This window comes from Streptomyces sp. NPDC005791 (assembly GCF_042871485.1).
Classification (GTDB): domain Bacteria; phylum Actinomycetota; class Actinomycetes; order Streptomycetales; family Streptomycetaceae; genus Streptomyces.
In genome coordinates this window covers 1-221,836 of the sequence record NZ_JBIAIP010000001.1, presented here as the reverse complement: position 1 = coordinate 221,836, position 221,836 = coordinate 1, and the positions used below count along the sequence as shown (strand labels likewise).

General features: G+C 71.4%; 219 protein-coding genes, 1 tRNA gene, 2 rRNA genes, 4 pseudogenes and 1 riboswitch (1 of these 227 cut by a window edge). Of the genes and pseudogenes, 116 read left to right on the top strand and 110 right to left on the bottom strand.

Annotated features, from left to right (window positions below):
- The 3 genes from ACFYSH_RS01130 to ACFYSH_RS01120 all read right to left on the bottom strand — a co-directional run.
- Positions 1-433: the 5' portion of a DUF5707 domain-containing protein gene (locus ACFYSH_RS01130; protein WP_359465470.1), read on the bottom strand. Its footprint begins 419 nt before the window's first position; only the first 433 of its 852 coding nucleotides appear in the window; its start codon is at positions 431-433; the stop codon falls past the left edge of the window.
- A gap of 271 nt (positions 434-704) precedes the next feature.
- Complete coding sequence (locus tag ACFYSH_RS01125; RefSeq protein WP_388750135.1) at positions 705-3,881, bottom strand: sacsin N-terminal ATP-binding-like domain-containing protein; 3,177 nt, start codon at positions 3,879-3,881, stop codon at positions 705-707.
- A gap of 305 nt (positions 3,882-4,186) precedes the next feature.
- The gene (locus ACFYSH_RS01120; protein WP_359465473.1) at positions 4,187-5,119 is read right to left on the bottom strand and encodes a DUF3027 domain-containing protein; all 933 of its coding nucleotides are present in this window, start codon (positions 5,117-5,119) and stop codon (positions 4,187-4,189) included.
- 428 nt (positions 5,120-5,547) lie between these two features.
- Here ACFYSH_RS01120 and ACFYSH_RS01115 point away from each other — a divergent pair, with 428 nt between their 5' ends.
- The 4 genes from ACFYSH_RS01115 to ACFYSH_RS01100 are packed head-to-tail and all read left to right on the top strand — an operon-like array spanning position 5,548 to position 9,134.
- On the top strand, positions 5,548-6,981 hold the full coding sequence (locus ACFYSH_RS01115; RefSeq protein WP_359465475.1) for an MFS transporter: 1,434 nt from the start codon (positions 5,548-5,550) through the stop codon (positions 6,979-6,981).
- 27 nt (positions 6,982-7,008) lie between these two features.
- The gene (locus tag ACFYSH_RS01110; protein ID WP_359465477.1) at positions 7,009-7,491 is read left to right on the top strand and encodes a DUF2771 domain-containing protein; all 483 of its coding nucleotides are present in this window, start codon (positions 7,009-7,011) and stop codon (positions 7,489-7,491) included.
- 46 nt (positions 7,492-7,537) lie between these two features.
- Positions 7,538-8,257 (top strand): futalosine hydrolase, encoded by a 720-nt coding sequence (locus ACFYSH_RS01105; RefSeq protein WP_359465479.1) that lies wholly within the window; start codon positions 7,538-7,540, stop codon positions 8,255-8,257.
- Entirely contained in the window at positions 8,229-9,134 is a 906-nt protein-coding gene (locus ACFYSH_RS01100; RefSeq protein WP_388750130.1) for a 1,4-dihydroxy-6-naphthoate synthase, read from the top strand. Before ACFYSH_RS01105 ends, ACFYSH_RS01100 begins: the two co-directional genes overlap by 29 nt.
- 36 nt (positions 9,135-9,170) lie before the next feature.
- Here the strand turns inward: ACFYSH_RS01100 and ACFYSH_RS01095 are convergent, their stop codons facing one another.
- Complete coding sequence (locus ACFYSH_RS01095) at positions 9,171-9,554, bottom strand: cold-shock protein (RefSeq protein WP_388750127.1); 384 nt, start codon at positions 9,552-9,554, stop codon at positions 9,171-9,173.
- 167 nt (positions 9,555-9,721) lie between these two features.
- Here ACFYSH_RS01095 and ACFYSH_RS01090 point away from each other — a divergent pair, with 167 nt between their 5' ends.
- Positions 9,722-9,958 carry a hypothetical protein gene (locus ACFYSH_RS01090; RefSeq protein WP_359465484.1) on the top strand — a complete coding sequence of 79 codons (237 nt, stop codon included), beginning with the start codon at positions 9,722-9,724 and terminating at the stop codon, positions 9,956-9,958.
- A 12-nt stretch (positions 9,959-9,970) separates the two neighbouring features.
- Here the strand turns inward: ACFYSH_RS01090 and ACFYSH_RS01085 are convergent, their stop codons facing one another.
- Positions 9,971-10,588 carry an HAD hydrolase-like protein gene (locus tag ACFYSH_RS01085; protein ID WP_359465486.1) on the bottom strand — a complete coding sequence of 206 codons (618 nt, stop codon included), beginning with the start codon at positions 10,586-10,588 and terminating at the stop codon, positions 9,971-9,973.
- A gap of 200 nt (positions 10,589-10,788) precedes the next feature.
- Here ACFYSH_RS01085 and ACFYSH_RS01080 point away from each other — a divergent pair, with 200 nt between their 5' ends.
- Genes ACFYSH_RS01080 through ACFYSH_RS01065 form a run of 4 tightly spaced genes read left to right on the top strand, consistent with a single transcriptional unit; the run spans position 10,789 to position 14,741 of the window.
- Entirely contained in the window at positions 10,789-11,799 is a 1,011-nt protein-coding gene (locus ACFYSH_RS01080; RefSeq protein WP_388750124.1) for a FecCD family ABC transporter permease, read from the top strand.
- Positions 11,796-12,881: a FecCD family ABC transporter permease gene (locus ACFYSH_RS01075; RefSeq protein ID WP_388750121.1), complete on the top strand. Its 1,086-nt coding sequence runs from the start codon at positions 11,796-11,798 to the stop codon at positions 12,879-12,881. The genes ACFYSH_RS01080 and ACFYSH_RS01075 overlap by 4 nt, the downstream gene beginning before the upstream one ends.
- Positions 12,878-13,759: an ABC transporter ATP-binding protein gene (locus tag ACFYSH_RS01070; RefSeq protein WP_359465491.1), complete on the top strand. Its 882-nt coding sequence runs from the start codon at positions 12,878-12,880 to the stop codon at positions 13,757-13,759. Before ACFYSH_RS01075 ends, ACFYSH_RS01070 begins: the two co-directional genes overlap by 4 nt.
- 1 nt (position 13,760) lies before the next feature.
- Positions 13,761-14,741, top strand: a complete 981-nt coding sequence (locus ACFYSH_RS01065; RefSeq protein ID WP_359465493.1) for an iron-siderophore ABC transporter substrate-binding protein — start codon at positions 13,761-13,763, stop codon at positions 14,739-14,741.
- Between the two features lie 74 nt (positions 14,742-14,815).
- Here ACFYSH_RS01065 and ACFYSH_RS01060 read toward each other — a convergent pair whose 3' ends face one another.
- From ACFYSH_RS01060 to ACFYSH_RS01050, 3 genes are all read right to left on the bottom strand, one after another.
- Positions 14,816-15,355: a TetR family transcriptional regulator gene (locus tag ACFYSH_RS01060; protein WP_359465494.1), complete on the bottom strand. Its 540-nt coding sequence runs from the start codon at positions 15,353-15,355 to the stop codon at positions 14,816-14,818.
- A 14-nt stretch (positions 15,356-15,369) separates the two neighbouring features.
- Positions 15,370-15,951 carry a sugar O-acetyltransferase gene (locus ACFYSH_RS01055; RefSeq protein WP_359465496.1) on the bottom strand — a complete coding sequence of 194 codons (582 nt, stop codon included), beginning with the start codon at positions 15,949-15,951 and terminating at the stop codon, positions 15,370-15,372.
- A gap of 84 nt (positions 15,952-16,035) precedes the next feature.
- Positions 16,036-17,307 (bottom strand): hypothetical protein, encoded by a 1,272-nt coding sequence (locus ACFYSH_RS01050; RefSeq protein ID WP_359465498.1) that lies wholly within the window; start codon positions 17,305-17,307, stop codon positions 16,036-16,038.
- Between the two features lie 64 nt (positions 17,308-17,371).
- Between ACFYSH_RS01050 and ACFYSH_RS01045 the strand changes: the two genes are divergently transcribed.
- The gene (locus ACFYSH_RS01045; RefSeq protein ID WP_359465500.1) at positions 17,372-19,837 is read left to right on the top strand and encodes a helicase-associated domain-containing protein; all 2,466 of its coding nucleotides are present in this window, start codon (positions 17,372-17,374) and stop codon (positions 19,835-19,837) included.
- A gap of 12 nt (positions 19,838-19,849) precedes the next feature.
- Here ACFYSH_RS01045 and ACFYSH_RS01040 read toward each other — a convergent pair whose 3' ends face one another.
- The 6 genes from ACFYSH_RS01040 to ACFYSH_RS01015 all read right to left on the bottom strand — a co-directional run bounded on the left by ACFYSH_RS01040 (position 19,850) and on the right by ACFYSH_RS01015 (position 25,975).
- Positions 19,850-20,635, bottom strand: a complete 786-nt coding sequence (locus ACFYSH_RS01040) for a uracil-DNA glycosylase (RefSeq protein ID WP_359465501.1) — start codon at positions 20,633-20,635, stop codon at positions 19,850-19,852.
- A 23-nt stretch (positions 20,636-20,658) separates the two neighbouring features.
- Positions 20,659-21,918, bottom strand: a complete 1,260-nt coding sequence (locus tag ACFYSH_RS01035) for a glycerate kinase (protein ID WP_388750114.1) — start codon at positions 21,916-21,918, stop codon at positions 20,659-20,661.
- 47 nt (positions 21,919-21,965) lie between these two features.
- On the bottom strand, positions 21,966-23,381 hold the full coding sequence (locus ACFYSH_RS01030; protein ID WP_388750111.1) for an SLC13 family permease: 1,416 nt from the start codon (positions 23,379-23,381) through the stop codon (positions 21,966-21,968).
- Between the two features lie 122 nt (positions 23,382-23,503).
- Positions 23,504-24,163 carry a response regulator transcription factor gene (locus tag ACFYSH_RS01025; RefSeq protein ID WP_359465507.1) on the bottom strand — a complete coding sequence of 220 codons (660 nt, stop codon included), beginning with the start codon at positions 24,161-24,163 and terminating at the stop codon, positions 23,504-23,506.
- The gene (locus ACFYSH_RS01020; RefSeq protein ID WP_388750108.1) at positions 24,160-25,677 is read right to left on the bottom strand and encodes a sensor histidine kinase; all 1,518 of its coding nucleotides are present in this window, start codon (positions 25,675-25,677) and stop codon (positions 24,160-24,162) included. The genes ACFYSH_RS01025 and ACFYSH_RS01020 overlap by 4 nt, the downstream gene beginning before the upstream one ends.
- A complete protein-coding gene (locus ACFYSH_RS01015; protein WP_359465511.1) occupies positions 25,619-25,975 on the bottom strand; it encodes a hypothetical protein in 357 nt (118 codons plus the stop codon). Before ACFYSH_RS01015 ends, ACFYSH_RS01020 begins: the two co-directional genes overlap by 59 nt.
- Before the next feature lie 191 nt (positions 25,976-26,166).
- On the opposite strand from ACFYSH_RS01015, the gene ACFYSH_RS01010 reads away from it, so the two are divergent.
- Positions 26,167-27,810: a DNA repair helicase XPB gene (locus tag ACFYSH_RS01010; RefSeq protein WP_359465512.1), complete on the top strand. Its 1,644-nt coding sequence runs from the start codon at positions 26,167-26,169 to the stop codon at positions 27,808-27,810.
- A gap of 20 nt (positions 27,811-27,830) precedes the next feature.
- On the opposite strand, the gene ACFYSH_RS01005 is transcribed toward ACFYSH_RS01010, so the two are convergent.
- Positions 27,831-28,022 (bottom strand): hypothetical protein, encoded by a 192-nt coding sequence (locus ACFYSH_RS01005; RefSeq protein ID WP_359465514.1) that lies wholly within the window; start codon positions 28,020-28,022, stop codon positions 27,831-27,833.
- Positions 28,023-28,390: 368 nt separating this feature from the next.
- Between ACFYSH_RS01005 and ACFYSH_RS01000 the strand changes: the two genes are divergently transcribed.
- Positions 28,391-30,502: a HelD family protein gene (locus tag ACFYSH_RS01000; protein ID WP_388750103.1), complete on the top strand. Its 2,112-nt coding sequence runs from the start codon at positions 28,391-28,393 to the stop codon at positions 30,500-30,502.
- A gap of 57 nt (positions 30,503-30,559) precedes the next feature.
- On the opposite strand, the gene ACFYSH_RS00995 is transcribed toward ACFYSH_RS01000, so the two are convergent.
- Entirely contained in the window at positions 30,560-31,225 is a 666-nt protein-coding gene (locus ACFYSH_RS00995) for a GPP34 family phosphoprotein (RefSeq protein WP_388750100.1), read from the bottom strand.
- A gap of 313 nt (positions 31,226-31,538) precedes the next feature.
- Between ACFYSH_RS00995 and ACFYSH_RS00990 the strand changes: the two genes are divergently transcribed.
- Positions 31,539-32,525 (top strand): lytic polysaccharide monooxygenase, encoded by a 987-nt coding sequence (locus ACFYSH_RS00990; RefSeq protein WP_388750096.1) that lies wholly within the window; start codon positions 31,539-31,541, stop codon positions 32,523-32,525.
- 71 nt (positions 32,526-32,596) lie between these two features.
- Here ACFYSH_RS00990 and ACFYSH_RS00985 read toward each other — a convergent pair whose 3' ends face one another.
- The 5 genes from ACFYSH_RS00985 to ACFYSH_RS00965 all read right to left on the bottom strand — a co-directional run bounded on the left by ACFYSH_RS00985 (position 32,597) and on the right by ACFYSH_RS00965 (position 37,257).
- On the bottom strand, positions 32,597-33,286 hold the full coding sequence (locus ACFYSH_RS00985; RefSeq protein ID WP_359465520.1) for a copper homeostasis protein CutC: 690 nt from the start codon (positions 33,284-33,286) through the stop codon (positions 32,597-32,599).
- Positions 33,287-33,480: 194 nt separating this feature from the next.
- Positions 33,481-34,884 (bottom strand): lipase family protein, encoded by a 1,404-nt coding sequence (locus ACFYSH_RS00980; RefSeq protein WP_388750832.1) that lies wholly within the window; start codon positions 34,882-34,884, stop codon positions 33,481-33,483.
- 134 nt (positions 34,885-35,018) lie between these two features.
- Positions 35,019-35,879 (bottom strand): biotin-dependent carboxyltransferase family protein, encoded by an 861-nt coding sequence (locus ACFYSH_RS00975; RefSeq protein ID WP_388750093.1) that lies wholly within the window; start codon positions 35,877-35,879, stop codon positions 35,019-35,021.
- Positions 35,876-36,511: an allophanate hydrolase subunit 1 gene (locus ACFYSH_RS00970; RefSeq protein ID WP_388750090.1), complete on the bottom strand. Its 636-nt coding sequence runs from the start codon at positions 36,509-36,511 to the stop codon at positions 35,876-35,878. The genes ACFYSH_RS00975 and ACFYSH_RS00970 overlap by 4 nt, the downstream gene beginning before the upstream one ends.
- Positions 36,508-37,257, bottom strand: a complete 750-nt coding sequence (locus tag ACFYSH_RS00965) for a 5-oxoprolinase subunit PxpA (RefSeq protein ID WP_359465614.1) — start codon at positions 37,255-37,257, stop codon at positions 36,508-36,510. Before ACFYSH_RS00965 ends, ACFYSH_RS00970 begins: the two co-directional genes overlap by 4 nt.
- A gap of 155 nt (positions 37,258-37,412) precedes the next feature.
- Here ACFYSH_RS00965 and ACFYSH_RS00960 point away from each other — a divergent pair, with 155 nt between their 5' ends.
- From ACFYSH_RS00960 to ACFYSH_RS00950, 3 genes are all read left to right on the top strand, one after another.
- Positions 37,413-38,138, top strand: a complete 726-nt coding sequence (locus tag ACFYSH_RS00960) for a GntR family transcriptional regulator (RefSeq protein WP_388750087.1) — start codon at positions 37,413-37,415, stop codon at positions 38,136-38,138.
- 171 nt (positions 38,139-38,309) lie between these two features.
- Positions 38,310-39,005 carry a hypothetical protein gene (locus tag ACFYSH_RS00955; protein ID WP_359465529.1) on the top strand — a complete coding sequence of 232 codons (696 nt, stop codon included), beginning with the start codon at positions 38,310-38,312 and terminating at the stop codon, positions 39,003-39,005.
- A gap of 99 nt (positions 39,006-39,104) precedes the next feature.
- Positions 39,105-40,355, top strand: coding sequence for a Cmx/CmrA family chloramphenicol efflux MFS transporter (locus ACFYSH_RS00950; RefSeq protein WP_388750830.1), 1,251 nt, complete (start codon positions 39,105-39,107; stop codon positions 40,353-40,355).
- On the opposite strand, the gene ACFYSH_RS00945 is transcribed toward ACFYSH_RS00950, so the two are convergent.
- Both ACFYSH_RS00945 and ACFYSH_RS00940 read right to left on the bottom strand, forming a co-directional pair.
- Complete coding sequence (locus ACFYSH_RS00945; protein ID WP_359465530.1) at positions 40,306-40,578, bottom strand: DUF4031 domain-containing protein; 273 nt, start codon at positions 40,576-40,578, stop codon at positions 40,306-40,308. The two genes, ACFYSH_RS00950 and ACFYSH_RS00945, sit on opposite strands and share 50 nt — an antisense overlap.
- On the bottom strand, positions 40,575-40,943 hold the full coding sequence (locus ACFYSH_RS00940) for a hypothetical protein (protein ID WP_359465532.1): 369 nt from the start codon (positions 40,941-40,943) through the stop codon (positions 40,575-40,577). Before ACFYSH_RS00940 ends, ACFYSH_RS00945 begins: the two co-directional genes overlap by 4 nt.
- Positions 40,944-41,095: 152 nt before the next feature.
- Here ACFYSH_RS00940 and ACFYSH_RS00935 point away from each other — a divergent pair, with 152 nt between their 5' ends.
- The 4 genes from ACFYSH_RS00935 to ACFYSH_RS00920 all read left to right on the top strand — a co-directional run bounded on the left by ACFYSH_RS00935 (position 41,096) and on the right by ACFYSH_RS00920 (position 44,885).
- Positions 41,096-42,013 (top strand): MurR/RpiR family transcriptional regulator, encoded by a 918-nt coding sequence (locus ACFYSH_RS00935; protein WP_359465534.1) that lies wholly within the window; start codon positions 41,096-41,098, stop codon positions 42,011-42,013.
- A 56-nt stretch (positions 42,014-42,069) separates the two neighbouring features.
- Positions 42,070-43,044, top strand: a complete 975-nt coding sequence (gene murQ, locus ACFYSH_RS00930; RefSeq protein ID WP_388750082.1) for an N-acetylmuramic acid 6-phosphate etherase — start codon at positions 42,070-42,072, stop codon at positions 43,042-43,044.
- 35 nt (positions 43,045-43,079) lie between these two features.
- On the top strand, positions 43,080-44,600 hold the full coding sequence (locus ACFYSH_RS00925) for a PTS transporter subunit EIIC (protein ID WP_388750079.1): 1,521 nt from the start codon (positions 43,080-43,082) through the stop codon (positions 44,598-44,600).
- A gap of 114 nt (positions 44,601-44,714) precedes the next feature.
- The gene (locus ACFYSH_RS00920) at positions 44,715-44,885 is read left to right on the top strand and encodes a hypothetical protein (protein ID WP_031093367.1); all 171 of its coding nucleotides are present in this window, start codon (positions 44,715-44,717) and stop codon (positions 44,883-44,885) included.
- A 201-nt stretch (positions 44,886-45,086) separates the two neighbouring features.
- Here the strand turns inward: ACFYSH_RS00920 and ACFYSH_RS00915 are convergent, their stop codons facing one another.
- Entirely contained in the window at positions 45,087-45,704 is a 618-nt protein-coding gene (locus tag ACFYSH_RS00915; RefSeq protein WP_388750076.1) for a Uma2 family endonuclease, read from the bottom strand.
- A 219-nt stretch (positions 45,705-45,923) separates the two neighbouring features.
- Here ACFYSH_RS00915 and ACFYSH_RS00910 point away from each other — a divergent pair, with 219 nt between their 5' ends.
- Positions 45,924-46,277 (top strand): PRC-barrel domain-containing protein, encoded by a 354-nt coding sequence (locus tag ACFYSH_RS00910; protein ID WP_359465542.1) that lies wholly within the window; start codon positions 45,924-45,926, stop codon positions 46,275-46,277.
- On the top strand, positions 46,219-46,596 hold the full coding sequence (locus ACFYSH_RS00905; protein ID WP_388750072.1) for a hypothetical protein: 378 nt from the start codon (positions 46,219-46,221) through the stop codon (positions 46,594-46,596). Before ACFYSH_RS00910 ends, ACFYSH_RS00905 begins: the two co-directional genes overlap by 59 nt.
- On the opposite strand, the gene ACFYSH_RS00900 is transcribed toward ACFYSH_RS00905, so the two are convergent.
- Both ACFYSH_RS00900 and ACFYSH_RS00895 read right to left on the bottom strand, forming a co-directional pair.
- Positions 46,571-46,804 (bottom strand): hypothetical protein, encoded by a 234-nt coding sequence (locus tag ACFYSH_RS00900; protein WP_359465546.1) that lies wholly within the window; start codon positions 46,802-46,804, stop codon positions 46,571-46,573. The two genes, ACFYSH_RS00905 and ACFYSH_RS00900, sit on opposite strands and share 26 nt — an antisense overlap.
- Positions 46,794-47,036, bottom strand: coding sequence for a hypothetical protein (locus ACFYSH_RS00895; protein WP_388750069.1), 243 nt, complete (start codon positions 47,034-47,036; stop codon positions 46,794-46,796). Before ACFYSH_RS00895 ends, ACFYSH_RS00900 begins: the two co-directional genes overlap by 11 nt.
- Before the next feature lie 330 nt (positions 47,037-47,366).
- On the opposite strand from ACFYSH_RS00895, the gene ACFYSH_RS00890 reads away from it, so the two are divergent.
- Both ACFYSH_RS00890 and ACFYSH_RS00885 read left to right on the top strand, forming a co-directional pair.
- The gene (locus ACFYSH_RS00890; RefSeq protein ID WP_359465617.1) at positions 47,367-49,022 is read left to right on the top strand and encodes a histidine kinase; all 1,656 of its coding nucleotides are present in this window, start codon (positions 47,367-47,369) and stop codon (positions 49,020-49,022) included.
- A gap of 91 nt (positions 49,023-49,113) precedes the next feature.
- Complete coding sequence (locus tag ACFYSH_RS00885; RefSeq protein ID WP_388750066.1) at positions 49,114-49,767, top strand: response regulator; 654 nt, start codon at positions 49,114-49,116, stop codon at positions 49,765-49,767.
- A gap of 18 nt (positions 49,768-49,785) precedes the next feature.
- Here ACFYSH_RS00885 and ACFYSH_RS00880 read toward each other — a convergent pair whose 3' ends face one another.
- Entirely contained in the window at positions 49,786-50,739 is a 954-nt protein-coding gene (locus tag ACFYSH_RS00880) for an NAD(P)-dependent alcohol dehydrogenase (RefSeq protein ID WP_388750063.1), read from the bottom strand.
- A 59-nt stretch (positions 50,740-50,798) separates the two neighbouring features.
- Here ACFYSH_RS00880 and ACFYSH_RS00875 point away from each other — a divergent pair, with 59 nt between their 5' ends.
- Positions 50,799-51,452 (top strand): helix-turn-helix domain-containing protein, encoded by a 654-nt coding sequence (locus ACFYSH_RS00875; protein WP_359465553.1) that lies wholly within the window; start codon positions 50,799-50,801, stop codon positions 51,450-51,452.
- Between the two features lie 205 nt (positions 51,453-51,657).
- On the opposite strand, the gene ACFYSH_RS00870 is transcribed toward ACFYSH_RS00875, so the two are convergent.
- The 3 genes from ACFYSH_RS00870 to ACFYSH_RS00860 form a co-directional block, all read right to left on the bottom strand.
- Complete coding sequence (locus ACFYSH_RS00870) at positions 51,658-54,258, bottom strand: glycoside hydrolase family 9 protein (RefSeq protein WP_388750060.1); 2,601 nt, start codon at positions 54,256-54,258, stop codon at positions 51,658-51,660.
- A 286-nt stretch (positions 54,259-54,544) separates the two neighbouring features.
- Positions 54,545-57,325: a glycosyl hydrolase gene (locus ACFYSH_RS00865; RefSeq protein ID WP_359465556.1), complete on the bottom strand. Its 2,781-nt coding sequence runs from the start codon at positions 57,323-57,325 to the stop codon at positions 54,545-54,547.
- A gap of 207 nt (positions 57,326-57,532) precedes the next feature.
- Positions 57,533-60,331, bottom strand: a complete 2,799-nt coding sequence (locus ACFYSH_RS00860; protein ID WP_388750057.1) for an AAA family ATPase — start codon at positions 60,329-60,331, stop codon at positions 57,533-57,535.
- A gap of 342 nt (positions 60,332-60,673) precedes the next feature.
- On the opposite strand from ACFYSH_RS00860, the gene ACFYSH_RS00855 reads away from it, so the two are divergent.
- The 3 genes from ACFYSH_RS00855 (at position 60,674) to ACFYSH_RS00845 (ending at position 64,308) form a co-directional block, all read left to right on the top strand.
- The gene (locus tag ACFYSH_RS00855) at positions 60,674-61,333 is read left to right on the top strand and encodes a response regulator transcription factor (RefSeq protein WP_388750054.1); all 660 of its coding nucleotides are present in this window, start codon (positions 60,674-60,676) and stop codon (positions 61,331-61,333) included.
- Between the two features lie 162 nt (positions 61,334-61,495).
- Positions 61,496-62,176, top strand: coding sequence for a DUF4255 domain-containing protein (locus tag ACFYSH_RS00850; protein WP_359465562.1), 681 nt, complete (start codon positions 61,496-61,498; stop codon positions 62,174-62,176).
- Positions 62,173-64,308 carry an ATP-binding protein gene (locus ACFYSH_RS00845; RefSeq protein ID WP_359465564.1) on the top strand — a complete coding sequence of 712 codons (2,136 nt, stop codon included), beginning with the start codon at positions 62,173-62,175 and terminating at the stop codon, positions 64,306-64,308. The genes ACFYSH_RS00850 and ACFYSH_RS00845 overlap by 4 nt, the downstream gene beginning before the upstream one ends.
- 275 nt (positions 64,309-64,583) lie before the next feature.
- Here the strand turns inward: ACFYSH_RS00845 and ACFYSH_RS00840 are convergent, their stop codons facing one another.
- Entirely contained in the window at positions 64,584-65,243 is a 660-nt protein-coding gene (locus ACFYSH_RS00840; RefSeq protein WP_359465566.1) for a DUF4157 domain-containing protein, read from the bottom strand.
- Between the two features lie 234 nt (positions 65,244-65,477).
- Here ACFYSH_RS00840 and ACFYSH_RS00835 point away from each other — a divergent pair, with 234 nt between their 5' ends.
- The 4 genes from ACFYSH_RS00835 to ACFYSH_RS00820 all read left to right on the top strand — a co-directional run bounded on the left by ACFYSH_RS00835 (position 65,478) and on the right by ACFYSH_RS00820 (position 68,240).
- Positions 65,478-67,061: a phage tail sheath family protein gene (locus tag ACFYSH_RS00835; RefSeq protein WP_388750049.1), complete on the top strand. Its 1,584-nt coding sequence runs from the start codon at positions 65,478-65,480 to the stop codon at positions 67,059-67,061.
- 83 nt (positions 67,062-67,144) lie between these two features.
- Positions 67,145-67,588, top strand: coding sequence for a phage tail protein (locus ACFYSH_RS00830; RefSeq protein ID WP_359465570.1), 444 nt, complete (start codon positions 67,145-67,147; stop codon positions 67,586-67,588).
- Complete coding sequence (locus ACFYSH_RS00825) at positions 67,588-68,085, top strand: hypothetical protein (protein ID WP_359465572.1); 498 nt, start codon at positions 67,588-67,590, stop codon at positions 68,083-68,085. The genes ACFYSH_RS00830 and ACFYSH_RS00825 overlap by 1 nt, the downstream gene beginning before the upstream one ends.
- Positions 68,082-68,240: a DUF6760 family protein gene (locus ACFYSH_RS00820; protein ID WP_359465574.1), complete on the top strand. Its 159-nt coding sequence runs from the start codon at positions 68,082-68,084 to the stop codon at positions 68,238-68,240. The genes ACFYSH_RS00825 and ACFYSH_RS00820 overlap by 4 nt, the downstream gene beginning before the upstream one ends.
- Here ACFYSH_RS00820 and ACFYSH_RS00815 read toward each other — a convergent pair.
- Positions 68,189-69,106: a hypothetical protein gene (locus ACFYSH_RS00815; RefSeq protein ID WP_388750044.1), complete on the bottom strand. Its 918-nt coding sequence runs from the start codon at positions 69,104-69,106 to the stop codon at positions 68,189-68,191. The genes ACFYSH_RS00820 and ACFYSH_RS00815 overlap by 52 nt on opposite strands.
- Positions 69,107-70,009: 903 nt before the next feature.
- The gene (locus ACFYSH_RS00810) at positions 70,010-70,450 is read right to left on the bottom strand and encodes a hypothetical protein (protein ID WP_388750042.1); all 441 of its coding nucleotides are present in this window, start codon (positions 70,448-70,450) and stop codon (positions 70,010-70,012) included.
- Between the two features lie 94 nt (positions 70,451-70,544).
- On the opposite strand from ACFYSH_RS00810, the gene ACFYSH_RS00805 reads away from it, so the two are divergent.
- From ACFYSH_RS00805 to ACFYSH_RS00770, 8 genes are all read left to right on the top strand, one after another.
- Positions 70,545-71,498, top strand: a complete 954-nt coding sequence (locus ACFYSH_RS00805; protein WP_388750039.1) for a hypothetical protein — start codon at positions 70,545-70,547, stop codon at positions 71,496-71,498.
- Between the two features lie 74 nt (positions 71,499-71,572).
- On the top strand, positions 71,573-71,995 hold the full coding sequence (locus ACFYSH_RS00800; protein WP_359465581.1) for a phage tail protein: 423 nt from the start codon (positions 71,573-71,575) through the stop codon (positions 71,993-71,995).
- A 25-nt stretch (positions 71,996-72,020) separates the two neighbouring features.
- On the top strand, positions 72,021-72,743 hold the full coding sequence (locus tag ACFYSH_RS00795; RefSeq protein WP_359465583.1) for a LysM peptidoglycan-binding domain-containing protein: 723 nt from the start codon (positions 72,021-72,023) through the stop codon (positions 72,741-72,743).
- Complete coding sequence (locus tag ACFYSH_RS00790) at positions 72,743-74,653, top strand: VgrG-related protein (RefSeq protein ID WP_388750034.1); 1,911 nt, start codon at positions 72,743-72,745, stop codon at positions 74,651-74,653. The genes ACFYSH_RS00795 and ACFYSH_RS00790 overlap by 1 nt, the downstream gene beginning before the upstream one ends.
- Before the next feature lie 58 nt (positions 74,654-74,711).
- The gene (locus tag ACFYSH_RS00785) at positions 74,712-75,164 is read left to right on the top strand and encodes a GPW/gp25 family protein (protein ID WP_388750031.1); all 453 of its coding nucleotides are present in this window, start codon (positions 74,712-74,714) and stop codon (positions 75,162-75,164) included.
- Positions 75,164-77,122, top strand: coding sequence for a putative baseplate assembly protein (locus tag ACFYSH_RS00780; RefSeq protein WP_359465589.1), 1,959 nt, complete (start codon positions 75,164-75,166; stop codon positions 77,120-77,122). Before ACFYSH_RS00785 ends, ACFYSH_RS00780 begins: the two co-directional genes overlap by 1 nt.
- Before the next feature lie 36 nt (positions 77,123-77,158).
- Positions 77,159-77,716 (top strand): phage tail protein, encoded by a 558-nt coding sequence (locus ACFYSH_RS00775; protein WP_359465591.1) that lies wholly within the window; start codon positions 77,159-77,161, stop codon positions 77,714-77,716.
- Complete coding sequence (locus ACFYSH_RS00770; protein WP_359465593.1) at positions 77,713-79,146, top strand: NADase-type glycan-binding domain-containing protein; 1,434 nt, start codon at positions 77,713-77,715, stop codon at positions 79,144-79,146. Before ACFYSH_RS00775 ends, ACFYSH_RS00770 begins: the two co-directional genes overlap by 4 nt.
- Positions 79,147-79,272: 126 nt before the next feature.
- Here the strand turns inward: ACFYSH_RS00770 and groL are convergent, their stop codons facing one another.
- From groL to thrC, 4 genes are all read right to left on the bottom strand, one after another.
- Positions 79,273-80,895: a chaperonin GroEL gene (gene groL, locus ACFYSH_RS00765; RefSeq protein ID WP_359465595.1), complete on the bottom strand. Its 1,623-nt coding sequence runs from the start codon at positions 80,893-80,895 to the stop codon at positions 79,273-79,275.
- A 364-nt stretch (positions 80,896-81,259) separates the two neighbouring features.
- A complete protein-coding gene (locus ACFYSH_RS00760) occupies positions 81,260-81,466 on the bottom strand; it encodes a cold-shock protein (RefSeq protein ID WP_003967346.1) in 207 nt (68 codons plus the stop codon).
- A gap of 430 nt (positions 81,467-81,896) precedes the next feature.
- Complete coding sequence (locus ACFYSH_RS00755) at positions 81,897-82,172, bottom strand: MoaD/ThiS family protein (RefSeq protein ID WP_359465597.1); 276 nt, start codon at positions 82,170-82,172, stop codon at positions 81,897-81,899.
- Between the two features lie 29 nt (positions 82,173-82,201).
- Positions 82,202-83,500, bottom strand: coding sequence for a threonine synthase (gene thrC, locus ACFYSH_RS00750; RefSeq protein ID WP_359465599.1), 1,299 nt, complete (start codon positions 83,498-83,500; stop codon positions 82,202-82,204).
- Positions 83,501-83,518: 18 nt separating this feature from the next.
- A riboswitch (SAM riboswitch) is annotated at positions 83,519-83,646 on the bottom strand.
- Positions 83,647-83,799: 153 nt separating this feature from the next.
- Between thrC and ACFYSH_RS00745 the strand changes: the two genes are divergently transcribed.
- Complete coding sequence (locus ACFYSH_RS00745) at positions 83,800-84,750, top strand: glucosyl-3-phosphoglycerate synthase (protein ID WP_388750828.1); 951 nt, start codon at positions 83,800-83,802, stop codon at positions 84,748-84,750.
- A gap of 69 nt (positions 84,751-84,819) precedes the next feature.
- The gene (locus tag ACFYSH_RS00740; RefSeq protein WP_388750025.1) at positions 84,820-86,196 is read left to right on the top strand and encodes a trehalose-6-phosphate synthase; all 1,377 of its coding nucleotides are present in this window, start codon (positions 84,820-84,822) and stop codon (positions 86,194-86,196) included.
- Between the two features lie 60 nt (positions 86,197-86,256).
- On the opposite strand, the gene otsB is transcribed toward ACFYSH_RS00740, so the two are convergent.
- From otsB to ACFYSH_RS00720, 4 genes are all read right to left on the bottom strand, one after another.
- Entirely contained in the window at positions 86,257-87,114 is an 858-nt protein-coding gene (gene otsB, locus ACFYSH_RS00735) for a trehalose-phosphatase (RefSeq protein ID WP_388750022.1), read from the bottom strand.
- Between the two features lie 73 nt (positions 87,115-87,187).
- A complete protein-coding gene (locus tag ACFYSH_RS00730; protein ID WP_388750019.1) occupies positions 87,188-88,759 on the bottom strand; it encodes a hypothetical protein in 1,572 nt (523 codons plus the stop codon).
- Between the two features lie 132 nt (positions 88,760-88,891).
- Complete coding sequence (locus ACFYSH_RS00725) at positions 88,892-89,185, bottom strand: DUF3263 domain-containing protein (RefSeq protein WP_388750016.1); 294 nt, start codon at positions 89,183-89,185, stop codon at positions 88,892-88,894.
- Positions 89,186-89,199: 14 nt separating this feature from the next.
- On the bottom strand, positions 89,200-90,477 hold the full coding sequence (locus tag ACFYSH_RS00720; protein WP_359479061.1) for an extracellular solute-binding protein: 1,278 nt from the start codon (positions 90,475-90,477) through the stop codon (positions 89,200-89,202).
- A gap of 224 nt (positions 90,478-90,701) precedes the next feature.
- On the opposite strand from ACFYSH_RS00720, the gene ACFYSH_RS00715 reads away from it, so the two are divergent.
- The 3 genes from ACFYSH_RS00715 to ACFYSH_RS00705 all read left to right on the top strand — a co-directional run bounded on the left by ACFYSH_RS00715 (position 90,702) and on the right by ACFYSH_RS00705 (position 93,844).
- On the top strand, positions 90,702-91,595 hold the full coding sequence (locus ACFYSH_RS00715) for an ROK family protein (RefSeq protein WP_388750826.1): 894 nt from the start codon (positions 90,702-90,704) through the stop codon (positions 91,593-91,595).
- A complete protein-coding gene (gene nagA, locus ACFYSH_RS00710) occupies positions 91,595-92,749 on the top strand; it encodes an N-acetylglucosamine-6-phosphate deacetylase (protein WP_388750012.1) in 1,155 nt (384 codons plus the stop codon). Before ACFYSH_RS00715 ends, nagA begins: the two co-directional genes overlap by 1 nt.
- 162 nt (positions 92,750-92,911) lie before the next feature.
- Positions 92,912-93,844 carry a 1-phosphofructokinase family hexose kinase gene (locus ACFYSH_RS00705; protein ID WP_388750824.1) on the top strand — a complete coding sequence of 311 codons (933 nt, stop codon included), beginning with the start codon at positions 92,912-92,914 and terminating at the stop codon, positions 93,842-93,844.
- Positions 93,845-93,931: 87 nt separating this feature from the next.
- On the opposite strand, the gene ACFYSH_RS00700 is transcribed toward ACFYSH_RS00705, so the two are convergent.
- Positions 93,932-94,912 (bottom strand): carbohydrate-binding protein, encoded by a 981-nt coding sequence (locus ACFYSH_RS00700; RefSeq protein ID WP_388750009.1) that lies wholly within the window; start codon positions 94,910-94,912, stop codon positions 93,932-93,934.
- A gap of 131 nt (positions 94,913-95,043) precedes the next feature.
- On the bottom strand, positions 95,044-96,696 hold the full coding sequence (gene cdgB / locus ACFYSH_RS00695; protein WP_359479048.1) for a diguanylate cyclase CdgB: 1,653 nt from the start codon (positions 96,694-96,696) through the stop codon (positions 95,044-95,046).
- 363 nt (positions 96,697-97,059) lie between these two features.
- Between cdgB and ACFYSH_RS00690 the strand changes: the two genes are divergently transcribed.
- Positions 97,060-97,566 carry a flavin reductase family protein gene (locus ACFYSH_RS00690; RefSeq protein ID WP_359479045.1) on the top strand — a complete coding sequence of 169 codons (507 nt, stop codon included), beginning with the start codon at positions 97,060-97,062 and terminating at the stop codon, positions 97,564-97,566.
- A 29-nt stretch (positions 97,567-97,595) separates the two neighbouring features.
- Here ACFYSH_RS00690 and arfB read toward each other — a convergent pair whose 3' ends face one another.
- Complete coding sequence (arfB, locus tag ACFYSH_RS00685) at positions 97,596-98,030, bottom strand: alternative ribosome rescue aminoacyl-tRNA hydrolase ArfB (RefSeq protein WP_359479042.1); 435 nt, start codon at positions 98,028-98,030, stop codon at positions 97,596-97,598.
- A 172-nt stretch (positions 98,031-98,202) separates the two neighbouring features.
- On the opposite strand from arfB, the gene ACFYSH_RS00680 reads away from it, so the two are divergent.
- Complete coding sequence (locus ACFYSH_RS00680; RefSeq protein WP_359479039.1) at positions 98,203-98,778, top strand: TerD family protein; 576 nt, start codon at positions 98,203-98,205, stop codon at positions 98,776-98,778.
- A gap of 138 nt (positions 98,779-98,916) precedes the next feature.
- Here ACFYSH_RS00680 and ACFYSH_RS00675 read toward each other — a convergent pair.
- Positions 98,917-99,294 (bottom strand): annotated as a pseudogene (locus ACFYSH_RS00675) (heme-binding protein); the annotation flags it as partial.
- A 47-nt stretch (positions 99,295-99,341) separates the two neighbouring features.
- On the opposite strand from ACFYSH_RS00675, the gene ACFYSH_RS00670 reads away from it, so the two are divergent.
- Positions 99,342-99,839 (top strand): hypothetical protein, encoded by a 498-nt coding sequence (locus tag ACFYSH_RS00670; protein WP_359479036.1) that lies wholly within the window; start codon positions 99,342-99,344, stop codon positions 99,837-99,839.
- 22 nt (positions 99,840-99,861) lie between these two features.
- Here the strand turns inward: ACFYSH_RS00670 and ACFYSH_RS00665 are convergent, their stop codons facing one another.
- Positions 99,862-100,569 (bottom strand): pentapeptide repeat-containing protein, encoded by a 708-nt coding sequence (locus ACFYSH_RS00665; protein ID WP_359479033.1) that lies wholly within the window; start codon positions 100,567-100,569, stop codon positions 99,862-99,864.
- Between the two features lie 99 nt (positions 100,570-100,668).
- Here ACFYSH_RS00665 and ACFYSH_RS00660 point away from each other — a divergent pair, with 99 nt between their 5' ends.
- Entirely contained in the window at positions 100,669-101,865 is a 1,197-nt protein-coding gene (locus ACFYSH_RS00660; RefSeq protein WP_388750003.1) for an NAD(P)-binding protein, read from the top strand.
- 2 nt (positions 101,866-101,867) lie between these two features.
- On the opposite strand, the gene ACFYSH_RS00655 is transcribed toward ACFYSH_RS00660, so the two are convergent.
- Positions 101,868-102,344 carry a GNAT family N-acetyltransferase gene (locus ACFYSH_RS00655; RefSeq protein ID WP_359479027.1) on the bottom strand — a complete coding sequence of 159 codons (477 nt, stop codon included), beginning with the start codon at positions 102,342-102,344 and terminating at the stop codon, positions 101,868-101,870.
- 114 nt (positions 102,345-102,458) lie between these two features.
- On the opposite strand from ACFYSH_RS00655, the pseudogene ACFYSH_RS00650 reads away from it, so the two are divergent.
- A pseudogene (locus ACFYSH_RS00650) lies at positions 102,459-102,569 on the top strand (IS481 family transposase); the annotation flags it as partial.
- Positions 102,570-102,728: 159 nt separating this feature from the next.
- Positions 102,729-104,129, top strand: coding sequence for an NAD(P)/FAD-dependent oxidoreductase (locus ACFYSH_RS00645; RefSeq protein ID WP_388750000.1), 1,401 nt, complete (start codon positions 102,729-102,731; stop codon positions 104,127-104,129).
- Positions 104,130-104,240: 111 nt separating this feature from the next.
- On the opposite strand, the gene ACFYSH_RS00640 is transcribed toward ACFYSH_RS00645, so the two are convergent.
- The 4 genes from ACFYSH_RS00640 to ACFYSH_RS00625 are packed head-to-tail and all read right to left on the bottom strand — an operon-like array spanning position 104,241 to position 109,108.
- Positions 104,241-105,398, bottom strand: a complete 1,158-nt coding sequence (locus tag ACFYSH_RS00640) for an XdhC family protein (RefSeq protein ID WP_388749997.1) — start codon at positions 105,396-105,398, stop codon at positions 104,241-104,243.
- The gene (locus tag ACFYSH_RS00635) at positions 105,391-107,526 is read right to left on the bottom strand and encodes a xanthine dehydrogenase family protein molybdopterin-binding subunit (protein ID WP_388749994.1); all 2,136 of its coding nucleotides are present in this window, start codon (positions 107,524-107,526) and stop codon (positions 105,391-105,393) included. Before ACFYSH_RS00635 ends, ACFYSH_RS00640 begins: the two co-directional genes overlap by 8 nt.
- Positions 107,523-108,515: an FAD binding domain-containing protein gene (locus ACFYSH_RS00630; RefSeq protein WP_388749991.1), complete on the bottom strand. Its 993-nt coding sequence runs from the start codon at positions 108,513-108,515 to the stop codon at positions 107,523-107,525. Before ACFYSH_RS00630 ends, ACFYSH_RS00635 begins: the two co-directional genes overlap by 4 nt.
- Positions 108,512-109,108 (bottom strand): 2Fe-2S iron-sulfur cluster-binding protein, encoded by a 597-nt coding sequence (locus ACFYSH_RS00625; protein WP_359467673.1) that lies wholly within the window; start codon positions 109,106-109,108, stop codon positions 108,512-108,514. Before ACFYSH_RS00625 ends, ACFYSH_RS00630 begins: the two co-directional genes overlap by 4 nt.
- A 320-nt stretch (positions 109,109-109,428) precedes the next feature.
- Between ACFYSH_RS00625 and ACFYSH_RS00620 the strand changes: the two genes are divergently transcribed.
- On the top strand, positions 109,429-110,010 hold the full coding sequence (locus ACFYSH_RS00620; protein WP_359467670.1) for a TetR/AcrR family transcriptional regulator: 582 nt from the start codon (positions 109,429-109,431) through the stop codon (positions 110,008-110,010).
- Positions 110,011-110,110: 100 nt separating this feature from the next.
- Here ACFYSH_RS00620 and ACFYSH_RS00615 read toward each other — a convergent pair.
- A tRNA-Thr gene (locus tag ACFYSH_RS00615) sits at positions 110,111-110,188 on the bottom strand.
- A 177-nt stretch (positions 110,189-110,365) separates the two neighbouring features.
- Between ACFYSH_RS00615 and ACFYSH_RS00610 the strand changes: the two genes are divergently transcribed.
- The 3 genes from ACFYSH_RS00610 to ACFYSH_RS00600 all read left to right on the top strand — a co-directional run bounded on the left by ACFYSH_RS00610 (position 110,366) and on the right by ACFYSH_RS00600 (position 112,916).
- Entirely contained in the window at positions 110,366-111,502 is a 1,137-nt protein-coding gene (locus ACFYSH_RS00610; RefSeq protein WP_359467667.1) for a sn-glycerol-3-phosphate ABC transporter ATP-binding protein UgpC, read from the top strand.
- Positions 111,503-111,746: 244 nt separating this feature from the next.
- Positions 111,747-112,160, top strand: coding sequence for a hypothetical protein (locus ACFYSH_RS00605; protein ID WP_388749986.1), 414 nt, complete (start codon positions 111,747-111,749; stop codon positions 112,158-112,160).
- 36 nt (positions 112,161-112,196) lie between these two features.
- Complete coding sequence (locus ACFYSH_RS00600) at positions 112,197-112,916, top strand: NDP-sugar synthase (RefSeq protein ID WP_388749983.1); 720 nt, start codon at positions 112,197-112,199, stop codon at positions 112,914-112,916.
- 71 nt (positions 112,917-112,987) lie between these two features.
- On the opposite strand, the gene ACFYSH_RS00595 is transcribed toward ACFYSH_RS00600, so the two are convergent.
- The 10 genes from ACFYSH_RS00595 to ACFYSH_RS00550 all read right to left on the bottom strand — a co-directional run bounded on the left by ACFYSH_RS00595 (position 112,988) and on the right by ACFYSH_RS00550 (position 124,981).
- A complete protein-coding gene (locus ACFYSH_RS00595) occupies positions 112,988-114,622 on the bottom strand; it encodes a DoxX family protein (protein ID WP_359467659.1) in 1,635 nt (544 codons plus the stop codon).
- Positions 114,623-115,072: 450 nt separating this feature from the next.
- Positions 115,073-116,029 carry a 23S rRNA (guanosine(2251)-2'-O)-methyltransferase RlmB gene (gene rlmB / locus ACFYSH_RS00590; protein ID WP_351272895.1) on the bottom strand — a complete coding sequence of 319 codons (957 nt, stop codon included), beginning with the start codon at positions 116,027-116,029 and terminating at the stop codon, positions 115,073-115,075.
- A gap of 106 nt (positions 116,030-116,135) precedes the next feature.
- The gene (cysS, locus tag ACFYSH_RS00585) at positions 116,136-117,533 is read right to left on the bottom strand and encodes a cysteine--tRNA ligase (protein ID WP_359467655.1); all 1,398 of its coding nucleotides are present in this window, start codon (positions 117,531-117,533) and stop codon (positions 116,136-116,138) included.
- A gap of 53 nt (positions 117,534-117,586) precedes the next feature.
- Complete coding sequence (locus ACFYSH_RS00580) at positions 117,587-118,843, bottom strand: MFS transporter (RefSeq protein ID WP_359467653.1); 1,257 nt, start codon at positions 118,841-118,843, stop codon at positions 117,587-117,589.
- Positions 118,840-120,552: an ABC transporter permease subunit gene (locus tag ACFYSH_RS00575; RefSeq protein WP_388749978.1), complete on the bottom strand. Its 1,713-nt coding sequence runs from the start codon at positions 120,550-120,552 to the stop codon at positions 118,840-118,842. The genes ACFYSH_RS00580 and ACFYSH_RS00575 overlap by 4 nt, the downstream gene beginning before the upstream one ends.
- 4 nt (positions 120,553-120,556) lie before the next feature.
- Positions 120,557-122,083: an ABC transporter substrate-binding protein gene (locus ACFYSH_RS00570; RefSeq protein WP_359467647.1), complete on the bottom strand. Its 1,527-nt coding sequence runs from the start codon at positions 122,081-122,083 to the stop codon at positions 120,557-120,559.
- Positions 122,084-122,113: 30 nt separating this feature from the next.
- Complete coding sequence (locus ACFYSH_RS00565) at positions 122,114-122,722, bottom strand: GNAT family N-acetyltransferase (RefSeq protein WP_359467644.1); 609 nt, start codon at positions 122,720-122,722, stop codon at positions 122,114-122,116.
- Between the two features lie 101 nt (positions 122,723-122,823).
- Positions 122,824-123,342 carry a 2-C-methyl-D-erythritol 2,4-cyclodiphosphate synthase gene (gene ispF, locus ACFYSH_RS00560; protein ID WP_359467642.1) on the bottom strand — a complete coding sequence of 173 codons (519 nt, stop codon included), beginning with the start codon at positions 123,340-123,342 and terminating at the stop codon, positions 122,824-122,826.
- Positions 123,332-124,096, bottom strand: coding sequence for a 2-C-methyl-D-erythritol 4-phosphate cytidylyltransferase (gene ispD, locus ACFYSH_RS00555; RefSeq protein ID WP_359467639.1), 765 nt, complete (start codon positions 124,094-124,096; stop codon positions 123,332-123,334). Before ispD ends, ispF begins: the two co-directional genes overlap by 11 nt.
- A 402-nt stretch (positions 124,097-124,498) precedes the next feature.
- On the bottom strand, positions 124,499-124,981 hold the full coding sequence (locus ACFYSH_RS00550; RefSeq protein ID WP_006380568.1) for a CarD family transcriptional regulator: 483 nt from the start codon (positions 124,979-124,981) through the stop codon (positions 124,499-124,501).
- 663 nt (positions 124,982-125,644) lie between these two features.
- Between ACFYSH_RS00550 and ACFYSH_RS00545 the strand changes: the two genes are divergently transcribed.
- Positions 125,645-126,316: a DUF461 domain-containing protein gene (locus ACFYSH_RS00545; protein ID WP_359467636.1), complete on the top strand. Its 672-nt coding sequence runs from the start codon at positions 125,645-125,647 to the stop codon at positions 126,314-126,316.
- A gap of 72 nt (positions 126,317-126,388) precedes the next feature.
- Here the strand turns inward: ACFYSH_RS00545 and ACFYSH_RS00540 are convergent, their stop codons facing one another.
- Complete coding sequence (locus tag ACFYSH_RS00540) at positions 126,389-127,069, bottom strand: response regulator transcription factor (protein ID WP_359467634.1); 681 nt, start codon at positions 127,067-127,069, stop codon at positions 126,389-126,391.
- On the bottom strand, positions 127,066-128,334 hold the full coding sequence (locus tag ACFYSH_RS00535) for an ATP-binding protein (RefSeq protein ID WP_359467631.1): 1,269 nt from the start codon (positions 128,332-128,334) through the stop codon (positions 127,066-127,068). The genes ACFYSH_RS00540 and ACFYSH_RS00535 overlap by 4 nt, the downstream gene beginning before the upstream one ends.
- Positions 128,335-128,529: 195 nt before the next feature.
- On the opposite strand from ACFYSH_RS00535, the gene phoU reads away from it, so the two are divergent.
- The gene (gene phoU, locus ACFYSH_RS00530) at positions 128,530-129,207 is read left to right on the top strand and encodes a phosphate signaling complex protein PhoU (RefSeq protein WP_359467628.1); all 678 of its coding nucleotides are present in this window, start codon (positions 128,530-128,532) and stop codon (positions 129,205-129,207) included.
- Between the two features lie 131 nt (positions 129,208-129,338).
- Positions 129,339-129,479 carry a hypothetical protein gene (locus ACFYSH_RS00525; RefSeq protein WP_359467625.1) on the top strand — a complete coding sequence of 47 codons (141 nt, stop codon included), beginning with the start codon at positions 129,339-129,341 and terminating at the stop codon, positions 129,477-129,479.
- A gap of 107 nt (positions 129,480-129,586) precedes the next feature.
- On the opposite strand, the gene ACFYSH_RS00520 is transcribed toward ACFYSH_RS00525, so the two are convergent.
- Positions 129,587-130,879 carry an MDR family MFS transporter gene (locus ACFYSH_RS00520; RefSeq protein WP_388749970.1) on the bottom strand — a complete coding sequence of 431 codons (1,293 nt, stop codon included), beginning with the start codon at positions 130,877-130,879 and terminating at the stop codon, positions 129,587-129,589.
- Between the two features lie 205 nt (positions 130,880-131,084).
- Here ACFYSH_RS00520 and ACFYSH_RS00515 point away from each other — a divergent pair, with 205 nt between their 5' ends.
- Together ACFYSH_RS00515 and ACFYSH_RS00510 are read left to right on the top strand one after the other, a co-directional pair.
- Entirely contained in the window at positions 131,085-131,846 is a 762-nt protein-coding gene (locus tag ACFYSH_RS00515) for a phosphoglyceromutase (protein ID WP_359467619.1), read from the top strand.
- Between the two features lie 485 nt (positions 131,847-132,331).
- A complete protein-coding gene (locus tag ACFYSH_RS00510; protein ID WP_388749967.1) occupies positions 132,332-132,739 on the top strand; it encodes a hypothetical protein in 408 nt (135 codons plus the stop codon).
- Between the two features lie 73 nt (positions 132,740-132,812).
- Here ACFYSH_RS00510 and ACFYSH_RS00505 read toward each other — a convergent pair whose 3' ends face one another.
- Entirely contained in the window at positions 132,813-133,040 is a 228-nt protein-coding gene (locus tag ACFYSH_RS00505; RefSeq protein WP_359467613.1) for a hypothetical protein, read from the bottom strand.
- A 35-nt stretch (positions 133,041-133,075) separates the two neighbouring features.
- Positions 133,076-133,357, bottom strand: coding sequence for a hypothetical protein (locus tag ACFYSH_RS00500; protein WP_388749964.1), 282 nt, complete (start codon positions 133,355-133,357; stop codon positions 133,076-133,078).
- 674 nt (positions 133,358-134,031) lie between these two features.
- Between ACFYSH_RS00500 and ACFYSH_RS00495 the strand changes: the two genes are divergently transcribed.
- The 3 genes from ACFYSH_RS00495 (at position 134,032) to ACFYSH_RS00485 (ending at position 135,067) form a co-directional block, all read left to right on the top strand.
- Positions 134,032-134,460 carry a VOC family protein gene (locus ACFYSH_RS00495; protein WP_359467608.1) on the top strand — a complete coding sequence of 143 codons (429 nt, stop codon included), beginning with the start codon at positions 134,032-134,034 and terminating at the stop codon, positions 134,458-134,460.
- Between the two features lie 119 nt (positions 134,461-134,579).
- Positions 134,580-134,828, top strand: a complete 249-nt coding sequence (locus ACFYSH_RS00490) for a hypothetical protein (protein WP_359467605.1) — start codon at positions 134,580-134,582, stop codon at positions 134,826-134,828.
- Positions 134,825-135,067, top strand: a complete 243-nt coding sequence (locus ACFYSH_RS00485; RefSeq protein ID WP_359467602.1) for a hypothetical protein — start codon at positions 134,825-134,827, stop codon at positions 135,065-135,067. The genes ACFYSH_RS00490 and ACFYSH_RS00485 overlap by 4 nt, the downstream gene beginning before the upstream one ends.
- 21 nt (positions 135,068-135,088) lie before the next feature.
- Here ACFYSH_RS00485 and ACFYSH_RS00480 read toward each other — a convergent pair whose 3' ends face one another.
- Positions 135,089-135,868 (bottom strand): hypothetical protein, encoded by a 780-nt coding sequence (locus ACFYSH_RS00480; RefSeq protein WP_388749960.1) that lies wholly within the window; start codon positions 135,866-135,868, stop codon positions 135,089-135,091.
- A 247-nt stretch (positions 135,869-136,115) separates the two neighbouring features.
- Between ACFYSH_RS00480 and ACFYSH_RS00475 the strand changes: the two genes are divergently transcribed.
- Positions 136,116-137,090, top strand: a complete 975-nt coding sequence (locus tag ACFYSH_RS00475; RefSeq protein WP_359467596.1) for an aminoglycoside phosphotransferase family protein — start codon at positions 136,116-136,118, stop codon at positions 137,088-137,090.
- Between the two features lie 3 nt (positions 137,091-137,093).
- On the opposite strand, the gene ACFYSH_RS00470 is transcribed toward ACFYSH_RS00475, so the two are convergent.
- Both ACFYSH_RS00470 and mshA read right to left on the bottom strand, forming a co-directional pair.
- Positions 137,094-137,600, bottom strand: coding sequence for a YbjN domain-containing protein (locus ACFYSH_RS00470; RefSeq protein ID WP_359467593.1), 507 nt, complete (start codon positions 137,598-137,600; stop codon positions 137,094-137,096).
- 49 nt (positions 137,601-137,649) lie between these two features.
- Positions 137,650-138,999: a D-inositol-3-phosphate glycosyltransferase gene (gene mshA / locus ACFYSH_RS00465; protein ID WP_388749956.1), complete on the bottom strand. Its 1,350-nt coding sequence runs from the start codon at positions 138,997-138,999 to the stop codon at positions 137,650-137,652.
- 191 nt (positions 139,000-139,190) lie between these two features.
- Here mshA and ACFYSH_RS00460 point away from each other — a divergent pair, with 191 nt between their 5' ends.
- The 3 genes from ACFYSH_RS00460 to ACFYSH_RS00450 all read left to right on the top strand — a co-directional run bounded on the left by ACFYSH_RS00460 (position 139,191) and on the right by ACFYSH_RS00450 (position 142,873).
- The gene (locus tag ACFYSH_RS00460; protein ID WP_388749953.1) at positions 139,191-139,976 is read left to right on the top strand and encodes a class I SAM-dependent methyltransferase; all 786 of its coding nucleotides are present in this window, start codon (positions 139,191-139,193) and stop codon (positions 139,974-139,976) included.
- Positions 139,977-140,191: 215 nt separating this feature from the next.
- On the top strand, positions 140,192-141,265 hold the full coding sequence (locus tag ACFYSH_RS00455; RefSeq protein ID WP_388749950.1) for an NlpC/P60 family protein: 1,074 nt from the start codon (positions 140,192-140,194) through the stop codon (positions 141,263-141,265).
- 258 nt (positions 141,266-141,523) lie between these two features.
- On the top strand, positions 141,524-142,873 hold the full coding sequence (locus ACFYSH_RS00450) for a PP2C family protein-serine/threonine phosphatase (RefSeq protein ID WP_388749947.1): 1,350 nt from the start codon (positions 141,524-141,526) through the stop codon (positions 142,871-142,873).
- Here the strand turns inward: ACFYSH_RS00450 and ACFYSH_RS00445 are convergent.
- The 3 genes from ACFYSH_RS00445 to ACFYSH_RS00435 all read right to left on the bottom strand — a co-directional run bounded on the left by ACFYSH_RS00445 (position 142,855) and on the right by ACFYSH_RS00435 (position 144,476).
- The gene (locus ACFYSH_RS00445; protein ID WP_359467581.1) at positions 142,855-143,190 is read right to left on the bottom strand and encodes a DUF2516 family protein; all 336 of its coding nucleotides are present in this window, start codon (positions 143,188-143,190) and stop codon (positions 142,855-142,857) included. The two genes, ACFYSH_RS00450 and ACFYSH_RS00445, sit on opposite strands and share 19 nt — an antisense overlap.
- A 118-nt stretch (positions 143,191-143,308) precedes the next feature.
- On the bottom strand, positions 143,309-143,938 hold the full coding sequence (locus ACFYSH_RS00440) for a hypothetical protein (RefSeq protein WP_388749944.1): 630 nt from the start codon (positions 143,936-143,938) through the stop codon (positions 143,309-143,311).
- A 28-nt stretch (positions 143,939-143,966) separates the two neighbouring features.
- Complete coding sequence (locus ACFYSH_RS00435) at positions 143,967-144,476, bottom strand: helix-turn-helix domain-containing protein (protein ID WP_359467575.1); 510 nt, start codon at positions 144,474-144,476, stop codon at positions 143,967-143,969.
- Between the two features lie 259 nt (positions 144,477-144,735).
- Here ACFYSH_RS00435 and ACFYSH_RS00430 point away from each other — a divergent pair, with 259 nt between their 5' ends.
- Positions 144,736-145,257 (top strand): AAA family ATPase, encoded by a 522-nt coding sequence (locus tag ACFYSH_RS00430; RefSeq protein WP_359467572.1) that lies wholly within the window; start codon positions 144,736-144,738, stop codon positions 145,255-145,257.
- Between the two features lie 42 nt (positions 145,258-145,299).
- Positions 145,300-145,541 (top strand): annotated as a pseudogene (locus ACFYSH_RS00425) (HAD family phosphatase); the annotation flags it as partial.
- A gap of 4 nt (positions 145,542-145,545) precedes the next feature.
- On the opposite strand, the gene ACFYSH_RS00420 reads toward ACFYSH_RS00425, so the two are convergent.
- Together ACFYSH_RS00420 and ACFYSH_RS00415 are read right to left on the bottom strand one after the other, a co-directional pair.
- Positions 145,546-146,178, bottom strand: coding sequence for a TetR family transcriptional regulator (locus ACFYSH_RS00420; protein ID WP_388749940.1), 633 nt, complete (start codon positions 146,176-146,178; stop codon positions 145,546-145,548).
- Positions 146,175-146,951, bottom strand: coding sequence for a TetR/AcrR family transcriptional regulator (locus ACFYSH_RS00415; RefSeq protein ID WP_359467567.1), 777 nt, complete (start codon positions 146,949-146,951; stop codon positions 146,175-146,177). Before ACFYSH_RS00415 ends, ACFYSH_RS00420 begins: the two co-directional genes overlap by 4 nt.
- A 96-nt stretch (positions 146,952-147,047) precedes the next feature.
- Between ACFYSH_RS00415 and ACFYSH_RS00410 the strand changes: the two genes are divergently transcribed.
- Together ACFYSH_RS00410 and ACFYSH_RS00405 are read left to right on the top strand one after the other, a co-directional pair.
- Complete coding sequence (locus tag ACFYSH_RS00410; protein WP_359467564.1) at positions 147,048-148,016, top strand: ATP-binding cassette domain-containing protein; 969 nt, start codon at positions 147,048-147,050, stop codon at positions 148,014-148,016.
- Complete coding sequence (locus ACFYSH_RS00405; RefSeq protein ID WP_359467561.1) at positions 148,009-148,782, top strand: ABC transporter permease; 774 nt, start codon at positions 148,009-148,011, stop codon at positions 148,780-148,782. Before ACFYSH_RS00410 ends, ACFYSH_RS00405 begins: the two co-directional genes overlap by 8 nt.
- 3 nt (positions 148,783-148,785) lie before the next feature.
- Here ACFYSH_RS00405 and ACFYSH_RS00400 read toward each other — a convergent pair whose 3' ends face one another.
- Both ACFYSH_RS00400 and ACFYSH_RS00395 read right to left on the bottom strand, forming a co-directional pair.
- Positions 148,786-149,754 carry an asparaginase gene (locus ACFYSH_RS00400; protein ID WP_388749935.1) on the bottom strand — a complete coding sequence of 323 codons (969 nt, stop codon included), beginning with the start codon at positions 149,752-149,754 and terminating at the stop codon, positions 148,786-148,788.
- Between the two features lie 50 nt (positions 149,755-149,804).
- On the bottom strand, positions 149,805-150,479 hold the full coding sequence (locus tag ACFYSH_RS00395) for an ABC transporter substrate-binding protein (RefSeq protein ID WP_359467556.1): 675 nt from the start codon (positions 150,477-150,479) through the stop codon (positions 149,805-149,807).
- Between the two features lie 115 nt (positions 150,480-150,594).
- Between ACFYSH_RS00395 and dtd the strand changes: the two genes are divergently transcribed.
- Positions 150,595-151,044, top strand: a complete 450-nt coding sequence (gene dtd / locus ACFYSH_RS00390) for a D-aminoacyl-tRNA deacylase (protein WP_359467553.1) — start codon at positions 150,595-150,597, stop codon at positions 151,042-151,044.
- Between the two features lie 53 nt (positions 151,045-151,097).
- Here the strand turns inward: dtd and ACFYSH_RS00385 are convergent, their stop codons facing one another.
- From ACFYSH_RS00385 to ACFYSH_RS00375, 3 genes are read right to left on the bottom strand one after another with little or no spacing between them, the layout of a single operon-like run.
- On the bottom strand, positions 151,098-152,063 hold the full coding sequence (locus ACFYSH_RS00385; RefSeq protein ID WP_359467550.1) for a folate-binding protein: 966 nt from the start codon (positions 152,061-152,063) through the stop codon (positions 151,098-151,100).
- Between the two features lie 30 nt (positions 152,064-152,093).
- Complete coding sequence (locus ACFYSH_RS00380; RefSeq protein ID WP_359467547.1) at positions 152,094-152,555, bottom strand: Fur family transcriptional regulator; 462 nt, start codon at positions 152,553-152,555, stop codon at positions 152,094-152,096.
- Between the two features lie 53 nt (positions 152,556-152,608).
- Complete coding sequence (locus tag ACFYSH_RS00375; protein WP_359467544.1) at positions 152,609-153,181, bottom strand: FABP family protein; 573 nt, start codon at positions 153,179-153,181, stop codon at positions 152,609-152,611.
- A gap of 330 nt (positions 153,182-153,511) precedes the next feature.
- On the opposite strand from ACFYSH_RS00375, the gene ACFYSH_RS00370 reads away from it, so the two are divergent.
- Positions 153,512-153,874 carry a DsrE family protein gene (locus ACFYSH_RS00370; RefSeq protein ID WP_359467541.1) on the top strand — a complete coding sequence of 121 codons (363 nt, stop codon included), beginning with the start codon at positions 153,512-153,514 and terminating at the stop codon, positions 153,872-153,874.
- Between the two features lie 28 nt (positions 153,875-153,902).
- Here ACFYSH_RS00370 and ACFYSH_RS00365 read toward each other — a convergent pair whose 3' ends face one another.
- The 7 genes from ACFYSH_RS00365 to ACFYSH_RS00335 all read right to left on the bottom strand — a co-directional run bounded on the left by ACFYSH_RS00365 (position 153,903) and on the right by ACFYSH_RS00335 (position 159,465).
- Positions 153,903-154,226, bottom strand: a complete 324-nt coding sequence (locus ACFYSH_RS00365; protein WP_359467538.1) for a DUF3099 domain-containing protein — start codon at positions 154,224-154,226, stop codon at positions 153,903-153,905.
- A gap of 145 nt (positions 154,227-154,371) precedes the next feature.
- The gene (locus ACFYSH_RS00360; RefSeq protein WP_014154938.1) at positions 154,372-154,659 is read right to left on the bottom strand and encodes a DUF1416 domain-containing protein; all 288 of its coding nucleotides are present in this window, start codon (positions 154,657-154,659) and stop codon (positions 154,372-154,374) included.
- Positions 154,660-154,707: 48 nt separating this feature from the next.
- The gene (locus tag ACFYSH_RS00355; RefSeq protein ID WP_359467535.1) at positions 154,708-155,547 is read right to left on the bottom strand and encodes a sulfurtransferase; all 840 of its coding nucleotides are present in this window, start codon (positions 155,545-155,547) and stop codon (positions 154,708-154,710) included.
- A gap of 483 nt (positions 155,548-156,030) precedes the next feature.
- Positions 156,031-156,726 carry a DUF2993 domain-containing protein gene (locus tag ACFYSH_RS00350; RefSeq protein WP_359467532.1) on the bottom strand — a complete coding sequence of 232 codons (696 nt, stop codon included), beginning with the start codon at positions 156,724-156,726 and terminating at the stop codon, positions 156,031-156,033.
- A 138-nt stretch (positions 156,727-156,864) separates the two neighbouring features.
- On the bottom strand, positions 156,865-158,187 hold the full coding sequence (locus tag ACFYSH_RS00345; protein ID WP_388749928.1) for a hypothetical protein: 1,323 nt from the start codon (positions 158,185-158,187) through the stop codon (positions 156,865-156,867).
- Positions 158,188-158,197: 10 nt separating this feature from the next.
- A complete protein-coding gene (locus ACFYSH_RS00340; protein WP_099174183.1) occupies positions 158,198-158,452 on the bottom strand; it encodes a MoaD/ThiS family protein in 255 nt (84 codons plus the stop codon).
- A gap of 41 nt (positions 158,453-158,493) precedes the next feature.
- A complete protein-coding gene (locus tag ACFYSH_RS00335) occupies positions 158,494-159,465 on the bottom strand; it encodes an alpha/beta hydrolase (protein WP_388749925.1) in 972 nt (323 codons plus the stop codon).
- A 298-nt stretch (positions 159,466-159,763) separates the two neighbouring features.
- Between ACFYSH_RS00335 and ACFYSH_RS00330 the strand changes: the two genes are divergently transcribed.
- The 6 genes from ACFYSH_RS00330 to ACFYSH_RS00305 all read left to right on the top strand — a co-directional run bounded on the left by ACFYSH_RS00330 (position 159,764) and on the right by ACFYSH_RS00305 (position 165,372).
- Positions 159,764-160,567, top strand: coding sequence for a response regulator transcription factor (locus ACFYSH_RS00330; protein ID WP_359467522.1), 804 nt, complete (start codon positions 159,764-159,766; stop codon positions 160,565-160,567).
- A gap of 24 nt (positions 160,568-160,591) precedes the next feature.
- Positions 160,592-161,635: a LacI family DNA-binding transcriptional regulator gene (locus tag ACFYSH_RS00325; protein ID WP_359467519.1), complete on the top strand. Its 1,044-nt coding sequence runs from the start codon at positions 160,592-160,594 to the stop codon at positions 161,633-161,635.
- Positions 161,636-161,759: 124 nt separating this feature from the next.
- Complete coding sequence (locus ACFYSH_RS00320; RefSeq protein ID WP_388749920.1) at positions 161,760-162,965, top strand: S1C family serine protease; 1,206 nt, start codon at positions 161,760-161,762, stop codon at positions 162,963-162,965.
- A gap of 14 nt (positions 162,966-162,979) precedes the next feature.
- Positions 162,980-163,159, top strand: coding sequence for a hypothetical protein (locus ACFYSH_RS00315; protein ID WP_359467514.1), 180 nt, complete (start codon positions 162,980-162,982; stop codon positions 163,157-163,159).
- A gap of 66 nt (positions 163,160-163,225) precedes the next feature.
- The gene (locus ACFYSH_RS00310; protein ID WP_359467512.1) at positions 163,226-163,957 is read left to right on the top strand and encodes a response regulator transcription factor; all 732 of its coding nucleotides are present in this window, start codon (positions 163,226-163,228) and stop codon (positions 163,955-163,957) included.
- Positions 163,954-165,372, top strand: coding sequence for a HAMP domain-containing sensor histidine kinase (locus ACFYSH_RS00305; RefSeq protein ID WP_359467509.1), 1,419 nt, complete (start codon positions 163,954-163,956; stop codon positions 165,370-165,372). Before ACFYSH_RS00310 ends, ACFYSH_RS00305 begins: the two co-directional genes overlap by 4 nt.
- A gap of 88 nt (positions 165,373-165,460) precedes the next feature.
- Here the strand turns inward: ACFYSH_RS00305 and ACFYSH_RS00300 are convergent, their stop codons facing one another.
- Both ACFYSH_RS00300 and ACFYSH_RS00295 read right to left on the bottom strand, forming a co-directional pair.
- Positions 165,461-165,655, bottom strand: coding sequence for a DUF397 domain-containing protein (locus tag ACFYSH_RS00300; RefSeq protein ID WP_359467507.1), 195 nt, complete (start codon positions 165,653-165,655; stop codon positions 165,461-165,463).
- A gap of 5 nt (positions 165,656-165,660) precedes the next feature.
- Positions 165,661-166,518, bottom strand: coding sequence for a helix-turn-helix transcriptional regulator (locus ACFYSH_RS00295; protein ID WP_359467504.1), 858 nt, complete (start codon positions 166,516-166,518; stop codon positions 165,661-165,663).
- 249 nt (positions 166,519-166,767) lie between these two features.
- Between ACFYSH_RS00295 and ACFYSH_RS00290 the strand changes: the two genes are divergently transcribed.
- Positions 166,768-167,241 (top strand): ATP-binding protein, encoded by a 474-nt coding sequence (locus ACFYSH_RS00290; protein WP_359467501.1) that lies wholly within the window; start codon positions 166,768-166,770, stop codon positions 167,239-167,241.
- A 311-nt stretch (positions 167,242-167,552) separates the two neighbouring features.
- Positions 167,553-168,677 (top strand): cell wall protein, encoded by a 1,125-nt coding sequence (locus tag ACFYSH_RS00285; protein WP_388749914.1) that lies wholly within the window; start codon positions 167,553-167,555, stop codon positions 168,675-168,677.
- Between the two features lie 19 nt (positions 168,678-168,696).
- Here ACFYSH_RS00285 and ACFYSH_RS00280 read toward each other — a convergent pair whose 3' ends face one another.
- Positions 168,697-169,590 carry a phosphatidylinositol-specific phospholipase C gene (locus ACFYSH_RS00280; RefSeq protein ID WP_388749911.1) on the bottom strand — a complete coding sequence of 298 codons (894 nt, stop codon included), beginning with the start codon at positions 169,588-169,590 and terminating at the stop codon, positions 168,697-168,699.
- Positions 169,591-169,843: 253 nt separating this feature from the next.
- On the opposite strand from ACFYSH_RS00280, the gene ACFYSH_RS00275 reads away from it, so the two are divergent.
- A complete protein-coding gene (locus ACFYSH_RS00275; protein ID WP_388749908.1) occupies positions 169,844-170,128 on the top strand; it encodes an AbrB/MazE/SpoVT family DNA-binding domain-containing protein in 285 nt (94 codons plus the stop codon).
- Positions 170,129-170,150: 22 nt separating this feature from the next.
- Positions 170,151-170,468 carry a hypothetical protein gene (locus ACFYSH_RS00270; protein ID WP_388749905.1) on the top strand — a complete coding sequence of 106 codons (318 nt, stop codon included), beginning with the start codon at positions 170,151-170,153 and terminating at the stop codon, positions 170,466-170,468.
- A 72-nt stretch (positions 170,469-170,540) separates the two neighbouring features.
- Here ACFYSH_RS00270 and ACFYSH_RS00265 read toward each other — a convergent pair whose 3' ends face one another.
- Positions 170,541-172,352 carry a bifunctional metallophosphatase/5'-nucleotidase gene (locus ACFYSH_RS00265; RefSeq protein ID WP_388749902.1) on the bottom strand — a complete coding sequence of 604 codons (1,812 nt, stop codon included), beginning with the start codon at positions 172,350-172,352 and terminating at the stop codon, positions 170,541-170,543.
- 180 nt (positions 172,353-172,532) lie between these two features.
- Between ACFYSH_RS00265 and ACFYSH_RS00260 the strand changes: the two genes are divergently transcribed.
- From ACFYSH_RS00260 to pstB, 12 genes are all read left to right on the top strand, one after another.
- Positions 172,533-173,588 carry a PDDEXK nuclease domain-containing protein gene (locus tag ACFYSH_RS00260; protein ID WP_359467487.1) on the top strand — a complete coding sequence of 352 codons (1,056 nt, stop codon included), beginning with the start codon at positions 172,533-172,535 and terminating at the stop codon, positions 173,586-173,588.
- Between the two features lie 38 nt (positions 173,589-173,626).
- Positions 173,627-174,550: a mycothiol synthase gene (mshD, locus tag ACFYSH_RS00255; RefSeq protein WP_388749899.1), complete on the top strand. Its 924-nt coding sequence runs from the start codon at positions 173,627-173,629 to the stop codon at positions 174,548-174,550.
- A 92-nt stretch (positions 174,551-174,642) separates the two neighbouring features.
- Entirely contained in the window at positions 174,643-175,050 is a 408-nt protein-coding gene (locus ACFYSH_RS00250) for a GntR family transcriptional regulator (protein ID WP_359467481.1), read from the top strand.
- Positions 175,050-175,943, top strand: a complete 894-nt coding sequence (locus ACFYSH_RS00245; protein ID WP_388749895.1) for an ABC transporter ATP-binding protein — start codon at positions 175,050-175,052, stop codon at positions 175,941-175,943. The genes ACFYSH_RS00250 and ACFYSH_RS00245 overlap by 1 nt, the downstream gene beginning before the upstream one ends.
- A complete protein-coding gene (locus ACFYSH_RS00240) occupies positions 175,940-176,917 on the top strand; it encodes a hypothetical protein (protein ID WP_359467475.1) in 978 nt (325 codons plus the stop codon). Before ACFYSH_RS00245 ends, ACFYSH_RS00240 begins: the two co-directional genes overlap by 4 nt.
- A 320-nt stretch (positions 176,918-177,237) precedes the next feature.
- Positions 177,238-179,484: an RNA degradosome polyphosphate kinase gene (locus tag ACFYSH_RS00235; protein ID WP_359467472.1), complete on the top strand. Its 2,247-nt coding sequence runs from the start codon at positions 177,238-177,240 to the stop codon at positions 179,482-179,484.
- Positions 179,471-180,463 carry a CHAD domain-containing protein gene (locus ACFYSH_RS00230; protein WP_388749892.1) on the top strand — a complete coding sequence of 331 codons (993 nt, stop codon included), beginning with the start codon at positions 179,471-179,473 and terminating at the stop codon, positions 180,461-180,463. The genes ACFYSH_RS00235 and ACFYSH_RS00230 overlap by 14 nt, the downstream gene beginning before the upstream one ends.
- Positions 180,460-180,906, top strand: a complete 447-nt coding sequence (locus ACFYSH_RS00225) for an NUDIX hydrolase (RefSeq protein ID WP_388749889.1) — start codon at positions 180,460-180,462, stop codon at positions 180,904-180,906. Before ACFYSH_RS00230 ends, ACFYSH_RS00225 begins: the two co-directional genes overlap by 4 nt.
- Before the next feature lie 284 nt (positions 180,907-181,190).
- The gene (pstS, locus tag ACFYSH_RS00220) at positions 181,191-182,324 is read left to right on the top strand and encodes a phosphate ABC transporter substrate-binding protein PstS (RefSeq protein WP_359467464.1); all 1,134 of its coding nucleotides are present in this window, start codon (positions 181,191-181,193) and stop codon (positions 182,322-182,324) included.
- Positions 182,325-182,458: 134 nt separating this feature from the next.
- Entirely contained in the window at positions 182,459-183,451 is a 993-nt protein-coding gene (pstC, locus tag ACFYSH_RS00215) for a phosphate ABC transporter permease subunit PstC (protein ID WP_359467461.1), read from the top strand.
- Positions 183,448-184,530, top strand: a complete 1,083-nt coding sequence (gene pstA / locus ACFYSH_RS00210; protein ID WP_388749884.1) for a phosphate ABC transporter permease PstA — start codon at positions 183,448-183,450, stop codon at positions 184,528-184,530. Before pstC ends, pstA begins: the two co-directional genes overlap by 4 nt.
- A 27-nt stretch (positions 184,531-184,557) precedes the next feature.
- Positions 184,558-185,334 (top strand): phosphate ABC transporter ATP-binding protein PstB, encoded by a 777-nt coding sequence (gene pstB, locus ACFYSH_RS00205; protein ID WP_388749881.1) that lies wholly within the window; start codon positions 184,558-184,560, stop codon positions 185,332-185,334.
- A gap of 169 nt (positions 185,335-185,503) precedes the next feature.
- Here pstB and ACFYSH_RS00200 read toward each other — a convergent pair whose 3' ends face one another.
- Together ACFYSH_RS00200 and ACFYSH_RS00195 are read right to left on the bottom strand one after the other, a co-directional pair.
- Complete coding sequence (locus ACFYSH_RS00200; protein WP_359467453.1) at positions 185,504-186,502, bottom strand: inorganic phosphate transporter; 999 nt, start codon at positions 186,500-186,502, stop codon at positions 185,504-185,506.
- 5 nt (positions 186,503-186,507) lie between these two features.
- Positions 186,508-187,128, bottom strand: a complete 621-nt coding sequence (locus ACFYSH_RS00195) for a DUF47 domain-containing protein (RefSeq protein WP_014154965.1) — start codon at positions 187,126-187,128, stop codon at positions 186,508-186,510.
- 221 nt (positions 187,129-187,349) lie between these two features.
- On the opposite strand from ACFYSH_RS00195, the gene ACFYSH_RS00190 reads away from it, so the two are divergent.
- Positions 187,350-187,733: a metal-sensitive transcriptional regulator gene (locus ACFYSH_RS00190; protein WP_388749877.1), complete on the top strand. Its 384-nt coding sequence runs from the start codon at positions 187,350-187,352 to the stop codon at positions 187,731-187,733.
- Positions 187,734-187,769: 36 nt separating this feature from the next.
- Here the strand turns inward: ACFYSH_RS00190 and ACFYSH_RS00185 are convergent, their stop codons facing one another.
- Positions 187,770-187,976, bottom strand: coding sequence for a hypothetical protein (locus ACFYSH_RS00185; protein ID WP_388749874.1), 207 nt, complete (start codon positions 187,974-187,976; stop codon positions 187,770-187,772).
- Between the two features lie 157 nt (positions 187,977-188,133).
- Positions 188,134-189,015: a hypothetical protein gene (locus ACFYSH_RS00180; RefSeq protein ID WP_359467835.1), complete on the bottom strand. Its 882-nt coding sequence runs from the start codon at positions 189,013-189,015 to the stop codon at positions 188,134-188,136.
- Between the two features lie 153 nt (positions 189,016-189,168).
- Between ACFYSH_RS00180 and ACFYSH_RS00175 the strand changes: the two genes are divergently transcribed.
- Entirely contained in the window at positions 189,169-189,357 is a 189-nt protein-coding gene (locus ACFYSH_RS00175) for a hypothetical protein (RefSeq protein ID WP_388749871.1), read from the top strand.
- Positions 189,358-189,472: 115 nt separating this feature from the next.
- Here the strand turns inward: ACFYSH_RS00175 and ACFYSH_RS00170 are convergent, their stop codons facing one another.
- The 5 genes from ACFYSH_RS00170 to ACFYSH_RS00150 form a co-directional block, all read right to left on the bottom strand.
- Positions 189,473-190,204, bottom strand: a complete 732-nt coding sequence (locus tag ACFYSH_RS00170; protein ID WP_359467442.1) for a phosphatase PAP2 family protein — start codon at positions 190,202-190,204, stop codon at positions 189,473-189,475.
- 300 nt (positions 190,205-190,504) lie between these two features.
- Positions 190,505-191,527 carry an NlpC/P60 family protein gene (locus ACFYSH_RS00165; RefSeq protein WP_388750822.1) on the bottom strand — a complete coding sequence of 341 codons (1,023 nt, stop codon included), beginning with the start codon at positions 191,525-191,527 and terminating at the stop codon, positions 190,505-190,507.
- An 82-nt stretch (positions 191,528-191,609) separates the two neighbouring features.
- Complete coding sequence (locus tag ACFYSH_RS00160; protein ID WP_388749868.1) at positions 191,610-191,930, bottom strand: hypothetical protein; 321 nt, start codon at positions 191,928-191,930, stop codon at positions 191,610-191,612.
- A gap of 236 nt (positions 191,931-192,166) precedes the next feature.
- A complete protein-coding gene (locus tag ACFYSH_RS00155) occupies positions 192,167-193,966 on the bottom strand; it encodes an alpha/beta hydrolase (RefSeq protein WP_388749865.1) in 1,800 nt (599 codons plus the stop codon).
- Positions 193,963-194,343 (bottom strand): hypothetical protein, encoded by a 381-nt coding sequence (locus ACFYSH_RS00150; RefSeq protein WP_359467829.1) that lies wholly within the window; start codon positions 194,341-194,343, stop codon positions 193,963-193,965. The genes ACFYSH_RS00155 and ACFYSH_RS00150 overlap by 4 nt, the downstream gene beginning before the upstream one ends.
- Before the next feature lie 206 nt (positions 194,344-194,549).
- On the opposite strand from ACFYSH_RS00150, the gene ACFYSH_RS00145 reads away from it, so the two are divergent.
- The gene (locus ACFYSH_RS00145) at positions 194,550-195,173 is read left to right on the top strand and encodes a histidine phosphatase family protein (RefSeq protein ID WP_359467433.1); all 624 of its coding nucleotides are present in this window, start codon (positions 194,550-194,552) and stop codon (positions 195,171-195,173) included.
- Positions 195,174-195,269: 96 nt separating this feature from the next.
- Complete coding sequence (locus tag ACFYSH_RS00140; protein WP_388749862.1) at positions 195,270-196,853, top strand: adenosine deaminase; 1,584 nt, start codon at positions 195,270-195,272, stop codon at positions 196,851-196,853.
- A gap of 217 nt (positions 196,854-197,070) precedes the next feature.
- On the opposite strand, the gene ACFYSH_RS00135 is transcribed toward ACFYSH_RS00140, so the two are convergent.
- Positions 197,071-197,631 carry a hypothetical protein gene (locus ACFYSH_RS00135; protein WP_388749859.1) on the bottom strand — a complete coding sequence of 187 codons (561 nt, stop codon included), beginning with the start codon at positions 197,629-197,631 and terminating at the stop codon, positions 197,071-197,073.
- Between the two features lie 178 nt (positions 197,632-197,809).
- Between ACFYSH_RS00135 and ACFYSH_RS00130 the strand changes: the two genes are divergently transcribed.
- A complete protein-coding gene (locus tag ACFYSH_RS00130; protein ID WP_359467425.1) occupies positions 197,810-198,445 on the top strand; it encodes a TetR/AcrR family transcriptional regulator in 636 nt (211 codons plus the stop codon).
- A 73-nt stretch (positions 198,446-198,518) separates the two neighbouring features.
- On the opposite strand, the gene ACFYSH_RS00125 is transcribed toward ACFYSH_RS00130, so the two are convergent.
- Positions 198,519-198,989, bottom strand: a complete 471-nt coding sequence (locus ACFYSH_RS00125) for an ATP-binding protein (protein WP_388749856.1) — start codon at positions 198,987-198,989, stop codon at positions 198,519-198,521.
- A 204-nt stretch (positions 198,990-199,193) separates the two neighbouring features.
- On the opposite strand from ACFYSH_RS00125, the gene ACFYSH_RS00120 reads away from it, so the two are divergent.
- From ACFYSH_RS00120 to ACFYSH_RS00110, 3 genes are read left to right on the top strand one after another with little or no spacing between them, the layout of a single operon-like run.
- Complete coding sequence (locus ACFYSH_RS00120; RefSeq protein WP_388749853.1) at positions 199,194-200,039, top strand: helix-turn-helix domain-containing protein; 846 nt, start codon at positions 199,194-199,196, stop codon at positions 200,037-200,039.
- 10 nt (positions 200,040-200,049) lie between these two features.
- Complete coding sequence (locus ACFYSH_RS00115) at positions 200,050-200,238, top strand: DUF397 domain-containing protein (RefSeq protein WP_388749850.1); 189 nt, start codon at positions 200,050-200,052, stop codon at positions 200,236-200,238.
- Positions 200,231-200,488 carry a DUF397 domain-containing protein gene (locus ACFYSH_RS00110; RefSeq protein ID WP_359467413.1) on the top strand — a complete coding sequence of 86 codons (258 nt, stop codon included), beginning with the start codon at positions 200,231-200,233 and terminating at the stop codon, positions 200,486-200,488. Before ACFYSH_RS00115 ends, ACFYSH_RS00110 begins: the two co-directional genes overlap by 8 nt.
- A 65-nt stretch (positions 200,489-200,553) precedes the next feature.
- Here the strand turns inward: ACFYSH_RS00110 and ACFYSH_RS00105 are convergent, their stop codons facing one another.
- Positions 200,554-201,657, bottom strand: a complete 1,104-nt coding sequence (locus ACFYSH_RS00105) for a hypothetical protein (protein WP_359467410.1) — start codon at positions 201,655-201,657, stop codon at positions 200,554-200,556.
- Between the two features lie 186 nt (positions 201,658-201,843).
- Between ACFYSH_RS00105 and ACFYSH_RS00100 the strand changes: the two genes are divergently transcribed.
- Complete coding sequence (locus ACFYSH_RS00100; RefSeq protein ID WP_388749846.1) at positions 201,844-204,447, top strand: polysaccharide lyase family 8 super-sandwich domain-containing protein; 2,604 nt, start codon at positions 201,844-201,846, stop codon at positions 204,445-204,447.
- An 82-nt stretch (positions 204,448-204,529) separates the two neighbouring features.
- Entirely contained in the window at positions 204,530-205,429 is a 900-nt protein-coding gene (locus ACFYSH_RS00095) for an oxidoreductase (RefSeq protein WP_388749843.1), read from the top strand.
- Between the two features lie 170 nt (positions 205,430-205,599).
- On the opposite strand, the gene ACFYSH_RS00090 is transcribed toward ACFYSH_RS00095, so the two are convergent.
- Entirely contained in the window at positions 205,600-206,220 is a 621-nt protein-coding gene (locus ACFYSH_RS00090) for an NAD(P)H-dependent oxidoreductase (RefSeq protein ID WP_359467401.1), read from the bottom strand.
- Positions 206,221-206,369: 149 nt separating this feature from the next.
- On the opposite strand from ACFYSH_RS00090, the gene ACFYSH_RS00085 reads away from it, so the two are divergent.
- The 7 genes from ACFYSH_RS00085 (at position 206,370) to ACFYSH_RS00055 (ending at position 214,351) form a co-directional block, all read left to right on the top strand.
- Positions 206,370-206,768, top strand: a complete 399-nt coding sequence (locus ACFYSH_RS00085; protein ID WP_359467398.1) for a helix-turn-helix domain-containing protein — start codon at positions 206,370-206,372, stop codon at positions 206,766-206,768.
- 394 nt (positions 206,769-207,162) lie between these two features.
- Entirely contained in the window at positions 207,163-207,471 is a 309-nt protein-coding gene (locus ACFYSH_RS00080; protein WP_015610155.1) for a hypothetical protein, read from the top strand.
- Between the two features lie 192 nt (positions 207,472-207,663).
- The gene (locus tag ACFYSH_RS00075; RefSeq protein WP_388749839.1) at positions 207,664-208,533 is read left to right on the top strand and encodes a hypothetical protein; all 870 of its coding nucleotides are present in this window, start codon (positions 207,664-207,666) and stop codon (positions 208,531-208,533) included.
- Positions 208,523-209,851, top strand: coding sequence for a hypothetical protein (locus ACFYSH_RS00070; RefSeq protein ID WP_388749836.1), 1,329 nt, complete (start codon positions 208,523-208,525; stop codon positions 209,849-209,851). Before ACFYSH_RS00075 ends, ACFYSH_RS00070 begins: the two co-directional genes overlap by 11 nt.
- A complete protein-coding gene (locus tag ACFYSH_RS00065; protein WP_359467390.1) occupies positions 209,848-211,398 on the top strand; it encodes an SCO6880 family protein in 1,551 nt (516 codons plus the stop codon). The genes ACFYSH_RS00070 and ACFYSH_RS00065 overlap by 4 nt, the downstream gene beginning before the upstream one ends.
- 18 nt (positions 211,399-211,416) lie before the next feature.
- Positions 211,417-212,835, top strand: coding sequence for an ATP-binding protein (locus tag ACFYSH_RS00060; RefSeq protein WP_359467387.1), 1,419 nt, complete (start codon positions 211,417-211,419; stop codon positions 212,833-212,835).
- 1 nt (position 212,836) lies between these two features.
- The gene (locus ACFYSH_RS00055; protein ID WP_388749832.1) at positions 212,837-214,351 is read left to right on the top strand and encodes a type IV secretory system conjugative DNA transfer family protein; all 1,515 of its coding nucleotides are present in this window, start codon (positions 212,837-212,839) and stop codon (positions 214,349-214,351) included.
- 9 nt (positions 214,352-214,360) lie between these two features.
- Here the strand turns inward: ACFYSH_RS00055 and ACFYSH_RS00050 are convergent, their stop codons facing one another.
- Together ACFYSH_RS00050 and ACFYSH_RS00045 are read right to left on the bottom strand one after the other, a co-directional pair.
- Positions 214,361-214,924 (bottom strand): GNAT family N-acetyltransferase, encoded by a 564-nt coding sequence (locus ACFYSH_RS00050; RefSeq protein ID WP_359467379.1) that lies wholly within the window; start codon positions 214,922-214,924, stop codon positions 214,361-214,363.
- 53 nt (positions 214,925-214,977) lie between these two features.
- Entirely contained in the window at positions 214,978-216,078 is a 1,101-nt protein-coding gene (locus tag ACFYSH_RS00045) for an FAD-dependent monooxygenase (RefSeq protein WP_388749829.1), read from the bottom strand.
- Positions 216,079-216,236: 158 nt separating this feature from the next.
- Between ACFYSH_RS00045 and ACFYSH_RS00040 the strand changes: the two genes are divergently transcribed.
- The 4 genes and pseudogenes from ACFYSH_RS00040 to ACFYSH_RS00025 all read left to right on the top strand — a co-directional run bounded on the left by ACFYSH_RS00040 (position 216,237) and on the right by ACFYSH_RS00025 (position 219,753).
- Positions 216,237-217,340, top strand: a complete 1,104-nt coding sequence (locus tag ACFYSH_RS00040) for a TetR/AcrR family transcriptional regulator C-terminal domain-containing protein (protein WP_388749826.1) — start codon at positions 216,237-216,239, stop codon at positions 217,338-217,340.
- A gap of 115 nt (positions 217,341-217,455) precedes the next feature.
- A pseudogene (locus ACFYSH_RS00035) lies at positions 217,456-217,764 on the top strand (ABC transporter permease); the annotation flags it as partial.
- Positions 217,765-217,819: 55 nt separating this feature from the next.
- Positions 217,820-219,088, top strand: a complete 1,269-nt coding sequence (locus ACFYSH_RS00030) for a sensor histidine kinase (protein WP_388749823.1) — start codon at positions 217,820-217,822, stop codon at positions 219,086-219,088.
- Positions 219,085-219,753, top strand: a complete 669-nt coding sequence (locus ACFYSH_RS00025) for a response regulator transcription factor (protein ID WP_359467367.1) — start codon at positions 219,085-219,087, stop codon at positions 219,751-219,753. The genes ACFYSH_RS00030 and ACFYSH_RS00025 overlap by 4 nt, the downstream gene beginning before the upstream one ends.
- Before the next feature lie 33 nt (positions 219,754-219,786).
- Here the strand turns inward: ACFYSH_RS00025 and ACFYSH_RS00020 are convergent, their stop codons facing one another.
- The 4 genes from ACFYSH_RS00020 to ACFYSH_RS00005 form a co-directional block, all read right to left on the bottom strand.
- Positions 219,787-220,956 carry an RNA polymerase sigma factor gene (locus ACFYSH_RS00020; RefSeq protein WP_388749818.1) on the bottom strand — a complete coding sequence of 390 codons (1,170 nt, stop codon included), beginning with the start codon at positions 220,954-220,956 and terminating at the stop codon, positions 219,787-219,789.
- Positions 220,953-221,360 (bottom strand): YciI family protein, encoded by a 408-nt coding sequence (locus tag ACFYSH_RS00015; protein WP_359467361.1) that lies wholly within the window; start codon positions 221,358-221,360, stop codon positions 220,953-220,955. Before ACFYSH_RS00015 ends, ACFYSH_RS00020 begins: the two co-directional genes overlap by 4 nt.
- A 207-nt stretch (positions 221,361-221,567) precedes the next feature.
- Positions 221,568-221,684, bottom strand: a 5S ribosomal RNA gene (rrf, locus tag ACFYSH_RS00010).
- A gap of 79 nt (positions 221,685-221,763) precedes the next feature.
- Positions 221,764-221,836, bottom strand: a 23S ribosomal RNA gene (locus tag ACFYSH_RS00005); the annotation flags it as partial.

Genomic DNA, 221,836 nt, shown 5'->3' with positions numbered 1-221,836 from the left:
GCCATGCCGGGTCGACGGTGACCGTGAGCGTGCAGGTGGAGGTCTTCGCGTTGACCGCCTTGCACGTGGCGGCGTCCTCGTTCTGTGTGAAGCCGAAGCTGTCCTCGGACTCCATGGTGCTGCCGGTCCACAGGATCGTGCCGGCGTCGGCGATGCCAGAGTCGTCCGTGGCCGTGATGGCGACGGTGACCTTCTTCGGTGTGGTGGTGCCCACCACGATGGGCTTGCCGCCGTTCACGACGGCCTTGTTGATCACGAGGTCGTCGGTGGCGGTGACCGCGCGGGCGGCCATCCGCCCGTTGGACCGCTCCGGTGCGGAGAATCCGAAGTCGGGCGTCCAGGTGCGGCCGTCGTCGGCCTGCGCCGTCGGAACGGCGAGAGCGGACAGGGCCAGGGCGCCGGAAACTGCGGCGACGGTGGCGCGAATACGCATGTGTTCCCCTGTGGAGCAGGGGGACCACCGGGAGGTGCTGCCGGTGGTCCCCATCTGGTCGATGAGTCCGGTGACTCGCACGAACAGACAGCGCACAGGTGTGGATGGTTGTGCACCCTGTGTGTATTTCTCGTGAAGATCGCATGCGTCGACCGGATCTGGGTAGGGCTCCTCCGGCGACAACTCCTCTTTCAGCCAGCCCGGTTCGCCGGTGGCCCGGCGGTCAGGGCCGTCCAGGAGGGCTGAGCCCCGGACGGCCCTGACGGGCCGCTCAGTCGAACCAGCGGTCCCGGGCCAGCTCCTCCGTCCGGGACGGGTCCTCCAGCAGGGCCGCCACCTCGAAGCGGCGGGGCCACTGGCCGGCCGCCCACGCGAGACCCGCGGCCACACCCTCCACCGTGGACGCGTGGACCACACCGTCCGGCGTGCGGCGCCAGTCCAACTCAACGCCCCCGGCGCGCAGTTCACCGTGCTCGACGTAGGTGTCGGGGGTCCCGGCGCCGAGCAGGATGCGTACGGACTCCGGCACCTGGTGCTCCTCGCCCTCGGACGTCACCACGGCCTCGACGCTCTCGCCGAGCCGCCGAACCTGGAGCAGGTCGGCCAGCTCGGCCGCCCGTGCGGGGGCCACCGGCAGCAGCGGAAGGCCGCCGGTCAGCGGCAGCAGGTCGGGGGCGTCGGCGATCACGACGTCGGCCGCGTCGGCGACCCGCACCTCGTCGTCCACGACTGCCCGCAACTCATCGGGCAGCGTGACCTGTTCGGGATCCAGCTCGGCGAGCGCCGTGTACAGCGAATGCAGCTGCACGGGGCCCACGGGACGCTCCTCGTCGGCGAGCCGGCCCAGCAGCTCCGCCGCCCCGCCCGGCTCGTCCAGGAGCGCGGCCACCGACGTCCGTACGCCGAGGGCGCGCAGCACCTGCGCGTCGTCGAAGCCCGTCGCGTCGGCGGAGTCGTACAGACCGGCCAGGCGCGGGTCGCCACCTGCCGCGCGCAGCCCGGCCGGACGGCGGCCGTCGAGCACGGGGTGATCGCGCAGCCACCATGCGGTGTAGGGCCGTACGGACTGCGTGGTGCCGTCCGGGAGCAGCACCCGTACCGGCTGGGTCAGCGCGTCGCGCAGCGGCGGGCGGGCGAGCATCGCCAGGGCCTGCGGCCAGGCGTCGTCGTCCACGAGGTCCAGGTCGCGTACGGCGACGATCTCGGTGGCGACCGGCGGCACCGGGGTGTCCGGCAGCTGGTCCAGGACGTCCTCGCACCACACGTCGACGGCGTCGAGCAGTCCGGCGTCGTCCGGCTCGGCGAAGTCGCTGTCACGCGGCTCCAGTTCGTCCGGATCCAGGACCACGTCGGTGGCCCGCACGAGAGCGAAGGTGGCCAGCACCCCGCAGGCGGTCAGGGGCTGTTCGCCCCAGCGCTCGGCCAGTTCCGCATCGCACAGCGCGAGTTCGCCCTCGCGCATCACCTCGGCGAACGGGCTGCCCGGCAGGACGAGTTCACCGGCGGGAGCGGGTTCGCCGTCCTCGTCGGGCAGGGCGAGCGCGCCCAGCCAGGGCTCGTCGCCGGGCATGAGATCCGCGTCGCGTACGAGTGCGAGGACGGTCTCGGCGAGCTCGTCACCGTCCAGGGCGTCCTCGTCCCACACCTCGCCCGCCTCCAGCGAACCGGCGACGGCGGCCCGGACCTGCGGGGTCGTCAGGACGGCGCGGGGCGTGGCGGGCAGGGCGCCCAGCTTCTCCAGCAGGGGGTGCGCGGCATCCGGGTGGGCCACCTTCAGCCCGAGCCGGGCCAGCCGGCCGAGGACGGGCGAGGCCGACGCGTCCGGCAGGGGCAGGAGGACCTGGCGGGGGCCGATGGTGGTGCGGGGCGTGTCCCCCGAGCCCGCGAGGGGCACGGGCAGTCCGGAGAGCCGGTCGGGGTCGACGCCGGCCAGGCTGTCGTACAGCCGCCGCCACCAGTCCGGGCCGCGCTCAAGACCGGCCAGCCGGTCGACGGCCTCGGTCAGCGGAACCCGGGCGACGCCCAGCGCGCGCAGCTCGGTGCGGCGCTCCAGACCGGCGGGCAGCAGACAGGGCAGGACCTCGGCGAGGACCCGTACGGTGGCGTCGCCCACGCCCTCGACCACCTCGGCCTCGACCGGCCGCAGCGCGGTCGTCCCCGGGCGCGGGGCTCCGGTGCCGTCCCAGTCGTCCCACTGGCCGGCCGCCTCGGCCGGGTCCCAGGGCGCGGCGGGCTCCAGGAAGGCCACCCGGGGCAGCCGTTCCAGGATCGCGGCCCGCAGCGCACCGTCGAGCTGCCCCGTGCCGAGAACGCCCGGCACCAGCGCGATCGTGGCGACGGACACGGGCTCCCAGCCCGCCAGCAGGTCGGCGTAGGCGTCGGCCGCGCGCTCCACCAGGAAGTCGGTCAGCGGGCCCGGCGCGGGGTGCCGGCGGGTGGTGTCGAGCGGGAGGGAGGCGATGAGCAGCGCGGGGACTCCGAGGGGCTCGTCGGTGGGGGTCGGCGCGTGCACGACGGGCGCCGTACGGGGGTGCTGGGGCGCCCCGTCCTCGTCGACGGGCACGGCCCACGTCACCGACCAGTACGGACGCAGCCGTTCCTCGACGGGCCTGTCGGCCAGCAGCGCGGCCTCCAGGGCGCCGTGGGCCGCGACGGTGCGCCAGCGGTGGAGGCCGTGCGCGGAGTCGTCGACGTGCGTGTACGGGCCGTGCTGCGAGCGGCGCAGTGTCCGTACGCCGCCGGAGGTCTCGATCACGACCTCGTCGAGACCCGAGAGCGTCAGGAGCAGCGCGTCGTCCACGCCGTCGAGCAGCCTGCCCACGAGGTCCTCGGCGACGCCGTCGCGGAGCGGCAGGACGACCACGGTGTCGTAACCGTCTGGAGCGGTGCCCTCGGCGGGCAGCGGGAGCCGGAGCAGCGGTACGTGTCCGTCGCGGCGGCGCAGTTCGTCACCGAGGCCGGGGCTGCCGACGGCCGCCTGCCGCGCGAGGTCGCGCGCCTCGGCGAGGGACCAGCGGACGCCGCCGTGACGCCCGATGACGGCGGGCTCGTCACTGACGGCCAGTACGGCGGCGAAGCCGACGCCGAAGCGGCCGACGGCCGACTCGTGGTCCTCACGCTTGGCGGAGGCCCGCAGGGTGCTCAGCGACTCGACGCCGGTCGCGTCGAGGTGCGCGCCGGTGTTGGCGGCGGCGAGGACCGCGGGGCCGTCCGCGCCCGCCTCGTGGAGGGTGAGGCGCAGCCGGCCGGGGACACCGGCGCGGGCGGCGGCGTCGGCGGCGTTCTGGGCCAGCTCGACGACCAGGCGGTCGCGGTAGCCGCCCAGGGCGAGGTCCTCCTCGGCGTTCGCGTCCTCCCGGAAGCGGGCGGGGCCGGCGCCCCAGGCGTCGAGCACGCCGCGCCGTAGTCGCGCCGTCCCGAACGGATCGGCCCCCTCGGTCGCATTCATGCCCACGCTCGTACTCCGCTCTTCCGGTGACCCGTGACGCCGGGGCCTCTCGTTTGGATCATGCCGGGCTCGCGTGCCCTGGTGCCGCACCTCGCGGCGCTGTCGTCAGTCTTCCCCAAGCTCTCAACTTCGTTCGAGCAGGGGAGACCCCGAACGCTCCGCGTTGCCTCAATCCTCCGCCTTGCGACGCACGGCGCCAGACCCCGCTCCCTGGTCCGGCCTGATCCGAACGAAAGACCCCGGTGTGCGCCCGAAGGTACCGCGACCGGGAAGCCGGTGATCGCCGGCTTCCCCGGCCTGCGGAGTCAGGAGTGGCCGAGGTCCTCCGTCGAGCCGTCCGGCCGGTCCGGGACCGAGCCGGAGTCGTCCGCCGGGCGCAGCGAGTAGTCGTCCACCCGCATCGTGTCCAGCGCGTGCGGCACCGGCTTCGGCGGCTTCGGCATGACCGCCGCCTCGGAGTGCCCCCCGCAGCCGTACGACAGGGAGACCACCCGGCCGTCCGCCGGGGCGAACTCGTTCGCGCAGACCCCGAAGGCCTGCTTCAGCGAGCCCGCCATCGGGACCAGGAAGGCGCAGGTGACGCAGGAAGCCGGAGCCGCCTGCGCCATGGGCGTCCTCGCGCCGAACTCCTCGTCCCACCGGTCCGCGGCCACCCGCAGCCCGTACCGGGACAGCACCCGCGCACGCCGGGTGCCGAGCTCGTCGGCGACCGCGGCGATCGAGCCGCGGCTCGTCGCGGGCAGCGTCGTCAGCTCCGCGTCCTCCACGTCGGCGAGGGCGGCCAGCTCCTGCGACACCTCGGAGACGGCGCTGTTCGGCAGGGGCTCGTCCTCGCCCGTCCAGCCGGGCTCCAGGCGTGGGTCCTCCGCCTCGGTGGGCAGGAGGTCACCGGGGCCCATGTCACCGGGCCGCAGCCGCTCGCTCCAGGGCACCCACTCGGGGGCGAGGAGCGCGTCGGACCCGGGCAGCAGCACCGTTTCGTCAAGGGTGACGTTCTTGGCGCGGGAGGCCCTGGCGACCGTCACCGCCCAGCGCCAGCCCCGGTAGCCGGGCTCCTTCGACTCGAAGTAGTGCGTGACCACCCGGTCACCCTCGGAGACCAGGGCCACGTGCTCACCCACCACTCCGGGTGCGGCAGCCTCCTCCGCCGCCGCGCGTGCGAGGTCTACCGCCTCGGCGCACAGACGGTCAGGGGCGGGGGTACGGGCCGTACGGCTTCGCGTCGTCGCAGCACTCACAGGTCTCGCTTCTCTCCATACGCCGTCTCACGAGCGCGCCAGCAGCTCCATCGATGTCCGATTTCGGCCATGACAGTTGTGGGCGGAGCGGACCTGGGGGCCGCGTCGACGTCCACACCCGTTGTGCCTGCCTCGGGCGCGCCTTCTGCCACCCATTCTGCGGGATCGCGGAGAGGCGCGCGGCCAAGTACAACCGCCGGTGGCGCGTGAGTGCACGCTACCCTCTCCGCCGCCCCACGCCCACCTGCCCGTCCCGAACCGGACCGCATCCTGGACGGGAACCCCTCGGGGCAGGGGCCGATCCGGCCGGAGCCGGTGGTGCGTCCAGCCGTCTCGCGGCCGGGCCGGCTCACCCGACGGAGCGGCAGCCGCCGCGCTGCGGCCGGACCATGGGTTCGTCCCGGCAGGGGGTGGGGCACTATGACCACGTGGCTGCCGCCAGGTCGTCCGACGGGTCCGGTCCGCTCCGCAGGGCGGCCCGGGCGATGGGCCGTGCCCTGCGCGCCCCGTTCACGGGCACCGCGCGGGGGATCCGGAAGGCGACCCACGCCCACGGGGCGGGCGAGTCCGGACTCGGCAAGCTGATCGAGCTGCACGCGGTCAACGGCGCCGGTGACGTCATGATCACCGTGGCGCTCGCCTCCACGGTGTTCTTCTCCGTACCGACGGACGAGGCGCGCGGGCGCGTCGCTCTCTACCTCGCCGTCACGATGGCCCCCTTCACGCTGCTCGCGCCGGTGATCGGCCCCCTCCTGGACCGTCTGCCGCACGGCCGCCGCGCCGCGATGGCCGGTGCGATGTTCGCCCGGGCCGTACTCGCGATCACGATGTCGGGCGCGGTGGCCACGGGTGGTCTGGAGCTCTATCCGGCGGCTCTGGGCGTCCTGGTCAGCTCGAAGGCGTACGGGGTCGTGCGCAGCGCCGTCGTGCCCCGTCTCCTGCCACCCCGCTTCCCGCTGGTGAAGGCGAATGCGCGGGTGACCCTGGCCGGGCTGCTGGCCACCGGTGTCGCGGCGCCGATCGGGGCGGGGCTGCAGAGCGTCGGGTCCCCCTGGCCGCTCTACGGGGCCTGCGCGATCTTCCTCGGCGGGACGGTCCTCGCCTTCACACTGCCCCACAAGGTCGACTCCGCGAAGGGCGAGCGCAAAGCCCGCCTCGCCGTCCCGCACGGGGAGGCGGCCCGCCCGGTCGTCCCACGCGGCACGTCCGAGGACGGCAGGAGCGGCAGCACCAGAATCGGGCGGCGGAAGGGGCGGGAGAGACCGCCGGGACTGCGGTCCGTGGGGCCGTCCGTCCTGCACGGCCTGCAGGCGAACGCCTCGCACCGCGCGCTCTCCGGCTTCCTCATCTTCTTCCTGGCGTTCCTGCTGCGCGAGCACCCGCTGGCCGGACAGAGCGCCGCCGTCTCCCTCGGCATCGTCGGCGTGGCGGCCGGTACCGGCAACGCCTGCGGCACGGCGGTCGGCTCCTGGCTCAGAGCCCGCGGTCCTGAGGTGATCGTCGCGACGGTGCTGGGGCTCGCCCTGGGGGCCGCCGTGCTGGCGGCGGTGTTCTTCAGCACCGTCATGGTCGCCGCTCTCGCCGCGGTCGCCGGTTTCACACAGGCCCTGTCGAAGTTGTCGCTGGACGCGATGATCCAGCGCGACGTGCCGGAGGAGGTGCGTACGTCGGCGTTCGCCCGGTCGGAGACGCTGCTCCAGATGGCCTGGGTCGTCGGCGGCGCGATCGGCATCGCACTGCCCCTGAGCGGAGTACTCGGCATGTCCGTCGCCGCCGGGCTCCTCGCCCTGGGTGCCACTGCCTCCGTACGGGGCCTCCTGGGAGCCGCGCGACGCGGCTCGCCGCACCCCCGCGTGGCGTGAGCGGCACCGACCGATAACCTTCGGCGCATGACCGTTGCGTTCTTCTCCGGTAAGGGCCGTCGAATCGGCGTCGCTCTTGGTGCCGTGTCCGCGGGACTCCTTGTCCTGTCCGCCTGCGACAAGCCGACGCCGCTCGCCACCGTGACGGTCGGCGACACCTCGGTGAGCACCGAGGCGTCCTGCTACAACGACGGCAAGGCCCTCAAGGAGTCCGAGATCCAGGGCTGCCTGAACAAGAAGGCGGAGAAGTCCGTCGAGGTCGCCATGGACGACAAGGTCCGCTTCGGCGTCGACCCCGAGGTCGCCGAGAAGGGCTGGACCCTCTTCATCAACGGCCAGCAGGCCGAGCAGGAGCCGTACAAGCGGACCTACCGGTCGATCCCCGGCAGCGCCTTCTTCGCCAGCCAGACCGGCGAGACCACGGCGGACAAGACGCAGGTCAGCATCGTCGAGACCCAGGGTCAGAAGCTCACGGGCATCTGGCACTTCCAGCTCACGAAGACGTCCTGACCCCTTTTCACCCCTGACCGACCCTCCGACCTCGAGGACCACCGCTGTGCGGGTGCTTGTCGTGACCGCTGTCCCCGTCGAGAGGGACGCGGTCACGCGTGCGTGCGGGGGTGCCCCGGAGGTCCGTGAGGTGCCGGGCGCCGAACTGCACCGGGCGGGCCCGTTCGACGTCCTCGCGGGCGGCGCGGGCCCGGCCGCCGCGGCGGCCGCCACGGCCTTCGCCCTCGCCGCGGCGCCCGCCTCGCAGCCGTACGCGGCGGTCGTGTCGGCCGGCATCGGCGGCGGCTTCGCACCCGCCGCGCCCGTCGGCTCCCTCGTCGTGGCGACCCGCATCGTCGCCGCGGACCTGGGCGCCGAGACCCCGGACGGCTTCGTGCCCGTCACCGGCCTCGGTTTCGGCAGGGACACCTTCCTGCCGCCCGTCGCGCTCGTACGGGACGTGGCCCGGGCGACCGGCGCCGTGCCGGGCCCCGTCCTCACCGTCTCCACCGTGACCGGCAGCGCGGCCCGGACCGCCGCTCTGCTGGCCGCGCATCCCGGAGCCGTCGCCGAGGCCATGGAGGGCTTCGGCGTCGCGGAGGCCGCCGACCGGTCGGGCGTACCGGCGCTGGAGCTCCGGGCCGTCTCGAACACCGTGGGGCCGCGCGACCGCGAGGCCTGGCGCATCGGCGACGCCCTGGCGGCGCTCACCGAGGCGTTCGGGAAGACCGCACCCGTAGTGGAAAGTTGGACCCGGCATGACCGACTCGACCGACACCGTGACTGACCCCGCGACCGGCTCCGCCGGCGCACCGCTGCCCGCACTGCGGATCGCCTTCTCGCCGTGTCCGAACGACACCTTCGTCTTCGACGCCTGGGCACACGGAAGGGTCCCCGGCGCGCCCGCCCTCGACGTCACCTTCGCCGACATCGACCTCACCAACGGCATGGCCGAGCGCGGCGAGTTCGACGTGCTGAAGGTGTCGTACGCCGTCCTGCCGTGGGTGCTCGACGAGTACGCGCTGCTGCCGTGCGGCGGCGCCCTGGGGCGCGGCTGCGGGCCGCTCGTCCTCACCCGGGAGCCGGGCACGGACCTGACGGGCAGGACCGTCGCCGTGCCGAGCGAGCGCTCCACCGCCTATCTGCTGTTCCGGCTGTGGGCGGCCGAGGCCGTCCCGGACGGCGTGGGCGAGATCGTCGTCATGCCGTTCGACGAGATCATGCCCGCGGTGCGCGACGGCCGCGTGGACGCCGGGCTCGTCATCCACGAGGCCCGCTTCACCTACCGGAACTACGGCCTGCACAGCCTCGCCGACATGGGCGAGCACTGGGAGAGGACCACCGGCCTGCCGATCCCGCTCGGCGCGATCATCGCCAGGCGTTCGCTGGGCGAGGAGACGCTGAACCGGCTGTCGGACGCCATCCGTACGTCGGTGCGGATGGCCTGGGACGACCCGGAGCGCTCGCGTCCGTACGTCCTGGAGCACGCCCAGGAGATGGACCCGGCCGTGGCCGACCAGCACATCGGGCTCTACGTGAACGAGTTCACCGCCGACCTCGGCGAGAACGGCTACGCGGCGATCCGCGGCCTGCTGACCCGGGCGGCGGCCGAGGGCCTCGTACCGGCGCTGGCCCCGGACGCGTTCTCCGTCACCGCGCGCTGACGTGCGAGGGCCGGGCCGCACGGGCCCGGCCTCCCGTCAGACGTCGAGCTGGTCGGCGACCGCCCTCAGCAGGCCGGCGATCTTCGCGCCCGCCGCCTTGTCGGGGTAGCGGCCCCGCTCCAGCTGTGGCGTGATGTTCTCCAGCACCGTCGTCAGGTCCTGCACGATCGAGGCCAGCTCGTCCGGCTTGCGCCGCTGTGCGGCGGCGACGGACGGCGTGGGGTCGAGGACCACCACGGAAAGGGCCTGGTCACCGCGCTGACCCGCGACCACACCGAATTCGACGCGCTGGCCGGGCTTGAGCGCGTCGACGCCTGCTGGGAGTACGGAGGAATGGACGAAGACGTCTGCGCCGTCGTCGCGCGAAAGAAAGCCGAAGCCCTTTTCCGAATTGAACCATTTGACCTTACCCGTGGGCACGTCTGTCCTCGTCCTCGTACTCGTCGGTGATGCGGGAGAGCCGCGAGACGGCTCCTGATAGCAGTACAGCGGGTCTCCCGACCCGCCATGCCCCAGGCTAATGGCCCAGGGGCCGGACACAAGACGTCGCCGGACGGTTCCGCCGAGCGGGGAACTACCCTGACCGGGTGACTACTACTCCTTCCGGCGCAGGCGACCGGCTCGTACAGGTCGGCGCAATCGTCTTCTTCATCGGCGCACTGGCCACTCTGGTCACCGTGGCCCCACTGTTCCTGGGCACCGAGGCGTTCCCGCCCATCGCCTACGCGGTGTGCATGCTGATGGGCCTGGGCTTCCTCATCGCGGCCGCCGGGGTGGTGCGGTCGGTGTGGAAGAACTCCCCGGAGCGCGCCGCCGCACGGTAGCGGCAGCAGCGCTCACCCCGCCGCGAAGGTCCGCAGCCAGGCGGGGAACGCCGTGAGGTCCGGCAGGATCACATCGGCTCCGGCGGCGCGCAGCTCGTCCTCGTCGCACGGGCCGGTGGTGACGCCGACCGACAGCGCGTCCGCCGCTCGCGCCCCCCGGACGTCCCCGGTGTGGTCGCCGACGTAGACCTGCGCGCCGTGCTCGAGGAGCGCCTCCGCCTTGCCCTCGGCCCACAGCCCGCCGATCAGCACGTCCGCGGCGATGCCGAGGTGCGCGAGGTGCAGCTTGGCGTTCGGCTCGTACTTCGCGGTGACGACCATCGCCCGCCCGCCCAGCGCCTGGACGGCCTCGACGGCTTCCCTGGCGCCGGGGAGCGCGGTCGTCGGCGTGATCGCCGTGTCCGGGTAGAGCGCGCGGTACCGGTCGCACGCCTCGTCGACCGCGTCGGCCGGGAACCAGTTGCGCATCTCGTCCTCGAGCGGTGGGCCGAGCCGGCTGACGACGAGGTCGGTGTCGATGTACACACCCGTCTCGGCGGCCAGTGTCTCGTAGGCGGCCTTGATGCCGGGCCGGGAGTCGATGAGCGTCATGTCGAGGTCGAATCCGACCGTCGGAGTGTGTGAAGGCATGCTGCCATTGTGCCGACCGCGCCGGCCCGGGTGCCGGGCCGCCCAGAAGGTGCGGGCCCCGGTGCCGGGCGGCGGCCCGGTGCCGGAAGGGGCGGGCCGCCTCCCCCGGCACGGAGGCCGCACATAGACTTAGCCAAGCCTTACCTCGTATTGTCCCGCACCCTGCGCTCATTGGCCCGCGCCCACCCCGATTGGTACCGATGGCAGCCGCCGCTCCACGCCTGTCCAGACGCGCGCTCGCGACCGCCGCCGCCCTCGTCGCGCTGCTGCTCGCCGTCCTGCTCAGCCTCGCCGTGGGGGCGCGCACCATCGCGCCGTCGGCTGTGCTGGACGCCCTGCTGCACGGCGGGCACTCCGACGCCGCCGAGGTCATCCGGCAGATGCGGGTGCCGCGCACCCTGATCGGGCTGATGGTCGGCGCCGCGCTCGCCCTCGCGGGCACGGTGCTCCAGGGCATCACGCGCAACCCCATCGCCGACCCGGGGATCCTCGGGATCAGCCAGGGCGCCTCGGTCGCCGTCGTCCTGGCCATCGCGTACGCCGGGATCCACACCCTCACCGGCTATGTGTGGTTCGCCTTCGCCGGGGCCGCCGTCGCCTCCGTCGCGGTGTACGCCGTCGCCTCCCGGGGCCGCGGCGGTGCGACACCGGTGAAGCTCGCGCTGGGCGGGGCCGCGATCAACGCCCTGCTGGTGTCGGTGACCATGGCGGTGCTCACCACCAAGGCCTCGGCGCTCGACGAGTTCCGCTTCTGGCAGGTGGGTTCCGTCGCCGGCCGCGAGGCCGAGGTCGTCCAGCAGATCTGGCCGTTCCTGCTGATCGGCACCGTCCTCGTGCTGTCCGTGGCACGCGGGCTCGACGCGCTGGCGCTCGGCGAGGACGTCGCCAAGGGCCTTGGACAGAACGTCGCGGCCGTCCGCGTCGTCGGTGGCATCGGGGCCACCGTGCTCACCGGCGCGGGCGTCGCGGCGGCCGGACCGATCGCCTTCGTCGGCCTCGCGGTGCCGCACATCGCCCGCGCGATCGTGGGGAGCGACCACCGCTGGGTACTGCCGATGGCGGCCCTCGTCGGTCCCGTGATGCTCCTCGTCTCCGATGTCGTCGGCCGGGTCCTGTTCCCGCCGGGCGAGGTCCCGGCGGGCGTGATGACGGCGCTGATCGGCGTCCCGTTCCTGGTCACCCTCGTACGCCGGAAGGCGGTGCCCGCATGAGCGCGGACACGGCAGTGCCCGTACGGACCCCGGTCCGGCCCGCCGGCTACCGCGTCGTACGGGTCGGGAAGCGGGGCCGCTTCCTGCTCCACCGGCGGGCCGGGCTCGTCGCGGTCGCCCTCGCCGTCCTGCTGGCAGCGGTCTGTGTCGCGTACCTCTGCGTCGGCGAGAGCTTCGTGGCACCCGCCGAGGTCGTGAAGGTCGTCCTCGGACAGCCGTCTCCCGACGAACTCGTCGTGGGCACGCTGCGGCTGCCCCGCATGGTCGTGGGGCTGCTCGTCGGCGCCGCGTTCGGGATCGCGGGGGCGCTGATCCAGACCGTCGCCCGCAACCCGCTCGCCAGCCCCGACATCATCGGCATCAGCCAGGGCGCGAGCGCGCTCACGGTCGGCGCGATGACCTTCGGCCTCACCTCGTACACCGTCCTGCCCTACCTCTCCGTCGTCGGCGGCATCGCCGCGGCGGCGCTCGTGTACGTCTTCGCCTGGCGCGGCGGGCTCCACGCGACCCGGTTCGTCCTCATCGGGATCGGCTTCGCGATCGCCCTGCGGTCGGTGACGACCCTGTTCCTGACGAAGGGCGACTACCTGGTCGCCCAGCAGGCGCAGATCTGGATGACGGGTTCGCTCAACGGCCGCGGCTGGGACGAGGCCGCCCCGATCGGCTGGGCCCTCCTGGCCCTGCTGCCCGCCGTGCTGTGGGCGGCGCGGGCGCAGCGCACCGTCTCGATGGACGACGACACCGCGACGGCCCTGGGCGTACGCCTCGGACGCGTACGGCTGGGGCTCGTCGCCCTCGGCGTGATCCTGGCGTCGGTGGCGACGGGCACGGCGGGGCCGGTCGACTTCGTGGCGCTGCTCGCCCCGCAGATCGCCCGCCGGATGACGCGCACGGCGCAGATCCCGCTGCTCTGTTCCGCACTGCTCGGCGCGGTGATCGTCGTCTTCGCGGACCTGCTGGCCCGCAGGCTCTTCTCCCCCACCGAGCTTCCGGTGGGTGTGCTCACGGCGGCGGTCGGCGCCCCGTACCTGATCTGGCTGATCATCCGTGGCCACGGTGGCCGCACTGGAGGCACCGCATGACGACGACCCGTTCCACGGACAGCGCGACCACCCCGGGGGATGCGAGGCTCGCGGCGCGCGCCCTGACCCTCGCCTACGACGACCGCACCGTCGTGCACGAGCTGGACCTGGCCGTTCCCGACGGGTGCGTGACGGTCATCGTCGGCCCCAACGCCTGCGGCAAGTCGACGACCCTGCGGGCGCTCGGCCGACTGCTGAAGCCGGCCGGCGGCGCGGTGCTCCTGGACGGTACGGAGCTGTCCCGCATACCCACCCGCACGATCGCCCGGTCCGTCGGACTGCTGCCGCAGACACCCGTGGCGCCCGAGGCGATCACCGTGTCCGACCTGGTCGCCCGGGGCCGCCAGCCGCACCAGCGCTGGTGGCAGCAGTGGTCGGAGGCGGACGAGCGCGCCGTGACGGACGCCATGGCGCGCACGGACATCACCGCGCTCGGCGACCGGCCGGTGGACGAACTGTCGGGCGGCCAGCGCCAGCGGGTGTGGATCGCGATGGCGCTCGCGCAGGACACGGATCTGCTGCTGCTCGACGAGCCGACGACGTATCTCGACATCGCGCACCAGGTCGAGGTCCTGGACCTGGTGCGCCGGCTCGCCGCTCCCGCGGCGGACGGCACCCGGGGGCGGACGGTGGTCACCGTCCTGCACGACCTCAACCAGGCCGCCCGGTACGCCGACCACCTCGTCGCCATGAAGGCGGGCCGGATCGTCGCCGAGGGGCGGCCCGGGGACGTCGTCACCGCCGGACTCGTCCGTGAGGTCTTCGGCCTGGAAGCCGTCGTCGTCCCGGACCCGGTCACGGGGTCGCCACTCGTCGTACCCGGCGCGCCCTGGACACCCTCCCCGTCCCCCTCAGCATCTGCAGGAAAGGCTCTCTGACATGCCCACCTCGTCCCGTCCGCTCCTCGCCGGTTCGCTGGCCGTCACCGCCGCACTGACCCTCACCTCCTGCGGTTCCTCGGACTCCGCGTCCGGTTCCGACGGCTCGGCCTCCTCGTCCGGCGGCGACAGGACCCACACGGTCGCCACGGCCATGGGCAACATCAAGGTCCCGGTGGCTCCGAAGCGCGTCGTCGTCCTGGACACCGCCGAGCTGGATTCCGCGCTCACCCTCGGCGTGAAGCCGGTCGGTGCCACGCACACCGGCACGGAGTCGGGTTACCTGAGCTACCTGCCGAAGGACGAGGTCGCGGGCATCGAGGACGTCGGCGAGATGATGACGCCGAACCTGGAGGCCATCGCGGGCCTGAAGCCGGACCTGATCCTCACCAGCAAGATCCGCCACGGCGACAAGTACGACGAGCTCACGAAGATCGCGCCGACCGTCATGACGGAGAACACGGGCTACCCCTGGAAGGAGAACTTCCAGGTCCACGCCAACGCGCTCGGCAAGGTCCCGGCGGCCGAGAAGGTCATCGCCGCGTACACCGCGCACGTCGGTGAGGTCACCGAGGCGCTCGGTGGCAAGGAGAAGGCGGCGGCCACCGAGGTCAACATGGTGCGGTTCGTCGAGGGCGCGGACATCCGCGTCTACGGCCGCCAGAACTACATCGCGACGATCCTCGCCGACGTCGGCCTCGGCCGGCCCGCGATCGTGGACAAGGCCAAGGACGGTTTCTCGTACGACGTCAGCCCGGAGAAGATCGACCAGGCCGACGCGGACGTCGTCTTCCACTCGACGTACGGGGACGCGAAGAAGTCCAAGGAGACGCAGACCGTGGGCAGCGGCCTGTGGAAGAACATGGCCGCGGTGAAGAACGGCAAGGTGTTCCCGGTCGAGGACGAGCTGTGGATCCAGGGCATCGGCTACACGGCGGCCGACAAGATCCTGGACGAGCTCCAGGCGGACCTGACGAAGTAGCCGCTCCGGAAGCTGAGGCCTGTGGGGTGCGGTGTCAGGTCCGCACCCCACAGGCGGTTCGGGGGCGCTCCCGTTCAGGAGGTCATCCGCAGCACCGCGAGTCGCGTCAGCTCGCGGCCCTGCGGCTCGGTGTCGAGGGACCGGTGCAGGGCCAGCCCCTCGATCAGCGCGTCCAGCTGGCGGGCGGTGTCCGGGTCGAAGTGCTGCTCCAGCAGGCGGCGGCTGCGGTTCATCCACGCGTGCGTGAGCTCGCGGTACTCGTCGCGTCGGGCGGCCAGCGTGTAGAGCTCCTGGGTGAGGACGAGATCCCTGCGGGGCCCCTCGGAGAGCAGATGGATGAGGTCGATGACGGCCTCACGGGCCTGCTCGGGGGTCTCGGCCCGGCCCAGGTACAGCTCGAAGACGGTCACGATGTGGTCGGCGAAGCGGGTGAAGGCCTCGCGCAACAGGTCGTCGATGCCACCGAAGTGATACGTCATCGAGCCCAGCGGGACGTCGGCGCGTCCGGCGATCTTGCGGTGGGAGACGCCGGCGACACCCTCCTCCGCGATGTGGTCGAGCGTGGCGGCGAGGATGCGCTCGCGCCGCTGGGGATCCGTGTGTCCGGTGGCCATGGGGACGGGCCCGGTCAGACGCTGCGGATGACGCGGGCGGGGTTGCCCACGGCGACGACGTCGGCGGGGACGTCCTTGGTGACCACGGCGCCCGCCCCGATCACGGAGTTGTCGCCGATGGTCACCCCCGGGCACACGATGACTCCGCCGCCGAGCCAGACGTTGTCACCGATGGTGATGGGCAGCGCGGCTTCCAGCTTGTCCCGGCGGGGGCCCGGCTCCACGGGGTGGGTCGGGGTGAGGAGCTGGACGTTGGGGCCGATCTGACAGTCCTCACCGATGGTGATGCGCGCGACGTCCAGCGCGGTGAGGTGGTAGTTCACGAAGGTGCGGGCACCGATGGTGATGTTGCTGCCGTAGTCGACGAACAGCGGCGGCCGCAGTTCGACGCCTTCGCCCACGGAACCCAGCAGTTCGGCCAGGAGGGCCCGGGCCGCGTCGGCGTCCTCGACGCAGGCGTCCTGGAAGCGGGCCGCGAGGCGCACCGCCCGCTGCTGCATGCCCGCGATCTCCGGATCGTCGGCGATGTAGAGGTCACCCGCGAGCATGCGCTCGACGTTGCTGCGCGGATCGTTGGCGAAGTAGTCCATCGGCATGCGGGCGATCGTACCCCCTCGGGATGTACGAACGTACACTCTGGGCCCGGCGGCCCACCGTCTCTCAGCCCGTGACGCCGTCTCTCACCCCGTCAGCCTGCGGGCCCGCCACACCAGGTACAGCGCCGACGCCACCGCCGCCACCCGCACCACCACGGGCCAGACCTCCGTCATCGCGTCACCCATCGCGTCCGCGGCGAGGGGCGCGCCCCAGCGGCCCTCCATACGCCCCCACAGCCAGACGAAAGCGCCGGCCACGACCACACCCGGCAGGCCCAGCGCGACCCATTTCGCCTCCGCGCGGGAGAACCTGCGCGAGCTGTACGCCAGCAGCCAGCCACCCGCCAGCGCCAGCCACGACCCGAGCACGGCGCCGGCCACCAGCAGCGCGGCAGCCACCAGCAGCAGCGGGTTCGAGAGCCGGGGCCGCGTGGGCGCCTCGGTGCCCCCGGCGGCCCGCCCGGGGCGGCGGGGCAGCCGCAGCTTCCACCGGGGGCGGGGCGGAGGGACGGCGTCCCTCTCGTCCGCCGCCGGCCCGGGCTCCTCCGCCTCCCCCGTGGGACGCGGCGCCGGGGCCTTCGCTGCGCTCGGCATCCCGAACAGCTCCGGGCTCAGGAGCCCGCCCGTGAACCCCGGCACGGACGTGCCGACGCCCATGGCTCCCGGCCCGCCCGGTTCGCCCTGCCCGCCTTCACCGAAGGGCCCCGGCTCGATCCGCCACCACTCGGGCTCGTCCGCGGACGGAGCCTGACCCAGTCCCGCCATGTGCGGCGCGGACGCCGCCGGCCAGTCCGGGGCCGGCTCGGCTCCAGGGACGGCGAACTGGGACGCCCGTCCTCCGGCGGCGGGCCCGCTCCCGGACTCCGCGCTCCGGGGCTCCGCACTCCGGGACTCCCGTACCTCGGCCTTTCCGGCCTTCCTGAGTCCTCTCGGCTTCCCGGCCGCCTTCGGCTTCTCGGCCTTCTTCGGCTCCTCGGCCCTCTCGAGCGCCTCGGCCCCCGGCGACGCGCCCTTACGCGACACGTTTTTCCTGAGCGTTCCCCGCCGGGCCCCGGGCACCCCGCGAGAGCCCGCGTCGCCCGTGGCCGCACCCGTCCGGGGCTGCGGCAGCGGCACCGCGCCGTCACCCGACTCGGCCGCCGCTGCCACGAGTTCGCCCGGTGCGCCGAGTCTGCCGAGGATGCGCCGGACCACCACCGGAGAGTCCGATCCGTCCGTGCCGCGCTGCCGGTCGATCTCGCCCCGCAGCGTCGCGACGAGTCTCATCCGGGCGCCCGAGGACAGCTGTTGCTGCTGCGCCAGGTCACCGACCCGGCTGAGGTAGTCGTAGACCAGCTGGTCGCTCTCGATGCCCACGCGATGGTTCTCCCTCCACCCGCCCTGCCTCGACGGTAGCGTTCCAGGGGCTACCGTGGGACGGATGGGGACGACCACACCACCGCGCACGCTCGCCGAAGCCCTGCGCGCCCGGGGCGACGAATCGCTGGCAGGGCTGTTGCGCGCCCGCCCCGACCTGCTCAGCCCCGTGCCGAACGACATCACCCAGCTGGCGACACGGGCCGGCACCCGGGCCTCCGTCGTCCGTGCGCTGGAGCACCTCGACCGCTTCGCCCTGCAGACCGCCGAGGCCCTGGCCGTGGCGCCTGACCCGGCTCCGTACGACACGCTGCTCGCCCTGCTCACCGGTGACGGCCAGGACGACGGCGACGGACGGGACGAGGCGGGCGCGGCGATCACCGCCGCGCTGCCCGCCGCCCTCACGACCCTGCGTGAACAGGCCCTGGTCTGGGGCGAGGACACCGGGCTGCACCTCGTGCGCACCGCACGGGAACTGCTCGCCCCGTCCCCCCAGCACCCCTCCCCGACGGGCCTCGGCCCGACCGTCGCCGAGGCCACCGCCGGGATGTCGCCCGGCCGGCTGCAGGAGATCCTGGCCGCCTCCGGCCTGCCGACCACCCATGACCCGGTGTCCGCCGTCGCCGCGCTGGCCGGACTCTTCACGGACCGGACCCGGATGGCGGAGCTGCTGGACACCGCCCCGGCCGAGGCCCTGTCCGTGCTCGACCGGCTGGTCTGGGGACCGCCGTACGGGGAGGTCACCCCGAATCCGGCCCCGCCCGTGCAATGGCTGCGCGACCGTGGGCTGTTGCTGCCCGTGTCGACACGCACCGTGGTCCTGCCGCGCGAGGCGGCCCTGCATCTGCGGGCCGGCCGCGCCCACCGCGTGCCCGAGCCCGTGCCGCCGGCGCTCGTCGCGGCGGCCGAGCGGGATCCCCAGGCTGTGGACAGAGCGGCGGCGGGGCAGGGCTTCATGGCGGTGTCCACCGTCGAGGAGCTGGTGAAACTCTGGAACAACGGCGGCCCGGCCATCCTCCGCGCGGGAGGCCTGAGCGTTCGCGAACTGAAGCGCGCCGCCACCGCGCTGGACGTCACGGAGTCCGTCGCCGCCTTCTGGATCGAACTCGCCTACGCCGCCGGCCTGCTGGCCTCCGACGGCGAGACCGACGAGCGGTACGCGCCGACGCCGGCCTCCGACGAGTGGCTCGACCTCCCCGCCCAGGACCGCTGGGCGCACCTCGCCACGGCCTGGCTCGCCGCCACCCGCACCGCGGGCCTGATCGGCGGCCAGGACTCCAAGGGCCGCGCCCTGTCCGCGCTCGGCCCCGACCTGGACCGCTCGGCCGCACCCGAGGTACGCCACCGGGTCCTCACCCTGTCCGCGTCGCTCCCGCCGGGCACCGCACCCGACCCGCGGTCCCTGCTCGCCCGGCTCCGCTGGGAACGGCCGCTGCGCACGGCCGGACAGGGCGGGCCGGCGGCCCCGGGTGACGCCTCCGACCTCCGCTCCCGGATCGCCCTGTGGACGGTCGACGAGGCGGAGCTGCTCGGGGTCACCGGACGCGGCGCCCTCTCCTCGCAGGGCCGCGCCCTGCTCGACGAGGGGCCCGACGAGGCCGCCGCCCGCCTCGCCCCGCTGATCCCCGAGCCCCTGGACCACGTGCTGCTCCAGGCCGACCTCACGGCGGTCGCCCCCGGCCCGCTCGAACGCCCGCTCGCCGAGATGCTGTCGGTGCTCGCCGACGTCGAGTCCAAGGGCGGCGCGACGGTCTACCGCTTCACCCCCGGCTCCGTACGCCGCGCGCTCGACGCCGGGCAGGCGGCGGCCGACCTGCACGCCTTCCTGGCCACCCACAGCCGTACGCCGGTGCCGCAGCCGCTCAGCTACCTCATCGACGACGTGGCGCGCCGCCACGGCCATCTGCGGATCGGCGCGGCATCGGCGTACGTACGCTGCGACGACGAGGCCGTGCTCAACGAGATCCTGGCCGACAAGCGCTCCGCCACCCTGCGGCTGCGCCGGCTCGCGCCGACCGTCCTGGCCGCGCAGGCCGACCCCGGGTCGCTCCTCGAGGGGCTGCGCGAGATGGGGTACGCCCCGGCCGCCGAATCCGCTGAGGGTGACGTCCTGATCACCCGCGCCGGCGCCCGCCGCACTCCGCCCCGTACACCGCCCGTGCCCGTCCCCGAAGGGCCGCCGGTCCCGGACGCCACGCTGCTGACCGCGGCGGTCCGGGCCGTCCGGGCTGGTGACGCGGCCGCCCGCGCCGTCCACAAGGACGCTCCGGACACGTCCGCCGCGGGCTCTCTCCCCCGCACGGCCCCCGCCGACACCCTGGCCACGGTGCAGGCCGCCGCGATGACCGGCTCGGCGGTCTGGATCGGCTACGTCAACGCGGACGGCGCGGCCAGCCAGCGGGTGATCGCCCCGGTCACGGTCGAGGGCGGCTTCGTGACGGCGTACGACCACACCGCCGACGAGGTCCGGACGTATCCGCTGCACCGGATCACGGGCGTCGCCGAGCTCGCCGACGAGCAGCCGACCTGATCCGGCGGGCACTCAGGGGAGCGGGAGCCCGCCGACGTCCGCGGCCTCGCGGAGTACGTCCACGAGCATGGGCATGGTGAGTTTCCCGGTGAACGTGTTGCGTTGGCTGGGGTGGTAACTGCCCAGCAGGCGCAGTTCCTGCCGGTCCTCCGTGGCGGGCAGCACGACCTGCGCGCCGTGTCCGAAGGCGGGGCGCGGGCGGGGAAGTCGCCAGCCCGCCTCGGCCAGCACCGGCAGCAGCGCCTGCCAGCCGAAACCGCCGAGGACCACCACCGCGCGCAGACCGGGGCTCAACCGGTCGAGTTCGGCGGCCAGCCAGGGGCGGCAGGCGTCCCGTTCCGCCGGGGTGGGCTTGTTGTCCGGGGGCGCGCAGTGCACGGGCGAGGTGAGCCGTACGCCGCGCAGGGTGAGCCCGTCACCGGCGTGTGCCGAGGTGGGCTGCGAAGCCAGACCCACCGTGTGCAGGGCGGCGAAGAGGAAGTCGCCCGCCGCGTCGCCCGTGAACATCCGGCCGGTCCTGTTCCCGCCGTGCGCGGCCGGAGCGAGCCCGACCACCGCCACCGTCGCGTCCGCCGGACCGAAGCCGGGTACGGGCCGCCCCCAGTACTCCCAGTCCCGGAAGGCCGCCCGCTTGACCTCGGCGACCTCCTCCCGCCAGGCCACCAGCCGCGGGCAGGCCCGGCACCCCGTGACGAGCGCGTCCAGTTCGCCGAGCCCGGCACACCGCGGCGCGTGGTGGGCCGGGAAGCCCGGGTCATCGGCTCCCGGCGCCGGGCCGGCCGCCTCGGTCGCATCCATCCCCCCACGCTAGACCCCCAGCCTCACCCGGCCTGGGCCAGCGCCCCACCGGGAGCCTGCGCGCGGTGGCCCGGGGTGCCGGTGGACGTCAGGCCGATACCGATCAGCACCATGCGCAGCGCACGCTCCGAAGCGTCGGCGAGGAACTCCCCGCCGCGGTCGAGCGCCTCGGCCAGCCCCACCGGTGCGGGCAGGATGCCGCTGTACGCGTCGACGCCCGACTGCCGTACCTGCTGGGCGCCTTCACCGATCGTCCCGGCCAGGGCGAGCACCGGACGGCCGAACAGCTTGGCCCGGCGCGCCACCTCGGCGGGCACCTTGCCGCGCGGGGTCTGCCGGTCCAGGGCGCCCTCGGCGGTGATCACGAGGTCGGCGCGGGCGAGCCTCGCGTCGAGGTCGAGGTGGTCGAGCAGCACCTCGAAGCGCGGGAGCAGCCGCGCGCCGAGCGCGGCGAGACCCGCGCCGAGCCCGCCCGACGCACCGGTGCCGGGCCCATGGCGCAGGGCGTCGGGCGCGGCCGCGTCCGGCGCGCCGCACAGGCGGGGGCGTACGTCGCGGGCGAGCACGCCCGCCCAGTGGTCGAGAGCCGCGGACAGCTCCTCGACCTGGAGCGCGGTCGCCCCCTTCTGCGGGCCGAAGACCCGGGCCACTCCCTGCGGCCCGCACAGGACGTTGTACGGATTGCAGGCGACGAGCATCTCCGCCTCGGACAGCCGGGGGTCCAGACCCGAGGCGTCGATGCGCGCGAGGCGACGCAGCGCCCCTCCGCCCGGCGGGATCTCACATCCGTCGGCGTCGAGCAGCCGCGCACCCAGCGCCTGGAGCGCTCCCGCGCCGCCGTCGGACGTCCCCGAGTCCCCGCAGCCCACGAGGATCCGGTGCGCCCCGGCGTCCAACGCGGCGCGGACGAGCTCGCCGACCCCGTACGTCGTCGTGGAGGCCGGGTCACGGCGGTCCGGGGGCACCAGGCCGAGACCTGCCACCGCGGCCATCTCCACCACCGCGGTGCGCGGCCCGCGGGCGGGACCGCCGAGCAGGGCGAAGTGCGTGGCGACCGGCTCACCGACCGGCCCCGTCGCCGTACGGCGCACCAGCCGGCCGCCCGTGGCGGTGGCCAGCGCCTGTGCGGTGCCCTCGCCCCCGTCGACGAGCGGGATGAGGTCGATCTCGGCGTCGGGGACCACACGCAGCAGCCCTTCCGCGATGGCCTGCGCGGCGTCCTGCGCGGACAGGGACTCCTTGAAACCGCTGGGGGCGACGGCGAACCGGTATGTAGCGGACATGACTGCTCCTGAGATGGCAGGTGGAGGTGCGGTGGGAAGGTCGACGGTCAGGGCGCGACGCCGAGCAGCGGCCAGACGCCGAGCGCGAAGAGCAGGACGACCGCCGCGCTCAGCGGCGCCAGTACGGCCGACAGGCGCAGCAGATCGCGCGGGGTGTACGTCGGGACGCCCGGGACGTCCGCGAAGAGGGCCACCGGCTTCGCCGAGGCGGGCAGGGTGTGACAGAACCCGGCGGCGGCGGTGGATGCCAGCGCGGCGGCCACCGGGTTGATCCCGAGCCCCGCCGCGGCCGCCACGACCAGCGGTACGAGCACGCTGGATCGGGCGGAACGCGACTGCAGCACGAGGTGCGCCGCGGTGCTGAGGACGACGACCACCCCCAGGAAGGCCCAGGTGGGCACGCCGGTCCCGGTGGGCAGCCCCGACACGAGCCACTCCGCGGCCCCCGACTGCGAGAGCGCGGCGCCCATCGCCATCGTCGCCGCCATGAACAGCAGCAGCGACCACGGCACCGTCGACAGGGCGTCCTTCAGCCGGACCGTGCCCAGCGCCGGTGACGCGGCGACCACCGCGCCGATCAGCGCGACCAGGGCGGGCGACACGCCGTGCAGCGGCTCGCTGCACCACAGCACCACCACCGTGCCCAGGAGCATCGCGCACCGGGCCTCACCCGGCTCCAGCGGACCGGTCACCGGCTTGTCGCTGTGCCGCTGGATCTCCTCCACGCCGATGCGGACGGGCCCGCGCCGGTCCGCCCGCCCCGTCGTGGTGAGCAGCACCAGCTCCGCCGCGAGATGCGAGGAGACCACGGCCAGCGGCAGCCCCAGCAGCAGCCACTGGGTGAAGCCGACGCGCTGTCCGGTGACCTCCCACAGCACGGAGACCGTGATCAGGTGCGCCCCCGCTCCGATGAGCGTGGCCACCGCCGACAGGAGGATCACCGTGGGAAAGAGCAGCGCCAGCATGACCACCAGCCGCTTGCGGTCGGCCAGCGCCCTGGCCAGGGCCAGGAAGACGGGCAGTGCGAGCGCCGCCCGGCCCGAGGTCGCCGGGACCGCGAACGCGGTCAGCACCAGGGCCGCCGTCGTCAGATGGACCAGCTGGCGCACCGTACGGGCCCCGCCGACGAGGAAGGCCGCCGCCCGGCCCGCGAGTCCGCTGCGCGACACCGCGGCGGCGATCACGAAGGCGCAGATCAGCAGCCAGACGGTGGAGTCGCCGAGGGTCGCGAAAAGGGTGTCGCTGCTGATCACTCCCGCCGCGGCGAGCACGAGACCGGCACCGAGCGCGATGTACGTGTCGTCGACCGCGGTCCCGATCCACGCGCAGGTGGCGACGGCGAACACGAGCAGCGTGATCCGGCCGTCCACATCGAGACCCTCGACGACCCCCGGCACGAGCAGCACCGCACACACGCTCAGCGCGACGCACGCCGTCACTGCCTGTCGGGCGGTCAGCTTCACCTGGGGCTCCTCAACGGGGTGGGTCCGGGCCGGTCCCGGCCCGTGTCACCCAGTCTGCGAAGCCGTGGTGAGCCCCTCATGAGCCGTCCGTGAAGGAAAGTTCATGAACGCGCGGGCCCCGTTCACCGCATCCGGTAGCCCATGCCCCGTACGGTCTCCAGCCGTTCGGCGCCGAGCTTCTTGCGCAGCGCCCGCACATAGACGTCCACGATGTTGGAGCCGGGGTCGAAGTCGTAACCCCACACGTGCGACAGGATCTGCTCACGCGACAGCACCTGGTCGGGGTGGCGCAGGAAGAGTTCGAGCAGGACGAACTCCCGCGCCGTCAGGTCCACGGTGCGTTCGGCGGCCCGGGCGCGCCGGGTGCGCAGGTCGAGCGTGAGGTCGCCGCTGCGCAGCACGGTCACCTCCGGCACCCGGGCCGCGGTGCGCAGCCGGAGCCGTACGCGTGCCAGCAGTTCCTCGAAGCGGAACGGCTTGGTCATCCAGTCGTCCGCGCCGCCCTCGAGGCCGGCCACCGTGTCCCGCACCGAGTCCCGCGCGGTCAGCACGATCACCGGGGACGTCACCTGGGCCTCCCGCACCTCCCGCAGCACCGAGAAACCGTCACGGTCCGGCAGGCCGATGTCCAGGACGATCAGGTCGAAGCCGCCCGTGCACGCGTAGTCGACGGCCGTACGCCCGTCACCGGCGACCGTCGTGGTGAAGCCGTTGGCCCGCAGACCCTTCTCCACGAAGGCGGCGATCCGCTCCTCGTCCTCGACGATGAGAATCCTGCTCACAGTCCGACAGCCTCCACATCAGGTTCCGCTACGGGCGAGCAGGGCAGCAGCAGGACGAAGGTCGCCCCGCCGCCGGGGGTGGCGCGCAGCTCGACGCGCCCCCGGTGACCTTCCGCGATGGCCTTGACGATCGACAGTCCCAGCCCCGCGCCGCTGCCGCGCGAACCGCGCCGGGCGGCCCCGCGGCGGAACCGCTGGAAGATCACCTCGGCGTCCTGCGGCTGTACGCCGGAACCGCTGTCCGCGACGTACAGCTCCACCTCACCGGTGTCCGTCAGCCGTGAACCGATGCGGACGACCGCACCGGGAGCCGTGTGCTGGACCGCGTTCTGCGCGAGCTGCACCATCGCCTGGGTGATGCGCTGCGGGTCGAGCATCGCCCAGCCCTCGGCGCCGCCGTCCAGCTTCCAGTCGCGGCGCCCCAGCGCCCGTACCTTCACGTAGACGTCCGCGGTCAGCTCTGCGAGCTGGACCGGTTCGGGGTGGGTGAAGTCGGAGCGTTCGGCCTTGGCGAGCAGCAGCAGGTCCTCGACGATCCGGCTCATCCGGTCGAGCTCGTCGGTGACCAGCCGCACGGTCTCCTCGCGCTCGGCCGGGTCGTCGCCCATCAGTTCCAGATGGCCGCGCACGATGGTGATCGGGGTGCGCAGCTCGTGCCCGGCGTCGTCGATGAACTGCCGCTGGGTCCCGAAGGCGCGTTCCAGCCGGTCCAGCATCGCGTTGAAGGTCTCGGCGAGAGCCGAGATGTCGTCCCGCCCGTGAACGGGTATACGGCGGGTGAGGTCCTGCTCGGTGAGCTGCGCGGCGGTGGTGCGTACGAGCCGGACCGGCGCGAGTATCCGCCCCGCGACGGCCCAGGCGATGCCGGTGGTCATCAGCAGGGCGACGCCCGAGATGGCGAGCAGGACACGGAAGACGCCGTTCACCACGGCCCGTTCGCCGTCCGCGTGGAAGGCGACCACGAAGGTCCCCTGCGGAGAGCGGTCGCCGGTGCCGACGTCGACCTTCGCCCAGCGGATCTCGCCCTCGGGCCGTTGCAGGGCCCCGGTGCTCTCCGTCGAGCCGGTGATCGTCTTCAGCGACCCGCGGTCCTTGTGGAGGGGCAGCCGGGTGGCTATCTCACGGCTCTGCCGGAGCGTCGAGGGACCGGCTCCCTCGGTGACGACGGCGAGCAGCTCCTCACCGGTGTCCGCGTACTGCCGCTGGAGGTGGACCTCCAGCAGCCGGCGTGGCCCTGCGAAGGGGGCCCCGGTGTCGGGGTCCTTGCCGTGCTCGACGAAGTTCGCGAACTCCTGGGTCTCCTGGGCGAGCAGCGTGCTGATCCGGTGGTCCAGGTCGCCCAGCAGGATGGACCGCGCGGTGGTGGCGACCGCGGCGAGCGCCACGGTCATCACCACCAGCAGCCAGAGCAGGATGCGGACCCGGGCCGATATCCGGTGCCGGGCCGGCAGCGGCTCACCTGTCGTCGTTGCCGTCGTCGTTGCCGTCGGGGGCGCCGGAGGCGGTGTCGTCATCGGTGTCGTCGGCGTCATCGTCGTCCGTGTCGGTGGCGGGTGGCTGCGGGACGACGACGTCGCCCGGCGGCGCCGACGGGGACGCGCTGCCAGGGCCGGGGTCGGCGCTGCTGTCCGGCCCGGGGCCGGCGGTGGTGCCCGGGTCGGGGCTGCCCGAGGGTGAGCCGCGGTCCAGCTCGACCCGGGCGGGCACTTCCGGCCGGGCGGGACTGTCGGCCAGTGCATAGCTCGTCGCGGCTATGCCCAGCGGGATCGCGACGACGGCTGCCAGGGTGGCGATACGGTGCGAGAAGGCCATGCGCAGAGCCTGCCCCCCGTACGCGCGGGCCGGGATGAAGCCGAGATGAAGAAACCTTCATGTGGGCTCCCGCCCGCGCTTCTGGCTCATGCCCCCAACGTAGCCGCCCGGTCACCGCCCCGATGCGGCACACTGGACGTTTGGCCGTTCGCACCCGGGCGGCCACCCCCCGCAGGAAAGGGCCGCCGCGCGTGACCGGACCCCTCATCGTCCAGAGCGACAAGACGCTGCTCCTCGAGGTCGACCACGACCAGGCCGAGGCCTGCCGGCGTGTCATCGCGCCCTTCGCCGAGCTGGAGCGTGCCCCCGAGCACATCCACACCTACCGCGTGACCCCGCTCGGCCTGTGGAACGCCCGCGCCGCGGGCCACGACGCCGAGCAGGTCGTCGACGCGCTCGTGGAGTACTCGCGCTACCCCGTGCCGCACGCGCTCCTCGTCGACATCGCCGAGACGATGGCGCGGTACGGCCGCCTCACCCTGTCCAAGCACCCCGTCCACGGGCTGGTGCTGACGTCCAACGACCGGCCGGTGCTGGAGGAGATCCTCCGCTCGAAGAAGGTCCAGCCGCTGGTCGGCGCGCGCCTCGACCCGGACACCGTGGCCGTGCACCCCTCCGAGCGCGGGCAGATCAAGCAGACGCTGCTGAAGCTGGGCTGGCCGGCCGAGGACCTCGCCGGATACGTCGACGGCGAGGCGCACCCGATCGAGCTGGACCAGGACGGCTGGGCGCTGCGCCCCTACCAGAAGCAGGCCGTCGAGGGCTTCTGGCACGGCGGCTCGGGCGTCGTCGTCCTTCCCTGCGGCGCGGGCAAGACGCTGGTCGGCGCCGGTGCCATGGCCGAGGCAAAGGCGACCACGCTGATCCTGGTCACCAACACCGTCTCCGCCCGGCAGTGGAAGCACGAGCTGGTGAAGCGGACCTCGCTGACCGAGGACGAGATCGGCGAGTACAGCGGTACGCGCAAGGAGATCCGGCCGGTCACCATCGCCACGTACCAGGTGCTGACCACCCGCCGTAAGGGGATCTACCCGCACCTGGAGCTGTTCGACTCCCGCGACTGGGGGCTCGTGATCTACGACGAGGTGCACCTGCTGCCCGCGCCCGTCTTCAAGTTCACCGCCGACCTCCAGGCCCGCCGGCGCCTGGGGCTCACCGCGACGCTGGTGCGCGAGGACGGCCGCGAGTCGGACGTCTTCTCGCTCATCGGGCCCAAGAGGTTCGACGCGCCGTGGAAGGAGATCGAGGCGCAGGGCTACATCGCGCCCGCCGACTGCGTCGAGGTCCGTGTGAACCTCACCGACTCCGAGCGCCTCGCCTACGCGACGGCCGAGGCCGAGGAGAAGTACCGGTTCTGCGCGACGACCGCGACGAAACGGAAGGTCACCGAGGCGCTCGTGCGCAAGCACAGGGGCGAGCAGACCCTCGTCATCGGGCAATACATCGACCAGCTCGACGAGCTCGGTGAGCACCTGGACGCCCCGGTGATCAAGGGCGAGACGAGTAACGCGCAGCGCGAGAAGCTGTTCGAGGCGTTCCGCCAGGGCGAGATCAACGTGCTGGTCGTGTCGAAGGTCGCGAACTTCTCGATCGACCTGCCGGAGGCGACGGTCGCCATCCAGGTGTCCGGGACGTTCGGTTCGCGCCAGGAGGAGGCACAGCGGCTCGGCCGGGTGCTGCGGCCGAAGGCGGACGGGCACGAGGCCCGGTTCTACTCGGTGGTCGCCCGCGACACGATCGACCAGGATTTCGCGGCGCACCGCCAGCGGTTCCTGGCCGAGCAGGGGTACGCCTACCGGATCGTCGACGCGGACGAGCTGCTGACGGAGAGCTGACAGGGACGGGCCCGGCGGGCTCAGCGGTGGCGGCGGACGACGCCCGCCTCCTCCGCGTACTCGCCGAGTACGGCCACACCGAACGCGGTGCGTGTGAAGACAGAGACGGCGCGCACCGCGTCTCCTATGCGGTGGCCGCGTGGGTGACCGGTGGCCGCGGTGGCGCCGTGCGCGGGGCCGGTCCTGCGTGGGTTCAGGTGGACGGTGCTCATGTACTCCATGGTGCTCCGGCGGCCCGCGGCCCTGCATCGGCCGACCGGCCGAGGTGCGGGCCGGGTCAGGTCGGCCGAAAGGCTGATCCCGTCCCCTACGGGTCGGAAGCGGGGCGACGCCGTTATCCGTTCGCCCCTGGGGGCGGCGGTCGATACAATCGCCGGTCTGCCCGCCTCCCGCACGTGGTACCGGCCGGCCCTTCGCGGGGCGAGCGACCGGCAGCCGGGGGAGCGCCGCCGACCGGACGGAAACCGGCCGACAACAGCCGTACGCGCTCCCCGCGTGCGCATCCGTGTGTGAACGTCCCCGAGCGGGCCGGGCGGTGAGCCCGGTCCGCCGTCCTGCGTCGAAAGCCGGAGGCAACACCGTGCCCGCGCACGAAGAGTCAAGCAATCCACTGGTCAGGGAGCGCGCGCATCTGGCCGCGTCCCGTGCCGCGCTGCGCGCCATGCGCGAGGACGTGCAGGCACTCGACATCCGTGATGTCACCGCGAACTGGGTCAACGCCGAGGTCTTGCAGGCGCAGATCGACGACCGCGTCAAAGCACTCGCGGACCTCTCCCACACCCCGCTGTTCTTCGGCCGACTCGACTATCTGCACGAGGTCGGCGCCGAGCAGACGGAGGGCGGATCAGGAGGGGTGGCGCGTAGCGCCCCGGCCGAGGGCGGTGGCGGGCGACGGGAGGGCGAGCAGTTCTACATCGGGCGCCGCCATGTCCACGACGCCCAGGGCGACCCCATGGTCATCGACTGGCGCGCGCCGGTCTCGCAGCCGTTCTACCAGGCCTCCAAAAGAAATCCGCTGGACGTCGACCGCCGCCGCCGCTTCGGCTACACCGGGGGCGAGCTGACCGCGTACGAGGACGAGCGCCTCACCGACCCGACGGAGGCCGAGCAGACCAGCAAGCTCCTCCAGGCGGAGATCGAGCGGCCCCGTGTGGGGCCGATGCGCGACATCGTGGCGACGATCCAGCCGGAGCAGGACGAGATCGTCCGGAGCGGCCTCGGCGGTACGGTCTGCGTCCAGGGAGGGCCCGGTACCGGGAAGACGGCCGTCGGTCTGCACCGTGTCGCCTACCTCCTGTACGCGCACCGCGAGCGCCTCGCCCGCACCGGCACGCTCGTCGTCGGCCCGAACCGGTCGTTCCTGCACTACATCGAGCAGGTGCTGCCCGCGCTGGGCGAGCTGGAGGTGCAGCAGGCCACCGTCGAGGACCTGGTGGCGGCGCGCGTCGAGGTGCGGGGCACGGACGAGTCCGCCGCCGCGGTGGTCAAGGGCGACGCGCGGATGGCGGAGGTCCTGCGGCGGGCGATCCGCTCGCACGTGACGCTGCCGACGGAACCGGTCGTGGTGGTGCGAGGCTCCCGCCGCTGGCGGGTCCCGGCCTACGAAGTCGAGCAGATGGTGGGCGAGTTGCTGGCCCGGGACATGCGGTACGGAGCCGCCCACGAGGCACTTCCGCAGCGCATCGCGCACGCCGTCCTCGTACGGATGGAGGAGGCAGGCGAAGCCCCGGACGACCGGGTGCAGAACGCGGTGGCGCGCAACCCGGCGGTGAAGGCGGCCGTGAAGGCGGTCTGGCCGGCGGTGGACCCGGCGAAGCTGGTGCTGCGGCTCCTCACGGACACGGAGTTCCTGGCCGCGCACGCGGAGGGGCTCCTCACCGAGGACGAGCAGAAGCAGATCGTCATGACCAGGCCCGCCCGCAGCGTGAAGTCGGCGAAGTGGACGGCGGCGGACGCGGTCCTGATCGACGAGGCCGCCGATCTGGTCGCCCGGACGCATTCGCTGGGCCATGTCGTCATCGACGAGGCCCAGGACCTGTCCCCGATGCAGTACCGCGCGGTCGGCCGCCGCTGTTCGACCGGCTCGGCGACGGTGCTCGGCGACCTGGCGCAGGGTACGACGCCGTGGTCGACGCGGAGCTGGGAGCAGGCGCTGTTCCACCTGGGCAAGCCGGACGCCCTGGTCGAGGAGCTGACGGCCGGTTTCCGTGTGCCGCGCGAGGTGATCGCATACGCCTCCCGTCTGCTCCCCGCGATCTCGCCGGGCCTCGCCCCGGTGGAATCGGTGCGTGAGACGCCCGGCTCCCTCGCCGTACGTGCGGTGGCGGCGCCGGAGGAGCTGGACGCCGCGGTGGTCGCGGCGTGCGAGGAGTCGCTGCGCCACGAGGGCTCGATCGGCCTGATCGCCGCCGACGCCCGCGTCCCCTCCCTGTCGGCGGCCCTCGCGGCGGCCGGCCACAGCTGTCTCTCCCCCGGCGAGGAGACCACGGCGCAATCCCGGCTGACCCTGGTCCCGGCCTCGCTGGCCAAGGGCCTGGAGTACGACTACGTCGTCCTGGACGAACCGGCGGCCGTGGTCGACGGCGAACCCGACGAACGCACGGGCCTGCGCCGCCTGTACGTGGCCCTGACCCGCGCGGTCTCCGGCCTCGTGGTCCTCCACGCGGCGCCGCTGCCGGAGCGACTCGGCTAGCGGGTCCGGTACGCCCGAGGTCAGGCGGGCAGGCGGGCAGGCGGGCAGGTCAGGCGATCACGTGACCGCCGTGACCACGACGGCGGCGGTGACCGCCACCAGCGCCGCCTGCATGGTGCGTATCGCCGCACGGACGTCGTCGCCCACCCCATGGCCCTCCGCGATCTCTTCCATGCGCGGCCGCACCTCCCGCGCCGGCACCTCGGGGAACGCGAGATGGTGGAGCTTCGCGGCGTGTATCAGGGCGATGAGGCCGGCCGACCGGTCGTCCGGATCCGCGCCACGCAGCACCACCGAGGCCAGGCGTTCACGCAACTCCGCCTCGGTCGTCCCGTCGGCCTCGGGATAGCGGCGCACCGGGAAGAGGCCCAGCACCTTGCGCTGCTCCTCGGTCACCAGGCCACGTACCCGCAGGCTGTCGATCGTGGCGCCGACCGCCTTGCCACGCTCCCGCGTCAGCCACTCCGTGGCTCTGGGCGGTTTGCTCTTCTTCGCCGTCCAGGCGTCGATCAGACCGAGCCGCTCGTCGAGCAGGGGTACACCGGTGGGCGTGCGGTCGGTCACCGAAAGCCGGCCGTCGTCCACCGACAACCGCCGCGCCAGGACCAGCTCGAGCAGGGTGCCGCCCGCGACCGCCCATCCGGCGGCCTCCCGGCTTTTGGCCGCTCCGGTCTCGTCGTCGAGAGAAAGCAGCATGATCTCTTCGCCCAGCGTGACCGGCATGAATCCACTCCCCGTTCGTTTGCTTACTCCTAGTGACGACCGGGGATGGCGATCAGTTCCCGTCATCCCCTGAAGCTTCGCCGCGAGTTGCGGCAGTCGCCGCGCGGGGCGTTTACAGACCACCCGGTGCGCGCTACGTTTTTGGGAGCGCTCCCATGAGCTCTTCTCCCCCACCCGCACGCCATGACGCCACGTCCCCGACCGGGCCGGGAACGGCCCGGCACTCCCCTGTCAGGTGCTCGGCGTTCCAAGCGCGCGGGCGGGCCGCACGGATCATCTGCCCCACCGGAGAATCCCGAAGGAGATCAACCTCATGCCCCTGCGAAACACCATCCGGAGAACGGCCAAGCCGCCCGCGCCTCGCGCGCTGGGCCTCCTGGGAGCCGGCCTCCTGGCCCTCACCCTGGCCGGTCTGCCCACCCCCGCGTCCGCCCACGGCGTCGCCATGGAGCCGGGCTCGCGCAGCTACCTGTGCTACAAGGACATGATCGCGAGCGGGAACCAGACCCCGTCCAACCCGGCCTGTGCCGCAGCGGTCGCACAGACCGGCACCACACCGCTGTACAACTGGTTCGGCGTCCTGGACTCCAACGGCGGCGGGCGGACCACGGGTTACATCCCCGACGGCGAGCTCTGCAGCGGCGGCCACAACGGCCCGTACAACTTCTCCTCGTACAACGCGGCCCGCAGCGACTGGCCGACGACGCACCTCACCGCGGGGTCCACCACCCAGGTGAAGTACAGCAACTGGGCCGCCCACCCGGGCAGGTTCGACGTCTACGTCACCAAGGACGGCTGGTCCCCCGGCAAGCGCCTGGCCTGGAGCGACCTGACGCTCACGCAGACCGTGAACAACCCGCCGCAGGCGGGTGGCGCGGGCTCGGACGGCGGCAACTACTACTGGAACCTCCAGCTGCCGCAGGGCAAGACCGGCAAGCACATGATCTTCATCCACTGGATCCGCTCGGACAGCCAGGAGAACTTCTACTCCTGTTCCGACGTCGTCTTCGACGGCGGCGACGGCGAGGTCACCGGCATGAACGGCAGTCGGATGTCGGCGGACGAGCTGGCGGCAGCGGCGGAGAAGTCCGGCGGCCGGGCCGCACCGGTCCACGCGGAGCACGCCGGGCACGCCGCCGAGGTCGGTGAGGCCGACCTGGTGGCCTCCGCCCAGGACTCCTCGGCCGGTTACCTGCCCGCGGCGACGGCCCTCTCCCTGACCGGTGCCGCCCTGATGTTCGCCGCGGGGGCGGTGGCCCAGACCCGACGCCGCCGCCGGCAGGCCGAACAAAACCACTGAGGGCGCAACGTCGACCCCGGGGCGGCACCCACCGGCCCGGGGTCACGACCCGCGTGCACGGTGGATCCGCCTCACCCGTCCAGGGCTTCGCGCCACGCCCGTACCGCCGCGGCGTCGACCGGGCCGCTCCAGCCGCCCGGCCGTGCCGCCCCTCCGATGTGGAAGGCCTCGATGCCCGCCGCACGCAGGGGCGGCAGATGGTCCAGACGCAGGCCACCGCCCACCATGATCTGCGGTTCGTAACCCGGCAGGTCGGAGCGCGACGCTTCGGCGAGCAGGGTCTCCATGCCCGCGTCGACGCCCTTCTCCGAGCCCGCCGTGAGGTAGGTGTCCAGCCCCGGAAGATCGGCGAGGTGCTTGCGCAGGACGTCGCGGTCGGCCGCGCGGTCGATGGCGCGGTGGAAGGTCCACCGGCAGCCGTTCAGTTCGGCGACGAGCCGCTCGACGGCCACCAGGTCGGCGTGACCGTTCTGGTCGAGGAAGCCGAGGACGAACTCCTCCGCACCGGCGGCGCGCATCGCCCGGGCCTTCTCCACGAGGACGGCGATGTCACCGGCCGCGAACCCGTCCGCGACCCTGAGCATGACCCGCAGCGGGATGTCCACGGCGGCCTTGATCTCCGCGAAGACCGCCACCGGCGGGGTCAGGCCGTCGGCCGCCATGTCGGTGACCAGTTCGAGGCGGTCCGCACCACCCGCCTGCGCCGCGACCGCGTCCTCCGCGTCGAGAGCGATCACCTCCAGGACTGCACGGTTGCTCATGGTGTTCCCATCCTTCGGAGCGGCTACGGACTACAGGTCTAGTCCAATAACCAGACTACGGGCCCCGCACCCGCGGCGCAGCTCCTCCCCGGCTCCTCCTCCGTGGAGACGCGCGCGTGAGACGCGCGAGGCCGCGGCGGCGTCCGCGGGAGGGACGCGCGCCGCGGCCTCGAGGGTCACGGGGTACGGGGACGTCAGGGCTGGAGCGGCATCGACCAGCAGTTGGACGCGGCCTTCTCGCCGGAGAGGCGATCGGTCATCCAGGAGATGGCACTGCCCTGGTCGGTGAGGTAGGGGGCGAGGTGGTTGGTGAGGATCTTGTCGCCGAGGTTGGGCAGCAGGACGGCCTCGTACGTCACGTCGGCGCCCTTGCGGCACCAGTCCACCGCGAGCTGCCTGGCCTGCGCGTGCCCCACGATGTCGTCGTGCACCCCGGTCGCCAGCCGCACCGGGGCGGCCGGCTTCAGGTTGCCGATGCGCTGCTGGGCGAGGACCTTCCGCAGCTTCGGTTCGGCGGCGATGACGTCGGCGAGCGAGGTGCCGTCGGCGGTCCACTTCGTGCTGCTGGTGAAGGCGTGACCGAGGATCGCGTCGCCCACGCACATCGTCGAGGTGTCCTTCAACGCGGCCTTGCCGACGTCGTTCGTGCGCGCGTCGATCACCGCCTTCAGGGACGGGTCGGTCTGGGCGAAGCCGTTGATCGACCAGCCCAGCGCACCGGCCAGGGCGCTGCCGTCGATGCCCTTCATGACCTCGGTGAGGTCGGCGGGCGGCGCCCCGGCATAGGCGCCGGCCAGATTGACGTCGGGGGCGTACGACGGCTGCAGCTCGGCCGCCGCCGCGCTGGCGCCGCCGCCCTGGCTGTAGCCGTAGAGGCCGACGCGCGATTCGGGGGTGAGCGAGGTGCCGGTGACGGAGCGCGCCGCGCGGGCCGCGTCCAGCAGGGCGTGGCCCTCGTCGACTCGATTGACGTAGGTGTGGAGCCGGTCGGTCGTGCCGAGGCCCACGTAGTCGGTGACGACGACGGCGGCACCGGCGGCGAGGAACCGGTAGACCGCGAGGTTGTCGTAGCCGATGGACACCGTGCCCTCGCCGATGGTCAGCGGGTGCTGGAGCGACAGCGAGGGGGCGCACTGGTCGCCCTGGCCCATGGTCCCCGAGGCGAGCGCCACCAGCGGCCGGGGACCTCTGCCCTTCCACGCGGCGGCGGGTTCGATGTACGCGCCGGTGACGGCGACGGGTCCGCCGGCCGCGTCGGTGGACTTGTACATCAGCCGCGTCGCGGTGCCGGGCAGCCGGCGGCCGTCGAGGCCGGGGAGGCTCAGCCCGAGGGGCAGCGGCTCCGTGCGTACGAGGGATCCGTCGGCGGCGGGCAGCCGCGCCGGCGGGTCGTAGAAGGCGGGGATGGTCACACCCCGGGAGACCACCGGCTCCGCCCCGGCGGATCCGGTGGCCGAGGCCGGCAGGGCCGCAGCGCCCAGGCAGGTGACGACGACCACGGACGCGGCCAGCAGGCGCCCCGTACGGCGTCCCCGCCGACGGGGTTCCAGGAGGTGGGGGGTGTTCGCGGTCGAGCTCGAACGGGTGGTCCTGCGCAGGATCACGGCTCACTCCTCGCTCTGCTCCGATGAGGTCAGCAAGCTAACACCGAGGCGTTACTAGAGGTAACGCATCGGTAAGTTACGCTTCGGTAACGTAAGGTCCCGTGTGCGGCCGGCCCGGCGCCGCGCCGTCACGCCCGTACGAACCGCACCGGCGTCCCGGGGACCGCCTGCGCCGCATCCGCCAGCGCGGCTTCGGCGACCACGCCCACGACCGGGTAACCCCCCGTCGTCGGATGGTCGTTGAGGAACACCAGGGGGAGCCCGTCCGGCGGCACCTGGACGGCCCCCAGCACCATGCCCTCGCTGGGCAGTTCGCCGTCCCGGGAGCGTCGTAGCGCAGGGCCCTCCGTGCGCAGCCCGATGCGATTGCTCCGCTCCGAGACCCGGTACGCGGCGGTGGTGAGCGTGCGCAGGGCCCCGTCCGTGAACCAGTCGTCGCGCGGGCCCGGATGCAGCGGCAGCACCAGCCCGGCGGGTGCGCCGGGCCAGGGCACGGGCTCGACGACCGGCGCGGCACCCGCAGGGCCCAGCGGCAGCAGGTCGCCCTCACGCAGGACCGGCGGGCCGAGCCCCGAGAGCAGGTCGGCGGACCGGCTGCCGAGCACGGGCTCGGGCACCAGCCCACCCGCGAACGCCAGGTAACCGCGCAGCCCGTGCACCGCGGGCCCGGCCTCCAGCACCGCGCCCGCGGGAACCCGGACGGGAGCTCCCCACGCGGCCGGACGGCCGTCCACCGTGACCCGGCACCCCGCCCCGCCGACGACGGCGACCACCGGCCGGGCGCCGGTCACCCGGACCGCGCACCCCGTGAGCGTGGTCTCCAGCACCGCCGCGTCCGGCGTGTTGCCGACGAGCCGGTTGGCCAGCCGCCGCGCCGGCCCGTCCAGCGCCCCCGCCCGGGGCACACCCAGGTGCGCCCAGCCGGTACGGCCCTCGTCCTGCACCGTGGTCAGGGCGCCCGCCCGGACCACTTCGAGCCCCGGGCTCATCCGCGCACCCCCACCGGTACGAAGCGCACGCGCGCCCCGGGGCCGAGCAGTGCCGCCGGTTGGCGCCCCGGGTCCCAGAGGGCCTCCGGCTCGGGCATCCGGCCGATGAGCTGCCAGCCGCCGGGCGACGGACGCGGATAGACCCCGGTGTACGGCCCGGCGAGGGCCAGCGAACCGGCAGGCACGCGGGTCCGTGGCGTGGCCCGGCGCTCCACGCTCAAGTGCGCGGGCAGGCCCGTCAGATAGCCGAAGCCCGGCGCGAACCCGCAGAAGGCCACCCGGAATTGCGTACGCGCGTGGATGCGCGGCACCTCCTCCACGGCCACACCCCAGGCCTCGGCCACCTCGGCGAGGTCCGGACCGTCGTAGACGACGCGTATCTCGACGGTCCCCCCCGCCCCCCGGCTCGGCGGAGGTACGGTCCACGACCTCAGCCGGCCCGCGAGCGTGGGGTCCTCCACCCCGTCCAGCAGCACCGTCCGGGCACCGGGGACGATCTCGCGTACGCCGGGCAGCTCCCCGGACGTCCGGCGACGGAGCAGTTCCGCGTGGAAGGCCTCGGTGTCCTCGCCGGAGCCGAACTCCACCAGCAGGGCGCGTGGCCCGGCCGTCAGCACCCGGAGGCCGCTCACGCGAACGCCCGTACGCACACGCCGGCTTCCTCCAGGGCCGTCCGGACCCGGAGGGCGAGTACCGCGGCCCCCGGGGTGTCCCCGTGGACGCACAACGACCGCGCGGCGACCGCTATCCGGCTGCCGTCCACCCCGGTCACGGCCCCGTCGACGGCCATGCCGACACTGCGGCGTACGACCTCGTCGGCATCGTGCACCACCGCGCCCGCCTCGCCCCGTGGCACGAGCGTGCCCTGCGGGGTGTACGCCCGGTCCGCGAAGGCCTCCTCGACGGCGGTCAGCCCCGCTGCCTGCGCATGGGCGAGCAGCCGCGAACCGGGCAGACCGAGCACCGCCGGACGGCCGCCCGCCAGCAGCACACCCGCCACCACGGCGGCGGCCTGCTCCTCGTCACGGACGACACGGTTGTAGAGGGCGCCGTGCGGTTTCACGTAGGAGACGGTGGAGCCCGCCGCCTCCGCGAAGACCCGCAGTGCGCCGATCTGGTAGGCGATCTCGGCGGTGAGCTCGGCCGCCGGTACGTCCATGGCGCGCCGCCCGAATCCGGCCAGGTCGCGGTAGGAGACCTGCGCCCCGATACGTACGCCCCGCTCCGCCGCCGTGTCGCAGACCCGCCGCATCACGGAGGCGTCTCCCGCATGGAAGCCGCAGGCCACGTTGGCGCTGGTGACACAGGTCAGCAGCGCCTCGTCCTCGGTGAGGGTCCAGCGTCCGAACCCCTCCCCCAGGTCCGCGTTGAGGTCCATCGGCCGCGCCGGGCGCGTCACACTCGTCAGATCCGTCACGGGCGCACGTTAGCGATTGTTCAACAATCCGACAAGGGTCCGGCCGTCGCCTGAGACACTCGTACGGTTTCACTGGACACCGGGCACGGCCGGGCGCGACAGGCAGGGGACGGGGCATGGCGGGGACGACGAACGGCGGGCGGACCGGCGGCACACCGGATCTCTCGGAACTGGCGGCGCACAGCGCCTCCCTGGAACGGTCCGGCACGGCCGAGCGGGTCGCCGCCGTGCTGCGGGACCGGATCACCGAGGGGTACTTCCCGCCGGGCAGCCGGCTGTCCGAGGAGAGCATCAGCGGCGCCCTGGCCGTGTCCCGCAACACGCTGCGCGAGGCATTCCGCCTGCTGTCGCACGAACGCCTCCTGGAGCACCGGCTCAACCGGGGCGTCTTCGTCCGCATCCTGGCGGTGGACGACCTGGTCGACATCTACCGGGTGCGGCTCCTCGTCGAGTGCGCGGCCCTGCGCACCCTGGGCGAGCCTCCGTTCGGCGTGACGGCGGTCGAGGCGGCGGTGTCGACGGGCGAGCAGGCCGCGCTCCAGGACGACTGGCCCGCCTGCTCCACCGCCAACATCCGCTTCCACCAGGCGCTGGCCGGCCTGGCGGACAGCCCCCGCACCGACGAACTGATGCGCAACGTCCTGGCCGAACTGCGGCTCGCCTTCCACGTGATGGACGACCCCCGCCGCTTCCACGAGCCCTATCTCACCCGCAACCGCGAGATCACGGACAGGCTCGCCAAGGGGGACGCGGTCGGAGCCGAGCGGATGCTCGCCTTCTACCTGGAGGATTCCCTCCGCCAGCTGGCGGAGGCATACGCGCAGCGTCTCACCGAGCGGTAGCCCCGGATCGTTCCATGCTCCCTGCCCCGTCCCCCCACTCCCGAAGGGCCCGCACGTCACTCACACCTGCGCATACGCAGACAACGCGCCCATCACTCCACCCTTCGGAACCGACCGGCATGGCCGGGTCGGAGGGCCGTGCACGCGGGGCGTACGCCCTACCCTCGGCGTATGAGCGACAGCGCCCCCGACACATCCGCGAGCGGCACCTCCGTAGGCCCGCACACCGCCGGCGCACTCCGTGGCCGCTGGCGCGAGGCCCTGCTCGCCGCGCGCGGCGGTACGGACCGCGGGCCCGACCCCGACCCGTACGCCGACGCCCTCCTCGCGCGCTGGGCCGAGCCCCAGCGGCGCTACCACACCACCGCTCATCTGACGCAGGTCCTCGACCGCGTCGACAGCCTGGCCGGTCACGCCGCCGACCCGGACCTGGTGCGCCTCGCCGTCTGGTTCCACGACGCGGTCTACCGACCCGACCGCTCCGAGAACGAGGAGCGCAGCGCCGCCCTCGCCGAGCGGGCCCTGCCCGAGGCGGGTGTCCCGGCCTCGGCGACGGCCGAGGTCGCCCGACTGGTCCGGCTCACCGTCACCCACGACCCCGCGGCCGGCGACACCAACGGCGCGGTGCTGTGCGACGCGGACCTCGCGATCCTGGCGGCGGCCCCCAAGGAGTACGCGGCGTACGCGGCGCAGGTTCGGGACGAGTACGGCTTCGTCCCGGACGACGCGTTCCGCGCGGGCCGGTCGGCCGTCCTGCGGCAGCTGCTGGAGCTGCCCCGGCTGTTCCGTACACCCCACGGTTCGGCGGAGTGGGAACCAAGGGCCCGGCAGAACCTCACCACCGAACTGGACCTGCTCACCCACTGAGACAAGGGAATGGCAGGGCGGTAACCACTGTTACCCATTGTCATGCCTGATTCCGTCCCCCCTGTCCCCTCCGCCCCCACCGCCTCCGGCCGACCCCGTATGCCGATGGCCGTCTACATCCTCGGCCTCTCGGTCTTCGCCCTCGGCACCAGTGAATTCATGCTGTCCGGGCTGCTGCCGCCCATCGCCGACGACATGGACGTGTCGATCCCGCAGGCCGGGCTCCTCATATCGGCCTTCGCGATCGGCATGGTGGTCGGCGCGCCGCTGCTGGCCGTCGCCACACTGCGGCTGCCACGCCGTACGACGCTCATCGCGCTGATCTCGGTCTTCGGTCTCGGCCAGGTCGCGGGCGCGCTGGCTCCGACGTACGAGGTGCTGTTCGTCTCGCGGGTGGTGAGTGCGCTGGCGTGCGCCGGTTTCTGGGCGGTGGGCGCGGCGGTGGCCATCGCGATGGTGCCGGTGAACGCGCGGGCCAAGGCGATGGCCGTGATGATCGGCGGGCTGTCGATCGCCAATGTGCTGGGTGTACCGCTGGGCGCGTTCCTGGGGGAGAGCTTCGGCTGGCGTTCGGCGTTCTGGGCGGTCGGCGCGGCCTCGGCCGTGGCACTGGTCGGCGTCGTCACCCGTATCCCCCGCATTCCGCTGCCGGACGAGAAGCCGCAGCTCAAGCGGGAAGTGGCGATCTACCGGGACCGGCAGGTGTGGCTGTCCATCGTGATCACGGCTCTCGCGGCCGGCGGTGTGTTCTGCGCCTTCAGCTATCTCGCGCCGCTGCTGACCGATGTGGCGGGGCTGAGCTCGGGCTGGGTGCCCTGGGTGCTCGCGCTGTTCGGCGTCGGCGCGGTGATCGGTACGACGATCGGCGGCCGGGTCGCGGACGCGCACCTCTTCGGTGTGCTGCTGAGCGGCATCAGCGCCTCGACGGTCTTCCTGGTGGCACTCGCCCAGTTCGCGTCGAACCAGGTCGCGGTGATCATCCTGGCGTTCCTGCTCGGGCTGTCCGCGTTCTACACCGCCCCGGCGCTGAACGCCCGCATGTTCAACGTCGCGGGCGTCGCGCCGACGCTGGCCGGTGCGACGACGACGGCCGCGTTCAACCTGGGCAACACGAGCGGCCCGTGGCTGGGCGGTGCGGTGATCGACGCGGACTTCGGCTTCCGGGCAACGGCCTGGGCGGGCGCCGCGATGCTGGTGCTGGGCCTGGTGGCCGTGACGGTGTCCCTGCGGCTGGGCGGCGACGGCAAGCCGTCGCGCCGCATCGCGACGAGCACACCGGCGCCCCTCGGCGAGGGGCAGGTCACCCCGGGGCGGGCCGTCCCTTCGGCCGCCGCAGCCCCGCGTCGGTGAGCCGGCGCACGATCTCCTTCGACCCGACCTCCCGCGCCCCGGCGCGCACCGCGTCCGCGTAACGCGCCTCGGGCACGTCGTAGTGGTCGCGCTCGAAGGCGCGGGGCGGGCAGCCGATCGTGGCGGCGAAGGTGTGGAGTTCCTCGAACGACACATCGCTGACCAGGTGCGACCACATCCGGCCGTGCCCGGGCCAGGTCGGCGGGTCGATGTAGACGGTCACCGGCCGAACACCTCGGCGAGCGACCCGACCGGGGCGACGGACACCGTCGCCTTCGTGCAGACCCAGTGGGGATCGGGGCCGAGCTCCGGCTCGACGTCCAGGGCGTGCGGCCCGTCGTCCGTGCACACCGGGCACAACGGCCAACGCCCGTGCTGCTCCAGGAGCGCGTCCTGGACGTCCTGCGCCACGAGCCCCGTGACGAAGGACACACCTTCGGGCCACTGCTCGACCCACCACCGCCGGTGGGCGACCGCGTCCTCGACCATCGAGACGATCCCGGCCTCGGCCACATCACCCGCGACGAGATCGGCCATCACCAGCGCACGCGCGGTGTGCAGCTCCTGCTCAAGGCTGTTCAACTCCATGCCCCCATTGTCCCCCGCCCGGGTGACCCCGAGCCGGGTCGCCGGGGAGCCACGGACACCAGGAACGGGCATATCACCCACTTCCCTGCCCCCGATCCCCCAACGACCGATGAGGGATTGACGGGGCGCAAGGTTGGAAATAACTTTCAAGGGTGACCAATGACGTGAAGGAAAGTTTCAAGGCCGACTCGCCGCCCGCCCCTGCCGCCCTCGCCGCGAAGGTGCGGACCCTCGCTCCGTCCATGACCCGTTCCATGCAGCGGGTCGCCGAAGCGGTCGCGGGTGACCCCGCCGGGTGCGCCGCCCTCACCGTCACCGGTCTCGCCGAGCTCACCGGCACCAGCGAGGCGACCGTCGTCCGCACGGCCCGCCTCCTCGGTTACCCGGGCTACCGGGACCTGCGGCTCGCGCTCGCGGGGCTCGCCGCCCACCAGCAGTCGGGCCGGGCGCCCGCCGTCACGGCCGACATCGCGGTCGACGACCCCATCGCGGACGTGGTCACCAAGCTCGCGCACGACGAGCAGCAGACCCTCGCCGACACGGCCGCCGGCCTGGACACGGTGCAGCTCGGGGCGGCCGTGGCCGCCGCCGCGACCGCGCGCCGCATCGACATCTACGGCGTCGGCGCGTCCTCCCTCGTCGGCCAGGACCTGGCGCAGAAGCTGCTCCGGATCGGCCTCATAGCCCACGCGCACATGGACCCGCACCTCGCGGTGACCAACGCGGTGCAGCTCCGCTCCGGGGACGTGGCCATCGCGATCACGCACTCCGGGTCCACCGGTGACGTCATAGAGCCGCTCCGGGTCGCCTTCGACCGTGGCGCGACGACGGTCGCGATCACCGGCCGGCCGGACGGACCGGTCTCGCAGTACGCCGACCACGTGCTGACCACGTCCACCGCCCGGGAGAGCGAGCTGCGGCCCGCCGCCATGTCGAGCCGCACGAGCCAACTCCTCGTCGTCGACTGTCTGTTCATAGGAGTCGCCCAGCGGACGTACGAGACGGCCGCCCCCGCACTGTCCGCCTCGTACGAGGCGCTCGCCCACCGCCACACCCCCCGCAGCCGCTGACCACGGCAGCACCCGGAACCGTACGAGAACGAGCACGAGAAAGCAGAGCGCTGTCCATGACCTCCACCACCGACGCGAACGCCGACGCCGGCGCCTCCACCCCCGACGGCTACGGCGAACTGCGCGCCCAGCTCGCCACCCTCACCACCGAGGCGTTCCGACCGGAGTTCGCCGAGATCGACCAGCTGCCGACACGGGAGATAGCCCGCATCATGAACGGCGAGGACACGACCGTCCCCGCCGCCGTCGCCGAGAAGCTGCCGCAGATCGCCGCCGCGATCGACGCCACCGCCGAGCGCATGGCGCGGGGCGGCCGGCTGATCTACGCGGGCGCCGGCACCGCCGGCCGGCTCGGTGTGCTCGACGCCAGCGAGTGCCCGCCCACCTTCAACACCGACCCGTCCGAGGTCGTCGGCCTGATCGCGGGTGGCCCGTCCGCCATGGTGAAGGCCGTGGAGGGCGCCGAGGACAGCACGGAACTGGCCGCCGCCGACCTGGACGGGCTGGACCTGACCGCCGACGACACAGTGGTCGGGATCTCCGCCTCCGGCCGCACGCCGTACGCCGTCGGGGCCGTCGAGCACGCCCGTACGAAGGGCGCCCTCACCATCGGTCTCAGCTGCAACGCGGACTCCGCGCTCGCCGAAGCGGCCGAGCACGGGCTGGAGATCGTCGTCGGCCCCGAGCTGCTCACCGGCTCCACCCGTCTCAAGGCGGGCACGGCGCAGAAGCTCGTCCTGAACATGCTGTCGACGATCACGATGATCCGGCTCGGCAAGACGTACGGGAACCTCATGGTCGACGTACGCGCTTCCAACGAGAAGCTGCGCGCCCGCTCCCGCCGGATCGTCTCCCTCGCCACCGGGGCCTGCGACCAGGAGATCGAGGCGGCGCTCGCCGCCACGGACGGCGAGGTGAAGGACGCCATCCTCACGATCCTCGGCGGAGTCGACGGCCCCACGGCCGCCACGCTCCTCGCCGAGTCCCACGGCCACCTCCGCGCGGCACTCGCGGCCGTCCGCACCACCTGACGCTCCACTCCCCGCACAGCAAGGCACCACGCACCATGGCTACTGAAGACAAGAACCGCGCCACTGCCGCCGCGATCCTGCCGCTCGTCGGTGGCGCTGCGAACGTCGACTCGATCGCCCATTGCATGACCCGGCTCCGGCTGGGCCTGCACGACCGTTCCCTCGTCGACGACGAGGCCCTCAAGGCGGTCCCCGCCGTGATGGGCGTGGTCGAGGACGACACCTACCAGATCGTCCTCGGCCCGGGCACCGTCGCCCGGGTCACCCCCGAGTTCGAGCAGCTGGTCGAGGAGGGCCGGGCGGCCGAGCCCGCGCCCGTCCACACGGCCGAGGAGCTGGCCGACAAGGGTGCGGCCATCAAGGCGCAGCGGAAGGCGAAGAACTCCACCCCGTTCAAGCTGTTCCTGCGCAGGATCGCGAACATCTTCGTCCCGCTGATCCCCGCCCTGATCGGCTGCGGCATCATCGCCGGCCTCAACGGCCTGCTGGTGAACCTCGGCCGGCTGACTTCGGTGACCCCCGCCCTCGCGGCGATGGCCTCCGGGTTCATGGCCCTGATCGCGGTCTTCGTGGGTCACAACACGGCGAAGGAGTTCGGCGGGACGCCGATCCTCGGCGGAGCGGTCGCGGCGATCATCGTCTTCCCTGGCGTCGCGAACATCGACGCCTTCGGCCAGACGCTCTCCCCGGGCCAGGGCGGCGTCCTCGGCGCCCTCGGTGCGGCGGTCCTCGCGGTGTACGTCGAGAAGTGGTGCCGCCGTTGGGTGCCGGAGGCGCTGGACGTCCTGGTCACCCCGACGCTCACGGTGCTGATCTCCGGCCTCGTCACGATCTTCGGCCTGATGTACGTGGCCGGTGAGGTCTCCTCCGCCATCGGTACGTTCGCCGACTGGCTGCTCTCCACGGGCGGCGCGGGCGCGGGCTTCCTGCTCGGCGGCTTCTTCCTGCCCCTGGTGATGCTGGGCCTGCACCAGGCCCTGATCCCGATCCACACGACGCTGATCGAGCAGCAGGGCTTCACGGTCCTGCTCCCGATCCTCGCGATGGCCGGGGCCGGCCAGGTCGGCGCGGCGGCCGCGGTCTACCTCCGCCTTCCCCGCAACGAGTCGATCCGCAGGACCATCAGGTCCGCCATGCCCGCGGGCCTGCTGGGCGTGGGCGAACCCCTGATCTACGGCGTCTCGCTCCCGCTGGGCCGCCCGTTCGTCACGGCCTGTGTGGGCGGCGCGTTCGGCGGTGGCTTCGTGGGGCTGTTCAACCAGCTCGGCGACTCGGTGGGCTCGACAGCCATCGGCCCGTCGGGCTGGGCCCTGTTCCCGCTGCTGGACGGAAACCACGGCCTCGGGTCGACGATCGCGATCTACGCGGGCGGCCTGCTCGTCGGTTACGTCGCGGGCTTCGCCGCCACGTACTTCTTCGGCTTCAGCAAGGCGCTGCTGACGGAGTTCGACGTCTCGCCGGAACCGGCCCCGTCACCGGCTCCGGCGGGCCCGTCCACCGGCCCGGCCGCCGCAGCCTCCGGAGACACCTCGGCGAAGGAGCCGGCGGGCGTCTGACCGGCCGCCGGCCGGCTCCCGGGCGGTCACGAGAAGCACGCAGGATTCTTCGCACGAACACCTGTGTGTAGGAAATGGATTGCCGGGCACCAGATGTCTCGGAGGTTGATAACAATGGTTCCCCTGCTTCTCGTTCTTCTGCTCGCTCTGATCCTTTTCGGTGCCGGTTTCGCACTCAAGGCACTGTGGTGGATCGCGGTGATCGTGCTCGTGGTGTGGCTTATCGGATTCTTCGTCCGTCCGGCAGCCGGCGGCGGCAAGCGCGGCCGGTGGTACCGCTGGTAAACGGCCTCGACCAACACTGACGCGGGTGGCTCAGGACCTTTCGGTTCCTGAGCCACCCGCCTTTCTTTCTACGTGCGCCGAATTCACCTCGATGCGGACGGAAAAGGTGCGGGCGTCGCATGGGGACGCAGAACACGTTTCCTACGAGGCGACAGACCGATGCGTCGGGACGAGTCACGCGCGCGGCGCCGGGCCTCGCCCTCAGGACAGGCGCGGGGCCGGGAAGTCGGCGGTGAGCAGGGTGACGTCGAAGGGATCGGGCAGCGTGAGCGGCTTCCCGAAGGGCACGGCGTCGGAGTGCTTGTACGTTCCGTCCTCGTTCGGCTCCGTGAAGAGCGTTGCCATCGCCCCTCGCATGTCGAACCGGTCGATGAGCAGGTACATCGGGACCCCTGCCCGCGCATAGGCGCGGTACTTCTTCGTCCTGTCCTCCCGAGCGTTCCCCTTGGAGGTGATCTCGACGATCAGCAGGGCCTCCGACGCGTCCAGCGGGTCGCTGGTCTCCGGGTCGGCGGCTGCGATCAGCTCCGTCGGCATCACGACGAGGTCGGGCACGTAGAGCTTGTCGAGCGGCGCGACATGCACACCGAGGGTCTGGTAGATCCCCAGTTCACCGGTGAGGCCCCTGTAGAGAAGACGCTGCACCCTTTCGGCGATGCCGTTGTGGTGCGCATGAGGCGGCGGTACCAAGACGATCTGGCCTTCGTCGATCTCGGCGCGCCACCCCTCGGGCACGTCCAATTCCTGCCAGGTCCGCAGCAGGTAGTCCCACGGGCGGCCTTCAGAGTCCTGATCGTTCTCGACCATCGCGGCGGTCATCGCAGGCCCCTCCTCCTGTGGCCACGCCCGGGAGCATAGATCGACGTTCGTACGGCATCCGCCGTTTCCCTCAGCCTCCCACGATCGTGTGGAGCACGCACCGATCCAAGGCGCGGGTATGGAACGGAAAAGCGAGGGCAGCCGAAGTACTGAGCGGCATTCATCCTCATCGCGATGAGTTCGCCGTGCCGGATGAACCGACGAGGAAGGAGCCATTTCATGAGCGACAACCTGTGGGGCTACCAGCCTACGAGCGGTCACACCGCGGGCGCCGATCTGACCGGATTCTCGGTCGAGGCGACGGACGGAAGCATCGGCAAGGTCGACAAGCACTCCGACGAGGTGGGCTCCGCCTACCTGGTCGTCGACACCGGGGTCTGGATCTTCGGCAAGGAGGTCCTGCTTCCGGCAGGCACGGTCAAGGGCATCGACCTGGAGCACAAGACGGTGTTCGTCGACCTGACCAAGGACCAGATCAAGGACTCCCCGGAGTTCGACAGGCACAAGCACGCGGGTGACCCCGGCTATCACGCCCAGGTCGGCAGCTACTACGACCGCTACCGCATCATGTGATCCTGACGCACCATCGCTCAGAGGCCGGGTCGGCTCCTTCCACGGAGCCGGCCCCGCCGTCGTCGGTGCTCCGGCCACGGGCCCGGCGGGAGAGCCGACAGCCACCCGACCCCTGCGCTCCGGCACGGTCGCCGCCTTCCTGGAGTGGGGCCCGGACAACACCTACGCCGCGTACGTCGCCGGGCTCCTCGCCCCGATCGCCGCCGCCCTGCTGCTGACCGGCGCCCTGGCCCTCCCGCCGGCGTACGCCGTCCTCACGGTGCTCCACCTGCGGCCGACCCCCCGCGACCGTGTCACGGCAGCCGCCCCTCCCAGTTGATCTCCCGCACCCGGGCCCGCAGGACGAGCCCCGGCGGGGCCGGCCGGACGGCCTCCGGCGGGCAGTCCCACTCCGCTCCGCCGCCCGGCGGGCGCAGCTGTACGTTGGGCCCGACACGGCCCATCACCCGGCCCACCCTGCCGTCCCGTCCGTCCATCGCGAACGTTCCGGGCGCGGGTGTGCACGGCTCCAGCCCTTCAACCGTCATGTGCGGCCTTCGCCTCGAGTTCAGTGGCCAGCCGCAGCGCCGTCTCGATCGAGCACCGGCCGAGGTCGACGAGCGGCACCGGCTCGTCCCCCGCGCACGACACCGGGTCGATCCGCAGCGACGGCAGTTTCACGCCGATCCCCGCGAGTCCCGCCCGCAGCCGCGCCACCGCGTCCTCCGCAGCCCGCACTCTGCCCGCTGCCTCTTTGCGCCGTTCCGTAGCCGTCATCATGATCTCCCCCATTTCCACGCTGCGTAGTGGCTATGCATACTCAGCGTGGCCAATTCCTCGTCACGGGGGCGGATGCGCGGGTTCTCGCGCCCCGCACGCGCATCGACGTCACCGCCTCGAGCACCCGTGACGACCGCGGGGGCAACGACTTTCGTCGGCCGGCGTCGCTACCAACGGCTACAGCGGTGCCCTGCCGGGTGTCTCTACGGTGGGCGCGTGACTCGTCTGGATTCCATGGCCCCCGTACATCCCGCATCCCCGGCATCGGCGGTGAGGACGCGGCTGGTGTCCTGGTCCGCCGTGCCGGGGCGAGCCCTTCTCGCCCCAGAAATGTGGCCGGCGCGGCGCATCGTCGGCGAATCGCTCCTGAGCCTGGCGCTCGCGCTGCTGGCGGTGGGCGCGGGGCTCGCGGACGACATGAGCACGGTGCAGGCCGTCGGTATCGCGCTGGTGGCCGGACTGTTGTCGCTCCTGCGCCGGGGGCTGCCCGCGTCCGTGCTGCTGGCGGCCGCGGTCGGCTCGGCGCCGCTCTCCGGCTTCGCGCCCCTCCTCCTCGTCGTCGCCTGGTCGGCCGGGCGGCGGATCGACGGGCTCGGCAGGGCGTGCGGCGTCTTCGGCCTGGCCTATGCCCTCTGCCTCGGCCTGACCGCCGTGTGGGAGCAGACGCACGTGACGTTGCCGATCCTGGGCATCGCCGGGACGTTCATACTGCTCGCGCTCGTCGTTCCGGGGCTCGCGGGACGCTACTGGTCGCAGCGCCGGACACTGACCGACACCCTCCAGGAGTACAACGCCCAGCTCCTGCGCGAGCGGGCGATGATCGCCGGGCAGGCCAGGATGATGGAGCGTCAGCGCATCGCGCAGGACATGCACGACAGCCTCGGCCACCAACTCGCGCTGATCGCCGTTCACACCGGTGCGCTGGAGGTGGACCGCGGCCTGACGGGGCAGCAGCGGGAGGCCGTCGGTGTGCTGCGGGAGGCGTCGGTGGCCGCGATGCACGAGCTGCGCGACGTGGTGGGCGTGCTGCGGGACGGCGCCGACGCGCCGAGGGCCGGCGGGAGCCCGCGAGCCGAGGACCCCGGGCCGCCGTCACGCGGCGTGGCGGGCATCGACAGCCTGGCCGATACGTCCCGGAGCGCGGGCACGGCCGTGGAGATCCGGCGCTCGGGCGAAGTACGTCCCCTGGCTCCGACCGCCGACCACGCGGCGTACCGCGTGGTCCAGGAGGGCCTGACCAATGCCCACAAGCACGCGCCGGGGGCCGGGATCACCATCGGTCTGCGGTACGAGCCCGACTCGCTGGTCGTGGAGGTCGCCAACGGACCGGTGGCGGAGCCGGTGCGCGACGGTGTGGCGAGCGGGGGCCAGGGGCTGACCGGTCTCGAGGAGCGGGCACGGCTCGTCGGCGGCATGGTGCACGCGGGCCCGACGGCCGACGGTGGCTTCAGACTGGCCGCCGTCCTGCCGTACGCGTCGCCCGGTGACGCGAGGACGACGTTCGTCGCACCGCCGGACGACTTTCGGGAGCAGAGTTCGGCCGGCTCCACGGGTGAGAGTGATCCGGTCATCGACTGGAACGGTCTCCCGAAGGAGTTGGCCAAGGCAGTGAACAGGACCAAGAGGGGCAACGGCATAGCCATCGGGTGCGGAGTGGTGGCTCTCGTCGCCGTCGTACTCGTGATCACGGTGGTCGTCGCGGGGATCTTCCTCGTACGTGAGGCGGACAAGGCGATGATCGAGCCCGCGCAGTACGACGCCGTGAAGATCGGTCAGTCCGAGGAATCGGTCCGCGAGAAGCTGCCGCAGGGCGACTCGTTCATGAACACCGGGCCGGGCGACAACGCACCGCCGGTGCCCGACGGTGCGGAGTGTCTCACCCTCCTCTCCACGGACTTCGGGAGCGGCTGGGACGCGGAGCCGGTCTTCCGGTTCTGCTTCAAGGACGGCAAGCTGATCGAGAAGAAGTCCTTCGAGACGGCTTGAGGGAGCAGGAATCCGGCCCGGCAGGCAGGGCGATCGGGGATGATGGCCGGATGCCCGCAGAGATGACCGCTCAGGACCGCTCAGGAGAGTCGTGATCAGGGTTCTTGTGACGGATGACGAGCCGCTGATCCGTGCGGGCATCCGGATGATCCTCTCCTCGGCCGACGACATCGACGTCGTCGCGGAGGCGGCCGACGGCCGTGAGGCGGTCGAACTCGCCCGGTCCCAGCGGGTCGACGTCGCGCTGCTGGACATCCAGATGCCGGTCATGGACGGACTGACGGCCCTGGCCGAGCTGCGCCGGACGGCCCCTCAGGTGCGGGTTCTGATCCTGACGACGTTCGGGGAACGGCACAACGTGCTGCGGGCCCTGACCGGAGGAGGCGCGGGCTTCCTCCTGAAGGACTCGGCGCCGGCGGAGCTCATACGGGCGGTGCGGGCGGCGGCGGGCGGGGAGGCGTATCTGTCGCCGGGCGCTACCCGGCACGTCGTGGACTCGCTGGCCTCCGGCGGGGCCACCCCGCGCGCGGAGGACGCCCGCCGCCGGCTAGAGAAACTGACGGGCCGCGAACGCGAAGTCCTGGCCCTCCTGGGCGAGGGGCTGTCCAACGCGGACGCGGGTCAGCGCATCCATATGAGCGAGGCGACGGTGAAGGCGTATGTGAGCCGCATCCTCGCCAAGCTGGAGTGCGAGAACAGGGTGCAGGCCGCGCTGCTGGCGCGGGACGCCGGCCTCGGTGTGTGAGTGGGCCCCGAGGGCCGATCAGACCACCTGGATCACGTGCTTGCCGCGTACGCCGCCCGCTTCCAGCGCCCGGTGGGCGTCGGCGATGCCGGCGAGCGGGTGGACGGTGTCCACGACCGGGCGGACGGCTCCGCTCTCCACGAGACGGGTCAGTTCGGCGAGCAGATCGTGCTTCGGGTTGCCGCTGAAGAAGCGGACGCGTCCCCGGCCGTGGGCCGTGGAGGCGAGCACATAGCCGAGGCTCGCGGCGACGCGGTCGACGTCGAAGGCGATGGAGACCATGCGGCCACCCGGTGCCAGCAGCCGCCGGAAGGCGCGGAGTCCGGTGCCCACCGTGTCCATGATGACGTCGAACCGGCCCAGGTCGGACGGTCCGGTCGTCGCATAGCTGTGGACCTCGTCGGCGCCCAGCTCCCTGACGAGGTCGAGGTTCTTCGCGCCCGCGAGGGCGGTGACATGGGCGCCGAGGGCCTTGCCGAGCTGGACGGCGATGCTGCCGATCCCTCCGCTGCCACCGCGCACGAGCAGGCGTTCACCCGCCTTGAGCCGCGCCTTGCTCCGCAGGGCCGTGATGGCGGTCGTGCCCGCAGGGAGGGAAGCGGCTTCGACGAGGCCGATGTTCTCGGGGGCGTACGCGAGGTTCCGGGGGCGTACCGCCACGTATTCGGCCGCGCTGCCGAACGTGCGGGGCAGGACGCCCCAGACCCGGTCGCCTGGCCGCAGTCCGGTGATCGCGGGGTCCACCTCGGCGACCTCTCCGGCGAAGTCGAGCCCCGTACGCTGCGGGAAGGAGCGGCCGGTCACGAGGCGGACGCGTCCCGCGCGGCCGTGCAGCTCACCACCGTTGACGCTCACCGCGTGGACGCGGACCAGCACCTGGCCCCGCCGGAGTTCCGGTACCGGGACCCTGCCGACGTAGAGCACGTCGGGAGGGCCGTAGCTGTCGTAGAGCGCCGCGCGCATGTCGTTCATGTCCGTCAGGCTACGCACGTAACCGGACGCCCCCCTCCATTTGGCTGGAAGTGAGAAACATGCCTGATCAGACCTCTCAGAAGCGGCCCGGTGACGGCGCTCTGCGCGCCGATGCCAGGGAGAACCGCGACCGCATCCTCAAGGCCGCGCGTGAGGCGTTCGCCGTGCAGGGCATCGACGTCCCCGTCGCGGCGATCGCCCGGCGGGCCGGGGTCGGCGTCGCCACGCTCTACCGGCGGTTCCCGACCCGCGACTCGCTCGTGACGGAGGCGTTCGCGGATGAGCTCACCCACTGCGTGTCCGTGCTCGACGACGGGCTGGCGGATCCGGACCCCTGGCGCGGTTTCTGCACGGTGATCGAGAAGGTCTGCCTGATGCAGGCGGCGGACCGGGGGTTCACGCAGGCCTTCCTCACGGAGTTCCCCGGCCAGGCGGACTTCGCGCTCGAACGCTCCCGCGCCGAGGAGAATCTGGCCCTGCTGGTGCAACGGGCCAAGGACGCGGGCGGCTTGCGCCAGGACTTCGCACCGAGCGACGTCACCCTGCTGCTGCTCGCCAACTGCGGGGTCACGGTCGGCTCCGGCGAGGAGGCGGCCAGGGCGTCCCGGCGGCTGGCCGGCTATCTCCTGCAGTCCTTCCGCGCCGAGACGGCGGCCCCCCTGCCGCCGCCCGCACGGCTGGACCTCCGGCAGATCGGCGGCGCCACAGGATGAGGTCGCCGGGCAGCGCCCGGGGCTCAAGCCCTGGACTCCGAGCTGCGGCCGCGCGGCGAACGGGACTTCCACCCGGCGCCGTACGTCATCGGTGGGTACGGCGCAGCGGCCGGCCGGAGCGGACCGGCCACGCCCGGGGCGTGTGGACCCGGCGCTGAGACACATCCCGTGACCGCGCCGGGCCCGTACGGCTTCTACGCCGGGATCAGCCCGAGGTGCAGGCCCGGCCGTTCAGCTTGAACGCCCCCGGGTCCGGTGCCGGTCCCGAGGCCGAGGTGTTGAAGCCGAAGTCGACCGCCGCACCCGGCGCCAGGGTCCGGTTCCACGCCAGCGGTGTGGCACTGACCGTACGGCCGGACTGGTCGAACTCCGCGCTCCAGGTGTGGCTCAGCCGCTGCTCGCCGGGGAGCAGCCAGGTCAGTGACCACGGCGAGACCGGTTCCGAGCCGGTGTTCTCGACGCGGACCGTCACGGTCGAACCGCTGTTCCACGGGTGCGAGGAGTACGTGACCTCGCACGCGCGGGCCGGACCGGTCCGTCCGCCGTCGCCCGCGTCGTCCAGGTAGGAGGCGATGAAGGCCAGCGGCGCGTTCCAGTTGATGGTGATCTCGTTGGTCGCCCAGGAACCGATGTCGTCGATGTAGCACATGGCCGGGGCGCAGCCGGTCAGCTTCTCCGCGGCCACCGGGTCGCCGGAGGCGATCGCGGTGAGGTTGGGCCCGCCCGCGACCGAACCGGGCGCCGGGTTGGGCAGGGCGGGATCGTTCTGGTGCGCCCAGAAGCGGTGGTGCTGGTTGTGGGAGTCCCGCTCGCCGTAGCCGGTGACGTACGACTGGTTGAGGGGGTTGCGGCCGAGCAGGTAGTCGGCGCCTCGCAGCACGGCGTCCTGGTAGGCGGCACCGCCGGTCAGGTCGTGGGCCGTGGCCAGCACGATCATGTTGTTCAGCACCTGGCTGTTGGACCCCCAGACGTAGTCCTCGCCGTTGGGTGCGTAGGGGAGCCCGTACACCTGCGCACGGGACTGTGCGGCGTAGCGGTCGGCGGCCGTGGTGACGACGGAGCGGACGTCACCGAGCTGCGCCGAGGTGAGGCCGTTCGGCACGGTGGCCAGCGTGAGCACACCCAGTCCGCCGGTGGAGCCCCAGGAGATGCCGCCGCCCGCCGGGAAGACCTTGTCCGTGTCACCGTGCAGGTCGGAGGAGAGGACCGCCTGGCGGTAGGTGTCCTTGCCCGTCGTGGTGAACAGCTCGGCGGCCGCCCAGTAGAACTCGTCCGAGACGTCGTTGTCGCTGTACGCGCCGCCGCCGGTGCCGTCGTTCGGGTCGGCGAGCACGTCCGGGTGCTGCTTCGCTGCCGTCCACGCGGTCTCGGCGGCCCGCAGGCAGCGGTCCGAGAAGTCCGCGTCGAAGGGGGCGTAGAGCCGGGCGCACTGGGCGGCCGAGGCGGCGAGGTTCAGCGTGGCGGCCGTCGACGGGGGATGCAGTTCGCGCTGCTGGGGGTCGAGATGGGGCTTCATCGGCAGCCCGGTCCACTCGGCGTCATGCATCTTGTGGTGCGCCATTCCCGCCAGTTCCTCGCCGGCCGGGACCTGCATCCTGATCAGGAAGTCCATCTCCCAGCGCGCCTCGTCCAGGATGTCCGGCACCCCGTTGTCGCGCTCGGGCACCCGCAGCTCACCGTCGGCGAGCTCGGCCGACTCGGCGTTCGGGGCGGTGAGGGTGCGCTCGTACGTGGACATCAGCTGGGCCACCGAGATACCACCGTTGACCACGTACTTGCCGTGGTCGCCCGCGTCGTACCAGCCGCCCGACACGTCCAGCCGGTAGTCACAGACGCCGGCCTGGCAGGGGACGTCCGTGTCGCCCTTGTTGGGCGCGACACCGATGTGGCCGGCCGGGCGCGCGTACGCCTCGCCGACGAGCTCCGCCTCGATCGGGGTGCCGCTGCGGTTGTGGTAGAAGTACGCCAGCGCGTCGGAGCGCAACCCGTCGTACAGGTCGCCACGGATCGAGAACGGCTCGCTGACCTCGCCGTCGACCTCCACGGTGTAGCCGTCGCCCGCCGTGGTGAGACCGCCGAAGTCGAAGGTGTGGACCCGCTGATGCGAGCTGGGGTCCTCGCCCTGCACAACGGTCGTCCCGGTGGCGGCCGTCGAGCCGTCCCCGTCCTTCACCGTCCACGTCAGCGGCGCGTCGGCGTCGGTGACCAGGGTGCCGCTCTTGGGTCCGTGGGGCAGGTACCCGACCTGGTTGACGCGGACGGGCGACCCGGTGTCCGGTACGTACACGGGCGGTTCGGCCCCGCCCCGCAGCGACACGTCGTCCAGACAGAAGGTCGTCGCCCGCTCACCGCCGCCGATCTGCAACTGCACCGACGCGGCCGGAAGGTCCACCGAGGCCGTGAACGTACGGGTCACCCGTGTGGCGTCGGTGCCCACCGGATCGGCGGTGGCGAGCACCGTCGTGTACGGGTCGACCGCCTCCTGGACCCTGGTCTGGGCCGCCAGGGGCACGGTCGAACTGGCCGTGTAGGACAGCTCGTAGCTCTCGCCCGCGACGATCGGGACGTCGTTCTGGCCGACGATGACGTCCCAGGCGTTGGCCGTACCGGCGGGCACCTCGGTGCACAGCCGGCCGTCCGACACGGCCGTCGGCGCGTTCGCCGTCCACCACCAGGGGGCGGTACCGGCGGCGAAGTCGCCGTTGGTGATCTGTTCGGGGCCGGGTGCGGCTTCCTGGGCACCGGCCGTGCCGGGCACCGCCAGGGCCGCCGCGAACAGTAAGGCGGCGGCCGATGTCCCGAACACGCGTCTCCCGTGCCGGGATCGGGCGCGCACGAGCCGTGCGGAGAGTGGTGAGGCGTTCACCGGTGAGGCCTTTCGTCGACAGATGCGGTGGGTACGGGAGCGGCGCGACCATAAATGGGAGCGCTCCCACTCGCATTGTGGAGGTCCGCCGCGCGTTCCGCCAGGGTCATGACAGAACGGCCGGTTCGCCCAGGGGTCCGGGACGGACACGGCGGGCCCCGGCTTGAAGCTCCGGGACCCGCCGTGTACGAGGACTCGTTCGGAGACCCCGAGATCAAAGATCGAGCTAGACGAACGGGATCTTCAGGACCGCCGCGTCCGTGCCGGTCTGCACCTGGGAGGTGCCGTTGCCCAGCGCGTTCCAGATCTCCAGGCGGACCGTTCCGCCCTTGAGGTCGCCCAGGCTTCCGGTCACCGACCTGGTGCCCGCGGCCTGGGTGTACTCCTCCCACCCCGTGACCGGGTCGGTCGCGAAGTAACGGAAGGTCTCGGTCCGGTCGAAGGTGCCGTCGCCGGTGAGGTCGTAACTGACCCTGACCTGCGGGGCGAGACCCACCTTCGTGCCCGCGTCCACCCGCAGGCGGAAGGCGGTGGACGCGCCCGCCGCGAGCGTCCCGTCGACCTTCTTGATCTCGTAGACCGTCGGCCTGTACGGCGTACCGTCCCGGTTGACGCCGTCGGCCGAGGCCAGCGTGTCGGCTCCCGCCGCGCCGTCCGTGGCGGTGGTGAGGGAGCCGCCCGACTTCAGCCGGAAGGTGTTGCCCGTGGACGGGCCCGGCTCCTCGGGGTCCGGGTCGCCGCCGCCGGTACCCGTGCCGGTGGCCGTGGAACGGGCCGGTACGGAGAGGGTCGCACCGTCGGAGAAGGTGACGGTGCGCGCGGTGGAGCCGTGGTTGTGTGCGCTGTAGGTCCGCACGCCGTTCCTGGTGAAGACGGCGGAGGTCGGGATGTTCCCGCTGACGGTCATGTCGGGGGCGCCCAGGCTGTCGAGCGTGGTGATCCAGTGGTACGTGTGCGCCTTGGACTCACCCTGCTCCGGGGTGTAACCACCGTTGCCCGCGTCCCACTTGGCCTTGGCCGCCGCCGGATCGGCCAGTGACTCGAACTCCCACAGGAGGTCGCGCCACTCGACGGCCGGTCCGCCGTTCTCCCGCTGCATCTCCGCGATGTTCCGCTTGATGGCGTCCTTCTCGCGGGCCAGGTGCAGGGAACCACCGGTGACGGGGAGGACGTTGATGCCGTGGATCTCCTCCGGGTTCGCGGTCCACCAGGTGGAGTAGGCGCCGCCGCTGCCCCAGACCATGCCGACCGTGTCGTGGCCGAAGGAGGCCGGGAAGACCTGCTGGTCGGCGTCGAACCAGTACTGCGTGATCGCCTCGGACTCGGTGGTCAGCAGGAAGCTGCCGAGGTCCCGCAGCCCGGTGTCACCCGTCGCCGCGCCCCACAGGACGAGGCCCGCGCTGAGGTTGACGGACTCCGACGAGGACTCCTGGTTGTTGCCCGCCGCGAAGCCCTGGTGGCCGGAGGCCCAGCTGTGGCCGGCGTACACGTCGAAGCCGCGCAGGAACGGGAACGCGGTGTCCGTGCGACTGGGGTTGGCGGCGTCCCGCACCAGGGTCTTGACCATGGTCCCCCACGCGGAGTCCGCGGCCCACGCCTGGTCGTACTGGGCGACGATCGCCGCCGCGTAGACGTAGTAGCTGTAGTGGAAGTGGTGGTCGTTGAGCTCGGTGTCACTGCCGTACGAGGCCGGATAGCCGGTGAGCGTCTTCCAGTTCTTGTCGTAGCTGAACTCGGATGCGCCGCCCGCCGTGAACCACTCCTGAAGGCGGCCCTTCATCAGGCCGAGCAGCTTGTCCCGGACACCTGTCTGGCCGATCTGGTCGGCGACGGGCACCAGTTGGGCGAGGCGGCCGAGCGCCTTGCCGGTCCAGTACGTGTCACTCGCCCCGGAGAACGGGTCGGAGGCGTTCGCCACCTCGTTGAGGTATCCGGTCAGCCGGGCCTTGTCGACCCCGGTGGACGCGGGGAGGGCGGGGAGCACGCCCTGGTTCTTCTGGCTCGTGGTGAAGGAGGCCGACTCCCGCACCTTCATGGTGCCGCGCGGGGAGACGTAGGTGTACGGCGTGAGCGCGTCGGTGGTGTGCAGCCACTGGTGGCGGTACAGCGCCTGCAGCGTGCCGCGTTCGGTGCCCTCCTTGGCCTCCGTGGTCAGGCTGTACGTCGCCTTGACCGTGCCGCCGGTGGACTCCCAGGCCACCTGGGAGCCGGTGACGAAGCTGAAGGCGTACTTCCGGTACGTCGCCAGCGCGTCCGTGGACGGCAGCACGGCGAGCGAGAAGTAGTCCTTGCCGCCGAGGCCCGCGGTGATCGTGGAACCGGAGACGGCCCAGTCGCTGCCGGTCGGTGCGAAGAGGGCGTAGTGGTGGCCGGCGACCGTGATGCCGAGGACGTTGCCGTTGTCCGCGAAGACGGTGGGGGTGCCCGCCGTGCTGATGCGGGCGTCGCCGCCGGAGCCCTTGGCGTACACGAAGGGCATGCCGTGCCCGATGGTCGTGCGCAGGGTGCGGGCGCCGTCCGACCAGTAGGGGGTGACCGTCCAGTCGGACCAGGCGTCGGCCTTGGTGTCCGGGGAGTTCAGACCGCTCAGGCCGACGGTGAGGTCGGCCTTGTGCGCGTACTCGTACTGGCGGCCCTCCCCGACGACCGCGGGCGTGGTCGGGTAGCCGACCTCCAGTCCGCCGGAGGTCGCCTGGTAGGTCAGCGGGTGCCCGTACATCGGGGTGGAGTACGGGTTGTCGCCGTAACGCTGGTAGGCGAGCGAGGACCACCAGTCGTTGGTCGGGACCGGCTTGTCCCTGGCCGCCGCCGTGAGCTTGGGCGTGACGGGAGCACCGGTGTTGGTGGTGGGACCGGACGTACCGGCGGGGCGGCTGTCGGTGTAACTGCCGGAACCCGCGGGGATGGTGGCGGCTGCCGCCGGGGACGCGGCAGGGCCCAGACCCACGGCGGCCAGGGCGATGGCCAGGACCGTCGCCGCTGCTGGTCTGGAGAGGGAGGCTTGCATGGGCAGCACCTCGTCATGGGGGGCGGAGAGCTCTTGAGAGCGCTCTCAGGTGCCAAGGAACGTAAAACCTTTGAAACATAAGTGTCAATAGAGCTGACACAGGCGGCAGTTGGGCGTAACGCAGGGTCGTCATGCGTTCGAGTCTTGGCGAGGAAAGAGTCCGGGGGAGGCGCTCCGGGCGCAGGTCGTGAGAGCGCCGCCCGTCGCTCAGCTCCCGTCGTGCCGCCCCAGCGCGTCCATGAGCTCGCCCCGCCGCCGTATCCCCAGCTTGCGGTACGCGTGCGTGAGGTGGGTCTCCACCGTGCGCAGGGCCAGGTGTAGCAGCTCGGCGATCTCCGTGTTCGTGCGTCCCTCGGCCGCGAGTTCGGCGATGCGGCGTTCACTTCCCGTCAGGGCGGCGGAGCCGGTGCGGGCGGGGGTGCGGTGGCGCGCCCCTCCCTCGCGCAGGGCCTCACCGGCCAGGGCGTGCAGCCGTACGGCACCCTTGCGTTCCGCCCGTTCCGCCGCCTCGCGCAGGGAGTCGCGGGCGCGGGCCCGCTCTCCGGCGGCGATGAGCTGGCGGCCCTGTGCGAGCAGCGCCGGGATCAGTTCCATGTCGAGGTCGGACGGGGCGTCCCGTAAGACACGTACCGCCTCCCCCGCCAGTTCCAGGCCGCGCCGCCCCCCGGTCACGGCGCCCAGCACGCGCAGGGCGCGGCCCACCGTGCGCGGGGTGTTCCACACCTGGGCCAGCCGCAGTTCCTCCTCCGCCAGGGCCACGGCCTCCCGCGCCCTGCCCGGCCCGGTACGGCGCTCGGCGACGGCGGTCCGCCACGGGGTGACGACGGGGCTGATCACTTCGCGCGCCAACTGGCCGCGCCCGCACTCGAGCAGGTCGTGGAGCGCTCCCGCCTCGTCGCCGACGGCGGCCCGCAGCACACCCCGGGCGTAGAGGAAACGATTCAGTTCCCAGGAGTCCGGCGCCCGGCGCAGATCGAACGCCGCCGCGAACCGCTGTGCCTCATCGGTGCGGTCGGCGTGCACGAGCGCCATCAGCACGTGCGCGTCGGTGTTGGTGGGGCCCGCTCCGGCCCGCACGCCACCCGGGTCCGCGCCGCCCGGGCCCGTGCCACCCGGGCCCGTGCCGCCCGCGCCGTCGGTGAGCAGCCGGGCGTGGTCGCCCCGGGCCGCGGCGATGTCGGCGCGGATGTCGACCAGCGCCTGGTGCATCGGGTGCAGCAAGGAGGAGCGCTGCAGGGCAAGGCCGCGTTCCACCAGCTGTTCCGCCTCGTCGAGTTCGTCGGCCCACTGGGCGACGGTGGCGGCCGTGCACACCAGGAAGGGCTCGCCGAACGGGTCGGCCGGCTCGGCCAGCAGGGCGTGCAGCCGCTTCATCGCGTCCTGGGCCGAGAGCAGCCCGGCTGTCGCCGCATGCCGCACGAGCAGGGCCTGTCCGGCGGTGCCGACCAGGTCCGGGGACCGCCCGGCAGCCTCACCCAGCCACCGGTACGCCTCCCGTCGCTGGGCCTGTTCGTAGTCGGAGAGCATCACCGAGGCGATCCGCACGCTGCGGGCCGGCCCCGGGTGTCCCGACAGTCCGGCCTCGGTGCGGCGCAGCACCTCCATGGCCGTACGGACCTCGCCCTGACCGGCGAGGGCGGTGCCGAGGGCGATGGCGGTGTGCACCCGGTCGCGGGGCTCGCCCCCCAGGTGCAGGGCCTCGCCCAGTCGCGAGATCGCCGCACCGGCGTCGGCGCAGAGGTATTCCAAGGAGCCCAGCTCGGTCAGCAGCCGCTGTCTGAGCGCGTCGGGCAGCGGCTCGTCGAGCGCCCGGCGCAGATAGCCGACGGCGTCGCCTGGCCGCGAGGCGTCGACGGCGACCGTCGTCGCGTCCCGCAGGACGCGCAGCGCCCACGGCTTGCCGACGACAGGGGCGCGCAACAGATGCCGGGCGATCGCCTCGACCCGCACGCCCCGGTACAGCAGCGCTTCGGCGGCCGCCAGGTGCACGGCCTGCCGCCGCGCGGTCGGCCAGTCGGTGAGCACCGCGTCCCGCAACAGCGGGTGGGCGTAGCGGCGTCTCCCGGCCGCGTCGAGGCGCAGCAGTCCGAGCCGGGTCATCGCGGTGAGCCAGCCCGCGACCCGGGCCGGGTCGGCCCCGGACGCCTCGGCGAGGAGGGCCGGCGGATCGACGGCCTGGTCCGTCGCGTCCGGTGTCCCGACCTCTTCCAGCGCGGCGAGGGTGCGGGCCACCTCGGCCGTCGCCGGGCCCGCGCTGTCCAGCCACCAGGAGACGGCCGCCGGGTACGCCCCCGGGTACAGGGCGGCACAGGTGTCCGGGAGCGGGTGCGGTGGAGTGCCGCGCAGATCCTCCGACAGGGCGTGCAGCAACAGCGGATGACCCGCTCCGGCCCGCACGCAGTCCGCCGCCCAGGCGGGGTCGGCGGCGGGCAGGAGAGTGGCGAGCAGCTCCGTCGACGCCGCATCGGTGAGCGGGGCGAGGGTGTGCGTGCGGACGAGGGACGCGGGGAGCGCGTGGGTGAGTCCTGCGGGCTGCGGGTCGATGTCGTACTGACGGCGCTCGGTGGCCACCAGGAGCACCGGCAGCCCTTCGATCCGGCCGGCTGCCTCCGCGATCCAGCGGCGGGAGGAGGGGTCGGCCAGATGGACGTCGTCGACGGCCAGCAGCAGCGGGGAGTTCGCCGCGAGCGAGCGCAGCAGCTCCCACAGGCGTTCGGCTCTGCGGTGGTAGTCGGCGGACGGCATGCCCGCGTACTCCGGTACGTGGCCGAGGAGTCGGCCGGCCGTGGAGAGGGGCACACCGGCGTCCTCCGGGGAGCAGCGCGTGCGCAGCACCCGCAGGCCGCGGCGCTCGGCGTGTGCGGCGGCGGCCTCCAGCACGGCGGTACGGCCCGTGCCGGTGGCGCCACGCAGCAGGACGAGGCCACCCGCGCCGCCGAGGGCGCGCTCGGTCTCCGCCGCCAACAGCGCCTGTGCGTCGTACCGTTCGCGCAGCGCTCGGGTCATCGGGCCTCCTCTGAAGATGATGGTGCGCGCCGTCCCCCTGTGAGAGGAGGCGGCGCGAGCCCAGGTGGCGTGATAAGACCCACACACACCGACGAGGAAACCGGTGAACCGGCGTCGGTGTGTCGAGGCTCACGCACACCGCCCCAGAGGGCCGTTCTCTTCTGCGGTTGCCTTCTTGACCTGCGATTATCCACCTTCTCGGCATGACGCCCGCAGAGGATTGTGCCCTTGTCTCGTGGTGTGCCTCGTGGTCGTCCACGATTGCGCGGGCCGCGGTGGCCGCAGAAAGGTGGATCACCTCCATCCGCTGTCGGTCGCGGATCCGTGAACAGAGGATTCCGCTTGCTCAGCTCACCCCGGACCACCACGGACACCTCCGCCATGGGGGCCCGGGTGCCCGTGTCCGTCACCGCTTCCGACCCGATCAGCCGTGAAGGTGCCGCCAGCCAGCTACGCCGGCACCCGGAGGTCGAGCTGCGCGAGGAGTCCCGCCCCGGCACGGTGGCCCTGCTGATCGAGGACAGCCTCGACGAGGCGGCACTGACCCGGCTGCGGCGGGTCGTGCGCAGCGAGGGAGCACGCGCCGTGCTCGTCGTCGACTCGATCCGCGAGAACGAGTTGCTGGACGTCATCGAGTGCGGCGTCGGCGCCATCGTGTGGCGGCGCGAGGCCACCGCCCACCGGCTGGTGCAGGCGGTGCTGGCCGCCGCCCGCGGCGAGGGCGACCTGCCCGCGGACCTGCTCGGCAGGCTCATCAACCAGGTGGGCACCCTGCACCGGGGCGGCGCCGGCCGGCAGGGAGGCCCCTCCCTGGGACTGACGTCCCGCGAGGTGGACGTGTTGCGGCTGGTCGCCGAGGGCTTCGACACCGGTGAGATCGCCGGGAAGTTGTCCTATTCCGAACGCACCGTCAAGAACGTCATGCACGGGCTCACGACCCGCCTGCACCTGCGCAACCGGGCCCACGCCGTGGCCTACGCCCTCCGGGAGGGCTACATCTGACCGTTGGGGCAACCGAAGGCGTGCCGCCCGGGCAGAACCGCTGTCCGGCAGCCGTCCCCGGCGTGCCTGGGGCAGGGGCGCCGGACCGGGCACGATCGTCCGGGTAAGGCTCCGGGCGGGGCCGGACGGACGACAGCACCACGGCAGGGCGGGAGCACGAGCGTGATCCACGAGGTGGACGAGGTCATCAAGGGCCTCCTGGGCAGCGGGGCGCTGGCAGGAGCCGGCATCGACGTGTCCTTCGAGGCACCCACCCGTGACTGGGCGTCCCGGCGCAATGCCCCTGTCATCAACGCCTACTTGTACGACATCCGGGAGGACGTCTCCCGGCGGCAGCGCGGTCACACCTCCGTGCGCGACGAACGGAACATCGTGGTGCGGCGCAGCCAGCCGCCGCGCTGGTTCCGGCTGTCGTACCTGGTGACGGCGTGGACGAAGACCCCGCAGGACGAACACCGGCTGCTGTCGGCCGTGCTGGCGACGCTGCTGCCCCGTGAGCTGCTGTCCGCCGACGAACTCCCGGGCTCGCTCGGGCGGCTGGGGCTGACGGTGCCGCTGACGGTGGCCGGCATCCAGACGGAGTCGCGGTCCTTCGCCGACATCTGGTCCGCGCTGGGCGGTGAACTCAAGCCCTCCCTGGACGTGGTGGTGACCGCGCCCTTCCCCGCGTTCCCCGAGTACGACGCCGGGCCCCCGGTCACCGAGGGCGCGACGATCCGCGTACGCGACCTGGACGGCGACGGCCCGGAGTCCGCAGGGCGTTCCCACCGGCCCCACCAGGTGGCGGCGGCCCGCGCCGCCCACGAGGAGGCGGCGGCGACCCGCCGTCCGGAGAAGCGATGAGCGCCCCCCACGCGGCCACCGAAGCACCGCACCCGGCCGCTGAAGCCCCGCACCCGGCCCCGGAGACCCTGTCCGGCCCTTCCGGCCCGCTGCTCGCCCGGTTGGACGGGCTGCGGCGAACGGTGGCCGCGCTGGTCGAGCAACGCTCCGCAACCGACCCGACGGCAGGCGACCCGCTGCGCGGCCTGTACCTGTCCGACGAGGCCGTGCGCCATCTGCTGGACACCTGGCCGGTCCCGGACGGCGGCGTACGGCCGGGGGCGCCGACCGGGTGGCAGGACGGCGGCGACGACCGGCTGGTCCGGACGGCCGCCCGGCTGCGGCTCACCGAGACGGACGCGGCCGTCCTGCTCATCGCGCTCGCGCCCGACCTCGACCGCACCTTCGAACCGCTCTACGGCTACCTCAACGACGACGTGAGCCGCCGCCGGGCCACCACGGGCCTCGCCCTGGAGCTGTGCGGGCTGCCCGGGCACCTGCCGGAGGCCCGTGCGCTCTTCCACCCGGCGTCACCGCTGCGCGCCCTCGGGCTGCTGGAGGTCGAGGAGCCCGAACGCCCCTTCCTCACACGGTCGTTGCGCGTGCCGGACCGGGTGGCCGCACACCTGCTCGGCGACGACACCCCGGACGCCGCACTGCTGGGCCGGCTGCACCCGATGCCGGACCCGCTGCCCGGCTCCGAGCCCGACGAGGCCTTCGCCCGGCAGCTGGCCGCCCGGCTGCACGACGGTCCGCTCACCGTCTACCTGCGCGAACACCGCGCGGGTGACGGTCTGGCCGCCCTCGCGTCCGCCCTGCACACGGCGGGCACCAACGCGCTGCGCTTCTCAGGCCCCTCGAACCCGGCGAGGCCCGCCGATCACTCCGACCACTCCGACCACTCCGCCGTCTCCGTCCCGCCCGGAACGTCCGAGGCCGTCGAGGACACGGTGCGCGCGCTGCTGCGTGAAGCACGGCTCGGAGGCCGGGCGATCGTGGTGTCCGGCCTGCCCGACCGACCGGGCCCGTTGGTCGAAGCGCTGACCCGGGCGACGGACGTGACCGTGCTGCTGGCGGACCCCCGCCCGTACGACCCGCTCTGGTCCCCGCACGACCCGCTCGTGGTCCAGGCGCCCCGGCGTCCGGCCGGCGGCACCGCCGTCTGGCAGGCCGCCCTGGGGCCCGACGCCGGCCATCTCGACCTGACCGCCACCGTGGCGCCGTACCACCTCGGTGGCGAGCGCATCGACCGCGCAGCCCGGGCCGCCCTGGCCCTGGCCGCCTTCGACGGCACACCGCTCACCGCAGCCCACATCCGGCTCGGCGCCCGCCAGCAGTCGGCATCGGGGCTCGAACAGCACGCCCGCAGGATCCACCCCGCCGTGGGCTGGCAGGACCTGGTCCTCCCCGACGGACCCCTCACCCAGCTACGCGAACTCGCCCTGCGCGCCCGCCACCGCGACCGGGTCCTCGGCGACTGGCGGCTCAGCGCGGGCGGTGGCCGCGGCCGGGGAGTCGTCGGCCTGTTCGCGGGCGAGTCCGGCACCGGGAAGACGCTGGCGGCGGAGGTGGTCGCCGCCGATCTGGGACTCGACCTCTACGTGGTCCAGCTGTCCTCGATCGTGGACAAGTACATCGGCGAGACCGAGAAGAACCTCGAACGGATCTTCACCGAGGCCGACAGCACCGACGCCGTACTCCTCTTCGACGAGGCCGACGCCGTCTTCGGGAAGCGCTCCGAGGTCAAGGACTCCCACGACCGGTACGCCAACATGGAGAGCTCCTACCTCCTGCAGCGGCTGGAGTCCTTCGACGGCATCGCGCTGCTCACCACCAACCTGCGCGCCAACATCGACGAGGCGTTCACCCGACGCCTCGACCTGGTGGTCGACTTCCCGTTCCCGGACGCCGGACAACGGCTCGCCCTCTGGCAGCACGGCCTGTCGCACGTCCCCTCCGCCGAGGACATCGACGCCACCCCCCTGGCCCGTGACTTCGAACTGGCCGGCGGGTCGATCCGCAGCGCGGTGGTCACCGCCGCCTACCTCGCCGCGGGCCGGGACGAACCGGTCGGCGCGGGCGACCTGCTGGAGGGCGCCCGCCGCGAGTACCGCAAGGCGGGCCGCCTGGTGCCGGGCGAGGCGACCTGGTGACGGCCGGCCCGTGACCCGGCCGGGGCGGGCCGTACGCCTCACACGGTCGACCTGACCGCTTCCAGCCCGAGTTCCAGAGGCTCACACGCCCACGTCAGGCAACGAGCTGGTGGGGAGCAGGAGCCGCAGGGGCACACCGGATGTCCTCGCGGCCCTCCGGTGGGTCCGCCCCTGCCACCCCGGCACCCCCACGGTCCACGGTCCGATCCGGGACGTGCGACCTCGACTGCCGTCGTCCGAGGCCCATTCGGGCCGACGGCCCCCTCCTTGGTCCTTCAGTCCGCGTTCGTCTCCTCGATGTCCTCAGAGCGATACGGGACATCCGGTCCAGCGTGCGCGGGGTCATGTGCGGGCTCCTCGGCACGCTGCACCGGCGCCGGCCCGCTCATCACCCGGCGCGCGCTCTCCTTGGCCTCGACCTCCGCCCAGTCGCTGGGGTCGGAGATCATCAGGCCGTCGCCGTTGTCGGTGCCGGGCACCGGCCCCCGGCTCTGCTGGCCGATGTGGTGCAGCTCCTCGGCGAGGACCTGCTTGTCGCGGCCGTCCCACACCACGTGCGGGAAGGAGGTGTACGCCAGTGCCCCGATCTCCGCCGCGGAGTCGAGGGCGGCGGCGTCCGTGTGGAGGCGTACGCCGCTGAAGTCCTCGCCGCCGAACCGGCCCTCCATCTCCTGCTGGAGTGGTGCGTCCAGCGCGCGACCCGGCGAACGCAGCACCTCGTGCACCGCGGAACGCTGGACCGACGGGCCGTGCCCACAGTTCGCGTCGTGCTCGTGCCGCTGCCCCTCGACGGCACGGGCCACCGCCGCGTTGCCCGCGGCACGCTGCAGTGCCAGCAGCGTGGTGGCGGGACCGGGCACGGGGGCGCGTCCGGCCGGGCGGCCCGCACCGGCCTGGCCACGGGCCTGGCCGGTCTCGTTTTCCTGCGCGCGCACGGGGGCTCCCTCGAAGACGGGTACACGAGTCCTCCCAGGCCTACTGGACACCGGTGCGGCGGCGGAAGGTACTCCGGGGCAGTCAGGAGGGCAACGGAAGCGCCGTACCCACGCCCTCTTGCCCCTCGGGGCAACAGCGGTGCCCTCGATCGGGCCCCGAAGGACGTTTCGAGAAACGCGCTTCGCGCGTGATGGTGAGACAAGACCTGTCTCGTACCCCGAGGAGAGCAGAGCATGCCGTCCTACCTGTCGCCCGGCGTATACGTCGAGGAGGTGGCCAGCGGCTCGCGTCCGATCGAGGGCGTGGGCACTTCGGTGGCGGCCTTCGTCGGACTCGCGTCGACCGGCCCCCTGAACGAGCCCACCCTGGTGACCAACTGGACGCAGTACGTGGCCGCGTTCGGTGACTTCACCGACGGGTACTACCTGGCGCACTCCGTCTACGGCTTCTTCAACAACGGCGGCAGCGCCGCCTACGTCGTACGGGTCGGCGGCTCGTCCGACGGCGCGTCCGGCGACACGCCCGCCGCGGTGGCCGGTTCCCGGTCCCCGGCCGCGCTGCCGACCGGTGAACCGCAGCAGCTGGGCACCTTCACGGTGACGGCACTCGCGCCCGGGCAGAACGGCCCGCTGACCGTCGAGGTCGCCGACCCCGAGGGCGAGGGCCCGGCCGAGCGCTTCAAGCTGGTCGTCAAGGACGGCGAGAAGACCGCCGAGACCTTCGACGTGACCGCCAAGAAGAGCGGCCGGAACTACGTCGTCACCCAGGTCAAGGAGCGCTCCAAGCTCATCGCCGTACAGGAGTCGGTTCCCGCCGCGCAGCTCGCCCGGCCCGACAACCAGACCGTGGCGCTCGCCGCCCCGGCCCCTGCGGCCCCGGCTGTCCCGGCGACGGAGAACGTCTCCCACCCGGGGCCCGCCCAGTACCTCGGCGACTCCGCCGACCGTACCGGCTTCGGCGGCCTGGAAGCCGTCGACGAGGTCTCGATGGTCGCCGTTCCCGACCTCATGGCCGCCTACCAGCGTGGCGCGATCGACCTGGAGGCCGTCAAGGCGGTCCAGCTCGGCCTGATCGCGCACTGCGAGCTGATGGGCGACCGCGTCGCGGTCATCGACCCGCCGCCCGGCCTGAACGCCCGCGAGATCAGGGTCTGGCGTCAGGAGACCGCCGGGTACGACTCCAAGTTCGCCGCCCTGTACTACCCCTGGATCAAGGTCTTCGACCCGTCGTCCGGCCAGTCACGCCTGGTCCCGCCGAGCGGTCACGTCTCCGGCATCTGGGCCCGCAACGACTTCGAGCGCGGCGTGCACAAGGCGCCGGCCAACGAGGTCGTACGGGGCGCGGTGGACCTGGAGATCCAGATCACCCGCGGCGAGCAGGACCTGCTCAACCCCATCGGCGTCAACTGCATCCGCGCCTTCCCCGGCCGCGGGGTCCGCGTCTGGGGCGCCCGCACCATGTCCTCCGACCCGGCCTGGCGCTACCTGAACGTGCGCCGGTACTTCAACTACCTGGAGGAGTCGATCCTGATCGGCACCCAGTGGGTGGTGTTCGAGCCGAACGACACGAACCTGTGGGCCCGCATCCGGCGCAACGTCTCCGCGTTCCTGGTCAACGAGTGGCGCAGCGGCGCCCTGTTCGGCGCCCGGCCCGAGGAAGCCTTCTACGTCAAGTGCGACGAGGAGACCAACCCCCCGGAGTCCGTCGACGTCGGCCGCGTGATCTGCGAGATCGGCATCTCCCCGGTCAAGCCCGCCGAATTCGTGATCTTCCGGCTCGCCCAGTTCTCCGGCGGCAGCGGGGAGCTGGAGGAGTAGGTCACCGGCCCACACCCCCAGCCCTCGTACGCGATCGGCGAGCACCGCGATCGACAGCCACTTCTCGGTAGGACGGACACAAGATGAGTATCGGCCAGGGTGACTCGTTCACTTCGCACAATTTCGGCCTGCAGATCGACGGCGTGATGGTCGAGTACCTCGCGGAGGTCAACGGCCTCAGCATCGAGCAGGACGTCATCAAGCACCTGCAGAACTCCGCACAGGGCAAGCCCGAGGTGAGCCTCATGCCGGGCACGCAGAAGGACGGGCAGTGCACGGTGGTGCGCGGCATGACGCCGTCGCCGTCGTTCACGACGTGGATCAACGACTCGATCGCCGGTCAGATGTCCACGGCCCGCAAGAACGCGTCCATCATCGTGATGGACTACGAGAACAACCCGGTGAAGCGGTACAACATGCGCAACGCCTGGTGCAGCAAGATCGACGCCAGTGCCCTGAAGGCCGGTGAGGCCTCGGCGCTGATGGAGACCGTGACCATCGTCTTCGAAGAACTGGTCATCGAGTAATGCGGCGCACCTCGGCCAGGGCCGCCGCGAACCCGCTCCCGGACGTACCGGCGCCCGTGGCCGTGGCGGGGCCGGAGCAGACACCTGCTCCGGCCCCGGCCGCCGCGCCCGCTCCGACGCCGCAACGGCTGCAGACGGAGTTCCCCTTCGAGCTGCCGCGTGGCTACGTCGACGAGGCGGGGACCGTGCACCGGGACGGCGTGATGCGGCTGTCCACGGCCCGGGACGAACTGATCCCGCTCCGGGACGTCCGCGTGCAGGAGAACCCCGCGTATCTGTCGGTGGTGCTGCTCGGCCGGGTCATCACCCGGCTCGGCACGCTGTCGATGGTGCACGACGGGACGGTGGAGAACATGTTCGCCTCCGACCTCGCGTTCCTTCAGGACTTCTACCGGCAGATCAACGCCGAGGGCCACACCCGGGCGGCGGTGGAGTGCCCGCACTGTTCCGAGCCCTTCGAGGTGGAACTCGGCGGGAGCCGCCTGGGGGAATCGTGACGTACGCGACCGACCGGCTGCACGAGGAGATCGCGTACGTCGCCTATCACTTCCACTGGGATCTGGACTCCATCCTGGACCTCGAACACCACGACCGCCGCCTCTACGCGGACCGGATCGCGTCCTTCGTGACGCGCGCCGGCGCGGAGGGCTGAGCCGTGGGCTTCATGGACCGGCTGCGCGGCCGTGCGGAGCACGCACCCGCACAGCACGCCGGCCCGGCCGTTCCGCCCGCTCCGGCCGGCGACGGGCCCGGGCCGGACTCCGGCGCGACTTCCGGCGCGATGCCCACGGCGGTCGCCGCCTGGACGGGCCTGCCGCCGATCCAGCGGGCCATGGACTCCGGGCGGCCGGCGGTCGCGGACGCCGGGTTCGGCGGACGGCTGCCGACCTGGCAGAACCCGTCCTTCACCGGGACGCCGTCCATCGGCGTCATGAACACCGTGCCGGACAGCCTCCTCTCGGGGGCGCTGACCGGCTCGGGCCGCCCGGCCACCGGGCTCGAAGGACCCTCAGGAGCCCTCCCGTTGGCGACGGGCACGGGAGAGACCGTGGTGCAGCGGGCCCCTGCGGTCCCGCTGCGGGCGCTGCCCGCGGCACGGCCGGCCCCGGCGCCGCAGGGCGCCGCCTCACGTGCGGCCGGGCGTACCGCGGCCACGCAACCGGCTGCTCCGCCGGCGCCCACCGCGTCTGCTCCCACGTCGTCTGCCGTACGGACCGTGCAGACCCGGTCCTCGGGCAGTCCGTCCGAACCGGCCACCGCCTCCTGGTCCGTGTCCTCGGGGGTCACGGCGCCGCCGTCCGCCACGGGGAGCACGGCCCGTGGCGGCATGCCTCCTGCGCCCGGCCCTCGGCCCGCCACCGCCGAGGCGTCGGCACCGGCCTGGACGTCATCCTCACCCGCGCCCGTACGGGCGGTGCGGGACCCGGGCCCCGTGCCCAGGAGCGCCCCGGCCCCGGCCCGCGGGGTCCGCGTGGCGCCCGTACCGCCCGCCTCGTCCCGGGCCCAGCGTCTGACCACGGCACCGGCCGTGCAGCGGCGGGCGCTTCCGGCGGCACGGCGACAGCCCACGGCGCCGGGCGCGTCCGGCAGTCCGCGCAACGGGTCCGGAGCAGCGGCGGCACCCGGAACCGACCGAGGGGGAGCCGGCGCGTCCGGCTCCCCCCGCTCCGCGCTCCCGCCCCGGAGCCCCGCGAGCCGTACACCGGCCGGCGGCGCCGTACAGCGCGCGACAGCACCGCGTGACACCGCGCCGGGCCGCCCCGGCGAGGGCGCGAGCACCGGGTCGCCCGGGACCGGTACGCCCGGGGGCGAGACGCCTGGCGCGGGGTCGCACGCCGCCGGATCGCCCGTTGCCGGATCGCCCGTTGCCAGGTCGCCCCGTGCCGCCGCGGGTCCGGGCATCCGGCCGGGCCGCTCCACGCCTGGACCGGAAGCGGCACCCGGCCGTCCAGGCACGGCCTCGGCCTCTCCGGCCCCGGCCCCGGTCCAGCGGGCCGTGGCCGACGGCTCGGCGCCCTCCTCCCGCGTCCCCCGCGCCGCGGCGGCTTCCCCTCCCGTACAGCCGGCCGGCCCCGGCGGCACCCCGCCGGTGGAGCCGGCTGCCCCACGCGGCCCCGCACGCCCCGTGGACACGCCCCGGGCTGCGCCCGCGCGCGCGGAGACACCCTTGAGCGCGCCCCGCGCTCCGGGCACGCCGAGCGCCCCCGTCGCCGCCCGAGGTCCGCACGACGCGAAGGCCGCGGTCCAGCGACGTGGCACCGGTACCGGTGGCCCCGGCGCACCGTCGGCGCCTGCCGGCGACCGCCCTCGCCCGTCGGCTCCCCCGGCGTCGCCGGACCCCGGTCCCGCACCGGCCGGGCCGGCGCGCACGGCTGCCCCGGCCCGCCGCGGTGACGGCACCACTGCCGTGCGCGCTGGGGGTCAGCCCCCGGTGCAGCGCTCCGAGGCGCGGCCCGCCGCACCAGCCGGCCCGGACGACACCGGTGCCGGGCGCACCACGTCGCCGGCCTCGGCCCCCGCCGGCTCCTCGGACGCGCAGGCCCCGGTCCGGGGCGCCGTACCGTCCACCCGTGGCCCGGCCGCCCCCGCTCCGCGCCCGGCCCCCGCTGCCGCCCCCGCCGCTCCTTCGGGCACGTCCGCCCCGGTCCAGCGTGCGGTGCGGGACGCCCACAGCCCGGCAGCGGCCACTGCTCCCCCGTCCGCCGCTGCCCGCCCGGTGAAGACCTTCCCCGGCGTCACGCCGCCGGGTGCGCAGGCGGCGCGGAAGGTGCCGGGCTCCCGCCCGGGTCTCGGCGCCCCGGTGTCCTCCTCGGCGGCCTCCGCGCCTTCCGCACCGGCGCACGTACAGAGGGCTCCTCGCACGCCGCCGCCCGCACAGGCCGCCGCCCCCTCCCCGGCCCCGACTGCCGCCGGGTTCCCTGCCGCAACGCCCCGTGAACCGCAGGCCCGACGTGCGGTGGCTCCCGCAGCCGCCAGGCCGCAGGTCCAGCGCGCCGCAGCCGCGGCCCCGTCACCCGCCGCCCTGTCACCCACCTCCGCGTCACCCGCCGCTCCCGCCCGGCGCCGCAGCCCGCTGGGTGCTCCGGTCAGCTCCACGCCCATGGACGCGGTCCCGCTCGTCGCCCCTCCCGCGCCAGGGACCAGCGGCTCCCGCGCCGCCGCGGCGCGGACGGCGCCCGCCGTCCAGCGGGCCGCCACCGCGGCCCCCGGCGCCCCCGCGCCGAGCGGCCAGGCCCCGCTGCCTCCTGCCCCACTGCCCCCTGTCCCCGTACCTCCGCAGCTACCCCTGCCCACGGCCGCCGTTCCGCCCTCCGCTCCCACTCCCGCCCCCGCTCCCACGCGCGTCCAGCGCAGCGCCGCCCCCGGGGCCGTACCGCTGCGCGCCCTCACGCCTCCCGGGGCGGCCACCGCCTCGTCCCCTCTCCCCGTGGCGTCCCTCACCCCGCCCCCGGTGTCAGCGCCGGAGCCGTCCCGTCCGGTCCAGTCCGGCAGCGCGTCGGCGCCCGCCGTCCAGCGCTTCGGCAACGGTTCGTCCCTCGGCGCGCTCGCCTCGGCAGCCGCCGGCACGGTGACCTCCGCCCTGGGCCGTATGCGGTCCCACCGGAGCGAGCACACCACCCCGCCGCCCTACGAACCGCCGTCCGGCGGCCCGCCCCCGGGCTCGCCTCCCCCGTACTCCCCGCCCGCCGGTGGCAGCGGCGTCCCGCCCGCGAACTCCCAGCTGCCGACGGACGATTCACCGCCCGGGTACACGGCTGTGCCGGCCGGCGGCTTCGACCCCCGCGAACTCACCGACTTCCAGCTCGACGAGCTCGTGCACCGGATCATCGGCCGCGTCACCCGCCTCGTACGCACCGAGTTGCGGATGGACCGTGAACGGATCGGCAGACTCCGCGACCCCCGGCACTGACCGGCGCCGTCCACCGGACGACGACCACCACCGACCTCCCCTCTCCGACGTATCCGACGAAAGGCCCACCCGCGATGCCCCGCCAGGACCCGGGCTCCACCATCTGGTTCACCCTCACCATCGACGGCGAGAGCCTCGGGTACTGGAACGGGTGTGAAGGACTGTCGTCCCAGGTGGAGATCGAGCAGCGCCAGGAGGGCGGCAACAACGGGTTCGTGTGGCAGCTGCCCACCCGCGTGTCCTTCTCCAACATCCGGCTGACCCGTCCGCTCACGCCGGACACGGCCAAGGTCGCCAAGTGGATCTCCTCCGTCCAGACGGGGATCAAGCGACCGACCGCACAGATCTCCGCCCTCCGCGCGGACGGGTCCCTGGTCGCCCGCTGGGGACTGATCGACGTACTGCCCGTCAGCTGGCAGGGGCCCAGCCTCGACCCCGCCAATCCGGCCGTGGCGAACGAGGTCCTGGAGATCGCCCACCACGGTTTCACGGACTGACGGCGCGGAGCAGAGAGGAAAACCCATGGCACAGAGCAGCAAAGGCGCCGGCAAGAGCCTCGTGCGCGCCGGGCTCGCCATCCACGAGCCCCCGGTGGGCACGAGCACCACACCCGGCGCGCTCATGCGGACGTTCAGCTTCGAGTTCAACCCGGCGCAGCTGTCGCTCAGCCAGCGCGCCCAGTGGAAGGCGACGCCGACCGCGGCCGTACGCGACGGCTCCAAGCCGGAGTTCATGGGCGCCGAGCCCCGGGAGATGACCCTGGAGATCTTCCTGGACTCCTCCACCAAGCCGACCGGCAACTCGGTGCTGAAGAAGGTGGAGTCGCTGCTGGCCTGCTGCGAGGTGACCGCCAACAGCATCGCCGCCAACCAGCCCTCGCCGCCCTGGGTGGTCTTCCAGTGGGGCTCGTTCTCCACGGCCCGCTTCACCGCGTACGTGAGCTCCATCGAGGCGTCGTACAGCCTCTTCGGTACCACCGGCGTCCCCATCCGGGCCACCTGCCAGGTGCAGCTGCACGAGATCCCCGGCAAGACCAAGGGCCAGAACCCGACGTCAGGCGCGCTCACCGCCCAGCGTGTGCACCGGGTCGTCGCGGGCGACTCGCTCCAGTCGCTGGCGTGGCGCGAGTACGGCAACGCCACCGCGTGGCGCGCGATCGCCGAGGCCAACGGCATCGACGACCCGTCACGCCTTCCCTCCGGCACCGAACTCGTGCTGCCCGCCGCGGAGGAGGTGGGTCACTGATGGTGCAGACCGCTTTCTCCAGCATCATGCAGGTCACCCTCGACGGGGCGAAACTGCCCCCCGTCATCGCCCCGATGCTCGTCGAGGGCTGGGTCGACCAGGGTGCCGGTGTTCCCGCGGCGTTCCGGCTCACCTTCCGCGACCCGTACCACCTGGTCCTGGGCGAGCTGAAGGTGAAGTTCGGCACCCGGGTTGTCCTCACCCCGATCGCGGACGGCCAGGGCATCGGCAAGCCGCTGATGACCGGCGAGGTCACGGGTATGGAGGCCGACTACGACGGCACCGGCAGCTTCACCGTGATCCGCGGATACGACTTCGGGCACCGCCTGATGCGCCAGCGGCGGGTGGCGGCGTACCGCAACCAGTCCGCCTCCGACATCGCCCGCAAGCTGGCCCGCATGGACGGGGTGCCCGTCGGCCGGATCCAGCCGACGAAGGGCGCGTACGGCTTCATCAGCCAGTCCAACGTCACCGACTGGGACTTCCTGTCCCGCCTCGCCGACGAGAACAACATGGTGATGTCCCTGGACGCCAAGGGGAAGTTCCGGTTCGTCCAGCCGACACCGTCGTCCGGCGCGCCCTCACCCGCCACCGACGGGGAGACGAGCGCCTTCGTCCTCCAGGCCGGCCACGACATCCTGCGGCTGCGGGCCGCCGTCACCGCGGCCGACCAATTCGGCCAGGTGGAGTCGCGCGGCTGGAACGTCACCACCAAGAAGAAGATCACCGAGGTCTCGCCGGCGACAACCGACCCGGGCATCAGCATCGGTCTCACCCCCGGTGAGGCGGCCGGCAAGTTCAAGGCCGCCAAGCTCGTCGAGACCAGCAACCCCTACGACAAGCAGGACGAGGTCAGGCACGCCTCGAAGGCCCTCGCCGCCGACGTCACCTCCTCCTTCGCGGAGCTGGAGGTCGTGGTGCGCGGCAACCCGGACCTGCGGCCCGGTGTGCCCGTGGCGCTCGCCGACGTCGGCAAGCCCTTCGAGGGGAAGTACACCGTCACCTCCGTGCGCCACGTCTTCGGTGACGGCAAGCACTACGAGTCCTGGGTCACCGTCAGCGGACGCCAGTGGCGTTCGCTGTACGGGCTGGCATCCGGCGGCGGAAACGCGGACAGCGGGAGCGTCCGGCTGCCCAGCGTCGCCAACGCCATCGTCACCGACGTGCAGGACCCGCTCAAGCAGGGCAGGGTCAAGCTCCAGTTCCCGTGGCTGGACGACACCTACGTCAGCGACTGGGCGCGCAGCGTGCAGCTCGGCGGCGTGGGGGGCGGTGGCGTCTTCCCCATGGACGTCGGCGACGAGGTGCTGGTCGCCTTCGACCGGGGGGCGCTGGACCACCCGTTCGTGATCGGCGGGCTCTACAACGGCCGGGACCTGCCCACGAAGGTCAACGACGTGCCGCTGCACGACGGGCTGAAGAAGAAGGCCACCCGGCACACCCTGTCCGACCGCCAGGGCAACCGCGTCGACCTGCTCAGCCAGCGGACCGGCGGGCGGAAGCAGGGCGTCCGGATCGCCGACGGTGACGACAGACTGACCATCAACCTCGACCGCACCAAGACCGAGATCACCATCGACAGCAAGGGCTCGGTCAGCATCACGGGCAGCCGCTCCGTGTCGGTGGAGGCGGGCACCGACCTCTCGTTGAGCGCACGCCGGTCGGTGACGATCAAGAGCGGCGGACCGCTCAGCCTCCAGGGGCAGGGCATGGTCAACCTCAGGTCGCTGGGCGGCGCGGTCAGCGTGAACGCGATGGGCGCCCTCAACCTGTCGGCGACCGGCGCCGCGTCGCTCTCCGCCGTGGGAATGGTCGCGGTCAACTCCGTGGCCAACGTGAACATCAAGGCGATCAAGCTCGACCTCCTCGGTGGCTTCTTCGTCAACACCATCAAGTACCCGTTCGGATGAGCGAACGGCCGTACCGGCGCTCCGGGTTCATCGGAAGAAGAAGGCAGGTGGCCCCCTGATGGCCGAACAGTTCGTCGGCTCCGGCTGGGCGTTTCCGCTGCGCATCGGACCCACCGGAGGCATCGCCCTCGTCAGTGGGGAGCGGGAGGTCGAGGAGGCCATCAGGCTCGTCCTGGCCACCGCCCCGGGCGAGCGGCCGATGCGCCCCGACTTCGGCTGCGCGATCCACGACCTCGTCTTCGCACCGGTCAACGAACAGACCGCCGGTCGCATCCAGCACGAGGTCCACATCAGCCTGGACCGCTGGGAACCCCGCATCGAGGTCCACGAGGTCGAGGTCACCACCGGAGCCGAACAGAACGTCCTGTTCATCGACGTGCGCTACTCGATCCGCGGCACCAACAACCCGCGCAGCCTCGTCTTCCCCTTCTACGTCATCCCTTCCCACGAGGAACCGGGGGCGCCGGGCCCCTCCGGTGGCCCCGGTGTCCCCTCCGAAAGCGACGGCTGATGTCCCTGCCCTCCCCCAACCTCGACGACCGCCGCTTCCAGCAGTTCGTCGACGACGCCAAGCGCTACATCCAGCAGCGCGCCCCGGAGTGGACCGACCACAACGTCTCCGACCCCGGTGTCACCCTCGTCGAGACGGTCGCCCACATGGCCGACCAGATCGTCTACCGCCTCAACCGGGTGCCGGAGAAGAACCACCTGGCCTTCCTCGACCTCGTCGGCATCACCCTCTTCCCCCCGGCCGCGGCCCGCACCGACGTGACGTTCTGGCTGTCCGCCCCGCAGGAGGAAGCGATACCGGTGCCGGTCGGCACCGAGGTGGCGACCGTACGCACGGAACGTGAGAGCGCGATCGTCTTCGCCACCGAGCGCACACTGAGCGTCGTGCCCTGCACGCTCCGGCACCTCGTGGTGCAGCACCGGGGCGAGCCCGTCACCGACCGGACCCCCGACCTCGCCGAAGGCAAGGACCTGCTCTGCTTCGCCGAGGCACCCGCCCCCGGCGACTGCATGCTGTTCGGCCTCACCGCCGCCGTCCCGCACTGCGCCCTCGCCCTCGAACTCGACAGTCGCGTCGACGGTGTCGGTGTCGACCCCCGGCAGCCCCCGCTCGTGTGGGAGGCGTGGACCGAGGACGGCTGGCGGCCCTGCGAGGTCGACCGCGACGGCACCGGCGGACTCAACCGGCCCGGCGACATCGTCCTGCACGTCCCCGGCGGTCACGTCCTCTCCCGCAACGGCGGCCACGAGGCCGGCTGGGTGCGCTGCCGGGTCACCGAACCCCATTCGGGCCAGCCCTTCTACGCCACCTCACCGACCATCAGGTCCGCCGAGGCCTACACCATCGGCGGCACCACCCGCGTCGTGCACGCCGAGACCGTGTACGACGAGGCGCTCGGCGAGTCCATCGGGCTGCCCGGCCAGCGGCTGAGGCTCGCCCACACCCCCGTGGTCGGCGACGACCAGCCGCTGCTGCTCCAGACCGCCGGGCACGACGGCTGGGAGGACTGGCAGGTGGTCCCGCACTTCGCCGCCTCACGGCCGGACGACCGTCACATCACCCTCGACGCCGCGACCGGCGAGATCGCCTTCGGCCCCGCCGTCCGCGAACCCGACGGCACCCTCCGCCAGTACGGCACCGTCGCGCCCAAGGGCTCCGTCATCCGCGCCCGCCGCTACCGCACCGGCGGCGGCCGGGCCGGCAACGTGGCCCGCGGCACCATCCAGGTCCTGCGCACCTCCATCCCGTACGTCTCCGAGGTCGTCAACCGGGAAGCCGCCCGCGGCGGCGTCGACGGGGAGACGGTCGAGGAGGCCAAGCTCCGGGCACCCATCACCCTCCGGGCACAGGAACGCGCCGTCACCCTGCGCGACTACGAGGAACTCGCCCGCCGGGCCGCCCCCGAGACCGCCCGCATCACCTGCCTGGAGGGCGAGGAGAACGAGTACGGGGCCTACGCAATACGGGTCCTCGTCGTGCCGCAGGCCGTCCCCGACCCCGGCGGCCGGCTCCGCTTCGAACAACTCGTACCGGGTGACGCGCTGCTCGACCGCATCACCCGTCACCTCGACGAACGCCGCCTCATCGGCACCAGGGTCGCCGTGGGCCCGCCCTACTACCAGGGCATCACCGTGGTGGCGACGGTCCACGCCTTCCGCGGCGTGGACACCGACCGCGTACGCCGCCAGACCCACGACGCCCTCTACCGGCACCTCGACCCGCTCACCGGGGGCGCCGACGGCCGCGGCTGGCCCTTCGGCCGCCCGGTCCAGTCGGGCGAGATCTTCGCCGTCCTGCAACGGGTCCCCGGCGTGGAGCTGGTCGACGAGGTCATCCTGCACCCCGCCGACCCGCTGACCGGCAAGCGCGGCGACCCGACCGACCGTATCGACCTCGAAGCCCCGTCCCTGGTCTTCTCCTTCGACCACCGCGTACGGGTGATCGGTGACGGGGCGTGACGACATGACGACCACGACCCGCACGGGAGGCCACCGATGAGAGGTTCCGTCGACGGCCTCGGCTCGTCCACGCCCATCGCGACGATGCTCCCCGCCGTCTTCGCCGACGACGATCTCGCCCAGCGCTTCGTCGCCGGACTCGACGACGTCCTGGCACCCGTCCTGAACGTACTCGACTGCCTGGACGCCTACTTCGACCCCGCCCTCACACCGATCGACTTCGCCCAGTGGCTCAGCACCTGGGTCGGCGCCGAGACCGACGGCACCGAACCGGAGGCCCGGCTGCGCGCCGCCGTGGCCGCCGCCGCACGTCTGCACCGCGTACGGGGCACCCGGCGCGGCCTCTCCGAGGCGGTGCGGCTCGCCTTCGGCACCGAACCGGAGATCTCCGAGAGCGGCGGTGCCTCATGGAACGCCCGCCCTCTCGGCCCCGTCCCGGGCACACCCCGCCCCCATCTCCACGTCACGCTTCGCCTCCCCGACCCCACCCCGGCGGACACGCACCGCCTGGACAGCCTCGTGGCCGCCGCCCGCCCCGCGCACATGCCCTACACCGTCACCGTGACGGCCACCGAAAGGACTCCGGAGAGATGACCACGCAGAACTGCGCCGAGTGCGGCACCCGCGCGGAACCGGGTCAGTCGTTCTGCGACGCCTGCGGCGCCGTGCTCAGCTGGGATTCGGCCCGCTCCCGCTCCGGGCAGGCCCAGGCCGCCGGCGCCTCCTCATCCGCGGCTGCCGGCCCGTCAGCCGGCTCCGCCTCCGCAGGGCCCGCCTCCGCCGACTCCGCCGGAGGCGGCTGGGACGGCTTCGCACGCCGAGGCGCGACCGGCGGCGCCGGCCCCTCACGCCCGCCGCGGGACAGCGACCCGGACCCGACGCCCCCGGCCGGCGCCGCGACCCACCACACCGGCCCCACCGGCGCGGCGACGACGCCCGGCGACGCCGGTCCTTCGGCCGCGACACCCGACGCCTCACGCCTGCCCCACCACCAGCGCGACACCTGGAACCCCGGACCGGCGTACGCCGCGGGAGGGGCTGGTGCGGCCTCCGCCTCCGACGCCCCGCGCCCGGGCGAGTCGGACCCCACCGTCCCGCTGCCCACCCCCGACGGGGGCAGCGCGGCCGACCGCGCACGGTCCCTCCTCGTCCCGGTCGACGAGCCCGACGCCGCGTACACCACGCCGGCTCCGGCCGTCGCTCCGGTCCTGCCCGGCCGCCCCGACACCGACCGGCCGCAGGTACGCGTCCCCGGCCCCCAGCAGGACACCGGCAACGGCCCGCCCTGCTCCTGGTGCACCACGCCCAACCGCCCCGACCGCCACTTCTGTGTCCGCTGCGCCATGCCGCTGGCCGACACCGGCGAACGCGCACCCGCTCCCCTCCCCTGGTGGCGCCGCCTCACAGGCTCCCGCCGGAACGAGAACCCGTGGGCCGGCGACCGGCCCCGCCTCCGCCGTGCCTTCGACCGCATCGGCACCTGGATCACCGTCGCCGTCGTCGTCACCCTGGCCGTCCTCGGCGTGACGTATCTCCCCGACGGCATCCAGGCCGCCCGGGACCACTTCGCCAAGCGCGCCATGGTCTCCCCCACCGCGTACAAGGCGTCCCGCTCCTGGACCGGCCACAAGCCGGAGCTCGCCTTCGACAAGCTGAACAACACCTGGTGGGGCCCCGGGGTGGTGCAGTCCGGCGCGGGGGAGTGGATCGAGGTCGACTTCAACCAGCCCACCCGCCTGCTGGACGTGATCATCACTCCCGGCGTGTCCACCCGCCCGGACCAGCTCGGGACGTCGGCCCTTCCGCACCACCTCGTGGCGACGATCACGACGAAGGACAGCAAGATCACGACCCGCCGGCTCACCCTGGATCAGGGCACGGGCGGCCAGCGGCGCTCCTTCCGCGTCGGCGACGCCGTCAAGGTGCGCTTCACCGTCGAGTCGGCCCACGGCGCGTCCTTGGACAAGCAGGTGGCCATCGCCGAGATCGAGTTCTTCGGCCCGTCGAGCGGGGACCGCACCTGAACCGGCCGCACGGCAACCGGTAGCACAGACGCGTACGACGCCGGCCCCCGGGACGAATCCCGGGGGCCGGCGTCGTACTGGTACTACGGGTGCAGCGGGTGCTGCGTGGAGCTGCTGATCCGAGGATCAGAAGTCCATGTCACCGCCCGGCATGCCGCCCGGAGCGGCCGCGGAGGCCTTCTCCGGCTTGTCGGCGATGACGGCCTCGGTGGTGAGGAAGAGCGCGGCGATGGACGCGGCGTTCTGCAGGGCGGAGCGCGTGACCTTCGCCGGGTCGATGATGCCCTCGGCGATCATGTCGACGTACTCGCCGGTCGCGGCGTTGAGGCCGTGACCGATCGGCAGGTTGCGCACCTTCTCGACGATGACGCCACCCTCGAGACCACCGTTGACGGCGATCTGCTTGAGCGGGGCCTCCAGCGCGAGCTTCACGGCGTTGGCGCCCGTGGCCTCGTCACCGGTCAGGTCGAGCTTCTCGAAGACGGCCGAGGCCTGGAGCAGAGCCACGCCACCACCGGCGACGATGCCCTCCTCGACGGCGGCCTTGGCGTTGCGCACCGCGTCCTCGATGCGGTGCTTGCGCTCCTTGAGCTCCACCTCGGTGGCGGCGCCGGCCTTGATGACGGCCACGCCGCCGGCCAGCTTCGCGAGGCGCTCCTGGAGCTTCTCGCGGTCGTAGTCCGAGTCGGAGTTCTCGATCTCGGCACGGATCTGCTTGACGCGACCCTGCACCTGGTCGCTGTCGCCGCCACCGTCGACGATGGTCGTCTCGTCCTTGGTGATGACGACCTTGCGGGCGGTGCCGAGCAGGTCGAGGCCGGCGTTCTCGAGCTTGAGACCGACCTCCTCGGAGATGACGGTGCCACCGGTGAGGATGGCGATGTCGCCGAGCATGGCCTTGCGGCGGTCACCGAAGCCCGGAGCCTTGACGGCGACGGACTTGAAGGTGCCACGGATCTTGTTGACGACCAGCGTCGACAGGGCCTCGCCCTCGACGTCCTCCGCGATGATCAGCAGCGGCTTGCCCGACTGCATGACCTTCTCGAGCAGCGGAAGGAGGTCCTTCACGTTGCTGATCTTGGAGTTGACGATCAGGATGTACGGGTCGTCGAACGACGACTCCATGCGCTCCATGTCGGTGGCGAAGTACGCCGAGATGTAGCCCTTGTCGAAGCGCATACCCTCGGTGAGCTCGAGCTCCAGACCGAAGGTCTGGGACTCCTCGACGGTGATGACGCCTTCCTTGCCGACCTTGTCCATAGCCTCGGCGATCTTGGCGCCGATCTCGGTGTCAGCAGCGGAGATGGAGGCGGTCGAAGCGATCTGCTCCTTGGTCTCCACGTCCTTCGCCTGCTCCAGCAGAGCGGCGGAGACGGCCTCGACGGCCTTCTCGATGCCACGCTTCAGAGCCATCGGGTTGGCACCCGCGGCGACGTTGCGCAGACCCTCGCGGACGAGAGCCTGAGCGAGAACGGTGGCGGTGGTCGTGCCGTCGCCGGCGACGTCGTCCGTCTTCTTGGCGACCTCCTTGACCAGCTCCGCACCGATCTTCTCGTACGGGTCCTCGAGCTCGATCTCCTTGGCGATGGAAACACCATCGTTGGTGATCGTGGGCGCGCCCCACTTCTTCTCGAGGACGACGTTACGGCCCTTGGGGCCGAGGGTGACCTTGACGGCGTCGGCGAGCTGGTTCATCCCGCGCTCGAGACCGCGCCGTGCCTCCTCGTCGAACGCGATGATCTTGGCCATGTGAAGTGGTCCTCCCGGACAGGGGTGGATTTCTCCGGACCGGGAGGCGCCCGCGACGGACGGCCAACGTGCTCAGTGGTTCCTTGCCCCACTGGGCCTGCGGGCCTCACCGGCCCGGTCCAAGTTTCTGTCACTCTCACCTGGAGAGTGCTAACGCCAATGATTAGCACTCGACCCCTTGGAGTGCAAGCGCCTTCGGCGAGGCTCGCTGTGGGAGCGGCGGTCGGGGGACGGGCGGGCGCAGGCGTTCTCGTGCGATGTGGACGCCCCGGAGGGGCGCACGGACGCACGTGAGGCCCGTACCCCTGATGGGTGGTACGGGCCTCACGTGCGTGAGTAGTGTCGTTGGCCGACCGCGCCGAGCTCAGCCGACGGCGAGCTTGACCATGTCCGCCTGCGGCCCCTTCTGGCCCTGCGAGATCTCGAATTCAACTCGCTGACCCTCTTCGAGGGTGCGGTACCCGTCCATCTGGATCGCGCTGTAGTGGACGAAAACATCCGCACCACCGTCGACCGCGATGAAGCCGTACCCCTTCTCCGCGTTGAACCACTTGACGGTGCCCTGAGCCATGCCTAACTCCCCTATTACTGGCCCTTGCACGAGCCCGCACTTCGCGGGCCCGGGTCAGAACTCACCCTCCGACAGGAGAGGGTGGCGTACGCCGGAACGCGTCGACCGCGGCCGAATGTATCTGCCCAACTGCCCTCTGCAACAGGTCAATCGGACGAGAAATCCGGGCACGCGCGAGCGCACGCATGAGGGCAAGTCATAGGATTCCGGGGCAAGTCGGGCCGGACAAAGGCCACTTACGCCACAAGGAGTGCACTCACTTTGGCTACTTCTTGTCGCGGCCGGGCGCGTTCTCATACGCGGGCGGCGCGGGCAGCGGCGGGGACTTCCCCAACTGTACCCCGCTCAACCATACAGAATGGCCCCCTCCGCTTCTCTCGCGGAGGGGGCCGTTCTGTTCACTCTGAGCGGCCGGCGGCCCGGCCGCTCCTCAGCCTCCGGCGACGGCCGGGATGATCGAGACGCCCGCGCCGTCCGGGGTCGCCGCGTCCAGGCCGCCCTCGAAGCGCACGTCGTCGTCGTTGACGTACACGTTGACGAAACGGCGCAGCTTGCCCTGGTCGTCCAGGACGCGGGCGCCGATGCCCGGGTGGTTCTGCTCCAGGGACGCGAGGACCTCGGAGAGGGTCGCACCCTCGGCCGGGACCTCGGCCTGACCGCCCGTGTAGGTGCGGAGGATGGTGGGGATACGGACCTTGACGCTCATGTGGGTGCCTTCCTCGGTCTCTCGGGTGGTCAGTTGGCGGCTGCGAGGCCCGCGTCGCGGAACGCGTCCAGGCTCGGCCGGATCGTCGCGGACAGACCGGTCGTCGGGGCCACCGCGTCGAGCGTCTTCAGCCCGTCGCCGGTGTTCAGGACGACGGTGGTCAGTGTCGGGTCGAGCAGTCCCGCGTCGATCAGCTTCTTCGTCACACCGACCGTCACCCCGCCCGCCGTCTCGGCGAAGATGCCCTCGGTGCGGGCCAGCAGCTTGATCGCATCGACGACCTGCTCGTCGTCGACGTCCTCGACGGCTCCGCCGGTGCGCCGGGCGATGTCCAGGACGTAGGGGCCGTCGGCCGGGTTGCCGATCGCCAGGGACTTGGCGATGGTGTTCGGCTTCTGCGGGCGCACGACGTCGTGGCCGGCCTTGAAGGCGGTGGAGACCGGGGAGCAGCCCTCGGCCTGTGCGCCGAAGATCTTGTACGGCTTGTCCTCGACGAGGCCGAGCTTGATCAGCTCCTGCAGACCCTTGTCGATCTTCGTGAGCTGTGAGCCGGACGCGATCGGGATCACGAGCTGGTCGGGCAGCTGCCAGCCGAGCTGCTCGCAGATCTCGTAGGCCAGGGTCTTGGAGCCCTCGCCGTAGTACGGCCGCAGGTTGACGTTGACGAAGCCCCAGCCCTCGCCGAGCGGGTCGCCGATGAGCTCCGAGCAGAAGCGGTTGACGTCGTCGTAATTGCCCTCGATGCCGACCAGTTCGCCGCCGTACACCGCGGCCATGACGACCTTGCCCTGCTCCAGGTCGTGCGGGATGAACACACAGGAGCGGAAGCCGGCGCGGGCCGCGGCGGCGCCCACCGCGCCGGCGAGGTTGCCGGTGGAGGAGCAGGAGAGGGTGGTGAATCCGAAGGCGCGTGCGGCCTCGACGGCGATGGCGACGACACGGTCCTTGAAGGAGTGCGTCGGGTTGCCGGAGTCGTCCTTGACGTACAGACCGCCGGTCACGCCCAGCTCGCGGGCGAGGTTGTCGGCCTTGACCAGCTTCGTGAAGCCGGGGTTGATGTTGGGCTTGTCCGCGACATCGGAGGGGACGGGCAGCAGCGGCGCATAGCGCCAGATGTTGTTCGGACCCTCGGCGATGCGCTTCTTCAGCTCTTCGGGGGAGCCGCTCGGCAGGTCGTACGCCACTTCGAGCGGCCCGAAACAGGACGCGCAGGCGAAAATGGGGCCGAGGTCGAAACGCTCGCCGCATTCGCGGCAGGAAAGTGCTGCGGCGGGACCGAGGTCCACGGCGGAAGAATTGGTGTTCGCTGCAACTGTCTGCACGGCCATGATGGCGGAGGCCCTTTCTCCTCATCTTCCTTGCGACGTATTTCGCCGCAAGACGGAATTGGCACCTTCCCCACCGTGACCTCGCGGTCGGCAGGAGGGTTGCCGGGACTTCAACGGGCCGTTCCCTCAGTCCCTCTGGATGAGCGCTATGGCACCGGACCATGGGTCCGGGCGTTTTTTCGCGGACCGACCCCGAGATGCGAGGGTCGTCCGCGTTGTTCAAGACTGTAACCGAAGCACTGGACGGTTGAGATAGTCGTCCGAACCGCGAGATGGATCACATACAGGGAGTATCGACCGTGCTGGAAGAGGTGGAATGCTGGCTGACCAGGCGTTCCTGGTCCGCCGCCGACCGCCCGCTCGACCGGCTCACGGCCGCGCGGGCGAAGGATCCGCACCGCTCGCGCGTGAGCGTCGTGCTGCCCGCTCTGAACGAGGAGGCGACGGTCGGCACGATCGTCGCGGAGATCCGGCGCGAGCTGATGGAGAAGGTCCAGCTCGTCGACGAGCTGGTGGTGATCGATTCCGGATCCACCGACGCCACCGCCGAGGAGGCGCGGCGGGCCGGCGCCCGGGTCGTGCACCGGGACGCGATCCTGCCGCGGATACCCGCCCTGCCCGGCAAGGGCGAGGTCCTGTGGCGATCACTCCTGGTGACCAGCGGGGAGATCGTCTGCTTCGTCGACGCGGACCTCAGGGACTTCTCCGCAGAGGTCGTCTCCGGGATCGTCGGCCCGTTGCTGACCGACCCCTCGGTGCACCTCGTCAAGGCCATGTACGACCGCCCGCTGGGCGAAGTCGCAGGCCAGGGCGGCCGGGTGACCGAGCTGGTGGCGCGCCCCCTGCTGAATCTGCACTGGCCCCGCCTGGCAGGTTTCGTCCAGCCGCTGGGCGGCGAATACGCGGTGCGGCGCTCCCTGCTGGAGCGGCTCCCCTTCCCGGTCGGTTACGGAGTGGAGCTGGGACTCCTCGTCGACGCGCTGCACACGGTCGGCCTGGACGCGCTGGCGCAGGTCGACGTCGGGGTACGCAAACACCGCCACCAGGACGGTCAGGCCCTCGGCCGGATGGCCGCCGCGATCTACCGCACGGCGCAGCTGAGGCTGTCCCGGGGACCGCTCGTACGGCCCGAGATCATCCAGTTCGAGCGGGGCCCCGACGGTTTCCTCCCGCACACCCATGCGGTGGACACGGAGGAAAGGCCGCCCATGGGGGACATACCCGAGTACGCGTCGCGGAGTGCGGCGTAACGGTTCTTCGGGCCGCCTCCACGGTCACCTCACGTTTGGAGGCTTCCGTTACGGGCTAGGTTCGGGTACATGGTCTCCGAGCACTCCGCCCAGGTCCTCGTCGCGTCCAACCGCGGCCCCGTGTCGTACGCGCTGCGGGAGGACGGCACGCTCGACTCGAAGCGGGGCGGGGGCGGACTCGTCTCCGGCCTCAGCGCCGTCGACGACAAGCTGTGGGTGTGCGCCGCCCTGAGCGACGGTGACCGCGAGGCGGTCCGGCGCGGGGTGTCCGAGCCCGGCGTCCGGATGCTCGACATCGACGCCGGGGTCCACGCCGACGCGTACAACGGCATCGCCAACTCGGTGCTCTGGTTCGTCCACCACATGATCTACCAGACGCCGCTGGAGCCCGTCTTCGACGCGGAGTTCCGCCGGCAGTGGGCGTCCTACGAGGCGTACAACCGGGCCTTCGCCCAGGCGCTGGCCGAGGAGGCGGGCGAGGGCGCCGCCGTCCTGGTGCAGGACTACCACCTCTCACTGGTCCCCGGCATACTGCGCGAGCTGCGCCCCGACCTGCGGATCGGGCACTTCTCGCACACCCCCTGGGCGCCCGTCGACTACTTCCGGCTGCTGCCCGACGACATCGGCGAGCAGCTGCTCAAGGGCATCCTGGGTGCCGACCGCGCCGCCTTCCTGACCCGCCGCTGGGCGGACGCCTTCATCGGCTGCTGCACGGAGATCCTCGGCGGCACCGGCCACACCCGCATCGGGGTGCACGGACTGGGCGCCGACGCGGACTTCCTGCGCCGCCGCTCCCGCGAGACGGACGTGGACGAGCGCATGGAGGTCCTGCGGGAGCAGGTGGGCGCGGACCGGCGCACGATCGTACGGGTGGACCGCACGGAGCTCTCCAAGAACATCGTCCGCGGGCTGCACGCCTACCGGGCGCTGCTGGAAGAGCGCCCCGAGTGGCGGGAACGCGTGGTGCACATCGCCTTCGCCTACCCCTCGCGGCAGGACCTCGCGGTCTACCGCGACTACACGGCGGAGGTCCAGCGGGTCGCCGACACGATCAACGCGGACTTCGGCACGGAGGGCTGGACCCCTGTCCTACTCCAGGTCGACGACGACTTCGCCCGCTCCCTGGCGGCGTACCGGCTGGCCGACGTGGCCCTGGTCAACCCGATCCGCGACGGCATGAACCTCGTCGCCAAGGAGGTCCCCGTCGTCTCGGACCACGGCTGCGCGCTCGTGCTGTCCCGGGAGGCCGGGGCGTACGAGGAGCTGGGCGAGGACGCGATCGTGGTCAACCCGTACGACGTGTCGGCCACGGCGACGGCGCTGCACGAGGCGCTCACGATGGACCGCGACGAGCGGGGCGCCCGCTCGAAGCGCCTGGCCACCGCCGCGACGGCGCTGCCCCCGCAGCAGTGGTTCCTGGACCAGCTGGACGCGCTGCGGGGTTAGGGCGTGTTTCGAAAGTAGCGCCGTCCGCCCGACAGGCAGGCGGGACTTTCGAAACACGCCCTAGGGCTGGGTGAGCCGCCGGGCCAGGTCCCCCAGCAGCTCCGCCACCGCCGAGGGGCCCGGCAGCAACAGGTCGGCGCGATCGGCGAGTTCGGGGACCTCGGTGCCGCTGCACACCAGCAGGCCCGCGACGCCCTGGGTGCGGAGCTTCTCCACCGCGGCGTACGCGGCGAGGTCGCCGAGGTCGTCACCGGCGTACAGCACCACCTCGGCGCCGGCCTCCTGCACGTACTCCTCCAGCGCCACGCCCTTGTCCATGCCCGGCGGGCGCAGCTCCAGGACCAGGCGGCCCGGTTCGACGATCAGGCCGTGGCGGACGGCGAGGGCGGCGAGCGGGGCGCGCAGGACCTCGAAGGCGGCCTGCGGGTCGGCCGCACGGCGGGTGTGCACGGCGACCGCGCGGCCGCCCTTCTCCTCGACCCAGATGCCGCTGTCCGTGCCGGTGCCCGCCTCCTCCAGCACTGCGGGGAGCTCCGCCCGGACGGCCTCCACGCCGGGGTCGGGAGCGGGGGCGTGCACGGTGGCGGTGACGGCGTCCCAGCGTTCGGCGCCGTAGTGCCCGAGGACGACGAGGTGGTCCAGGCCCGGCGCCCCGGCGAAACCGCCGTACCGCACGGCGGTGCCGGCCGGGCGGCCGGTGATCACGGCGACGGCGGCGACCTGGGGCGCGAGCGCGGAGAGGGCCGGGAGGACGGCGGGGTGGGCGCGGGACCGTTCCGGGTCCGGGACGATGTCGGCGAGCGTGCCGTCGAAGTCCAGCGCGACGACCGTACGGGCCGGACGGGCCAGGAGTGCGGCGAGGCCTTCGCGGCCGGCCTGGGTGGACGGGGTCGGGAGGGGATGTGCCGGGTTACCCATGGTCCGAGCGTATCGGTGACCGGGCGGACGGTGGGATCCGCGCCGCGCACGCGACGGACCTGTTCCGCGACGGTCACCCCGAGGCCAGCTGCTCCGCTATCTCCTGGATCCAACCGGAGGTCTTCGCCGGGTCGTCGAGGGTCTCAGCCCATGCTTCCGGATCCAGTTGGTGCTGGGCGGGGCCGGATTTGAGAGCGATGAGCAGGGCCCTGGCGGACTCCCGCATCTCGGCCGTGGTGGCGCCGCTCCCGGAGATGTCGGGGCCCGCGGCCAGGGCGTAGATCTCGCGTGCCATGGCCTGGCGTTCGCCCTTCGACACCTTCTTCCAGAACTTCAGGGCATGCTGCAACGACTCCTTGCGGGAGGCCTCCGCCGGGGTCTCGCCCTCCGGCGCCCAGCGCTCGGGGTGGCGGACCTCCTCGTAGCGCTTCGTGGCGGCGCGCAGTGCCTTGTACATGGTGACGCCGAGGACGAGGCCCGCCCCGGCCCCGGCCAGGCCCCATCCGACCGGGTTGCTCGCCAGCCCGGCCGTTCCCGCCGCGACCGCCGTCACGATGCCGGCCGCGGCCTTGGTGGACTCGCCCCCGCCGCTGAATGTCTCCTTGCCCATCTTGGTGAGTTGCTTCTTCTTCGCGTACCCCTGCACCGTGCTCAGCTTCTCCACGTCCTGCTCGGCGCGCTGGAGGCTCTCGGCGGCGTCACGGGCCTCCCCCATCGCCTCCCAGGCGGCGTCGACGGCCTCGGACACGCACTCCAGCCGTCCCTCGCCCTCGTGCTTCCAGTAGCCGTCCAGCGCGACGTACGCCTCGGCCGCGGCCCAGTTGGCCTGCTCCCGCGCCTCGTTCAGCCGGGCCAGTGACCCCGCGTGGACGAGGTGGGGATCTCCCAGCCCCTTGACCTGCTTGTACTTGCGGGCCGCCCCCCCGACGCGGAAGGCGGACCGCATGCCCTTGATCGCGCCGATGGAAGCGCTGGCGATACCGCTCGCCTCGGACGCCACCGCGGCGTCCGCCGCCTTCTGGATCTTGGTCACCTCCTTGGCGATGGCGGCGCTGTAGCTTCCCGAACCGGCGGCCCCGATGACCGCGTCGGTCCCCTTGGTCTTGGCCTTCTTCTTCGCCGTGTGGTGGCCGGCCCCGGTCTCGTGCTTCTTGGCGTCCTTCATGTTCTTGTACGCGTCCATGCCGCTGACCACCGCGCCGGCGGTCTCCGTGAGGAGGTTCCCCGACGCCGCGGAGGTCCCCGAGGCGGCGGCGGAGTGCTTGAGGCCCTCGTTGGCCGCGACGGTGGCCTGCTGGGTGAAGGCCGCGTTGGTGGGGGTCTGGACACCCTTGATGAACGTGTCGATGGGCTCGAGATTCTTCTTGAACCTGTCGAGGAGCCCGGCGATCCGGTCGCGATAGTTCTTCCTCGCTCCGGCGGACGCGCCGCCGTTCTCCGCCGTTCCCCCTCTCGCGGGGTCCCGGGCGCGCTGTACCGCCGCGGTCGCGGCCCGGTTGCCGGCGCGGGACTGCATCGCGAGGAGGGCGTGCTCCGTCGAGCGTGCGGACGTACCCCCGGCCCGGCTCCCTTCCCGACGCTGCCGGACCGACGCCAGGACGGCTGCGGACTGCTCTGTCGGGGGGCGGTGGACCGAGGTGCTCATGGACGTACCTCTCCTGTGACGGACCGGGCGACGGGAGAGTAGCCAGGCATGACGAACAGGAGGGGTGTGGCGGGGAAAATCCGCGGATCGGCTGCGAGGCGCGGACGAGGCCGTGTTTTTCGGCCCCGTTCCTCAGCGGCGCCCGCGCCTCGCCTCGCGGACCCGGCGCAGGCGGTTCACCGTGACCGGGTCCGCCTCCAGGGCGCGGCGGTCGTCCAGAAGGGCGTTGAGCAGCTGGTAGTAGCGGACCGGCGCGATGCCCAGCTCCTCACGGATCGCCCGCTCCTTCGCTCCGGGCCCCGGCCAGGACCGCCGCTCCAGGGCCAGCACCGCGCGTTCCCGGTCGGAGAGCGGGACGGCGGAGCCGGAGCCGGAGGGGGCGGCGGAGCCGGGGGAGTCGGCGGGGTCAGGGGGGCCGGCGGTCATGTCGACCAACCTACCTACTCCGCGCTCTCCGCCTGGCGGGCCTCGGCCGCGATGCCCACGAGCACGTTCTCCGGGCTGCCGCCGGGCTCGACCGCGGAGCCGATCTTCTCCTTGATCATCTCGCTGGCCTGCGCCCATGAGGTCTTGCCGAACGGGTACAGCTGCGAGTTCGGCAGTGCCGTCAGGAACGGGCGCAGCGACTTGTGCTTGTCATCGGTCTCCATGGCGGCGGACGCGCTCATGGTCACCGGCAGCAGGTCGTACTGGTCGGCGAAGGCCAGCACATTGGCGTCCTGATAGGCGAAGTCGAGGAACTTGCCGATCTCCACCCCGTGGCCGTTCTGCTTGAAGCCCATCATCCAGTCGGCCACGCCCATGGAGCCCTCGGTCGGTCCGTCGACACCGGGCAGCGGGACCATGCCGACCTCGACGCCCTTCTTCTCGGCCTCCTGCATCAGCGTCGGGTGACCGTTGAGCATGCCCACCTCACCCTTGGTGAACGCCTCGAAGGCCTTCGCCCGGTCGAGCTCCTTGGGTGCGACGGGGCCTGTGAGTCCCTTGCCGACGAGGTCGTTCTTCAGCCACTGGAAGGTCTCTATGTTGGCCTGGGAGTCGATGTCGTAGTTCCCGACCTCGTCCGTGTAGCCGCCTCCGCCGCTGAGCATCCACATCAGGGTCTCGGCCTGGGACTCCTCCTGGCCGAGCGGCAGGGCGAAGGGGTAGGTCACGCCGTCCTGCTCGAGCGCGGCGGCGGCGCTCCGGATGTCGTCCCGGGTCTGCGGGGCCCCGAGGTCGGCCTTGGCGAACAGCCCCTTGTTGTAGAAGAGGAGCCGGGTGCTGGCCACGAAGGGGAGGCCGTACAGATTGCCGTCGAGCTCCCCCGCGTCGGTGAGCGAGGGCATGAAGTTGGACTCGGTGCGGATGGAGATCATCTCGTGGGCGGTGTAGAGCTTGTCCGCCTTGGCGTAGTCGGCGTACGCCCCGATCTGCGCGATGTCGGGGGCCTTGCCGGCCTTCACCATCTCGGCGACCTCGCGGTCGACGTCCTTCCAGGAGTAGACGCTGACCTCGACGTCGATGCCGGGGTTCTGCTTCTCGAACTTCTCCGCGACGTCGTCCCAGTACTTCGCGGAGCTGTTCTCCGCACCGGTGCCGTATTCGGCCGCGACCAGCCGGAGCGTGACGTCGTCGCCTCCGGTGTCCGATCCGCACCCCGACAACGTTGCCGTCATACCGAGTGCCGCCACTACCGCGGTCAGACCCACAAAGCGCCGCTGCACAGCCCTGTCCATCCCTAGCTCGTTCGACGCGGGCGCCACCGGTCCGGCGACGGGTCCGCGATCCTGCTTCCCCTCCGAGGAGGTCTACACCACCGGTGCATCGACTCGGCAATCTAGCAGGACCGTTTTGTATGGGTGCCAACACTCCACGATAGTGGACTAGACCTTTTAGGGGTCGTCGGGCGAAACTGTCTCCCGTGAGACACGTCATCGCCCTCGATGTGGGCGGCACAGGAATGAAGGCCGCTCTGGTCGGGGCCGACGGCACCCTGCTCCACGAGGCGCGCCGGGCCACCGGCAGGGACCGCGGCGCCGAGGCCGTCGTGGAGACGATCCTGGGCTTCACCGCCGATCTGTACGCGTACGGCGGGGAGCACCTGGGCGCAGGGGCCGTCGCCGCGGGGGTCGCCGTGCCCGGCATCGTCGACGCGGAGCACGGGATCGCCGTCTACGCCGCCAACCTGGGCTGGCGTGACGTACCGCTGCGGAAGCTGATCGGTGAACGACTCGGCGGCATACCGGTCGCGCTCGGCCACGACGTCCGCACCGGTGGCCTCGCCGAAGGCCGGATCGGCGCGGGCAAGGGCGCGGACCGGTTCCTGTTCGTGCCGCTGGGCACCGGCATCGCCGGCGCCATCGGCATCGCGGGCACCATCGAGGCGGGTGCCCACGGGTACGCGGGCGAGATCGGTCACATCGTGGTCCGGCCGGACGGCCCGGACTGCGGCTGCGGGCAGCGCGGCTGTCTGGAGACCCTCGCCTCGGCCGCCGCGGTCTCCAGGGCCTGGGCCGCCGCGTCCGGTGACCCCGACGCGGACGCCGCCGACTGTGCCGAGGCGGTGGCCGCGGGCGACCCGGCCGCCCTGCGCGTCTGGCAGGACGCCGTCGACGCGCTGGCCGCCGGACTGGTCACCGCGCTCACTCTGCTGGACCCCCGCACGCTCATCATCGGTGGCGGTCTCGCCGAGGCGGGGGAAACCTTGTTCACACCACTGCGTGCGGCTGTCGAGGAACGGGTCACGTTCCAGAAGCTGCCTCTTATCGTCCCGGCGGCCCTCGGGGACACCGCCGGATGCCTGGGCGCAGGGCTGCTCGCCTGGGATCTACTCTTCACGGAGGTATCCGCCTGATGGCCGGACGCGCAGACAGCACAGTTCTCGCAGGTGCCCGGGTGGTGCTCCCCACGGGGACCGTCGAGGACGGCCGGGTGATCGTCGAGGGCACCCGGATCGCCGGCAGCACGCCGGAGGGCGCCCGGACCGTCGACCTCTCGGGCCACTGGCTGGTCCCCGGATTCGTGGACGTGCACAACCACGGCGGCGGTGGCGCGTCCTTCGCCACCGGCACCGCCGAGGACGTGCTGACCGGCGTACGGACACACCGCCGGCACGGCACGACGACCGTCGTCGCCTCCACCGTCACCGGTGAGATGGACTTCCTGGCCCGCCAGGCCGGTCTGCTCTCCGAGCTGGTCGAGCAGGGCGAGCTCGCCGGGATCCACTTCGAGGGCCCCTTCATCTCCCCGTGCCGCAAGGGCGCCCACAGCGAAGGACTGCTCCGCGACCCCGACCCCGCCGAGGTGCGCAAGCTGCTCGACGCGGCCCGCGGCACCGCGAAGATGGTCACCCTCGCGACCGAGCTCCCGGGCGGCATCGAGTCGGTACGGCTGCTCGCCGAACACGGGGTCATCGCCGCCGTCGGGCACACGGACGCGACGTACGAGCAGACCGTCGAGGCGATCGAGGCGGGCGCCACCGTCGCCACGCACCTCTTCAACGCGATGCCTCCCCTCGGTCACCGCGCCCCCGGACCGATCGCGGCCCTCCTGGAGGACGAGCGGGTCACCGTCGAGCTGATCAACGACGGTACGCATCTGCACCCGGCCGCCCTGGAGCTCGCCTACCACCACGCGGGCGCCGACCGGGTCGCGCTGATCACCGACGCGATGGACGCGGCCGGTGCGGACGACGGCTTCTACGAGCTCGGCCCGCTCGCCGTCGAGGTCAAGGACGGTGTCGCACGCCTGGTGGAGGGCGGCTCGATCGCCGGCTCCACCCTCACCCTGGACACCGCGTTCCGCCGGGCCGTGACGGTCGACCGGATCCCCGTCGAGGACGTCGTCCGGTCCATCTCCGCCAACCCGGCCCGCCTCCTGGGCCTGTACGACAGGGTCGGCTCGCTGGAACCGGGCAAGGACGCCGATCTGGTGGTCCTGGACGCGGACTTCGCGCTCAAGGGCGTCATGCGCCGCGGCGCGTGGATCGTAGGTCCTCACCTCGACTGACGGGCCGCGCCCGGCCGACGGCCCGTTGAACACGTAACGAAGAGACGGCGGTTGTCCCGGAGACCTGGGACGACCGCCGCCGCTTTGGCATGATCCCCAGGACGGCGCCGCGGGGAGACGGCGCACGGGAGTGGACTACCAGGGAACCGGGGGCCGGTGCGGGTGATACTGACCGTCACGCTGAACACCGCGCTCGATCTGACGTACGCCGTCCCCGCCCTCGTCCCGCACACCAGCCACCGCGTCGGCGAAGTGACCGAACGCCCCGGCGGCAAGGGCATCAACGTGGCCCGGGTGCTGGCCGCGCTCGGCCACGGCACGGTGGTCACCGGCTTCGCCGGCGGCGCCACCGGTGCCGTCCTGCGCGACCTGCTCGGCGCACTCCCCCACGGCCCCGCCGACGCGCTGGTCACGGTCGCGGGAAACACCCGCCGCACCGTCGCCGTCGTCGACCGCGCCACCGGCGACACCACCCAGCTCAACGAACCCGGCCCGCACATAGGCGCCGGCGAATGGACGGCCTTCCTGCGGACGTACGGGGAACTGCTCCCGGAGGCAGAGGCCGTCGCCCTGTGCGGCAGCCTGCCGCCCGGCATCCACGTCGGCGCGTACGCGGTACTGGTCCGGCTCGCGCGCTCCGCCGGCGTACCCGTCCTCCTGGACACCGCGGGCGAACCCCTGCGCCGCGGCATCGCCGCCCGCCCCGACCTCGTCAAGCCGAACGCCGACGAACTCGCCCAGCTCACCGGCGCCCGTGAACCCCTGCGGGCCACCCGTGACGCCCGCCGCCGGGGCGCGCACAGCGTCGTCGCGTCGCTCGGCGCGGACGGGCTCCTCGCCGTCACCCCCGACGGCATCTGGCGCGCCGCACCCCCGGACCCCGTACGGGGCAACCCGACGGGGGCGGGCGACTCCGCCGTGGCCGGGCTGCTGTCCGCCCTCGCCGAGGGGCTGGGCTGGCGGGACCGGCTGGTCCGCGCGGTGGCCCTGTCGACGGCGACCGTGCTGGCCCCGACGGCCGGCGAGTTCGACCGCACGGCCTACGAGGACCTGCTGGCCCGCGTCACCGTCGCCCAGCAGGCACCGGCGGCCTGAACCGACCGTCCGGGGGCGCCCGGAGAACACCGCGTCCCGGCTCGCTGGGCGATGACCGGGACGACGGTGGTGCTGGACCGAGGCGTATCAGCCCTGGACCTGACCCGACTTCAGCGACAGCTGGTCGAGGTTGGCGTCACAGGAGTCGCCCTCGTTGCACGACAGCATGAGCTTGTTCGAACCCTTCTCGAGCTGGACGTACGCGTACGTCGTCGTCCAGCCCTTCTCCAGGTCACCCTCCGCAGCGTGCGCGAAGTTCTTCATGTTGATGGAGCGGGGGTCCCCGTCGTTGACCGTGAGGGACGTCTTGGCGTCCCTGCCCGGCACGCCGTAGGTCACGTACAGCGTGTACGCGCCGCTCTCCGGGACCTCGACCGTCCAGGTCGCCGACCGGCCGACCTCGTTGAGGCTGATGTATTGCCCGTTGGCGCTCTTGGCGCCCTTGACGGTGTTGTCCAGGGAGGCCGTACCGCCGAGCGTGAGCGTCGCCGCGTCCTGCTTGGGCAGATCCACGGGCTCCTGGGACTCCTCGGCGGATTTCGTCGGCTCCGGGGACTCCTCGACCCCGTCGGCCGGGCCCGCCGACGAACCGGCCTCGGCCTTCTTGCCCTCGCCGTCGTCACCTGTCATCAGCGCGGCACCGATGCCGATGAGCACCACGGCGACCACGGCGACGGCCGCGATCAGCAGCGCCTTGGTGTTGGGTCCGCCACGGCCGGAGCCGCCGTTCCTGCCGCCTCCGCCGTACCCGGCGGACTGGCTCTGTGCGGTGGGCGCGCCGCCCGGGTAGGTCTCCGGCGCCGCGTACTGCGGGTTCGGCTGGCCGTACTGCGGCGGGGGCTGCTGGCCGTAGGCCTGCTGCGGCGGGACCTGCCCGTACTGGCGCTCGCCGACCGTCCGCACCTGGTTGTACGACGTTCTGGGCACGCCGGGCTGCGCGGCCGGGCCGGGGTAGCCGTAACCACTCTGCCCGGGCGGCTGTGCGCCTGCCGCCCGCCCGTCTTCGTACAGATAGCCGAACGGATCGTCGTCCTCGGGCTTGCTCGCGCCGTTGTTTCCGGCCGTCATCCCTGGGTCACTCCTCACCATGTCGCCAGCCGTCGCCGACCGGCCGAGCCTACCCCGAACGGAGCACGCGTCGAATTGCCCTCGGTCCCCGGAAAACCGGGCGGTGTACGGGAAGAGCCGGGGCGTGAACGTCATCCGGCTCTGCGGTGAACCTTCGACCGGGACCGCTTCTCCACGTACATCCGCTGGTCGGCGGAGTGCAGGACCTCTTCCTCGGTCATGCCGCACTCGGCCCAGCCGATACCGAAACTCGCCCCGACCCTGACTGCCCGGCCGTCCACCCGGATGGGCGGAATGATGGCGTTACGCAAGCGTACGGCCAGATCCGCGGCATCTGCCTCCCCGAGACCGTCCGCGAGGACGACGAATTCGTCACCCCCGAGCCGCGCGACGGTGTCACCGTCCCGTACGCAGGTCGTGAGCCGTCGGGCGACCTCGATGAGAACCGCGTCACCCGCGTGGTGCCCGAAGCGGTCGTTGATGGACTTGAAGCCGTCCAGGTCGCAGAAGAGCACCGCCAGCCCCTTGGTCCCGTCGTCGCGCTCCGCGTCGGGCGCCACGATGTGCACATGGTGGTCGTAGGGGCCGCCGCCCGGCACCGCCTCCCCCTCGTAGCCGTCCGCGCGGTAGCCGTGTGCCGAGCTCTCGAGGTCGCCGTACGCCGCGTCCAGCGCCTCTATGGCGGTGGAGGTGACCGCGTGGGGCCGCTCGCACAGCCGCGCGCCGAGCCGGGAGCGCAGTTCGGCACTGTTGGGCAGACCGGTGAGCGCGTCGTGCGAGGCGCGGTGCGCGAGGTGCAGCTCGTTGCGCTTGCGCTCCTCGATGTCCTCGACGTGGGTGAGCAGGAAACGCGGGCCGTCGGTGGTGTCGGCGACGACGGAGTTACGCAGCGACACCCAGAGGTACGTGCCGTCCCTGCGCCCGAGCCGCAGTTCCGCCCGCCCGCCCTCGGCGGACGTGCGGAGCAGGGTGCCGATGTCCTCGGGGTGGACGAGGTCGGCGAAGGAGTAGCGGCGCAGCACGGACGCGGGGCGCCCCAGGAGCCGGCAGAGGGCGTCGTTGGTGCGCAGCAGCCTGCCGTGCTGGTCACCGCCCATTTCGGCGATGGCCATGCCGCTGGGGGCGTACTCGAAGGCCTGGCGGAAGGATTCCTCACTGGCCCGCAGCGCCTGCTGTTCGCGCTCGAGCCTGACCAGGGCGCGCTGCATGTTTGCTCGGAGCCGGGCGTTACTGATCGCAATCGCGGCCTGGGAGGCGTACATCTGGAGGGCCTCACGGCCCCAGGCGCCGGGGCGGCGGCCGTTGCGCGGCCCGTCGACCGAGAGGACCCCCAGGAGGTCCAGACCTCCGCCGGAGGCGTACATGGGGGCGTAGAGGCGGTCCAAGGGGTGCCACTCGTCCTCGAAGCGGGGCTCCGGCCCCTCGGTGTGCCACTGCGGTACGTCGTCGTCGAGGAGCACCCAGCCCTCGGTGTGCGGTATGAACCGGAGCCCGTCCCAGGCCTCACCCATGGACAGCCTGCGCTCCCATGCCTCCCGGGAGCCGACACGGCCGGTGATCAGGGCTTCCGCGGCGCTGTTGCCGGCGAACGCGGCGACCACGAGATCGCCGTCGGGCCGTACGAGGTTGACGCAGCCCAGTTCGTAACCGAGCCCGCTGACGATGCCGTCGGCCACGGACTGCAGCGTGTCCGCCAGGCTCCGCGCCGTGTTGAGATCAGCGACGGCCTGGTGCAACTGCCGCATGGTCGCAAGGCGGACGTACGGCTCCGACTCGGCCTCCATTGCTCGCACTCCCTGAGACCTCGACAGCAACTCCAGGTTTCATATCGACGTACTTGTTGCACTGTCACGGCCACTGAATCACAGTGAGCTGTGCACCCGGTACACAGGGTCAACAAATATTGCTCTCTGTGACTCAAGTCACAACAGAAGGTGAGGGGTGCTCACGACCCCTCCTGAGGCCGCTGTTGTTTCCGGAAAGCAAAGCGGTGCACATGGGTTCCGGAGTCCTAGGACCTGACTGGTCCTCCGGCCCGATGCGGCCCCGCACCACGCGGCGCTAGCGTGCCCGGTGTGTTGCAGAAGACTTCCCGCACCCCGCGCCCGGGGGAAACCGTTCCCCACTCCGTCCCGCATGCTGAAGGGGTGAGCAACGACGAGTTCCGTGCCGCCCTGTCCCGCCTGGCCGCGGGCGTGGTGCTGATCACCGCCCAGGAACCGCCGCTCGACGCGCACGGCCGGGGCGAGGACGTCGGGATGACGGCGACCGCCTTCATGTCGGTCTCGCTCGATCCGCCGCTGGTCATGGTGAGCCTGCGCAACGACTCACGGATGGACGACCTGCTCGCCGAGCAGCCCCTGTGGGCCGTGTCGGTACTGACGGAGGGCCAGCGGCAGATCGCCGGGCGGTTCGCCATGAAGGGCCGGATCAGTGACCGGCTGCTGTTCGCGGACATCCCCTGCACACGGGGCGAGGTCACGGGTGCACAGCTGATCGGCGGTGCGCTGGCCACCCTGGAGTGCCGCACGGAACAGCGCGTCCTGGCCGGCGACCACACCCTGGTCATCGGCCGGGTGCTGACGGCGTCGCTGCCGAGCGCGGACGGCGAGCCCCTGACGTACTTCAAGGGCCGCTACCGGCAGCTGGGCTGACCGCGCCCCCGCCGTGGCCCGGCGGGCTCCTACCAGTCGCGGCCGGAGCGCCCGCGCTTCGTGTCGCCCCGCTGCTTCTTCTCCCGCAGTCGGCGCTCGTTGATACCGCGCGGGATCTTCTTCTTGAGGCGCGGCTTGGGCGGCGGCGCCGTGGCCTCCGCCAGGAGCGCGGCGAGCCGCACGGCGGCCGTCTCGCGGTTGCGCCACTGGGAGCGGTGCTCCGAGGCGCGCACGGACACGACACCGCCGACGAGCCGGCCTGCCAGCCGCTCCAGGGCCCGGGTCTTCCACACCTCGGGCAGGGATTCGGTCGCCGCGAGGTCGAAGCGGAGCTCCACCTGGGAGTCGCTCGTGTTGACGTGCTGCCCACCGGGTCCGGAGGACCGCGAGAAACGCCACATGAGTTCGGCCTCCGGCAGGGAGACCGAACCGCGGATGACATAGGGCCCGGACATGGCACCCATGTTCCCCGGCCCACCGGCCGTTCGTCACCTTGTTTTGCGAGCGTTCGTCCAGAAGTTCGGCAAAGAAAGTAAAGCGGGCAGGAACCTCGTGGTCTCTTGTCTGCGTTAGGACGGGTGACGGTAGCTTTCGTGATGGCACGAAGCCCGCACATGACGAGGAAAGGGACTTCCCATGGCTGTAAGCCTGTCCAAGGGCGGCAACGTCTCGCTCACCAAGGAGGCCCCGGGCCTGACCGCCGTCACGGTCGGCCTCGGCTGGGACGTCCGCACCACCACCGGCACCGACTTCGACCTCGACGCCTCGGCGATCGCGGTCAACCCGGCCGGCAAGGTCTACTCCGACGGCCACTTCGTCTTCTTCAACAACAAGGCGACGCCGGACCAGACCATCGTCCACACCGGTGACAACATCACGGGCCAGGGCGAGGGCGACGACGAGCAGATCAACGTCAACCTCGCGGGCCTCCCGGCGGACATCGACAAGATCGTCTTCCCGGTCTCCATCTACGACGCCGAGGCTCGCAGCCAGAACTTCGGCCAGGTGCGGAACGCCTTCATCCGCATCATCAACCAGGCCGGCGGCACCGAGATCGCCCGCTACGACCTGAGCGAGGACGCCGCCACCGAGACCGCCATGGTCTTCGGCGAGCTCTACCGCAACGGTGCCGAGTGGAAGTTCCGCGCGGTCGGTCAGGGTTACGCCTCGGGCCTGCGCGGCATCGCGCAGGACTTCGGCGTCAACCTCTGACGTACCGACTTCCCACGGGAGCCCCCGGCCTACCTCAGCCGGGGGCTCCCGTGCGCCGTCGGCCGGTCCACGCCGCCGATGCCGGGGACACGCGCCGAGCCCCGGGACGCACGGCAGTACGGCAGCGCCGGCACCTGCCTACCTGGTGACGGCCGCGACACCCGCCGCGGCGAACTCCTCGTCGAGGCCGCCGCTGGGCGCCCCCGCGACGCCGATGCCCGCCACCGGGGCGCCCTCGGCCCGCACGGGCGAGCCACCCGCCAGGAACAGGGTGCCCGGGATGTTTTGCAGGTTCGGGGCCTGCTCCAGACGCTCGACCAGTTCGGAGGTGGGCGCGTTCCAGGAGACGGCGGTGTACGCCTTCTTCACCGCGGACTCGGGGGACTGCGGGCCCGCTCCGTCGCCGCGCAGGGTCACGAGGGTGTTGCCGTCACGGTCGACGACGGCCACCGAGACGCGCTGGTTCTCCTTCTTGGCGGCGTCCAGGGCGGCCTGAGCGGCCTTGGTGGCGGCGGCTGCGCCGAACGGCGCGGGGCACTCACGCGGCATGACACCATCGAACCGTGCTCGACATCGGCTACTCCCTCTCCCGGCGCTTCCCGGACCCCCCGCAGACCGACTACCGCCGTGCGGACGTCCACGCCCTGCGGCACGACCTGTTCTCCGGGGACGTCTACCTCGCCGACACCAAGGCCGACCGCGAGGTGTCCACAGCCTGGGGATGGGTCCCCGTGCTCGACTTCGCGTGGGCGCTCTGCGACATCGTCGAGCAGATCGACCGCGACCCCAGGGGCAACCGCTCGCACCGCCAGCAGTACGCCGAACTCGACTTCACCGAATCGTCCGACCGCATGCTCTTCGAGCGCCGCTTCGGCTGGGTGGACGTCGAGGCCGACTGGATGCCCGGCGACGAGCCCCCGCTCACCTTCAGCCACTCCCTGCTGCGCCGCGAGGCCCGCGATTTCCTGCACGACCTGATCGCCGACCTCGCCGACATGCACGAAGGCCTCGCCGACAACCCCATCATCTGGGACCTCCAGGCCCGCTTCCCCCGCCTCTGACTGCGCCGGAGGCACGCCGTCGCTACGCCTCCACCCGCACCCCGATCTGCGCCGCGAACGCCGGAGCCAGCTCCATCAGCTGGGAGGGGCTGATCACCGCCCCCGACAGCCGCTCCACACCTCGCGCGATGTCGAGCTCGGCGACCGTCCGCAGGTCGACGGACTCCATCCGCACCGCACTGAAGTCGGCCCGCTTCAGCACACAGTCCCGGAACTCCACCCGGACCAGCTGCGCCTCCGCGAAGTCCGGCTCCGACAGCACACACCCCTCGAACACGACGTCCTTGAGCCGTGCCGTGCGCAGATTCAGGTAATCGATCTTCCCGCCCCGCACGAGCACCCGCTCGAGCACCGCACCATGGAGCTGTACCCCGCCCAGCCGCGCGTCGATGATCTCCACATCCCGCAGCGACGCCCCCGCGAGATCGGTGCCCACCCCCCGCACCCCCGTCAGCACCGAGTCGACGAACCTGGCCCGCACCAGCTCCGCCCGGTCCAGAGCGCAGCCGCGCAGCTCGCAGTCCATGAAACGCGCCCCAGGACCCGATGCGTCGGCCAGGTCCGTCTCCGCGAACCGCACACCGTCGTAATCCCCGTCGGGCTCCAGGCCCTCCCCGTCGTACACCGCGAGGGACGGCAGCCGGACCTCCGGCCGCCGCGCCACCGCCACCCCGTCCTTCGTGCCCCCGCCCCTGCTGCTCCTGTTGCCTGTGCGTGCCATGCCCCCCATCGTGACGCACACCACTGACAACGCCCCGGCCCGGTGTCACAGAACCCTCCGGCCGAACCGTCCTCCGTGCAGAAGCGCCCACCGCAAGGAGACTCAGCCATGCAGCGCATCCACATCGTCGGCGGCGGCCTCGCCGGGCTGACCGCCGCCATCACCGCCGCCGAGTCCCGGGCCCCGGTCACCCTCCACGAGGCCCACCACACCCTCGGCGGACGGGCCAGGACCTCCGAGGGCCCCTACCTCACCAACGAGGGACCGCACGCTCTGTACCGCCGAGGACCGCACTGGACCTGGCTCGGACAGCGCGGGCTCCTCGGCCCGATCGCCTCCGTACCACCCCGCGAAGGCACCCGCTTCCTCTTCCACCGCGATGGCGCCCTGCGCAGGACCCCACCCCTCGCCATGCTGCGCCTCGCCCGCCGCAGCACCCGATCGGCCCCCGTCGACTGCGACTTCCTCAGCTGGGCCACCGGCCGGGCCGGTGCGGCGGGCGCCCGCGCGGCGGCGCACTACATGGGCGTGGCCCTCTTCCACCACGACCCGGGTTCGCTGTCCGCCGCTTTCGTCCAGGAACGGCTCCGCCGCGCCACCGCGCTGCCCCCCGAAGCCCGCTACCCGGTCGGCGGCTGGGCGCAGCTCGTCGACCGGATGGCCTCACGGGCCTGGAATCTCGGCGTACGCATCGAAACCGACGCACGCATCGGCCCCCGCGACCTGGCCGGTCTCCGACGCGGCGGCCCGGTGATCGTCGCCACCCATCTGGACTCCGCCCGCGCCCTGCTGGAGGACCCCGCCCTGACCTGGGACAGCGGCCGGACCGCCCTGCTCGACCTGGCCCTGAAGACCCGGCGCGGCGACCCGTTCATCGTCTGCGACCTCGACGCCCCCGGCTGGATCGAACGGTTCACCGCCCAGGACCCGACCCTCGCCCCGGCGGGCGAACAGCTCGTCCAGGCCCAGATCCCCCTCGCCCCCGGTGCCTCGCGTGCCGACGCGGTCCGCCGCGCCGAGGACCTGCTGGACCTCGGCTTCCCCGGCTGGCGCGACCGCACCACCTGGCGCCGTGAAGCGCTCGCGTCCGGCCGCACCGGCGCCGTCGACAGGCCCGGCACCACGTGGCGCGACCGGCCCGCCGTCGACCGCGGCGACGGCGTCCTGCTCGCGGGCGACCAGGTCGCCGCCCCGGGTCTCCTCAGCGAGGTCGCGTTCAACAGCGGCATCGAGGCGGCGGCCCTGGCGATGAAGCTCCTCGGCAGGACCGCACAGGACCTCCCCCGCACAGCGGGGACTCCTTGACCTCAGGCCGCCCCGAGCTCCGCCAGCGCCCCGTCCGTCAGCCGGTACACCGTCCACCCGTCCTGCGGCCGCGCACCCAGCGACTCGTAGAACGCGATGGACGGGGCGTTCCAGTCCAGCACCGACCATTCCAGGCGCCCGTACCCGCGCTCCACACAGATCCGCGCCAGCTCCGTCAGCAGGGCCTTCCCGTAGCCGCCGCCGCGCCGCTCGGGGCGCACGTACAGATCCTCCAGGTACACGCCGTGCACCCCGCGCCACGTCGAGAAGTTGAGGAACCACAGCGCGAACCCGACCACGGCACCGTCGTCGTCCGACACCGCGACATGCGCGTACGCGGCGGGCCGCTCGCCGAACAGGGCTTCGCGCAGCTGCTCCTCGGTGGCGTTCGCCTCGTCGAGGGCCTTCTCGTACTCGGCGAGTTCGCGGACCATGGCATGGATCTCGGGGACATCCTGGGCAGTGGCGGTACGAATCATGGGCGCAGCCTAGGTGTATTGATCACGAGCGTTGTTGACAGTCTCGGGTCTTGAACATGGCGAAGACCTCCGATGTGGTGGAGCTGTCTAGGAACACACCACATGGAGGTCTTCGTGTCCCACCGTAATGCCCGGCTGACGGTCTTCGGGAGGCGTCTGCTGGTCGAACGTGTCGCATTGGGTCGTCCGGTCGCGCACGTCGCCGCTGAGATGGGAATCTCACGGGCCCGCCGGCGCGGGTAACGCGGCGGCGAACTCCTGCCCCGCAGCCCCCTTGTGCCTCTCCAGATGCACGACCAGGTCATCCGGAACGTCGGTCACCCCGCGAGCGTAGAGGTAACGTCCCTCCAGCGACTGGGCTGCACACGGACAAGCAGGGGAAACATGAACACCGTCAGTACCGTCAACGGCGGCATATCGTTCTGGTACGCGAACGAAGGCACCCCCACCCCACGCGAACCCCTGCCCGGTGACGCCGGCGCCGACGTCTGCATCGTCGGTGGCGGCTACACCGGCCTCTGGACGGCGTACTACCTCAAGAAGGCCGTCCCCTTCCTCAACATCACCGTCCTGGAAGCCAAGTTCTGCGGTTACGGCGCCTCCGGCCGCAACGGCGGCTGGCTCTACAACGGCATCGCGGGCCGCGACCGCTACGCCGAGCTCCACGGCCACGACGCCGCCGTCCGCCTTCAGAAGGCCATGAACGACACCGTCGGCGAGGTCATCCGCGTCGCCGCCGAAGAGGACATCGACGCCGACATCCACCACGGCGGCGTCCTCGAAGTCGCCCACACCCCCTCCCAGTTCGCCCGGCTCAAGGACTTCCACTCCGTCGAGATCGCCTTCGGCGAGACCGACCGCGTCCTGCGCGGCGCGCGCGAGACCGCCGAGCGCGTCCGCGTCTCCGGGGCCGTCGGCTCCAGCTGGACCCCGCACGGCGCGCGCCTGCACCCCGCCAAGCTGGTGACGGGCCTCGCCGACACCGTCGAAGCCCTCGGCGTCACGATCCACGAGTCGACACCCGTCACCGAGATCAGACCCAAACACGCCGTCACCCCGTACGGCACGGTCCGAGCCCCCTACGTCCTGCGCTGTACCGAGGGCTTCACGGCGGGCCTCAAGGGCCAGAAGCGCACCTGGCTCCCCATGAACTCCTCCATGATCGTCACCGAGCCCCTCACCGAGGCCCTCTGGGACACCATCGGCTGGGACGGCCGCGAGACCCTCGGCGACATGGCCCACGCCTACATGTACGCCCAGCGCACCGCCGACGACCGCATCGCCCTGGGCGGTCGCGGTGTCCCCTACCGCTACGGTTCGGCCACCGACCACGACGGGCGCACCCAGCCCGCCACCATCGAGGCCCTGCGCGACCTGCTCGTGCGCTTCTTCCCCACCACTGCGGGCACCCGCATCGACCATGCCTGGTCCGGCGTGCTCGGCGTCCCCCGCGACTGGTGCGCCACCGTCACCCTGGACCGCAGCACCGGCCTCGGCTGGGCCGGCGGCTACGTCGGCTCCGGCGTCGCCACCTCCAACCTCGCCGCCCGCACCCTGCGCGACCTGATCCAGCAGGACTCCGGACAAGCCGGCCCCACCGACCTCACGGCCCTGCCCTGGGTCGACCACAGGGTCCGCCGATGGGAACCCGAACCCTTCCGCTGGCTCGGCGTCCACACCCTCTACGCCGCCTACCGCACGGCGGACCGCCGCGAAGCCGCCTCACCCCGCCTCGGCACGGACCGCCTCGCGAAGGCGGCGAACCGCATCGCGGGCCGGCACTGACCGGGCCGCCCGCGGTACGCGGCCGTACGCCGTACCGCGGGCGACCCCGCTCTGGCGGGCCGTACGCCGACGGCCCCGCTCAGGCGGGCCGTACCCCGCGGGCAAGCCCGCTCAGGCGGCCTCCTCCGCATCCCCCGCCGCTCCCCGCGGCCCCCGGTCGCGGTGGATCGGCGCCGCCGAACCCGTGAGTGGAGCGCCCGTCCCACCGCGACGGGCCGCGACGATCTCCGCCACGATGGACAGCGCGGTCTCCTCCGGCGTACGGGCACCGATGTCCAGGCCGATCGGCGACCTGAGCCGGGCCAGCTCGTGATCGCGCAGGCCCGCGTCCCGCAACCTGCGCTCACGATCCGTATGGGTGCGGCGGGAGCCCATCGCCCCGACGAACGCGACCGGCATCCGCAACGCCAGCTCCAGCAGCGGGATGTCGAACCTGGCGTCGTGGGTGAGCACACACAGAACCGTGCGCCCGTCGGTCTCCGTCCCCCGCAGATAGCGGTGCGGCCAGTCCACGACCACCTCGTCGGCCTCGGGAAAACGGGCCCGCGTGGTGAAGACCGGACGGGCGTCGCACACCGTGACGTGGTACCCGAGGAACTTGCCCGCCCGCACGAGCGCCGCGGCGAAGTCGATCGCACCGAACACGATCATCCGCGGCGGCGGCACGTTCGACTCGACCAGGAGGGTGAGCCCACCCGGGCAGTTCGTCCCGTCCTCCGCGAGCTCCACCGTGCCCGTACGTCCGGCGTCCAGCATCGCCCGCGCCTCCGCCGCCGCCGTCCGGTCCAGCTCCGCGAAACCGTCCCCGTACGACCCCTCGAACGACCCGTCGGCATGCGCCAGAAGAGCCCGGCCCAGCAGCCCGGGCGGCCCCCCGACGACCCGGGCCAGCGCCACCGGTCCGCCCGAGGCGGCGGCCGACAGCGCCGACGCGACCACCTCCCGGACAGCCGACCGCACACCGACCGGCGTGACCATCACCTCGATCACCCCACCGCAGGTCAACCCGACCGCGAAAGCGTCCTCATCGCTGTAACCGAAGCGCTCGACGACGGTCCCGCCGTCCTCCAGGGCTTGCACGCACAGGTCGTACACCGCCCCTTCCACACAGCCGCCGGACACCGAACCGATCACCGTGCCCCGGCCGTCGACGGCGAGCGCCGCACCCGGACCGCGCGGCGCGCTGCCCCCGACCGACACCACGGTGGCCACGGCGAACTCCCGGCCCTCCTCGCACCAGCGGACCAGCTCACCGGCGATGTCAAACATGCAAGCCGGCCATCAGGACACGGTCGGGCCGGATCGGCAGACTGCGATGACGCACACCCGTCGCGTGCCAGACCGCGTTGGCGATCGCCGCCGCGGCGCCCACGATGCCGATCTCCCCGATCCCTTTGATCCCGACCGGGTCGTCCGGATCCGGATCGTCCACCCAGTCCGCCTCCACCAGCGGCACATCGGCGTTCGTGGCGACGTGATACCCCGCCAGGTCGGCACCGTAGAGCGCACCGGTGTTCCGGTCCCTGACCGCCTCCTCGTGCAAGGCCATCGAGATCCCCCAGATCATGCCCCCGGTGAACTGACCACGCGCCGTCAGCGGATTCACGATCCGGCCGGCGGCGAAGACACCGAGCATGCGCCGCACCCGCACCTCCCCCGTGGACACGTCCACCGCGACCTCGGCGAACTGCGCCCCGAAGGAATGCCTCTCCTTCTGCGCGAGCGCCCCGACGGCCTCCGTGGTGTCCGACCGTACGGTGACGCCCTCCAGCGGAATCCCGTCACCCAGGGCGAGCCGCTCCCGCAGCTCGTCGGCAGCGGCCGTCACCGCCCACGACCACGACCGGGTGCCCATCGAACCGCCGGCGATCACCGCCGGCCCGAAGTCGCTGTCCCCGATCCGCACACGCACCCGGCCGGCCGGCACCCGCAAGGCGTCGGCAGCGACCAGCGTGAGCGCCGTACGCGCCCCGGTCCCGATGTCCGCCGCACTGATCCGCACGGTGAACGTACCGTCCGCCTCCGCGGTCACGGCGGCCGTGGACGGCGCCGCCCCGGCGAAGAACGAAGCCGCCGCCGTCCCCGTACCGATCAGCCAGCGCCCCTCCCGGCGGACACCCGGCCGCGGATCACGGTCCGCCCAGCCGAACCTGCGGGCCCCCTCCCGGAAACAGGCGGGCAGATTACGCGTACTGAACGGCAGCCCCGAGACCGGACCCCGCTCCGGCTCGTTCCGCAGACGCAGCTCGATCGGGTCGAGACCGCACTTCTCTGCGAGTTCGTCGAGCGCCGACTCCAGGGCGAACGACCCCGGCGCCTCACCGGGAGCCCGCATGAACGTCGGACTCGGCACATCCAGCCGCACCACCCGGTTGGCGGTGTGGTGGGCCGGCGCGTCATACATCACCCGCGCCGGGCCCGCCCCCGACTCGATGAACTCATGCACCGTCGAGGTGAGGCTCAGACACCGGTGTTCCAGCGCACGCAACCGCCCCTCGGCATCCGCACCGAGCCGGATCCGCTGCGTCGTCGGACTCCGGTAACCCGCCAGCGAGAACGTCTGACGGCGCGTCATCACAACACGGACCGGCCGCGACAGCACCGTCGCCGCCATCACCGCCGCCACCTGGTGCGCCCGGACACCCTTGCTGCCGAAGCCGCCGCCCACATGCTCCGAACGCACCCGCACCGAAGCCGGATCCAGCGAGAAGAGACTCGCCAGCTCGCTCGCCACCCACACCGTGCCCTGGTTGGAGTCCACGACCTCCAGCCGGCCGCCCTCCCACAACGCCGTCGCCGCATGCGGCTCCATGGAGCTGTGATGCTCCTCCGGCGTCGTGTACTCCGCGTCCAGCACCACGGCGGACCCGGCCAGCTCCGCCTCCAGGTCCCCCTTCCCGGTCACCCCGGGCCCAGCGGGACCCGCCACGGCCGACGCCTCCGGGTGCTCCCCGGTGAAGACGACGTCGTGCGGCTCCTCCTCGTACCGCACCACCAGCGCCTCGGCCGCCTCCCTGGCCTGCTCCGACGTCTCCGCGACGACCAGCGCCACCGGCCAGCCCGCGTGCGGCACCCGGTCGTGCTGGAACACCGCGATGGTCGGGTCCGGCGGCATCCCCAGCATCCCTACGTAATCGGTGTCGACCCGGGGGGCGTTCCCGTGGTGCAGGACGGCGAGGACACCCGGCATCTCCAGGACTGCGGCCGCCTCCACCGAACGGACACGGCCCCGCGTGATCGTCGACAGGACCAGCCAGCCGTAGGCCAGTTCGGCGAAGGGGACCTCACCCGCGTAACGCGCCGCGCCGGTGACCTTGTCCCGGCCCTCCACCCGCGTGTGCGCCGTACCCACGGCGTTCGCCACCGTCGTCCCGGTCGTGGTCGTGGTCGTGGTCATCGGGCGGCCTCCTCGGCGAGTTCGCTCAGCATGGCGACGACGAGGTTGCGCATCAGTGTCACCTTGTATCCGTTGTGCGGCAGCGGCCGGGCCGCCGCCAGTTCGACGTCGGCGGCGGCCACGAAAGCCGCGGCATCCGCCGGCCCGCCGGTCAGAGCCGCCTCGGCCGCACGGGCCCGCCACGGCCGCGAGGCGACCGCCCCGAACGCCAGACGCACCTCGTGCACGGTGCCCTCCCGGACGTCCAGCGCCGCGGCGACCGACCCGATCGCGAAGGCGAACGAGGCCCGCTCACGCACCTTGCGGTAACGGGAGACGGCAGCCACCGGAGCCGGCGGCAACGTGACCCCGGTGATCAGCGCACCCTGCGGCAGGGCGGTCTCCCGGTGCGGGGTATCGCCCACCGGCAGATAGAAGTCCGCCAGGGACAGCTCCCCCGGCCCTTCGACGCTCTCGTAGGACACCACCGCGTCGAAGGCCGTCAGCGCCACCCCCATGTCGGAGGGATGCGTGGCCACACAGTGGCCGGACGCGCCCAGGACCGCATGGTTGTGGTGCTCGCCCTCGATCGCCGGGCAACCGCTGCCGGGGACGCGCTTGTTGCACGGCTTCGACACATCGGCGAAGTAACCGCAGCGGGTGCGCTGCAGCAGATTCCCGCCGACGGTGGCCATGTTGCGCAGCTGCCCCGAAGCACCCGCCAGCACCGCCTGGGCCAGCGCCGGAAAGCGCCGGCGCACTTCGGGGTGCGCCGCGAGATCGCTGTTGGTGACGGTGGCCCCGATGCTCAGCCCGCCGTCCCCGGTCATTTCGATCCGGTCCAGGGGCAGTTCGCGTACGTCGACGAGCCGGCCGGGCCGCTCGACACCCGTCTTCATCAGGTCGACGAGATTGGTACCCCCACCCAGGAACCGGGCGTCCTCGTCCGCGTCGAGCAGCGCGAGGGCACCGGAGACATCCGTCGCACGCGCGTATCCGAGCTCCTTCACGCCGCCGCCCCCTCGTGCGCCGAGGACCGGCCGCCGTCCACGGCACGGGCGGCCGCATCGGCCTCTGCCGCGCGGGCCACCGCCTGCACGATGGACACGTACGCACCGCAACGGCACAAGTTCCCGCTCATCCGCTCCCGGATCTCCTCGGCCGTCAAGGGCGGTGGCCCCGCCTCCGGCCGTACATCGTCGGTGGCCGCGCTGGGCCAGCCGGCGGCATGTTCCTCGATCACCGCAACGGCCGAACAGATCTGACCGGGCGTGCAATAGCCGCACTGATAACCGTCCAGGTCGAGGAACGCCTGCTGCACGGGGTGCAGTTCATCGCCCTCGGCGATGCCCTCGATGGTGGTGACCTCCCGGCCTTCGGCGGCCACCGCCAGCTGCAGACAGGCCACGGACCTGCGCCCGTCCAGCAGGACGGTGCAGGCACCGCACTGCCCCTGGTCGCAGCCCTTCTTGGTACCGGTCAGATCGAGGCGCTCCCGCAGGGCGTCCAGCAGGGTCGTGCGGTGGTCGACGGTCAGCGAGTGCTTCTCGCCGTTGACGTGCAAGGTGATGGCGCTGTGCGTCGACGAGGGCGCTTGGGCCATGATCAGCCTTCTTTCGCATTCCCGAACCGGATCGGGAAGCCGGTCCGGCGGGCAGAGGAGACAAAAGACGCGGATATAGGTCGGAGAGGGATCCGGCACGGGTCGGCAGGTGGGGGATGACGCCGCGCACGGCGTCGGGGGCCGGAGGCATACGGACGCCTCGGAGAAAAGAGGGCCGGTGTCGGTCGCCAGCTGTCCGTCCCGGCCGCCCACCGCTAAGGTGAACCTAAACGGACAACTGTCCGTTCACCGGAAAACGTAGTGGACAGCTGTCCACTTAGGCAAGGGCTGGAATCAGCCACGGCCCGCGAGGAGGACGAGTGCGGCAGAAGAAGGACGCCCCTCTGCGCTCGGACGCGCAGCGCAACCGCGAGAGCATCCTGGAGGTCGCCCTCGCGGAACTGACACGTTGCGCGGACGTCCCCCTCAGCGTGATCGCCAGGAAGGCCGGCGTCGGCCAGGGCACGCTCTACCGCAACTTCCCCAGCCGCGAATCCCTCGTCCTGGAGATCTACCGCCACGAGATGCAGCAGGTCGCCGACGCCGCCACCGACCTGATCCGGACCCACCCCCCCGACCGCGCCCTGCGCGAGTGGATGGACCACCTGGCCCGGTTCGCCATGGCCAAGGCCGGCCTGGCCGCCGCCATCCGCCAGGCCACCAGCACACCGGGCGGCCCGGCCAGACCGGGCCACACCCCGGTCACCTCGGCGGCCGAAACCCTGCTCCGCGCCAACGAGGAGGCCGGCACCATCCGCCCCGGAGTCACCGCGGACGACTTCCTCCTCGCCATCGCCGGTCTCTGGCAACTGCCCCCCGACGGCGACTGGCACCCCCGCGCCACCCGCCTCCTGGACCTGGTCATGGACGGCCTCCGCGCGGGGGCACCCCCCACCCGCTGACCCCCGGCCCGGGGCCTGCCACACCACGCCACCGCTCGAACACCACCGTCGCCGGGCAGCAGAAAACCCCGGCCCACACGTGGTGCGGTCCGGGGTCCCATGGAGCCCCCTGTCGGATTCGAACCGACGACCTACGCATTACAAGTGCGTTGCTCTGGCCGGACTGAGCTAAGGAGGCGTGCGGGAGAAGTGTAACCAACGCCGGGACCGGAACCTGCTCGATATTCGCAGCCTCGGACTACTGACAGAACCGAGAACGGCAGGTAGCGTCACCTCAGGTTCACTCCAGTGGACCACACCACTCCCTTACTCGGATCGTCCGGCACGTTCCTGCCGGTGGAGGAGAAGAATCGTCATGGCCAGTGTCACGTTCGACAAGGCGTCCCGCGTCTACCCCGGCTCCACGAAGCCGGCTGTGGACCAGCTCGAGATCGACATCGCGGACGGCGAGTTCCTCGTCCTCGTCGGTCCTTCCGGTTGTGGCAAGTCGACCTCCCTGCGCATGCTCGCGGGTCTCGAGGACGTCAACGGCGGTGCGATCCGCATCGGTGACCGCGACGTCACGCACCTGCCCCCGAAGGACCGGGACATCGCCATGGTGTTCCAGAACTACGCGCTCTACCCGCACATGTCCGTCGCGGACAACATGGGCTTCGCGCTGAAGATCGCCGGGATCAACAAGACGGAGATCCGGGCGAAGGTCGAAGAGGCCGCCAAGATGCTGGACCTCACCGACTACCTGGACCGGAAGCCCAAGGCGCTCTCCGGTGGTCAGCGTCAGCGTGTGGCGATGGGCCGCGCCATCGTGCGTGAGCCGCAGGTCTTCCTCATGGACGAGCCGCTGTCGAACCTCGACGCCAAGCTCCGCGTGTCGACGCGTACGCAGATCGCCTCGCTGCAGCGCCGTCTCGGCATCACCACCGTGTACGTCACCCACGACCAGGTCGAGGCCCTCACCATGGGTGACCGCGTCGCGGTCCTCAAGGACGGTCTGCTCCAGCAGGTCGACTCGCCGCGCAACATGTACGACCGCCCGGCGAACCTCTTCGTGGCCGGCTTCATCGGCTCCCCGGCGATGAACCTCGTCGAGGTCCCGATCACCGACGGTGGCGTGAAGTTCGGCAACAGCGTCGTCCCGGTCTCCCGTGCGGCGCTCTCCGCCGCCGCCGACCGCGGTGACCGCACCGTCACGGTCGGCATCCGCCCCGAGCACTTCGACATCGTCGAGCACGGCGGCGCCGCCGCGACCGGCCTCTCCAAGGCCTCCTCCGACGCCCCGGCCGGTCTGGCCGTCTCCGTCAACGTCGTCGAGGAGCTCGGCGCCGACGGTTTCGTCTACGGTGCCGCGCAGGTCGGCGGGGAGCACAAGGACCTGGTCGTCCGCGTCGGCGGCCGCGCCGTCCCCGAGAAGGGCACGGAGCTGCACGTCGTGCCGCGCCCGGACGAGCTGCACGTCTTCGCCACGTCGACCGGTGAGCGCCTGACCGCCTGAACCGTCCGAACCGCCTGATCCGCACGACCCAGCCGCCACGGCCCCGCGTTCCCTTCGAGGACGCGGGGCCGTCCGCGTGTCACGGGGCGGATCGGGTTTCGGATCCGGTGGACGCCGAACCCCTTGGTACACCGGCCGATTCGCCCCCACCCGTCAACACGTAAATCGAAAGGCGCACTCGAACCATCCCTCACAGGGGTGACGAAATGTCGCCGCACCATCACTGGCCGCTACGCTCGCCTGCGTGACCCACACCGCGCGCCGCATCGGCCGAACCCTAGCTTTCGTCCTGCCCGTCGTCATGGTTCTGTCCGGGACCCTCGCGGTCACCCGTGTGCAGTGGTCGGGGCAGGACACGGAGACCCAGTTGCTGACCGCCGCCTCGGAGACCGTGACCAAGCAGGCGAAGGCCCGCGCCCCGCAGGACGTCCTGCGGGACAGGCTCCTGCTGGAGCTCCGTGAGAAGGACCCGGGGGCCGCGTTGACGAGCCTCCAGCGCACCGTCGAGGGGCGGCCCTCCCTCGCGCAGCACTGCATGTCGATCGCCAAGGCCCTGGGCAAGGCCGCCGTCGACCAGTACGGCCCGACCCGCGCTCACCGTTTCTCCCGCCCGGTCTGCGACACCTCCTTCGCCTCGGGCGTCGCACAGTTCAGCTGAGCCGGACGTGTCCGGGCACGGCATATCGTGCCTGGCATGCATACGTATCCGACGCAGGCCGTGATCCTGGCGGGTGGTCAGGGCTCGCGGCTTCGCCCCTACACCGATGACCGCCCCAAGCCGATGGTCGAGATCCCGGGGACCGGGACCCCGATCATCGGCCATCAGCTGTCCTGGCTGGCCGCCGAGGGCGTCACCGACGCCGTGATCTCGTGCGGCCATCTTGCCGATGTACTGCAGGAATGGCTGGACTCGGCGGATCTTCCGTTGCGCGTCACCACCGTCGTCGAGCACGAGCCCCTGGGGCGCGGCGGCGGTCTCAAGCATGCCGCGGCTCGGCTCCCCGATCCGTCGGAGCCCTGGTACGCGACGAACGGCGACATCTGGACCCGCTTCTCGCTGCGGGAGATGGCCGCGTTCCACGCGGAGCGGGACGCCACCGCGACGCTCGCGCTCGCCCGGCCGCGGATCCCCTGGGGCGCGGTGGAGACGGACGCGTTCGGGCACATCACCGACTTCATCGAGTCGCCCCCGTCGCCGTATCTGATCAACGCGGGCGTGTACGTCTTCTCGCCCGCGTTCACCGCGATGCTGCCGGACCGCGGCGACCACGAGCGGACGACCTTTCCCCGGTTGGCCCGTGAGCGCCGGCTGGCCGGGTTCCCGCTGCCGCACGGGGCGTACTGGCGGGCCATCGACACCGCGAAGGACCTCACCGAGGCGGCGAAGGAGCTGGGCGCCCACGCGAGCGGCTGAGCCTCCGTGCACGTGGGCGAGGACGGTCACCGGAAGTCCGGTGACCGTCCTCGTGGTGTGCGGTGCGGGTGTCAGCCGAGCAGGCCGCCGATGGGGTTCTGTCCGGCGCCGCCGGACGAGCCGCCGTCCGAACCGCCGGTGGAACCGCCGCCGTCCGAACCGCCGGTCGTGCCGCCGGAGGCGGCGGAACCGGACGAGCTGGGGCCCGCGTCGCCGACCGGGGGCTCCTGCGGGGCCGGCTCCTGCGGGGGTGCCTGGCCGGTGCCCTGGGTCTGGCTCGGCCGGCCTGTGCTCGCCCCGGCCGTCGGGGTGGAGTCACCGGTGGAGTCGGACCCCTGGGTGGTCTCCTCGGCCGACGGGGTGCCGGGGGCGCTGGAGGGGGTCGCTTCGGGCGTCCGCTCGTCCGGGGTCCGTGAGGGCTCGCTCTTCCTGCCTTCGGACTTGTCGGGGAGCGGGGAGCCGGGCAGTTGGTTGGTCGGGTAGCTGTCGGGGCCCGGCACGGTGACGACCTCGGTGGAGCGGACGGCTCCGCCGAGCATCGAGCCGACCAGCAGGGTCAGGCCGACGACGACGGTGGCGACCACGGTGCCCCGGCGCAGTACCCGGCGGCGGAGGTCCCAGATCCCGGAGCGCGGGCCCAGCGTGCGCCAGGCCTCTCCTGCGAGGCGCGCGTCCAGGGAGTAGACGGGGGCGCCGGCGATGACGAGCGGACTCCAGGCGGCCAGCAGGATGATGTCGGGGGTGTCGTAGGCGGCGGCGGTGCGCCAGCTGACCGTCACCAGGACCGCGGCGGAGAGCAGGACGCCGAAGGCCGCTGCCACGCGCTGCCAGAGCCCGAGGACGGTGAGCACGCCGATGACGACCTGGAGGAAGGCGACGGAGAGTCCGGCGGCGACGGGGTGGGAGAGCGCGAAGTCGCGCAGGGGTTCGGCTGCGGGCCAAGGGTGCAGCGAGGTCAGCCACTTGACCACCGAGCCGTGGGCGCCGCCGTCGAAGTAGGCCGGGTCGCAGAGCTTGCCCATGCCGCTGTAGACGGCGAGGAATCCGAGGATGACGCGCAGGGGGAGGAGGACGACGCCGAGGTTCATCCGGCGGCCGGGGTAATAGGCGTGCCGGACGGTGTCGTTGGCGTGACGCCGTTCCTTGGCGGAGGTGTCGTCCTGGTCCTCGGCGCCGGGTCGGTCGTCGGTGAGGTCGTACGCGTCGAAGGTCCGCGCGTCCATGGTGTCGTAGGCGCCGACGGCCTGGCGCATGGGTGGCAGCAGCGGTCCGGTGCGGCCCGCGCCCGGCTGGTGGGGCATCGGGATCATGGGGGTGGGCTGGGTGTCGTCGAGGAGCGGTACGACCCGGGTACCGCCTCCCGCGTCGTCGTGGCCCGCGCCGAAGTCGCCGCCGGGGTGGGCGTCGAGGTGGCCGGCGGTGGAGTTCCGTACGGCCTGCAGGAGTCCGGTCGCTCCGGGGTCGCCCGGCTCGGACCTGCCGCTCCAGACGACGGGAGCCCGCCTGCGTCCGTCGGCACCGCCCATGGCGGGAATCCTGACCGGCCCGGCGGGGCGCACATGGCGCAGACGGGTCCGCTGAGCCGGGGGGAGCTGTACCCGGAAGCTGGCGTGGCTGACGATGACCTGCGCGGGGTCGCTGTCGACCTTAGTCATGCTCAGGGCGGGTTGCTCGTCGAACCGAGGCGTTCTGGTGTCCACACTCATCTAACCGGGTGATGTGTGCTTAGGACACTGCCTTGACGCCTCGGAAGTGTCCGAGACCCGTCAACAGCCCTCGGAGCGGATCGAGTACGTCCACGCGGGGCTCGCGGAACGGGGGGCCCGGGAGCCGCTCGGGCGGCCGCGCCGAGGGGCGGTCACGTCCTCGATCGGCTGGTCGGCGTCGTCCGGGCCGTCGAGGAGCTGGCGAGTTGTGGCCGATTGTGGCCGACGGCGGCCGGTCGCACCGCCTGCCTGGCGTCCCCACGCGGGCACGCCGGTACGGAGATCGACTGACACGTCGGGTCCGGCGCCCGCAGACGGGTGACGTAGGGCGCCCGGCCTGGCGCGTCGTGGGCGTCGGACTCCGTACGGTGCCCGGCAGCCCGTGGAGGCGGCACGTGCGGGCTCAGGCGCCCGGGCCCGGAGGCCGGGCCCCTGGCGCCTTCCCGGGCGTCACGCCCTGCGGCGTGCCACCTCGTAGAGGACGATGCCCGCGGCGACGCCGGCGTTCAGGGACTCGGCACCGCCCGGCATGGAGATCCGGACGCGGTAGTCGCAGGTCTCGCCGACCAGGCGACCGAGGCCCTTGCCCTCGCTGCCGATGACGATCACGACGGGACCCGCCAGGGCCTCCAGGTCCTCGACGGTGTGCTCGCCGTCTGCGGCGAGGCCGACGACCGTGAGGCCGGCCTTCTGGTAGCCCTCCAGGGCGCGCGTCAGGTTGGTGACGCGGGAGACGGGGGTCCGGGCCGCGGTGCCGGCCGAGGACTTCCAGGCACCGGCGGTCATACCGGCCGCCCGGCGCTCGGGGACGACGACGCCGTGGCCGCCGAAGGCGGAGACGGAGCGGACGATCGCGCCGAGGTTACGGGGGTCGGTGACGCCGTCGAGGGCGACGATGAGCGGGTCCTCGTTGTTGTCGTACGCGGCGGCGGTGAGGTCCTCCGGGTGCGCGTACTCGTACGGCGGGACCTGGAGGACGAGACCCTGGTGGTTCAGGCCGTTCGTCATCCGGTCGAGCTCGGGGCGCGGTGCCTCCATGAGGTGGATGTTGCCGCGCTCACCGGCGAGCTGGAGTGCCTCGCGGACCCGCTCGTCGTTGTCGATGTACTGCTGGACGTAGAGGGTGGTCGCGGGGACGCCGTCGCGCAGCGCCTCGAAGACCGGGTTGCGGCCGACGACCATCTCCGACGTGCCCTTGGCGCCGCCACGGCGCGGAGCTGGGCGGCGGGCGGCGGCCTGCTTGGCCTGGGCGTTCGCCACCCTGTTCTTCTTGTGTCCCTTGCGGGCGGACGCGGGCGGCGTCGGTCCCTTGCCTTCGAGAGCACGGCGTCGGTTACCGCCGCTGCCGACCTGCATGCCCTTCTTGTTGGACGTGCGGCGGTTCCTGCGCTGGCTGTTCCCGGCCATGACCTACCTGTTTCGTTGCTTCAGAAATACGTCGTCAAGTGAAAGTGTGCCGCCCGGACGGCCGGGCGGCACATTTGCGCTGCTCACGCATGGTGCGAAGGTCCGCTCAGCGCGGCCCGAGAGTCCACCGGGGTCCGCTGGGGCCGTCCTCGATGACGAGGCCGGACTGGTTGAGCTGGTCGCGGATCGCGTCCGCGGCCGGCCAGTCCTTGCGCTCGCGCGCCGACTGCCGCTGGTCGAGGACGAGCCGTACGAGGGTGTCCACCACGCCGTGGAGATCCTCGCCGCGGTCGCTCTCGCCCGCCCAGTGGGGGGCGAGCGGGTCCAGGCCGAGGACGCCGAGCATCGCGCGAACCTCGGCGAGGCGGGCGACGGCGGCTTCCTTGTCGTCGGCCGCGAGGGCGGAATTGCCCTGACGGACCGTGGTGTGGATGATCGCGAGTGCCTGCGGGACACCGAGGTCGTCGTCCATGGCCTCGGCGAAGGCGGGCGGCACCTCGGCGGCGGCCTCGACCGGCCCCGCCTTCTCCACCACCCGCTGCACGAAGCCCTCGATCCGCGCGAAGGCGGACTCGGCCTCGCGCAGGGCCTCCTCGCTGTAGTCGATCATCGACCGGTAGTGCGGGGTGCCGAGGTAGTAGCGCAGGACGATCGGGCGCCACTGCTTGACCATGTCGGAGACCAGGACGGAGTTGTCCAGGGACTTCGACATCTTCTCGCCGGCCATGGTGACCCAGCCGTTGTGCACCCAGTACGACGCGAACGCGTCGCCGAAGGCCTTGGCCTGCGCGATCTCGTTCTCGTGGTGCGGGAAGACGAGGTCGATGCCGCCGCCGTGGATGTCGAAGGCGGTGCCGAGGTACTTGTGCGCCATGGCGGAGCACTCCAGGTGCCAGCCCGGGCGGCCGCGGCCCCAGGGCGTCTCCCAGCTGGGCTCGCCCGGCTTGGCGGTCTTCCACATGGCGAAGTCGCGCTGGTCGCGCTTGCCGGTCTCGTTGTCACCCGAGGGCTGGCGCAGGTCGTCCAGGTCCTGGTTGGACAGCTCCAGGTATCCCTCGAACGAGCGGACGTCGAAGTAGACGTTGCCGTCGGCCTCGTAGGCGTGGCCACGCTCGATGAGGCCGCGCATCATCTCGACCATCTCGGTGATGTGGCCGGTGGCGCGCGGTTCGTACGTGGGCGGGAGGCAGCCCAGGGCGTCGTAGCCGTCGTTGAACGCGCGCTCGTTCTCGTAGCCGATGGACCACCAGGGGCGGCCCTGCTCCGCGGACTTCCTGATGATCTTGTCGTCGATGTCGGTGACATTCCGGATGAACGTCACGTCGTACCCGCGGTATTCGAACCAGCGGCGCATGATGTCGAAGTTCAGCCCGGACCTGATGTGCCCGATGTGCGGGGCGGCCTGGACAGTCGCGCCACAGAGGTAGATCGAGACACAGCCCGCGGTGAGCGGGACGAAGTCACGGATCTGCCGGGCGTTGGTGTCATGCAGGCGAATAGTCACCCCTCAAGGGTAGTGGGCGTGCACCAGTGCCCAGGCCCTCTGTGGAGAACGTGTCACAACTGATCGGTGACGGTGGTGCCGCGATCCGGCGTGCGCCGTCCTGCGGTCAAGGTCAGCGCGAGTGCCGCGCCGGCCAGAGGGACCGCGGCGAGCACCGTCCACAGGACGGGACCGGGTGTGTCGAGGAGCGTTCCGGTGGCGGCGCTCCCCATCAGGACGGCGAGGCCAGACACGGAGGACAGGGCTCCGGTGGCGAGCCCGAGCCGGTCGTCGTCGACCAGGTCGGGGACGAGCCCTCGGGCGGCCGGGACCAGCAGCATCTGACCGAGCGTGAGCAGGACGACGAGCAGGGCCCCGGGGAGCAGCCCCGAGGGTCCGTCCGGGGCGAGGGGCACCGCGGCGAATCCGGCGGAGACCACGGCGAGCCCCGCGACGAGGGCGGTCCGGGGTGCGATGCGGTGGGCGGACCAACGGGTCAGCGGCAGCTGGGCGGCGACGACGAGCAGGGAGGAGAGCGCGAAGAGTGCGCCGAGCGCGCTCTGGGAGCCGGTGGCCCGCTCCACCTCGGCCGGCAGGGCGAGATAGAGCTGGTTGTAGGAGACGAGGTAGGTGCTGTACACGAGGCAGAGCACGAGGAAGGGCCGGTTGGCGAAGACCTGGCGGGGGAGGACGGCGCCCGCCCGGGTGGTGGGGACGCGGCGCGGCCGGCGGGGCATGAGGCGGGCGTGTCCGGCGAGTACGCCGACGAAGACCACGGCCCCGGCGAGGCACGCCGTGCGGAAGCCGCCGCCCAGGAGCAGCAGCAGGCTGCCGAGCAACGGCCCGAGGAACGCTCCGGCCTGTCCGGCGGCGGAGAACACGGCCAGGACCTGGGCGCGCGGCTTCCCGGTTGCGGCCTCGTGGGCGACGGCGGCCCTGGCGGTCTCGGACTCGACGGCGGGTGAGAAGAGGGCGGCGGCGCATCCGATGAGGAGGACGGCGCCGATGACGGTGGCGGTGGTGCCGGCCTGTGCGAGCCAGCAGAATCCGGCGATGCGCAGGACGCAGCCGGAGAGGACGACGGGCCGGGGTCCGTAACGGTCGGTGAGGGCGCCTCCGACGACGAAGAGGCCCTGCTGGCTGAAGGTGCGCAGGCCGAGCACGAGTCCGACGAGCCACCCCGCCATGCCGAGTCCGTCACCGAGGTGGGTGGCCAGGTAGGGCAGGACCGCGTAGAAGCCGGTGTTGAAGGCGAACTGGGTGGCGGTGAGCAGCCGGAGGTAGGGCTTGAGCGCCGGGCCGGCTCCGGTGTGCGTGGTGGCCGTCGTCATCGGCGCCCACGGCCGCGTACGGCCGCCGAGGTCAGCACCGCGAGCGCGCCGAGGGCGGCGAGGGCGGCGGCGGGGGCGAGGACGGCCCAGGGGGCGCGTTCGGCGTAGGGCATGTTCTCGGACAGCATGCGGCCCCACTCGGGTGCCGGGGCCGGGGTCCCGAGGCCGAGGAAGCCGAGGGAGGCGAGCGCCAGCGCGATGGCCGGGACGCGCAGGACGGCATGGCGTACGACCGGTGGCAGGACGCCCGGCAGGACGTGGCGGCGCAGCCGGTGCCAGGGTCCGGCGCCGAGGGCGCGGGCCACGGTGATGTGCGGGGCGGCGCGTTCCTGGGCGTACAGCGCGGAGGTGTGGGCGGCGAGCGGAGCCCAGGCGACGGCGGCGACGGCGACGGCCGCACCCCGGGCGCCGGGGCCCACGACACCCGCGACGAGGAGGCCGGCCAGGACCGCGGGCAGCGCGTTGGCCGTCTCGGTGAGGGCGCCGGCGCGGGCGGCCCCGGCGAGCAGTCCCAGGAGCAGGGTCACGGCGCCGACGGCGACCGCGGTGAGCACGGTCCTGGCCGCGCCGTGGCCGAGCCGGGCGAGTACGTCGCGGCCCAGGGAGTCGGTGCCCAGGGGGTGGGCGGCCGAAGGTGAAGCGAGGCGGGCGGCGGCATCGGCGTACAGGGGGTCGCGCAGCAGGCCGGTGACGGCGACGGCGACGAGGAGGGCGCCCAGGACCGCTGCCCCGAGGGTCACGGCGCGGCGGGTGGGAAGGGGCGGCGCGACGAGCGGCGGCAGGGCGCCTTCGGTCCGGGCGGGGCCGAGGAGGGCCCGGGACGCGAGCCGGGCGGCGAGTCCGGCGGCGACGCCCAGGAGGAGCAGGAGGAGCACACAGGCCTGGAGGACGGGCAGGTCCTGCGCCAGGGCGGCGGCCAGGGCGGTGCCGCCGAGGCCGGGTACGGCGTAGAGCGTCTCGACGGCGACCGCGCCGCCGGTGAGCCCCACGACGACGAGGCCGAGCTGGGGCAGCAGTGCGGGCAGGCAGCGGTGCAGGGCGTGGGCCGCTGTCCTGCGGGCGGGCATCCCGTGGGCGGTGGCGGCGCGCGCCCAGGGTTCGGCGAACGCGGCGGGCAGCGCGTCGTCCAGCAGCCGTCCGAGCAGCGCGCCGGCGGGGACGCCCATGGCGAGCGCGGGCAGGACGAGCTGGTCGGCCCCGCCCCAGCCGAGGGCGGGGAACCAGCCCAGCTGTACGGCGAGGACGGTGCCCAGGACCGCTGCGAGGAGGAATTCCGGCAGCGCGGCGAGCACGGCCGCGCCGACGCCCGCGCGGGTGGTGACGAGCCGGCGGCGGGCGCCCCTGCGGAGCGTTCCGGCGGCGAGGGCGAGCGCCAGGAGGACGGCGACGGCGAGCGAGGCTCCCATGAGGGTGAGGGAGACACCGAGCGCGGAGGTCACGTCGGGGCCGACCGGCTGTCCGGAGACCCAGGACTCCCCCAGGTCGCCGTGCGGCAGTCCGGACGCCCAGGCGGCCAGGACGTGCAGCGGGCCGCCGTCGAGTCCGGTCTCGGCGCGGATCGCGTCGAGCACGTCCGGTGTGGGCGGACGGTCGGCGTAGCGGGCGTGCAGGACCGTCAGCGCCGGGTCCGTGCGGGTCATCCAGGGCATCAGCCCGATGACGGCGACGACGGCCAGGAGCGCGCCGAGGCGCCCGGCCAGGTGCTTCACGCGGTCACCCGACGCGGGTGTCGGCGGTGATGAGGGTGCGTTCCATCGGGTCGAGGGCGACGCCTTCGACCCGGGCGTCGTCGTAGCCCTGGACGAAGCGCTCGTGGACGAGCGGTACGAGCGCGTCGGCGCCGAGGACGGCGGCCTCGGCGGTCATCTCGGCGCTGTGGCGGGCGTCGGTGTCAGTCAGCGAGGCGGCCTTGCGCACCGCGGCGTCGACGCGCTCGTCGCAGAGCTGGGAGATGTTGAAGCTGCCGTCGCAGGTGAAGTCGGAGGCGAGGTAGGAGACGGGGTCGGCGGTGTCCAGCAGGGTGTTGCGCGCCTGGATGAACGCGTCGTACTTCCCGGCGAGCGCGTCGGCCTCCATCTGCGCGTAGTCGCGGACGACCTGCCTGACGGTGAAGCCGCGCTTCTCGAGCTGCTGCTGGACGAGCGTCGCGGCCTCGGGGAGTTCGGGCCGGTTGGTGTAGGTGGCGAGGACGATCTCCTTCGTCCTCGCCACCTCCGCGCGGCTCGCCGCCGGGGTCCGGCCGGTGGGTGCGGTGCGCTTGTCGGCGGCCCAGGGGATGCCGGGGCCGAGGAGTCCTCGCGCGGTGTCGGCGCGGCCCTCGTACACCCCGTCGACCAGGGCCTTGGAGTCGACGGCCTCGCGGGCGGCGGCGCGCATGGCCGGGTCGGCGAAGACTCCGCGTGCGGTGTTGAGGGAGAGGCCGTTGGTGCGGGCGGACGGGAAGGCGTGGACGTACGAGTCGCCGAGCAGGGACGCCTGGGAGATCGGTACGTACTCGGCGACGTCGACGGCCTTCGTCCGCAGCGCGTTGGCACGGGCGGTGCCGTCCGCGGCGAAGGTGACGTCCACGCCGGGGGACTTCGCCTTGCCGCCCCAGTAGTCGGCGTTGCGCTCGAGGGTGGCGGCGACCGCGCCCTTGACGTCGGTCAGGGTGAACGGGCCGGTGGCGTGCCCGGCGGGGTTCACCTTGCCGTCCTTGTACGCACCGGCGGACAGGATCGTGAGGGACGGGTTGGCGAGCCGTTGCGGAAGCAGCGGGTCGGCCTCCTCCGTGACGATCCGTACGGTGTCCGCACCCCCGTCCGTCACGGCCGTCGCCTTCAGGGCGGTGTCGGAGAGCACCCGGGGCAGCGGGGACGCCTTGCTCGCGGCGGTGAGGGACCGGACGACGGCATCGGCGTCGACCTCGGCACCGTCCTGGAAGACGGCGTCCCGGAGGGTGAACGTCCAGGTGGTGGGGTCCTCCTGCTTCCAGGACGCGGCGAGCGCCGGTTCGGCGGCGCCGTTCTCGTCCAGGGTGGTGAGGCCTTCGATGACGGCGAGCCGGCTGAGGGTGACCGCGTCGTCCCCGTACGGGGACATGGCCTGGGCGGGCGGGAAGGCCATGACGACCTTGAGCCGCTGCGCGTCGCCGGACGCCCCGGAGCCGCCCGGCGAGGAGCAGGCGGCGAGCGGGAGCAGCAGGGCCGCGGTGGCGGCGACGACCGGCAGCGGTGAGCGGCGGCTTCGGGGCGTAGGCATGACGGGAACCCTATATGGAAACGATTATCATCAGATGTGCGGGAGGGTCGGGCCGCCTGGAGCGGGCATCGGCAGCTCGAAGTGGATGATGCCCTGACCGCCCCCCGGCAGCGCGCGTTCGTCGCAGACCTCCTGGGCGAGCGACCGCCAGAACGGCTCGGCGCCCGGCACGGCCGGATCGGTGTGCAGATAGAGCGAGGTGTAGCCGCCCGCCCGCGCGGCGAAGTCCCCCAGCTCCCGCACCAGCGCGCGGGCCAGACCGTGCCTGCGGTGCTCGGGACGTACGTAGATCCGGCACAGCTGGGCGGTCGGTCCGGAGGGGAAGCGGTCCGCGACCCACTGCGGATTGGGCGGCGCCTGCGGGCCCCGGTCCCGTACGGCGCCCGTCGCCACGACCTCGTCGCCGCGCACGACGACCAGGAGGGTGCACCGCTCGGGGCGCAGGTAGGAGCCCTCGAGATCGATGATGTCGGCGTGCCAGCGGGGCACGTAGCCCGAACGCAGGTCGTGGTAGACGGTGTCCAGCATGACGGCCCGGGCCCCGCCGACGTCCTGTGCGGTGGCGGTCCGCAGGACGTACCCGTCCGCACCGGCCGGCGCGTCCGGCGTCCTCGTCGCCCCGGCGGTCGCACTCACCACTGACGCTCACCCTCGCTCTCGGCCCTGCAGCACATCACTTGCCGCACCAGCGTACGTGCGAGTGATGTGCAACAAGCCGGGCGGGGTCAGGGCGTCGCTCTTCAGTCTCCGGCGCGGTAGACCAGGGCGGTCGCGATGCCCGCGATGCCCTCGCCCCGGCCGGTGAAGCCGAGGCCGTCGGAGGTGGCGGCGGAGAGCGAGACGGGTGCGCCGACGGCGTCGGACAGCACCTTCTGGGCCTCGTCGCGCCGCTTGCCGATCTTCGGCCGGATTCCGACGACCTGCACGGCGACGTTGCCGATGCCGAAACCCCCGGCGCGCACGATCCGGGCCGCCTCGGTGAGCAGGGTGACCCCTGACGCGCCCGACCACTCCGGGCGGCCGGTGCCGAAGTGCTGCCCCAGGTCACCGAGTCCGGCGGCCGAGAACAGGGCGTTGCAGGCGGCGTGCGCCACGACGTCGGCGTCGGAGTGCCCGGCGAGCCCTGGGCCCTCGCCCTCCCACAGCAGCCCGGCACACCAGAGCTCGCGGCCCTCCTCGAAGGCGTGGATGTCGGTCCCGATGCCGACGAGCGGAATCACGGGAGCCGACCGCGGCTGCTTCGCTGCCTCAGAATCCATCGTTCGCCCTCCGGCGTGCGAGAACGGCCTCCGCCAGGACCAGGTCCAGGGGCCGGGTCACCTTGAACGCTTCCTCGTGCCCGGGTACGACGACGACCGGGGCACCCAGTCGTTCGACCATGCCTGCGTCGTCGGTCGCGCCCTCACCGTCGACCGCCACACTCCCGTGCGCCCGGACGAGCGTGTCCCGGTCGAAGCCCTGGGGCGTCTGCACGGCCCTCAGTCGCGCCCGTACGGGGGTCGAGAGGACCGGCTCCGGTGCACCCTGCTCACCCGGCTCGACCTCTTTGACGGTGTCGGCGAGAGGAAGCGCGGGGACGACGGCGGGAGCCCCGGCCCGTACGGCCTCGATGACGGCGTCCACGGTGTCGACCGGCACGAGGGGCCGGGCCGCGTCATGGACGAGCACGACGGAGACGTCGTCGGGCAGGACGTCGAGGCCGAGCTTCACGGACTCCTGGCGGGTCGCACCACCGGGGACGACGACGTAGTCGGTGCGCTCGGGCAGTGCGTGCCCGTCGATGAGGTTCTTCACCTCGGGCGCGCCGTCCGGGGGTGCCACCACGACGACGAGGCTGACCGCGCGGGACGCCGCCATGGCCCGTACGGCGTGGATGAGCATGGGTGTACCGCCGAGCGCGCGCAGCGCCTTCGGGGTACCCGGGCCGAGCCGGACGCCGCGGCCCGCTGCGGGGATCACCGCCGCGGTGCGGTAGGGGCTCGGCCCGTCGGACGTGGGTGACATCGGTGACATCGATTGCACTCCGAAGCTTCGGCAGGTTTGTTTCCACGGCCGGCGTGGGTATGGCCTGGGCGTGCCCCCGACCGTAGGTGGGGGAGAGCCGGGCTCGACGCCTCGCCCTGACCGGGAACCCTTCCGTGACCCCTGGTCGGGCAAGTCGCGGCCGGGCTCGGTGGAAGTTGCTGAGGGGAAGACACCGGGGAACGAGCCGGTCGGTTTTCCGGACGGACTCCCCGTCCGGACAGGTCCCTTCGCGGACGGATCGTTTTCGGATCCGGACATGCCGCAGCGCCCGACGACTCACCGTCAGGACGGCTGGTCAGCGGGCACCGCGGCACATGTACTCGACACCGGATTCAGTTCGCCGGCTGTCAACCGGTCACCGGTGTCGGCCGGTCACCGGTGTCGTCCGGTTCAGGACGCGAGAACCTCGTCGAGCAGGGCCTCGGCCTTGTCCTCGTTCGTGTTCTCCGCGAGAGCGAGCTCGCTCACCAGGATCTGGCGGGCCTTGGCGAGCATGCGCTTCTCACCTGCGGAGAGTCCACGCTCACGCTCGCGACGCCACAGGTCACGCACCACTTCGGCGACCTTGATGACATCGCCGGAGGCGAGCTTCTCGAGATTTGCCTTGTAGCGTCGGGACCAGTTCGTCGGCTCTTCGGCGTACGGCGCGCGCAGCACCTCGAAGACCCGGTCCAGCCCTTCCTGCCCGACTACGTCACGCACACCGACGAACTCCGCATTGTCCGCCGGTACACGAACCGTCAAGTCGCCCTGGGCGACCTTGAGCACCAAGTAGGTCTTGTCCACGCCTTTGATCTGGCGAGTTTCGATAGCCTCGATCAGCGCGGCCCCGTGATGGGGATAGACCACGGTGTCGCCAACCTTGAACGTCATGTGACAGGTACCCCTTCCGTGGCTATCCAGAGTAACACGAGAACGGCTTCTCCTGAATGACGTTTTCGCAGGTCAGGGCATATCTCGGGGCTTGACAACTGCAACAGGAACGTGCTGCGGAAGCCTTCCGGAAGGCGATATTCGCAGGTCGGAGCAGGCGTGCGGTCACACCGAAACGCGGGCGTCACAGACGCCGGAAGACCTCCAGAAGGGGATGAACGTCCCGTTTTGTCGGCTTCCGCATGGTGAACTTTCCGTACTCCGTTCGGACCTCGATCACCCGTACGGCTCTTAGCGTCGGTGGCCATTGAAATTGATCAACGGCGTGACGCCGGTCGCATTATGCGCGAGAAATGCGCCACCGCCCGGAAATCGATCATCGGGCGGCCGACGCCACTGGTCACCCGCGTTTTGTGAACACCGCGCGAATCGTCGAGACCGGGGAGGCGACCACGACCCGGCCGGAACATGGACGCACCACGGCCGACGGCGCCGGTTCACAGGTCGGGCCGCCCCTGGGGCGGGTCGGGTGCGGGCCCGGGACGGCGGCTCGGTAACCTGAGGCCGCTGACACATACTTAGGGCGGCTTCACGGCCGCTCGCGCCTCCCTGTCGGCAGAGTCCGAAGTCCGCAGTCCGAACGTTCAAGGAGTTGCCGCCGCCGTGAGCCGCAGCCTTCGACACGGCGCCCTCGCCGCCACTGCCCTCGTGTTCTCGATCGGCGCGCTGTCCGCGTGCGGTGCCGGCAACAACGCGCAGACGCTTCAGGTCCGGCCGGACAACGCAGCCACCGCTGTCGACTCCCTCAAGATCCAGAACCTGAACATCATCACCCAGCCCGAGCCGGACGCCGAAGGGCCGGCGGTCATCGCCGCCACCCTGTTCAACGAAGGCACCGAGCGGGAGGTCGTGGAGAAGATCACCCTGCCGGGCACCGGTGCCACGGTGAAGCTGCAGCCCGCCGAGGGCAAGGGACCGCTCGTGGTCCCGGCCGGCGGACGGGTCGTCATCGGCGGGCAGAACAACGCCTCGGCCGTGATCGAGAACGGCCGTGAGGCCGGCACCAGCGGCAACGTGCAGACCGTCGCCTTCACCTTCAGCAAGACGGGCGAGGTCGAGCTGGGCGCCACCATCGTCCCGGCGACCGGCTTCTTCGAGGACTTCGGCCCGAGCGTACTGCCGTCGGCGAAGCCCAAGGCCACCCCCTCGGACTCCGCGTCCGAGACGCCTGGAGCCGGTGAGCAGTCCGAGACGCCGGGCGAGCAGTCCGAGAACGCCTCGGGTACGCCGGACGACTCGGCCGCCCCGGCGGACGACGCAGCCGCCACTCACTGATCGCGCGCGTGGGGGTGTCTCCGGCCGGAGACACCCCCACGTAGCACGCGGCCCTCGCTACAACAGCTCGGTTTACGGCTCGAACTTGTAACCCAGGCCCCGCACCGTCACGAGGTAACGCGGCGCCCCGGGATCGGGCTCGATCTTGGCGCGGAGCCGCTTGACGTGGACGTCGAGGGTCTTCGTGTCGCCCACGTAGTCCGCACCCCAGACCCGGTCGATCAGCTGCATGCGCGTCAGCACGCGCCCCGCGTTGCGCAGGAGCATCTCGAGCAGGTCGAACTCCTTCAGCGGGAGGTCGACCTTGCCGCCGGAGACCGTGACGACGTGACGGTCCACATCCATCCGGACCGGGCCGGCCTCCAGCGCCGCCGGGGTGACCTCCTCCGGCTCTCCACGGCGCCGCAGGACGGCGCGGATGCGGGCCACCAGCTCCCGCGAGGAGAAGGGCTTGGTCACATAGTCGTCGGCTCCTATTTCCAGGCCCACGACCTTGTCGATCTCGCTGTCCTTGGCGGTGACCATGATCACCGGGACGTTGGACCGGACACGCAGCTGCCGGCATACCTCCGTACCGGGCAGGCCCGGCAGCATCAGGTCGAGCAGCACGAGGTCGGCGCCGTTGCGCTCGAACTCGTCGAGGCCCTCCGGGCCGGTGGCCGCGATGGCCACCTCGAAGCCTTCCTTGCGGAGCATGTAGGACAGGACGTCGCTGAAGGATTCCTCATCCTCGACGACAAGCACTCGGGTCACGGAAGAGCCTCCGGGGCAGGAAATGGTTCATAAGAATCGGTCTCGTACGGCCCGTCGTCGTCAACAGCACCGTTGACGAGGGAAGGTCCGCCGGTGGTACGGCCCCGTACGACGCCCGACTCGGGCAGTCGCAGGGTGAACGTGGAGCCCTGTCCTTCGGAACTCCATACGGTGACCTCCCCGCCGTGCGAGGCGGCCACGTGCTTGACGATGGCGAGGCCGAGACCGGTGCCACCGGTGGCCCGTGAGCGGGCCGGGTCGACGCGGTAGAACCGCTCGAAGACGCGCTCGCGGTCCTTCTCGGAGATGCCGATCCCCTGGTCGGTCACGGCTATCTCGATCAGATCCCCGCCGGCCGCGGGCAACTTCCGTGCGGCGATACCGACGCGGGTGCGGGCGGGGCTGTAGTTGACGGCATTCTCCACGAGATTGCCGAGGGCTGCCGCGAGCTGGCTCCGGTTCCCCCAGACGAACAGGTCCGCGGTGCCGCCCGAGGCCATGGTGATCTGCTTCGAGCCGGCCTGCTGGCGGCACCGGTCGATGGCCTCGACGACCAGCTCCTCCACCCGTACGGGCTCGGCGTCCTCGAGCGGGTCGTCGTTCTGCACCCGGGAGAGGTCGATGAGCTCCTGCACGAGGTTGGTCAGCCGGGTCGCCTCGATCTCCATGCGACCGGCGAACCGCCGCACCGCCTCCGGGTCGTCGGAGGCGTCCATGACGGCCTCGGAGAGCAGCGACAGCGCGCCTGTGGGGGTCTTGAGCTCGTGACTGACGTTCGCGACGAAGTCGCGTCGCACCGCTTCTATGCGCCGGGCCTCCGTGAGGTCCTCGACCAGCAGCAGGACCAGGCGTGAGCCCAGCGGGGCGACCCTGGCCGAGACGGCGAGCGCCTCACCCCGGCCCGTACCGCGACGGGGCAGGTCCAGCTCCACCTGCCGTATCTCCCCGTCCCGCCGGGTGTCCCTGGCCATGTGGAGCATCGATTCGACCGACAGGCGCCCGCCCCTGACCAGACCCAGCGCATACGCGGCGGAGCTGGCCTTGACGACGCTGTCGCTCTCGTCGAGCACGACGGCTGACGAGCTGAGCACGGAGAGGACCGTGTCCACTCCCGGGGGCAGCGCGGCGTTGCCGTCAGGGCGCAGGGACGTACGCGTGGGTCGTCTCTGCTCGCGCTCGCTCCAGCGGAACGCCAGCATGGCGATCACACCGGTACACAGCCCGGCGATCGCAGCAGCTGCGGCGACCGCCGCGTTCACGTCCATGCCTCAAGGTTATGCGGGTGCGTCGGCTCTCTCCCAGCCATCCGGGTGCCATCTCGAACACTCGTCGCCCAGAGTTCACCGAGGGGATAGTGACGGTTCACTTATGCGGCCGGAACCCGACGCGTTGGCCCCGCACCGTGGCAGCGTGGGGGTCGGCCCCAAGACCCCGGCCTCAGGATCTGGAGAGGGACTTCCATGCGCGACGCTTATCACGAAGAACTCGATTCGATCGGCGAAGGCCTGGTCGAGATGGCCCGGCTCGTCGGCTCGGCGATCGGACGGGCGACCACGTCCATGCTGGACGCCGATCTCAAGCTCGCCGAGAGCGTGATCGCCGCGGACCAGAAGGTCGACGACCTCCAGCACGACCTGGAGGCCCGCGCCATCGCACTGCTGGCACGTCAGCAGCCGGTCGCCACCGATCTGCGGATCGTGGTCACCTCGCTGCGGATGAGCGCCGACCTTGAGCGCTCGGGCGACCTCGCCCAGCACGTCGCCAAGCTGGCGCGGCTGCGCTTCCCGCAGTCGGCGGTGCCGCACGACCTGCACGCCACCATCCTGGAGATGGGGCAGCTCGCCCAGCGGCTCATGGCGAAGGCAGCCGAGGTGATCATCACGAAGGACGTCGACCTCGCGCTCCAGCTGGAGCAGGACGACGACGAGATGGACCTGCTGCACCGCACGCTGTTCCAGCACCTCATGGACGACCGCTGGAAGCACGGCATCGAGACGGCCGTCGACGTGACGCTGCTCGGCCGCTACTACGAGCGCTTCGCCGATCACGCCGTCTCGGTCGCCAAGCGTGTCGTCTACCTGGTCACGGGTGAGCACGCGGACGAGATCCAGGCGGCGACGACGGTGGAAGGGGCGTAAAGGGGCGCGAGGGGAGACGGCGGCCGTACTTCTGTTCCGGCACGCGTGCGCCGTTGATGCGCCCTCGGGCCTGGGCATGCAATGGGGGGCGACCCTGTCCTATGCCCTGTCCTATGCCCTGAGGAGGGACCATGGCCGATTCCCCCGTGACCGAACCCCAGCAGGAGACGCCGCCCGAAGTGGTGCGACTGCCCCTGCTGGGGGCCTGCGGCTGCGGCTCGGGCTGCGGGTGCGGCTGCCAGTCCGGCGCGCCGTGCCAGTGCGGTGGCTGAGTAGGGCCGCGCAAGGCCGGATGCCCACCGGGTGCGTTCCGCGGCGGACGCCTGTCCGTCGCGGAACGCCTCTGCGGCGTGCCCCCAGACGTATGGCCGCACTGCCCTCAGACCGCTGGTTCGGCCTCGGCCCGCCCGGCGGACGTGGTGGGGGCGGGGGACGACGCTGCCGCCGCGGTGGCCGTCGGGTCCGGGAGGTCCAGCTCGCGCATCAGCAGCCAGTAGCCGAACGCGGCCACCGTGCCCAGCACCGCGCAGGTCCCCCACAGCCAGGCAGCGCCGTAGTGGTCGATCACGAAACCTGACATCAGCGGGGCGACGAGCGCCGCCACCGACCAGGACATCGTGTACATCCCCTGGTAGCGGCCGCGACCGTGATCCGGGGACAACTGCACGACGATGCCCGTCTGCGTGGGCGCGTTGACGATCTCGGCCAGGGTCCAGACGCACACCGTCAACGCGTACACCCCGACCGATCCCGCGAAGGCGGTCAGACCGAAGCCGTAGCCCGCGATCACGGACGAGAGGATCAGCAGCCGACGCGGGTCGCGATGCTGGATGAACCTGGTGACGGGGATCTGCAGGACCACGATCAGCACGCCGTTGACCGCGATGGCCGTGCCGAAGTCGGAGCTGGACAGCCCGTCCGTACCCATGGCCACCGGCAGGCCCACGTACCCCTGCTGGAAGATCAGCGCGACGAGGAACGACAGTCCGACGACGCCCATGAAGCGCCCGTCGCGGAGAACGGTGCTGAGCCGCACGTCGTCCGGCACGGGCGCCCCGGCGACCCGGGACTCCTCCTTCGGCCGGGACTCCGGCACCTTGAGGAAGACCACGACGGCGCAGACGAGGGTCAGAGCGGCCTCGCCCAGGAAACCGGCCAGATAGCTGTACTCGGCGATGAAGCCCGCCCCGGCCGACGAGACGGCGAATCCCAGGTTGATGGCCCAGTAGTTGAGCGAGAAGGCCCGCACCCGGTCCTCGGGCCGCACGATGTCGGCCATCATCGCCTGCACGGCGGGCCGGGACGCGTTGCTGGCCATCCCCACGACGAAGGCCACGCCCGCGATCGCCACCGGGTGCACCATGAAACCCAGCACGGCCACGGACACGGCGGTGGAGAGCTGCGCGATCAGCATGGTCGGCCGGCGCCCCAGACGGTCCGTCATCACTCCGGCACCCAGCGACGACACGACCCCGCCGAGCCCGTGCAGGGAGGCGACGAGACCGGCGTACGAGGCCGAGTAGCCCCGGTCCAGGGTCAGATAGAGCGCCATGAACGTGGCGACGAACGCCCCCAGGCGGTTGACCAGCGTGCTGGTCCACAGCCACCAGAACTGACTGGGGAGGCCGGCGACCGTCTCGTGTGCCGCCCTTCTGAGACCGGCGACAGACATAGGACTTCCCCCCGGGGACGTACGCGTAAGGATCGGGCGCGGACCTGTGTAAGCGGCCCGGCAGCTGTCCGAACATTACGAAGGGGGATTCCCCGGCGGCCACTCAATTGACGCCACCCGTCAATCGCCGGGCCCGGCGCCCGCCCCGGGTCCGCCCCTTGGCCGGCCGCGCGAAGGCCGCTCGGCTTCCATTACGCTCGGACCCATGGCCGACGCACCGTACAAGCTGATCCTCCTCCGCCACGGCGAGAGCGAATGGAACGCGAAGAACCTGTTCACCGGCTGGGTGGACGTAGACCTCACCGACAAGGGCGAGAAGGAGGCGGTCCGCGGCGGTGAGCTGCTCAAGGACGCCGGCCTGCTCCCCGACGTCGTACACACCTCGCTCCAGAAGCGCGCGATCCGCACCGCCCAGCTCGGGCTGGAAGCCGCTGACCGCCACTGGATCCCCGTGCACCGCTCCTGGCGGCTGAACGAGCGCCACTACGGCGCCCTCCAGGGCAAGGACAAGGCCCAGACCCTCGCCGAGTTCGGCGAGGAGCAGTTCATGCTCTGGCGCCGTTCGTACGACACCCCGCCGCCCGCGCTCGAGGACGGCACCGAGTTCTCGCAGAGCGCCGACCCGCGTTACGCGACGATCCCGCCGGAGCTGCGTCCGCGCACGGAGTGCCTCAAGGACGTCGTCGTCCGCATGATGCCGTACTGGTACGACGGCATCGTCCCGGACCTGCTGACCGGCCGCACGGTCCTGGTCGCCGCCCACGGCAACAGCCTGCGCGCCCTGGTGAAGCACCTCGACGGCATCTCCGACGCCGACATCGCGGGCCTCAACATCCCGACCGGCATCCCGCTCTCCTACGAGCTGGACGCCGACTTCCGCCCGCTGAACCCGGGCGGCACGTACCTCGACCCGGACGCGGCGAAGGCCGCGATCGAGGCCGTGAAGAACCAGGGCAAGAAGAAGTAAGCAGAGCTGGAGAAGCCCCCCACCTGCGGGTTCGCCGCGTGGTGGGGGGCTTTTTGCGGCCTTGGCCGCCTGGGGGCCGTGTTCGGCTATGAGCGAGGCTGACCGCGCTCGTACTGGGGTCCTTTCGTCGCCGCGCAAACGGCGACTGGGAGTTCGTCACCGGAGGCAAGGGTTACCGAGGCGGCTTGGAGGAACTGGTCCAGGAGTACGGCATCGATGTGGCTTAGCATCCCTGCCGACGCGTGACCCTCAATGCGGCCGAGCCAGTGATCACCGTGATGGTGCCGGCGTAAGCTCCCTGCGCCGAACGAGGTACCGAAATCAGCGACCGATCATGCTCGCCAGTAACCTGGTATGACCATAGGCGACCGTGGCAAGGCGGAGGAACATCCGCATACTGGAAGTAGCGGGCGCTTCCGACAACGCGACGAGATGCCGCATCCGATGCCGTGCGCCCGCCAGGGAGGGCACGTGCGGGAGGTGGCATGACGAATCCTCGAACGGTCCTGACGCAGGCAAGCCAAGGTTCCGTACCGGAGCATTGGCGGGTCTTCACCAAGAAGCGGGGCAGAGTATCCGGCTTCCTGCACGGAACATCGAATGATCCGGATCCGCTGCTGGTCATCACCTCTGACGAGGTCATCGAGTACAAGGACGAAGGCAAACCGCTGCGCATCGTCACGTTCTTCGATCTGGCTGGAGCAGAACTGAAGGCGACCGCGAGGACGTCCTCCGGAAGCATGCTCGCGGATCTTGACGTATGGATGGACCTCGACTACCGCGACGGCCGGAAGGAGAAGTGGCGATCCACATCCTTCGCGGACGACCTGCAGACGATTCAGGGGTTCATCGAGGCGTACAGCACCTACAAAGCGCTTCAAGGGCGCTGTTGACCCCGCCGGGCCGATGGATACTCAGGGCGCCCACCGGGCCGGGATCGAGCGACAAGCGATGCTTGAAGCGCTTTCACTCCGTGGTCGAAGCGTAGGAAGAACGCTCGACGATCTCCTTGCGACTCGAATCCACGAGATGCGTCCGCGGCAACGAGGTGATGTCCTCTTCGGCAACCTCGACGTCGAGGACGTTCAAGCCGTCGCCACCTACCGCAATTCCCTTTCTTTCCCCCATGGCTCTCCCGATGGCGACGATCTCACCCGCCACATCGTGCCAGACCGTCACCTTGACGTTTGCCATAGTCGTCACTCTCCTCCTCGGTCGTGTTCAGGCGGTCAGAAAGTCTCGGCGATCTCCAGCACGTCGACCGTGCACGAGTTGAAAGGTGCGTGATTCTGCACGTGAAACGTCCGTGCGATGGTGCCGTCGACATGACGTGTGGCCCGGCCCACGGTCAGCGTCGCATCGCCCTTCGGGTTGGGGACGCCCGCACCGGAGCCTGCATAGACGACCGCGCTCTGCGCCACCGCCTCGCGATCGCCGTACGGGTGCAGATACACCGAGGCGCTTGCGTTCGGGGCGATGTAGTCGAACCTGTAGACCCGAAAAGCTGTCATGTCGCTTCCATTCTGCCGACATCGGAATGGCGGCCGACGGGTGAGGAGTCGAGTCGGACTGCCGCACCACGAGTGAATGGTGGGCTCGATCTGCACCGTAGGCGGGACGCAATCGCCCAGCAAATTGGTGCAGCCGACCGAGTGGGGAGCGCGTTACGCGTGGCCTCGATCCGCCGAACGGGGTCGAGAATGATCCCCTGGTTTTTTCTGCGAAGGTTTCCAGCCGGTGCCTGTGCGTGGGTGGGGTGCGCCCCCGCCGGCGGCCACCGGAAGCATGGTGGGCGCCAGGCTCATGGCGCGTTGCCGGTCAGTAGAGGATCACGCGCCGGCGTTCCGCCCAGAGCTGCCGCTGACCACCCTGACGGTGTCGTAGACCTCCAGGTCGTCTTCGACCGGCCGCGTCCACGGATGCGCGCAGTGATCGCAGAGGTAGCCGACCACAGCGCGTCCCCCCTCGGTCGTCGGGAAGCCCGAGCGGACCGCTTCGGTTGAGCACCGAGGGCACGGGTCAGCCGTGTACGGGCCTACTGATCGGGACATCGTCCTCTCCTGGGGTACAGCGGCGCCGAGTTGTCGGTGTCGGACCAGTCGTTGCCGGCGCGCCGGAACCGGCACCGGTCCTCGGATGCTCCCACCGGATGCCGACCGGCCGCTCCTCACGGCACGATGGAGGCATGGACGCAGACAGCGGGACCACCCTGGCCGGGGCGCGCGGTGCCGCGACCAGGCTGCCGGTCCAGGACCTGGAGCGGGCACGGCGCTTCTACTCCGAGAAGCTCGGTCTGGAGCCCGTCGACGAACGGCCGGGCGGGCTGCTCTACCGGAGCGGCAACGCGGAGTTCGCCCTGTTCCGGTCGGCCGGCGCCTCGCCCGGCACCTTCACCCAGATGGGATGGCAGGTCGATGACGTCGAAGGGGTCGTGTCGGAACTCCGGCGGCGCGGCGTCGTGTTCGAGGTGGTCGACCTGCCGGGCTTCCGGACCCAGGACGGCATCGCCGAGATCGAGGGCAACTACCCGAGCAAGGGCGCCAGGGGCGAACGCGGAGCCTGGTTCCGCGACAGCGAGGGGAATCTGCTGGGCATCGGGCAGCCGGTCACCTGAGCTCGCCCCTCCGGCACCCGCTAACCTGAGCCCCACACCCGCCCGTTACCCAGGTACACACCCCCCGTCGGTGCGGGCGGGCGGGAGCGCGGAGAGCAAGGGGATCGGGGAGAGCGAACATGGGCGAGTCTCTGAGGACCTTCGTCGGCGGCACCGAGGTCGAGGTGCCCAACAGCATCCCGGCGATCCGTGCCGCACTGCCCGAGGAGAGACGCGAGGAGTTCGACCACGCGATCAACGAGGCCGGGGTGCACGAGATCCAGGCCGTCATGCGGCACTGGATGCTCGAGTCCGTTCCCGACCCCGAGGCCGAACAGATCCTGGACCGGCTGGCGCAGGACGAGGCCGAGAGGCGGAACGTCGCTTGAGCTTCCGCATCTCCTACGCACCGCCCGCCGATGACACCCTGGCCAAGATGCGCGACAGCGACTCGTTCCGGGACGAGATGGCGCGCACCCTGGGCCGGGATCCGTACGGACATGCCTCGACCGCCGTGAAGCTCGAACGTGACCGGCGCGAGGCGACGGTGTCCGGCGCCATCGTCCTCTACTACGTCTCCGGGTCCGTGCTGACGGTCACCGTGGTCAGGCTCGTACCGCTGCCGTGACCCGGAGAGGTGGCGGGGTGGTCAGCCGAGCTTCTTGACCTGCGCGTCGATCACCGCGGTCGGCAGGTCGAAGTCGGCCTCCGCTCCCGTCTTCGCGAAGTTGAGGGAGAAGAACGTGGCGACCGTGCTGCCCTGACGCGTGCTCACCAGCTTGAAGGGGACCGCCTCATCGCCCTCGCCGGTCTGCACCCGCCAGGCGAGGGTCTCCTCGCCGCCTGTCACCTTCTCCTCGGTCAGCTTGGTGACCTTCATATCGGTGCCCTCCTGGCTCAGGGTGAACCCGCCGGCCGAGCACTTCGCGGCGGATTCGCGGAGCTCGGCCAGGCTCTTCGCCGCGCCGTCGGCCTCGTACGAGGCCAGGGTGACCAGAGTCGAGGTCATGTCGAGCGCGCCGGCGAGCGCGTCCTCGGGGGTGGCCGACTCGTCCTTCGTGGGCACCTCGACGACCTGGCGCCCGGCGTTCCCCACCGGGGTCCCCCGCTTCACGCCGTAGAAGGCGAAGCCGAAGGGCTCGCACTCCTTCTTGTCGACGCTGACGCTCCCGGGCGGGGGGATGTCCTCGGGACCGGTCTTGTTGATCTTGTGGCCGGTGACGTCGCCCTGCTCCAGCAACACCTTCTCCAGCTCGGCCGAGGTCAGCGCCTTGGCGGCCGCGGGCTGGGTGGAGGCGGTGTCCTTGCTGCCCGATGCGTCGCCGTCACCCTTGGCGTCGGAATCCGAGCCGCTGCAGGCGGTGGCGAGCAGGGTCAGGGACGCCGCGGCGGCGACGAGGGCGGTACGGCGTACGGCGGTGGCGCGCATGGTTCGTTCATCTCTCCGTCTGAAGGAGCAACAACCCCGTCCCGCCGCCGATTTCGAGGCCGACGCGCGGAGCTGTCGCAATGCGACACACTTTACGATCGGACACCTGTCCGATGATCGCCCCGAACGGTCACGGGATGTGATCGTGACGCCGTTGTGATCACCCTGTGAATCCCCTGTGGGCTTCCTGGGTGCCTGCGGAGCCCCGGTGTGATCCGACTCGCCACTGACCAGGGAGGGCCCGCCCGTGTCCGTCGACGCGACAGCAGCCGTACTGCAAGCCGTCGGAGCCCATGGGCCCGCGTCCGTCGAGGTGCTCGCCGGGGGCACGTACAACACCGTCACCCGGGTGACCTTCGCGGACGGCCGGGACTGGGTGGTGAAGATCCCCCCGGCGCACACCCCCGGGCTGAGTCACGAACAGGGCCTGCTCCTCAACGAGGTCACCTTCTACGGGGCCGCCGCCGCAGGCGGCCCCTTGATCCCGCAGGTCGTGCACAGCGAGCTCGACCCCGGCGCTGCGGCCGGGGCGTACCTCGTCATGACCGCGTGCCCGGGGCGTCCGTGGAACGCTGTCGCCGGTGACCTGACGGCCGGTGAGACCCGCTCACTGCGGGCGGAGTTCGGTGGAGTCGTCGGCCGGCTGCACGGCGTCACGGGCTCCTCCGGATTCGGCTATCCGGCCGAGTCCCTGGGGCCGCTCTCCCCCACCTGGCGCGAGGCGTTCACCCTGATGACCGACGCCGTGCTCGGGGACTCCGAGAGGTACGGGGCGAGGCTCCCGCTCCCGGTCGAGCGGATCCGTGAGGTGCTGGCGGGCGCGTCGGACGTGCTCGACGAGGTGACCCGGCCCGCCCTGGTCCACTTCGATCTGTGGCAGGGAAATGTCCTGGTGACCGGGGAGCCCGGGGCCCGGCGCATCGGCGGGATCATTGACGGGGAGCGGATGTTCTGGGGGGATCCGGTCGCCGATCTCGTCTCCACGTCCCTGTTCGGCGATCCGGAGACGGACCTGGACTTCCTCGCCGGATACGCGGCCACCACGGGCGCCCCGCTCGCGTTCACCCCGTCGGTACGGCGCCGGATCGACCTCTGCCGCAGCTACCTCTACCTGATCATGCTCACCGAGACGGTGCCCCGGAACGCCGGTCCCGAGGCGGTGGCCTGGACGTGGCGGGAGGTGGCGCCGCGGCTGGTCGCGGCGCTGGAGAGGCTCACGTAGGACTCAGGAGGGGCGCTGCGTGAGGTGGGTGAAGGCGTCCAGATTGCGGGTCGACTCGCCGCGCTCCATCCTCCAGGCGTACTCCTTGCGGATCGCGCTCGCGAAGCCCAGCTCGAGAAGCGGGTTGAACGCGCCGTCCGCCGCCTCCAGCACCGCGCCCAGCAGCCGGTCGAGCTCCTCGGGTGTGATCACGGAGAGCGGGAGCCTGCCGACGAGGTAGATGTCGCCGAGCTGGTCGATGGCGTAAGCGACGCCGAAAAGGCGGAGGTTGTGCTCCAGGAGCCAGCGGTGCACGGCCGCGTCGTTCTCGTCCGGGTGGCGGATGACGAAGGCGTTGAGGGAGAGCGAGTGCCGGCCGACGATCAGGGAGCAGGTCGTGGACAGCTTGCGTGTGCCGGGCAGCTTGACGACGTAGGTGCCGGGCGCGGGGCTCTCCCATTCGAGCTCCGCGTCGTTCAGCGTCGTCTCGACGACCTGCGCCGCTGCTGCCTCGTCGGATACGTCAGCCATGGTGCGAGCGTACGACAGCGTGCCCAGGCGCTCAGCCGGGCACCGTCCCTCAGCCGAGGCGCGAGCGGGCGTGGCGCCGGTGGTCGTGCATCGCGGCCGTGTAGACATCGGCGGTGGCCGACGCCGCCGTGTCCCAGCCGAACGACTGGGCGTGCGCGGCCGCCGCCTCACCCATCCGGCCGACCAGCTCCGCGCTGTCCGCGAACCGGCCCAGCGCCTGGGCGTACGCCTCCGGGTCGTGCCCCGGGATCAGGAAGCCGCTGACGCCGTCCCGTACGGCGACCGGAAGACCGCCCACCGCCGCCGCGACCACGGGGGTGCCGGCCGCCTGGGCCTCTATGGCGACGAGCCCGAAGGACTCGCTGTACGAGGGCATGACCAGCACGGACGCCGCCCGGAACCAGTCGGCCAGCTGGTCCTGGCCGACCGGCGGGTGGAACCGTACGACGTCGGAGATGCCCAGGCGCGCGGCCAGCTTCTGCAGGCCCTCCGGCTTGGCGAGCCCGCTGCCGCTGGGGCCTCCGACGACGGGTACGACGATGCGGGAGCGCAGCGAGGGGTCCCGGTCCAGGAGGACGGCGACGGCTCGCAGCAGTACGTCCGGGGCCTTGAGCGGCTGGATACGGCCGGCGAACAGCGGGATCAGGGCGTCCGGGGGAAGGCCGAGGCGCGCGCGTGCGGCGGCCCGGCCGTCGGCGGGGCGGAACCGCTCCAGATTGACCCCGGGGTGCACGACGGCGACCGACGCCGGGTCCGCGTCGTAGAAGCGGATGAGCTCGTCGGCCTCCCCGGCGGTGTTCGCGATGAGCCGGTCGGAGGCGTTCACGATCTGGGTCTCGCCGATGACGCGGGCCGCGGGCTCGGGGGCGTCGCCCTCGGCGAGTGCGGCGTTCTTGACCTTCGCCATGGTGTGCATGGCGTGGACGAGGGGGACGCCCCAGCGCTGGGCGGCGAGCCAGCCGACCTGGCCGGAGAGCCAGTAGTGGGAGTGCACCAGGTCGTAGTACCCGGGGCGCTGGCCTGCCCAGGCCTGCATCACACCATGGGTGAAGGCACAGAGCTGGGCGGGCAGCTCCTCCTTCGCGAGGCCCTCGTACGGGCCGGCGTCGACGTGACGCACCAGGACACCCGGCGCCAGATCCACCACCGGGGGCAGTCCGCCGGTGGTGGCCCGGGTGAAGATCTCGACCTCGATGCCGATCGCGGCGAGGCGCTTGGCCAGCTCCACGATGTAGACGTTCATGCCGCCCGCGTCGCCGGTGCCGGGCTGGTGCAGCGGAGAGGTGTGCACCGAGAGCATCGCGACCCGGCGGGGCTTACGGTTTCCGGCGAAACCGCCCGGGAAGCGGATACGGGGTGCCGCACGGCTGCTGCCGAGCCGGGAGACGTACTGACTCACGGGTCCGCTCCTCCTCGCTCAGGGCATGACGCGTACGGGCACAGGGCGCCCTCGAAGGTCCAGAACAGTAAATCCCGACCTTTCATTTCCGCTTTGCCAAATCATTACGCTCTTTTCCGGCGTGCCGGAGGGCTCCGGTGGCCCCGGCCGCTCCGCGTGTGCCTGCCGCCGCTTCGCATACGCTCCTTCTCATGCACCAGCGCCCCATCGGCACCGCGACCCGCGGGACCACCAACCCCAACCGCCTCCGCCGCATGGACCGCTGGATCGCCGCCACCCACGGCCCCGCCCTGCGCCGCAGCGACTCGCCCCTCGCGGTCGATCTCGGTTACGGCGCCGCGCCCTGGACCGCCGTCGAACTGCTGGAGCGACTGCGCACCGCCGACGCGCGCACGGCCGTCGTGGGCGTCGAGATCGACCCCGGGCGGGTCGCGGCGGCGCAGCCGTACGCGCGCGAGGGCCTCAGCTTCACGCACGGCGGTTTCGAGATCCCCACGGCCGGCCGGCCGGTGCTCATCCGGGCCGCGAACGTGCTGCGCCAGTACGACGAGGGCGAGGTGGCCGCGGTCTGGCAGCGGCTGTGTGCCCGGCTGGCACCCGAGGGTCTGCTGGTCGAGGGCACCTGCGACGAGATCGGCCGCCGGCACGTCTGGGTCGCGCTCGGCCCGGAGGGGCCGCGTACGGTCACCTTCGCGACCCGGCTCGGTTCGCTGGAGCGCCCTTCGGACCTCGCCGAGCGCCTCCCGAAGGCCCTGATCCACCGCAACGTGCCGGGCGAGCCGGTGCACGCCTTCCTGCGGGACCTCGACCGGGCCTGGGCCACGGCCGCCCCGTACGCCTCGCTGGGCGCGCGCCAGCGCTGGATCGCGGCGGCCCGGGCGGTCTCCGCCGACTGGCCGCTGACGGACGGTGCGCGGCGATGGCGCCAGGGTGAGATCACCGTGCGCTGGTCCGCGCTGCGGCCCGCCGCAGGGTGAACGGCGCCTGACGGACAACGGGCCGGCGGGAGCGCGACGGGTCCGGGAACACCGGTGGATCACCGTTCGTCCCCTTGTGTGACGGGCAGGTGATGCGGGCCTCTGTTGCTTTACGGGGCAACATGGCACGATCGCGTCGTCACCTGAAAGTTACTGACGGTAAGTCAGATGTGTGCGATGCGGCTTTCGTTGCCTTTCGCCCGGAGGGGGAGCTTGTGAACCGACGCCACTGTGCCACTGCCGCGATCACTCTGGTCTGCGCACTGGCCCTGCTGACCGCGCCGGTCCAGGCCATGGCCGCTCCGATACCGGACCCCACCCCCACGGCTGGCTCCTCCGCCCCCGCCTCCTCGAAGAAGACCCTCGAGGAGGTGCGCGAGGAGATCGACACCCTGTACCGCAAGGCCGGGGCCGCCACCGACGCGTACAACTTCGCCGAGGAGCAGTCCGAGAGGCAGTCCGGCGAGATCGTCCGGCTCGCCAAGACGATCGCCGACGGCCGGGCGAAGATCGCCGAACTGAAGGACAGGGCGGGCGCACAGGCCCGCGAGCAGTACCGCAACGGCGGGCTCCCCCCGGGCGCCCAGCTGATGCTGAGCGGCGATCCCGGCCTCTTCATGGACGGCGTCAACCAGGCCAGGCAGGGGCAGCAGGCCGCCAAGGGCATCCTGACCGAACTGGAGCAGACGCAGGAGGACCTGGAGACCTACACCAAGGACGCCAGCCTCAACTGGGAGAAGATCGAGGCCGGTCGCGTCAAGCAGGCCAAGGCGAAGAAGAGCATCGACGCGCAGATCAAGGCCGCGGAGAAGCTCGAGGCGCAACTGGCCACGGAGGAGCGGGCCAGGCTCCTCCAGATGGAGAAGGACGCCGCGTCCACGGCGCAGGCCGCATGGCTCTCCTCCGGCGCGCTCCGGGACATCGACCGCGAGGCGAGCGCCGCCGGCAAGCAGGCGGTGGCCTTCGCGACCGCCCAGATAGGCAAGCCGTACGTATGGGGGGCCGAGGGCCCCGGTTCGTACGACTGCTCGGGGCTGACCTCACAGGCCTGGGCCGCGGCGAAGCGGCCGATCCCCCGGACCTCCCAGGAGCAGTGGCGGCAGCTGCCCCGCATAGCCGTCCAGGACATGCGCCCCGGCGATCTGATCATCTACCACAGTGACGCCAGCCACGTCGGCATGTACGTCGGCGACGGCTCGATCGTGCACGCGCCCCGGCCCGGTCGCGATGTCACGACGGCGGGCGCGGGCTCGATGCAGATCCTGGGCGTGGTCCGGCCGGACAAGTAGACCCCGCGTCGGCGGACGGCGCGGCGCATGTGCGGGAAGCGTGCCGGACGCGTGATGTTCGTCATGACCTCATGTCCGTCTCCTGCCCGCCCGTCGCGCCGGATCCGTGGTGGGAAGCGGCTTATGGCCGCGCATATGACCGAGCTTGATCGTCGGGCACCATTCCGCTCCCCTGCTGCGGACCGCTATCGTCCCCGTCGGCGGGTCGTCGATCGTCGTCCCGCCGCGCCCTCGGGGGAGGGAAGGAAACCCGAACCGATGCCCGTACCCGTACCGCAGCAACGTGCCGTCCCCGCTGCGGAGACCACTCATGGCGCCGACCTCACACTCCTGGTGATCGAGGACGACCCTGCGGGCACCTTCGCCGTCCCCGAGCTCTCGTCCACCACGGGAGCGCGGGTCCGCGTCCGCACCGCCCGCAACCTCACCGAGGCCGGCCGGCTGCTCACCGACGACGTCGACTGCATCCTGCTCGACCTCGACCTGGAGGCGGCGGCCCTGCCCGCCGACGCGCGCGCCGACGGCCCTGACGACGGGACCGGCCACCCGGGCGGGCTCGCCGCCCTCAAGCACATCCTGCGCATCGCACCGCGCCACGCCGTCCTCGCCCTCGCCGCGGAGGACGACGCCGAGCGGGCGGCCGAGGCCGTACGGGTCGGGGCCCAGGACTACCTCTTCCGCGACGAGCTCGACGGACGCCTCCTCAGCCGCGCCATCCGGTACGCCGTGGAGCGCAAGCGCGCGGACATCGCACAGCACCAGCTGACCGAGTCCCGGCTGCGCGCCCAGGAGAACGCCCGGCTGGAACGCGGACTGCTGCCCACCCCGCTCCTCGACGGTTCCGACCTGGCCTTCGCCGCCCACTACCGGCCGGGCCGTAGCCGCGCGCTGCTCGGCGGGGACTTCTACGACACGGTCCGCACACCCGACGGCACGGTCCACGCGATGATCGGCGACGTCTGCGGGCACGGCCCGGACGAGGCGGCGCTCGGCGTCGAGCTGCGCATCGCCTGGCGGACGCTCACGCTGGCCGGGCTCTGCGGTGACGCCCTGCTGTCCACGATGCAGCAGGTCCTGGAGCACGAACGGCAGAACGAGGAGATCTTCGCGACGGTCTGCACCGTCGACATCGCCCCCGACGGCCGCCGCGCGGGCCTGTGCATCGCGGGCCACCCCGCGCCGCTGATCGCCCGCCAGGGCCGGGCGGCGCACCTGCTCCCGTACGAGGACGGCGGTCCGGCACTCGGCCTGCTGCCGCACGCCCGGTGGCCGCGCCGGCAGGTCGAGCTGGGCGGCTCGTGGAGCCTGATGATGTACACCGACGGGCTGATCGAGGGGCGCGTCGGTCAGGAGGGGACCCAGCGGCTCGGGCAGGACGGCATGGTCGCGATGATCAACGGCCGACTGGACCAGGGGCTCGGCGGGGAGGCCCTGCTGGAGGCCGCCGTCACCCAGGTGCAGGAGCTGAACGGCGGCGAGCTGACCGACGACGTGGCGGTCCTGCTGCTGGAACGCGACGAGGCCCGGACACGCGGAAAGGGCGGGAGCGCGTCACGCTCCCGCCCGGGTGCCGCCTCGTCGGCGGGTGCTCAGCGCCCGCCGTTGTAAGGGCCGTACGGCCCGTCGCTGCTGGAGCCGCCCCGACGGCCACCGCCGCCCGACACGGCCTTGATCGCCGGCCGCACGTCCACCATGAAGACGATGGACGCGATCACGCCCGCGATCTGCAGGAACAGGATCGGGATGACGAGGTTCACGAAGACGGTGGCCCCGAGGATGATCAGCCAGAAGGACTTCTTCTGCTTGTCCGCGGCCCGGTAGGCGTCCTCGCGCGCCGTCACGGCGAAGACCAGCGCGACCACGGCCAGGACGAGCATGGCCAGATACAGCAGCTGCAGGAACGAGCCGAATGCTTCGAGCAACACGGTGAACACCGCCTAGTCAGTGGAATGAGCGCCTCGCGGCCAAGGTACCGGGACAACGACCCGGGCACCCACCATGGTGCCCGGTCCGTTCTCCCGGCAGCCCCGGAACCTCTCCCGGCTACTTCGCGGAGGGCGGGGTCGTCCTCTTCGCCGCGGGCTTGCGCACGGGCGCCGGCTTCTTCGCCGTCGGGGCGGGCGCGGCCTTGGACTCCGCGGGCTTCGGCGTGGGCTTCTTCGCGGCGGGGGCCGCCGGCTTCGCCGCCACCTCGGACTTCTGCTTCGGCACGGACTTCGGCTCCGCCTCGACCACTGCGGCGATCTCGACGATCTCGTCGGCCGTCTCGCCGCGCCAGGTCCGCACGCTGTGCTCGCCGCGCTCGGCGACCTTCTCGTACGTCTCCCGGGCGCGGACCGCGTACTCGGCGGCCACGCCCACACTGCGCAGGGCCAGGTCCTGGGCGGTCTCGCCCCACTTCTTGAGGTCGGTGTCCAGCGCCCCGAAGACCTCGGTCACCTTCGCCTGCACGGTGGCCTGAGCCTCCTTGGCCTGCGTGGTGACCCGCTCCTGCACGGCCTTCGGGTCGGTGTTGCGAACCGCCTCGATCCGCTCGGGCGCCTCGGCCCGCAGCTGCTCGATCAGAGCCGGGACCTTGCGCGCCTGCTCCACGGCGAGGTCGGCCGTACCGGCGGCGAAGTAGAGGGGGGTGGGGTCGGTGAGGGTCTTACGCAGGTCATCGGTGATGGCCATGACTGTGGTCCTCCCGGATCATCAGAAGTCAGTTCACTGGTGGGTCTGCATCACTGCCGCCGGCCGTACGGGGGCCGCGGGCATCCGTACCGGCACCGTCCGCGTCACCGGCACCGTTCTCCGTACCGGCATCGATTCTGCTCTTCGCCTCGGCGGCACCGTGGAAGCCGGCGCCGGTGTCGGGCGCGACATCGAAACCGTTCTCCCGGCGGAAGGAGTCGTAGATCTGCAGCAGCACGTTCTTCTGCCGCTCGTTGATCGACGGATCGGCCAATATGACCGCCCGCGTCTCCAGCTCCTCCCGCTCCCGCTCATCGAGGATCCCGGCCCGCACGTAGAGCGTCTCGGCCGAGATCCTCAGGGCCTTGGCGACCTGCTGCAGCACCTCGGCGCTCGGCTTGCGCAGACCGCGTTCGATCTGGCTGAGATACGGATTGGACACCCCGGCGGCGTCGGCGAGCTGCCGCAGGGAGAGCTGCGCGGTACGCCGCTGCTCACGCAGGTACTCGCCGAGGTTGCCGACGTTGAGTGATGCCATATCCCGATACTGCACCCACCTTGCTAACTATTGCAAGCGGGTGCTTGCAAAAGTGTTCCACGTCATCCGTTCGGCGCGCGCCCCGAGACCCGCCCTGGCGTCGGGGACACACCACCCGCCGTACGGGCGCGGCGCGGGTGTGACTGTCCGAGAGGGGTGACACCTGCCCGGCGGTCGGCACCGCCCCGGGAGCCCACGAAGGCGTACCGGTCTTCCGCTGCGCCCCTCCCGGCGGCCCGCACGACGCTAACCTCGGCCCATGATCGTATGGCTCAACGGCACCCACGGCGCGGGCAAGACGACGACCAGTGCCCTCGTGCAGCGACTGCTGCCGGATTCACGGGTGTTCGACGCCGAAAAAGTCGGCGAGACGCTCATGGACATCACGCCCGGGCTGCCCGGGACGGACAACTTCCAGCACTGGCCGCCGTGGCGACCGCTCGTGGTCGAGACCGCGCGACGCGTACTCGACTACACCGGTGGCACCCTGGTGATGCCCATGACCGTGCTGGTCGAGCAGTACTGGCGCGAGATCAGCTCGGGCCTCGCCCACCACGCCGTTCCCGTACGGCACTTCGTCCTCCACGCCGACCAGGACACCCTCCGCGGGCGCATCGAGGGGGACACCGTTCTCGGCCCCTCCGCCTTCCGCCTCAGGTATCTCGAGCCCTACGCCGAGGCGGCCCGCACATGGCTGCACGACGAGGCCGAAGTCGTCGACACCACGCACCTCACGCCCGCCGAGGCCGCCCAGCGGATCGCGGAGGCCGTCAAGAGCTGAGCCTCGCCTGCGAACAGGGGACCCCACGGGCGGGAAGGACGCCTCGCCGGCCGGGTCGGCGAGACGAGAGCACGGGAGCTCGGCCGGGCTCTCGCTCAGGCGCCGTTCCGGGCGGACGAGGCGGTGGTCGGCCTGCTCGCCGGATACGGACCCGCGTACCACTGGTGCTGGTCACCAACGCGACCCTCCGGCTGCACGAGGACCTCTGCGCCCTGGGGCTCACGGACCTGGCCGACCACGTGGTCAGCAGCGCCGTCGAGGGGGTGGCCAAGCCGGACCCCGCCCGCCTCATCCTGAACGAGGCATGAGCAGCCCGTTCCCCAACTGCACGAAGGCCAGACCGGCGGCGGACACCGCGTCCCCGTGCACCTGTCCGGCGCTCTCCCCCGCGTCCATCCGCCGCCAGTTCTCCTCCGCCAGGATCCGCAGCACGGCGATGATCTGGCCCGCCGCGAGCCGCGCCGCCACCGCGGTGCCGGGGTCCAGGGCGCGGGCGAGGGCCGTTTCGGACCGGCCCTGGTAGGCGTACAGGCGGGCGACGAGCGACGGGGTCCCGTAGAGCAGCCGGTGGAAGGCCAGCACCTGCGGGTCGTCGCAGAGTCCGGTCACCGGGTCGCGGCGGTCCAGGCCGGCCAGGAAGTGCCGGCGCAGTGCGTCCAGAGGCGGGACTCCGTCCGGTCGGCCGGAGACGACGCGGGCCGCCTCGTCCTCGTGGTCGGCGAACCGGTGCAGGACCAGGTCCTCCTTGGCCGGGAAGTACCGGAACAGCGTCGGCTTCGAGATGCCCGCCGCCGCCGCGACCTCCGCGACCGAGACCTTGTCGAAGCCCCGTTCGAGGAACATCGCGATGGCGGCTTCGGAGACGGCCTGATAGGTCAGCTGCTTCTTACGCTCGCGCAGACCGGTCCTCTCGGTGCTCACGACGTCGCGCCCCTGCGGATGAGCGTCTCGATCCCGTCGAGGATCCTTTCGAGCCCGAACACGAAGTCGTAGTCGCCGTCGTCCGGTTCGCTCATGACGTCGGTGGACAGCAGCCGGGACAGCGCCGGATGACGGACGGGGTCGACAAGCCGTTGCATGGTCCGCTCCCACTGCGCCATCACTTCCTCGGCCGGGGCGCCTTTCGCCTCGACGGCGGCGGCGAGGTCACTCATCAGCAGGGACTCGTTCCGTACGAAGCCCGAGACGAGCAGGATGACGGAGATCTTGTGGCCCTCGTCCAGGCCACTGCCCTCCAGCGCCTGGAGGCCCTGTTCCCACCAGGCGACCGAGTGCGGGCTGGCCGGCGGCCCCGCGATCGGGATGCGCAGGGACCACAGGTGGCGCTGGAACATCCGGCGCTGGGCCCACGCCCACTGGCTCAGCGCCTCTCGCCAGCCCGCCCCCTCCTCCAACGCCGACAGGGGCTCCGGGGCACCCATCGCCGCCTCCTGCATGAGGACGTACAACTCCTCCTTCGCGGAGACGTAGCGGTAGAGGGACATCGTGGAGGCGCCCAGTTCCTTGGCGACCCGGCCCATCGAGACGGCCGGGAGTCCCTCCGACGCGGCGACCGACACGGCCGCGGCGACGATGCGGTCCAGCGTCAGGCCGGGCTTCGGGCCCTTGACCGGACGCTCGCGCAGTCCCCACGCGGCCTCGATGCTGGCCGGCAGACCCGTACCGCCCGACGACGCACTGCTGTTCTCCGTCACCCGAAGCCGCCTTTCCCGGTACTGGCTTGCCACCATCCTAGGTTTGCGTAATGCTTACGCAGTAACGCGTATGCCATACGCAGAAGGGGGAGAGTCATGAGAACGGCCACGAACGACGTCATGATCGAGGCACACGGCCTGACCAAGTCCTACGGGAAACCGGGAGCCCGGGTCCGGGTGCTCGACGATGTCGGCCTCCGGGTCGCCCGCGCCGGGATCCACGCGCTGCTCGGCCCCAACGGCGCGGGCAAGACCACGACCGTGCGGATCCTCGCCACCCTCACCACCGCCGACTCCGGTACGGCCCGCGTCGCCGGGTACGACGTCGTCACCGACCGGCGCCGGGTACGCCGCGCCATCAGCCTGACCGGCCAGTTCGCCGCCGTCGACGAGACGCTGACCGGCGAGGAGAACCTGCGGATGATGGCGCGCCTGTCCGGCCTGACCCGCGCTCAGGCCCGGGCCCGCGCCGGGGAACTCCTCGTCCGCTTCGGCCTCACCGACGCGGCCCGCCGACAGGCCCGTACGTACTCCGGGGGGATGCGGCGCCGCCTGGACCTGGCGGCCGGACTGGTCGGCTCCCCCGAGCCCGGCGTCCTCTTCCTCGACGAGCCCACCACCGGACTCGACCCGCGCAGCCGCCGCGAGCTCTGGCAGGTGGTCCGCGACCTGGCCGGACGGGGCGCCGCGGTCCTGCTCACCACGCAGTACCTGGAGGAGGCCGATCAGCTCGCCGACCGCATCGCCGTCCTGAACGGCGGCAGGATCGTCGCCGAGGGCACACCGGAGGCACTGAAGTCACGCGTCTCCGGGCACCGCCTGGACCTCGTGCTCGGCAACCGCGAGGCCTACCTCCGACTCGCCACCCGCGCCGTCCACCACTCCCCCGAGACCCTGACCCTGGGCCTGCCCACGGACGGCACCGCCGCCCACGCCCGCGCCCTGCTCGACGAGATCGACCCGCACCGCACCGACGTCGACCGCTTCTCCGTGCACAGCGCGACCCTCGACGACGTGTTCCTCGCCCTCACCACCGAGACGACGGAGACACCGGCCCATGTCTGACGCACCCGGAGCCCTGACCCACGCCACGGTCATGACCGGCCGCAGCCTGCTCATCAGCCGTCGCAACGTCGACGCCGTGATCGTCTCGCTGATGCTGCCGATCATGCTGATGCTGATCTTCGTCTACTTCTTCGGCGGAGCGATCGACACGGGCACCGCCTACGACTCGTACGTCATGTACGTCGTCCCCGGCGTCCTGTTCCTCTGCGCCGGCTTCGGCTCGGCCACCACGGCGGTGGCGGTGAGCGAGGACATGAAGGGCGGCATCATCGACCGCTTCCGCTCCCTGGACATCGGCGCGATGCCGATCCTGGCCGGCCATGTCGTGGCGAGCACGGTGCGCAACCTGGTCTCCACCACGCTGGTGTTCGCCGTCGCCCTGCTCATCGGCTTCCGCCCCGCCGCCACCCCCGCCGGCTGGCTAGCCGTCACCGCCGTGCTGCTCGCCTACATCGTGGCCCTGTCATGGATCTCGGCGGCGATGGGCCTGCTCGCCCGCACCCCGGAGGCAGCCGGCGGATTCACCTTCTTCATGTCGTTCCTGCCCTACCCGAGCAGCGCGTTCGTCCCGGTCGACAGCATGCCGGGCTGGCTCCGCGGCTTCGCCGACCACCAGCCGGTCACCCCCGCCATCGAAGCCCTCCGCGGTCTGCTCCTGGACCAGCCGGTGGGCAACGCCCCCTGGATCGCGCTCGCTTGGGCGTCCGGGATCCTGCTGGTGGCCGTGGCCCTCTCGGGAGTGCTCTTCAGGGTGCGGACACGGTGACGCTCAGAACGCGGCCCGGATCCCGCCCACCTCCCCGGCCCCGCCCAGCAGCGGCGCCCGCCCGATGCGGGACACCACCGGAGCGTCCACGCCCAGCAGTTCGAGGGAGCGGGCCAGCACCGGGCCCAGTGCGCGGGTGGACCCGTCGTCGATCTTGAAGGCCAGGGCCCTGCCGTCCGGGAGCGCCACCGCCTGGACCGCCTCCGCGCCCATCTTGGAGAGCGTGCCCGGCACCTCCCGCATCAGCCAGGTGTCCGGCCGTCGCGTGCCGGCGACGTATTCCGGGTGCTCCCGCATCGCGTCCGCGACCCGGCGCTCGGCCGTGCCCGGCTCCGCCAGCACGAACGTACGGAACGCACGGGCCAGGCCCACCAGCCCGATCGCCATCAGCGGGGCGCCGCAGCCGTCCGTGCCGACCGCCGCGACGGGCTCGCCCGCCGCCTCCGCGACCACCTCGCCGACCAGCCGCTGCAACGGGTGGGCCGGGTCGAGATACGTCGCCGTGTCCCAGCCGTTGCGTACGCAGACGGCGAGCATCGCCGCGTGCTTGCCGGAGCAGTTCATGGTGAGCGGCTCCCGCACACCCCCGGCGGCGAGATACGCCTCCGCCTCGACCGGGTCCAGCGGCAGATCGGGCGGTGTCTGCAGATCGCCGGGCTCCAGTCCGTGCTCGGCGAGCACCGTGCGCACCAGGTCGAGGTGGAAGGCCTCGCCCGAGTGGCTCGCCGCGGCCAGGGCCAGCCGCTCCCCCGAGAGGTCGAGACCGGCCCGCAGGATCGCGGCGGCCTGCATCGGCTTGTTGGACGAGCGTGGGAAGACCGGCGCCGCCGGGTCGCCGAGCGCGAGCTCCACGCTGCCGTCCGCCGCCAGGACGACCAGCGACCCCCGGTGACGGCCCTCGGTGAAACCGGACCGTACGACCTCGGCCAGGACCGGGGGCACGGGGGACGCTGAGGGGGATATGGGGGTCATGGCGGTCGGCCTTCCGGGGGCGGGCGTGACCCGCCCCCGGAAGGGTCGCTTCAGGCGAGCAGGTCCTGTACTTGTGCTTCTCCGTCACGGTACCTGCGGGCGATCTCCGCGCTGCAATCGTCGACGGTCCGCTGGAGCCGGTGACGGCGCCGGGACACCTGCTGCTCGTAGCGGACCAGCCGCCCCATGGCCGTGAGGAGCTCGTCGTCCGTCCGGGCGTCGAGGTCGGACAGCTCGACCTCCGCCAGCGTGTCCGCCGCCAGCTGCCGGTACTCGTCGCTGCGCGGCGTGGTGAGGGTGACGTGCCGCACCGAGGAGCGGTGGACGGACGGGGTGTCGGCGAGGATCTCCGAGAGCCGGTCCACCACGGGCGTCTCGGGATCCACCCGTCGGGCGAGCTCGGCCCTCAGGATGTCGATCCGGCCCTGGACGAGGCGGCGCACATAGCTGAGGTCCGCCTCGTCGCGCTGGGCGTCACGTCGCAGGGTGCGCAGCTCCGGCAGCCGCAGCCCGCCGAACTCGGGCTGCGCACGCACGGCGGCCAGTCCTTCGACCGCACCGCCACCGGTCTGGCCGGGCACGGACACCGCTCCGGGCAGCTGTACGGGCGGTGTGGACAACTGGCCGGGGGCATCACCGGTCCGCTGCACCGGCGGCCGCAGGCTGCCGGCTGTGTGTGTCACTGGTACGGCGCCGGGTGATGGCCCGGTTCCACGTGTCGTCATGATGTTCCGTCCCCTCGACCGGTGCGTCGGCACACCGACATCGTGCATGGTGCCACTACACACGGTGTTCATGCAGGTGCTCTGTACCCGTTCGGCCCAAGATAGGTTGGTCTGTATGCGTGCAGTGATACAGAGAGTGGACGGCGCGAGCGTCACCGTGGCAGGTGCCACGGACGATCCGTCGGGGACCGGAACGGTCGGCGAGATCGTCGGCGAGGGCCTGTGTGTGCTGGTGGGAGTCACCCACGGGGACACCGCGGAGAAAGCGGCGCAGCTGGCCCGCAAGCTCTGGACCCTGCGCGTCCTGGAGGGCGAGAAGTCCTGCTCGGACGTGAACGCGCCACTGCTGGTCATCTCGCAGTTCACGCTGTACGGGGACGCCAGGAAGGGCCGCAGGCCCACCTGGAACGCCGCCGCGCCGGGCGAGGTCGCCGAGCCGCTGGTCGACGAGGTGGTGACCCAGCTGCGGGCCCTCGGCGCGCAGGTGGAGACGGGCCGGTTCGGGGCGGACATGCGGGTCTCGCTCACGAACCACGGCCCGTTCACCGTGCTGGTCGAGGTGTAGCAGCGCGGCTGGACGGCCGCGCGTACCCCCGCTACGACCGAACGGCCCGCGGTCTACGGCTCGACGACCGTCTCCTGGGCCGCCGCGGTGTCACCCGCGATCAGTTCCGCGTCCACCGCGACGTTCCGCTTCACCAGCGCCAGGGCGATCGGCCCCAGCTCGTGGTGGCGGGCCGAGGTGGTGATGAAGCCGAGCTGCCGGCCTTCCTCACCGTCGGCGGCGAGCCGGACCGGTGTCCCGTGGCCGGGCAGATGGACCTCGCTGCCGTCGAGGTGCAGGAAGACGAGGCGGCGCGGCGGCTTCCCCAGGTTGTGGACACGGGCGACCGTCTCCTGGCCCCGGTAGCAGCCCTTCTGGAGGTGCACGGCGCTGCCGATCCAGCCCAGCTCGTGCGGGATGGTGCGGTGGTCGGTCTCGAAGTTCAGGCGCGGGCGGTGCGCCTCGACGCGCAGCGCCTCGTACGCCAGGATCCCGGCCACCGGGCCGTTCTCGGCGGCGTACGCCTCCAGGTCGGCCCGGGGCAGAAAGAGGTCGCGGCCGTGCGGCGTCTCCCGTACGGCGACGCCGTCCGGGACCTCGGCGATGGAACCGGCGGGCAGATGCACGACGGCGAAGTCCTCGGTGCGGTCGGCGACCTCGACCCGGTAGAAGAACTTCATCGATTCCAGGTACGCGATCAGCTCGCCCTGGGACCCCGGCTCGGCGTGCATCCACACCGTCGTGCCGTCGTCGACCAGATAGAGGGCGTGCTCGATGTGCCCGTTGGCGGAGAGGATCAGGGCTTCGGTCGCCTGGTGCGGCGCGAGGTCGCTGACGTGCTGGGTGAGCAGCAGGTGCAGCCAGGCCAGCCGGTCGTCGCCGGTGACCGTGACGACCCCGCGGTGCGACAGGTCGACGAGACCGCCGCCGTCGGCGAGTGCGCGTTGTTCACGGAACAGGTCGCCGTAGTGCGCGGCGACGCCTTCGTCGCGCCCCTCGGCGGGGACGGCGCCGGGCAGGGACAGCAAGGGGCTCTTCATGCGACCAGCGTACGACTCTGGCGGCCCGCTCTACCGCGCGCTGCCGGGTCCTTCCGCCGGGCCGGCCTCGGCCGCCTTCGCCGTGCAGTCGGCGCAGCGCCCGAAGATCGCGAAGTGCTTCATGTCGGTCTCGAAGCCGAACGTGCCCCGCAGCTTCGCGGTGAAGTCGGCGACCACGTCCACGTCGGCCTCGATGACGTTCGCGCAGTCCCGGCAGACGAGGTGGATGTGGTGATGGCGGTCCGCCAGGTGGTACGTCGGGGCGCCGTGCCCGAGGTGGGCGTGGCTGACCAGCCCGAGCTCCTCCAGGAGCTCCAGGGTCCGGTAGACGGTGGAGATGTTCACGCCTGACGCCGTTCTGCGCACCTCGCAGAGGATGTCGTCGGGAGTCGCGTGCTCCAGGGTGTCGACGGCCTCCAGGACGAGCTGACGCTGAGGCGTCAGCCGGTAGCCACGCTGCCGAAGATCGGTCTTCCAGTCGGTGCTCACCACACGCCCAGTGTAGGGCGGGGCGAGCACCGGCCGGGGCGCCGCCGCGGGAGCTCCTACTTGAAGAACGCGATGCCGTCGTCCGGCATGTCCCCGAGGCTCTTCGCCATCGCGGCGACCTCTTCGGGGGTGACGACCTTCTTCAGGTGCGCCGACATGTACGGCCGCAGCTCCACATCGGGGGTGGCCTTCTCGCCGACCCACATCAGGTCGCTGTTCACATAGCCGTAGAGGCGCTTGCCGCCGCTGTACGGGCCGGAGGCCGCAGTGCGGGCCACCGCGTCGGTGACGATGTCGATCTGCGGCTTCTGCTTGGCCAGCTCGCCGTACCAGACCTCGACGATGCCCTGGTCGCGGACCATGACGATCTCGACCTTGCGGTCCTTGTCGATACGCCAGTAGCCGGACTCGGACTCCAGCGGCTTGACCTGGTTGCCCTCGGCGTCCAGCACCCAGGAGTGCGAGACGTACTCGAGGAAGTCGCGGCCGTCGTGGCTGAAGGTGACTTCCTGGCCGAAGTTGCACTTCTCGGCACCGGGGAAGTCGGAGACGCCCGCACCCGCCCAGTTACCGAGGAGGAAGGCCAGCGGCACGAGGTCCGGGTGGAGGTCGGACGGAATCTCGATCATGAGCGGCTCAGACGATCTGTGAGGGTGTACGGAAGGTGTTCGGGGCGAGGGTCAGCGCTGGCCCTGGTACAGCTTCTTCACGGTCACGGCCGCGAAGGCGAGCACGCCGACGCAGACCAGCACCAGCAGGGCGGAGAAGAAAGCCTCAAGCACGGGAGCTCCTCGGAACGAACGACATGACGGCAGCAGGCGGCCGGGCCCCCAGCCTAACGGGTGGGGGCCCGGCACGACGGCCCGGGGTTTCCCCCGGGCGCGGCCGACTCGCCCGGGAGCCGGTCATGCCGGCACGACGCGCGGGGGCCCGCCCGGCCGAGGATTACAGTTCGGTGCATGCCGAAGAAGCTCGTGATCAAGGTGACCGCCGGAGCCGACGCCCCCGAGCGCTGCTCGCAGGCCTTCACCGTGGCGGCCGTGGCCGTCGCCAGCGGGGTCGAGGTCTCGCTGTGGCTGACCGGCGAGTCCGCCTGGTTCGCCCTGCCGGGGCGCGCCGCCGACTTCGAACTGCCGCACTCCGCACCGCTGCCCGATCTGATCGACTCGATCCTCGCGGGCGGCGGGATCACGCTCTGCACGCAGTGCGCGGCGCGGCGGGACATCACGGAGAAGGACGTCCTGGAGGGCGTGCGCATCGCCGGCGCCCAGGTCTTCGTGCAGGAGGCCATGGCGGACGGCGCCCAGGCCCTCGTGTACTGACGTCCACCGATCGCAAGGTGCCGTCGTCCTACCGGCGACGTTTCCTGCCGTCGAGCTCGTCCCACCAGGCGTCCGACGTCGGATCGCCGGTGGGCTCCTCCCTGGGCGGGCGGGGCCGGTCGTCCCGGCGCGGGGGGTCGGGACTCCCGGCCTCGGGGTCGTCCCACCAACGGTCCTCAGGTCCCCGGCGGTTGGCGACGATCGCCGCCACGGGCGGGATGACCATGGCGAGCACACACATCGCGACGGCCGCCGGGACGGACCACAGACGCACGAAGGACCAGGCGGAGACGAAGAGGAAGAGGCATCCGCCCATCAGAAGGAAATAGGCGCGCCTGCGCCGGGCGTACATGTCTTCAGCGTAGGGCTCTCCCGGGCCGACGCGCACGCGGAAGCGCACGCACAAGCACATCCGGACGGCGCGGAGGGCCGCACCCCTGTCCAGGTGGCGTCCAACCCCCTGGGGTGCGGCCCTCCGGCCGACATGCGTGCGTGAACTACACGGCGATGGCGACCTCGGCGAGGCCACCGGTCTGCGCCACGACCGTACGGTCGGCGGTGCCGCCCGGAACCAGGGCGCGCAGCGTCCAGGTGCCCTCGGCCGCGTAGAAGCGGAACTGTCCGGTCGCCGAGGTCGGGACCTCGGCGGTGAACTCACCGGTCGAGTCCAGCAGACGGACGTAGCCGGTGACGGGCTCGCCGTCGCGGGTCACGCTGCCCTGGATGGTCGTCTCGCCCGGCTTGATCGTCGAAGCGTCGGGGCCGCCGGCCTGTGCTCCACACATGGTGTTCTGTCCTTCTGGTCGGGGTCCTGCTGATCAGGTCCTGCGGAGTTACTTGTTGGCGCCGAGCTCGATCGGCACGCCCACGAGGGAGCCGTACTCGGTCCACGAACCGTCGTAGTTCTTGACGTTCTCCTGGCCGAGCAGCTCGTGCAGCACGAACCAGGTGAGCGCGGAGCGCTCACCGATGCGGCAGTACGCGATGGTGTCCTTCGACAGGTCGACCTGCTCGTCCTCGTAGAGGGCCTTGAGCTCGTCGTCCGACTTGAAGGTGCCGTCGTCGTTGGCGTTCTTCGACCACGGGATGTTGCGGGCGCTCGGCACGTGGCCGGGGCGCTGCGACTGCTCCTGCGGGAGGTGCGCCGGGGCGAGCAGCTTGCCGCTGAACTCGTCGGGCGACCGCACGTCGACGAGGTTCTGGCTGCCGATGGCCTTCACGACGTCGTCGCGGTAGGCACGGATCGACTCGTCCTGGGCCTTGGCCTTGTACTGCGTGGCCGGGCGGGACGGGACGGCGTCGGTCAGGTCGCGGGAGTCGAGCTCCCACTTCTTGCGGCCGCCGTCGAGCAGCTTGACGTTCTCGTGGCCGTACAGCTTGAAGTACCAGTAGGCGTACGAGGCGAACCAGTTGTTGTTGCCGCCGTAGAGCACGACCAGGGTGTCGTTGCCGATGCCCTTCTCGGACAGGAGCTTCTCGAAGCCGGCCTGGTCGACGAAGTCACGGCGGACCGGGTCCTGGAGGTCCTTGGTCCAGTCGATCCTGATCGCGTTCTTGATGTGGTTCTTCTCGTACGCCGAGGTGTCCTCGTCGACCTCGACGATGGCGACCTGCGGGTCGTCGATGTGGGCCTCGACCCAGTCGGCGTCGACCAGGACGTCTGCGCGGCTCATGTGTTTCTCCTCCGGGGCAGTCTGCGGCGGGGCGGTGCGGTGTGCGGGTGCGAGGTGTACGCGCAGGCGCTCGGAGCGGAACGCGTACGGGAGGCACGGGTTCGGCCCTGACATCGTCGAAGGGCCGGGGAAAACGGGAGGGAGTCCCGCTCAGAAGGTGCGACAGAGCATGGCGGCGACGCGGCACAGGTCTACTGCCCGCCGCTTCGTGAGGTCCGCCTGTCGCTTCATGCGTCCGATCGTAGGGAGGTACGGGCGCGTACGCCACCATCGTGTCGCATGATGAGACACGATCGTCCGTCGTATGAGACGGGGCCGCTTGGACGCCTCGTCGGGACCGCGCCCCGCCGGGGCCGGGTGCGGCAGGCATCTGCGGAACGGACGGACCTGTCTCAGTATCCGGATCAGGTAGCGCCCCGCGTCCCGGCGGGGCCCTTCACCACGTCCGGCCCCCGTCGTCCGTGGCCGGTCCGTACAGCCCCGTCATCCCGCCAGTCGGATGTCGGCGCCGGTCATCGATATCTCCAGGCCGCCCGGCGTGACGTCGATCTTCTCCAGTGCGAGGCCCTCGGGCAGACCGCCGATCCCGCGCTCGAAGTCGGTCTTCTTCCTGACCAGGTCCTCGAGGCCGGGGATGCCCTCGCCCGGCACCTCGTCGGCGCGCACCTTGACGGTGTCGCCGTCGACCAGGGTGACCGTGGAGAGCACGCTGCGTGTCACCGTCTGCTCCACCAGCGGGATCCGGACCGTGCCGGTGACCTTGACCTTGCCGTCCCCGCCGTAGGCGACCGTGACGCCTTCGTCGGCCGCCTCGGTGAGAGCGGAGTACGGGATGACGGCCGTCCCGGTGGCCCGGGAGGCCGTCGCGCTGGTGTAGCCGGCGCCCAGCGTCACCTGTCGCAGCTGGGCCCGGATCTCGCTGATCCGTATCCCCCGCCCGGCCGCGTTGGCGCGGATGTCCTTGACCGTGACGTCCACGCGGTCGAGCTCCGACCCGGCGACCTGGGTCAGGAAGGGGAAGCCCTTGATCGAGACGTCCGTCGAGCCCGCCTCGGCGCCGCCGAAGGAGACCCGCCCCTCGGCCTCCGACTCCGCGAAATACACGGCTGCGCGGTCCGCGGCGACGAAGACACCGCCCAGCAGCACGGCGATGATCAGCAGTGTTCGCAGTGCTCGCATACCTGTTGTTCCCCCACTCGGACCGGCCTGACCCCTGGTGCACGTGAGACTACTGCCGCGGCGCGGCGTGCCCTGAGTGATCGACGAGCCGGGGGCCCGGCCGGTTCCCCGGGTGCCGAGAGTGTGAGTGAGGGAACGTCAGGCGAGCACACGGCCGATCAGGTAGACGGCGGGGGCCGCGGCGGTGAGCGGCAGCGCCACCCCTGCCGTCATGTGCACGAAGCGGGACGGGTAGTCGTAGCTCGCGACCCGCAGACCGATCAGCGCACAGCCGCCGGCCGCGAAGCCGAGGAACGCGGCCTGCGCCCCGAAGTCGGTGAGCGTTCCGGCGGCCAGGCCCGCGCCCGCCGAGGCGAGCAGCGCCACGACGACGGAGGCCGGCCCGGACAGCGGCAGGGCTCGGACGAGCACGGCCACGGCGACCGCGATGCCGCCCACCGTCACCGCGTCCGGGACGGCCGCGAGGTGTCCGGCGGCCAGCACGGCGAGCGCGGCCGACGCGACGGTGGCCGTCAGGCCGTACATCCGCTCATCGGCCCCTGCGTGGCTGCGCAGCTGGAGGACCAGGGTGAGCAGCACCCAGACACCCAGCGTGCCGAGGATGGCCGCCGGGGCGTTGCTCCGGCCCGCCACGAGCAGCACCGCATCGGCCACGACACCGCCGGCGAAGGCGAGTGCGATGCCCTGCCTGGCCGGCCACATGCCGTTGAGCCGGAACCACCCCGCGGCTGTCACGGCCTGAAGCAGGACGAGGGGCACGAGCAGGGCGTACGCCCCGATCGCGGCGCCGAGCGCGAGCAGCAGGCCGAGGCCTGCGGTGATCGCGGCGGGCTGCATCCCCGGCGCGATGATCGGCGAACGTCCCTCGGCGCGGGCCCGCTGCGCGTCGGTGATCCGGCTGTTGCCCAGGGTGGTGGGCGCGCTGTAGCCCGTGTCGTCCGGGGCGGCTGTGGGAGCCACCGCCTGCGGGGCGGGTGGGGCCACCGGGACCTCTGGCGGCAGCGGAAAGGCGCCCACAGTGCCCGGGGTGCCCTGCGCCACGGCGGGGGCGGGGTGCGGCTGCGGCTGCGGCTGCGGCTGCGGCTGCGGCTGAATCGTCGGCTGGTACTGGGTGTCCCAGGTCTGGCCCTGCCACGTCTGGGCCGCGCCCTGGTCGACGGAGGCCTGGGAGGCTCCCGGCTCCGGGTACACGGCGGGCTGCTGGGGCGGGTAGGGCTGCTGCCCGTACGGCTGCTGCTGCCCGTACGGCTGCTGCTGCCCGTACGGCTGCTGCTGCCCGTACGGCTGCTGCTGGTCTTGCTGCCCGTACGCCGGGTCGTAGGGCTGCTGCCCGTACGCCGCCGGGTCGTAGGGCTGCTGCTGCCCCTGGTACTGCTGTCCCTGGTGCTGCTGCGCGTGTCCCGGGTCGTACTGCTGCCCGTGCCCCGGGTCGTACGGATACTGCTGATCGTTGTCGCTCATGGTCTGCGGTTCACCCTCCTGCGAACGGCGGGAGCACCTCGACCGTGCCGCCCTCGGCAAGCCGTACGGTCTCATGACCACGGGTCCCCACAGGATTCCCGTCGATCAGGAACGAGCATCTGAGCAGTACGCGCGTCAGCTCACCGGGGTGCCGCTCGCGCACCCCGTCGAGCGCCTCGGCGAGTGTCTCCGCCGTGTACGGCTCCTCCGCGGTCCCCGCTGCGGCCTTGGCCGCGGCCCAGTAGCGGATCGTCCCCGCTGCCATGGCGGCACCCCTTTCCTCGTACGTCAGCTGTCCATCATGAATCACGCCGACTCCGTCCAGTCGGCGATACGGCTCAGCAGTTTCTCGTCGGCGGCGTTCTCCGCGTGGCCCATGCCGTGTTCCAGCCAGAGTTCGGCCCCGTCCCCCGCGGCTGCCGCCAGCATCCGGGGGTGGTCGACGGGGAAGTACGGGTCCTTGTCGCCGTGCACGATCAGCAGGGGCGCGGTGACCAGCGGGACCGCCTCGACCGGCGAGAGCGGCACCGGGTCCCAGTCCTCGCGGTGGATCCGGGTGCGGAAGCCGTAACGGCCGACGAGGCGGCCCGTGGGGCAGGTGACGACCCAGTGCAGGCGGCGCATGGGGGCCGTGCCCCGGTAGTACCAGCGGGCGGGGGCGCTCACGGCGACGACCGCGTCCGTGTGCGCGTCCACGGGGGCACCCTCATGCCTCCCTGAGTGCGCCCCCGAGCGCCTTGTGTGCCGTTCGTGCGCCCTTTGCGCCTCTGTGCGCCGTACCACCCGTTCGGACGCTGCCGCCCCCGATTCCTCACACACGGATTCAGCGCATTCCGGCGCCGTATACAGAGCGGCGTGCCGGAGCACCACGGACCCTCCCATCGAGAAGCCGACCGTGACGACCCGGCGGTGTCCCAGCGACCTCGCCCAGGCGACCGCGGCCGCCAGGTCCAATACCTCGCGATCGCCCACCGTGGACCGTCCGCCGGACCTTCCGTGGCCCCGGAAGGAGAACGTGATCACGGCCGCACGCTGGGCGAACACCGCGGCGGCCCGCAGCAGCGCCGGCCGGTCGGCGGCGCCGGTGAAACCGTGTGCGAGGACCACGGCGGTCCCTTCGCGCGCACCGCCCTCCACGGCTGCGGAACCCGCCGTACACGGGGTGTACACCGCCTCGACAGGGACGCCGTCACCGGTCAGCAACGTGGTGCGCCGGGGGACCCGCGTGATCGAGGGAACAGAAGTACTCGGGAAACGACCCTCGGACACTGAACTCATGTGGGCTATTCTGCTGCGAAGAGGATCCGGGCAAAGCAGCCCCCGGATCCTTTTGTGCTTTCCGAGCGTTGTTACGGCAACGTTTCGACAAGCTCAGCGGCCCCCGGGCGCGGGACCGCACAGTGAAAACCGTATGACGGCCGTCGCGGGTGATGGCCGTATGGGAGAACGAAGCAGTGCCGCACTACTCCCCCGGGTCCGACCCGGGAGTGCCCCTCTCGCAGGGAACGAGGAGGACCGACGTAATGGGCGAGCTGAACGTGCACGATCGACCGACGACCCAGGCAGGTGGGCGGCGATGAGTTCACTGCTGCTTCTGACGAATGCCCTTCAACCGTCGACGGAGGTGCTCCCCGCCCTCGGCCTTCTGCTCCACAGCGTGCGGGTCGCCCCCGCCGAGGGGCCCGCGCTCGTCGACACCCCCGGTGCCGACGTCATTCTCATCGACGGCCGGCGCGACCTCCCGCAGGTGCGGTCGCTCTGCCAGCTTCTGCGGTCCACCGGGCCCGGCTGTCCGCTGATCCTCGTCGTCACGGAAGGCGGCCTCGCGGCCGTCACCGCCGACTGGGGCATCGACGACGTCCTGCTGGACACCGCGGGGCCCGCCGAGGTCGAGGCCCGGCTGCGGCTGGCCACCGGCCGCCAGCAGATCACCGCCGACGACTCCCCCATGGAGATCCGCAACGGCGATCTGTCGGTCGACGAGGCGACGTACAGCGCCAAGCTCAAGGGCCGGGTCCTCGACCTGACGTTCAAGGAGTTCGAACTGCTCAAGTACCTCGCGCAGCACCCGGGCCGGGTCTTCACCCGCGCCCAGCTGCTTCAGGAGGTCTGGGGATACGACTACTTCGGCGGCACCCGCACGGTCGACGTCCATGTGCGGCGGCTGCGGGCCAAGCTCGGCCCCGAGCACGAGTCCCTGATCGGGACCGTGCGCAACGTCGGCTACCGCTTCGTCACCCCCGAAAAGGTGGACCGGGCCGCCGAGGAGGCCAAGGCCAGGGCCTCGGCGAAGCCCGTGGACGAGGGGGCCACCCGTCCGGAGCAGTCCACGGAAGCCGAGGACATGGAAGAAGCCCCGGTCCGACCTGCCAAGCGGTAGGTCGATCCGCGTAGACTGCCGCGCGTGGCCAAGGTGACGCGGGACGATGTGGCGAGACTGGCGGGGACCTCGACAGCGGTCGTCAGCTACGTCATCAACAACGGACCGAGGCCGGTCGCCCCGGCCACGCGCGAGCGGGTGCTCGCCGCGATCAAGGAGCTGGGCTACCGGCCCGACCGGGTCGCCCAGGCGATGGCCTCGCGGCGCACCGACCTCATAGGGATGATCGTGCCGGACGCCCGGCAGCCGTTCTTCGCCGAGATGGCGCACGCGGTCGAACAAGCGGCGGCCGAGCGCGGAAAAATGGTGCTCGTCGGCAACTCCGACTACCGCGACGAGCGTGAGGTCCACTATCTGCGGGCCTTCCTCGGCATGCGGGTCTCCGGGCTGATCCTGGTCAGCCAGGGGCCCAGCGAGCGCGCGGCGGCGGAGATCGAGGCCTGGGACGCGCGCGTCGTCCTGCTGCACGAACGCCCCGAGGCGATCGACGACGTCGCGGTCGTCACCGACGACGTCGGCGGCGCCCAGCTCGCCACCCGCCACCTCCTGGAGCACGGCAACGCCTACGTGGCGTGCCTCGGCGGCATGGAGTCGACCCCGGTGGTCGGTGACCCGGTCGCCGACCACATCGAGGGCTGGCGCCGGGCGATGCAGGAGGCCGGCCTGCCGACGGAGGACCGGCTCTTCCACGCCCCGTACAACCGTTACGACGCCTATCAGGTGGCCCTCGAGCTGCTCTCCGGGCCCGACAAGCCCCCGGCGATCTTCTGCGCCACGGACGACCAGGCCATCGGGGTGCTGCGGGCCGCGCGCGAGCTGCGGATCGACGTACCGGGCGAGCTCGCGGTCGCGGGCTTCGACGACGTGAAGGAGGCGGGGCTGACCGATCCGCCGCTCACCACGGTCTTCTCCGACCGCCCGGCGATGGCCCGGGCAGCGGTGGACCTGGTTCTCGACGACTCGCTGCGGGTCACGGGCTCACGGCGCGAGCGGCTGAAGCAGTTCCCGTCCGCGCTGGTGGTACGCCGCTCGTGCGGCTGCGGCGAGCCGGCGCTCACGGCGCCGTAGCGGGACGCTTCCTCCCACCGGGCGTCCTGATATCGGGCGTCCTTATATCGGGCATACGAGGTTCTGCCGGGCTTCTCAGGACGTACTCAGGCTGCTCTCATGTTCGCTGGCCACTCTCGTGGACATGACCGACAGCCACCGCCCGAGCGGCGAGTACCCGATGTCCCCCTCGCACGACAACGGTCCGTCCGACAACGGTTCGTACGGCACCGGTTCGCACGACAACGGTGCGCATGCCGGTGGCGCGTACGGCGGTGGCGCGTACGGCGGTGGCGCGTACGGCGGTGGCGCGTACGGCGGTGGCGAGGCGGCCTACCCGCCGCCCCCGGTCCACCGGCCCGAGCAGCCGACGGCCGAGGTGCCCGCCGCTGCCTACGCCTGGCCCGCCCCGGCGCCCCAGCCCGACCCGGCCACGGACGCCCCGAAGCCCGAGCGCCGGGTCAAGCGGCCGCTCGCCCTGCTCGCGGCCGTGGCGATCGCCGCGGCGGCGATCGGTGGCGGCACCGCCACCCTCATCGGTGAGCTCGCGGGTGGCGGCTCCAGCGGTTCCGCGTCCGGAGGGGTCGTCAGCGGCACCAACGTCTCACAGAGCAGCGCCGGCACCGTCTCGGGTGTGGCGGCGGCCGTGTCCCCGGCCATCGTCGAGATCAGCGCGACGTCCTCGGCGGGTGACGCCACCGGTTCGGGGGTCGTCATCACGGCGGACGGCGAGATCGTCACCAACAACCACGTCATCTCCGGCGCCTCCGAGATCAAGGTGGCCCTCAGCACCGGCAAGACGTACACCGCCGATGTCGTCGGCACGGACGCCGCCAAGGACCTGGCGCTCATCAAGCTCCAGGGCGCGAGCGGACTGAAGACCGCCTCGCTCGGCGACTCCTCCTCGGTGAAGGTCGGGGACGAGGTCGTGGCGATCGGCTCACCCGAGGGCCTCACCGGCACGGTCACCAGCGGCATCGTCTCGGCGCTGGACCGTGACGTCACGGTCGCCAAGGACGAGGAACAGGAACAGCAGCAGCAGCAGCAGCAACAGGGCGGCCAGAACTGGCCCTTCGAGTTCGGCGGGCAGCAGTTCAACGGCGACACCGGCTCGTCCAAGACGACGTACAAGGCCATCCAGACCGACGCCTCGCTCAACCCCGGCAACTCCGGTGGCGCCCTGATCAACATGAACGGCGAGATCATCGGCATCAACTCCGCTATGTACTCGCCCAGTTCGGCCAGCGCCGCGGGCAGCTCGGCCGCGGGCAGCGTGGGCCTCGGATTCGCCATCCCGGTCAACACCGTCAAGGCCGACCTGGACACCCTGCGCGCCGGTACCGGCTCCTGACCGAGGAGGTCACCGTGAACCCCGCCCCCGTGGCCGCAGGCCCGTCCGGTCCGGTCCTGCCACTCGCCCTGGTCGCCGAACCGGCCGCATCCGCCCCCGCCGCGACCGGTCCCCGCCCGCCCGGGATCCGCAGCGGCGCCGGCCGCGACCGCCGCCGTGCCGCGCGACGCCGTACGGCGGCCGTGCGAGGCTGAGAGCCCAGCAGCCCCGGGCACTCTGCACCCGGCCCGCCCGGCACGAAGGAAGAGGACGAAGAAGCGATGAGCCCCGCCGAAGACGATGTGCAGCGTGTCCTGATCGTCGACGACGAGCCCGCCGTGCGCGAGGCACTGCAACGCAGCCTCGCGTTCGAGGGATACGGGACCGAGGTGGCCGTGGACGGCTACGACGCCCTGGCCAAGGCCGAGTCGTACGCCCCCGACCTGATCGTCCTGGACATCCAGATGCCCCGCATGGACGGCCTCACCGCCGCCCGGCGCATCCGGTCCACCGGATCGACCACACCCATCCTGATGCTCACCGCCCGCGACACCGTCGGCGACCGGGTCACCGGCCTCGACGCCGGCGCCGACGACTACCTCGTCAAGCCCTTCGAGCTGGACGAGCTCTTCGCCCGCATCCGCGCCCTGCTGCGCCGCAGCTCGTACGCCGTCGCGGCGGGCGGGCCCCTCCCCGACGACGACGTACTGTCCTTCGCGGACCTCCGCATGGACCTGAACACCCGCGAGGTCACTCGGGGGACCCGCCGGGTGGAACTCACCCGCACCGAATTCACCCTCATGGAGATGTTCCTGGCCCACCCACGGCAGGTGCTGACCCGTGAGCAGATCCTCAAGGCGGTCTGGGGTTTCGACTTCGAGCCCAGCTCCAACTCCCTGGACGTGTACGTGATGTATCTGCGCCGCAAGACGGAGGCCGGCGGCGAGCCGCGCCTCGTCCACACGGTGCGGGGCGTCGGATACGCGCTGCGCTCCGGCGGCGGTGACGGGTGACCGGACTGCCCCGCCGGCTCCGCGCACTGCCGCTTCGCTCACGGCTCGCCCTGCTGGTCGCCATGGCGGTCGCGGTGGCGGTCGCGGCCGTGGCCGCTGCCTGCTGGTTCGTGACGCGGGAGCAGCTGGAGCACCAGCTGGACGAGTCGCTGCGCGGCTCCAAGGTGGACCAGCCCTACCTCGCGGACCTGTACACCTACTGCAAGGGCACCACCGCGCTGCCGCCCCAGCCCTTCACGGGCGCGACGGTCCAGCTCATCGACTCCCAGGGCACGGTCTGTGTCGCTCCCGGCACATCGGAACTGCCGGTCAGCGACGGAGACCTGCAGGTGGCCGAGCGGCAGCGGACCTACACCCTGCACACGGAGACGGCCGAGAACGGCACGGACATGCGGGTCTTCACCTCGCAACTCGATGTCCGGGGCCCCGGAGCGGAGTCCGGGAACCTCGCGGTCTCCATCGCCCGCCCCATGAGCGAGGTATCCGAGCCGCTCTCCACCCTCGCCTGGGTACTGGTCCTCGTCGCCGGCATCGGCGTCGTCGGCGCCGGCGCCGCCGGCCTGTGGATCGCCCGCACCGGCCTGCGACCGGTCGACGACCTGGCGCACGCCGTCGAGCACGTGGCCGAGACCGAGGACCTGACCATCCGCATCCCGGCGGAGGGCGAGGACGAGATCGCCCGCCTCTCACGCTCCTTCAACGCCATGACCAGCTCACTCGCCACCTCCCGCGACCGTCAGTCCCAGCTCATCGCGGACGCCGGGCACGAACTGCGGACCCCGCTCACCTCACTCCGTACGAACATCGAGCTGCTGGCCCGCAGCGACGAGACGGGCCGGGCCATCCCGCCCGACGACCGCAAGGCCCTGATGTCCTCGGTCAAGGCCCAGATGACGGAACTGGCCGCCCTCATCGGCGACCTCCAGGAACTCTCCCGCCCCGACGCCACCCAGCCCGGCCCGCTCCAGGTGGTCGCGCTGCACGAGATCACTCGTAACGCCCTGCAACGCGCCCGGCTGCGCGGCCCGGAGCTCACCCTCACCGCCGAACTCGCCCCGTGGTACGTGCGCGCCGAGCCCGCCGCCCTGGAGCGGGCGGTCGTCAACGTCCTGGACAACGCGGTGAAGTTCAGCCCCGCCGGCGGGACGATCGACGTCGTCCTCCACCGCGGCGAACTGACCGTACGGGACCACGGCCCCGGCATCCCGCCCGAGGACCTCCCGCACGTCTTCGACCGCTTCTGGCGCTCCCCCTCGGCCCGCCAGCTCCCCGGCTCGGGCCTCGGCCTGTCCATCGTGGCCCGCACGGTGCAGCACGCCGGCGGCGAGATCGCGCTGCGCCCGGCGGAGGACGGCACCGGCACGGTGGCCTCGATCCGGCTGCCGGGCGCCCCGACGCCACCGCCGGGGCAGTGACGTCCGGGAATCAGAGCCGTCGGCGGAATTCAACAGCCGGCCGCGCCCTCCGGGACGGCGCAGGGCAGCCGGAGCACCTGCGGCAGGCTCAGGCCAGATCGTCGAACTCGCCCTCCTTGGCACCGCCGAGGAAGGCCCGGAGCTTGGCACGGGTGGTGCGTACGACCACGTCGGGGCGGTCGCTCTCGCGGAGCAGTATCTCGCCTTCGTGCTCGGCCAGTTCGAGACAGTTGTTACCCTCGGCGCCGGACGACTTCGAGGACTTGCGCCACTTAATTTCCATGATCCTCACGCCTTCATACTCTGTGCGATTGTGCGGATGAAGTCCCGCGAGCTCTCCGGATCGAGGGACCGGCTCTCGACCCGGTCCAGCACGGCTCGGTAGTTCACGAGGCGGGTTTCGGCATCGACGAACGCGGGTCCGGTGGCCGTGTCCGTCTGCACGGTGTCGAGCTGCGGGACCGGACCGCAGACGTATTGTGTCGAACTCCCGATCTCCGGGAAACCGCCCGCCGCGAAGGGGATCACCCGGACCGCGACATTGTCTCGTTCCGACTCCTGCAGCAAATGACTGAGTTGACCGAGTGCAACGCCAGAGCCTCCGTACGTCATCCGCAGCGCGGCCTCGTGGATGAGAAACGTGCAGGCAGGCGCTCCCTCGCTGTCCAGCACATCACGCCGTCTCAGTCGATGCGAAAGCTGGCGGCGGAGGCGTTCCGGGCTCAGAGGCGGTACGACCTCTGCGAACACGGCACGGGCGTACTCCTCGTTCTGCAACAGCCCCGGCATATACATGATCTGCACCGACCTGATGGCCACGGCGTGATGCTCGAGCTCCGCCAGATCGAGCGCCCCGCTGACGAGGTCGCCCCTGTAGTCCTCCCACCACCCGTTCGTGCGTTCTTCCGCCATGCCGGCCAAGGCGTCGACGTATGCGGCGTCCGGGCACTCGTAATGACTGGCCCACGTGCGCACCCGTACAGCGCTCACACCGAATCGTCCCGCTTCACTGTTGCTGACAGTGGTGCGGTCCGTGCCCAGCGCGGCAGCCGCCTCAGTGAGCGACAGACCGGTGCGTTCCCGGAGTTTGCGCAGCTCGGTGCCCAACCTGCGCTGGCGCGCCGTGGGTGCCTTCCTCGACGCCATCGGCTTCCCCTCCCAATCGAGCCTCAGTGTGACCCGTCACCCGACAGGATGCACTTTACCCAACGCGTTACCCGTATTGACCCAACGCGTGAGGTAATCGGCACGGCGGTGCCTGGTTCACCGCACCGCATCGCCCTAGACCTGACGTGCAGTCGTGCGGGCGCGCCCTGGAACAGGCCCGCCCAGACGGCTTCACGACGATCAACGAGCAGCGGGCCGGTTCGAATCGCACCCCGTGGGGAGAACGACATGACCAGCGTCAACACCACCGCACCTTCCGCATCACCGCACCGCCAGGACGGTGAGGACTACCGGCTCTCCCTGCCCAACACCGCGCGTTCGGCCGGGATCGCAAGGCACTTCGTCACCTCACTGCTCACCGGAACCCCGCACAGCGGCATGGTCGACGACGCCCGCCTCTGCGTCACCGAGGTCGTGGCCAACGCCCACCGTCATACCGGCACTTCACTGATCCGTGTTCATGTGACGGTCGGCCGGGATCAGGTGACCGTCTCCGTCGCCGACGACACGCCCTGGGCCGTGCCTGCGGCCGGTGGTACGTCCGGCGGCATCCCCACCGGTCACATGCAGGAATGCGGGCGGGGGCTGTTCCTCCTGGAGCAACTCGCCCTGGCCTGGGGGTCGGAGGTCTGCGCGTGCTGCTCCCCCAGCCACAAGGCTGTGTGGTTCACGCTCGCCGGGGACGCGGGGATCTCCGCATGACGTCCTTCGCGTCACCGACGAACAGCGGGCCGGACACCGCCCGAACGGGCTCGGCCACCCGGCGCCCCCGCGCGTCCTGCGCGCGCCCGCACAGCGGTTCGGGCGTGGTCCGCCCGCTGTAACGCACCGGCAGGCCCGGTCGCCGGACTGCCCTACCCCGACGGACCCTGATGCGCCTCACCACCGGCGCGGCTTCGCGCTGCGCTCTTCCGGCATGCCCTGATCCGGCATGGGTACCCGTTCCCCGTGCGCTGCAGGAGGTCGGCTCGACCTCTGCCCGGCATGCCCGGCCCCGCGTATGGCTGCCTGCCGTGACGTGGCTGATCGACGTCGGCCTGCACCCGCGCGCGGGTGGAACGACGCTCACCGTGGCCCGGGACCTCGCGGCGCGGATGGACCACCGGCTGGGATTCGTGCTGTACGACCTCGAAGGCACGGCCTCCCGGTGCGGAGTGTCGACGGCGACGGTGAAGCGCCACGTCCCGGTGCTCCGGGAGCTGGGTGCGTTGGCGTGGCACCGGCACGGCACGAAGAAGAACCTTCGGCTCCCGGGGCGCGCGTACACGGCTACCGCGACGATCTACGCGGCGACGATCCCGATCGCGTACGACGTGGCGGTGGGGCACCGGCTCGACGGCACCGGGTACCGGGCCCGGGTGGCCGGGATGACCGACGACGGGCGGGCCCTCGCGGCGAAGGCTGTCCGCCCGCAGGAGCGCCCGGTGGACGGCCCACGTGCCGGGCATCGCAGTTCGGCAGGGCGTGCACCCCATTCCTGTGGGGCCCACCCCCTCGTACCTACAGCTGACATGAGTGGGGAGTTCAACTACACCTCGCGTGAGCACGCGAGACGCGCGAAGGCGTCAACTCACCGGACCCGGAGCAGCAACGCCGTTCGGGCGGGCGGGAGTTCCCGCAGCAGCGGCTCGTCACCCCGGAGCCCGTGGCAGGTGGCCCACGACATCAGGGTCGCCCGGCAGGTCCGGCCGCTCGTCGGCTGGACCCAGGGGGAAGGGCTCCGCCGTCTGGCCTTCGCGCTGCGCCCGTTGATCGACCGAGGCCTGGAGTCCCATGACATCGCCGCGGAACTCATCGGCCTGGCCGTCGGCTGGCACCCCGCACGGCCGGCCGCGTACATCACCGCCGCCCTGACCCGGGATCGGCAGGCCGAGACCGCCCGCCGGGCGGACGGGGACCTCACGGCCGACCCCGCCGCCCACCGGGAATGGCAGCAGTGGCTGAACAGCCGCCAGGCCGACGCCCCACCGCGTACGGACGACGACCGCCGCCACGCCCGGCTCTACACCTGGGACCGGTGGTACGAGGTGGCCGCCCACTACGACGAGGACCCCGACGACGCCCTGGACCTGTACGGAACCCGGCTGTGCGCCTACGCCGTCAAGCGGGCCGCACGCGCGGCTGCGTCCCCGACGTAGGCGCCTGCGTGGGCGCACCTCAACCGGTCGGGTTGTGCCGTATCAGGGACTCCACCAGCCCCGAGCGGGTCGCCGGATAGTCGAGCGGGACGATGCCGAGGCCGGTCCAGCCCGACGCCTCCGCCCCGTCGAGGAACGCGTGCACCTGCGGGTTGAGGCGGTCGGAGTTCCAGCGCGGGGGAAGCAGGGCGGCCGTGCTGACGTAGTTCATGAACAGCTTGCCGGGCTGCTGCGCCGCCTTGCGGAACTGCGCCTCGATCTTGGAGTACTTGGCGAACGGCTCCGCCATGTAGTCGTCCTGGATGTCGAAGAGCGCGGAGTCGGCGTACCGGACGCCCGGCAGGCCCCCGTTGTCGGCGAGCAGCACGACCTTGCCACGGGCCCCGCCCAGGTCCGGGAGCGTGGAGTCGAGGCGGAGGAGGGACCGCCAGCCCTTGCCGTCGAGATAGAGGTCGAAGATCCGCCGGAACGCGGCGTCGCTCTCCTCGGAGTACTCCTGCTTGACCCGCATCAGCACCGTCTCCGACGGCCGCCGGGCCAGGAAGTCCCGGCAGGCGCCCAGCACGTCGTCGAAGTTCAGGTTCTGGTACGAGGCCCCGTGATGGATGGCGTACGCGTCGCCGCTGATCCGGCAACGTATGTCGAGGAAGCGGATGCCGCTGTCGAGCTGCGCGGCGATCGTGGTGTTCTGGCACTCCGTCCAGAGGCCGCCGAAGCGCGCTCCCGCGTTGTGCGTTCCCGGGATGGTGAGGCGCCGCAGCGGGGTGGCATCGGCGATGCCGGCCATCCAGTCCTGGGTACCGAGGGTCTTGGTGGGGGCGGCGACGGCGGGCGCTCCGCCGATGAGGACTCCGGCGGTGGCGGCGAGGGCGCCGGTGAGGAAGGTCCGGCGGCTGGCGGTGTACGGGCTCATGCGGAAGGGGCCTCCGTCGGCTGTGGGGAGCTCCGATTATGTCGGGTACACCTCAATGCCGGAACGGGGCCTGCCCCCATCACCGCCCACGCGGCCGAATCTCGCCGCCCGTCGGACACCTCGGCCGACAGGGCTCTCGGAGCCGCACGACCACAGTCCCCGGCATCGGCAGATTCTGAATTTCACAAACTTACGTTTTCCATGATTGCGTGCTACCTTTACGGGGATGGCGACAGAGGTAGGAGGTCATCACTTGACTGCAGCCACAGCCACACTGCGCACGAACGGGCAGATCACGCTGCCCAAGGCCATTCGGGCCGCCCTCGGGGTGGAGCAAGGCGACGAGCTCGAGTTCGAGATCACCAGCGCCGGCGAAGTGACGGTGCACGGACTTACCAAGATCCGCTCCGACCAGGCCTGGTTCTGGACTCCGGAGTGGCAGGAGGGCGAGCGCAGGGCCGCCGAGGACATCGCCGCCGGGCGCACCTCCGTTCACGAGGACGCGGACAGCATGTTCGCGCACCTCGACGAAGACTGACCCCTGACACCGGGAGGCCCGATTGCCGACTTTTGAGACGACTGCCCACTTCAAGCGCGACTTCAAGGCTCTCAAGCCCGAGGAGCAGAAGCGCTTCGAAGACGTCATCCGGAAGAAGTTCGTCCCGGATGTGGAGCGAGGGCAGTTCCGACCCGGGCTCCGGGTCAAGCCGGTTCAGGGCATTTCAATGCCGCAGGGCGCACGCCCCGTCATGGAGATGACATGGGCGCCCGACGGTCGCGCAACCTGGCAGTACGGGGACGAAGTCCGTCCAGGGGAGACGCACATCCTGTGGCGCCGCGTAGGGGGACATGCAATCTTCGTCCCCGGACCGGCCTGAACAAGCCGACGGCCCGCCACTTCCCGTGGCGGGCCGTCGGTGTCCCGGGGCCCGTTCGCGGGCCGTGCGGGGCTACTGCACGATCGTGATCCGGTCCGTCGCCGGCGGGGCCAGCGGCGCGGAGGCCGTGGAGTGCGCCGCCAGGTAGGCGTTGAACAGGTCCAGGTCGGACGCGCCGACCAGCTTGTTCGTGCCCTGGCCGAGGGCCGCGAAGCCGTCGCCGCCGCCCGCGAGGAACTCGTTCATCGCGACGCGGTACGTCTTCGCCGGGTCGATCGCCTCACCGTTCAGACGGATCGTGTCCGCGACCACCCGGTCGGCGCCCGCCTTCGTCATGTCCAGCGTGTAGGTGAGGCCCTTCGAGACCTGGAGGATCTTCGGGGACGCCGCGTTGGAGCCGCTGACCTGCTGCTGGAGCGCGGCCACGAGCTGCGCACCGGTCAGGTCGACGACGTTCATCATGTTGGTGAACGGCTGGACGGTGAACGCCTCGCCGTACGTCACCACCCCGTCGCCCTCGCTGCCGGACGCGGCGTACACCAGGTCCGAGCGGATACCGCCCGGGTTCATGAACGCGACGACCGCGCCTCCCTTGTCCGCGGGGGCGAGGCCCTCCAGCTGGGCGTCGGCGATGAGGTTGCCGAGCGGCTTCTCGGGTGACGTGGAGCCACGGCCGTTGATGTCGGCGCTGATGAAGCCCTGCGGCCGGCCCGCGATCGGGGCGGCCAGCGTGTTCCAGCGGGTGATCAGCGCGGTCATGTCGGCCGCCTTGGCCTGGTCACGGCTGACGACGTGGTTGGCCGACTCCACCGACGTCCGCACGATGTCCTTGGTACGCCGGTCGTAGGTGAGGGTGGTGTCGGTGTAGACCTTGCCGAACGACGAGGCCGAGGTGACCATGCGCGGCTTGCCCGCCGGGTCCGGGACCGTGCAGACGTACGCCTGGTGGGTGTGGCCCGTGACCAGGGCGTCGACCTTCGGCGTGATGCCCTTGGCGATGTCGACGATCGGCCCGGAGATGCCGTCACCTGCGCCCGGGCTGTCGCAGTCGTAGTTGTACGACGAGGAGGCCGCGGCCCCGCCCTCGTGGATCAGCGCCACGATGGACTTGACGCCCTGACGGTCCAGCTCCTTGGCGTACTTGTTGACCGTCTCGATCTCGTCGTGGAACTTCAGGCCCTTGACGCCGTTGGCCGTGACGATGTTCGGCGTGCCCTCCAGGGTCACCCCGATGAAGCCGATCTTGACGCCGTTCTTCTTCCAGACCGTGTACGGCTTGAGAACCGGCTTGCCGGTCTTCTCGTCCGTCACGTTGGCCGCGAGGTACGGGAAGTCCGCGCCCTCGAACTTCTTGCCCTTCTCGTAGCAGCCCTCGACCGGGTGGCAGCCGCCGTTCTGCAGACGGGCGAGCTCCGTGGCCCCCTCGTCGAACTCGTGGTTGCCCACGGCCGTCACGTCGAGGTCGAGCCCGTTGAGCGCCTCGATCGTGGGCTCGTCGTGGAAGAGCCCCGACAGCAGCGGGCTCGCGCCCACCATGTCGCCGCCGGCCGCGGTCACGGAGTACGGGTTGCCCTTGCGGGCGGTACGCAACGAGGTGGCGAGGTACTCGACGCCTCCGGCCGGTACCGACTTCACCGTGCCGTCGGCCTGCGTCTCGCTGACCGCCCCCGCGGAACCGGCCGGCGGCTCCAGGTTGCCGTGCAGGTCGTTGAAGGAGAGCAGCTGCACGTCGACGGTGCGGGACGGGTGGCCGTGTCCGTGCCCCCGGTCGTGGGCACCGGCCGGCATCGCGGCGACGAGCGCGCCGACGGTGACCAGCCCGGCTGCGGTGGCGAGCACCCGCCGGGGCGCACGGTTCTTCTGCGGATGCGGAGTCGCTGACATCGGTCCCCTTCGATTCTCTGGATCCTGCGAGCCGCAGCCTAGGGTCAACGCGCGTAGCGCGACAGGTGTACAGGGTTACGAACTGGTTGCCGCGCCCCCAGAAAGGGGCTGATCACCCGTTGGGGGTATATATGCGAGCATAAACGTCACCGCACACATATGATCCGCAAACCTGTACCCGTGGACAACGAACTCACTGCCGAGGCAGTGGTACCGGCCCAGCACCGGGGCGAACTTCCGGCGGGCTTCTACGAGATGGTCGACGACCTGAAGTCGATCGTGCGGGGCGCGCATGCGCGCGCGCAGCTCAAGGTGAACACCGAGATGCTCCAGATGTACTGGGCGATCGGGCGGACGATCCTGGAGCGGCAGGGGGAGGAGAAGTGGGGGACGAAGGTCGTCGAGCGCATCGCCACGGAGCTGCGGACCGAGTTCCCGAACCAGAGAGGGTTCAGCCGCAGCAACCTGCACTACATGCAACAGATGGCCCGGACGTGGCCTGACTCAATTGTCCAACAAGCTGTTGGACAATTGCCGTGGGGCCACATCACCACCCTCATGGACAAGTGCAAAACCCGCTTCGAGCTGGACTTCTACGCTCAGCACGCCGTCCACCACGGCTGGTCCCGGGATCGTCTCGGCACACACATCCGCAGCCGGCTCCACCTGGCGCAGGGCGCGGCCGCCAACAACTTCGACGTCACCATCCCGGAGCAGTCCGAGGCCGCGACGCAGATCTTCAAGGACCCGTACCGCCTGGACTTCACCCACCTGTCGGACACCGCCGCGGAGCGCGACCTCGAGGACGCCCTGGTCACCAGGATCGTCCAGTTCCTCACCGAACTCGGCTTCGGGTTCGCCTTCGTCGGCCGCCAGTACCCGATCACCGTGGGCGATACGGAGTTCCGCATCGACCTGCTCTTCTACCATTTCAGGCTTCACCGCTTCGTGGTGGTCGAGCTGAAGACCACCAAGGCCCAGCCCTCCCACCTCGGGCAGCTCAGCTTCTACGTCACCGCGGTGGACCGCCTCCTGCGCGACCCCGAGCGGGACGACCGGACGCTCGGCATCCTCATCGCGGAGAGCCAGGACGAGACGACCGTCGAATACGCCCTCCAGTCACAGAACCAGCCCCTCGCCGTCAGTACGTACGCCTCCCTCCCCTCACGCGTACGGGAGCTGATGCCCACCTCGGACGACCTCTCCCGCATCGCTCGCGAAGTCCTGCACCGGTAGCCTCCGGCCGCCCGCCCCCGCGCCGTAGGCTCGTACCCATGACGACTGACGCACCTCTCCCCTCCCCCGGGCGCGAGATCGAGACCCTCGACGCGCTCACCGCCGAGCAGGCCCAGGCGGTGTCCGCCCTGCTCGCCGAGGCCGCCGAGGCCGACGAGCGACAGGCGGTCTCGGAGCAGGGGCGGCTGCAGCTCCGGGGCGGGTTCCGTGAGGGCGTCCGGCATTTCCTGCTCACCGTCGACGGGGCGCTCGCCGGATACGCGCAGCTGGAGGACACCGACCCCGTCGAGGCCCCCGCCGCCGAGTTGGTCGTGGCCCCCACGCACCGGGGCCGTGGACACGGGCGGGCCCTGGGAGCCGCGCTGCTCGCCGCGACCGGGAAGCGGCTGCGGGTATGGGCACACGGCGGCAAGGCGGCCGCCCGGCATCTCGCACAGGTGCTCGGCCTCTCCCTCTTCCGCGAACTGCGCCAGCTGCGCCGACCGTTGACGGACCTCGACATCGCCGAGCCGACCCTCCCGCAGGGTGTCACCGTCCGCACCTTCGTGCCGGGCCAGGACGACGCGGCCTGGCTGGCCGTGAACAGCGCCGCGTTCGCCCACCACCCCGAGCAGGGCTCGCTCACCCAGCGGGACCTGGACGACCGCAAGGCCGAGCCCTGGTTCGACCCGGAGGGCTTCTTCCTGGCCGAGCGCGACGACGCGATCATCGGCTTCCACTGGACGAAGGTGCACGCCGAGGACGAGCTCGGCGAGGTCTACGTCGTCGGCATCCTGCCCGACGCCCAAGGCGGCGGCCTCGGCAAGGCGCTCACCGCGATCGGCCTGCGTCATCTGGCCTCCCGGGGACTGCCCACGGCGATGCTCTACGTGGACGCCGACAACCCGGCGGCCCTGTCGGTGTACGAGCGGATGGGCTTCGCCACGCACGAGGTCGACCTGATGTACCGCACGGAGTCCTGACCGCGCCCGACCGGGGAAGGGGCGGCGCCACTTGACGCCGCCCCTTCTTTCCGACACCCTTTCACTACTCAATTAGTGAAAGGGTGGTGAGCATGGCAGAGTCCGCAGCGGTCGAATACCGCATCGACCGGCGCAGCGGCGTCGCCACCTACCTCCAGATCGTGCAGCAGACCAAGCAGGCGCTCCGCCTCGGTGTGCTGGAGCCGGGCGACCGGCTGCCCACGGCACGCGAGGTCGTCGAGGCCACGGCGATCAATCCCAACACCGTCCTCAAGGCCTACCGCGAACTGGAACGCGAAGGCCTCGTCGAGGCCCGCCGCGGCCTCGGCACCTTCGTCCGCCGGACCCTCGGCAGCGCGGCGGTCACCACCGATCCGCCCCTGCGGGCCGAACTCACCGAGTGGACCCGCAGGGCACGCGCAGCCGGACTGGACAAGGACGACGTGGGCGCGCTCTTCGCCGACGTACTGGACAGCACATTCAAGGGGGACCAGGACTGATGACAGGCGTCGCGATCGAGGCGAACGGCCTCGGTATGACCTATGGGCGAAGGCGTGGGTGGGCGCTGCGCGACTGCTCGTTCCGGCTGCCCACCGGACGGATCTGCGCTCTCGTCGGGCCCAACGGCGCCGGGAAGTCCACGCTGCTCGCCCTCACCGCCGGCCTGTTCCGGCCAACCGAGGGGTCGGTGCGGGTGCTCGGGGGCGCACCCGCCGGGGCCCGGCCCCGTATCGCGTACGTCGCGCAGGACAAACCGTTGTATCCGCAGCTCACCGTGGCCGACACCCTGTGGGCGGGGGCCGAGCTCAACCCCGGCACCTGGGACCGCGCGGCCGCCGGCCGGGTCGCGGCCGCACTGCCGCAGGACGCGAAGGTCCGGACGCTCTCCGGCGGGCAGCGCACCCGGCTCGCCCTCGCGCTGGCACTGGGCAAGCGGCCCGAACTGATGCTGCTGGACGAGCCGATGGCCGACCTCGACCCCCTCGCCCGGCACGAGCTGATGGGCGCCCTGATGGCCGAGGCCGCCGATCACGGAACCACCATCGTGATGTCCTCGCACATCCTCACCGAGCTGGAGGGCTCCTGCGACTACCTCCTCCTCGTCGACGGCGGCCGGGTGCGGCTCGGCGGCGAGACCGACGACATCGTGGCCGCGCACTCCGTCCTCACCGGCCAGGCCCGCGACCTGGCACCCCACACCGTCGTCGAGTCGCGCACGACGGGACGTCAGCTCACCGCGCTCGTGCGGAGCGCGGGCCCGGTGGACCGCACCGCGTGGGACGTCACGGAGCCGTCCCTGGAGGAGCTGCTGCTGGCGCACCTCCGCTCCCCCGAGGCCCCACCCCTGCTCACACCGAGCGCGCACGCCCACGAAGAGGTGGCCACGGTATGAGCACCCTCACCACACTGCGCGGCCCCGCCCGCGTCGTCGTGCGCCAGCACCGGCGGACCCTGTGGACGGCGAGCGGGCTGACGCTCGTCGCGGTCGTCGGCCTGATCGCCGTCGCCCTGCGGTCGTCCCACGTCGCCGAGGTCTTCGCGGCGAGCAACTGCCCGGTGGACGGCTCCGACGGGGATCCGGACTGCATGCGGACAGCCCGCACCTATCTGGACAGCATGTTCGAGTACCGCGGGGTCTTCGACGACTTCTCCCTGGCCCTGATGGCCCTGCCGGTGCTCTTCAGCGCTTTCGTCGCCGGCCCGTTGATCGCCCGGGAGCTGGAGAGCGGCACGTACAAGCTGTCCTGGACCCAGTCCGTGTCGCCGGCCCGCTGGCTGACCGCGAAGCTCGCCGTGCCCACCGTGCTGCTCCTGACCGGCACGGCCGTTCTGTCGGTCTTCCTCCACCGGGCGCGGTCCTACGCGGACAGTCCCTACCCGGCCGAGTGGTACACCGCGTACGTCTACTCCACCACGGGTACCGTGCCGGCCGCCCACGTCCTGTTCGGCCTCTGTGCCGGGGCGCTCATCGGGCTCCTGGTCCGCCGCACCCTCCTCGCCCTTGCCGTCTCCGCGGTCGTCACCGGCACGGTGATCACAGCGTTCACCTACCTCCGCGCCGGACTGTGGCCCCCGCGCACGGTGACCGGCGCGAATCTGGACGTGAGCCCGAACATCTGGTGGGTGGAGGTCGGAGACCTGACCAGCAGCGGTGAACGCCTCTCACAGACGGTGTGCTCCCAGTCCGCGTCCGAGGCGGACCGGCTCCAGTGCATGACCGCACACGACATCACCAGCCACTACCTCGACTATCACCCCGCCTCCCATTTCTGGCCCCTCCAGCTCGTCGAGACCGGCATCCTGCTCGTCCTCGCCGCCCTGTCCCTGGCGCTCGCCTTCCGGGTGCTGCGCCGACGCCAGGGCTGAGCGCCCCCTGCCCGGGCTTCGGGGGGAGTCCGGGCAGGGGGGCGCCCACGGGGACCCGGCTGTCACCGGGCCCAGGTGTCACCGGCCCGGGGGGTTCACCTACGGTGAGACAGGGACGACCCCGCAGTCACACCGCTCCCTGGACGTCATGTCGCCGTTACCGGCCATTCAGACAGGCTTGCGACCCTCACGGGATGCAGCCAGCTGTGCCCGCCCCCCGCAACAGGAGCGGCCCCGCTCCAGGGCCCACTTCCGCTTCTTCCGCGATCTTTATGGGCTCCGACGCGCCTGAGGAGCCGAACGCGCGGAAGAATAGGTCCATGAGCCAGCAGCCCAGCTCCGACGTCCCGGTCCAGCCCGTCCAGCCGTCGGTCGGCTCCCTCGCCGCCCACCGGCCGCACGCCGTCGCGGGCTCGGTGCCCGCCGGTCTGTCCACAGCCGCCGATCTGGACCTCGGTCTGGACAGCGACCCGGACACGTACGAGCCCGACCCGAACGGCGACGAGCTGCCGCAGGGCAGGTTCCTCGACCGGGAACGCAGCTGGCTCGCGTTCAACGAACGCGTACTCGAACTCGCCGAGGACCCGACCACACCGCTGCTCGAACGGGCTAATTTCCTCGCGATCTTCGCCTCGAACCTGGACGAGTTCTTCATGGTCCGGGTCGCCGGCCTCAAGCGCCGCATCGCGACCGGTGTCGCCACCCGCTCCGCGTCCGGGCTGCAGCCCCGCGAGGTCCTCGACCTGATCTGGACCCGCTCCCGTGAGCTCATGGCCCGGCACGCCGCCTGCTACCAGCAGGACATCGCGCCCGCCCTGTCCGACGAGGGCATCCAGCTCGTCCGCTGGCCCGATCTGACCGAGAAGGAACAGGCCCGCCTGTTCACCTTCTTCCGGCAGCGGGTCTTCCCCGTGCTGACCCCGCTGGCCGTCGACCCCGCGCACCCGTTCCCGTACATCTCCGGGCTGTCACTGAACCTCGCCGTCGTGGTGCGCAACCCCGTCAGCGGTCACCGGCACTTCGCCCGTGTCAAGGTCCCGCCGCTGCTCACGCGCTTCCTGGAGGCGTCCCCGCAGCGCTATGTCCCGATAGAGGACATCATCGCGGCCCACCTCGAAGAGCTCTTCCCCGGCATGGAGGTCCTCGCCCACCACATGTTCCGGGTCACCAGGAACGAGGACCTGGAGGTCGAGGAGGACGACACCGAGAACCTCCTCCAGGCCCTGGAGAAGGAGCTCATGCGGCGCCGCTTCGGCCCGCCGGTCCGCCTGGAGGTCGAGGAGTCGATCGACCCGTACGTCCTGGACCTGCTCGTGCGCGAGCTGAAGATCTCCGAGACCGAGCTCTACCCGCTGCCGGGCCCGCTCGACCTCACCGGGCTGTTCGGCATCGCGTCGCTGGACCGGCCCGAGCTGAAGTACCCCAAGTTCGTCGCCGGCACCCACCGCGATCTCGCCGAGGTCGAGTCCGCCTCCGCGCCCGACATATTCGCCGCCCTGCGCGAACGCGACGTACTGCTGCACCACCCGTACGACTCCTTCTCCACCTCCGTCCAGGCCTTCCTGGAACAGGCGGCGGGCGATCCGGACGTCCTCGCGATCAAGCAGACCCTGTACCGGACCTCCGGCGACTCGCCGATAGTGGACGCCCTGATCGACGCCGCCGAGGCAGGCAAGCAGGTCCTCGTCCTCGTCGAGATCAAGGCCCGCTTCGACGAGCAGGCCAACATCAAGTGGGCCCGCAAGCTGGAGGAGTCCGGCTGCCACGTCGTCTACGGCCTCGTCGGCCTGAAGACCCACTGCAAGCTGTCGCTCGTCGTCCGCCAGGAGGGCGACACGCTGCGCCGCTACTCCCACGTCGGCACCGGCAACTACCACCCGAAGACGGCCCGGCTCTACGAGGACCTCGGCCTGCTGACCGCCGACCCGCAGGTCGGGGCGGATCTCTCCGACCTCTTCAACCGGCTCTCCGGCTACTCCCGCCGCGAGACCTACCGCCGGCTGCTGGTCGCCCCGAAGTCCCTGCGCGACGGGCTGATCGCCCGCATCAACAAGGAGATCACCCACCATCGCGCCGGCCGCCCCGCCTACGTACGCATCAAGGTCAACTCGATGGTCGACGAAGCGGTCATCGACGCCTGCTACCGGGCCGGGCAGGCCGGAGTCCCGGTCGACATCTGGGTCCGCGGCATCTGCGCGATCCGCCCCGGCGTCACCGGCCTCTCCGAGAACGTCCGGGTCCGCTCCATACTCGGACGCTTCCTCGAACACTCCCGGGTCTTCGCCTTCGGCAACGGCGGCGAACCCGAAGTATGGTTCGGCAGCGCAGACATGATGCACCGTAACCTCGACCGCCGGATCGAAGCACTGGTCCGCGTCACCGACCCCGCGCATCGCGCCGCCCTCAGCAGGCTCCTGGAAACAGGTATGTCCGACACCACCACTTCCTGGCACCTGGGACCCGACGGAAACTGGACCCGGCACTCCACGGACGCGGACGGGCAGCCGCTGCGGCACGTACAAGAGATGCTCATCGACGCCCGGAGGCGCAGGCGTGCGACGCCCTGATCATCAGACGACGACCCTCTCCGCGGAAGCGGTCCTCGCGCCCTACCTGCGCGAACAGGCCGCCTGCTTCCTGCGGGGCCTGCGCCTGCACCGCGAGCACAGCGCCCCCGCGGACGCCGGCACGCGGAGCGCCGACGAGGCCGCCCGCGCGCTGCGCCACGCGGCACGCCGGATCAGCGGCACCCTGCACACCTTCCGGGGGGCGCTCGACCCGGCCTGGGCCGACCAGCTCCGCGCGGAACTGGCCTGGCTCTCCGGCACCCTGGCCCGCGAACACGCGTACGCCACCCGGCTCGGCCGGCTCCTGGAGGCGCTGCACCAGCTCTCCGGTGCCTCACTCCCGGCAGCCCGGCCCGCTCCGGGGGGCGACCAGGACACGGGCGACAAGGAGCGGGCGGCCCTCGGCGTCGGCGCGGCCCGTGCCGGGGCGCTCCTGGAACGCCGGCTGACCCTCGCCCGGACCCGCGCCCACTCGGCGGCGCTCCAGGCGCTGGGCTCCTCCCGCTTCCACGCCGTCGCCGACGCCGTCGCGCTGCTCGCCTCGGAGGTGCCCCTGGCTCCCTCCGCGGCGGGGCCGGCGGACAGCGTCCTGCACGACCCGGCGGAGCTCGCCGAGCAGCGGATGCTGGACGCGGTGGCAGGCCTCCCGCCCGACGAGGCGGTGGAGCCGTACAACGAGGCCCACGACGCCCTCTGGCAGCAGGCCCGCCTGCTGCTCCGACTGCACCGGTACGCCCACGAGATGCTGCGGGGTACCCCCGATCCGGCCCTGACCGGTCCTGGGCACGCGCTGGACCTGCACCGGGACGCGGCGGAGGCCGCCGCGGCAGCGGCAGCGGCGGCGCGCACCCCGCGCATCGCCCCGGCGACGGCGTACGCCCTCGGTGTGCTCCACGCGGACCAGCGGCACGAGGTGGAAGCGGCGCGGGGCGTGTTCCGGGAGACCTGGCCGTACGCGGCGGCCGTGACCGCGCCATGAGCGACGTCGTGCTCGCGGCGGGCTGCGTGCTCTGGCGCCGGCCCGCGAACGGCGGCGGCCCGGAGGTCTGTCTCGTCCACCGGCCCCGCTACGACGACTGGTCGTTCCCGAAGGGCAAGCTGAAACGCGGCGAGAAGGCGTTGGAGGCCGCCCTGCGCGAGGTCCTGGAGGAGACGGGCCACCACTGCGTGCCGGGCGCCGCCCTGCCGACCGCCCTGTACACGGCGAACGGACGGCTCAAAGAGGTCAGCTACTGGGCGGCCGAGGCGACGGGCGGCGCGTTCGTGCCCAACGACGAGGTCGACCGGCTGGCCTGGCTCTCCCCCGGGGTCGCCCGGGACCGCCTGAGCCGCCCGGGCGACCGCGTCCAGCTGGACGCCTTCCTGGACACCTTCCCGGACGCACCCCGAGGCCACTCTCCCGCGGGCGGCCCGCGCGCCTGAGGACCGGGCTGCCGGAACCAAGCCTTCCGGCGCATGAGGACACGGAGACGCGAAGCCCCGCAAACGCGGCACGGCGACGCGGCTTCGCTCCGTCCTGCCGCGGCGCGGAACCAGCCCGCCCGACACGGTTCACCTGCCGTTCACCCTGCCCCGTAGGCGGCTTCACCTGTTCTGCCTAATTTCGGACGTACACGGTGCACGGCGCCAAGCCGCCGCACCACTCCTCATCGCACGCCGCCTCGTCCCCACCAGCCGCGGCGGCTCCTGGAAGGAACACCCCGAAAGTGAAGCTTCAGCGCAAGAACCGGCTTCGTGCCACCGCGCTCGGTGCCCTCGCCGTCTCCGGCGCCCTGGTCCTCACGGCGTGCGGTTCGGACGACAACACCAGCACCGATGCGAGCGGCGGCAAGACCAGCGCGGCCGCGTCGAACATCAAGTGCGACGGGGCCGAGGGCCAGCTGCGCGCTTCCGGGTCCAGCGCCCAGAAGAACGCGATGGACCTCTGGGTCAAGAACTACATGGCCGCCTGCTCCGGTGTCGAGATCAACTACGCGTCCTCCTCCTCCGGTGAGGGCATCGTCGCGTTCAACCAGGGCACCGTCAGCTTCGCCGGCTCGGACTCGGCCCTGAAGCCCGACGAGGTCGCCGACTCGAAGAAGATCTGCAAGACGGGCCAGGGCATCAACCTCCCGATGGTCGGCGGACCGGTCGCGGTCGGCTTCCACCTCGAGGGCGTCGACAAGCTGACGCTGGACGCCTCCACGCTCGCCAAGATCTTCGACACCAAGATCAAGAAGTGGAACGACCCGGCGATCGCCAAGCTCAACGAGGGCGTCAAGCTGCCGGACAAGGCCATCCAGCCCTACCACCGCTCCGAGGACTCCGGCACCACGCAGAACCTCGGCAAGTACCTCGCCGCAGCCGCCCCGAGCGACTGGAAGTACGAGGCCGAGAAGAAGTGGCCCGCCCCCGGTGGCCAGGCCGCGTCCGGTTCCTCCGGTGTCGCCAGCCAGGTGAAGGCCGTCGACGGCTCCATCGGTTACTTCGAGCTGTCGTACGCCAAGTCGCAGGACATCACCACCGTCGACATCAACACCGGTGGCGCCGCCCCGGTCGAGGCCACCTCGGAGAACGCCTCCAAGGCCATCGCCGCCGCCAAGGTCAAGGGCACCGGCAAGGACCTGGCGCTCGAGCTCGACTACACCACCAAGGCCGAGGGCGCCTACCCGCTGGTCCTGGTGACCTACGAGGTCGTCTGCGACACCGGCAACAAGGCCGAGACCCTCGGCACCGTCAAGTCCTTCCTGGGCTACGCCGCCTCCGCGGACGGCCAGAAGGTCCTGACCGACGCCGGCTACGCCCCGATCCCCGAGTCGATCAACGCCAAGGTCCGCGAGACGGTCGCCGGCCTCAAGTAACCCGGAACCGCACGACACGCACGCACAGGCGGGCCGGTCCGGCGCACCCCTCCGGACCGGCCCCCACCGCCCGACCCATCCGGTGCACCGCCGCCAGGGGAGCCAGCCGCTCCCCCACACAGACCGGAAAGACCATGGCTTCCACGACACCACTCGACGTCCCACCGGCTCCGCCGGAAACACGCAGCCGCCCCAAATCCACCGGGCGCGCAGGCGACAAGGTCTTCCTGGGCCTCTCACGCGGCTCGGGCATCCTGCTGCTGGTGATCATGGCGTCGATCGCCGTGTTCCTCAGCTACCGCGCCTACCTCGCGCTCTCGGAGAACGAGGGAAACTTCTTCAGCACCTTCGACTGGAACCCTGCCGGTGACCCGCCGGTCTTCGGCATCGCGGTCCTGCTCTTCGGCACCGTCATCAGCTCGATCATCGCGATGGTCATCGCGGTTCCGATCGCTGTCGGCATCGCCCTCTTCATCTCGCACTACGCGCCGCGCAAGCTGGCCGCCCCCCTCGCCTATGTGATCGACCTGCTCGCCGCGGTGCCCAGCATCGTCTACGGCATCTGGGGCGCTCTCGTCCTCGTCCCGTACCTGGAGGGTCTGAACCTCTGGCTCGACCAGTTCTTCGGCTGGACGTACTTCTTCGAGAAGACCGAGATCGGCGCCGCCCGTTCGCTCTTCACCGTCGGCATCCTGCTCGCGATCATGATCCTGCCGATCGTGACCAGTGTCAGCCGCGAGGTCTTCCTCCAGGTCCCGAAGATGAACGAGGAAGCGGCGCTCGCCCTCGGCGCCACCCGCTGGGAGGTCATCCGTCTCTCGGTGCTGCCCTTCGGCCGCTCCGGCATCATCTCGGCCTCGATGCTCGGCCTGGGCCGTGCGCTCGGTGAGACGATGGCCGTCGCCACGGTCCTGTCGCCGAGCTTCCTCATCTCGCTGCACGTGCTCAATCCGGGCGGCGGGACCTTCGCCCAGAACATCGCGGCCAAGTTCGGTGAGGCCAACCCCCTCGGACGTGACGCCCTGATCGCCTCGGGTCTCGTCCTCTTCATCCTCACCCTGCTGGTCAACGGCGCGGCCCGGCTCATCATCGCCCGCCGCAAGGAGTACTCGGGGGCCAACGCATGACCACCACCACCGACATCCAGGACAACCGTCCGCGGATCTCGCCGGAGCCCGCCAAGGGCGGCCTCAGCAGCCGCGCCCTCCCGCGCTGGTCCCCGATCGGCTTCGCCGTCGTGGCGATCGCTCTCGGGGTGGGGCTCTCCCTGGCAGCCGGCTGGCACAGCCGCATCCAGTGGGGCCTCATCTCCGCCCTGCTCTTCCTCGCCCTCTCGTACGTCGCGACGACCGTGGTCGAGAACCAGCGCCAGGCCAAGGACCGCCTGGCCACCAGCATCGTGTGGGTCTGCTTCCTCGTCGCCGTCGTCCCGCTCGCCTCACTGCTCTGGACCACGATCGTCCGTGGCTCCGAGCGCCTCGACGGCTACTTCCTCACCCACTCGATGGCCGGTGTCCTCGGACCGGAGCACAGCGGTGGCGTCTACCACGCGCTGATCGGCACCCTGGAGCAGGTCGGTATCGCCACGGTGATCGCCGCCCCGCTCGGCCTGCTGACCGCGGTCTACCTGGTCGAGTACGGCAAGGGCGCGCTCGCCAAGGCCGTCACCTTCTTCGTCGACGTCATGACGGGCATCCCGTCCATCGTGGCCGGCCTCTTCATCCTGTCGATCATGCTGATGGCGGGCATCGAGCCGTCCGGCCTGATGGGCGCGCTCGCCCTGACGATCCTGATGATCCCGGTCGTGGTCCGCTCCACCGAGGAGATGCTCAAGCTCGTCCCCAACGAGCTCCGCGAGGCCTCCCTCGCGCTCGGCATCCCGAAGTGGCGCACCATCCTGAAGGTGGTCCTGCCCACCGCGATCGGCGGCATCACGACGGGCGTCATGCTCGCCATCGCCCGTATCGCCGGTGAGACCGCGCCCATCATGCTGCTGGTCTTCGGCAGCCAGCTGATCAACGGCAACCCCTTCGAAGGCGCCCAGTCCTCGCTGCCGTTCTACATCTACGAGCAGTACAAGGTCGGCGAGGTCGCGTCCTACGACCGCGCCTGGGCCGCAGCACTGGTGCTGATCGCCTTCGTCATGATCCTCAATCTGGTGGCCCGCGGCATCGCCCGCTGGAAGGCCCCGAAGACCGGCCGCTGAGGCCACGCAGAAAGCAGTTGATTTCACATGGCCAAGCGCATCGACATCGGCGGCCTCAACGCCTACTACGGCTCCCACAAGGCCATCGAGGACATCTCGATGACGGTGGAGCCCCGCTCCGTGACCGCGTTCATCGGTCCGTCCGGCTGCGGTAAGTCCACCTTCCTGCGCACCCTGAACCGCATGCACGAGGTCACCCCCGGGGGCCGCGTCGAGGGCAAGGTGCTGCTGGACGACGAGGACCTGTACGGTTCCGGCGTCGACCCCGTCACCGTGCGCCGCACGGTCGGCATGGTCTTCCAGCGCCCGAACCCCTTCCCGACCATGTCGATCTTCGACAACGTCGCGGCGGGTCTGCGGCTGAACGGCTCGTACCGCAAGAGCGAGCTGTCGGAGATCGTCGAGAAGTCCCTCAAGGGCGCCAACCTCTGGAACGAGGTCAAGGACCGCCTGAACAAGCCTGGCTCCGGCCTCTCCGGCGGTCAGCAGCAGCGCCTGTGCATCGCCCGCGCGATCGCGGTCGAGCCGGACGTGCTGCTGATGGACGAGCCGTGCTCGGCGCTCGACCCGATCTCGACCCTCGCCATCGAGGACCTGATCGGCGAGCTGAAGGAGCGCTTCACGATCGTCATCGTGACGCACAACATGCAGCAGGCGGCGCGCGTCTCGGACCGTACGGCCTTCTTCAACCTCTCGGCGGTGGGCAAGCCCGGCCGGCTGATCGAGATCGACGAGACGGAGCGGATCTTCTCCAACCCGTCCGTCCAGGCGACCGAGGACTACATCTCGGGCCGCTTCGGATAGACGACCAGAGACGGCCTTGGGGTGCTGCATGGCGGTGCCACCACAAGGCAAGGGCCCGCCCCCGCTCTCCACAGGAGAGCAGGGGCGGACCCATATCCCGGCCAGGCGCGTCGAAGCCCGTCCAGCGGTCGATCGAGGGCGAGGCGGCCACCGGCCGGCTAGGCCCCGCTCACCCGAAGAGCAGGACGACGACCCCGTAGCTGAGCGCGGCCACCAGTGCCGCGGCCGGCATCGTGATGAACCAGCCCAGGATGATGTTCTTGGCCACGCCCCAGCGGACGGCGTTCACCCGCTTCGTCGCGCCGACACCCATGATCGCCGAGGTGATCACATGAGTCGTGGAGATCGGTGCGTGGAACAGGAACGCCGAGCCGAACATGATCGACGCGCCGGTCGTCTCGGCGGCGAAACCCTGCGGCGGATCCAGCTCGATGATCTTCCGGCCGAGCGTACGCATGATGCGCCAGCCACCGGCGTACGTCCCCAGGGACAGCATCGTCGCACAGGCGATCTTGACCCAGATCGGGATCTCGTCGTTCGGGCCCTCGACATCGGCGATGACCAGCGCCATCACCACGATGCCCATCGTCTTCTGGGCGTCCTGCAGACCGTGGCCGAGGGCCATGCCCGCCGCCGAGACCGTCTGCGCGATACGGAATCCGCGCTTGGCCTTGTGCGGGTTGGTCTTCCGGAATATCCACATGATCCCGACCATCACCAGGTAGCCGACGACCAGGCCGATGACCGGCGACAGGAACATCGGGATGACGATCTTCGACAGCACCCCGTCCCAGTGCACCATCGTCCCGCCGGCCAGCGCCGCGCCGACCATCCCGCCGAACAGGGCGTGCGAGGACGAGGACGGGAGGCCGTAGTACCAGGTGACGAGGTTCCATATGATCGCGCCGACCAGCGCCGCGAAGAGGATTCCCATCCCCTTCTGGCCCTCGGGCGTGGCGATCAGCCCTTCACTGACGGTCTTGGCGACCCCCTGGCCCAGGAAGGCACCTGCGAGGTTCATCACAGCGGCCATCGCCAGAGCCGCACGCGGGGTCAGCGCCCGGGTGGAGACCGAGGTGGCGATGGCGTTCGCCGAGTCGTGGAAACCGTTCGTATACGTGAAGCCGAGCGCGACCCCGATGGTCACGATCAGCGCAAAGGTGTCCACGAGGTTCAGGACTCCTTGACCGCGATGGTCTCCACGGTGTTGGCGACGTGCTCGAACGCGTCAGCCGCCTCTTCCAGTACGTCCACGATCTGCTTGAGCTTCAGCACGTCCATGGCGTCGTACTTGCCGTTGAAGAGATGGGCCAGCAGCTTGCGGTGGATCTGGTCGGCCTGGTTCTCCAGGCGGTTGACCTCGATCCAGTACTCGGTGAGGTTCTCCATGGTCCGCAGACTGGGCATGGCCTCGGCGGTCAGTTCCGCCGCTCTGGCCAGGACCTCGATCTGCTGCTCGACACCCTTCGGGAGCTCGTCGATCTGGTACAGCACGACCAGGTCGACGGCCTCCTCCATGAAGTCCATGATGTCGTCGAGCGACGACGCGAGGTTGTAGATGTCCTCGCGGTCGAACGGCGTGATGAAGGAGGAGTTCAGCTGGTGGAAGATCGCGTGGGTGGCGTCGTCCCCCGCGTGCTCCGCTGCCCGCATACGCTCCGCGATCTCGACTCGGGAGGCAGAATCCGCCCCGAGCAGTTCCATGAGGAGCTTCGAGCCCGTGACGATGTTGTCCGCGGATGCGGAAAACATGTCGTAGAAGCTCGTCTCCCTGGGGGTCAGACGAAAGCGCACGTGGGGTCCTCGGGGTGCTTTGGATTCGGTCAGGCTGATGCTAGGCGCATCATCCGGCCACGGCTAACCGGCATTCTTCAGTGTCGCGCATCGGGCACAGTGATCAGCACGGCCCCCCGGTCACGTTTCGGATGGATTCGGTACGATATACCCGGCAGGGGTATACAGACGGTGCGGAGCGTCACGTTCACCGCAGGCCAAGAGGACAACGGGAGGACCCCATGACCACCACCGAGCCCGCGGAGACAGCAGGTACGGCAGCGGTCGTCACCACGGAGACAGCAGCTGGTACGGAAGCGGTCGTCACCGACCACGACCGCGGTATCCACGGGTACCACCACCAGAAGGAGGAGCACCTCAAGCGCCTGCGCCGCATCGAGGGCCAGATCCGCGGCCTCCAGCGGATGGTGGACGAAGACGTCTACTGCATCGACATACTCACCCAGGTCTCGGCCTCCACCAAGGCCCTGCAGTCCTTCGCGCTGCAGCTCCTGGAGGAGCATTTGCGCCACTGCGTCGCGGACGCGGCCCTCAAGGGCGGCGAGGAGATCGACGCGAAGGTCGAGGAAGCCACCAAGGCGATCGCCCGCCTCCTGCGCACCTGAAGCGGCGCACCGCGAGGGTTCAGGAGAAGGCCGTCGTCATCCCCGGTAGCGGCCCTGCCGGGGGACGGTCGTCGAAAGCGCGGGCACGGCCGGATCCGGCCTGACGTCGAGCACCTCGTCGATACGGTCGGGACTGAGCCGGTCCTCCATGGCGTCCGCTGCCGCGATCATGAGCTCACCGCACAGCTCGATCTCGGCGAGGGCCACACAGTCCTGAGCGTGCGGAGCGCTGAGCGTCACCACCCGAGTCACCTCTCTCTGCCGTCGCCGCCGCGTCCTGACGCACCGACTCCCTGGGGGGGCCGTCCGTACCCCCTGGCGGGCCCGCCTTCAGCGTAAGGAGCGCGACCCGCACCGCGCATGGCACGGACGGACCATTTCGGCCCCCTCCTTACGGCACTTACCCGCCACTCCGGCCCTGCTGTACGCGCCCCGTGTAGATGTCGGCCTCGGGAGGCAGCACCACGGAGACCGGCACCCCGAAGCCGTACAGCAGCATCGTCGACACCACCGCGACCGCCGGACCCTCGGTCGCGAAGGTGAAGCGGTGGCGCACCTTCCGCAGCAACCCCTCGTCGTCCAGATAGGCGTCGAAGGGCACCGCGTCCGTGCTGAACCCTTTCGCCGCGGCGGCCAGCGCCCCGCGCGAGGACGCCGAAGCCGCACCGGCGGCCCGCCCGAGGTCCGCGGTGCCCCGGTAGTGCCGGACCGCCACCCCGGCCAGCTCCGACCGGCCGACGTACGTCACCTCGCCCGCACCACGCAGCAGCTCCGCGGCTGCCGTCGGATCGGTCACACCGCCGGTGACCAGATTGCCGTCCTCCAGGGCCGTGGTGTCGATCCGTACCCATTTGTCGTCGGGCACCCCGGCCCCACGGTTCTTCATGTACAGCGCACCGGGGGCCAGCAGTTCCGTGATCGGCCGATGCTCCTCGGCCCCGGCGGCGTCCCTCGGCAGGACGACCTTGATCCGGCCCAGCTGCTTCCGGAAGTCGTACGCCCCCTCGCCCCGGATCGTCACCCGCGTCCCGCCGGCCGCGGTCTCCATCGACGTACGCGTCTCGGCGCTGCCCGCTCCGGCCAGCGCCTCGGCTGCCCGCCGTACCACGGCCTCCGGGGTCTCGCCCGGGCCGTCCCGGGCGACGGCGCTGCGGCCGGTCCCGTCTCCACCCTCTCCACCGTCCGTACCGGAACACCCGCTGCCCGTCGTCACCAGGCCTGCGACCGCCAAGGCGCACACAGCCAGTACTCCGCCTCCGCGCCTGTGCTGCTGCACCACCATCGCCTGCCAACCCTCAACGACGTCCACCCGACCGAGGTCCCGCCCGCCCCGCCTAACGACGGCCGGGGCGCCTCGTCACGCCGCGGGGCCGGTTCCGGGAACCGATCGGCCCACTCGCTGACCGTCGTACGGCGGCCCCGGTACCGTGGAGGCGTGCATCAGGACCCCTCGGACTCCCCCGTCCACAGCCCTGCCCCGGCGCACAGCACCACGACCGTCGAACGGGGCTCGTTCTGTCTGGCGCGCTGCGGCTGCGGCTGGTCGGGTCCCGCCAGACGCTCACGCGACCGGGCCCGCACGGATGCGGCGGAGCACCACACGTCCATGGACGAAGCCGGCTAGAGAGCTTCCCCGCACCCTCCGGCACATGCGTGGGGGTGCCCCGTCACGGGACACCCCATGCGTGAGGGGGTGCCCCCGTCACTGGACACCCCCTCGAACCGCCGGTCTTCTCCGTCTACGCGGCGAGGTCCTTGTCGCCGGGCGCATCACCACGGCCGGAACCCGGGCGCGGCTCAGGGATTCCGCGCGCCTCACCCGAACCGCCGGCAGCAGCGACCGCCCCGCGCGAGCGGACAAGCCGGCCGACCGCTCCGGCGCGGGCCACGGCTCCCACCAGCGGCGTCAGCATCATCATCGCGAGAGGGGCGAGCAGCAGGGCCACAGCCGTACCGAGAGCGAGGCCGCCGATCACGTCGGTCGGGTAGTGCACGCCCATGTAGACACGGCAGAAGCCCTCCACGAGCGCCAGCCCGATCGCCCACAGGCCGAACTTCCTGTTGGCCACGAAGAGCCCCACCGCGATCGCCATCGCCATCGTCGCGTGGTCGCTCACGAAGGAGAAGTCCGTCTTCCCCTTCACCAGGACCTCGAGGCCCTTGTGGTCGAAGAAGGGACGTGGCCGCTCGACGAAGCCCCGGATCGGGATGTTGACGAGCAAGGCGATCCCGGCGGCGAGAGGCGCCCACACCAGCCCGGCGACCGCCGTCACCGAGTCCTCGGTCGTCCCTCGTCGGCGCACGCTCCACCAGCACCACAAGGCCACCAGGACCATGGCGAACATGATCCCGAACTCACCGACGAACTCCATGACCCGGTCGAACCAGACCGGAGCGGCCTTCGCCAGCCCATTGATGTCGTAGAGCAGGCTGACGTCGGGGTTCGACCCATCGAGTGCGAGTCCAGCCATCTGCTGCGGCCCCTTGCCTTGTCTGCTGCTGCGACGCACAGCGGCGTGCGTCGCCTTGGTCTGACCCCCGTGGTCGGTGCGGATTCAGTGCCGCGCACGCCATGATGCCGTCACGGCGAGCTGGTCCGGACAGCCGCGCGTGGTCGTGTGCGCATGCCGTCCCAGTCCAGGGAACGGTCTGTCAGCTGCGTACGTTCCGTTCTCCACCGAATGATCACCAGGACGTTATCGAAGAGAGACTCGTTGTCGCAGCTCAGGGGCTGGGCTTCACGGACAGTTCCGGCCACGGCCGACCGCCCGTCAGCTTTCCGGGAGCGCGGTGGGGAGCGCTGCGGCACCATCCTTCGTGACCCTCGTCGCACCGAAGTAATCAGGGGTGTCGATCTTGTCGAACCGGATCACCGCGCCGGTGTACGGCGCGTTGATCATGTACCCACCGCCGACGTACAGGCCCACGTGCCGAATGGCCCGCGAGTTGTTCAGATCGTCCGAAAAGAACACCAGGTCACCGGGGAGGAGCTCGTCCCGGGAGGGGTGCGGGCCGGCGTTGTACTGGTCGTTGGCCACCCGAGGCAGCTCGATGTCGACCGTCCGGTACGCGGCCTGGGTCAGGCCGGAACAGTCGAACCTGCCGCCCTGGTCGGCCGTCCCGTTCCCGCCCCACAAGTAGGGAGTGCCGAGCTTCTTCTGCGCGAAGTAGATGGCTCCGGCCGCCTGCTGCGAGGGCTGCACCCGGCCGACCGGCTTGGCGAAGCTCTTCTCCAGGGAACGGATGATCTTGACGTAGTTCTGCGTCTCGCTGATCGCCGGCACCCCGCCGGACTGGATCACCCGGTAGGCGCCCGCGTTGTACGCGGCCAGCATGTTGTCGGTCGGATCGCCCGGGACCTTCTTGACGTACCCGGCGATCTCGCAGTCGTAGGACGCGGCGGACGGAATCGCGTCGGCCGGATCCCACACGTCCCGGTCCCCGTCCTTGTCCCCGTCGATGCCATGAGTGGCCCAGGTCCCGGGGATGAACTGCGCGATGCCCTGCGCGGCGGCGTGACTCTGGGCACGCGGATTCCAGCCGCTCTCCTGGTACAACTGCGCGGCCAGGAGCGCGGGGTTGATGGCGGGGCAGAGGTTGCCCCACTTCTCCACGAGCGGCTGGTACCGCGCGGGCACCGCCCCCTTGGCCAACCCGACGGCCCCGCCCGCCCCGGCGATCCCGGCGGCGGCGGAGTACGTACCGACGACGAGCAGGGCGATGAAGCACAGGCCCAGCCCGATCCCACCGCCGACGAACCACCAGTATTTCCGCACCCCCCAACCATCCCCCATTCGGGCGCGGTTCACGACGCGAATCGCAGGTGTGTACGGATGAACGGGGGCATGAGGGGGCGTCAGGGGCGGCTGCGAGGGGTCAGGGGGCGCCGGCGGACCAGAAGGGGGAGCGGATGTTGGGGCGGGGGATGTGCTCCATGCCCTCGTAGGTGGGGGCGGTCGCCTTGGTGGTGGACTCGGCCACCTCGGACTCTTCGACGCAGGGGGTGTCGACTTCGAAGAAGATCTGTCCTTGGCCTCCGACGATCAGACTGACGCCGAACCCCTCCTTCGTCTGGGCAAAGATTGCCGGGACATCGGGGTCGTTATTGATGGCCTTCATCTGGTAACCGCCGCTGCGCCAAAAGCGGTCCACTACGCCCAAGAAGCTGCCTCTTCGCTCATCGGACACGATAGTCACGACTGCGCGCCTTCTGGTTACGTCACAGCTTCCGGCAGTGGTCGGCCCGTGCACCCACCGGACCTCCGGCCGAATTTCGTCAAATAGGCCGTCCAAGATTTTATCAGCGTGGACTGCCGCGTCCTGCATATTCATTCCGGCTCCTCCCATTTCGACACGCGTCGGGGCACCGTCCGCACAACCCGACAAGGCGTAATAAACGCTCACGGCAACGACTGTGCGCCAGAAGGTAGAAATCATCGATACTCCTCGAATTTTACCTTTTCTGCACGTCCCGCCGAGATTAGGGCGATACTATTTGCCGATACCGGATCCCGGACGGGATCAAAGTATTGAGAATGCGCATCGACAGAAACTCCACCGCGTCCCACGAGACCTGGGCCATCATCGACAGGGAACCGTCTGGCGCCAAATGCCTCACTCGCCGGGTCCTTGCCAAACCAGAGATCGTCGTCCTTCCGGTCTGCAATGTCTCCTACCACGAAAGCGAACGGACCGGACGGAGCTGCAACAGCATGGGCAAGTACCTGCTGTTTCGAGGGCAATTTCGTGACGACATCATTCTCCGCCGACCCGACAAACACGTGACCGCCTCCCACCCCGAGCTCCTCGGCCCGATCAACTCCCACTCCGGGGCTGCCCACCAGCACGATGTCATCGACTCCAGGGATCCCATCGCCTTGCTGCGCTGCCGCACCCACAGTTCGAGTCCCGTAGGAGTGTCCAATCGCTGTCAAATGAGGGTCCTTGTTTTCGTTCGTCGTGGACAATCCCGCCGCAAACTCGTTCAAGCGTCCACCGCCCTCCAACGCCCTCCCATCACCAGCCACAGCCAAACTACTGATACCGTCAATCGCCTGCGGTGCGTCATAGCCGAGCCATGCAATCACCGCACTAGATGATGCGTGATATCTAGCCCCGATCGCCGTGTCTCGGGCGCGCTTCAAATCGTTCTCCGCAAATTCCTTATCCAGAGACGTGCCCAACCCCGGGACATACGTCGCCACGTTCTTCGCTGTATCAGGGTTCCCGAACGAAACGATCGCCCGCCCGTTACCCTCGTCGCTAATCCCCAGGAGGAACATCGGTGGTTCCCCTGGTTTGGGCCCCTCCCCCAACTGCCGGTCGATCTCCCTCAGTCCCGCCAGCTGCGTCACCGACTTCTCGTCGTCCCGCCCCTCCAACTTGCCGATCAGCAGTTGCAGGTTGTCCCGGTTGGCCGCGTCGCGGACCAGGGCAGGGATTCCGTCCAGGTTTCCGATCTGGTCCGGGTACACCGCCAGGTACTCCTCGCGTTGTTCCTGGGTCAGTCCCGCCCACCAGTCCCGCCGCTCCGCAGGTGACGCGTCGCGCGGGATGGCGTCCTTGAGGTACGCCCCCGCCGCTTCGCGGACCTCCGACGCGTCGGCCGCCGCGTCCTTCCACGTGGAGTCCGGGACCTTGAGGCCGTCCTCCGCCTTCAGCCGGCGCAGGATCCCCGCATACCGCCAGTCGATCTCGGCGGCTGCCCGCACCGCCCCGGTCACCCGGTCCGTGATGTCCTGCGCCTTGCCCGCGTTGGGGTTCGGCGCGACCAGACCCGAAGGCGGCACCAGCCCCGCAGCCCCGCTCGAGGATGCCGTGCCGCCCCGGAGCGGCGCGCCGTCGATGAGCCCTTCACCGGCTGCCGGGTACGTCACCGACCCGTCCGCGTGCACCGTGAACCTCAGTGCCGCCGCATCGTCCAACGCCTGCGCCAGTACCCGCTGCTGGGTCTTCATCTCGTGGGCCAGGGAGTTCAGCGTCGTACGGAGGAGTCCGCACTCGGTGTACACGTACTGGAAGTTGCGCCCCAGCTGCCGCAAGCGCGTGACCGCCGCCTGTGCCGCCTCGCCCTCCTGCGTGTCGCGGAGGCCGGTGAGCATGTGCTGCTCGATGCGGTCCCGCGCCGCGTCGGCCCGGTTGCTCGACCTGCCCCACCCGTCAGCCGCGCCCTCCAGCTCGGCGCACTTCAGATCCCGTAACTGCGCCCAGGTGAGCGCCGGCGTCGGCGTCACCGCCCGTCCCCCACGCCCGGGACGGTGACCGCGGCGAAGGACGACCGTACGGCCTCGTTCGTGGCGCCCTGTGTACGCGCGACGTCCCGCAGCTTCGCCGCCAGGCTGCCGCACTCGCTCTGCGCCGCCTGGATCCGCCGCTCCCAGGACTCCCGTACGGCCGCCAGTTCCGCGAGGGCGGTCAGTCGGCCCGCCCCCGCCATGAGCCCCTGGTGCGCCACGCCCAGTTCGCCCCGTACCGGTCCCAGATGGGTCACCAGCTCATCCGCGCCCCCGGCGGCCCGCAGCCACGGACCGTCGTCGTGCTTCAGCCTCGGCCCCTGACCCCCTCCGCTCGGCGCCTCCGTCGGATCACTCGGCCCGCGCACCTCGACCATCCCGCTCACCCCGTTCCTCGATCACGAAGCGGCACTGTGCCAAACCCGGCGTACCCGACACGCCGGGGCGTACCGGCCACGTGAGCCGGACCCCTGCCGTCGCAAGGAACGGCCCCGGCCGACATCACCCGAACGCGCGACCCGGAACCGGCCGGAGTGCAGACACCGTCCACCACGACACCCACCGGACCAGCCGAAAGGGCCCCATGGCCACCGCGACCCGCCACCTCTACATCGCCAGGCACGCCGAGGCGTCCCCGGACGAGACGGAGCTGACGGAACGGGGCCGACGCCAGGCCGCGTACCTCGGTGAGCGACTCCGGGACGTACCGCTCTCCGTCGTCCACCACGGCCCTCTGCCCCGCGCTGCGGAGACCGCCCGGCTGGTCCACGAGCGGCTCGGGCGTGACGTTCCCCTGCTCGCCTCGGAACCGGCGGGGGACTACGTCCCGTACGTCCCACGCCGGGCAGAACTCCCGGAGGCTTCGGCGGACAGGCTCCTCGGGTTCGTGGAGCGGTTCCCGGCTGCCGAGCGCGACCGGGGCCCGGAGCTGGCACGCGCCGCGCAGGAACGGTTCACCGGGCCGGCTGCCGGCGAGGAACCGCTGCACGAACTGGTCGTCACCCACGCGTTCCTGGCCGCCTGGCTGGTCCGGGACGCCCTCGACGCACCCGCCTGGCGCTGGATGGGCCTCAATCACGCCAACGCCGCGCTGACCGTCATCCGGTACGCGCCCGGCAGACCCGCGGTCCCGGTCGTGGTCAACGACCTGGGACACCTCCCGGCGGACCTCCGCTGGACCGGCTTCCCCCCGGAGCTCCGCCCCTGATCCGGCCGGCTCCGGGCCGCTGACTGTCCCCCGGACGGATGGTTTATCGAGCACTGTCCACGCGGTCCGGCGCGGCACGGCCCGCTCTTCGTGATCATGCGAGACGTGATCTCCGTACACCACAACTCATCGCGCACGCCCCGGTTGTTGCTTGCCGCAGGCCTCGCCGCAGCGGCCTTCGCCGCCTCGCTGCCCGCCGGTACGTCGGCCCGTGCCGACGCCGCCCCCTCCGCATCCGTACCGCCGCCCCGGCCGTCCACCGCCGCCGAGGTCCGCACCGACGCCTGGCTGGCCTCCCACCCGCAGGAGGCCGGCCGGTTCTTCCGGGACCTCCCCAAGGGGGGTGACCTGCACAATCACCTCTCCGGCGCGGTACGGACCGAGTACCTCATCCAGCTCGCGGCCGAGGACGGCCTCTGCATCGACGCCACGATGACCGCCGTCGCAGCACCGTGCGCGACGGGCACCCGACCGGCCGCCGACGCCCTCACGGACAGTCGCTTCCGGCAGGAGATCGTCCGGGCCTGGTCCATGCAGGACTTCCCGCAGGGCCAGTCGGGGCACGACCACTTCTTCGCCACCTTCGGGAAGTTCGGCGCCGCGACCTCGAACCGGGGGAAGATGCTGGCCGATGTGGCGGGCACCGCAGCGGCGCAGAACCAGACGTATCTGGAGACCATGGTCAGCCCCGCCTCTGCGGGTGCCAGGCAACTCGCCGCCGACGTCGGCTGGGACGCCGACCTGGCCTCCCTGCACCGCAAGCTGCTCGCCGGCGGACGGCTGGACCAGCTGGTGACGACGGCGAAGCAGGAAGCCGACACCGCCGACGCGGAGTTCCGCGAGGCCGCCCACTGCGCGACCGCAGCCCCCCGCCCGGCCTGCCGCATCACGGTGCGCTGGGTCTCCCAGGTGTCACGCAACAGCGCTCCGGAGCGTGTCTTCACCCAGATCGCCCTGGGGCTGCGCCTGGCCGAACGCGACCAGCGGTTCGTCGCAGTGAACCTGGTCCAGCCGGAGGACGGCGAGATCTCGCTGCGGGACTACCGCCTGCACATGCGCATGCTCAACTACCTGCACGGGGTCTACCCCTCCGCCCACATCACCCTGCACGCCGGCGAGCTCGTCCCCGGCCTGGTGAAGCCCGAGGACCTCACCTTCCACATCGACGACGCCGTACGCACCGGCCAGGCCGAACGCATCGGTCACGGCGTCGACCTCGTGCACGAGGACGACTGGCGAAGCCTCGCCCGCGACATGGCGCGCCGTCAGATCGCCGTGGAGGTGCCGCTCACCAGCAACGCGCAGATCCTCCAGGTCGAGGGCGACGAACACCCGTTCCCCGTCTACCGGAAGTACGGAGTTCCCGTGGTGCTGTCCACCGACGACCCCGGGGTGTCACGCGGTGACATCGGCCAGGAGTACCGCCGGGCGGCCCGTACGTACGCACTCGGCTACCCGGAGCTGAAGGACCTGGCCCGGGCGTCCCTGGAGTACAGCTTCCTGTCGGGCCGCAGCCTGTGGCGTTCCGACCCCGTACGTCAGGGCTTCCGCCCGGTCGAGGAGTGCCGGGTCCTGGAGTCGGCGCGCTGTGCGCGGTTCACCGCCCGGAACCCGAAGGCCCATCTGGAGCGGCGCCAGGAGGAGTCCTTCCGCGCCTTCGAGGCCCGGTACGCCGGCTGAGTCCCCCGGGGCGGGGCGGGAGCGTGCGACCCCGCCCTGCCCCGGGTTCTGGTGATCCCCAAGTGCTGCGGGCGGCGTCCTCGATCAGCGAGTAGAGGGCGTTGACCTCCTCGGTTCGGTGACCTGCCCTGCCGTATGCGCACGGCGGTTTCGGGTGGGCCGACACCGCGTGCGGGGTGACGCCGCCTCACGTCGGGACCGTCCGGGCCGTTCCTCGTCACGCCCCGCTGCGGGTCCGGTTCAGCCGGAGTGCCGAGATGAGGAAGAAGACGCCGCCCAGGAACGCGTAGCCGGCGAGGTTGGCCAGCGTGGCGTCCTCGACGCCGGCCTGGGCGTAGAACGACGCACCGGCGACCGTGGAGATGCCGCCACTGATGATCATGGGCCACTGGCCCCCGAGCTGTCGGCGTACGGCGCCCGCGACGAGCTGGACGATTCCCGAGGCGATGGCCCAGGCTCCCCAGACCCGCAGAACGGCCGGGATACCGGACGTGGCGGCGAAGGCCAGGCCGATGACGGCCAGCGAACTGATCGCGATGTTCAGGTACAGGGCCGGAGCCGTACCGCCGTTCGCCTTGGCCGACCGGACATCCACGATCGCGGCCGCCACGTCGAACAGGGGGTAGATCACCAAAAGCGTCACACCGAGCGGCCCGAGTGTGTCGGCGGTCGCGAACAGCAGAGCGGCCCACACAGCGGCGAACGCGAAGCGCAGGAAGTACAGCTTGCGCAAGGTCGCGGGAACGCTGGAGGGGGCGGTGGTCACGAGCGTGTCCATGTGAGTGCCTTTCAGTGACGGCGCAGAGGTGCGGGAGGGCCGATTCATCTCGTGTCCCGGCCCTCGACCGTGGGAGCACCGGGCGAGGGAGAACGTTCGGTCTCACCGATTGAAGGCCGCCCGATGTGGGCTTGTCAATACCGAACGTTCTACCTCAGCCCTTTGGTAGCCTGGACGCATGAGCCGGAGTACAGAAGGCGGCAGCACGTCCGAGGCGCGAGCGCGGCTGCTCAGCACAGCGACGAGGATCTTCTACGCGGAGGGGATCCACTCCGTCGGCATCGACCGCATCACCGCGGAGGCCGCGGTGACCCGGGCCACGCTGTACCGGCACTTTTCGGGCAAGGAAGCACTCGTCCTCGCCTACCTCGACCAGGCCGACCAGGGAATCCGAGGCCAGGTCGCCGCCACAGAGGCAAGCAGCCGGTCAGCCGTCGACAAGCTCCGGGCGGTGGCCACGTCCATCACCGAAGGCATCAAGTCACCCGGTTTCCGGGGCTGCGCCTTCCTCAACGCGGTAGCCGAATACCCCGATCCCGCCCATCCGATCCACCAAGCCGTGCTGGCCCACCGGCAGTGGTTCCTGGACACCGTCACGGACCTGCTGGCACAGACCGGCGACGCACCCGCCGCCCCGGCCGCCCGACACCTCGTCATGCTCCGGGACGGCGCCATGGCGGCCGGCTGCCTCTTCGATCCCGAACTGGTCTCCGAGACCTTCCTGCAAGGCGTCGAAGGAATCCTGGACGCGCGCACCGCCTCAGCGCCCGCGCCCGGCGCAGCCATCGCCGACACCTCGGGCCCGGCCGTCTGAGCTCTCGCGTCACCGCCGCCGACAGCCAGGGCCGCTCGCCGTGCGCCGCCACACAAGGTGTCACTGCCGGCTGTCACATCAGGTCGCCCCACCGACACTCCTGTTTTCCGGCGCACTCGACCCACAGCACCTTGCCGCCCTGCCCCGGCAGTCCGCCCCTGATCGGGTACGCACCCCAACGGTCGGCGTACTCCCGCACGAGGTGCAGCCCCCGCCCGCGCTCGGCGAGAACCGCAGGCGCGCCCACCGCGCCCCCCTCACAACCGCCGAAGGGAGCCGGGATCTCCGGGCTGGAGTCCCACACCCCGACCCGCACGCGATCCCGCCCCGCCCCACGCAGCCGGAGCGAGTACGGGCCCGAGGAGTACCGGTACGCGTTGGTGACCAACTCGCTCGCCAACAGCTCGGCGACGTCGACGAGGTCCCGCATCCCGTGCACCGTCAGCACGGTCCGCAGAGTCGCCCGGGCGATCCCGGGCCCACGGGGATCCTGCGGAAGTTGGAGGGTGTACGCCCAGGGCGGCGTTACGGTGGCCATGGTCATGGAAGTCTCCGTTCACGGAGGAGCGTCGGGATGTGCGTGTCGCACGGCCCGGTGACGAGACCGCTCCGTCGAGCGGGGTACTTCCGGGCGGGTGGCCTGGTCTCCAAGGTAGCCAGCAATGGCTAATGTATTAACCGAAAGCTGAGTAATGAGTGAACTACCACCCGTGCGGGTGACGAGGCGTTCAAGGGGGCGAACCGACCGGTGAGAACCAAGCCCACAGGTCGCCAGCTTCGCCTCGGCAGTGAACTGCGCAAGCTCCGCGAACACGCCGGACTCACCGCGACACAAGCCGGATCGCTCCTGGGCGTTAAGCAGAACCAGGTCAGCAACATGGAAGCCGGCCGCGTAGGCGTGAGCCCCGAGAGGGTACGTACGCTGGCCGGCCACTACGGGTGCGCGGACGAGGCTGTCATCAAGGCTCTCTGTGACATGACCGCCGACCGCACACGCGGCTGGTGGGACGAATACCGGGCGATCCTGCCCGCGCCTCTCCTGGATCTCGCCGAGATCGAGCACCACGCCGTACGTATGCGCACCGCGGTCACCGTGCACATCCCCGGGCTCCTCCAGACCCCGGAGCACGCGCGTGAGATCTTCCGTCAGGACGCGCCTGAACTGTCGCCACCTGACATCGAGCACCGCGTCTCGTTCCGCATCAAACGGCAAGCCGTGCTCTTCCGCGATCCGCCGACCACCCAGCACGTCGTCATCCATGAAGCGGCCCTGCGGATGCAGTTCGGCGGACCGAAGGTGGCTCGCCACCAGCTGCGGCACCTTGTCGAGATGAGCGAGCACTCCCACGTCGTGCTTCAGGTCATCCCGTTCTCAGCCGGAGCATTCGCCGGGTCGGGACAGTCGATCTACTACTTCCACGGCGCCGTACCGCAGCTCGACAGCGTCAATCTGGATCAGTCGCACGGCCCTGTCTTCCTGGACGCGGAAGCGCAGCTGCAGAAATACCGCGTGCTGTTGAGCCGGATCGAGACCATCGCTCTGGCCCCCGTGGACTCACGCGATCTCATACACACCATCGCCAGGAATCTGTGAGGGAACCAAGATGTCCGCACCCGCTTGGCAGAAGTCGTCGTACTGCGCTCAAGGCAACTCGTGCGTGCACGTAGCCGCCGATCAGGGATCGGTCGCCCTCACCGAGAGCAGTGACCCCAGCGGCGCGATACTCCGGACCACCCCCACCGCCTGGGCCGCCCTCATCCGCGCCGTGAAGGAGAACGGGTCCCATGCCTGACGTACCCGCCGGCCTCTCCTGGACCCGCGCCGCCCCGGAGGACGCGCAGGGCCCCGGGCCCTGGATCGAGATCGCGTTCGGCCCCGGGGAGCTCGTGTACCTCCGTGAGACCGGCGACCCCGGCACGGTCGTGACCACCAGCACGCAGAAGTGGGAGGCATTCACCAAGGGCGTCATGGCCGGCGAGTTCGACCACTTCGTCGAGCCCGGCGATGAAGCTACGTCCCCAGCCCGCCCCCGGAGCTCGTAACACGATCGGTGTCGTGGTCGGGCGGTCCGTGCGGTGGTGGTGTTCTCTCCGCGCCGGGCACCGTCTCAGTCAGACGGCTTCTTCGACGGCACGTTCTCCAACTGCTTCGCCTCGTCCATGTCCGGATCGGCGGCCAGCAGCTTCTCGGCACGCTTGTCGATGGTGTGAGTGAAAGCCAGTTGGACGACTCCGAAGGCAATCGCGTATGCCATGAGTTCGCGCCAACTGCCGGCGCTCTTCAAAAACGGCAACCAGTGGGTGTCGACAAGAATGAGGCCCGTCACGGCTGTCAGGGCCCCTATGGGCATTTTGATCATTTCTTGCCAGAACGGCAGGCTGTGGGGATTCCAGCTGCCTCCCATCCGCTGCAGGCGGCCGGCCACCGGAAGCGCCGCCCCGAGCATGCCGAGCAACATGACGAGACCGACGTCCTGGCCGCTGGGCACATCCCCGCCGAGGCAGCTGTGCGGACGGCCGCCATTGCACACGGGAACCGAACCGCTCACGCCGAAAGCAACACCGAGGACGACACCCAGCAGTACCAGGAGAACGAGGCCGGCCCGGATCAGGCGGTTGCGGAAGTTCCGGCTACGGACTGCCCGTTCCTCCTCCACTGCGTACCCCTCTTCGAGGAGGGCCGCCAGTGCGGCGGGCAAGTCACGATCGTCTGGTGAGGTACCAGACGAATCGTCCCGCTGTGGGGTCAAGTATGCCTCGACCGCCTTGGTTCGGGGATCCTCCTTGCACAGAGGCCGGGCCAGCGCCAGCACCGTCAGGGCATGCCGACGTGCACGGCTGGGCTCGTACAGCGCGGTGATGAGGACTTCGGCTTCATGCATGCACTTGAGCGCTCCCTCGTACAGCTCGCCGTGCCACCAACTGCGCGTGCGGTGGCGCCATGTCCGGTCGTTGCTGCCGGCGCTGTCGACAAGTGTTTCCGCTCTCCGCAGCAGGCATTCGGCGCCTTTGCGCAGCTCACTTGCCTGCACACCGTTCTGGCACTGCTCCTGCTCGTCCTCGCGGCAGACGGAGGCGAGTTCGTGCGACAACGTGCACACGCGGACCTTGGCGCGGTGCTGCCAGGTGTTCGGGCGGTCGACCGGGCCTCCGGGCGTGTGTTGGGCGGCGGCAGCGTGGTGGCACTCTTCATGTTCCGAGGCGCAGCACATCGGCTGCCTCCTTCGGTCAGCCAGGAGCCCTGGTTTCCAGGAAAACCCCGCCGGTGGGGTGATGCAAGTCAGCGCGGGCGAGCGGGCGCTCCGTCGCGACCTGGCCGTTGACATCGGTGAGACACCGTTGCTTGGCTGGGGCACACGGGGAACAAGCGCTTACAGGCCGGACTTTGGAGCGTGCTGGTGGAGCTCTCGCGTCGTTCCGCACTGTCCGTGATACCCGCCGCCACGCTCTGGGCCCTGTCCCAGGCGCTGCGGGCTGAGGCACTGCCCGGGCGCGGGCCGGCCACGTCACCGCACGCCTCGGACGAAGCCCGGGCGGCCACTCTCCTCACCAACACCGTGGCGATGTTCGCCGGCACCGCCGAGTCCAACGCCCGCCCCGAGGTCGCGCCCAAGCTCGCCTCCGTGCAGGCAACGGCGCGCGCCCGGCTCGCCGCGATGGACGCGGCCGGGCAGGACGAACTCTTCGCGGGTGTGCGGCTCGGCACCAGCGATCCGAACCTGAGCACTTCCTACCAATACCTCTACGAGATCGCTCTCGCCACCCGCCTCCCCGGAACCGTTGGCCCGACGAGCGACCCGGCCGCCGTCCGACGCCGCGTCGTCGACGGCCTGGCCCTGCTCCACGACCGCTGGTTCGGCGACCAGTCGAAGGGCTACTACGGCAACTGGTTCCACTGGGAGATCGGGATCCCGGCCCACGTGACCAAGACCCTCGTCCTGCTCAGGGACGACCTCGCGACGTACCGGCCGGAGCTCACAGCGACGTACGTCGCCTCCATCGACGCCTACCTCCGCAACGGCAAGGACGGCGACGTCGATCTCGACTCGCGCTTCCACACCGGCGCCAACCTCGCCGACATCACGACGAACCGGGTCCTCCAAGGCGCCCTGATCGGCGACGAGGCACGCATCACCAAGGCACTCGCCGACCAGCTGACCGTCTTCTCGACGATCGACCCCCATCAGCCACGCCACGGGGTCACCGACGGCTTCTACGCCGACGGCTCCTTCGTGCAGCACGCCTCCGTCGCGTACACCGGGTCCTACGGCAAGGGCCTGCTCACCCGGATCGTCCAGACCGTCAAGATGCTCGACGGCACCGGCTACCTCCCCGACGACAGCCTGGTCCGCGTCGTACAGGGCTGGGTCGTCGACGGCTTCGCCCCGCTGATCTTCGAGGGCTGGATGATGGAGATCGTCAAGGGCCGTGCGGTCTCGCGGACGGGCACGGGGTACGCGGACGTCACCGCCGTCGTGGAGGCCGTCGTCGACCTCTCCGCGTACACGGCCGCCGGCGACGCCGACGCCCTCCAGGGGTATGTGAAGTACGTCCGGCAGACGTCGAGGGCGAACCTCGACACGACATCCTTCGTCTCTCCGGTCAGCGTCGCCCGCTACGCCGACATCCTGAGCTCACCCGCGCCCGCGAAGGATCTCGGCCCCGCCGCCTCCCACACCGCGTACAACGCGATGGACCGGACCGTCCACCGCCGCCCCGGATACGCCTTCGCCCTCGCCCGCAGCTCCGACCGCATCAGTAAGTACGAGTACATGAACGGCGAGAACCTGATGCCCTGGTTCCAGGGCGACGGTGCCCACTACCTCTATCTCTCCGGTGCGGACCAACGGCAGGCGTTCGGGATCGACTACTTCACCGCTGTCGAGCCCCACCGCCTCGCGGGCGTCACCGCCCCCGTCGAGGAGCGGCGTACCGTCCCCGAGCTCTACGGCGGCCTCTGGTACGACCATCCGGAGCGGGGCTTCACCTCGTCGTCCGAGTCGCAGAACACGTACGTCTACTTCCCGCGCGCCACCCAGGCGTTCTCCGGCGGGGCCCGCCTCGGCGCCTACGGCGTCACCGGTCTCGTGCAGTCCGACGACGCCGCGTACGCCGCCCAGCAGGCAGGCACGCTGCCCGAGGACTTCGTCGCGTACCGGGCGGCGGGTGCCACCCGGTCCTGGTTCATGTTCGACGACGAGATCCTCGTACTCTCCGCAGGCGTGACCGGCCACGCGGGCCGCGCGGTGACCACGGTGGTCGACAGCCGCATCGCCGCGCCGTCCTCCTCCGTCGCTCTCACCGGAGGGCTCCGCGACGGCTCACCCTGGGTGCGGACCGGGACCGCCCCGCCGGCCTGGCTGCGGTACGCCGACGAGGGGCAGGGCATCGCGGTCGGCTACGTCTTCCTGTCCGGCCCGCCGCCGGTCGTCGCCCTCGACACGGTCACCCGCAGCCGGCGTCTCGTACGTCTCGCCAACCCGGACACGGCGGTGACCAAGCAGGTCTTCACCCTGTCCTACGAGCAGACCGTCGGGGACGGAACGACCGGGAACGAGGCAGCCGGAGCGCGGCCCGTCTCCATGGCGCACGCTCTCGTCCCGAACGCCTCCGCGCGGCACCTGATGTCCTACACCCACGGCGGCCCGCTCACCGTGCTGTCCAACACGGTCCGCCTGCAGGCCGCCTCCCACACCGGCCTCGGCATCACCGCCGCCAACGCGTTCACCCCGGGGGCGCACCGGGCAGGGCGCCTCTCGGTCGACGGTCCGGCGTCGGTCATGCTGCGCCGGACGCGGGGCGGCTCGTACTCCGTCGCGGTGTCCGACCCCACGACGACCCGGCGCACCGTATCGGTCACCCTCCACGGCCGGCCCCTGCGACGCGTCTCGGCCGACGACGGGGTCCGCGTCCGCCATGTCCACGGCGGCACCCGCATCGACGTCACGACCCACCACGCCTACGGCCGCAGCTTCACGGCGACCCTGGCCGAGGGGCCCTGACGGCAGCCGCCAGGGCCGGCGGCCGTGCGGCGGCTTGCCCGGAGCCGGTATTCCGGTATGCCCCGAGTGCGAGAATCCGACGATGCCCTCATCATCCGAAACGATCAACGCATCGACCTCCGGCACCTGGAAGCTGGGCGACCTGACGGTCAACCGACTGGGCTTCGGCTCGATGCGCCTCCCCCAGAACGGCACAGCGTTCACCGACGGCGCACCCAACGACCGGGACCGCGCCGTCGGCGTCCTGCGCCGCGCCGTCGAGCTCGGCGTGAACCACATCGACACCGCCGCCTTCTACTTCTCGCCGCTGCGGTCCGCCAACGAGCTGATCAACAGCGCGCTGGCCCCGTACCCCGACGACCTGGTCATCACGACCAAGGTCGGCCCCGGACGGGACCCCTCCGGTGCGTGGGTCTGGGCCACTCCCGAGCAGCTGCGCGGCCAGGTCGAGGAGAACCTGCGCCAGCTCGGCCGCGACCACCTGGACGTGGTGAACCTGCGCCTCGCCCCAAGCCAGGCCTCGGCCTCGGTCGCCGATCACTTCGGCGCCCTGGCGGACCTCCGCGACGCCGGGCTCATCCGCCACCTGGGCATCTCCCACACCACCCCGGAACAGCTCGCCGAGGCCCGGACCATCGCGCCCGTCGTCTGCGTACAGAACGCGTACGGCATCGAGTCCCCGGCCGAGGACCATGCCTTCCTGCGCGCCTGCGGTGAACAGGGCATCGCCTTCGTACCGTTCTTCGCCATCGCCGGCACCGGGCGCGAGCAGGGCTCGAACGGCGTCCAGAGCGACTCGGTGCTGGCCGTCGCCCGCAGCCACGAGGTGACGCCCGCACAGGTACGGCTGGCCTGGACACTCCACCAGGGACCGCATGTGCTGGCCATCCCCGGCACCGGCAACCCGGACCACCTCGCCGAGAACGTGGCCGCCGGAGCACTGCGGCTCACCGGGGAGGATCTGGCCCTCCTCGCGCGCTGACGGAGCCGCCTCGGGCCACGTGTCGGGCCGACGCGGTCCTCGGCGGTTCGGCCGGGTCATGGCCCGGCGGTGCGGCCGGAGCGGGGCGGTACCGCCTGGTCGCGAGAGGCGCCGCGTCCGCCTGATGCGGCGCCCCCGCTCAGCTTCTCGCCGTGAACGGACCCCGGGCCTCAGCCCTGGGCGCCCAGGAGCGCGACGTGCTCCCGTGCGGACTCGACGGCCCGCTCCAGCGACTGCCGCGCCGACTCCTCGGCCAGCGGCACCAGTTCGGCCATGGCGGGGTTGACGGGAGCCATCGTGAGCTCGCGCGTGATGACTTCGACCTGCATGCCGAGCCCGGCGCCGAGCACCTTCTCGAGGTAGTTGGTGTCGAAATCAAAGCCTGCCCGCGGTGAGCCGGGGGCGTAGGAGCCACCGCGCGAGGCCGCGACCACGGCGCGCTTGCCGGACGGGGCCACGCCCTCACCGAAGGTCCGCCCGACCAGGATGACCTGGTCCAGCCACGCCTTGACCGTGGAGGGAATCGTGAAGTTGTACATGGGGGCGCCTATGAGGACGACATCGGCCTTCTCGAATTCGGCGATCAGCTCCTCACGCGGCGCGGGCACCGAGTCGGCGGTGACGGTGGCGGCGTCCAGGTGGGGCACGGGAGCGGCGGCCAGGTCGCGGTAGAGGACGCTGCCCTGCGGGTGCGCCGCCTCCCAGGCCCTGCGGAAGGCGTCGGTGAGCTGCCGGGAGCCGGAACGCTCCAGGGGGAACAGGGACGAATCGATGTGCAGCAGTACGGCCATGGAAGTGCTCCTCAGGGTGGGCACGCGCGGTGCGCCGATGCGGTGGACCGGCGCACGGAGGCGCCGCGCAGCAACTTCGTTAGCTGCTTACGAAACTACAGTAGCCTACTTTTTCTCAGTAGCTGAGGAGTGGGCGGTACCATGGGCGCATGACCAAGGAGTGGCAGGACACGGGACAGTGCGCCGGGGCAGGCGGCGCCGTCGAACGCGTTTTCGTCCTCCTGGGCAAACGCTGGAACGGCGTCATCCTCGCCAGCCTGATGAGCGGCCCCGGCCGCTTCGCCGAACTGCGCCGCGCCGTCAACGGGATCAGCGAGCGCATGCTCTCCGACCGCCTCGCCGAACTCGGCGAGGCCGGCCTGGTCAGCCGCGAGGTGGACGCCGGTCCACCCCTGCGCGTCTCCTACCAGCTCACCCCTGCGGGCGAGGCCCTGAGGCCGGCCCTGGAGGAGCTGGGCAACTGGGCCGAGCGGTTCCTCGGAACCACCGAGCAGGGAGGCTGCCCGGGCATGCGGCAACCACAGGCTCCGGAGTCCCGGAACGCCTGACGGCACCGAACGGACCAGCACAGTCCACGCTCAGGCCGGGCCGATGGGCCTCCTGCCTGACCGCTCCCGCCGCGGAAGCCACCGGCGCGCACAGGGCTCTCGAACAGCGCGTACGAATCCCCTCACGTGCCGTGAACGCACCGACCGCACCGGGAACCCATGGCCATCGTCATTGCTAGCCGTCACTGCCCGTGATACACAGAGTAACTATGCATATGCGGGTGGATTTCGCTGCAAGCCGCAGGTCAGGGCGGCTCCTCCGGTCAAACGTGCGAGATCCGGGTAAAGAGACCCGGGAAGGCGTCGTGCGATGCCGGTTTCATCAGCGAAGATAGAGGCCGACCCGTGTCGCACGGCGCGGGCAGCGAACTACCCAACAGGGGCGGTGACTTACATGATCCTGGCAGCTGAAAAGGGCGACATCACCACCATCATCGGCGGAATCGCCCCGAACTGGGGGCCGTTCGGGACCCTGGGCAACGAGGCGCGCATCATGATCGAGGTGGTGATGGCGATCGCCATCCTGCTGTGCCTCGGCATCGCGATCTGGGGTGCGGCGAAACAGCGCATCGGCGCGACGGCGCTGCGCGACACCTTCAGCGCGGAACAGGGCAAGGGCCTCATCGTGGCGGGTCTGACCGGCGTGTTCATCATCGGATCGCTGGGCACGCTGTTCACCATTGTGTACGGGATGGCCGTCTGACCGAGAGTCAGCCCCCCGAGCCCTGCCCGGGCACAGGCCAGTATCCGTCCACCCCACACCGTCCGTACGTCGTGCCCACCGGCAGAGGTTGCGTCCCCTGATGTCGAGTCACCACACCGCGCACACGCGAGAACCAGCAGCGCTACCGTCGTATCACGCGGAACTGCACACGGCTGAGGGGGCGGGCGCGGCATGAGCCAGGGCGACGAGCGGGGCTACGGCGTCAACGAGCCGGGGGGCCGCACGGAGGACGCGTACAGCACCCTCGGCGGTACGCGTCAGACGCGCACGCGTCTGCCCGGCGGCGACGACGGCGACGGCTACGGCCGCCGGCCCGCCCGGAACACGCGCTCACTGATCATGGTGGTCGGCGTGGTGGTCCTGCTGATCGCGGCGATCGCGTTCGCGAACCAGGGCGGGGGTGGCGGTGCCTCGGGCGGCGGCGACGAGAGGAAGTCGGACGCGGCGGGGGCGGGGCCCACGGCTGCGACGGGCACGAAGCCGGTCACGGGCAAGAACGGCACGATCGCCTCGGGCTTCGCGCACGACGAGCAGGGGGCGCAGAGCGCGGCGGCGAACTATGCGGTGGCGCTGGGGTCGGACGGAATGTTCAACAAGGCTCAGCGGCACGAAATCGTTCAGTCGATCGCTGACGCCAGCAGAGTCGACGATCTGCAGGCTGGTTTCGACGCCGACTACTCCGAACAGTTCGCTGCCCAGATCGGGCTCACCGCCGACGGGAGCGCTCCAGCCGGCTCGACGTTCGTCAACCGCACACTCCCTGCAGGCACAAAAATAAAGAGCCATTCAGCGGACGCTGCCCAAGTTGATGTCTGGTGTGTCGGGCTGTTCGGCCTGACCGGTGATCAGTCCACCAAGCCGGTGACCAACGGTTGGTTCACCGTTTCGATGAACCTTCGGTGGGACGGGACTGACTGGAAGGTCCTTGAGACCAGCCAAACCGAAGGACCAACGCCGGTGACGGGCGACAACCCCGTATCCGGTTCAGACGACATCGCGGATGCAGTCAACCAGTTCGGAGGGTTCACCTATGCCCGGTAGCCCCCGTAAGCGCATGCTTTCCATCATCGGCGCATTCGCTGCCATGCAAGGTGGATTGCTCCTGCTTGCTACCCGAGCTGTAGCAGCACCAACTCCGACGCCCTCTCCGTCGGGTAGTAGCAACCCATGTGAGCTGATCGCAGGCCCAGCACGGGAGTACTGCGATGGCGGCGAAGGCGCCCGCCGCAGCGCCCCGACCACCACCGACGACGCCCTCGATCCCCTCTCCTCCCTCGCCCGCGGCTGCGCCGACGCCGCCGCGTACCTCGTCGGGAAGCTCAGCGAGGCCGTGGAGAGCACGGCGACCGTCGACTTCACCAACTCCACCTTCCGCACCCAGTACGCCGTCGTCTTCGCGGCGTCCACCATCCTCACCCTGGTCCTGTGGCTCTTCGCCGTGGCCAAGCGCGCCATAAGGGGCGTGCCGTTCACCACCGCGATCTCCGAGGCCATCGGCTTCCTCTGGCTCACGGTCCTGGCCTCGGCCTTCACCCCGCTCATCCTGTACGTGGTCGTCTCGGCCACCGACGGCGTCACCGAGGTCATCTCCGCCGCGACGGGCGGGCAGACCGATGTCTTCTTCGGGTCGTTCGCCGAGGCGCTCAAGACGGGCGACGACATCGGCGGCGGTCCGATCATGCTGATCGTCGTCTCGCTCGTGTCGATCCTCGCCGCCGGCATCCTGTGGCTGGAGCTCGTGATCCGGGCCGCCCTGCTCTACGTGGGCGCGCTGCTGGGTGTCGTCGTGTACTCCGGGCTCGTCGACAAGAACATGTGGGGCCACGTCCGCCGCTGGGCGGGCATCATGATCGCCGTGATCATGGTGAAGCCCGTCATCGTCATCGTGCTCGGGCTCGCCGGGGCGCTCTCCGCCGACGACGGGCCCAACGCCTTCTCGGCCGTCGTCTCCGGACTCGCGATCATCCTGCTGGCCATCTTCGCCTCCGCCATGATCTACCGGTTCGTGCCCGGCTTCGGCGACGAGATCCAGGGCGCCCGCACCAACCGCAAGCAGGCCACCGACGGCGCCCAGGCCGCCGCGATGATCAGCTCGCCCGCCGCTCTCGTCTCGCAGGGCATCAAGACCCACAGCGGCCGTAACGGCGGCGGTGAAGGCGGCGGAGGCGGCGGCGCCCGGCCCGCCAACCCGGTCAGCGGCGGTGTCGCCGCCCACAGCTCCCGCACGTCGGGAGGCGGCAGCGCGCCCGCGCCCCGCGGCGCGGCCGGGCCCACCTCCGGCACCCCCCACGGCAGCCGCTCCCCTCGAGGCGGTCCAGGCAGCACAGGTAACACGAGCACAGGAGGTGGAGGGCGTTGACGACTCCGTCCCACACGATCGCGCCCCGCCGTACGTACCTCATCGGCCGCGCCCGGCCGAATGCGATCGTCGGCAAGAACCGTGAGACGGGCGAGATCGCGCTGATCATCGCCGGGGCGTTCCTCGGCATGATGAGCGGCCTCCTCGTCCCCGTCCTGTCCCTGCGGATCGTGGCGCTCGTCGGCTTCCCCCTGCTGGCCCTCGCCGTCGTGTACTTCCCCTACAAGGGCCGGACCTTCTACAAGTGGTTCGAGATCAACCGCAGCTTCAAGCGCACCCTGCGCCGTGGCACCGCCTACCGCTCCGCCGCGATCGAGGCCGGGGTCAGCGCCGACGGGCGTGAGGTGGAGATCGGGCCGCCGCCCGGCATCGGCCGGATCAGCTGGCTCGCCGCGCCGTTCGGCCCCGACGAGATCGCCGTACTGCTGCACGCCGACCGGCGTACGGTGACCGCCGCCATCGAGATCGAGGGCCCCGGTGTCGGTCTCCGCGACAGCGAGGACCAGGAGGCCCTGGTCGACCGCTTCGGCACCCTGCTGAAGCACGTGGCCAACGGCGACGGCTTCGTGACGCGCCTCCAGATGCTGGCCCGTACGCTGCCCGCCGACCCCGACGCACACGCCAAGGACGTCGCCCAGCGCGGTGACAGGTCCGCGCCCGGCTGGCTCCAGGAGTCCTACGACCAGCTCCAGTCGATGGTCTCCACCTCCAGCGAGCAGCACCGCGCCTACCTCGTCGCCTGCATGCACTACAGCCGGGACCTGGCCGCCGAGGCCAACGCCATGGCACGTGCCGTCCGCCCCCAGGGCGGCCGCAGGATCGACCGCGACGCCGGCCTCGCCGTCGTCATGGCCCGTGAGCTGACCGACATCTGCGCCCGGCTCGCCGAGGCCGACATCCGGGTCAGGCAGCCGCTCGGCCAGAGCCGACTGGCCTCGCTCGTGCACTCGATGTACGACCCGGACCACCCCATCGACCACATCCAGGCGATGACGAAGCGCAACGCCTGGCCCGCCGAACTGGACGCGGTCGAACCGACGTTCCTCCAGGCCAAGACCCGTGAGTCGACGACGCGCGCCCCGTGGTGCCACTCGACGGCCTGGGTGAAGGAGTGGCCGATGACGCCCGTCGGCGTCAACTTCCTGGCCCCTCTCCTCGTCCACACGCCCGACGTCATCCGTACGGTCGCGGTCACCATGGACCTCGAACCCACCGAGGTCGCCATCGAGCGGATGCTGACGGAGAAGACCAACGACGACGCCGAGGCCAGCCGCCAGGCCAAGATGAACCGCACCGTCGACCCCCGCGACATCGCCGCCCACGGCCGGCTCGACCAGCGGGGTGAAGATCTGGCGAGCGGCGCCGCCGGGGTGAACCTGGTGGGGTACATCACCGTGTCGTCCCGGTCCCCCGAAGCGCTCGCCCGCGACAAGCGGACGATCCGGGCATCGGCCGGCAAGTCGTACCTCAAGCTGGAGTGGTGCGACCGGGAGCACCACCGGGCCTTTGTGAACACCCTGCCGTTCGCCACCGGCATCCGACGCTAACGAGAGGGCGATCACGCCATGCGAGATCCGCTGTCCGCGTTGTCGGACGCCTTCACCGCCTTCCTCTTCGGCGCCGTGGAGACGACCCGGCTGCCGGTGCGCACGTCGACGGGCCAGGCCCAGGCCGTCTACCTGCCGACCGCCGCTCCCGGTCTCGGCGACTCCGGCGTGATCATCGGGCGTGAGGTGTACTCGGGCAAGGGCTACATCTACGACCCGTTCCAGCTGTACGGGCAGCAGCTCCCCGCCCCGCACTGGCTGGTGCTCGGCGAGTCCGGCAACGGGAAGTCGGCGTTGGAGAAGACCTACGTGCTCCGCCAGCTCCGCTTCCGCGACCGCCAGGTCGTCGTCCTGGACGCCCAGGGCGAGGACGGCGTCGGCGAGTGGAACCTCATCGCCCAGGAGCTGGGCATCACACCCATCCGGCTCGACCCGACCGCCGCGCTGAACGACGGGATCCGGCTGAACCCCCTCGACCCGTCGATCACCACGACCGGGCAGCTCGCCCTGCTCCGTACGATCATCGAGGTCGCCATGGGCCATGGCCTCGACGAACGTTCCGGCTTCGCGCTCAAGGTCGCCCACGCGTACGTCAACGACACCATCCTCGACCGCCAGCCGGTCCTGATGGACATCGTGGAGCAGCTCCGCCACCCGAAGCCCGAGTCCGCCGAAGCGATGAACGTGGACATAGACGACGTACGCGCCTGGGGCCTGGACGTCGCCCTCGTCCTGGACCGGCTCGTCGACGGTGACCTGCGCGGCATGTTCGACGGTCCGACCACGATCGGCATCGACCTCGACGCCCCGCTGATCGTCTTCGACCTCTCGCACATCGACCGCAACTCCATCGCGATGCCGATCCTCATGGCGATCGTCGGCGTGTGGCTCGAGCACACCTGGATCAGGCCCGACCGGAAGAAACGCATCTTCCTGGTCGAGGAGGCCTGGCACATCATCAACTCGCCCTTCGTCGCGCAGCTCTTCCAGCGACTGCTGAAGTTCGGCCGGCGTCTCGGTCTGTCCTTCGTGGCGGTCGTCCACCACCTCAGCGACGTCGTCGACGGAGCAGCGGCCAAGGAAGCGGCGGCCATCCTGAAGATGGCCTCCACCCGCACGATCTACGCCCAGAAGGCCGACGAGGCCAGAGCGACGGGCAAGGTCATCGGCCTGCCCAGGTGGGCGGTCGAGATCATCCCGACGCTGACCCCGGGCATCGCGGTGTGGGACGTCAACGGCAACGTCCAGGTCGTCAAACACCTGATCACCGAGGCGGAACGCCCCCTGGTCTTCACCGACCGCGCGATGACCGAGGGCTCCGCGGTGGACCTGCTCCCCGAGGACGTGCGGGCCGCGGAGCTGGAGGCGGAGCAGCGGGCGGCGCGGATCGAGAACCAGCAACGGCTGAACGAGTCGTCCGAGTCAACGGTGGCATGACATGGCACGCCAGGCACCACCCGGTCCGGGACGCGGCGGCGAGGGCCAGGGCGGCATGCCGGACGGCCTGCTGCTCGGCCTGCTGGCCTTCCTCTTCGGACTGACGGTCCTGGCGTGGACGGCCACGGGCCTCGCCGGGCTGTTCGCCCACGGGGGCTGGCCGGACGGCATCACGTTCACCCGGACACCGCTGGCCCTGCGCGCCCTGGTCACCGACCCGACGGACCTGCCCGGCGCCTGGCCGGACACCCCGCCGGGCGACCTCTCCGGATACGGGCTGTTCTGGGGCCTGTTCATCGGGGAGGTGATGGTCCTCCTGGTGCTGACCGTGTTCACGGTGGGTGTGGTGACGCGCTGGCGGCTCGTACGCGAGCAGAGGCGCGCGGCCCCCGCCGAAACACCCTCATCGCCGACGCCACTCCCCGCCGCCGCGTCGGCTCCCGCGCCGGCCCAGGCGCCCGCCGAAGCCACCAAGGCTCAAGCCCCGGCCCAGCCCCCGCCCCCCGGCGAGGCAGCTCCGGTCCCCACCGCGCCCCTCACCGCGTACACGGTGGAGACCGCCCCGCTGGTCCCCACACCCCGCACCCCCCACGTCCTCTACGGTGCCGCCGCCGCTCGCCGCCCCGCTGTCGTCCGGGCCGTCCGGGAAGCGGACGGCCCGGCCCTGGTCGTCACCTCGGACCCCACCGTCTGGGCCGAGACGAAGGACGCCCGCAGCAAGCTCGGCCCCGTCCTCGTCTACGACCCGGGCCACCTCTGCGACACCCCGTCCCGTCTCCACTGGGCGCCCACCGCCGGTTGCGAGGACCCGGCCACCGCGGCCTCCCGGGCAGCCGCCCTCCTCACCCCGGTCCGCCCCCTGGCCAGGATCGACGCGGCCGTCGCCGACACCGCCCAGACGCTGCTCCAGTGCTGGCTGCACGCCGCCGCCGTGGGCGGGCGCCCCTTCCGCCAGGTCCACCGCTGGGCCGCCGGCGCCGGCGGCCACGAACCGGTGCGCCTGCTGCGCACCCACGCCAAGGCGGCGTCCGGGCTCGCCGGGCTCCTGGAGTCCGCGCTCACCGCCTACCCCGAACGCCGGGATATGGCGCAGGAACTGACCGTGCGGGCGTTCGCGGCCTTCTCCTCGGTCCATGTCCGTGAGGCGTGCACACCCAACCGAGCCGACGCGCTCGTGCTGGATTCTTTTGCACGCGAAGGGGGAACGCTTTATGTGGTGGGTGAATCCATCGAGGATCCCCGCCACCACCCCGGTGCGATGCCCCTGCTCACCGCACTCGCCTCGCACGTGGTCGAGCACGGCCGCCGCATGGCCGTACGGTCAACCGACGGTCGGCTCGACCCACCAATGACGCTCGTCCTCGACGACGTCGCGGCCGTGGCTCCCCTTCCCCAGCTTCCGGAGCTGCTGTCGGCCGGTCAGGACCAGGGGATGCCGACCCTGGTCCTGCTCCGTTCCGAGGAACAGGCCCGAGCGCGCTGGCGGGAACGCCTGCCCACACCTGAACCGATCTGACCGGGCCCCTCACTTCCCTCGCGGCCGGCGGCGGATCTCGAACTCCAGCTCCAGAGCCGTCGGATCTCCCTCCATCGGCAGCGTCCCCCCGGTCGGGACGAAACCGATCCGCCGGTAGGAGGCCGCGGCCCGCGCGTTGTCCTCGTGGACGTACAGCCGCACCCGTTCCAGCGGCGGGCCGGTCAGCGACCAGGACCAGTCGATCGCCTCGCGGAACAGTGCGTCCACCACCCCGCGCCCCCGGTGCTCCGACCGGACGAACACCCCCACGAGGTGGGCCTGATCGACCGCGGCCGCCTCTCCGAAGCCCTGTTCGCCGGCGGGCCTCTCGACGAGCACCGTCACCGTTCCCGCCCACCGGCCGTCGGGCGCCTCGGCGATGAACTGACGGCTGTGCTCCCCCACGGCTGCACCCGCCGTCCGCTCCTGCCAGAACACATCGGGCCTGCCCACCGCGTGCTCGTACGTGTCCAGGAAGGCGATCGAGGCCACCGGGTCCCGCAGCGCCGCCAGCCGGATCTCCTTGGCCCGCTGCCATTCCTCTGCCCGCACCGCACGTACGACGTATTCCATCCGCTGATCGTGCCCCGCCGCCCCCACCACGGCAAACGAGATGCACGGTGCTGTCAGCCGTCCAGCGACACGGCGTTCTTGGCGTGGTCGACCGACGCCTCGGCAGCGGGTCCACCGGGGTTCTCGGTCGCCAGCGCCTGGTTCAGGGCGACGAAGGAACGCATCCGCTCCTCGTACCGGGCGAAGCCGGCCGTGTGGTCACCGGACGCCTGCGCCAGGCAGTCCGCCAGCACGTGGGCGCCCACGAGCCCCAGGCTGGTGCCCTGCCCCGAGAGCGGCGAAGGGCAGTAACCGGCGTCCCCGAGCAGGGCCACCCGCCCCTGCGACCAGCGGTCCATGCGCATCTGCGCCATGGCATCGCAGTAGAAGTCGGGGGCCAGCCGGGCGGCCTCGGCCAGCCGCGCCCCCTCCCACCGCAGCGACGCGAGCCTCTCCGTGACGACGTGACGCAGCCCGTCGGCGTCACGGGCGAGCGGACCGGACTCGAACCCGAACGTGACCCTCAGCTCGGTGTTGGCACGTACGGGCATGATGCCGAAGCCGATGTCACCGTCGCGCAGCCACACCTGCCAGTCGTCCAGCGCGAGGAAGTTGTCCGCCGTGAACACCGAAAGATAGCTGCCGAGGTGGTGCGCGAAACGCTCCTCCGGCCCGAACACCAGCCGCCGTACCGTCGAGTGCAGACCGTCCGCCCCGATGACGAGGTCGAAGACGCGGGACTCCGAAGCGGCGAAGTCCACCCGCATACCCCTCCCGTCCTCGTCGAGCGCGGTGACGGTGTCCCCGAAGACGTACTCCACGTCGCCTCGCGTGCGCTCGTACACGAGGCGCACCAAGTCCTCGCGCAGCAACTCGATGTCGTCGCTGTCCAGCCGGCCGCTGCTGTACGTGGCCTCGGTGGAGCGGTGGATCTCCTTCCCGTCGGCGTCGAGGACCGACATGCCCCGCATCCGGGTACGGAGCCGTCGTGCCGGGTCGAGCAGGCCCATCCGCCCGATCACGTCGAGCGCGACGCCCCTGACGTCCACGGCCTGCCCGCCCGCCCGGAGCCCCGGGGCTCGTTCGACGACGGTGACCCCGAAGCCGTGGCGGTGCAGCCAGTAAGCGAGAGCGGGTCCGGCGATGCCTCCGCCGGAGATGAGAACAGTGCGCATCAGAAGCTCCTCTCGTACGCTGAATGCCGCTGAACGTACGCCGTACGCGCCCCGCCCACCACCCACCATTTCCCCTGTTGTACTAGGGCAGTTGTCACCGGAGACACCATCCCCGCCGCTACCGGCTGCACTAGTACAGAAGCGAGAGGACCCGCGACGTGACGAACACCACGGAGCCCAAGCCCGAACCACCGTATCTGCGCATCGTCGCCGAGATCCGCCGACGTATCGACCACGGCGAACTGGCCCCCGGGGAACGCGTGCCGTCGACACGTCGGATCGCCAGGGAATGGGACGTCGCGCTCGCCACCGCCACCAAGGCCCTGACGCATCTGCGCATGCAGGGGATCGTCGAGACGAAGCCGCGCGCGGGCACGGTCGTCGCCGCAGCACCCGTGGCTCCGGCCCGCCCACGCCGGCCCGACCCGCGCCCCGACAAGCTCTCGGCCTCACCCACCACCCCGCCCACTGCCTCGTCGGCCGCCCCGCCCGCCGAACAGGAACTGACCCTGGACCGGATCGTGCGCACCGCCGTCGAGATCGCTGACACGGAAGGGCTCTCGGCGCTCTCCATGCGCGGGGTCGCCGCCCGGCTGGGCGTCGCCGCCATGTCGCCCTACCGGTATGTGACCGGCAAGGACGACCTCATCCTGCTCATGGCCGACGCCGCGTTCGGCGAGAAGTCCTACCCCACCACAGCCCCGGACGGCTGGCGCGCCCGCGCGGAACTGGGCGCTCGGACCCTGTGGGAACTGCACCGGCGGCACCCCTGGCTCGCCCAGCTCTCGTCCCTCACCCGCCCCTTGCTCATCCCCAACCTGATGGTCCACGGCGAGTGGTCGCTCAGCTCCCTCGACGGGCACGGCCTGGACACCACCACACTGTTCGACATCCACGTACTGCTCTTCAGCCATGTCCAGGGGCTGGCCGTGCACCTGGAAAGGGAGGAGCAGGCGGCGGCGACCACCGGCCAGTCCGAGGACCAGTGGATGGACAGCCGCGCCCACACGCTCCGGAGCCTGGTCGAATCCGGCCGCTTCCCGACCTTCGCGACCGTGGTCCGCTCCTTCGAGGACGGCTACGACCTGCGCCTCGACACCCTCTTCGAGCTCGGCCTCAAAGCCCTCCTCGACGGACTGACCCCCGTCATCGAGGGCGGCATCCGGTCCCACCAGCGGCCCACACCCCCGTCGCACCCCGGTACTACGCCGCCCCGCACCCCCAGCCCGCGGTCGGACGACGGCCACGGGCGCACTCCGTAGCGTCGACGGCATGATCAGGGCACACGAACTCACCGAACGGTACGGGGACACCACCGTCGTCCACGGCCTCGACTTCACCGTCCGGCCGGGCACCGTCACCGGCTTCCTCGGCCCCAACGGGGCCGGCGTCACCCTGCTCAGCCTGATCGCCCTCGGCCTCGGCGCCACCCTCCGCTCCGTACCCGGCAGCATCGGGGCGTACATCGGCGGCGTCCTGATCCTGCCCGAGGTGCTCGGCGTACTTCCATACGATGCCGTGGACAACGCGCTGAAGTACTTCCCGACCCAGGCCGCCGGGGTGCTCGGCTCGGCCACCCCCCTCCCGGACGCCGCGAGCACCGGCTGGGCTCTGACGGCCCTCAGCCTGTGGGCGGGCGCGTCAGTGGCCGCGGGCGCGGCGCTCCTGCGCCGCCGGGACGCATGACGGGACCCACAGAGGTGAGGGCGCAGCGGTGGCGGACAAAACGAGGACGGACAGGGTGAACGACGAGAAGGGCCCGCCTCCCGGGCATCTGACTCCCGGCACCGCGCCGCTGACCCTGTACGTCCAGGACCTCCTCCAACGGCTCCGCGCCTTCGACCGCCGTCGGCCGATGGTCTGGGACCTCACGGTCACCGCCTTCTGGGTCGTCGTCGCGGTACTCGACTACAGCACCGGCGGCTGGCGCACGGTCGCCCGCGACGTGGACGCGCCGGAACCGCTGGTCCTGCTGATGAGCCTGTGCTTCTCGGTGCCCCTCCTCCGGCGGCGCCGCCGGCCGACGGCGGTGCTCGTGCTGATGGCACCCGCATCCGTGCTCAACATCTGGACCGGTGCGGTCGTCCAGGCCGCCCTGCTCCAGCTGATCCCCGCCTACACGATCGCTCTGCGGCTTCCCCTCCGCGCCCTGGCCCGCGCGGGGCTGCTGATGTGCCTGCCCGCCGCAGTCGCAGCGCTGGTGATCCCCGGCACCGCGGACCGGCAACTCGTGTCCTACCTCTGGGGATTCGCCTTCGTCACCCTGCTCGCCCTCGCGGTCCGCACGCGCAGGGAGTACACCGAGGCCCTCGTCGAACGCGCCCACCGGCTCGAACGCGAACGTGACCAGCAGACCCAGCTCGCGGCAGCCGCCGAACGCGCCCGTATCGCCCGGGAGATGCACGACATCATCGGCCACAACCTCTCCGTCATCACCGGTCTGGCCGACGGCGGTGCGTACGCCGCGGCCAAGAGCCCTGAACGCGCGGCGCAGGCCCTCGAGGCCATCGGCACCACGAGCCGCCAGGCCCTGGCAGAGCTACGGCGCGTGCTCGGCGTCCTGCGCGAGCCGGCCCCGGCGGCAGAGCTCGCGCCGCAGCCGTCACTCGCGGACCTGGACGCCCTGCTGACCGGCGTACGGGAGGCGGGGCTGCCCGTCCGGCTGACGGTCCACGGCAGTCCCCCGCACCTCCCCGCCTCACCCGGCCGTCAGCTCGCCGTCTACCGCGTGGTCCAGGAGTCCCTCACCAACACCCTCAAGCACGCGCGGCCCGAGGCCACCGCCGAGGTCACCCTGGCGTACACGCCCACCGGCCTGGAGGTACGCGTGACGGATACGAACGGCGAAGGACCGCAGGCACCGACGAACGACGAGCCCGGCAGCGGACGGGGCATCAGCGGAATGCGTGAGCGCGCCTCGCTCTACAACGGCACACTCGAGTCGGGCCGGCTCCCGACAGGCGGCTGGCAGACACGACTCCGCCTTCCCCTGGAGGACACACCCCCGTGACCACCGTACTCATCGCCGACGACCAGGCCATGCAGCGCTTCGGCTTCCGCATGCTCCTGGAGAGCCAGGACGACATGACAGTCGTCGGTGAAGCCGCCAACGGCACGGAGGCGGTGAACCTCGTCGCCCGCCACCACCCGGACGTCGCGCTGATGGACATCCGGATGCCGGGCCTCGACGGCATCGAGGCCACCCGCCGCATCGTCGCGTCCGGTGCCGGCACCCGGGTCCTCATCGTGACGACCTTCGACCTGGACGAGTACGCCTACGACGGCCTGCGGGCCGGTGCGAGCGGCTTCCTCGTCAAGGACGCGCTCCCGGAGGAGCTCCTGTCCGGCATCCGTGCGGTCGCGAGCGGTGACGCGGTCGTCGCCCCGAGCCTCACCCGCCGGCTCCTGGACGCCTACGCCCACCATCTGCCGGCCGTACCGGGCGACACCGGCAGCGCAGGAGACGCGCGCGTCGCCCCGTTGACCGAGCGGGAACGGGAGATCCTCACGGTCATAGGCCAGGGGTGGACGAACAGCGAGATCGCCGCGCGCCTCCACCTCGCCGAGTCGACGGTGAAGACACACGTCACCCGCATACTCGCCAAGACGGGGTCCAGGGACCGCGTCCAGGCCGTCATCCTGGCGTACGACGCCCGACTGGTGAACCCGCGCTGAGACCCGACCGTGACCCCTGCTGCTGACACCCGCTCAGCTGTCTCGCCCGGCGTTGAGCCGGGCGGCCTGGCGCGTCAGGTGGTCACGCTCGGCCAGATTCGGTGCCTGCCGGGCCGCCTCCGTGTACAGGCGCGCAGCCGTGTCAGGATCGCCGTCACGCTCGTGCAGGTACGCCGCGACGGCGGTGCGGCGGGGAACGGGAGTCGGGGAGGAGTCGTCAAGCGCCGCGAGCGCGGCGAGGCCGGCGCGCGCTCCGTCGGCCTCGCCGACGGCCACCGCACGGTTGAGCCGGACCACCGGGCTGTCGGTCAGGGCCGCCAGCTCGTCGTACCACTCGACGATCTGCACCCAATCGGTCTCCTCGGCGGTACGCGCATCGGCGTGCAGTGCCGCGATGGCGGCCTGGGCCTGGAACTCACCCAGCCGGTCCCGGGCGAGGGCCGCCTGCAGAATCCCGACACCCTCGGCGATCGTCCTGGTGTCCCACAGGCCCCGGTTCCGCTCGGCGAGCGGCACCAGACTGCCGTCGGGCGCGGTCCGGGCGGCCCGCCTCGCATGGTGGAGCAGCATGAGGGCGAGCAGCCCCGCCACCTCCGGGTGGTCGATCGCGTGCGTGAGCTGCCGGGTGAGCCGGATGGCCTCGGCCGCGAGGTCGACATCGCCGGAGTAGCCCTCGTTGAAGACCAGGTAGAGCACACGCAGCACGGTCGCGACGTCGCCGGGCCGGTCCAGACGCACCCCGGAGACGGTCCGCTTGGCCCGGCTGATCCTCTGGGCCATCGTGGCCTCGGGCACCAGGTAGGCATGGGCGATCTGACGGGTGGTCAGCCCTCCGACTGCGCGCAGGGTGAGCGCGACGGCGGCGGCCGGCGTCAACGACGGGTGGGCGCACAGGAAGTAGAGCTGGAGGGTGTCGTCCACCGCGGGTGCGGGACCTGGTGCCGGCATCTCGTCGAGGCGGTCCTCCCGCCGACGGCGGGAGGAATCGGCCCGGGTCGCGTCGAGGAACCGGCGCCAGGCCACGGTGACCAGCCAGCCCTTCGGGTCGCGCGGAGGGTCGGCCGGCCAGGCGCGGACCGCCTCGACCAGAGCGTCCTGCACGGCGTCCTCGGCCGCCGCGAAGTCAGCTCCGCGGCGGACGAGGATCCCGAGCACGCTGGGCGTGAGGCTTCGGAGCAGAAGCTCGTTCACCTGGGAGGTCATTCCGTGATGGTGGGGGGCGCCGTCAGGAAGGGACGCAGCTCGAGCCACTCGTGAATCGGCTGCCCGCCCGCACCAGGCGCGGCCGACAGTTCACCGGCCAGCTCGACCGCTCGCTCGTAGCTGTCGACGTCGATCACCATCCAGCCGGCGATGAGGTCCTTGGTCTCGGCGAACGGACCGTCGGTGACCGGCGGCCGGCCCTCACCGTCGTACCGGACGAACGTCCCCTCGGGCGCGAGCGCCTGACCGTCGACGTACTCACCCGTCTTCTCGAGCCGTGCCGCGAAGTCGTTCATGTACTGCACGTGCGCCGAGATCTCTTCCGGAGTCCACCGGTCCATGGGCACATCGTTGACCGCAGCAGGTGCGCCCCGATAGTGCTTCAGCAGCAGGTACTTGGCCATCGTGTCTCTCCTCCGTGCTGGTACGACCCCATTGTGGTCGCGCTCACTACGGGGACGTAGCCAGGCACGCGTTCTCGACATCGCCGACCGAACTTTCTGCACCGTTTCGCACCATGACACCGTGCCACGTTCGACGACGCGGCGTGATGTGCTGTGAACGCAGGAAAGCCCCGTGCCACAAGGGCACGGGGCTTTCCCGGAATAATTGTTCGGCGGCGTCCTACTCTCCCACAGGGTCCCCCCTGCAGTACCATCGGCGCTGAAAGGCTTAGCTTCCGGGTTCGGAATGTAACCGGGCGTTTCCCTAACGCAATGACCACCGAAACACTATGAAATTAACCAACACCGGAGAAAAACACGGCCGTTCGTTATTTCAGAACTAACACAGTGGACGCGAGCAACTGAGGACAAGCCCTCGGCCTATTAGTACCAGTCAGCTCCACCCGTTACCGGGCTTCCACATCTGGCCTATCAAC

Bases quoted from the DNA above. Each gene is read 5' to 3' on its own strand.
- ACFYSH_RS01125 (WP_388750135.1), bottom strand. From the start codon at position 3,881: ATGAATGCGACCGAGGGGGCCGATCCGTTCGGGACGGCGCGACTACGG.
- ACFYSH_RS01110 (WP_359465477.1), top strand. From the start codon at position 7,009: ATGACCGTTGCGTTCTTCTCCGGTAAGGGCCGTCGAATCGGCGTCGCT.
- ACFYSH_RS01100 (WP_388750130.1), top strand. From the start codon at position 8,229: ATGACCGACTCGACCGACACCGTGACTGACCCCGCGACCGGCTCCGCC.
- ACFYSH_RS01085 (WP_359465486.1), bottom strand. From the start codon at position 10,588: ATGCCTTCACACACTCCGACGGTCGGATTCGACCTCGACATGACGCTC.
- ACFYSH_RS01080 (WP_388750124.1), top strand. From the start codon at position 10,789: ATGGCAGCCGCCGCTCCACGCCTGTCCAGACGCGCGCTCGCGACCGCC.
- ACFYSH_RS01075 (WP_388750121.1), top strand. From the start codon at position 11,796: ATGAGCGCGGACACGGCAGTGCCCGTACGGACCCCGGTCCGGCCCGCC.
- ACFYSH_RS01070 (WP_359465491.1), top strand. From the start codon at position 12,878: ATGACGACGACCCGTTCCACGGACAGCGCGACCACCCCGGGGGATGCG.
- ACFYSH_RS01065 (WP_359465493.1), top strand. From the start codon at position 13,761: ATGCCCACCTCGTCCCGTCCGCTCCTCGCCGGTTCGCTGGCCGTCACC.
- ACFYSH_RS01060 (WP_359465494.1), bottom strand. From the start codon at position 15,355: ATGGCCACCGGACACACGGATCCCCAGCGGCGCGAGCGCATCCTCGCC.
- ACFYSH_RS01055 (WP_359465496.1), bottom strand. From the start codon at position 15,951: ATGCCGATGGACTACTTCGCCAACGATCCGCGCAGCAACGTCGAGCGC.
- ACFYSH_RS01045 (WP_359465500.1), top strand. From the start codon at position 17,372: ATGGGGACGACCACACCACCGCGCACGCTCGCCGAAGCCCTGCGCGCC.
- ACFYSH_RS01040 (WP_359465501.1), bottom strand. From the start codon at position 20,635: ATGGATGCGACCGAGGCGGCCGGCCCGGCGCCGGGAGCCGATGACCCG.
- ACFYSH_RS01035 (WP_388750114.1), bottom strand. From the start codon at position 21,918: ATGTCCGCTACATACCGGTTCGCCGTCGCCCCCAGCGGTTTCAAGGAG.
- ACFYSH_RS01020 (WP_388750108.1), bottom strand. From the start codon at position 25,677: ATGACGACACCGCCTCCGGCGCCCCCGACGGCAACGACGACGGCAACG.
- ACFYSH_RS01015 (WP_359465511.1), bottom strand. From the start codon at position 25,975: ATGGCCTTCTCGCACCGTATCGCCACCCTGGCAGCCGTCGTCGCGATC.
- ACFYSH_RS01005 (WP_359465514.1), bottom strand. From the start codon at position 28,022: ATGAGCACCGTCCACCTGAACCCACGCAGGACCGGCCCCGCGCACGGC.
- ACFYSH_RS00995 (WP_388750100.1), bottom strand. From the start codon at position 31,225: ATGCCGGTCACGCTGGGCGAAGAGATCATGCTGCTTTCTCTCGACGAC.
- ACFYSH_RS00990 (WP_388750096.1), top strand. From the start codon at position 31,539: ATGCCCCTGCGAAACACCATCCGGAGAACGGCCAAGCCGCCCGCGCCT.
- ACFYSH_RS00985 (WP_359465520.1), bottom strand. From the start codon at position 33,286: ATGAGCAACCGTGCAGTCCTGGAGGTGATCGCTCTCGACGCGGAGGAC.
- ACFYSH_RS00975 (WP_388750093.1), bottom strand. From the start codon at position 35,879: ATGAGCCCGGGGCTCGAAGTGGTCCGGGCGGGCGCCCTGACCACGGTG.
- ACFYSH_RS00965 (WP_359465614.1), bottom strand. From the start codon at position 37,257: ATGGACCTCAACGCGGACCTGGGGGAGGGGTTCGGACGCTGGACCCTC.
- ACFYSH_RS00960 (WP_388750087.1), top strand. From the start codon at position 37,413: ATGGCGGGGACGACGAACGGCGGGCGGACCGGCGGCACACCGGATCTC.
- ACFYSH_RS00955 (WP_359465529.1), top strand. From the start codon at position 38,310: ATGAGCGACAGCGCCCCCGACACATCCGCGAGCGGCACCTCCGTAGGC.
- ACFYSH_RS00950 (WP_388750830.1), top strand. From the start codon at position 39,105: ATGCCGATGGCCGTCTACATCCTCGGCCTCTCGGTCTTCGCCCTCGGC.
- ACFYSH_RS00940 (WP_359465532.1), bottom strand. From the start codon at position 40,943: ATGGAGTTGAACAGCCTTGAGCAGGAGCTGCACACCGCGCGTGCGCTG.
- murQ (WP_388750082.1), top strand. From the start codon at position 42,070: ATGACCTCCACCACCGACGCGAACGCCGACGCCGGCGCCTCCACCCCC.
- ACFYSH_RS00925 (WP_388750079.1), top strand. From the start codon at position 43,080: ATGGCTACTGAAGACAAGAACCGCGCCACTGCCGCCGCGATCCTGCCG.
- ACFYSH_RS00920 (WP_031093367.1), top strand. From the start codon at position 44,715: ATGGTTCCCCTGCTTCTCGTTCTTCTGCTCGCTCTGATCCTTTTCGGT.
- ACFYSH_RS00915 (WP_388750076.1), bottom strand. From the start codon at position 45,704: ATGACCGCCGCGATGGTCGAGAACGATCAGGACTCTGAAGGCCGCCCG.
- ACFYSH_RS00910 (WP_359465542.1), top strand. From the start codon at position 45,924: ATGAGCGACAACCTGTGGGGCTACCAGCCTACGAGCGGTCACACCGCG.
- ACFYSH_RS00900 (WP_359465546.1), bottom strand. From the start codon at position 46,804: ATGACGGTTGAAGGGCTGGAGCCGTGCACACCCGCGCCCGGAACGTTC.
- ACFYSH_RS00895 (WP_388750069.1), bottom strand. From the start codon at position 47,036: ATGATGACGGCTACGGAACGGCGCAAAGAGGCAGCGGGCAGAGTGCGG.
- ACFYSH_RS00890 (WP_359465617.1), top strand. From the start codon at position 47,367: ATGTGGCCGGCGCGGCGCATCGTCGGCGAATCGCTCCTGAGCCTGGCG.
- ACFYSH_RS00880 (WP_388750063.1), bottom strand. From the start codon at position 50,739: ATGAACGACATGCGCGCGGCGCTCTACGACAGCTACGGCCCTCCCGAC.
- ACFYSH_RS00875 (WP_359465553.1), top strand. From the start codon at position 50,799: ATGCCTGATCAGACCTCTCAGAAGCGGCCCGGTGACGGCGCTCTGCGC.
- ACFYSH_RS00865 (WP_359465556.1), bottom strand. From the start codon at position 57,325: ATGCAAGCCTCCCTCTCCAGACCAGCAGCGGCGACGGTCCTGGCCATC.
- ACFYSH_RS00860 (WP_388750057.1), bottom strand. From the start codon at position 60,331: ATGACCCGAGCGCTGCGCGAACGGTACGACGCACAGGCGCTGTTGGCG.
- ACFYSH_RS00845 (WP_359465564.1), top strand. From the start codon at position 62,173: ATGAGCGCCCCCCACGCGGCCACCGAAGCACCGCACCCGGCCGCTGAA.
- ACFYSH_RS00835 (WP_388750049.1), top strand. From the start codon at position 65,478: ATGCCGTCCTACCTGTCGCCCGGCGTATACGTCGAGGAGGTGGCCAGC.
- ACFYSH_RS00830 (WP_359465570.1), top strand. From the start codon at position 67,145: ATGAGTATCGGCCAGGGTGACTCGTTCACTTCGCACAATTTCGGCCTG.
- ACFYSH_RS00825 (WP_359465572.1), top strand. From the start codon at position 67,588: ATGCGGCGCACCTCGGCCAGGGCCGCCGCGAACCCGCTCCCGGACGTA.
- ACFYSH_RS00800 (WP_359465581.1), top strand. From the start codon at position 71,573: ATGCCCCGCCAGGACCCGGGCTCCACCATCTGGTTCACCCTCACCATC.
- ACFYSH_RS00795 (WP_359465583.1), top strand. From the start codon at position 72,021: ATGGCACAGAGCAGCAAAGGCGCCGGCAAGAGCCTCGTGCGCGCCGGG.
- ACFYSH_RS00790 (WP_388750034.1), top strand. From the start codon at position 72,743: ATGGTGCAGACCGCTTTCTCCAGCATCATGCAGGTCACCCTCGACGGG.
- ACFYSH_RS00785 (WP_388750031.1), top strand. From the start codon at position 74,712: ATGGCCGAACAGTTCGTCGGCTCCGGCTGGGCGTTTCCGCTGCGCATC.
- ACFYSH_RS00780 (WP_359465589.1), top strand. From the start codon at position 75,164: ATGTCCCTGCCCTCCCCCAACCTCGACGACCGCCGCTTCCAGCAGTTC.
- ACFYSH_RS00775 (WP_359465591.1), top strand. From the start codon at position 77,159: ATGAGAGGTTCCGTCGACGGCCTCGGCTCGTCCACGCCCATCGCGACG.
- ACFYSH_RS00770 (WP_359465593.1), top strand. From the start codon at position 77,713: ATGACCACGCAGAACTGCGCCGAGTGCGGCACCCGCGCGGAACCGGGT.
- groL (WP_359465595.1), bottom strand. From the start codon at position 80,895: ATGGCCAAGATCATCGCGTTCGACGAGGAGGCACGGCGCGGTCTCGAG.
- ACFYSH_RS00760 (WP_003967346.1), bottom strand. From the start codon at position 81,466: ATGGCTCAGGGCACCGTCAAGTGGTTCAACGCGGAGAAGGGGTACGGC.
- ACFYSH_RS00755 (WP_359465597.1), bottom strand. From the start codon at position 82,172: ATGAGCGTCAAGGTCCGTATCCCCACCATCCTCCGCACCTACACGGGC.
- thrC (WP_359465599.1), bottom strand. From the start codon at position 83,500: ATGGCCGTGCAGACAGTTGCAGCGAACACCAATTCTTCCGCCGTGGAC.
- ACFYSH_RS00740 (WP_388750025.1), top strand. From the start codon at position 84,820: ATGGTCTCCGAGCACTCCGCCCAGGTCCTCGTCGCGTCCAACCGCGGC.
- otsB (WP_388750022.1), bottom strand. From the start codon at position 87,114: ATGGGTAACCCGGCACATCCCCTCCCGACCCCGTCCACCCAGGCCGGC.
- ACFYSH_RS00730 (WP_388750019.1), bottom strand. From the start codon at position 88,759: ATGAGCACCTCGGTCCACCGCCCCCCGACAGAGCAGTCCGCAGCCGTC.
- ACFYSH_RS00725 (WP_388750016.1), bottom strand. From the start codon at position 89,185: ATGACCGCCGGCCCCCCTGACCCCGCCGACTCCCCCGGCTCCGCCGCC.
- ACFYSH_RS00720 (WP_359479061.1), bottom strand. From the start codon at position 90,477: ATGGACAGGGCTGTGCAGCGGCGCTTTGTGGGTCTGACCGCGGTAGTG.
- ACFYSH_RS00715 (WP_388750826.1), top strand. From the start codon at position 90,702: ATGAAGGCCGCTCTGGTCGGGGCCGACGGCACCCTGCTCCACGAGGCG.
- nagA (WP_388750012.1), top strand. From the start codon at position 91,595: ATGGCCGGACGCGCAGACAGCACAGTTCTCGCAGGTGCCCGGGTGGTG.
- ACFYSH_RS00700 (WP_388750009.1), bottom strand. From the start codon at position 94,912: ATGACGGCCGGAAACAACGGCGCGAGCAAGCCCGAGGACGACGATCCG.
- cdgB (WP_359479048.1), bottom strand. From the start codon at position 96,696: ATGGAGGCCGAGTCGGAGCCGTACGTCCGCCTTGCGACCATGCGGCAG.
- arfB (WP_359479042.1), bottom strand. From the start codon at position 98,030: ATGGGTGCCATGTCCGGGCCCTATGTCATCCGCGGTTCGGTCTCCCTG.
- ACFYSH_RS00680 (WP_359479039.1), top strand. From the start codon at position 98,203: ATGGCTGTAAGCCTGTCCAAGGGCGGCAACGTCTCGCTCACCAAGGAG.
- ACFYSH_RS00665 (WP_359479033.1), bottom strand. From the start codon at position 100,569: ATGGGGGGCATGGCACGCACAGGCAACAGGAGCAGCAGGGGCGGGGGC.
- ACFYSH_RS00660 (WP_388750003.1), top strand. From the start codon at position 100,669: ATGCAGCGCATCCACATCGTCGGCGGCGGCCTCGCCGGGCTGACCGCC.
- ACFYSH_RS00655 (WP_359479027.1), bottom strand. From the start codon at position 102,344: ATGATTCGTACCGCCACTGCCCAGGATGTCCCCGAGATCCATGCCATG.
- ACFYSH_RS00645 (WP_388750000.1), top strand. From the start codon at position 102,729: ATGAACACCGTCAGTACCGTCAACGGCGGCATATCGTTCTGGTACGCG.
- ACFYSH_RS00640 (WP_388749997.1), bottom strand. From the start codon at position 105,398: ATGTTTGACATCGCCGGTGAGCTGGTCCGCTGGTGCGAGGAGGGCCGG.
- ACFYSH_RS00635 (WP_388749994.1), bottom strand. From the start codon at position 107,526: ATGACCACGACCACGACCACGACCGGGACGACGGTGGCGAACGCCGTG.
- ACFYSH_RS00625 (WP_359467673.1), bottom strand. From the start codon at position 109,108: ATGGCCCAAGCGCCCTCGTCGACGCACAGCGCCATCACCTTGCACGTC.
- ACFYSH_RS00610 (WP_359467667.1), top strand. From the start codon at position 110,366: ATGGCCAGTGTCACGTTCGACAAGGCGTCCCGCGTCTACCCCGGCTCC.
- ACFYSH_RS00600 (WP_388749983.1), top strand. From the start codon at position 112,197: ATGCATACGTATCCGACGCAGGCCGTGATCCTGGCGGGTGGTCAGGGC.
- ACFYSH_RS00595 (WP_359467659.1), bottom strand. From the start codon at position 114,622: ATGAGTGTGGACACCAGAACGCCTCGGTTCGACGAGCAACCCGCCCTG.
- rlmB (WP_351272895.1), bottom strand. From the start codon at position 116,029: ATGGCCGGGAACAGCCAGCGCAGGAACCGCCGCACGTCCAACAAGAAG.
- ACFYSH_RS00580 (WP_359467653.1), bottom strand. From the start codon at position 118,843: ATGACGACGGCCACCACGCACACCGGAGCCGGCCCGGCGCTCAAGCCC.
- ACFYSH_RS00570 (WP_359467647.1), bottom strand. From the start codon at position 122,083: ATGCCTACGCCCCGAAGCCGCCGCTCACCGCTGCCGGTCGTCGCCGCC.
- ispF (WP_359467642.1), bottom strand. From the start codon at position 123,342: ATGGATTCTGAGGCAGCGAAGCAGCCGCGGTCGGCTCCCGTGATTCCG.
- ispD (WP_359467639.1), bottom strand. From the start codon at position 124,096: ATGTCACCGATGTCACCCACGTCCGACGGGCCGAGCCCCTACCGCACC.
- ACFYSH_RS00550 (WP_006380568.1), bottom strand. From the start codon at position 124,981: ATGACGTTCAAGGTTGGCGACACCGTGGTCTATCCCCATCACGGGGCC.
- ACFYSH_RS00535 (WP_359467631.1), bottom strand. From the start codon at position 128,334: ATGGACGTGAACGCGGCGGTCGCCGCAGCTGCTGCGATCGCCGGGCTG.
- phoU (WP_359467628.1), top strand. From the start codon at position 128,530: ATGCGCGACGCTTATCACGAAGAACTCGATTCGATCGGCGAAGGCCTG.
- ACFYSH_RS00525 (WP_359467625.1), top strand. From the start codon at position 129,339: ATGGCCGATTCCCCCGTGACCGAACCCCAGCAGGAGACGCCGCCCGAA.
- ACFYSH_RS00520 (WP_388749970.1), bottom strand. From the start codon at position 130,879: ATGTCTGTCGCCGGTCTCAGAAGGGCGGCACACGAGACGGTCGCCGGC.
- ACFYSH_RS00515 (WP_359467619.1), top strand. From the start codon at position 131,085: ATGGCCGACGCACCGTACAAGCTGATCCTCCTCCGCCACGGCGAGAGC.
- ACFYSH_RS00510 (WP_388749967.1), top strand. From the start codon at position 132,332: ATGACGAATCCTCGAACGGTCCTGACGCAGGCAAGCCAAGGTTCCGTA.
- ACFYSH_RS00505 (WP_359467613.1), bottom strand. From the start codon at position 133,040: ATGGCAAACGTCAAGGTGACGGTCTGGCACGATGTGGCGGGTGAGATC.
- ACFYSH_RS00500 (WP_388749964.1), bottom strand. From the start codon at position 133,357: ATGACAGCTTTTCGGGTCTACAGGTTCGACTACATCGCCCCGAACGCA.
- ACFYSH_RS00495 (WP_359467608.1), top strand. From the start codon at position 134,032: ATGGACGCAGACAGCGGGACCACCCTGGCCGGGGCGCGCGGTGCCGCG.
- ACFYSH_RS00490 (WP_359467605.1), top strand. From the start codon at position 134,580: ATGGGCGAGTCTCTGAGGACCTTCGTCGGCGGCACCGAGGTCGAGGTG.
- ACFYSH_RS00480 (WP_388749960.1), bottom strand. From the start codon at position 135,868: ATGCGCGCCACCGCCGTACGCCGTACCGCCCTCGTCGCCGCCGCGGCG.
- ACFYSH_RS00470 (WP_359467593.1), bottom strand. From the start codon at position 137,600: ATGGCTGACGTATCCGACGAGGCAGCAGCGGCGCAGGTCGTCGAGACG.
- ACFYSH_RS00460 (WP_388749953.1), top strand. From the start codon at position 139,191: ATGCACCAGCGCCCCATCGGCACCGCGACCCGCGGGACCACCAACCCC.
- ACFYSH_RS00450 (WP_388749947.1), top strand. From the start codon at position 141,524: ATGCCCGTACCCGTACCGCAGCAACGTGCCGTCCCCGCTGCGGAGACC.
- ACFYSH_RS00440 (WP_388749944.1), bottom strand. From the start codon at position 143,938: ATGGCCATCACCGATGACCTGCGTAAGACCCTCACCGACCCCACCCCC.
- ACFYSH_RS00435 (WP_359467575.1), bottom strand. From the start codon at position 144,476: ATGGCATCACTCAACGTCGGCAACCTCGGCGAGTACCTGCGTGAGCAG.
- ACFYSH_RS00430 (WP_359467572.1), top strand. From the start codon at position 144,736: ATGATCGTATGGCTCAACGGCACCCACGGCGCGGGCAAGACGACGACC.
- ACFYSH_RS00410 (WP_359467564.1), top strand. From the start codon at position 147,048: ATGAGAACGGCCACGAACGACGTCATGATCGAGGCACACGGCCTGACC.
- ACFYSH_RS00405 (WP_359467561.1), top strand. From the start codon at position 148,009: ATGTCTGACGCACCCGGAGCCCTGACCCACGCCACGGTCATGACCGGC.
- ACFYSH_RS00400 (WP_388749935.1), bottom strand. From the start codon at position 149,754: ATGACCCCCATATCCCCCTCAGCGTCCCCCGTGCCCCCGGTCCTGGCC.
- ACFYSH_RS00395 (WP_359467556.1), bottom strand. From the start codon at position 150,479: ATGACGACACGTGGAACCGGGCCATCACCCGGCGCCGTACCAGTGACA.
- dtd (WP_359467553.1), top strand. From the start codon at position 150,595: ATGCGTGCAGTGATACAGAGAGTGGACGGCGCGAGCGTCACCGTGGCA.
- ACFYSH_RS00385 (WP_359467550.1), bottom strand. From the start codon at position 152,063: ATGAAGAGCCCCTTGCTGTCCCTGCCCGGCGCCGTCCCCGCCGAGGGG.
- ACFYSH_RS00375 (WP_359467544.1), bottom strand. From the start codon at position 153,181: ATGATCGAGATTCCGTCCGACCTCCACCCGGACCTCGTGCCGCTGGCC.
- ACFYSH_RS00370 (WP_359467541.1), top strand. From the start codon at position 153,512: ATGCCGAAGAAGCTCGTGATCAAGGTGACCGCCGGAGCCGACGCCCCC.
- ACFYSH_RS00365 (WP_359467538.1), bottom strand. From the start codon at position 154,226: ATGTACGCCCGGCGCAGGCGCGCCTATTTCCTTCTGATGGGCGGATGC.
- ACFYSH_RS00360 (WP_014154938.1), bottom strand. From the start codon at position 154,659: ATGTGTGGAGCACAGGCCGGCGGCCCCGACGCTTCGACGATCAAGCCG.
- ACFYSH_RS00355 (WP_359467535.1), bottom strand. From the start codon at position 155,547: ATGAGCCGCGCAGACGTCCTGGTCGACGCCGACTGGGTCGAGGCCCAC.
- ACFYSH_RS00350 (WP_359467532.1), bottom strand. From the start codon at position 156,726: ATGCGAGCACTGCGAACACTGCTGATCATCGCCGTGCTGCTGGGCGGT.
- ACFYSH_RS00345 (WP_388749928.1), bottom strand. From the start codon at position 158,187: ATGAGCGACAACGATCAGCAGTATCCGTACGACCCGGGGCACGGGCAG.
- ACFYSH_RS00340 (WP_099174183.1), bottom strand. From the start codon at position 158,452: ATGGCAGCGGGGACGATCCGCTACTGGGCCGCGGCCAAGGCCGCAGCG.
- ACFYSH_RS00335 (WP_388749925.1), bottom strand. From the start codon at position 159,465: ATGAGTTCAGTGTCCGAGGGTCGTTTCCCGAGTACTTCTGTTCCCTCG.
- ACFYSH_RS00330 (WP_359467522.1), top strand. From the start codon at position 159,764: ATGAGTTCACTGCTGCTTCTGACGAATGCCCTTCAACCGTCGACGGAG.
- ACFYSH_RS00320 (WP_388749920.1), top strand. From the start codon at position 161,760: ATGACCGACAGCCACCGCCCGAGCGGCGAGTACCCGATGTCCCCCTCG.
- ACFYSH_RS00310 (WP_359467512.1), top strand. From the start codon at position 163,226: ATGAGCCCCGCCGAAGACGATGTGCAGCGTGTCCTGATCGTCGACGAC.
- ACFYSH_RS00300 (WP_359467507.1), bottom strand. From the start codon at position 165,655: ATGGAAATTAAGTGGCGCAAGTCCTCGAAGTCGTCCGGCGCCGAGGGT.
- ACFYSH_RS00295 (WP_359467504.1), bottom strand. From the start codon at position 166,518: ATGGCGTCGAGGAAGGCACCCACGGCGCGCCAGCGCAGGTTGGGCACC.
- ACFYSH_RS00290 (WP_359467501.1), top strand. From the start codon at position 166,768: ATGACCAGCGTCAACACCACCGCACCTTCCGCATCACCGCACCGCCAG.
- ACFYSH_RS00280 (WP_388749911.1), bottom strand. From the start codon at position 169,590: ATGAGCCCGTACACCGCCAGCCGCCGGACCTTCCTCACCGGCGCCCTC.
- ACFYSH_RS00265 (WP_388749902.1), bottom strand. From the start codon at position 172,352: ATGTCAGCGACTCCGCATCCGCAGAAGAACCGTGCGCCCCGGCGGGTG.
- mshD (WP_388749899.1), top strand. From the start codon at position 173,627: ATGACGACTGACGCACCTCTCCCCTCCCCCGGGCGCGAGATCGAGACC.
- ACFYSH_RS00250 (WP_359467481.1), top strand. From the start codon at position 174,643: ATGGCAGAGTCCGCAGCGGTCGAATACCGCATCGACCGGCGCAGCGGC.
- ACFYSH_RS00245 (WP_388749895.1), top strand. From the start codon at position 175,050: ATGACAGGCGTCGCGATCGAGGCGAACGGCCTCGGTATGACCTATGGG.
- ACFYSH_RS00240 (WP_359467475.1), top strand. From the start codon at position 175,940: ATGAGCACCCTCACCACACTGCGCGGCCCCGCCCGCGTCGTCGTGCGC.
- ACFYSH_RS00235 (WP_359467472.1), top strand. From the start codon at position 177,238: ATGAGCCAGCAGCCCAGCTCCGACGTCCCGGTCCAGCCCGTCCAGCCG.
- ACFYSH_RS00225 (WP_388749889.1), top strand. From the start codon at position 180,460: ATGAGCGACGTCGTGCTCGCGGCGGGCTGCGTGCTCTGGCGCCGGCCC.
- pstC (WP_359467461.1), top strand. From the start codon at position 182,459: ATGGCTTCCACGACACCACTCGACGTCCCACCGGCTCCGCCGGAAACA.
- pstA (WP_388749884.1), top strand. From the start codon at position 183,448: ATGACCACCACCACCGACATCCAGGACAACCGTCCGCGGATCTCGCCG.
- pstB (WP_388749881.1), top strand. From the start codon at position 184,558: ATGGCCAAGCGCATCGACATCGGCGGCCTCAACGCCTACTACGGCTCC.
- ACFYSH_RS00190 (WP_388749877.1), top strand. From the start codon at position 187,350: ATGACCACCACCGAGCCCGCGGAGACAGCAGGTACGGCAGCGGTCGTC.
- ACFYSH_RS00180 (WP_359467835.1), bottom strand. From the start codon at position 189,015: ATGGTGGTGCAGCAGCACAGGCGCGGAGGCGGAGTACTGGCTGTGTGC.
- ACFYSH_RS00170 (WP_359467442.1), bottom strand. From the start codon at position 190,204: ATGGCTGGACTCGCACTCGATGGGTCGAACCCCGACGTCAGCCTGCTC.
- ACFYSH_RS00165 (WP_388750822.1), bottom strand. From the start codon at position 191,527: ATGGGGGATGGTTGGGGGGTGCGGAAATACTGGTGGTTCGTCGGCGGT.
- ACFYSH_RS00150 (WP_359467829.1), bottom strand. From the start codon at position 194,343: ATGGTCGAGGTGCGCGGGCCGAGTGATCCGACGGAGGCGCCGAGCGGA.
- ACFYSH_RS00145 (WP_359467433.1), top strand. From the start codon at position 194,550: ATGGCCACCGCGACCCGCCACCTCTACATCGCCAGGCACGCCGAGGCG.
- ACFYSH_RS00140 (WP_388749862.1), top strand. From the start codon at position 195,270: ATGCGAGACGTGATCTCCGTACACCACAACTCATCGCGCACGCCCCGG.
- ACFYSH_RS00135 (WP_388749859.1), bottom strand. From the start codon at position 197,631: ATGGACACGCTCGTGACCACCGCCCCCTCCAGCGTTCCCGCGACCTTG.
- ACFYSH_RS00130 (WP_359467425.1), top strand. From the start codon at position 197,810: ATGAGCCGGAGTACAGAAGGCGGCAGCACGTCCGAGGCGCGAGCGCGG.
- ACFYSH_RS00125 (WP_388749856.1), bottom strand. From the start codon at position 198,989: ATGACCATGGCCACCGTAACGCCGCCCTGGGCGTACACCCTCCAACTT.
- ACFYSH_RS00115 (WP_388749850.1), top strand. From the start codon at position 200,050: ATGTCCGCACCCGCTTGGCAGAAGTCGTCGTACTGCGCTCAAGGCAAC.
- ACFYSH_RS00110 (WP_359467413.1), top strand. From the start codon at position 200,231: ATGCCTGACGTACCCGCCGGCCTCTCCTGGACCCGCGCCGCCCCGGAG.
- ACFYSH_RS00105 (WP_359467410.1), bottom strand. From the start codon at position 201,657: ATGTGCTGCGCCTCGGAACATGAAGAGTGCCACCACGCTGCCGCCGCC.
- ACFYSH_RS00095 (WP_388749843.1), top strand. From the start codon at position 204,530: ATGCCCTCATCATCCGAAACGATCAACGCATCGACCTCCGGCACCTGG.
- ACFYSH_RS00090 (WP_359467401.1), bottom strand. From the start codon at position 206,220: ATGGCCGTACTGCTGCACATCGATTCGTCCCTGTTCCCCCTGGAGCGT.
- ACFYSH_RS00085 (WP_359467398.1), top strand. From the start codon at position 206,370: ATGACCAAGGAGTGGCAGGACACGGGACAGTGCGCCGGGGCAGGCGGC.
- ACFYSH_RS00080 (WP_015610155.1), top strand. From the start codon at position 207,163: ATGATCCTGGCAGCTGAAAAGGGCGACATCACCACCATCATCGGCGGA.
- ACFYSH_RS00075 (WP_388749839.1), top strand. From the start codon at position 207,664: ATGAGCCAGGGCGACGAGCGGGGCTACGGCGTCAACGAGCCGGGGGGC.
- ACFYSH_RS00070 (WP_388749836.1), top strand. From the start codon at position 208,523: ATGCCCGGTAGCCCCCGTAAGCGCATGCTTTCCATCATCGGCGCATTC.
- ACFYSH_RS00060 (WP_359467387.1), top strand. From the start codon at position 211,417: ATGCGAGATCCGCTGTCCGCGTTGTCGGACGCCTTCACCGCCTTCCTC.
- ACFYSH_RS00055 (WP_388749832.1), top strand. From the start codon at position 212,837: ATGGCACGCCAGGCACCACCCGGTCCGGGACGCGGCGGCGAGGGCCAG.
- ACFYSH_RS00050 (WP_359467379.1), bottom strand. From the start codon at position 214,924: ATGGAATACGTCGTACGTGCGGTGCGGGCAGAGGAATGGCAGCGGGCC.
- ACFYSH_RS00045 (WP_388749829.1), bottom strand. From the start codon at position 216,078: ATGCGCACTGTTCTCATCTCCGGCGGAGGCATCGCCGGACCCGCTCTC.
- ACFYSH_RS00020 (WP_388749818.1), bottom strand. From the start codon at position 220,956: ATGACCTCCCAGGTGAACGAGCTTCTGCTCCGAAGCCTCACGCCCAGC.
- ACFYSH_RS00015 (WP_359467361.1), bottom strand. From the start codon at position 221,360: ATGGCCAAGTACCTGCTGCTGAAGCACTATCGGGGCGCACCTGCTGCG.